The organism is Acinetobacter sp. DL27 (assembly GCF_055810995.1).
In genome coordinates, this window is record NZ_CM147947.1 from 57,672 (window position 1) to 288,357 (window position 230,686).

Here is a 230,686-nt window from a genome sequence, read left to right on the forward strand (position 1 = left end):
AATGTTAATGAGGTTTAACAATTAAATTCATTGTTAAATTTTATTAATAAATAGGCTTACAAATGAAAATGATTATAATTGGCATTCTTTCTGTCTGTTGATTGATGTTATGCATTTTCATATTTCTTCTTTGAGCTTATCCATTCTGGCCGTGATGACTACAGCAGCGTTTGCTCAGGGCGAGACACTGGAAACAGCATCATCCCAAGTTTTACCGACTTTGCAATTTGAAGCCCAAGATGCAGATGACAAAGCGGCATATGCAGCAAAAACTGCATCAGCTGTTTTGCGTTCAGATGCACCGCTGTTTGAAACTGCGCAATCGATCAGCGTGATTAGTGAAAAACAACTCGAACAGAAACAAGCGAAAACACTGTCTGAAGCCTTGCAGGGTGTAGCGGGGGTCACCGCAGGACAGTATGGTCGCCGTGGTTGGGATGACTTTATTATTCGTGGGCAGGTTTCCAGCGCACAGACCTATGTCGATGGCTTGCGTATTCAAACTTCTGATAATGCCCTACGTTCAGAAGACATCAGTGGTTTACGGTCTATTGAGGTTGTCAAAGGGCCGACATCGACGGGTTTTGGCTTTGCCTTGCCGGGCGGCTTAGTTAACTTAACCACCAAACGTCCTGAGGCAAAGACTTCTTATCGTGGCAGTGTAAGCTATGGTAGTAATGCTTTGATTGATGGAACATTTGACATTAACTATGCACCAAATGACAGCGAAAAAGGGGCGTTTCGTGTGGTGGGTCATGCCTCTGACCAAGATGATCCAACCGATTATGTTTATTATAAAAATTATTATATTGCACCGTCTTATAATTTTGACTTAGGTGAAAAAGACGAACTGTCTGTGATTGCCAGCTATCAGCATCGGGATTTTATTCGCCAGCAGGGGATTCCCTATAGTAATGGCGCTTATAAAAACTATTCACAGACCTTATTTTTTGGCACGCCGAATCTAAGCAATACGGTCGATGTTCTGCGCTTAGGGTCGAACTATGCGCATTATTTTGATAATGGCTGGACCTTTAAACAAAACTTTGCGGTCACCAAAACCGATGCAGATAACAATCCGGTATTGGCGGGGAGTAATAACACTTTACCGACCATCAAACGGACGGTGGAAAGACAGATTAAAGATGATGTGAATTTTGCGCTGGATCATAATTTGTCGCGTCATTTTGATTGGGGCAAAACCCAATATGATTTGATGGTTGGTTTGGACATGATGCATGAACGCAGTGACTATGAGCGCCGTAGTAACAGCTTGTCATCCTTTAATGCCAATAATCCGATCTATACCCCTATCGCAAAGGCGACCACGACCAAATCGCATCAAATTACAGATACCCAATATATGGGCGTATATCTGCGTAATAATTTTAAAATTGATGATCATTGGATCTTGGGCTTATCGGGTCGTCATGACTGGACACAGGTCGAAGTCGATGACCTTTTCAATGATACGACGCTGAAAAACTCGGACAATGCTTTCACGGGTAATGCATCCTTGATGTATCAAATCAATGATAAGTTTGCTCCCTATGTGAGTTATGCAACCTCATTCTTTCCTGTGAGCGACACTGGCGCTGGCGGAACACTGTTGGACCCTGAAGAGGGAGAGCAGTTTGAGGTTGGGGTTAAGTTCCAAGGGCTGAATCAACGGTTGCAAGGCTATGTGGCTTATTATGATTTAACCCGTCAGAACGTGACTGAGTCGGATTCTACCCTCGGTTATTCTGTGCAAATCGGTGAACAAAAAACCAAAGGTTTTGAGACTGAGTTATCCGCTGCATTGACGGATCAATGGAACTTGACCGCAACCTATAGTTATATTCCTACCGCGGAAACGACAGAAAGTACCACCACCAGTGATATCGGCAAACGAATTAACCATGTGCCTAAAAATGCAGCCTCTTTATCAACCCAATACTTCTTTGCGGATGAGCAACTGGGCTGGAATATTGGTGCCAGTGCGAATTATCAAGGCGAGCGTACAGCACAACGTGGAACTTCTTATGTGCCACTATCGAGCTATACGCTGTACGACGTCAGTGCTGGCTATGAAGCGAAAAATTGGGGCGCAAAATTCAGCGTAAAAAACCTGTTTGATAAAGAGTATTTAGTCGGAACCACGCCAAATGCACAATTGGTGAGCTGGGGCGATCCACGTACTTTCCGCTTCAGCCTAAATTTCAAATACTAAGCAGAATCGCACTGCATCACATCTGGATTCAATAACAGTTGAGTCCAGTCCATTCTTCCCAGTAAGCCTCAATCTTTGGTTGAGGCTTACTTCTAAAAACAGTGATATGAGCCCAGATTTAAATTTTATAGCATGGCGCTAAGTGTTTAGAGAGAAGCGTCATGCTTGCTTTTGTTATTTTTGTTTTTACTGTCGCAGGCATGATTAAGGGTACCATTGGTCTGGGTTTGCCCGCCGTGTCGATGGGACTTTTATCTTTGGTGATTAGCCCATTTCAAGCGGCAACTTTGCTGATTATCCCTTCCATGGTCACGAACTTCTGGCAATTGTTTGCAGAAGGGCGCGTACTGCGACTGGTACAGCGCTTTTGGCCGTTGCTGGTGGGCATGATCATTGGTTCAGTTTGGAGTGTTTTTCCTACGCTCGGACATGGCGAATTTCAAAGTGAAGCACTGTTGGGCGGGATGCTGGCCATTTATGGTTTATATGGTTTGTTTGCCAAAAACATGCCCAACTTAGCCCCGTATGAAAAATATTTATCGCCGATCATGGGCTATTTGGGCGGTGCTTTGACGGTGGCGACTGGAGTGGTGGTGATTCCCGTGGTGCCATATTTGCAGTCCTTGCATTTGAAACGGGATGATTTGGTACAATCGCTCGGCCTTGCCTTTACCGTTTCAACTTTATGTTTGGCCGTGTATTTACATCTAAATCCTGTTGAAGACACCCCAATTGACTATCAGCTGTCGTTGATCGCACTGCTGCCTGCATTGCTCGGTATGTGGTTGGGCACCAAAATTCGCTACCACATCCCTGAGCAAGCCTTTCGTAAGGTGTTCTTTGTGGGCCTAGTGCTATTTGGCAGTTATATGGTTTTACATCAACTGGGCTGGCTTTAATGCGCAATGAGTTGGTCATGTTGGCTCAAGAGGAATTGACTAAAGCGTTGATAATCTGTGGGGAGCTGATCAAAACACCGTGCTGCTAATAGCAACTTGCGGTTGGCCCATTTGCCTAAGAGTTCAATTTGCTGAAAATCATACTGTGCTTTTAAACGCAGGGCTGCCCGTTTGGGAATAATCGCAATGCCGACGCCATTGGCAACGACTTGGGCAATCGCGGCAAAGTTCGGCACCCGTAGACGATAGTGGATGTCACAGCCTAAGCGTTTGGCTTGCGCTTCTATTGACTGTTGTAAGGAGTGATATTGCATGAGGCCCACAAACGGATGTTGCAGTAATTCTCCCAGTTCTAGTTGTGCCGCAGTGGCAAGTGGATGCTGGCTTGGGCAGATCAGTACCAACGGGTCTTCAGCAAACTCTTGAGTTTCAAGCTGTCCCGCATCAAAAAAACCAGAGATCAGTCCTAACTGCGCCGTGCCTGTACTGAGGGCCTGAATGATGTCATTGGTTTCGGCTTCTTTTAATTCAATATGGAGCTTCGGATTTTCCATCAAATACTGCGGCAATAAATGCGGTAAGTACTCACTCTGCGCCGATGAGTTGCACCACAATATAATGTTGCTCGTTGCACTGTGAGCAAAGGGCAGCATGGCTTGTTGTAATTGCTGCTGTTGTTGCAGTAAGTGCTGCGCATGTTCCGCAAAGGTTTGTCCAGCAAGGGTCGCTTTTACCCCAGTTGCATGGCGGGTAAATAAACTGACTTCAAAATGGTGTTCTAATTTTTTAATTCGCTCACTGGCGGCCTGTAAAGAAATGGCGGAGCGTTCTGCACCCTTGGTCAGACTGCCTGTACTCAGGATATTGATAAACAATTGCAGATCAAAAAAATCAAGGCGCATGGCAGGGTCAAAGCGGAAAATGTTGCTTTATCTTAGTCCTTTTTGCGTTTTGAGACATCCCTTTAGGTGTAATAGGAGTCAGAGCATTAGACCAAAAAAGCAGCCCGAAGGCTGCGATCAACAATGGATAATCAAAATATCAGATAGATTAATCTTTTTGCCCTAAGCTGAAGAACCAGTTTAAGAACAATGCTGCAAACGTAGCAGTACCAATACCACCCAAGTTAAAGTTGCCAATTTGTAAGGCAAAATCACCTGTACCTAAAATGATGGTGACTGCAGCGACCATCAGGTTTTTGTTCTGTGAAAAATCGACTTTGTTTTCAATCCAGATTTTTGCACCTGCGATGGTAATCAAACCAAAGACCACAATCGATGCACCGGTTAAAATCGCGGTCGGAATGGTATGGATGATGGCACCAAACTTTGGTGATAGGCCTAAGAAAATGGCAAACACACCTGCAATGGCAAAAATGATGGTCGAGTAAACTCGTGTGACTGCCATGACTCCAATGTTTTCACCATAGGTGGTCATGCCTGGTGCACCGACACCCCCCGCTAATGTCGTTGCGACACCATCGGCAACAAACGCTTTACCAATGTGCGGATCAAGGTTTTCACCAGTCATCGCACTCACGGCTTTGATGTGACCGAGGTTTTCTGCCACCAAAATTAACGCGATCGGGGCAATGATCATCATGGCATTGGCATTAAATTCAGGCGCATGAAAAGTCGGTAAACCAAACCAAGCGGCTTGTTGAATTGGTGCAAAATTAATCGCTGTGCCATAGCCCATAACGTTGGTCACGATGAAATAGACCAAGTAAGACAGTAACAAACCAATTAATAATAAGAGACGCTGCAATAAACCACGGGTAAAGACTGCAATCGAGCCCATACATAATACGGTAACCAGTGCCATCCACATATTAAAGGAATTGCCCGCAACGCCTTTGACCGTCACTGGGGCAAGGTTGAGACCAATAATCATCACCACAGCACCTGTCACCACAGGCGGCATCAGTTTTTCAATCCACTTAGTGCCCGTTGCCATGACCATAAAACCAAACAAAGTATAGAGCACGCCGCAGGCAATAATACCGCCGCCCGCCATAGCTAAGTTTGGATTGAGTGCTCCTGTGCCCGATGCGGTATAGCCCGTTGCTGCAATCACGACCCCAATAAAGGCAAAACTTGAACCTAAATAGCTCGGAACACGTCCACCCGTCATAATAAAGAACAAGATGGTACAAATCCCGGACATTAAAATAGCAAGGTTGGGATCGAAGCCCATCAAGAAAGGTGCAAGAACCGTTGCTCCAAACATGGCAAAGGCATGCTGCACACCTAAAATTGCACTTTGTGAAGCAGGGAGGTATTCACTTGTGCCAACAGGACGTGCATCGATATTGCCTTCGTACGGGCGCCATTTGGGAAACCAATTGGACATTTTTTGAGCACTCTAAAGATAAATTGTGCACATCATACTCTTGTTTTTTAGAAGATTTAATCAGTGATACAAAAAATTGTTCAAACTAATCTTATGACTTTTCAGAACTTTTTACCGCATGGTAAAACTTTTAATTTTTAAAAATAATGATAAATCAAGGTTTAATTGGTAAATTTAGCCAATCGCTTATTCATAAATATTTATGATTGGATTGATAAAAAAAATTATAAAAGGTTTGACCATGCGGTCAATAAAAAAGCACATCATAGTGATGTGCTTTAAATGGAGCGGGCTTAAAACTTTATCCTGTGTTACGAAGACCCGCTGCAATGCCGGCGATACTTACCATAAGTGCATGATCTACAGGTGTATTTGTTTCCTGACGCTCTTCTAGGTAACGGCGGCGACGTTTCATTAACTCTGCTTGGAGTAAATGCAGAGGCAATAAATACGGTTTGCGCACTCTCATTGACTGATCTAAAACTTCGTTACTACTGAGGAGTTTAGACTCACCTTTAAGCGCCAACAGGGTTTGCACCGCATACTTTAAGCGCTGACGCAGATGTTCACCGAGCACTTTCAAGTCTTCATCATCGGTCAGGTGCGACTCATAATACAGCGCCACATGAGCATCAGATTTCGAGAGCACCATTTCCAGCATATCAATCAGGGTTTGGAAATACGGCCATGCCACCAGCATTTCATCTAAGGTGGCTTTATGTCCTTGATCAATCACTTGGTTAATTGCCGCGCCTGTACCCAGCCAAGCGGGTAGCATCAAACGAATCTGGGTCCACGCAAATACCCAAGGAATAGCACGTAAGGACTCAATGCCGCCAGTGACTTTACGTTTTGCTGGACGTGAGCCAAGCGGTAACATTTGCAGTTCAAGTTCTGGCGTGACTGTGCGTAAATATTTGACGAAGTGTGGGTTTTCTCGCACAGTCTGACGATATACCTGTACCGACAAATCGGTCATGCTGTGCATTAATTCGCGCCACTCAGGTTTTGGGATGGGCGGTGGCAGTAAAGTGGCTTCTAAAGTAGCAGCGGTATAAATCTCTAAGTTTTGCAGCGCAATGCCTTCTAGACCAAACTTGAAGCGAATCATTTCACCTTGTTCAGTGACTCGAATTGCACCTGAAATCGAGCCAGGTGGCTGTGAAAACAGGGCTTGTTGCGTTGGCGCACCGCCACGGCTGATGGAACCGCCACGACCATGAAATAGCGTGAGTTGTACACCATGCGTTTTCGCAATTGCGGTTAATTCTTCTTGCGCGCGGTATTGTGCCCAATTGGCTGACATAAAACCTGCATCTTTTGCCGAGTCAGAATAGCCAATCATCACTTCATGCTTGCCCTGAATATGCTGTTTATACCAATGCATATTGAATAGGGTATTCATGGTGGCTGCGGCGCCATCTAAGTCTTTTAATGTTTCAAACAATGGCACCACACGTAGTGGATGTTGGATCCCTGCTTCTTTTTGCAAAAGCAGTACCGCCAGCACATCACTTGGATATTCAGCCATCGAAATAATGTAGGCACCTAAACTTTCTTGAGGCTGTGCTGCCAAAGTACGCATGGTGGCAAATACTTCTTGTACTTCAGGTTGTTCAATTAAGCTTTGCGCAGGTTCATTTAAATGCTTGGGCAACAGTGGACGTTTGCTTTGTAGCTCTTGCAATAAGAAGTTTTGGCGCGCTTGTTCGGTCCACGTTTCAAAATTACCCAGACCCAAATATTCAGTAATCGCCGAAATTGCTTGGCGATGACGTCCTGATTCTTGGCGAATATCTAGTTTCAGCAGTTCAATCCCGAAACAGTTCACTCGATGGATAAAGTCCAGCAGTTTCCCATTGGCAATTTCAGGCAGATTGCTGGCAATCAAAGAGCGATAACACAGCAGTAAAGGCTGGAGCAGTTCCTCTTTGGCTTTAATCACCAAGCTGTCATCGGCATCGGCACCGCGCAGTTTTTCGGCGAGCCAATGGCGCGTAGCTTTCAGCCGTTCGCGAGTATCACGTAAATATTCACGGTAGGGTTCAGGATGGTCTTGGCCCAAGGCTTGACGCAGTTCATCGCTACAGCTTTGAATCGACAGTTCCCAACGCAAGTCTTCAATGTCACGTAAGTAAAGATCAGCGGCTTTCCAACGCGATAGCCACAGGACTTCTTGAGTAATGTTGTGTGTCACATTCGGGTTGCCATCACGGTCACCACCCATCCATGAAGCGAAACGTACAGGTGCCACATGTAAAGGCAGACGTTGCCCACAGTGCTCGATTACCATGTCGTCTAGTTCACGCATGAACTTCGGTACGGCATTCCATAAGGTTTGCTCAATGGTGGTAAAGCCCCATTTCGCTTCATCGACTGGGGTTGGACGGTGTTGACGAATTTCATCGGTCTGCCACGCCGAACAGATCAGTTGTTTTAAGTCTTCAAGAACGGTCTGACGTTCACGAGGGGTCAGTTTTTGCTGATCCATTTTAAATAAGGCATCGTTAATACCATCATATTTTTGGATCAGGGTACGACGGCTGACTTCAGTGGGGTGAGCGGTCAGAACCAGTTCAATCTTTAAATCACAGATTTGCTGGAACAGCGTATCGGTTGAAATGTCGTTATTTTTAAATTTAGCAAAGAGGTGGTCGAGCGGATTTGGAGAGGGTGCGGTCTCATCAAATTCACTTTGACGACGGCTACGCACCACATGGTATTGCTCCGCAATATTGGCAAAGTTCAAAAAGTGGGTAAAGGCACGTGTCAGCGGTAAAATTTCATCATCTTCAAGGCTAAAAAACAATTGTTCGAGTTGTTTTTCAGCTTCGACTTGACCATCACGAGCACCTTTAGACAATGCGCGAATTTGCTCGACCTGATTAAACAAATCTTGTCCTGCATGCTCCTTGAGGGTTTCACCCAATAGGTTGCCGAGTAATCGGACATCTTCACGTAGTGGAGCATCAATTTGTTGAATCATGATTATTATTCCCTCGTTGTTCTTAATTTGACTATACCCCGATTCGATGACAATCCAAGTAGGGGCAGACAAAAGTAGGGGATTAATTGCTGAATTTAGAAGCAAATGAACCACTTAGGGCAAGCAATTGTTTTAAAATAAAGATGGTTTTTAATTCCAAGTATTTGAATTAATTGTCAAAAATATAAATTTAATTACCGAATCTTAAGGTTTTTGTAAGGGGTATTTTAATAAAAAAATCGCAATGGCTTCTTGAATCAGTTGCTCGCGTTGTTTGGCATTGGGCACTTCATTCATCCCCAGTAACATTTCTTGGTGGCGATATCCAAACAGCAAAGACATTAATAAGGTGATGACCTCATTGACCTGTTCAAATTGAAGAACGCCCAAGGCTTGGGCTTGGTCAAAGAACTGTTCCCAAATCGCCCGCATTTTGAGGTGAGAGGCTTTATAGAAGTTCTCTAGCAATGGGTTTTGTTCAGCGGCTAGCTGCAATAGTAGGTGCTCCAGCTTGATGGCCTCAGGCAGGTTAATAATATGCATCGATAGTGCACAAATTTGTTCGAGCATGGGCACAAAGTCTTCGGCACGTTGCAATTGAAATGAACGACCCAGCATCAGCTTTTCACAGGTTTCCTCAATTGCGCAACTGAACAGATTGGCTTTGTCCTGAAAATGGTTATACACCGTGAGTTTGGTGACGTGCGCTTCCTTGGCAATATGGTCCATGCTGGAGCCGTGGTAGCCATGTTGTAAAAACAACTGACGTGCCACCTCCAAAATACGTTGCCGCTTTTCTAAATCCTTGGGACGTCCTGCTGAAGCTTGCACACATTTTCCTAAAAAAAAGTTCAAAAAGTCATTTACATCTGAGCATATCTTTAATTAGTGTACTATGCAGTATATTAATTAAAAAATAACCAAGTTAAGTCTGGATATTGTGCCTGATTAATTGGTGGTTATGGAAGAAGAGCAGACTTCATGAGCAAAATTCAGACCCTTGTGGCAAGTATGATGGTGGTGTGTAGTATCACCTTGTGGGGATGTAGCAAAGACACGACTGAACCAGAGTCGGTACCTTTGGTAATGGTGAGCCAACCGAATACCACGCATCTAGAACAAAAAAGCTATGCTGGCGAAGTGCAAGCCCGCCAACAAACCGCGCTGTCTTTTCGTGTTGGGGGACAAGTCACGGAGCGTTTGGTCGATGTGGGTGACCAAGTCAAAGTCGGACAATTTTTAGCACGCTTAGATGTACAGGATGCCCAGTTACAACTCAATGCAGCCAAAGCACAGTTAGAGAGTGCCCAAGCGGCTGAAAAAAATGCGCAGGATGAACTCAAACGCTTTAAGCAATTGTTACCGAGTAATGCAGTGAGTCGTTCACAGTACGACAGCGTTGAAAATCAATATAAAGCCGCACTGTCGAGCTTGAAACAAGCACAAGCCAATTATAACGTTACGCAAAACCAAACCAGTTATAACCAACTGATCGCCAATAAAAACGGCGTGATTACCGAGCGTAATATTGAAATTGGACAGGTGATTTCAGCAGGGCAACCCGCGTTTCAACTGGCCATTTCAGGTGATCGTGAAGTGGTGATTGGTGTGCCTGAACAAGCCATTGCTCAGATTAAAGTTGGACAGGATGCAGTCGTCACCTTGTGGTCTAAACCCGATGAGCGTTTTGCTGCCTACGTCCGTGAAATTTCGCCTGCCGCAGATCAGTCACGTACTTTTAGTGTCAAAGTGGCTTTGCGTGAAGGACAAAATACGATTCAACTGGGACAGAGTGCTCGGGTGTTTTTCAGTTCAACTGAGCGCAATGTGTTGAGTGTACCGTTAGCCAGTGTTTCCGCTGCAGGTAAAAATGCTTATGTCTGGGTGGTGAATGCTGACAACAGCATTCGTAAAGTCCCTGTCAGTGTGGGGGAGTATGGTCGAAACAGCGTTACCATTCGTTCAGGTTTACAGCCAAAGGACTATGTCGTGGTGGGTGGGGTGCATTTACTGCGTGAAAAACAAAAAATTCAGCCGATTAGCCGTGACAATAAAACGGTCAAGATTGCGACAGGGAGTTAAGCATGAACTATAACCTGTCGGAATGGGCCTTAAAAAATAAGGGCTTGGTCCTTTATTTGATGTTGTTACTGGGCATCGTGGGTGTGGTGTCTTATTCCAAACTAGCACAGAGCGAAGACCCACCTTTTACCTTCAAAGTGATGGTGGTACAGACCTATTGGCCGGGTGCAACGGCGCGCGAGGTGTCTGAACAAGTGACCGACCGTATTGAAAAAGAGCTGATGACCACGGGTAAGTATGAGCGCATTATGGCCTACTCCAGACCCGGCGAGTCGATGGTGACTTTTGTGGCACGAGATGCCATGCGCTCCAGTGAGATACCTGATGTGTGGTATGACGTACGCAAGAAGGTTGGAGACATCAAACATCAGCTGCCCAATGGGGTACAAGGACCATTCTTTAATGATGAGTTTGGTGATACTTTCGGCAACATTTATGTGCTGACCGGTAAAGACTTTGATTATGCGGTGATGAAAGAATATGCCGACCGTTTACAGTTACAACTGCAACGCGTCAAAGATGTCGCCAAGGTCAACTTGGTTGGGCTGCAAGATCAAAAGATTTGGATTGAAATTTCCAACACCAAGTCGGCACAGTTAGGCATTCCTGTGACAGCGGTGCAACAAGCCCTGCAACAGCAAAATACCATGGCCAGTGCAGGCTTTTTTGAAACAGAATCGGATCGTATTCAACTTCGAGTCACAGGGCAAATTAAGAGCGTTGAAGAACTGCAGCGTATGCCTTTATTGGTGAATGGAAAAACCATCCAGCTCAGCGATGTGGCTGATGTCTATCGTGGCTTTAGTGAACCTGCTCAACCCCGTATGCGCTTTATGGGGGAAAATGGCATTGGCATTGCGGTGTCGATGCGTAAAGGTGGCGACATCTTGGCTTTGGGTAAAAACTTAGAAACTGAGTTTTCCAAGCTGCAAAAAACTTTGCCTTTAGGTATGGAGCTGAAGAAAGTTTCAGACCAGCCTGTCGCGGTGAAGCGTAGTGTCAACGAGTTCATGAAAGTTTTGGCTGAAGCGGTGATTATTGTCTTGCTGGTTAGCTTTTTCTCGCTGGGTTTCCGTACTGGACTGGTGGTGGCATTCTCCATTCCATTGGTCTTGGCCATGACCTTTGCAGGCATGAATATTTTTGATGTCGGTCTACATAAAATTTCTTTGGGTGCCCTGATTTTAGCGCTGGGCCTCTTGGTCGATGACGCCATTATTGCCGTGGAAATGATGGCGATTAAAATGGAACAAGGCTACAGCCGACTACAAGCAGCAGGGCATGCATGGCGAACCACTGCCTTTCCGATGTTGACGGGAACTTTGATTACCGCTGCGGGCTTTTTACCAATTGCCACGGCAGCGTCCAGTACAGGTGAATACACTCGTTCTATTTTCCAAGTGGTGACCATTGCCTTAATTGTGTCTTGGTTTGCAGCGGTGTTGTTTGTGCCTTATTTGGGTGACAAACTCCTGCCCGATTTTAATAAAGAACTGATTCAAAAAGCGCCGTGGTATAGCCGTTTGTGGGCACGTTTGCGCAAACAGCCAGAACCTCAGCCGATGGTGCATCATGCAGGTGAGCATCACGATCCTTATCAAACCAAGTTCTATCAAGGTTTTCGCCGTTGGGTCGATCTGTGTGTGACCTATCGCAAAACAGTCATTGCAACGACTGTGGCTATTTTTGTGCTCTCGGTGTTGATGTTTAAGTTAGTACCGCAGCAGTTTTTCCCACCCTCGAATCGTGCCGAAATTTTGGTCGACTTAAAGCTTGAAGAAGGTGCATCTTTAACGGCAACTGAAAATGCGGTGAAAAAAGTTGAACAGTTCCTGTCGAAGCAAGAAGGCATAGATAATTATGTGGCATATGTGGGCACAGGCTCGCCACGTTTTTATTTACCGCTCGATCAGCAGCTACCACAAGCCAGCTTTGCTCAGTTTGTGGTCTTGGCTTCTTCACTGGATGATCGCAATGAAATTCGTAAATCCCTAGACACCCAAATCCGCCAGTTATTGCCCGATGTGCGTACTCGCGTCTCTTTACTTGAAAATGGCCCACCTGTCGGTTATCCACTTCAATATCGCGTGTCGGGTGAAGACTTAACTCAAGTGCGTGCTTGGGCGGATAAAGTCGCGGCGATGCTGAGTGCTAACCCCAACACCACCAATGTGCATTTGGACTGGGGTGAACCAAGCAAGATGATCAATCTAGAGATTGACCAAGACCGTGCCCGCCAAATGGGGGTGTCGAGTTTAGATTTGGCCAATTTCTTGAACAGCTCAATTTCGGGTGCCACCATTAACCAGTACCGTGAGAAACGTGAGCTGATTGAAATCCGTTTACGTGGCGATCAAGCCGAGCGGGTTGAAGTAGCATCACTGGCGAGTCTTGCCGTTCCAACTTCAAATGGCGGAACAGTACCGTTGGCACAAATTGCCAAAATTGATTATAGCTTTGAAGAAGGTTTGATTTGGCATCGTAACCGCCTACCGACTATTACGGTACGTGCAGATATTCGGACCAAGTTACAGCCGGCCACTGTGGTGGATGAAATGGCCGAACAGATGAATCAGCTGCGTGCGGAACTGCCGAATGGCTATTTGGTTGAAGTCGGCGGTACAGTGGAAGAGTCTGCACGTGGGGGTAAATCGGTTGCAGCAGGCATGCCTTTATTCTTGGCCGTGGTCATGACTTTGCTGATGATTCAACTGCGCAGTATGTCTCGTGCCACGATTGTCTTGCTCACTGCACCTTTAGGTTTGATCGGCGTGGTGTTGTTCTTGCTACTATTCAACAAACCTTTTGGCTTTGTTGCAATGTTGGGCACCATTGCCTTGTCAGGCATGATCATGCGCAACTCACTAATCTTGATTGATCAGATTGAGCAAGATATTCAAGCGGGGCATGAATCATGGGATGCGATCATCGATGCGACGGTGCGACGTTGTCGTCCAATTGTGCTGACGGCATTGGCAGCTGTTCTGGCTATGATCCCACTATCTAGAAGTATTTTCTTTGGACCTATGGCCGTTGCGATCATGGGCGGACTAATTGTGGCAACGCTATTAACCCTGTTCTTTTTACCGGCCTTGTACGCGCAGTGGTTTAAAGTAAAAAAAATTAGCCATAAGCTGTAAATTTATGCCAATATCAGGTGCGAAACGTTGAAAATTTCAATATAGTAGCACCTGAAATTTATGGCATTTTTATAAAGCAGTTTTTTGCTACACATTAAAAAACCAACGATGTGGCAAATGGGGTTAAACGCATGATGCAAGACAATGTAACCAAGTATCGCCGCTCTATCGCGATTTCTTATGTCTTCATGTTTTTGGCTTTGTTTACTGTGATTAGTGGCGCATTTTCCTATTGGTATGCCCGAAAAGTCACGCAAATTGATCATGCCGAAGTGTGGTTACAAGCGCAAGCACTCTGGGTCATGCGCAATATTGTGATTTATAGCATTTTGGCTTTATTTGCAGCATTGTGGTTTATTCCTCTTATTTTCTTCACTTGGGACAGCGCATTGTGGGTGACTGCATGCACGGTTGCAGGTGTGGTTTTTAGCTGTATTGCATTTCTCTTCCTTCTAAATGCATGGTTTAAAGGCCTGTCTAAATTTTTGAAAAATAAAGCAGTTTTCTAATTCTACTGATTTTTTTTCAAACACCCCCTTGTAAAACTTGGTTTGAACCCAATTTCAGACCACAGTTGAGTATTAAATAAATTCCGTGAGGAGCATCGCCAGACATGGCTAAACGTGATTATTATGAGGTTTTAGGTGTTGCTAAAACCGCTAGTGATGATGAAATTAAAAAAGCCTACCGTAAGTTGGCGATGAAATATCATCCGGACCGCAACCCTGACAATGCTGAAGCTGAAGAGAAATTTAAAGAAGCGGCTGAAGCTTATGAAATTTTATCGGATAGCGAAAAGCGCAGCATGTATGACCGTATGGGGCATCAAGCCTTTGAAGGTGGTATGGGCGGCGGAGGCGGCTTCGGTGGTGGTTTCAGCGCAGAAGACATTTTCAGTCAATTCGGTGACATTTTCGGTGGTGCATTTGGCGGCGGCGGCGGTCGTGGTCAACAGCGTGCACGTCGTGGTTCTGACTTACGTTATGTGATGGAACTGACGTTGGAAGAAGCAGTAAGAGGGGTGAAAAAAACCATTACTTTTACTGCACCAGCGCCGTGTGAAACCTGTGACGGTAAAGGCTCTAAAAACCCGAACGATGTTGAAACCTGTAAAACTTGTCATGGTGCAGGTCAGGTTCGCATGCAGCAAGGTTTCTTCTCTGTACAGCAGACCTGTAGCACCTGTCGCGGTCAGGGTAAGATCATTAAGAACCCATGTAATACCTGTCATGGTTCAGGCGTTAAAGACCGTCAACAAACCTTAGAAGTGACGATTCCTGCGGGCGTCGACAACGGTGACCGCGTTCGTTTAACGGGTAAAGGCGAAGCGATTCGTGATGGTCAGTCAGGCGACTTGTATGTAGAAGTGGTGGTGCGTGAGCACGAAATCTTCCAACGTGATGGTGCAGACCTGTATATGGATGTCCCTGTGAGCATTGCCGATGCTGCTTTGGGTAAAGAAATTGAAATCCCGACACTCGAAGGTCGTGTGAGTTTGAAAATTCCTGAAGGCACACAAACGGGTAAAATGTTCCGTTTACGTGGCAAAGGGGTTAAACCTGTACGTACCAGTATGCAGGGTGATTTGCTTTGCCGTATCGTGATTGAAACACCCGTTAACTTGACGGCACGTCAACGTGAACTGTTAAAAGAGTTGCAAGAAACTTTAGATGGAGATGATCACAAATCATCACCAAAGAAGAAGTCTTTCTTTGACCGACTGTTTGATTAATTGAATACGGTACGTCTGAATTGGTGTTGAAAAGAGCGGGAATATTTTCCCGCTTTTTTTATGTTATTGCGCTTCTGTTTGCAGCTCAGGTTGATCGATCTCTTCAACCGACACCATTTCTTCAGCCATAGGTGCAGCGGCTTGTACTTGTTGCTCGGCCTGTGCTTTGGGATGTGTACTGGTGGTGATCTTTACCTGTGACAAACTTTCTAAGGTGTCGCCCGCTTGAACAGCGGGTTCAGCCTGAACCTGTGCCCAACTGCCCCCAAACGCCATCGCTAGAAAAAGTACCTTTGCTTTCATTCTATTTTCCTCATTTTAAAGTTGTTTTTAAACGCGAACCTAGTCTGCGTAAGATTGATTGCAAATTTGTGAAAAGCTTGAGAAATCATGTTTGAAAATAAAGCGATTTTTTCGATGAAAATGGCCAACAAACCTTAGTCTGGGCAATCAGTTTTGCTATAGTAAGAGCAATTTTGAAGCTAGATTAGGAATATGTTATGTCAGCAGCTCCACGCATTGGTGTCTTAGGTGCCGGCGGTCGTATGGGTCGCATCCTTATTCAAGCGGTACATGAAGCAGGCTATCAACTGGCTGCGGCAGTGGAACGCCCTGAAAGCTCACTGGTTGGTACAGATGCAGGTGAGCTTGCAGGTATTGGCAGCCTAGGCGTGAAGGTGGTGGGTAGTCTGGAAGCGGTAGTGAAAGATTGTGATGTGATCATTGATTTCACTGCACCAGTAGCGACCGTTCAGCATTTAAAAATTTGTCGTGAAGCTGGGGTTGCCATTGTCATTGGGACCACGGGCATGAATGACGAACAAAAAGCTTATTTGGACGAGTCGGCGACACAGACTCCTGTGGTCTATGCAGCCAACTATTCTGTAGGGGTCAACGTTTCGATTAAACTATTGGAATTGGCTTCTAAAGTCTTTGGCGACACAGTGGATATTGAAGTGATTGAAGCGCATCACCGTCATAAAGTCGATGCACCATCAGGCACAGCATTGATGATGGGTGAGGCGATTGCAGGTGCTTTAGGGCGTGACTTGAAAACTGATGCAGTGTATTGCCGTGAAGGTCATACAGGACCTCGTGAACGTCAAAGTATTGGTTTCCAAACCATTCGTGGCGGCGATATTGTCGGTGAACATACGGCTATGTTTATTGCCGATGGTGAGCGCGTTGAAATTACCCATAAAGCGACCAACCGGATGAACTTTGCTTCGGGTGCGGTACGTGCTGCAGCTTGGGTGGTAGGACGTGAAGCACGTAAATATGACATGAAAGATGTACTGGGTTTTAACAACATTCAAGTTTAAAAACCTGCTTCATTCGCCATAAAAACAAGATAAAAAACTAAAATAAGACGAAGAATAGAATGAAAAAAGTCATATATATGGCTTGTGTTGTTGCCCTGATGACGACAGCACAAGCCAAACCTATGGATCAAGCCAAACTCAGTATTCATAAAAATAATATTAAAGTTTGGACCTATCAAAATGCGCAAAACCCAGTCTTTTTATATAAGGCTGAAACCACGTTTGATGTGCCGATTGAAAAAGCAGTATCACTGATCTTAGATGTTGACCATGCGGTGAAATGGGTGCCGTATATGGGTAGTGTGAAAGTCTTGTCGCGCGATGATAAAAAAGGCGAGTTTCAACTGTATATGGTTCTCGATTTTCCTTTTCCTTTAAAAGACCGCGACTTGGTGGTGCAGGGGAAAATGACCAAGGACAATCAGGGCATCATTAGCATTAAAAATAAAGCGATTGATAAAAACATTCTTAAAAACCCAGATTATGTGCGCCTCAATCATTATGAGGGCGATTGGACCTTTCAGAAACTGGGACCAAATAAAGTCAAGGTTTTGACCTCAGGTTATGCCAACCCTGAGGGATCGATACCACTGAAGTTTGTGAATATGTTTGTCCAACAACAACCCTATCAAATGCTGCAAAAAATGAAAAATCAATTGCTGGAACAAGAAGATACTCCTGCCCATTTACCAGCTGCCTTACGTTAATTTTAAAGACGAAGAAGCCTGTAATGCAGGCTTTTTTATGTTTTAAAACTTAAGGCTGTTGATAAGCGTTCAACAGCTCTAAGGTTGAAGCCTTAGGCAGGTCTAACTGAATTAAACTGAGCATGGCATGTCCTTCACCAGCGAGCGAGATCTTGAAGTTTTCAGCACTGTTTTGGTCACATTGGAACTGTAAATTTTTCTGGTGGGGCAAGTTCATCTGCATTTCACGTTCATTGTTCAACCGATATTGATAAGTTCGTTGGGTCGAGGTTTCAGTCAAGCTCGGCGCTAAACTTAAAAACTGATAATCAGTTAAATTTTGCGTTTTCAGAAACCCTTCAATCAGTGCTTTACAAATAAAATGCTGCTGTTGTACCTGCTGTGAAACATGTGGCGGCTGGCAAGCCGATAAGCTCAATAAGCAAAAGAGAGATATGATTATTTTTTTCATAAAAGTGCCTATTTATGGTTGTGAACGAATGACAGAAGCATAATTCTGTTGGCATAATGGATACAGATACATAAAAGTTAAAAAAATAGGTACAGATGAATGGCATTTCAGTATCAAAGCTTGGCTGCACAGTTGCTTGAAAAAATTCAAAATGCTGAATTACCCGCAGGGCAAAAGCTGTTGTCGTTACGCCAGTTTGCCAACTTACAAAAGGTCAGCTTGAATACGGCCAAGAGCTGTTATGAGCTACTCGAGTCGCAGGGGTATATTCATGTGAAAAATAAGTCGGGCTATTTTGTCAGTTATCAAAAAAATACCAGCCCATCTATTCCCGTACCACAGCATCCTGATTTTCAGTCTCAAGCTCGTGATATTTCTAACTTAGAGCTACAGTTGGAAATTCAACAGTCTTCCATTAATAGCCGTCTCATCCATTTGGGAGCGATTCAGCTTTCGCCAAAACATGTGCCTGTAGAAGCGCTTCGCCGCTCCATTCAACGCGCCTTAAAACACAGCCAACCTGAAGATTTTTTATATAGCGATAAGCAGGGCCATATTCGCTTACGGCAGGCCTTGTCTGAGCATTGGGCTGAAGATGGCTTCTATATTTCGCAGGATGATATTTACATCAGCAATGGCTGTATGCCAGCGCTGTCGGTGATGATCCAACACCTCAGCAAGGAAGGCGACAGCGTAATTGTACCGACCCCGAATTTTAATGGTCAGTTGCAAATGTTGGCGGGGTTAAAACGAAAAATTATTGAAATTCCAGCCGATACTCAAGGCTTTGATCTTGAACGTTTAGAGCAGGTCATGCAAAGTTCAGGCGCAAAAGCGTGCTTACTCACGGCCAATTATCAAAATCCATTGGGGTTTTGCTTAAGCAATGCAGAAAAAGAAAAAATTGCACAACTGGCGGCGCGCTATCATTGCTATGTGATTGAAGATGATATTTATGGTGAATGTAGTTTCAGCTCGAGTCGTCCGCTGCCGATTAAGTATTGGGATCAGCAGGGTTATGTGATTTTCTGTGGTTCGGTTTCCAAGTCACTTTCAACTGCGTATCGCGTAGGTTGGTTTTGTATTCCGCAGCGCTTAGCGCATTTGAAGGCTACGTTATTGATGCAAAATATTACAGTGAATACACCCTTGCAGTTGGCACTGGCCGATCTCATTTATAGTCGTGCTTATCGGGAGCATTTACAGCAGTTAAAGCCGATTTTGAAACAGCAAGTTGAGCAATACCGACACATGATTCAGCATGCCTTTAACGGAGTTGAGTTACGTATCAATCAACCCTTTGGTGGTTATGCACTGTGGTTACAGTTGCCAGAGTGTATTGACGGTTTAGATATGTACTATTTTGCTCAGCAGCACGGTATTAATATTGTGCCAGGCGAAGTCTTTGGTGAAGGGCAGCGTTATAAAAACTGTATCCGCCTCAATGCAGGTCATGAAATTTCAACAGATATTCGCGCAGCGGTCACTTTGTTGGCCGATTGGGTGAAAGCGCAACTCAGCAGTTCGACGTTGGTCAAACAAGCGGTATAAAAAGCGCCTCTTTTGAGGCGCTTATGGATTAAAAATCGGCTTTGAGGACGATACGATAACGGGCTTTTCCAGAATGTAACCGTTCCAGTGCTTCATTCAACTGTGACATAGGATACAGTTCAATTTGTGGCGCAATGTTTTTACGTGCAGCGAATTTGAGTAGCTGACGTAATGCCGCAGGTGAGCCAGTGGGTGAACCCGTGATAGACTTTGCTCCACCAATCAGACTACCTGCATTTAACTTGATGGGCTCTAGAGGCAAGCCTAGCAAATGGATCGTGCCATTCGGTGCCAGTGTACTAATATAGGCAGGCCAATTGAGCGTGACATTCACCGTACTGAGCAATAGATCGAATTTGCCTCGCTGGGTTTTAAGCGCATCCACATCACGGCTATTCACCACATGATCTGCGCCCATAGCTTTGAGCTCTTCAGTTTTGTCTAGGTTCGAGGTGAATGCAGTAATTTCACAGCCCCATCCTCGAAGTAGCTTAATGGCCATATGCCCTAGACCACCAATCCCAATTACCCCGACATGGTGAATGGCTTGGATTTGGTGTTTTAAAATCGGATCAAAAACGGTAATACCGCCGCACAATAAAGGACCCGCTGACTCAGGATCCAGCTCTTCAGGTAAAGGAATAATCCACTGCCAACCTGCGCGGACTTTGTCGGCAAAGCCACCTGCATGACCGACGATGGTTGCTGTCGGTCCACCTGTACAGAGCACTTGTTGGCCCGACACACAGGGGTCACAGTGTTGGCAGCTTTCTGCCGTCCAGCCTATACCGACGCGCTGTCCAAGTTTAAGCCCTTTGGCTTCGGAGCCTAAGCGACTGATGGTGCCAATAATTTCATGACCAGCGACAACGGGGTAGACCGACGAGTTCCATTCATTGTTAATGACTGAAACATCGGAATGGCACAATCCACAATATTCGACTTGGACTTCGACCTGATGTGGTTGCAGTTCACCCGCATCGAATTGATAGGGTTGTAGTGCTGCACCTGCTTGCATTGCCGCATAGGCACGAATGGTGTTATCCGTCATATTTTATATCCTTATTTTCCGGTTTTTTATGTACTTTTATTTAAAATGACAGCTATTTTCATGGTCGTTGACCATGCCGACTGCTTGCATAAAGGCATAGCAGGTGGTGGGTCCGACAAATTTAAAGCCGTGTTTTTTTAGGGTTTTAGACATATTTTGGCTTTGAGGTGTCTGTGCAGGTGCTGTGCGGTAGTCCGGGACATCATTGTTGATTGCGTGTTGCTCGACAAAGTTCCAGAGCCACTCAACGGGGTTAATGCCTTGTTGCTTTAGGGCTTGCCATGCAATCGCATTGTCACGAATGGCAGTCAGCTTCCCGATATGGCGAATTAAGCCGATATCTTGGACTTTTTCGGCTAAGTCTATATCACTTAAAGCCGCAATCTGTTCAATGGAATATTGAAAAAACTGGCGATGATAATGTTCACGTTTTTTCAGGACGGTAATCCATGAAAGCCCCGCTTGTTGACCTTCGAGGCAGAGCATTGTAAATAATTGCTTTTCATCATGTAGTGGTTTACCCCACTCATGATCATGGTAGTCGATGTAAAGTGGGTCTGAGGAGCACCATCCGCAGCGTTGAGTGGTCATGAACATGCTCCTGATCTTTTTATAGGGTAAAAGGTGCCCATTGGTCGTGTTGATTGTCCCAATAAAACAATTGTGCGTGTTCGAGGTCGGAAAAGTTAATCCAGACATCTTTTCCTGTTTTTTCAGCAAATCCAGTGCTGATTAAAAGTGCATCTTCGGTAATTTCCATGATCCAACCTTGGTGGTTTTGTCCAGCCAAGATGATTTTTTGTTGATTGCCTGATTCAGCAAATTCGACCAGACGGTTGATCAACGCTTCTGACATGAAAAATTCCTAAAGTTAACGTAAATAAGGATAGGGATTTACTGCACCACGGCCTTTACCTTGTAAATAAAGTCCATAATGCAAATGTGGGGCTGTGTGCCTTGCATTGCCTGTATTGCCGACATAGCCAATCAGATCGCCTTTTTTGACATAGTCGCCGACACTTAAGCCACGTTTATGGTCATCAAGATGAGCGTAGTAATGCCAAGTGCCTGCTGGCCCCATAATCCAAACCACTTTACCACCCAAATTGTTATTGCGTAAGTCTGCAACGAGCCCTTCTGTGGCAGAAAAAACTTTTGTTCCACGTGGAGCCAGAATGTCGATGCCTTCATGCGTCCGTCCGCTACTGCGAGACGCTCCCCAAGTATCTGTGAGTCCATGACGTTTAATGCCTTGAACGGGTACAGGCAGCTGCTGAGCTAAACGCATGTTTTTCAGCTGTTGAACTTGTGAGGCAGGTAACTGGCTTCCACTCGGCGCAGGCGGCGTGGTGCGGCAAGCTGCGAGTAACAGAATCACAAAACTTAAACTGGCAAGCGCAGAAAGGCGAGGCAAACAATAACGCACGAACAATCCTTTATTATTTCAGTGATCTAATTTTAAAGTGTCAGGGTGAACCCAATCGATCACCCAACTATGTCACAGTTGAATTGCCGAGATCAATTTTTTCATTGCAGTTGGGATGCCCATTTCTGTGACGTTTTGTATGTCTAGCCATGTGCTGGCCAATTCTATACTTAAATGTTCGAGCTGATCGGCATCGACCTCAAAGCAAAGCGCTTCCAGTTGCCAAGTGAAATGGGTGAAACTATGCGAAATTTCAGTGCGTTGCGAGACTTGTTTCAGTCCTAGACTTTGGCACAGTTGCGTAAGTTCATCACGATTTTCAAAAATAGGTAAACACCATAAACCGCCCCACAGTCCACTATTGGGACGCTGTTGCCACAGCCATTGATTGTGATGGCGCAGCACCAAAATTTGGGCAGACTTCACAGGTACAGCTTTCTTGGGCTTTTTTAAAGGCAGTTCAGTTTCTAGCCCTTGTGCATGGGCCTTACAGTGTTGCTGCATTGGGCAGTATAAACACAGCGGTTTTTTAGGAGTACAGACGGTTGCCCCCAAATCCATGATGGCTTGGGTATAGTCGTGGTTACGTTCAGTTGGACAGAGTTCAGTGGCCAGTTGCCACATGCTGCGTTCATGCACAGGTTTGCTTAGATCATCCTCAATGGCAAAAAAACGCGCGAGCACGCGTTTTACGTTGCCATCCATAATGACGCCGTACTGACGTAAACCCAAAGACATCAGCGCCCCTGCGGTTGATGGACCAATACCTGGCAGTTCAATCCAGTCCTCTAAAGTTTGAGGAAAGTGTCCCTGACGTGCCACAACCCCTGCTGCTTTATGTAGATTACGTGCACGGGCATAGTAGCCTAGACCTGCCCAGTAAGGTGCGACCTCATCCCATGATGCTGTCCCTAAAGCTGCAACCGTTGGGAAGCGTTCGATAAAACGCTCGAAGTATTGCAGCACGGTTTTGACTTGGGTCTGTTGCAGCATAATTTCAGACACCCAGACTTTGTAGGGATCATCGGCCACTTGCCATGGCAGGTCATGTCGACCATGAACATCGAACCAAGTCAGTAACGCATCTGAAAAAGAGAAAGGAGACATCTGAGGCACAAGCAAGAAATTCGGCTTAGTATAACTGAATGTCTTTTCTGAGCCTGATTTTTTGCGCATAAAAAATGGCGCTTACGCGCCATTTAAAACCATAAAAGCTTAGTCTTTTGCCATGCCCCAACGTGCATCGAGTTTTAGCTCTTGGTCTTTGTAGCGTGGAATAATATGGATATGTAAGTGTTCAGACACATTCCCAAATATTTCACCATCATTAAAACCAATATGAAAACCTGAAGGTTGATGACGCAATTGCAGTTCATTACGTGCCAATTCTAGTAAAGACATTAAGCTTTTACGTTCTTTGTCGGTAATGTCAAAAAATGAGCTCACATGACGTAGAGGGATAATGACACAGTGACCTTTAGACAATGCATTGGGTTCGGGCAAAATTACCCCAAAGTCATTTTTATCAAGCACGTCATATTCATCAAAATTACAATATTGGCAGTGGGTCTCAGTCATTGTTATCTCCTCTAAAATATAATTATGTATCCTGTTGGATCTGAAAAATCAAATAGTTGAATTCTCAGCTCTAGTTAAGCACTGAGATTGCGTTCTAGCAAGTCATACATTGCATCTAGCCCTTGTCTTTCTGCTTCTGGGTTATAGCCCAAGTCTACGCCATTGGCTTTGGCACGCTCATCGGCTAATGGATTGCTAAAACCGTGCTTCGCATCTTCAAAAATGATCACTTCATGGTCCACTTTTGCCGCATGCATTTCTTCACGGAAGCTGGCAACATCATCCAAAGTGACCATGCTGTCTAACTCACCATGTAAAACTAAAATTTCACCCTGAATTTGACCTTCGACCGCAAGGGCTTTCGGTGCCAATGTTGCATGGAAAGTCGCCACTGCTTTTAGTGGTGCGCCTGAGCGAGCTAAGTCTAAAACCACTTTACCGCCATAACAAAAACCAATCGCCGCCAGTTGAGTGGGATTCACTTCAGGCTGGGCTGCAAGCGTATCTAAACCTGCTTGCGCACGGTTGACGATGGTGTCTGCATCGGCAAAAGTTTGCATCATCCATTCATAGGCTTGTTTCGCATCTGTGGTGACATTTTTGTCGCCGTACATATCAATCGCTAGCGCGGCATAACCGTGTTCAGCCAGTTCGCGAGCACGTTGTTCAGTATATTCATTTCGGCCCCACCATTCGGGTGCAACGATGATACCTGCATGCGGTGTTTGAGAGCTTGGTGCTGCAAAATAACCAACTAAGCGTTGTCCATCGGCGGCGTTATATTGAATTTCTCGAGTTTGAATACTGATTGTCATGCTCAAATCCTGATAGATGATCTGCCCTGATTAAAGCATAAAAACCTTTACAAGGATTTGAAAAATATTCCGATGTACATGAGAAATGTGAGAAATTATTTTTAAAGGTACACATAAAAAAAGAAGGATCTGAATCCTTCTTTTTTGCCGTTAAGAGTGGTGTGCTTTAGACTTTGCCACGGGATAAAAACCCGACAATCGCAAGAATCACAGCAATCACCAATAAAATAATCGCAAAGTCTTTGGATAAACCTGCTACGCCGCCAAAACCAAGTAAACTTGCAATCAGTGCAATCACTGCGAAGATAATCGCCCAACGAAACATAATTTTTCTCCATAGATGTTCTTATTTATTACTCTATTAGTATAGAAACAACGTTCGGACACACTGTGTTGCTTTTGTTTAAAAAGTGTTCTGTTTATATTTTAAGTTTATGAATATGATGTAAATATTGACACTTTAGATAGCTCTGAAAGCCATGTGACTATAGGTTATAATAGTGCATTCAGTTTTATTGGCAGTGGTTATGTTCAACGAATTAAGACCAGAGTTTTGGAAGCATTATGCGCTCACTGAGCTACGCTCAGCGGAGTGGGAAGCGTTATGTGATGGTTGTGGTCTGTGCTGTTTGGTGAAACTTGAAGATGAAGAAAGCCAAGAAGTCGCCTATACCAAAGTGGCCTGTAAACTGCTGGACTGTCAAACGGCCAGTTGTCGGGATTATCCGAACCGAAAGCAGCATGTGCCCGATTGTATCCAGCTCACGCCCGAACTTTTAGACACGATTCATTGGTTACCACCGAGCTGTGCTTACCGTCGTCTGCATGAAGGTAAAAATTTGCCCAGATGGCACTATCTGAACACGGGCTCACGTCAAAGTATTCTGAAAGCGAAAAAGTCTGCGGCAGGACGCTGTATTTCTGAAGAAGAGATTCAGGATGATGACATCGAAGACTATATTGTGCGTTGGGTTCGCTAGTCGATAAAAGCACAATCAAATTGCATGAAAAGCTTGTGTCATTCGCCTGAATTTGCCATAACATAAGCATTCGATGAACGCATGATAAGTCCTAGCCCTATGTCCGATAGCAATATTCCACTGCCTGAACGTTTACGCCCGCGTGATTTATCTGAAATTATTGGGCAGGATCACTTATTGGGTGAGCAGGCACCGCTCCGCCAAATGATCGATCAAGGGCATTTGCCATCGATCATTTTTTGGGGGCCGCCAGGCGTGGGGAAAACCACCATTGCTTTACTGTTGGCGCAAGCGATTGATCGACCTTTTGTCAGTCTATCTGCACTCAATACGGGGGTTAAAGAGCTCCGTGAGATCATTGCTGATGGCGGAGATTTAATGCCACCTGTGGTGTTTATTGATGAAATTCATCGTTTTAACAAATCGCAGCAAGATGCCTTACTGAATGCTGTGGAGAAAGGCAAAATTACCCTCATTGGTGCCACCACCGAGAATCCTTCTTTTGAAGTCAACAGTGCGTTGTTGTCGCGTTGTCAGGTCTATACCTTAAATGCGCTCGATGCCGATGCGATTCAAACTTTATTAGTGCAAGCGATTAAGAACGATCCATTTTTAAAAGAGCGTTATATTCAAATTGAAGAATTTGAAGCATTGGTGCAGTTTGCTGCAGGTGATGCCCGCAAAGCCTTGAATTTAATTGAACTCATTGCGGGCACCTTCGAACCTGACGTTGAAAATATCGTGACCAATGCAATGGTGGTCAAAGTTGCACAGCAAAATATCGCCCGTTATGACAAATCGGGTGAGCAGCACTATGATTTGGTGTCAGCTTTTATTAAGTCAATTCGGGGGAGTGATCCCGATGCCACCTTGTATTGGATGGCACGTATGCTCAAAGGCGGTGAAGATCCTATTTTTATTGCCCGTCGGATGTTGATTGCAGCCTCTGAGGACATTGGTAACTCTAACCCCAATGCACTGCTGCTGGCTGGAGAATGCTTCCGTTCTGTTCAAGCGGTGGGCATGCCAGAGTGTCGAATTATTCTTGGACAGTGTGCGGTGTATTTGGCGACCAGTGCCAAAAGTAACAGTACTTATCTTGCGATCAACAAAGCTTTGGATTTGGCTGAGAAAACAGCGAATTTACCTGTGCCGCTGCATTTAAGAAATGCACCGACCAAGTTGATGAAAGAGCAGGGTTATGGCGTCGACTACTTGTATCCGCACAACTATCCAGAGCATTTTGTGATGCAAGAATATTTACCCCCTGAGCTCAAAGGAACCAAACTGTATGAGTCGGCACGCAATAAGCGTGAGGTTGAGGGAGAGCGTTTACAGCAACGCCGTTGGCAACAAGAACAGCAACAGCAGCAGTAATAAAAAAGCCTGATGAATAAATCAGGCTTTTTGTTTTGGGGCTTAGGATTTAGTCACATAGCATGAACCGCTATTTTCTCTAGGCACGGTAGCGTTTTTATGTTCCGATGTGCGTATTCATCAATTTTAATGCGGCAGGTAACACAGCGACTAACAAGGCGATTGCCATTGTGATGTTAAAGCTCAAGGCAAAGCGCGGTTTCATCAAATATTGGCGTAAGAAAAGACCACCGACTGCCCAAATCCCGACACATGGAATGGAAACCAACATTAATATCAGGGCCGCATAAAGAATATCGCTGACATGATGGTTTAAAGCAAAATAAGTGGCAATGGTACTGATGGAGATGATCCACGCTTTGGGATTGATCCACTGAAAAAGAGCTCCTTGTAGAAAGCCCATCGACGGTTTTTGTTCTAATTCGATGTTGAGTGGCCCACTGGACGCAATTTTCCATGCGAGCCATAGAATATAAGCCGTGCCGATCAGACTTAAAATAAATTGGAGCTGGGGCAGGGCCAGAAACACCTGATTTAATCCGATGCCGATGCCGATGCCGATGGCGAAGAGTTGCACGGCCACACCAAAGGCAATGCCTAAAACCAGAGGTAGGGTTTTACTGATGCCAAATCGTGCACCAGACAGCATGACCAGTGCATTATTGGGCCCAGGCGTGCAGGTCATTACGACACAGAACAGCAGATAAGAGACAAACAGTGAAGCGTTCATAAAGGGGATGGAGTAATCAAATAAGTATCATTTTATTGTTGATATATCACAATTTGGTTGTATATTGATCGTTAATACTGAGTTTTATGCAATAAATGATTGAATTTGATCGATTAGACCGAAAGATATTGTGTGAGCTTGAGCGCGATGCACATGTAACCAATATTAAACTGGCAGAACGTGTGGGTTTGTCACCCTCGGCCTGTTTACGACGTGTGCAAGAGTTAGAAAGAATTGGTGTGATTCGAGGTTATAAAGCGGTGATTGACCGTTCGCTTTTGGGTATCGGCTTAACGGTTTATGTGACCATCGGGCTGTCTTGTCACTCAAAGGAAAGCTTGAGTCAGTTTGAGGATGTGATCACTGCAACGGATGAAGTCACAGAATGTCATACCATTACAGGCTCGGTCGAGTATTTGCTCAGGGTTGAAGTGGCAGACATCAAGTCTTATAAAAAGTTTCATACCGATGTTTTGGGAACGATTCCATCCATTAGCTCGATCACCAGTTTTTTGGTGATGGATACCACTAAAAATCGATATACCAATCTATAAAAGCTTAGGTGGAAAGGTAAAAAACCGAGCGAAATGGCTCGGTTCTTTATCTGAATGCATATAGCCATCGTGGGATCAGATCAAACGAGGCGCTTTATCTTTTTAACTAAGCATTGAGTGTTGAATCATTGCTGCATCAAGCTCTTGAAGGCTATTCAATTATTTAAAGTTACCCTCTAAAAACTGTTGCAGGCGTTCACTTTTAGGGTGAATCAAAACTTCTTTTGGATCACCTTGTTCTTCAATTTTGCCTTGATCTAAGAAAATGACATGATTGGACACATGGCGTGCGAAACCCATTTCATGGGTGACCACAATCATGGTTCGGCCTTCTTCAGCCAAACTTTGCATCACTTTCAACACCTCACCCACCAGTTCAGGATCTAGAGCACTGGTCGGCTCATCAAACAACATCACTTCAGGCTCCATTGCCAAGGCACGGGCAATTGCAACACGCTGTTGCTGTCCTCCTGACAAAAAAGATGGATATTTCTTTTCGACACTTTCTGCGAGCCCAACTTTTCTTAAATATTTTCGTGCACGCTCTTCCGCCTCACTCCGCTTTAGCCCCAAGACATGAATGGGTCCTTCAATAATATTTTCTAATACCGTCATATGCGACCATAAATTGAAATGTTGAAAGACCATCATCAGTTGGGTACGCATTTTTTGCAGTTGTTTAGAGTTTGTCGCTTTGAGATCACCATTTTTATCTAAAGTGGTCTCTAAATGTTCACCATTGAGTTGAATGCTGCCTTGGCTCGGTTGCTCTAGAAAATTGATGCAACGAAGAAAGGTACTTTTACCCGAACCCGAGGAACCAATAATGCTAATCACATCACCTGCATGTGCCTCAAGGGAAACCCCTTTTAAGACTTCATGATCGCCAAAACTTTTACAAAGGTCTCGAATCACCAATTTTGCTGAATTTTCCATTGTTTCTCCTAATGATTCGATGGTTTTAAAAACGCCAACCAGCGTTGTTCCAATTTACGAAAGATCCAAATGAGGATAAATGCCAGACAGGCATACAGCACAGCGGCAATGCCAAAGGCATCAAACGTGGCATAAGTGGCAGCATTGACATCCCGTGCAATTTTGAGAATATCAGGCACGGTTGCAGTGAAGGCAATGGTGGTTGCGTGCAGCATCAAAATGACTTCATTGCCATAAAACGGCAATGCTCGGCGTAGCATCGAGGGAATAATAATGCGGGTATAGCGTTTCCAAGGCGACATTCCAAAGGCTTTTGCTGCCTCAATTTCGCCGTAGGGAATCGAACGTATGGCCCCTGCAAAAATTTCAGTGGTATAAGCCGCTGTATTGAGTGCAAACGCTAAAATGGTGCAATTGAGTCCTTCTCTAAAGAATTCATCGAGCCGTTCATGGGCATGGACAAATTCGAGACTATAAATTCCGGTATAAATAATCAGTAGCTGCACATATAAGGGGGTACCACGGAAAATATAAGTAAAAAACCAAACAGGTCCACGTAAAAAAGCATGCTCAGAAACTCGAGCAATTGACAAAGGCACAGCCAGAACAAAACCAATCGCAATCGATAAGACCAGTAGCCACGCGGTCATGGCGACCCCAGTCATTTGAAAACCATCGGTCCACAGATAGGACTGCCAGTATTGTTGAATAATTTCAATCATAGTTGTCCCTTTTTCACACCAGCAGAATAACGACGTTCCAGCCACATGAGTATTAAATTCGAAAGGGTGGTGATGGCCAGATAAATGACGGCTGCAACAATACTGAAATAGAACACTTGCATGCTGCTTCGACCTGCATCTTGGGTAATTTTGACGATGTCGGTCAAACCAATTAAGGACACCAAGGCAGTGGCTTTGATAAGGACTTGCCAGTTATTGCCAATCCCCGGTAAGGCAAAACGCATCATTTGTGGAAAGAGGACACGCCTGAAGACTTGAAATGGGGTCATACCATAGGCATATGCAGCTTCAAGTTGACCTTTAGGGACAGCTTGAAATGCGCCACGAAAGGTTTCCGTAAAATAAGCCCCATAAATAAAGGCTAAAGTAATCACCCCTGCCACAAAGGGATTGATGTCAATTTGCTCCATATGGATCGATTCGGTAATCGAGTTCAATCCAAGTTGCAGGCTATAGAACAACAACAACATGATCACCAGATCAGGAACACTACGAATGAGCGTGGTATAGAGGGTTGCAACATGACGTAAGATTTGAATACGAGAGAGTTTGGCACTTGCCCCAAATAATCCAATAATGATCGAAAGTACCAGTGATAACAAAGCAAGCTGTATGGTCATCCAAGTGCCACTGAGTAATACGGGACCATAGCCAGAAAGAAACATACTCAGTTTCTCCGAGTAAAAATATAAAATTTTATAAATCAGCAGTATATAAAAAGTGTCGGTGTTGAACCGACACCCTATAAATTAATAAATGCTGAAGGAGAAGTATTTTTTCTCGAGTTTCTTATAGGTGCCGTCGGCAATAATTTCAGCTAACGCTTTATCAATATTCTTTTTCAGATCGGCATCTTCTTTACGTAAGCCGATTGCAGCGCCTACACCGAGTGTTTTGGCATCGACCACATTATTGCCTGCAAAAGCAAAGCCTTTACCTTTCGCCGATTTCAGGAAACCTGCATCGACCATAATCGCATCTTGTAATGTTGCATCTAGACGTCCCGAAACCATATCTTGGTAAAGTACATCTTGGTTTGGATAAGGAACCACATTGACACCCTTAGGTGCCCAATAGGCTTTTGCATAGCCTTCTTGAATCGTACCTTGTTGTACACCCACACGTTTACCTTTCAAAGAAGCGGGTGTAGGGAGTAAAGGAGAACCTTTCTTAGCGACCATGCGGGTAGGGGTGTTGTAAATTTTATTACTAAATGCGATTTGTTTAGAGCGATCCGTAGTAACGGTCATTGAAGACAGAATACCGTCGAATTTCTTCGCTTTGAGTGCAGGAATCATCCCATCAAAGGAGTTTTCTACCCAGACACATTTGGCTTTTAATTTGGCACAAATGGCATTGCCCAAGTCGATGTCAAAACCGACCAACTTATTGTCTGGTGTTTTATATTCAAAAGGTGCATATGCGGATTCTGTGCCAAAACGAATGGTTTTCCATTCTTTTGCTTGGACAGTGCTACTCAGTGCTACGGCTACGAATGTAGTGGAAAGTAGTAATTTTTTTTGCCAGTTTTTCATTTTAAATATAGCCATCCGTGAAAAATTAAATCTAGAAAATAAGACGAAGATAGAACTTAGCCAACGAGTTACTTCTGAATAAAAGCAACATCTATACCAGTTTTCTGCTCTTAGGGGATCAAGGGATCTTCTAGCCATGAGAGATGAGGAAATAAGGGTATTTTTTCGGTTGGAATAATTTTTATCTGAGAACGTCCTGTTCATATGTTTTTATCATATTAAAAAACAAATTCAATACATAGTTGAAATATACCGGAAGTCTTGTGCGCTCTGGCGTACAGGAATATTGTTTTATTCGCATCAATTTTATGTTCAGGCTGGCTATTATTGGTGCTGAATTGCAAGTAAGAAAACCCCCACACTTTAGGCGTTGAGCATAAAAAAACCGAGCGTTTAGGCTCGGTTTTTTTATATTATTACACTTTAGGATTATGCAGCATTAGTTAAATCTTGATGCTCAGGTGTATTCTCGGTAGCAAGGTATTGTTGCATTTTGGCACGAATTTTTTGTTCAATTTTACGAACATTACGTGCATTAATTCTTTTGCTCATTGCCCGGATTGGAATAAATAGTTTTTCACCCATACCATCGACCAAGACAAATTCGGGTTGATTGCTTCGTGTTTCGGTATACATAATGCCTTCGATATTCACATCGTTATACACAATATGTAGTTCACAACAATCATTAAAAAATTGATCTAAGGCTTTTGCATGTTGTTGAGTAAATTGATGTGTTTGACAAAGCTTAGCCAGTGTTATCCCTTGCTTGGTAGGGCTGACAATTTTTTCAACAACGAGTCCTAAACCTTTATTGGTTTGTACTAAACCATAGGGGGTTTCAACTGGAAATTGGAAACGATTTTGGCGGTAGTGATTTTTACACAATTGTAGATATTGTAAAATTTCTCGACGAAATTGTTTATACGGACCTTGCGCGTGCGTGCGTTTGAATCCTTTGAGATGAGCCCATTCACCATCAGCAGTAAAGCGGTTTGGGTTCATGATTTTAATGGCTTTATCGTGCTCTGTCGGGTGTTGGTAAACTATTTTATAACCACCTTGTCCTAAGAGTTGCAGCTGGTCGAGTTGATAAATCATAATTTTGGCTTCAATCAAATAAGGTATGCGGAACAAATGGAATACGGACTCATTGCATAAGATTATTCATTTGTTGACGAATTTTATTTTCAACTTTATGGATGTTGCTGGTATTGATGGACTTGAACATGGCTCTGAGGGGAATAAAAAGCTTTTCACCCATACCATCGACCAAGACAAATTCAGGTTTATTATTACGAGTTTCGGTATACATAATGCCGGCGATATTGACTTCCCCAAAAACAATATGTAAATCACAACACGCCTTAAAAAACTCATCTAAAGCTTGCGTATGTTTTTCTTCAAACTGTTTGGTTTTGCAGAGTTCAAATAAGGTCATGCCTTGGTCATTTGGGCTGACAATTTTTTCGGTAATCAGACCTAGGCCATGACTGGTTTGAGCAAAGCCATAAGGGGTTTCGACAGGAAAGACAAACTGATTGTGCTTATATTGGTTTTTACACAGTTGAAGATACTGGAGAAGTTCTCGGCGAAACTGTTTGTAGACTCCTTGTGAAAGCTGGCGCTTAATTTTTCCGTGGCCTTCCCAGCCGCCATCATTTCCTACACGTTCAGGATTCATGATTTTAATCACTTTATTTGCATCAACAGGATGTTGGAATACGATTTTTGAACAACCTTGTCCTATTTTTTGTAGATCAGTAATTTCATAAATCATGGCACTTTCCGAAACAAATGAGAGCTACACGATTGAGTCGTGTAGAGTAAAAATCTGCGTAGACTTACAATTGTACACAGAATATAGGCAAAACTCATGCTTTTGCCACTTTGTTTTAATATTGTTTTAATAATTGTAGGTTATAGCAATGCATTTTTTTTGAATAAAAAACAAACAAATTAAATATTTAAAAGAATTTCATAAGCGATCAAAATTTATGCACATATGACCAGTGGTTATCATTTTTTATGAGTAAGTTTTTTCTTTTTACCGCATTCAAAAAGCGTGATCAGTATTTAATGGATGTTGCATAAAAAAACCGAGCGTTTAAGCTCGGTTTTCTTGAATCTGTAACTGATTAGATATCAGAAAGGTCGATACCTAAACGTGCAGCAACTTCTTCATAAGCTTCAACCACACCGCCTAAACCTTGACGGAAACGGTCTTTGTCGAGTTTTTTCTTGGTTTCTTTGTCCCATAGACGACAACCGTCTGGAGAGAACTCATCACCAAGAACAATACGGTCGTGGAATACGCCAAACTCAAGTTTGAAGTCCACAAGTAGCATGCCACCTTGGTCAAATAAGTTTTTAAGAACTTCGTTCACTTGGTAAGTGAGGACTTTCATTTGCTCAAGTTGCTTAGCAGTTGCCCAACCTAAAGCAATCGCTTGAGACTCATTGACCATTGGGTCACCAAGTGCATCGTCTTTGAAGAATAATTCAAAAGTCGGCGGTGTTAATTCCTTGCCTTCTTCTACACCTAAGCGACGGCATAAAGAACCTGCTGCATAATTACGAATTACACATTCAACAGGGATCATGCTAAGTTTTTTCACTAGAACTTCAGTTGGAGAAAGAAGTTTTTCAAAGTGAGTCTCAATGCCAGCTGCAGCCAATTTATCCATGATAAAGGCGTTAAAACGGTTGTTCACCTTACCTTTACGATCTAGTTGTTCGATCTTTTCACCATTGAATGCCGAAGCATCATCACGAAAGACTAAAATCAGGTGGTCTGCACTGTCTGTTTCATAGACAGATTTCGCTTTACCAGTATAGAGCAAGGTTTGTTTTAACATGAGGGAACCTTTTTCAAAAAAAAATGCCTAGTACGACTAGGCTGGCCAATTTTGGTAAATCTGGGTTAACAATTCTGTGGCTTTTTCAGGCGCTGCAAAACTGTTATCGGCATTGAACACAGCGAGGTTGTTGCTGCTGCCGACCGCGGTCAGTCTTAACACATAGACCTGTTGATCGATTTTAATGGTTGCTTCATAACCATTTTTGCTTTGACCAACGATTTGATGGTTGAGGCTGCTGAGGGTGGCAAGCGTATATTGCCAAATTGTAGCAGAATTTCCCTCAATTTTAAGCAGTGGATTCTTATTTCCGTCAATAATCAATTGAGGGCGACTCATAGCTGTATCAACCGTTTCCGTTGATTCAGCATTCGACATGACTTGAGCAGCTTGAGGGCGCGGCATTGCAAAACGGTTTCCGCGCTTATTTTCAAGTACAGGTGCATGTTCAAGAGCGAGCGCTTCAACTGTTGGAGCTGGATACAACGGCGTTGCAGGTCGAACCATAGAGCCTTCAGGGTACTTAAGAGGTTCTAAGGCTGCGGTTTCTTTATAGTCCAAACTACCGTTATTGACTGCAAGGGAACTACAACCCGCTAAACTGACGACTGAAAGTGCGAGAGTAAGACCTAAACGTAATTGCATATTGATGTGCTCTTTATTTAATGACACCCGCCGTTGTGAGTGCTTCACGGAGCGGTGTGCGATATTGTTCTGCAAGTGGTGTTAATGGTAAACGAATACCCGTTTCGATTAACTCCATTTCATGAAGTGCCCATTTCACAGGAATTGGGTTCGATTCGCAAAATAGAATTTCGTGTAAATTTGCAACTTGGGTATTTAGGTTTTCAGCTGTTTCAGCTTCGCCTGCCAGTGCTGCCGCGCAAACATCGCTCATTTCTTTTGGTGCAACGTTTGCAGTCACAGAAATATTGCCTTTTGCACCCGACAGAATCAGTTGATAAGCCGTTGCATCATCACCTGAATAGACGGTCATTGCCTTGCCAGCAAGACCTTCGAGCAGTGCTTGACCACGAGGGACATCACCTGTGGCATCCTTGATGCCCACAATTTGTGGAATATCGGCTAAACGAATGACCGTTTCATTCGCCATATCGACACCCGTACGACCAGGTACGTTATATAGAATTTGAGGAAGATCAACAGCTTCAGCAATAGCTTTATAGTGCTGATATAAGCCTTCTTGGGTCGGTTTATTATAATAAGGGGTCACCAGAAGAGCAGCATCTGCACCGAGTTCTTTGGCTTCTTTAGTCAACTCGATGGCTTCACGCGTTGAATTCGCGCCAGTACCCGCAATAATCGGGATGCGTTTGTTCGCGACACGAATGATTTCTTTAATCACTTGTGTATGCTCTTTCATGCTTAGAGTAGACGCTTCACCCGTTGTACCGACAGCAACAATGCTATTTGTGCCTTGTGCGATGTGCCACTCAACGAGCTTCTCTAGACCCTTCCAATCTACGCTGCCATCTTCAAACATAGGGGTGACGATTGCGACAATTGAGCCTTGGATGGTCTGTGCTTGCTGAGTCATTTTAAAAAAATATCCTATTTGTCCATCCAGTTAGGCCAGAAAAACATAAGATTGGATGGGTACGTATTTTAATTTATAGCATTTTCAAAGCGCTGATGCATTGAATAATGCTTATGCAAATTATGAACGAACACAACATGAAGAACAATATGCTTTAGTCAAAGTGTATAAAAACTTTATCTTTCGCTACAAAAATACAGCTTGTTCAAATGGTAGACAAAGAAAAGCATCTTATTTTGCATCTGCATCTTATTTTGCATCTGAAAAGGGTGTTTTGCATAACCTATGGCCGTGGATTGAGGTATTTAAAGAAAGAATCTCTTCATCTCAATCGAGCATTAGAAGCCGATCAAATTGAATATTGGGTTATGAACTTCTATAAACGTCAGGATTTTGCATGATTATGCGAGTTCTCTAAGTATGTGTGTCATCGTCCTTTTAACGTTATAGATCAATGTCCAGTATTTTGTTCTATATTCTATATTCTATATTCTATCTTCGCTTCAATTTGCCACAATACCCATTGCACTCAAGGCTGCGGTCATTTAATTTTGACCCGCAAGGATGAATACTGTTTTATAAATTAAGCTAAGCTTGGCCTTCGAGCGCAGAACAAAAAGGACAGAGAAGAATGCAGAAGAATATGGCATTGATTGTGGTGGATGTACAAAATGGTTTTACGCCTGGTGGAAATTTAGCGGTGGCAGGATCAGATCAAATTATTCCTAAAATTAATCAACTGGGGGATTATTTTGACAATATTGTACTCACCCAAGATTGGCATCCCGAAAATCATATTTCTTTTGCAGACAACCATCCCGATCAACAAGCCTTTCAAACCATTGAATTGGACTATGGCACACAAGTACTCTGGCCACGTCACTGTGTACAAGGCACACAGGATGCTGAATTGCATCCCGATCTCGATCTTGCCAAAGCGCAGTTGATCATTCGTAAAGGATGTCATGCGTCCATTGATAGTTATTCTGCTTTTTTAGAAGCGGATCACAAGACTCAAACGGGACTCGCAGGCTATTTAAGAGAGCGTGGGATTGATACCGTATTTATTGTGGGGATTGCGACCGACTTTTGTGTGGCATGGACGGCAATTGATGCCTGTAAACTCGGTTTTCAAACCTATGTGATTGCCGATGCCACCAAAGGTATTGATTTACATGGTTCTTTACAACATGCATGGCAAGAAATGCTGGCCCATGGTGTGAAACGTCTTTATTGCAAAGATATTGTGCAACAATATGCCTTGAACTGATGCGCTGAACCAATCGGTTCACCTCAATCACCAATATCGATATTATAAAAACATGCAGTAGGGCAAGGTTATGGGCACTTTTTTAAAATTTACTGCTTGGATTCAAAAAACCTTTGCTCTATGGGTGGTGTTATTTGCAGGCATTGCGCTCCTAAGCCCTGAAACTTTTGTCTGGATGAAAGCTTATATCACGTGGATGTTGGGCCTGATCATGTTTGGTATGGGCATGACCATGACAGTAGATGATTTTAAAGGTGTGATGCAAAGTCCTAAAGCGGTTGCAATTGGGGTGGCAGCTCAGTTTGTGGTGATGCCAAGCGTGGCTTATCTGTTGTGTTTATTGTTTCGCTTGCCGACTGAAATTGCGATCGGGGTGATTTTGGTGGGTTGCTGTCCGGGTGGCACGGCATCCAATGTGATTACTTACATGGCGAAAGGCAATACGGCCTTGTCTGTCGCATGTACTACGGTATCGACCTTATTGGCACCTGTTCTGACTCCCGCGATTTTCTATTTTTTGGCCAGCCAATGGATTGAAATTAATGCATGGTCGATGCTGAGTTCAATTTTGCAAGTGGTCCTGTTCCCGATTATTTTAGGGCTGGTGGTACGCGCCGTGCTAAAACATAAAGTCGAAAGCTATATTTCGGTGATGCCCTTAATTTCTGTAGTGGCGATTGTGCTGATTGTGGCGGCGATTATTGGCGGCTCAAAAGCACAAATTTTAGAATCAGGCTTATTGATTTTAGCTGTGGTGGTATTACATAACGCGATTGGTTATTTACTTGGCTTTGGAGCAGCACGGATGTTTCACTTGCCACATGCTGACTGTAAAGCGGTCTCGATTGAGGTTGGTATGCAAAACTCAGGACTAGGCGTGGCTTTGGCTGCTGTGCATTTTGCCGCTTCGCCAATTACGGCTGTACCCAGCGCAATCTTTAGTTTGTGGCATAACATTTCAGGGCCAATTTTAGCCAGCTATTGGGCCGCGAAAGCAGATGCTACTGCCAAAGAAAAAAGTGAAAAGGAACATATGTCGGTTTGAATACTATACGCTGTTGCAGCTTTAAGCATAAAGTCAGGATGAATTTTCTATTTGGCATGAGGTTGTAACTAAACTGTCATAAAGACTACCTAACATCCCTGCCAAACACTTCATAACAGACTGTTGCAAACAGCATTGAGAGGGTATGGATAATTTTCAGCATTCATCGGCGACGTATTTTAACCGAGAGCTATCGTTATTTGAGTTTCATAAGCGGGTTTTAGCGCAAGCATTAGATCCGAGTTTGCCTGTGCTGGAGCGCTTAACTTTTTTAATTATTTTTTCACGTAATTTAGATGAGTTTTTTGAAATTCGTATTGCGGGCTTAATGAAACAACGCGATATGAATGTGATAGCACGGACCCCTGATGCTGTTCCCACTGAAGTGATATTAGAAGACCTGTCCCAATCCATTCATCGTGCCGTCAAAAAACAGTTTGAAGTTTTAAATCATTCGATTTTGCCTGAGTTACAAGCGCAAGGTATTCAGTTCATCCAGTTCCAAGACATTTTAGAAAAACATAAAGCGTGGATTGCAGAATATTTTGCCAAAGAAATTCAACCCGTTTTGACCCCAATCAGCTTAGATCCGTCACACCCTTTTCCTCGCCTCGTGAATAAAAGCCTGAATTTCATTGTGAGTTTACAAGGTAAAGATGCTTTTGGACGAAGCATTGAGATGGCGATTGTCCCAGCGCCGCGCTCATTACCGCGTTTAATTCAGATGCCGAAAAACGTGGCAGGCAATACTGACACGCAGATTTTTTTAACCGCAATGATTCAGCAGCACATCAGCGATCTGTTTCCAGGGATGAAAGCCACGGGTTGTTATGCTTTTCGTGTGACGCGTAATGCCGATCTGATTTTGTCGGAAGATGTTGATGATTTGGCGGTGGCACTGAAAGATGAGTTGTCGTCACGCCGTTTTGGTCGCGCGGTGCGTTTAGAAATCGAGGATGACTGCCCCGCAGCGGTGATTGATTATTTGCTCAAGGAGTTTGATTTAACTGAGCAGGAGCTTTATCGCATTGATGGGCCGATCAATCTCTCACGCCTCAGCACCAGTTGTGACCGACCTGAATTGAAGCATCCAGTGTTTATCCCAGTCATTCCCAAAGTTTTGCGTAAACAAAAAAGTACCTTTGATACCTTAAAAGCACAGGATGTGTTATTGCATCATCCTTTTGATTCTTTTCAGCCTGTGATTGGTTTATTAAAAGAAGCAGCGAAAGACCCAAATGTGCTGGCGATTAAACAAACGCTCTACCGCAGTGGGCCTGACTCAGAAATTGTACAGGTCTTGGCAGAAGCAGCACGAAATGGCAAGGAAGTCACAGCCGTGATTGAGTTACGGGCGCGTTTCGATGAAGAGTCGAACATTACCGTGGCGAATATTTTGCAAGAAGCTGGGGCGGTGGTGGTGTATGGCATTGTTGGTTATAAAACCCATGCCAAAATGATTTTGATCGTCCGCCGTGAAAATGCTCAGTTGATCCGTTATGCCCATCTGGGCACAGGCAATTATCATGCGGGTAATGCGCGTATGTATACCGATTATGGGTTGATGACCACACAGCCTGATATTTGTGAAGATGTACACCGTATGTTCCAAGAACTGACGGGGATGGGCAAAATGGCCAAGTTGAAGGCGTTGTTACATGCGCCTTTTACGTTACACAGTGAACTGTTAAAACTGATTGAGCAAGAAATTCAGTTTGCGCAAGCCGGTCAAAAGGCGCGTATCATCATTAAAGTCAATGCCTTGACGGAGCCTCAGTTAATTGCCGCACTGTATCGTGCATCACAAGCAGGGGTACAGGTTGATCTGGTTATCCGTTCGATCTGCTGTTTGGTTCCACAGGTCCAAGGCATGTCTGAGAATATTCGTGTGCGTTCGATTGTGGGCCGTTTTCTGGAACATACCCGTGTGTATTGTTTTGAGCATGGCGGTGAGAAAAAGCTGTACTGTGCCAGCGCAGACTGGATGGGACGTAATTTATTTTCGCGTGTTGAAACCTGCTTTCCAATATTAGATCGCGTTTTGAAAAAGCAGATTTATAAAGACGGATTAATCAGTTACTTAAATGATTGTTTGAATGCTTGGGAGCTACAAGCCGATGGTCATTGGCTTAAAGTGGCCTGTACCGATCCAGAGCAAAGGTATAGTGCGCAGCAACATTTAATTGCGCAGAAGCAACTCAAAATTTAACAGTTACCATAAAAAAGCCTGACACATGTCAGGCTTTTTTATGATTGGACATCATTAAGAGGCTTTAGATTGTTTTGCTTTTAAAATTTCCGTTCTTAAGCTTTGCGCCAACTCTGCAGACTCCGCACCCATGCCATTGACCATAAAGGCATGACGGGTCAAGACATTGGTTGGATTAGGTAAATTCACCAATTGGTAACTTTCAGAAATGTCTTTCAATAATTCGTTACTTAAATGTACCGCACTTTCTTTGGCCGATAACTGTTGGACCAAACGCTCAGCAGCTTGATTTGCAGACAGCTGCATTGCATCGACTGCGGTTGAAATGCCACAACGCGTTTGTAAAACAAAGCGCTTTTCTTCGCGGTAGCGTTTATACAAAACCTCAGATAGCAGTTGGAACACACTGCTGATCATCATTAAACATGGCACTGCGTTCGGTGTGTCTGTCGACATACTGAGGGTGGCACCATGCTCATTAAAGGATTGAACTGTAGTGATGTCCGAGCTGTTGAGTTTGTAGTGTTTTAAACACAGTTCTGTGCTTTTATTGAGGAAAATCTGACACAAATTAAAGTATGGAATAGACACGGTTGTATTCACCGAGTCCATCAACTGTTTCGGGTCATAAAATTGAATATTGAGCGCAACCGAATGATTGTCCACGATCACAGGTTTCTGTTCTTTAGGCTTCGCACTGGTTTTGATTTGTTGTTGTGCTTGGGCAATCGCGACGGCCGTATGGTGTTTTTCCTGTTCAAGCGTTTGGGTTAAAACTTGAATTTCGTGTTTTAAGCGGGATTCATTATTGATCCGTGCCAAATATTCGGTACGGCTTGGGCGCGCAATGGCGCGATAAGCTAACCACAGTAAACCATGAATCGCTAAGGACAATAAAATCGCTAACCACTGAGTACGTAAAATCTCACCCATACTTGGTTTAATGAGCGTGATTTCAATGCTACCCACTTTCTTTTCATTTTGCAGCGCATCACGGACAAACACTTCGCCATCACGTGTTCGAACTTGTCCACCTGTCGCCAAGACTTGATTGTTGGCATCCAAAATACGAATGGAAGCTACGCTTGGGTTGGTCGCATAGCGATCCACCAAAAGCGCAAGGGAAACCGTGTTGGCAGGCTCCAGCTCTGCAAGACTGTCTGTGACCAATTGAGAGGTCATCAGTTGGCCTTGGTTGGCACGGTTTTCATTCAGTTGATGAGTCGTTGCCAATACCAATAAAAAGGTATGTAAAGCAAAACTTACAATTAATAGGCTAGCAAATAGCCCTTGTCTAGGCGCATTCAACGTAAACTTCCAAAGAAAATATATTCAATTTCGATTATGATTCTAACAATAGTCGTAGCTCAGACCCGAGTCAATTCATGCGAGAAATCATTCTTATTTCATTTTTAGGACCAGACCAGCCGAATCAGTTCACTCGATTAATGCAGGTTTTGTCCACTCATTCATTACAAATTTTAGATGTCGGACAAGCAGTTATTCATAACCAATTGACCTTAGGTATTGTTATTTCTTCAGACGACCAAACTGCAACAGCTTTGGCGATGAAGGAAATTCTAATTTTAGCACATGATATTGGTTTAACTGTACGTTTTAAACCAATCACTACAACTGAATATGACCAGTGGGTGAGCGAAGGTGGACGAACGCGTTATATCGTCACGGCTTTGGCGCCAGAGCTTGAGGCGTCTCACTTACAAGCAGTTACAAATATTGTGTCTAACCAAGGTTTCAACATCGAAACTGTGACCCGTTTGTCCGGTCGTCCCGTCTTAAATGGCGAAGTCGATGGGCCGAAACGCGCCTGTGTTCAATTCGGTTTAAGTGGTCAAATGCTGGATGCCGCAGCCATGCGTGCAGCCTGTTTACGTTTGTCACATGAACTGAATGTCGATGTGGCGGTACAAGAAGACAATGCCTACCGTCGTAACCGCCGTTTGGTGTGTTTTGACATGGACTCGACCTTAATTGAGCAAGAAGTGATTGATGAGTTGGCGATTGAAGCGGGTGTCGGTGCACAAGTCGCTGAAATTACGGAACGTGCAATGCAGGGTGAGCTAGATTTCCAACAAAGCTTTCGCGCACGTGTCGCACTGCTCAAAGGGATGGATGCCTCTGTCCTACCTAAAATTGCAGAACGTCTGACCGTTACAGAAGGTGCTGAACGCTTAATTTCAACTTTAAAAGCATTAGGCTACCGCACGGCTATCTTGTCGGGTGGTTTTCAGTACTTTGCAGAGTATCTACAAGCCAAACTTGGTATTGATGAAGTCCATGCCAATGTCTTAGACGTTGAAAATGGGTTGGTGACAGGTGAAGTTAAAGGGCACATCGTGGATGGTGCACGTAAGGCATTATTATTACGTGAGTTAGCCGATAAGATGGGCATTTCTCTTGAGCAGGCGATTGCAGTAGGAGATGGTGCGAACGATTTACCGATGCTGTCGATTGCTGGCTTAGGTGTAGCTTTCCGTGCGAAACCGCTGGTGAGACAAAACGCCAATCAAGCCATTTCAAGTGTCGGCTTAGATGGGGTGTTGTATTTATTGGGTGTGCACGATAAAGATTTAAATCGTGCTTAAAGCATCTCGGTGTTATCAAAAACGCAGCCTTTGAGCTGCGTTTTTTTGTTGCAAATTTAAGCGAAAAACGATGAGCGGTCAGTGAAAAATGTCGATAAAAACAACGATCAACAGAATTGGAAAAAATATTTTTAAGCGCTGAAAATACGGGTTTTATTTTGTAATGACACGCCAAGACTCAGCGCGTCTTTGTTTTGGAAAAGTTCAAATCTAAAAAAATGTAATGACAATATAATATGGCGACAAGGTATGTCGCATTCTAAAAATACAAGCCTTTTTTTCTTTTCAAAACTGCTCATAATGCATGCATAGAGTTTGAAAGCTACACAATCCATTAATTTTAAACGGTATCGGGGATGAGTTCAGCACAGTGTATCAGTCGCCTGAATTTATCTTAGACGGAGGTTTTTATGGTAACAGCGAATTTAGCAACCATCGTTGGCTTAAGTTTAGTCGCCGCTGCGTTAATTGCTGTTTTCTTTTCGCCTTATCGTCGCTGGTTGAGTTTTATGGTGGCGGGTATGGTGTTTTGGGGAATCTTGGAAGTCATTCGCCTAGGTGTGCAAGCAGTGTTTGAAATGCCGATCACTTATAGCTACTTAACTGCTTTAACTTCAGCGATGCTTATTGTGACGATGTTGCTTCTACGTGAAGACCGTCGCGCAGAACGTGCTCTGGCGCAGCGCCGTTGTATTGAACATACTCCTGTATATGAAGATGACCAACAGCAGTGTTCTAGCCGCTAAGTCATAACCTCATACCGTAAAAAAAGATGCTCTGTGCATCTTTTTTACGTTCTTACATGATTGTTATACAAAGCCTAGCGGTAAAAATGGCAACTTGTGGTAGCATTGAAAACAGTCAATTTATCAACAATTACAATAGGCTTTCATGTCATGAAACTATCTTCAATTCCTGTGGTTAAACTTCCATTGGTTGATGTCAGCACGGATCCGCTGGATTTAATGGTTACTGGTTTGGCACTTCGTATGAAACAGCTGGCGCGTACCAGTCCAAAATTTATTGAATTAGTTCATGAACGTCAGTTCCGTATTCAAATTGGTACGGATCTAGGTATGGCACGCCAAATTATTGTGAACAATGGTCAGATTGATACCGTTTCAGGTGATGCTGAAAAAGCCGATTTTATTTTACAGTTTGCGGACAGTGAGCAGGGAGTGAAAACTTTAATCAAAGGTGACCCAACCGCATTTATGACGGGCATGCAAAACGGCAGCATTAAAATGGAAGGTGATTTTGGTCTCTTGGTTTGGTTTAACCAAGTTGCAAAATTGGTTCCACCCAAGCTACCAAAGCCTGTGAAAGCAAAAATTAAAGCCGCTCGCGCATTTTTGAAAGAAAAAACCGGTAAGTAAAAAGATTTTTTAAACGTCTCGATTCCGTCTCCTTTATAAAAGGCAGATTGAGAGTGATGAAATCGAAAAAGCCCTCTATCGAGGGCTTTTTTATGCATGGTGTTTTTATTCGATTTCTAAATTGAAAGTTACGGGCCCATCATTGACCAAATGTACTTTCATGTCGGCAGCAAAAATACCGGTTTGCACATGCTCAAACTGGGTCTTGGCATAGTCAACCAGTTGTTCGTATAAGGCTTGAGCATCATTCGGTGACATGGCTGGTCCAAAGTCAGGGCGTAAGCCTTTTTGGGTGTGCGCCATCAAAGTAAATTGAGAAACCAGAAGAATCCCACCACCGGCTTGGCTGACATTCCAGCCCATTTTGCCTTGTTCATCGTCAAAAAAGCGATACTTTAAAATTTTATCGATCAGTTTTTTGCCTTTGTCTAAAGTGTCTTCTTTCCCAAGACCTAAGAAAACCAAGATACCGTGTTGAATTTCGCCTGTGGTTTCACCATCGACCACCACTTTGGCTTCGAGAACGCGTTGTAATAAGGCCCGCATGACTGATTTTATCTACCATTTGATTGTGCAGACTGAAATTGTAGCAAACCAAGTGCAGCACAGGAGAGATATCGATTGAAAAAACAAGGCACTTGCGTTGATATTCATTGCAAGGTTTAAGGAAAAGAGCATAAGCTAAGAGCGATAACAGCAAAGACAGCAACAGTTGGATTCTGAATCAAGAGAAACAAGGATCTATCGAGTAATTGGTCGAATAGCAAGACCGAATTACCAAAACATGGCTATGCAGTTTAAAAAAATGTGCTTTAATGCAATAAGTTGCTAAAAACCGAAAATGATATGTCTGCCATCATCCAATCCTTATTAGATACTGATCTGTACAAATTTACGATGCTACAGGTGGTCCTGCATAAGTTTCCCCAAGCGCATAGTGTGTACCAGTTCCGTTGTCGCAATTTGGATGACACGGTCTATCCTTTGGTCGACATTCTCGATGATTTAAACCACCAATTAGATTTGCTCTGCCAATTACGTTTTCAAGACGATGAGCTGCAATACCTGCGTGGTTTGCGCTTTATCAAAAGTGATTTTGTCGATTATTTAGAGTTGTTTCAACTCAAACGCCGCTTTATTGTGGCCAGTATTGATCATCAAGGCCGTTTAGACATTCGAATTGAAGGGCCGATGGTTCAAGCCATGATGTTTGAAATCTTTGTGCTTGCTATCGTCAATGAGCTGTATTTCCGCCGTATTCGAAGTGAAGAGGTCATGGTTGAGGGTGAACGTCGCTTACAGGCCAAAGTGGCATTATTAAAACACTATGAAACATCGCAAACGCCAAATGATCCCCCATTTTTAGTCTCTGATTTTGGTACGCGGCGCCGCTATAGTTTGGCGTGGCAAAAACATGTGATTGAGGTGTTTAATCAAGCTGCCCCGCATATTTTCCGTGGTACCAGTAATGTCTTAATTGCGAAGCAATTGGGCCTAACCCCGATTGGCACCATGGCACATGAATTCCTACAAGCATTCCAAGCGTTGGATGTACGTTTACGTAATTTCCAAAAATCAGCACTGGAAACCTGGGTACAAGAGTACCGTGGTGATTTAGGTATTGCTTTGACGGATGTGGTGGGGATGGATGCATTCCTGCGTGATTTTGACTTGTACTTTGCCAAATTGTTCGATGGCTTGCGCCATGACAGTGGTGACCCGTATGAATGGGGCGATAAGGCCTATGCCCACTATAAAAAGTTGAAAATTGACAGTAAAACCAAAATGCTAACGTTTAGTGATGGACTGAATTTAGAGAAAGCGTGGGATCTGCACAACTATTTCAAAGACCGTTTCCAAGTCAGCTTCGGGATTGGCACCAATTTGACCAATGATATGGGACAAACGCCATTAAATATTGTGCTTAAACTGGTCGAGTGTAATGGCCAGTCGGTTGCGAAAATCTCAGACAGTCCAGGTAAAACCATGACCGATAACGATACTTTTTTGGCTTATTTACGTCAGGTTTTTGAGATTGCTGAAGCAGAAGCCAATTAATCTAGAATATAGGCAATGCCAGAATCCGTTCTGGCATTGTTCATTAAAAAAACCTGTGAATAGTGATATCTATAATTCTGCTAAAAGAATGCAAAAAATCAGAATAATTGTAAAAATGAGTTGTGCTAAGATCAAAGCATGATCTGAAAACATACGAAATAATATGACACATTCTGCCTTTGATTTTGGCTTGTTGATAGACGCAGAGCAGTTGGTTCCGCATTTAGGTAATGACAAATTACGCATCGTAGATTTAAGTCGTGCTTCAGTCTATGACCAGTTACATATTCCACATGCTTTGCATTTAAAGCCGAGATTTTTGGTGCGCCAAGACGAACAAGCCACGGGACTACTTCCCGATGTAGAAGGTTTACAAGAGCTGATTCGTTATCTGAATATTTCACCCGAGCATCATGTGGTGGTTTACGATGATGAAGGTGGCGCATGGGCAGGGCGTTTGATTTGGAATTTACACTGCTTAGGTTTTGAAAATACTAGCCTGCTGAACGGTGGAATTCATGCATGGCTTGCAGCAGGACTTCCAACCACTTCTGAAGTGGAGCAGTTTGAACCTGTCAGTGCTTTGGTACAGGTCGATCAAGCCAAAATACAGCAGTATCGAATTGAATATGCTGAGTTATTAGAGAAGGTTCAAAGCAGTCAGGTCCAACTCTGGGACTGTCGAACAGAAGACGAATATACAGGCCTGCGGCTTGCAGCGCGACGCGGCGGTCACATTCCAAATGCACTACATTTTGAATGGAGTACTGCCCTTAACCGTGAAAATCATTTAAGATTGCACCCTTTAGAACGCACGCAGCAACGCTTAGAACAATTGGGTTTTAACTTAAATGAACCTGTGGTGGTGTACTGTCAGTCACATCACCGTTCAGGACTGGCTTATATTTTAGGTCGTTTATTGGGTTGGAATATTCAGGCGTATGACGGTGCGTGGAGTGAATGGGGCAACCGCCTCGACAGTCCTATCATTACCGGAGAGATGCCGTCTTGAGCCTCACATCACGCTTAAAAAAACAAATTTTCATTCAAGCTCAACGTGTTGTACCCCAACATCAGTTATCACGTGTCGTGGGCAGAGTCGCAGCCAGCGAAAATCCGATTGTGAAAAATGCGGTAATCACTGCGTTTAAAGCACAGTATGGCATTGATATGTCGATTGCTGAGCAGAGCAATGCACTGAAATTCAAGTCCTTTAATGAGTTCTTTACTCGTGCATTAAAAGAGGGTGTACGTGATATTGATACCGATGCGACCAGCATTGTGTCACCTGCGGATGGTGCGATTTCACAGTTGGGTCCAATTGTGGAAGGTGATATTTTCCAAGCGAAAGGACAAAAATTCACCGTTGATAATTTAATTGCAGATCCGCAGTTGGCTGAACCGTTTAAAAATGGTCAGTTTGCAACGGTGTATTTATCGCCTAAAGATTATCACCGTGTGCATATGCCATTTGCAGGCACATTGACGGAAACCTTATATGTACCGGGTGAATTGTTCTCGGTCAATCAAACCACTGCTGAAAATATTCCAGGCTTGTTTGCACGAAATGAACGTATGGTCTGTTTATTTGATACAGAAATTGGCCGTATGGCCGTAGTTCTCGTTGGCGCCATGATTGTGGCGGGGATTGAAACGGTTGCAACAGGAAAAGTGAAGCCTACCGGCCGTTTAGAGCTAAATCAGCATGACTTGTTCTTGGACAAAGGTGCTGAACTCGGTCGTTTCTACCTAGGCTCAACCGCTGTGGTACTGTTTGAAAAAGACAAAATGACGTGGGATACTGCCTTTAAAGCCAACTCGACTGTGGTGATGGGTGAAGCGATGGGGCATACGTTTTAATCCTTTCAGCTCTCGGTCACCGTCCTTGTTAAACGGACGGTGAGAGACAAAAAAGCACCGATATCGGTGCTTTTTTCATGCTTTTGAAGAAAGGCTTATTCAGGATTATAGGTGCGTTCTTTGGGAAAAATCACTTTAAAAATAGAGCCTTGATTTTCTTTGGATTCAATTTCTAAATGTGCTTGGTGCTGCATTAACACGTGTTTCACAATTGCGAGTCCTAAGCCTGTGCCACCCGTTTGTCGACTACGTGCGCTGTCGACACGGTAGAAACGTTCGGTTAAACGGGGCAGGTGCTTAGGGTCAATGCCTATGCCAGTATCTTCCACGGTAAAATAAGCCTGTTCACCATTGTCATGCCAACCCATGGTCACCGTTCCGCCTTTCGGGGTGTATTTGATGGCATTGGTAATCAGGTTACTAAAAGCGCTGGCCAACTCCATATCTGAACCGATTAAGTCGCAGTGACTGTCGATGTCGAGATTGAGCGTATGCCCATAATCAATATTATAGGCATGTGCATCGTCATAAAGTTGGTTCATTAAGCTAGGCATATCAATGATTTGATTTTTAGCAATTTGCTTGTCATTTTCTAGGCGTGACAGTAATAGCAAATCATTCACCAAGGCATTCATGCGTTTGGCTTGTGCCTGCATTTGGTCAAAGGCCCGCTTCCAACGTGGGTTGAGGTCTTCTTGGTCGGTAAAGGTCTCAATATAACCACTGAGTACTGTGAGTGGTGTGCGTAGTTCATGTGAAATGTTATCGACAAAGTCTTTACGCATTTGTTCGAGATTGTGCATGCGGGTCACGTCATAGGCGACTAGTAAGCGACTTTCACCACCAAATCGAGTCATTTTGACTTGAACATAATGTTCATCAAAACTGGATGACTTCATTTTTAAGCCATCTGGTGCAGCATCAATATTATTGTAATAATCCACAAAACTCGGTTGGCGTAATAAAGTCAAAATATTACGGCCACGGTCATTTTGTTCGATGCCTAATAACCGTTCTGCAGCAGGGTTCCACCATTCAATTTGTTGCATGTCATCGATCAGCACCACTGCTTCTTGCAAAGCGACCAAGGATGACTGCGCCCGATCAATCAACCCGACCATTTCCGCTTGTACAATACGTTCTTGGCGCTGTGCACGATAGACATTGAACAATAATGCCCCCCAAATGCCCCCAAGGTTGGGTGGAACTTCGTAGGGACGATTGGAAATCCAGTCATTGACTAAATACAAAGAGCGCATTTGCAGAATAAAAAAAACGGCAAAAGCAAAGGAAATACACGTCCAAAAATAACCGACGCCAAAGCCAATCAAGCTTGCAATCAGCAAGAAAAAGGCAAGGAGACGTAAGTCCTGTTTGGCAAAGCCCCATAAACTGCTGTATCGCGTTTTTTTATGCTCGCGTGCAAGTTCAGGGACCGGGTAGGGTTCATACATAAAACAAAATTAACCTAGGGCGATATCCGCACGTGTAGAGAATCGATAGCCTGTACCCCGAACTGTTTGCACAAAGCGATCTGCCGCATAAGGCTCAAGCACTTTACGTAAGCGGCGAATATGCACGTCGATGGTACGGTCTTCAATATACACGTTTCCGCCCCAGACTTGGTCAAGAAGTTGTGCACGGGTGTAGGCACGCTCAGGATGAGTCATGAAGAAGGCCAATAAACGATACTCGGTTGGCCCCATGTCGAGGAAATTATTGCCAAAGCTGACCCGTTGGCTGACAGGGTCTAAGATTAAGCCATTGGCATCAATCGATTTTTCACCACTGAGCGCGTTAGCGCGGCGTAAAACCGCTTTAATACGTGAAACCAATTCGCGGGTCGAAAACGGTTTAGTCATGTAGTCATCTGCACCAGCATCTAGACCTTGCACTTTATGGTCTTCTTCGCCACGTGCCGTGAGCATAATCACTGGAATTTCAGAGAGATTTTCATCGCGCTTGAGACGACGACATAAGTCTACGCCACTGACGCCACCAGGCATCATCCAGTCGAGCAAGATCAAAGCAGGGCGCTGATCCACAATCATTTGGTGGGCTTGTTTTGCATCTTCGGCTTGTAAGCATTGAAAGCCTGCCATATCCAACGAGGTGTGAATCATTTCTCGAATGGGAAGTTCATCATCGACGATTAAAATGTAGTCATCTTTCACAACGCAATATCCTATTGTAGGTAACGGCAGGCCGTTTTAATTTTATGACAGGCTTATTACAAAGATTAATTATGACAGTATCATTGCAAAAAACAGACGATTGATGAAATTTGCAAAAAAATGTGACAAAAAATCGTCATATTGGGATTCAAAATTAATGGAAGTTTAATCTAAATTGCATTCGGAAATGCCGATTGCATCCAAATGAAAAGTCTTAGACATCCAATTTTGCCCGTGTATTCGGGTCTGAAAAGGTTTCTAGGAGTGAAATAAACACAATACGGCTGGAGGATAAAACTTCTTCAAAGGATTGTTTAAACCCACTAACCACCCAACGGATCGCAATTTGTGTGACATAGCCATTGAGACCTGTGGCGACCAGCGAAATTTCTCGTTCGGACCGGTTAATTTGCGGCATCATTAGCATCACAAAGGCTTGAATCATTCGGTCAAAACGGGTCATGGTTTCATGAATGGTGGCTTGGTTATGTAATTCTTGGACCAACATTGCATCGATATAAATAATACGCGCCATGCGGGGGTTGTCTTTTAAGGTAGTGAGCAGGGCACGCAGTCCTGCATCAATCATTTTGTATGGATCTGAAGAGGCTTGCATGATGGCTTGCATGACATTGTGCTGTAACTCATCGATCAGCTTTAAAAAAATGGTTTGAAACAGCTGCTCACTTTTTTTAAACGACTCATAAAAATAACGTTCGGTAAGTTTGGCTTCATTACAAATATCTTTCACCGTCACGGCAAAAAAGCCGTGAGTACCGTAGGCTTCAATTCCTGCTTCAATGAGTTTTTCACGACGCAGCTGTTTACGTTCAGAAAGCGATAAGCCCTTGAATTGTCTTTCTTTGGTTTTATTATTATCGCTGTTTTTTTGTACTGGTTCAGATGCCGTCATCAGATTTCATCGCCCTATTTGAAAGCCAAGGTTTTGCATAGTTTAGCAATAAACCACGACTCTACCTATGCGTAGGCTTTAATCTCTATGTGGTTTTCATGGACTTGACACTTTTGGCTATTAAATTTATGACAATTGATATTGTCAATTATAAAAAAAGCATCTACAGTCAATGTACAAAGATAAAGGACAACCACAATCTCATGAAGAATTTTAAAAATAAAGTCGTGGCAATTACAGGTGCAGGATCGGGTATTGGCCAACAATTGGCACTTTTATTGGCCAAGGCGGGCTGTCATGTATCATTGAGTGATGTCAATGAACAAGGGTTGGCGAAAACAGTTGAACTGCTACAAGGCACCAATGTACGTGTCACCACGAAAAAATTAGACGTCTCAGACCGCTTAGCGATGCAAGCGTGGGCTGAAGAAACCGTACAAAATCATGGTTCTGTGAATATGATTTTTAATAATGCTGGCGTTGCTTTGGGTTCAACCGTAGAAGGTGCATCCTATGAAGAGCTGGAATGGATCGTGGGGATTAATTTCTGGGGTGTGGTCTATGGCACCAAAGAGTTTCTGCCTTATATTAAGAAAACAGGCGATGGGCATATCATCAATATTTCCAGCTTATTTGGCCTAACCGCTCAACCGACTCAGTCTGCTTATAATGCCACTAAATTTGCGGTGCGTGGCTTTACCGAGTCATTACGCCAAGAGTTAGATATGGAAAACTCTGGCGTGAGCGCATTGTGCGTGCATCCGGGCGGGATTCGAACCAATATTGCCAATGCAGCCAAAGTGAATGACAGCTTGCGTAGCATCGGGATGAACCCTGAGAAATCTGCACAGACCTTTAATAAATTATTACGCTGCCCACCCGAAGAAGCGGCACGTCAAATTTTAGAGGCGGTACAAAAAGATAAGCGTCGTTTATTGATTGGCAATGATGCGAAAACGCTAGATTTGATTCAGCGCATCTTACCAACGGGCTACCAAAAAGTGACGGCTTTTGCGACCAAATTAAGCCAAAGAAAGTCTTAATGTTGTGATGTAAAAAACCCGCTTTGGCGGGTTCTTTTATGCTTAATTTTAATGAGTGTCATGATCAAAAAACTGTTTTATTAAATATCCGTTTAACTTTAAATGAGCGTTTCAATGGTCTTTTTCTTCCAAACAAATTGATAATAAAGTCCTTGCATGATGCATAAGCTGACAAAGGCCAGCGCATAAGCATACCAAATACCTTGCAGTCCCCACCATTCACTAAATAAGTAGGCACAGGGCACTTCAATCGCAATAATCGCAACGATATTGATCACCATGGGCATGGTGACCGTACCGCTGGCCCGCATAATAGAGGCAAAAATAGCACTGGCACCAAAGAATAAAATGGACCACAGCACAATAAATAACAGCTGTTGCCCTAGCTCGACCACCGCATGGTCCGTGATAAAGAGTGCCATGAGGTATTTGGAGAAAAGATAAGCCAAGACCACCAAGGAGCCTGTAATGATGATATTCATGCCGAGTGCCGTACGCGTGACTTTGGCCAATAACTCGGATTTGCCTGCGCCAATGGCTTGTGCACCAAAAATCGATGCAGCAATGGCAATCGACAGGGCGGGGAATTGAATATAATTCAGAACCTGATTGACCGCACCATAGGCTGCGGTCGCATCGGCCCCATGGCGGTTGACCAGACCCACAATCACAAGACCCGCAACTGAGGTGGTGATCATTTGAATGCCTGTTGGAACCCCTAAGCGGAGAATGATTTTACTCAACTGGCGGTCAAAGCGAATATGACGTAGCAGTTGTGCATCGAGCCGGAGAGGGTGCTGTTTATAGTTCAAATAGAAATACAAAAAGGTCAGCACAGAAACAAAGCCTAAAATGGTCGCAATGGCAGGCGCAACAATCCCCAGTTTGGGAAAGCCAAAATAACCCGCAATCAGAACGGGTGTGACACAAAGCCCAATCAAGATGGTCATGCCAGAGGCAATTAAAGGTGTCGTGCTGTCTCCGACACCGCGTAAAATTGAGGTATAAATAATATATACAAACAGTAGGGGACTACCTGCCAACATCCATTGCACATAAGGTAACGAGAGATGCATGACGTCTTCATCGATACCCAAAGCCGATAAAATTGGTCGCGCAAAAATCACCCCTAAAAATGCAATAAAGCTGCCACCAATGAGGGTCATAAAAATAGTGGAGCCAACCACTGCACGTACTTTTTCAATATTCTGTGCGCCCCATGCTTGACCAACCAAGACGGTCGACCCCGCTGATAGTCCAATCACGAAGGCCATTAAACAAAACAGGATGGGGAAGAACACCGCAACTGCTGCAATCGCCTGCACCCCCATCATCTGTCCGACAAAGATGGTATTAATCGTACCCGACAGATTTTGCAGAATATTGGTGGCAATCAAAGGCATCAGGAAAATAAAAAAGGCTTTCCATAGCTTTTGCTGTTGCACCAATGGGGTGTGTACGGACATAAGTCATCCTGAGGTTATTTTTATTACATTTCTAAGGCTTACCCTAGCATAGTTCAGCGCTGAAAAGCCGATGTATTTCAGTAAGCGAAGTCGGTTCTTGTGCAAATGCAAAGCTGAAAAAGATTTAAACGCTTTGCAAAATTTCTGCTGCCTGAGCCAAAGTTTGATCGGTCTTAGCAAAGCAAAAACGAATCATGCGCAAAGCCTCTGGCGCCTGCTGATAAAACACCGAAACAGGAATGCCAACAATGCCATGCTGCTCTGCCAGAAAGTGGCAAAATTCAACATCGTTTAAATCGGGACGAATGTGGCTGTAGTCGACATTTTGAAAGTAAGTGCCTTGCGAAGGCAACCATTGAAAGCGTGAACCAGTTAAACCCTCAATAAAACGATCGCGTTTTGCTTGATAAAAGCCCGCTAAGTTTTGAATATGCTCAGGATGTTGCTGCATATAATTGGCCAAAGCCAGTTGTACTGGGGTGACTCCGCAGAAGTTGGCAAACTGATAGACCTGACGGAATAGTTGCATGAGCGCAGGTGTAGCAACGCAGTAGCCGGTTTTCCAACCAGTCACATGAAAAGTTTTGCCAAAGGAGCCCACCACCAGACTGCGCTCACGCAGTTCAGGAAAAGACAGCGCGGAATAGTGACGTTGACCATCAAATACCAGATGCTCATAGACTTCATCGGACAGGACTAAAATATTGGTGTCGCGAATCAGTTCAATCAGCGTCAACCAATCTTGCTTGCTCCAAATGGCACCACTCGGGTTATGTGGTGTGTTGATAATGATCAGTTTGGTTTTGGCCGTAATGGCTGATTTGACCTGCTCCCAATCGACTGAAAAATGCGGGGACTGGAGCGCAATATGAATGGCTTTACCCCCGACCAAAGCCACACTTGGCGCATAGCTGTCATAACTGGGGTCAAAAATGATGACTTCATCATCCGCATGGACTACGGCTTGAATGGTGGCAAAAAGGCCAATGGTTGCGCCCGGAGTGATGGTAATTTCAGTCATCGGGTCGAGCTGAATCTGATCGCGTTGTGCAAATTGCTGCGCCAGTTGCTCGCGTAATAACCAGACTCCATCGCCTGGAGCATACTGATTGAAACCACTTTGAGTGGCCTGTGCTAAAGCATCCAGCAGTTCAGCAGGAGCTTCGAAGTCTGGAAAACCTTGGGATAGATTTAGGGCATTTAAGCGCTGTGCCATGGCAGTCATGGTGCTGAAAATAGTGACGCCTTGTGCAGGCAGTTTAGATGAAGGCAACTGAATCATGAATGCTTAAAAGTGTCTAAATATCAGCCCAAAATAGCATATTCATCCCCTTTTACTTATGCAAATTTTGCATGTAGGGCAGGGGTAAAGCATGCATTTTTATGGATTGCTTTTATAAGAGCTGTTCAACTGCCGCGCGAATAATCCCCAGTGCTAAGCCAATAAATGCACCGACCACCACACCATTGACCCGAATCATATGCAAGTCGCCACCGACTTCATTTTCGATCTTATCAATCATCACACTGGAGTCCCATTCGTGAATACGTTCGCTGATAAAACGAATGACTTTTTCGCTGTATTGGTCACTGAGATTGACCGCAATGCCGCTGAGGCGTTGATTAAGCAAGTCTCTGACGGCTTGATTGGAGATGATGTTTTCCCCAATTTGTTGAATGGATACACGGATGTTCTGCGCAATGCCAGAGTCTGGTTTTTGTAAGTCTTGTTTAATGGCATCACAGAAAATGACCACTGCGCCGCTAATAAAATTCAGGACTTGTGGGCTATCTAGCAGGGCATCTTTGGTTTGGTTTAAACGCTGGCTGGCTTTACTGTCGGTGTCTGCCAGTTCGAGCATGAGCGCGTGCCCCATCGCTTCAATTTTTTGACGCCACGGATGCTCAGGATCGGCCAACATCGACTCGACTCGTTGAATGAGTGAGTCGATGGTTCTTTGCTGCACATCGATGCCAATCCAACTGGCTCCTTTGGCCAGTTTCCAGACCCCGAGTTCTTTGAACAAGGTTCGGGTCAACTCACGACTTTGTTCAGGGTGTTGGGTCATCCAGTCATGCGCCAAGTCGAGTCCGCGTTGTAATACATCTTGATGGAAATCATTTTCCAGCACTGCACGCAGCATTTCACTGGCCAAATGATTGACCTGAGTGTTACGCACCCACTGCACGCTGTTACTTTGAATAAAGCGTCCGATTTGTTCTTGGCCCACAAACTCAAAGACTTTAGGCACCGTTTGTTGAATGACTTGGGTGACTTGCAGATTGTTTTGTGGATTGGCGAGCCATTGACCAACCGCCAAAGACAGGTCGGTACTTTGCAGGCTTTTTTCCACCACTTGTGGAGAAAGAAAATTTTCTTGTACAAAGCGGCCCATAGACTCTGCAATACGGTCTTTGTTACGGGGAATAATTTCGGTGTGATCACGTAAAAACTTTGGAATCGGCATTTTTCCAAAGGGATTACGAAACAGCACGGTAATGGCATACCAGTCCGCCAAGCCACCCACCACACCTGCTTCGGCGGATAACATTAAAATATGAATGATCCAAACCTTGTCTGTGGGAGCAAATTTGGCAACGACCATCAGCAGCAGCCATGTCACCACTGCCGTGATTAGGGCAATGGTGGCGAAGCGTTTACTGCGTTTCAGACTCGATGGGACGGCTTGAGGGTCATTCATAGGCAGGCTCTATGCTTTATTTACTGGTCGACGCGGGGCTGCTGGGTTCAGGCGGTGGGAGCACTTCACCGGTTGGGCTCAAACCGTATTTTCCACCCAGCGATTTTAAAATCAGCGTGGCATCAAAGGCATCGCTTGGTGCCGATTTTTGGTCTTTAAAGCATTGAATGCTGTATGACACTTGCACGGGGTCAATGTCGACTACACGTGGTACATCGTAGAACGGGTCAGGCCAAAAGGCTGGATGGCGAGAATAATAACCATATGGGTAATAAGGCATTGGGTTTGAATACACCACGGCTTGTCGGGGCGGTTGGTTTTGGTTGCTCGGGTCATTCAGTACTTTAAAGAAGCGGTAACCATTTTGCACTGTGGTTTGCGCGGCTTTGACCAGGGTAATTTCTTCAGCCGTGCCATAGCTCATATTTGGGCGCGCTTGGAAACTGATGCGATAAGTCGAGGTGTTTAATGGCGTATTACTAAACCGACCTAACTGGTCGAAGGTTAAGGGCTTTGAGGGGGTAGAGGCACAGCCTACTAAACTCAGACCCGTCGCCAGTGCACAGGCGATTAAAATTTTCTTCATGAGATAGACTCCTTAGCACAGAGGGAGAAGCCGAACAGTTAAAAATGGCTGTTGGGCTGAGTCAAAAAATCCAGTTCTTCTTGGCTTGAGTTGCGGCCAAGGACTTGGTTCCGATGCGGATAGCGTCCAAAACGATCGATAATCACTTTGTGACGCTGTTCAAAATCGAGGTTAATCGGATTGCCTAAGTCTTCGAACAATTTTAAAGCATATTGATGAATAAGTTTCGATTCACTATGCATAAAGGGCATATATAAAAAACTGCGTTGTATGGATGGCAGTGCTGCATCTAGTTTTAGCGTGATGGCTTCTTGTGCCAAAGCCAAAGCCAAGGCGTCCTGAGCAAAGGCCAAAGGACTGTTGCGATACAGGTTTCTCGACAGTTGGTCGAGCACAATAATTTCAGCCAAACGCCCTTCAGCACTACTGCGCCAAGACCATAGCTCAGCATGCGCCGCTTGTTGATGAATTGTCTTAAATTTTTCTTCGATGAGTGCATCGAACGCATCATTTTGGCTAAACCACCAGCTTTGGTTTTTAGGATCGAACCAAAAATCTAAAATTTCTTGATAATTCATAAAGTTTACAATTCTTTAGCATTTATTCTTCAATACAATCACACTTTTGACATGTCTAATAGCGTAACTTTGTGATAAATATTTTCCGAAAAAATAGAACAGATGGTTTACTTGAAAATAGGACTGGGTGTAATGTGCCGAATTAAAATCACGTTATACTGATATAAACTGATGATTTTATTTTATTCGTCGTTGTAATTGTTTCTTCCAAAAAGTGAGATTGTAATGGGTCAACCCGCATCTAAATCTACAGCTGTGTTACCGACTTGGGTCAATTCATCACTTTTGCAAGGGATGTTACGCGGGATTGAGCGTGAAAGTTTGCGCATGCAAAGTGATGGCTTTTTATCACAAGCCGATCATCCGCAAGCTTTGGGTTCTGCGCTGACTCATCCGCATATTACGACGGATTATTCGGAAGCTTTATTAGAATTTATTACGCCGCCCCAGCCTAGCATTACTGAGGCGTTGCATTATTTAAAAGACATTCATAGTGTGGCGCATCGTCATTTGGAACATGGTGAAAAGCTCTGGCCGCTGTCGATGCCCTGTATGTTGGATGACAATGACGATAAAATTCGCTTAGCCCAATATGGCAGCTCAAATATCGGGAAGTTCAAGACCTTATACCGTCATGGTTTAGGGGTACGTTATGGTCGTCGTATGCAAACCATTTCAGGTTTACACTATAACTTGTCTTTTCCAGATCAACTGTTTGAACAATTACAACAACATGAAACAGATGAAGCACTAAAAGCCTTATCTGCACAAGACTATCGTAGTCACCGCTATTTTGGTTTGATCCGCAACTTTATTCGCCTTACGCCGTTGGTCATGTTCTTGGTCGGGGCAAGTCCATCGGTCTGCCAGTGTTTTATGACAGGGCGTGAACATCATCTGTTGCCATTGCTGCGCGGTACCTTGTATTTACCGTATGCGACTGCTTTACGGATGGGACGTTTTGGTTATCAAAACTCAGCACAAAAGCAGCTCGGGATTCATTACAACAATATCGACGGTTATCTCGAAGGTCTACAAAAAGCAGTCAAAACGGCTTATGCGCCGTTTAGTCGCTTAGGTCTCAATGATGCGCAAGGCGAGCCGATTCAAATTAATGATCATGTCCTACAAATTGAAAATGAGTACTACAGTTTGGTGCGGCCAAAGCAAGTGCCGCAAGCAGGGGAAACGCCGTCCCAAGCGCTGAGCAATCGTGGTGTCGGTTATGTCGAACTACGTGCGGTGGATGTGAATCCGTATAGCCCAATTGGGATCAATGAAGATACCGCAGGTTTCTTAGAAGTGTTGGCGCTGTATTGCTTACTGTTGGATAGTCCAGACTTATTGGCCGCAGAGCAAGATCAAATCGAGAAAAACCAAGCGGAAGTGGTCAATCGCGGTCGCGCACCGAATGCTGCAATTGCTGTGGGTGAGCAATCGTTCCCAATTGAAGCATGGAGTCAGTCTCATTTAGAGGCGATGCAAGAACTGGCTGTATTGTTAGATCAGTGCTATGACACCACACTGTATAGTAAAGCGATGACAGTCATGCAACAGAGAGTCGCTGAAGTTGATGATACTTTGTCGGCGCAGATGATCGAAGATACTCTAGAAGCGGGTGGGACATGGGGCTTTGGTAGCCAAATGGCCGCACAACATGCATCGAGTTATGAGCGTCATCAGTTGAGTGCAGAGACATGGGCTTATTTTGACGATTTAGCTACGCAATCACTGCAACAACAACAGCAATTAGAGCAAGATAGTCAACTGAGTTTTGAACAGTACCTTGCGCAATTTAGATAAAAAATTAAGAGGATTGACCATGCAATGGAGTTATCGCTTCGTGAGTGGTGTTTTGGTTTTAGCCAGTATCATCGGGATGGCCTTTGCCTTATATTTAGAGCATGGCCCGCTACAGTTAAACCCATGTCCACTCTGTGTGTTCCAACGTGTGGGACTGATTGGACTGGGGATTATTTCGCTGATTGCCTTTTTGCATAACCCAGCATCGAATGGTTTTAAACGTTTTTATGCATTTTTGGGCAGCCTCTCGATCTTATGGTCGGCTGGTGTGGCGGCACGTCACGTGTGGTTACAGAGCTTACCGCCTGATCAAGTGCCGAGCTGTGGCCCAGGCTTGGATTATTGGTTAGACACGTTGCCACTGCGTGCTGTGTTCGAGCAAGTCTTAACAGGTTCAGGTGAATGTGCACTTGTAGATTGGACTTTCTTAGGTCAGTCTTTACCTGTGTGGTCTTTGGTGTTTTTTGTGGCACTGGCGTTGATTAGTCTGTGGCAACTGTTGCGTAAATATCCAAGCCATGCACAGAAAAAATAATAAAGATAAAAAAAGCCAACGTCATGTTGGCTTTTTTATTGGATGTATCAGTGGTTTAGGTGAGTGCAATGCCTTCTAAGTCATCCAACCCGATCATGTATTCATGCACTTGACCATATTCAGTTTCGGTTGGATTTGGATAGAACCAATTGACGATTTGTTCGGCAACACTGGCATGGGTGTGTAACTCAAAATGGTTTAAGCCGTAGAAAATGGCTTTATGTGAATCGGGAACTTTCAGTTGAAAGCGTGGGTTCATATGCTCGCCTAAGGCACTTTTCACACTGACCAAATAATCCCCAATCACATTGAGCGCGCGATATTTGCGATGTTCAAACTCAATGGTACCTGCCACCAAGAAGGTATTGATATGGGAGGGTAAAGGGGCTGGCTTACGATTGTCATCAACATGACCAATACGCGCTTCATTATGTTCCCAGTCATCATCCCGCACACTGCCATGACGTAAGTCTAAAATACCGTTGCTGCGAATGTTGACGATATGCCCAATAATTTTGACAAATGGGAAACGTCCCAGTTTGTCCTGCAAATGAAAGCCAAAACGTTCTAAAGCCGCACCATGATGGGGAGAACCAATACAGACCATGTTTTCCACCACATGAATCCAGCTTTGCATATTTTGTTTGCCGTAGAACAGCGCACTGCGCGAAACCAGTCCGCCCATACTGTGTCCAATCAGATCAATCGAGCTAATGCGTGGGTTGCGGTTGAGTAAGTCTTGTAGTGAGTTGGCAAAGCTACGCCCATTGGCTGAAATACGACGACCCGTGTTGTAGTTGAGATATAGCATAGTATTTTGTGCACGTTGCGCCAGCAGTTTTTCCCCTATACCGCCATAACGCGCCGTGCTCCAGTACAAATGGTTCATACATAGACCATGGACCATAATCACCACACGACCAGACAACTCGCCTTGCTGGATGGCACCGTAATGATCATAAAACACCATCGGTAGCGCCACAGGGTTATGATATTTCAGTAAATAGTCGCCCAAAACGCCGTTGATTGCACCAACTAAATAATGCATGGTTGGGGTTAAGGGTTTGCGATGCAAATTTGGAAATTTTTCAATGATATGACGCAAACTTGGCGCCAATAAATAGCTACCGTAGTTTTGCAGGGTATTGAAGGAAAATTGGTAAATTTTTTCAATCGACCGTGTCGACAGAAACTTCTTGGAACTGGTTTCATTCATCCCAAATAAACTGATTAAAATTTCACGCTGAATGGCCTGAATTAAATCGTGGACGACATCGCCTAAGCGGGTTGTCACCAACTGAGCAATCCCTTCAAGCAGGTCGGCTTGGCTGGGAGGAGTACGATCCCATTTACAATAGGTCTCGTGCAGAGGCGTTAAACTTGGCATTTTTTCTACCCTTGTGTTTCTGTGTCCAAAGGGACTTTATTTTTTTCAACGATCACGGTATAAATTCTTAGCACTCTAGCTTATCTAATTCATCTCGAACAACTTTTACAATAGCGATGAATACACAGATGACCTTATTTTTTTGTCTGACAATTTTTATATCCATACAAAATAATACAGTCGGCTGAAGCCATCTCTTTTGAGTTCAATAAAAATGATGTAGAAGAGTAAATGTACAGCATGAATATTATTTATTTACATGGCTTTCAAAGCAGTTCTTTATCGATTAAAGGTCAATTGCTGAAACACTATTGCGAATCTCGTCCACAGTGGCACGTGCATTTGCCAGACTTGAACATGCCGCCACATTTGGCCTTAGAAAAATTGGCCGCCTTGATTCAGGAGCTGGATCAGGTGGTACTGGTGGGCAGTAGTTTAGGTGGCTTTTATGCGACACAACTGGTCGCGAAGTTAGCAGTGCCGGCTGTGCTGATCAATCCAGCTATGCAACCATGGCATTTGTTCCGAGATCTATTTGGTGCGATGCAACTGCCCTATAAAGTCAATGAACATTGGACGCTCGATGATGCGCAATTGGACTATTTAGAACAGATTGAGCTGCCATTTGTGCAAGATGCAGACAAAATTTTAGTGTTATTGCAACAAGGCGATGAAGTTTTGGATTATCGTGAAGCACAGCGCTATTATAATGGCGCAGCGCTCGTGATATCGGAAACGCAAGGCAATCATGCGATGGAAGATTTCGCAGACAAAATACCGATGGCATTACAGTTTTTATCGGACTGCTTAAAATAAGGAAACAGTACAACGTGTCTCAATATACGGCTCAATCGCTTGAAGTATTATCTGGTTTAGATCCGGTACGTCGTCGTCCCGGCATGTATACCGATACCACACGCCCAAACCATTTGGCGCAAGAGGTTATTGATAATGCAGTCGATGAGGCACTGGCCGGTCATGCCAACAAAATTACCGTCACTGTTTATAAAGATGGTTCGCTTTCAGTCGAAGACAATGGTCGCGGTATGCCTGTCGATATTCACCCCGAATATGGTCAAAGCGGGATCGAGATCATCCTGACCAAACTGCATGCAGGTGGTAAATTCAGTACCGACAACTACCAGTTTTCAGGTGGTTTGCATGGCGTAGGCATTTCCGTGGTAAATGCCTTATCTAGCCGAGTCGAAGTAGAAGTTCAGCGTCAAGGCAACCTTTACCAAATGGCCTTTGAGCACGGTGAACCGACTGAGCCCTTGACGGTGCTAGAAGGCAAAGCTCCGAAGCGTGCCACAGGAACCACCGTTCACTTTTGGCCTGAAGCTAAATATTTTGATTCACCGAAATTTGCCCTGAAAGCGCTGAAGCACAACTTAAAAGCCAAAGCCGTTTTGGCGGCTGGTTTGCAAATCAATTATGTTGACCAAATCAATGACGAAAAAATTGTTTGGCAGTTTGAAAATGGCCTCGTCGATTATTTGATGGATGAAATTGAGGATCGTGAGATTCTGCCTCATCCAGCCTTTGTGGCAACAGGAGATGCTGAGCGTGCCAGTGCCGAATTTGCCATTTGTTGGAATGTCGATGGCGGCGAGTTGGTCCAAGAAAGCTATGTGAACTTGATTCCAACGGCGCAGGGCGGGACTCATGTGAATGGTCTACGCTCAGGTGTGACCGATGCGATGCGCGAGTTTTGTGAACTGCGTAATTTGCTGCCACGCAATATGAAGCTGTCGGCTGAAGATGTTTGGGATGGTGTGAACTATATTTTATCGTTGAAGTTCCAAGAGCCACAGTTTTCAGGCCAAACCAAAGAGCGTTTATCCAGCCGTGAAGCGTCAGGCATTGTTCAAAACATTGCTAAAGATGCTTTTGCACTGTGGTTGAACCAAAACTCCGATATTGCCATGCAGTTGGCGGAAATGGCGATCTCAAAAGCAGGTCGTCGTCTGAAAGCTGCGAAAAAGGTTGAACGTAAGAAAATTGTGGCGGGGCCGACTTTACCCGGCAAACTGTCAGACTGTGTTGGACATACCTTAGAAGAGTCTGAACTGTTCATTGTGGAAGGGGATTCTGCAGGTGGTTCAGCCAAGCAGGCACGTGATAAAAACTTCCAAGCGATCATGCCTATTCGTGGGAAAATCTTAAATACGTGGGAAGTCTCTTCCGATGAAGTCTTGGCTTCGCAAGAAGTGCATAACATTGCCATTGCGATCGGGGTCGATCCGGGGTCGGATGATTTATCCGAATTACGTTATGGCAAGATCTGTATCTTGGCCGATGCTGACTCGGATGGTCTACACATTGCGACGCTGCTGTGTGCTTTGTTTGTGAAACATTTTCCGATCTTGGTTGAAGAGGGACATCTGTATGTGGCGATGCCACCGCTGTATCGGATTGATGATGCAAAAGATGTGCACTATGCCTTGGACGATGACGAGCTTGAAAGCATGTTGAAAAAATGCAAAACCAAGAACCCGCAAATTACTCGATTTAAAGGTTTGGGTGAAATGAATGCCAGCCAACTGCGTGAAACCACGCTGGATCCAAACACACGCCGTTTGGTGCAGTTAGACTTGGATGACAGTCATTTTACCGCAGGTTTATTGGACAAATTACTGGCAAAAAAACGCTCCAGTGACCGTAAAGAATGGTTAGAGCAGAAAGGTAACTTGGCCGAGTTGGTGGTTTAATATATTGATAAGCCTGCGTAAAGTGGGCTTATCTATTATGATGACTAAAAACTAAATTGGCTTTAAGAGAATAAAAATGGAATATCAAGAAAAACATTTAGCGGAAAATATACGAAATGATATGGGCATGAATGAAGAAGAATTACAGGAAATGCGTGAAGCTGATGTGGATGATGAAACACTACATGCCTTAGGCTTAGCAGGGCGTGTCGAATGGAAAAAAAGAATTTTGTATTATGCCAATTTATTAAATTCTGAGATGAAAAAAATTTTAGACAATGAGTTAGCACTAGGTAATCGAATCAGTGATGCACATTGTGATTATCCTGAACAAGGCTCAATACACGTTACCCTTGCTGAAAAGTTTAAAGGAAATTATAAAGAACAAAATGTTAAATATACGAAAGGGAATGATCCACATTATTGGTTTGAAGATTACACATCACTAAATCAACCTAGGCATATGATTCTGCATTAAATGCATAAATTGTGTTATTTGAACACTTTTAATCTAAAAATAAAAAGCCCGTACATTGCGGGCTTTTTGTTGCGCAGATGAGCAATAAAATTGCGCCTAATCTGTGCACAATTTTCCAGATCAATCGACTGAATTAGGCGAAATGAATTGATTTGGAACACATGATGTATACAAGTTTGTATGCAGAAAAGTAGTCCTCTGAGCGAAAATCTACCTAAAATGCAGTGCATTTAAAAATTAATAAATAATTGATAAATATTGAAATAATTAAAAATTTGATAATGATTTTCACATCATAAAACCCTGCTTGGCATAGAAATTGAATTGGCACTCATAGCGCGAATAACAATCATGCATTGCAAAATGCACCCTAAGTTTCAAGTTTGGAGAAAATCAAGATGTTCCAACAAAAATTACTCACTAAAACATTCCTTGCAACTGCAATGATGGGGACTATTGCTTTGACAGGTTGTTCAAAACCTGCGGAGAAAGCGGAAACAGCAACGTCTGAGCCAACAGCGGCAGTGAGCAGCGGTGACACCATCAAAGTCGGAATTTTGCACTCGCTATCAGGCACCATGGCAATTTCTGAAACCTCACTCAAAGATACGGCCTTGATGACTATCAATGAAATTAATGCCAATGGTGGGGTGCTGGGTAAAAAATTAGAACCTGTAGTGGTCGACCCAGCATCTGATTGGCCTTTATTTGCTGAAAAAGCACGACAACTCATTACCCAAGATAAAGTCGCGGTGATTTTTGGTTCATGGACATCGGTATCACGTAAGTCTGTGTTACCTGTGGTAGAAGAGTTGAATGGTTTATTGTTCTATCCAGTGCAGTACGAGGGGCAGGAGCAGTCGAAAAATATTTTCTATACAGGAGCCGCACCGAACCAACAAGCGATTCCTGCGGTGGAATATTTGATGAGCGAAGAGGGCGGTAAAGCAGAGCGTTTTGTTCTACTCGGTACGGACTATGTCTACCCACGCACCACCAATAAAATTTTACGTGCGTTCTTGAAGTCCAAAGGTGTGGCCGATGCGGACATCATGGAAGAGTACACACCCTTCGGTCATAGTAACTATCAAACCATTGTCGGTAATGTGAAGAAATTTGCTGCGGGTAAGAAAACCGCGGTCATTTCAACCATCAATGGCGACTCCAACGTGCCGTTCTATCGTGAGCTGGGTAACCAAGGCATTAAAGCTTCGGATATTCCAGTCATGGCCTTCTCTGTGGGGGAAGAAGAACTCCGTGGTATTGATACCAAACCATTGGTTGGACATTTGGCTGCTTGGAACTATTTCATGTCGGTGAAAAACCCGACCAACACCGAATTTGTGAATAAAATGAAGCAGTATGCGGTGCAGTATAAGCTGCCGAATGCTGACAAAATCGTGACCAATGATCCGATGGAAGCCACTTATGTGGGCATTAATATGTGGAAACAAGCAGTTGAAAAAGCAGGCAGCACCGATGTTGATAAGGTTCGTGTTGCGATGGCAGGTCAAGAGTTCAAAGCACCATCAGGCTATACCTTAAAAATGGATGCTGAAAATCATCATCTACAAAAACCAGTGATGATTGGTGAAATTCGTGGTGATGGTCAGTTTGACGTGGTCTATAAAACACCAAATGTGATTAAGGCGGAACCTTGGAGTCCGTACATTCCTAAATAATTTTCTTAAGCGTTGAGCCTGCTGCGATCGCTGTGGGCTTTTCAGTAAGCACATCCCGATGTGAGATGTTTTAAGCAAGCTTAAGGAAGTCATATTATGAATCTTAAATTTTTTTGTGCCGCACTGCTGTGCGCAATGGCACAGCTCGTGAGTAGCAGTATTTGGGCTGAAGAGGCTCAACTTTCTGCTCAGACTCAAAGCGTATCAGTCTCGAATGATACGATTCAACGTTTTGTCAAAGCTGAGTTTGCTGAGCGCCGTGCCATGCTCAACCAATGGCCGGGGACGATTGAAGAATTTGATCGATTGGTGGCACTGATCGACAGTGATGAGCTGTATCGGGACAGTGTAGGCACGACGTATATCTTAAAAAATAATGAAAAATTATTGCGTTATCCTGATGAGCAAGTGATTGAAACTTGGCCAGCGGATTTGTCTCAGGTAACTTTGGTCAACACTTTACGTAAAGCTTTAAACTTTGGGCAGGCACAGGCCAAATTAAAATCTGAAGAATCTGCCCAACGTTTAGCAGCCATTGATATTTTAGAAAATAATCTGTCTGAACTGAATGTTGCGCAGATTAATCAGCTCTATCTGCATGAACAAAATAATAAAGTTAAACAGCGCTTGGCACAGCTTAAAGCACGCCTCGACTTTGAAAGTCCAGATGTTTTAGTCCAAATTCAGGCTGCTAAAGTCCTTACCGATTCCAATCGTCCCGAGGTGCTGGCACTGGTTGAGCAAGCTTTAACTCAATCAAATTTGAACCCAGAACTTAAAGCCGTGTTGGTGGATGCCAAAAGTCAGATTAAAACACGGATTCAGGTCAGTGAATGGGCAGGGCATGTGTTTTCAGGTTTCAGTACAGCCAGTATTTTACTGCTTGCGGCACTCGGTTTGGCCATCACTTATGGCCTGCTTGGTGTGATTAATATGGCACATGGCGAGTTGATTATGATCGGGGCTTATACCACCTATGTGGTGCAAAGCCTGTTTAAGACTTATTTAGGCAGTTATGTCGATTGGTATTTAATTGCAGCTATTCCTGCGGCCTTTGTGGTAAGTGCGCTGATTGGCATGTTGATTGAACGGACGGTAATTCGACCACTATATGGTCGTCAGCTTGAAACCTTGTTGGCCACTTTTGGGGTCAGTCTGATTTTGATGCAATTGGTACGGATGATTTTTGGCGCGCAAAATGTTGAAGTCTCGAATATTTCATGGTTATCGGGTGGGATAGCGCTGAGTCCAAGTTTAATGCTGCCGTATAACCGGATTGCCATTATTGTGTTTACGGTTGCGGTGCTACTGCTGTTGGTTTATTTGCTCAATAAAACTCGCTTTGGTCTGTTTGTTCGTGCAGTGACACAAAACCGTCAAATGGCACGTGCTGTCGGTATTCGCTCTAGCCGTATCGATATGTTGGCCTTTGGGCTAGGTTCTGGGCTGGCTGGTCTAGCAGGCTGTGCCTTAGCACAAGTGGGCAATGTTGGGCCTGATTTGGGTCAGAACTATATTATCGATGCTTTCTTGGTTGTTGTGGTAGGTGGTGTAGGGCAAGTTTGGGGAGCTGTGCTGGCGGCGCTTGGTTTAGGGATCAGCGGTACAGTCCTTGAAATTGGGATGGGGGCTGTTCTTGCAAAAATTATTCTACTGGTTCTTGTGATTTTGTTTATTCAAAAACGTCCACAAGGTTTGTTTGCCATCAAAGGCCGTTTTGTGGAGTAAGCGCATGAAAATCACTTCTTTATTTTCCGATAAACCTTATAGTGCGCTCACTATTGCGGTCTGCTTTGCGGTGATGTTGATCCTGCCTTGGTTACATTTACTACCCGTCGATTCAGCCTTTCATCTCTCTGCGTATTGGGTCACGCTGATTGGTAAAATCATGTGTTTGGCTCTGGTGGCTTTGGCACTAGACTTGGTTTGGGGTTATGCAGGCATTTTAAGCCTAGGCCATGGCTTGTACTTTGCCCTTGGTGGCTACGCGTTTGGTATGTATCTGATGCGTCAGACAGCGGGTGACAGCCTGCCTGACTTTATGCGGTTTTTAAGCTGGACTGAACTGCCGTGGTATTGGGTGGGTAGCAATCATTTCTTATGGGCTTTGGCTTTGGTGGTATTGGTGCCCGGTGTGGTGGCCTTCATCTTTGGTTTCTTTGCCTTTCGCTCGAAAATTAAAGGCGTGTATTTCTCGATTATTACGCAGGCCATGACATTTGCTGCGGCACTGTTATTTTTCCGCAATGAAACAGGTTTTGGCGGAAACAATGGATTTACTGGCTTTAAGACTATTTTAGGCATGGACATCACGTCTGCGCCCATGCGTGCCACCTTATGTTCTTTAACGGCTTTGGTGTTGATGCTTTGCTTTGTGGGGTTGCGTCATCTCATGAATAAACCCTACGGTCGTGTGCTGGGGGCGATTCGGGACAGTGAAAACCGCTTGCAGTACTTGGGCTATCGTACGCTGTGGTACAAGCTTTCTGCATGGGTACTGTCCGCAGTGATTGCAGGTATTGCAGGAGCATTGTATGTGCCCCAAGCAGGCATTATTAACCCGAGTGAAATGAACCCCGTTAATTCGATTGAAATGGCGGTGTGGGTAGCTGCGGGTGGGCGTGGGACTTTGATTGGCCCAATTTTAGGTGCAGGGTTAATTAATGGCGTGAAAACCTATTTCACCGTGGCTTATCCAGAAGCATGGTTATTGATCTTGGGTGCTATGTTTATTGTGGTCACCATTTTTTTACCCAAAGGTGTCATTGGTCTGTTTGACCGTTTTAAAAAGGAGCGTAGCGAATGAGTGAGCTAATACAACCTCATGGTGGCCATGCTTCAGACGGCTATGGACGTCCCAAAGAACAAGGCGCCGACTTCAGTCATGGGATTGCATTGTACTTGGAAAAAGTTAGTGTTTGGTTTGATGCTTTTCGTGCCTTAAATGATTTATCGCTATACATCCAAGAAGGGGAGCTACGTTGCATCATTGGGCCCAATGGGGCAGGTAAAACCACACTAATGGATGTGATTACGGGCAAAACCCGACCGACCGAAGGCTCCGCCTTTTTTGGGCAAAACTATGATTTGGCCAAGATGAGTACCGAGCAAATTGCGGAAGCAGGCATTGGCCGTAAATTTCAAAAACCAACGGTATTTGAAAACTTTACAGTGATGGAAAACTTACTGCTTGCTGCACCAAAAGATAAGCGGGTGAAGAAAAGCTTTTTTAGCAAACTTGACCCAGATGCACAGTTGGCTTTGGATGAGTCATTGGCGCAAATCCGCCTAGAAGAGTGGGTACATAAACCTGCGGGGCTGTTGTCACATGGACAAAAGCAATGGTTGGAAATCGGTATGTTGCTTATGCAACGTCCTAAGCTGATTCTACTCGATGAACCTGTGGCGGGTATGACCGATGCCGAAACGGAACGAACCGCTGAGCTATGTTTAGAGTTAAAGAAAAATCACACCTTGGTGGTGGTTGAACATGACATGAGCTTTATCGACACCATCAGTGAAAAAGTGACTGTACTGGCTCAAGGGGCGATCTTAGCCGAAGGTACATTGGCTGAGGTACAGGCCAATGAGGATGTGATTGAGAAATATTTAGGACGTTAAGGAGCCGACCATGTTAGAAGTCAAAGACGTCAATCAGTTTTACGGTGGCAGTCATATTTTAAGAGATGTTTCATTTCAAACACCTGTGGGAGAGTGCTCCGTGGTACTGGGGCGGAATGGCGTTGGGAAAACCACCTTACTGAAATGTTTAATGGGGATTTTACCGATCAAGTCCGGACAGATTTTACTTGATGGTCAGGACATCTCGAAAATGAGTCCCGAGCAACGCGTGCGTGCAGGTTTGGCTTATGTGCCGCAAGGGCGTGATATTTTTTCAACCTTAACTGTCGAAGAAAATATCCTGATTGGCATGGCCAAGTTTAAGGGGGCGAAAACTCGAAAAGTGCCTGAGCATTTGTATGAAATTTTCCCAATTTTAGATGAAATGAAGCACCGCCGAGGCGGAGATTTATCAGGGGGGCAGCAGCAGCAACTGGCGATTGCGCGTGCCCTAGCATCAGAGCCTCGGGTGTTAATTTTGGATGAGCCTACAGAAGGTATTCAACCTTCTATTATCAAAGACATTGGCCGAGTGATTCGTAAACTGGCGGATGGCGGCGACATGGCGGTGGTTTTGGTCGAGCAGTTTTATGATTTTGCCGAGGAGCTGGCCGATGCATATACCGTCATGGCCCGTGGACAAGTGATTGCGCAAGGGGTAGGCTGTGAAATGCCTGCAAAAGGTATTCGAGAATTGGTAGCGATTTAAGCTTTTTTATTATCCCCCTCTTCCAAAGGGAGAGGGGGATAATGATGAAAATATTGAATATTGTATCGCGATCTTAGTCTACTTTTAGAAATAAACCGTCTGCCGAAACATTGTGCCCAAAACCACAGCTCATGCTATTGGTTTCACTAACACGGATGGTGTGTCCCATTTTGGGATCGAAGGCGAACTTTAAATTAATTTTACAGTCATCGACCTGATATTGAACTTGAGTTCGATTGAGCGGCATGGTGGTTTCAAATTCGCCAATATTGGGTCCGTAGATGAGACTGCGTAGTCCCATATAAAGACCATTAAATTCAATTTGATATACATTCTTAAGCGGTTTTACCTCAATCTGATTCCACTGCCCAAAGCCTGCATACTGCACATATTTACCTGCCAGTGTTGCTGACTGCTTAGGGGGTGGCAGTTGCTTTAAATTAAATTGACTGGATTTAGACTCAGCATCACGCAAAAACCATGCTCTGGCCCAAAGTGGTTTCCCCAACTTGCTATAACTTAAACCGACATTGTTGTTGGCAATTTCGACATCACGTTCACTGAGGGATACACCACTTTCAGGTTGATTCATTAAACAAAAAGAAGACCACGTCGCCTGATACTGAAATTGCTCTAACGCTTTTTGATATTGCTTTTGATCATAAAATTTCTTACCAGAGTTGGCAGAGCTTTTGACTTTGGCACAACCTTGGCGAAGTTCTTGTTCAAAGGTGCCATCTGCTGAAGCGAGTGTGCTTACAGTCAAAAGTCCAATCAAGAATGGATACTTAAGCATGATTTGATCCCATTTTCGTTATGCTTTGAATAAAACATAGGGAGCTATTCGAAGTAAAGGGACAATCTTTAGGGGCTCGTAATTATTCAAGATAGAGAGATGATAGAAACTGAAAAATTACTCATACAAATTGTTTGAGCAGTGTGCTTTTAGACGCGTTAAGCTAATGGAAAGCAACAACAATAAGAGCAGCCATATGGACACATTATTATTAAGTATTCCGCCCAATGCTTTGGAAACGTTGATTTTAGAATCTATTTCTGTCGACGATGTGCTGAATTCGGAGCACATCGATTCGCATCTGCTTTTAGGTAAAAACTGGAAAATCTTACAGACCTTATTACAAGGCAGTTTTAAGTCCGGCACTTCTTTACTGGCTTTGAGTGTGCAAGCCGAGCATCACTTGGCAGAGCGCCAAAAACAACTTACAGAGGTACGTTATAACACCGCGGTTCGTGTGGTTGAAGTCCAAGAGGCTTTAGAAAAACTGGATATCGATGACTTTAAAAAACATATGCAAACCACCTGTTTGAAACGCTTAGAACAGGAACATGGCATCCAGACCGAATCGATTGAATTGCAATTTGCCGAGTTGAGTTTAGTCTTTGCTCAGCTCAGAAGCTTTTATGAACATGCGGCCAAGCATACCTATGCCGTGATTAGCGTCACCAGTGACAATTTAGTCCCGACCTCACTGATTTAACAACAGTTGCATTAACACCAGATCACGCCATTGCCCAAATTTCTGTCCGACTTGGGGCATATAGCCAGTTTGTACAAAGCCAAATTTTTCATGTAAAGCAATAGAAGCCAGATTGGCATGGTCAATCCCTGCAACCATGACATGCATTTGCTGCAATTTCGCCTGTTCAATCAAATATGCTAAAAGCTGCTGGCCTAAGCCCTGACGTGCATAGTTGGGTGAAATATAAATCGAGTGCTCAACGGTATAACGATAGCCTGAAAAATTACGGAAGGTGGCATAGTCTGCAAAACCTGCAATGGCTTGTGTTTCTTGGTCTTCCACCACGCAAAATGGGAACTGATTCTGTTGAAAGTGTAGTAGTTTCTTTTGGAAATGTGCTAAATCATAGGCATGTTCATTCCAAGTGGCCATGCCATGTAAGACTTCTGCATTATAAATATTTTGGATCTCAGGCAGATCGTGTTCAGTGGCTGGACGAATGAGAAAAGACATGAAGGCAAGGTTGTATGCGTTGGGGGGGGTATCATGCTGCTTTTGCATAAAAAAAAGCAAGACAGAAGTCTTGCTTTTGGATATTCACAAAAGTGAATTAGAAGTGGTATTTGATTAATGCACTTACGTCATTTTGGTCTAAACCTTTGATGGCGTATTTGTTGTTCCAAACTGAGTGCTCAACACCAACATAAAGACGTGTATCTGGAGAAATGTGTTTACCTACATTCCATTTCCATTGAGTTGTCCAGTTTAACTCACTTGCATGAGTTGCATTTTCACCTGTTGACCAGTCAAGGAAGCCGTCAATAAGAAAATCTTCTGAACCAAGTTTAACTGGGATACCGTAGGCAGCAGTCATTTGGTAGTCATCAGTAGTCCCTTTTTCATTGTCTGCTTTGTAGAAGTTAAGCTGAGCATATTGGAAATAAGGAATAGCAAGATCAAAACCAATACCATAGAGGTAGTTATTGAAGTCTGCACCTGGGTAGTTGGAGCTGTTCGCTTCCCATGTTCCTGCAATTAAAATATCTTTGATTGGACCAGCTTCTAATTTAGTCCCTGTCACTGCGCTTAAGCTTAAACGAGGAGAAAGCTCGAAATATGTGCTGTTTTCAAAGTCATTGTGAGCACGGTCAGCAAAGCCGAAAAAATCACCATATTTTAACTTAGCAGTATATTCTACAGTTGCAGTCGTTTGCTGGTTGTTGTCATCCATATTTACAGGATGAGCATAGTTTTCACCATATAAACCAGTGATGCTAAAGTCTTGCCAAATCGGCGCAGCTTGAGAAATTGCCGCAGCAGAAGATAATGCTACGAAAGCAGCAATTTGAGTCAGTTTCATGAATATTTCCCCAAAAAATCGGATACAGGATACCGATTATTAAGCAAAAATAAAGCCAAATTTGACGAACGTCATGGAAAATAGATATCAAAATGAGCCATTTTTTATCCTTTTTTTACCAAATGGTTTAATGTTGCCTTTCAGGCATGACACTTAATTTGATATGGACCTTCTTGGAAAAAATGTTAGGTGATTGAATAATAAATTTAGCAATATCGACATGATACAGCTTGGGAAAATCTTAGAATGGAACAGGGTTTGCACTTATTTGGGGATGTTTGCAAAGAATGAATGATCGATGTTTGGAGCCATTCCTGCCGTAATTGAAGTTGTCATAATCATTAGATTTTTTTGTTCATTCTAGCCAATGAAGTCACGTGAATAGTTAGAAGATGGAATCAAATCCATCTGTTTTTAGCCATGCAAGTAAGGGCTTGTCACAATAAGTATCCTTTTCATATTTTTTTAAAAATATCACTTGCATAATTTTCAGTTAGGCCCGATATTCAAAGGAGAAGGACACAGATCTGCAGACTCAAAAGTGTTCATCATTCAATCGATGGAGGTTATATTCCAAAGCAATTGAAGATGGTCGAATACTGTTAAAACAGTAAGTTACAAGTGTGCCAAGAGATAAAAATCTTCGTACAAAAAAAGAGTCGAATAAAGAAAGAGAGAGGATGTTATTTTATGAACATAGAAATCCGTACAGATAAAAACATTCAAAATAGTGACCGTTTAATTAGTTATATACGCGAAGAGCTGAATCAAGAATTTCAACGTCACAGTGAGCGCATTACCCACTTTTCAGTGCATCTAAGTGATGCCAATAGCCATAAAGGCGGAGATGACGACATTCAATGTATGATTGAAGCGCGTCCAGCAGGTTTAAAACCCGTGGTTGTAAATCATAAAGGTCATAATGTCGATACTGCGATTCATGGCGCGATTGATCGCCTTAAACGTAGTTTAGAACATACCTTTGAAAAAAATGATAAACCACGTGCTGGCCAACCTGTATATGCAGATCAGGATGATGGCCTAGTTGATGATGAGGAAGATTAAACCTCACCGAATTTAAAAAAAGCCCCTCAATCAGGGGCTTTTTTAATGCTGGGCACTCACTTTTATCCAACATTACGGATAACAAATGTCCCGTTTATTCGGCATAATAGAATAAACTGAATTGAAGAGCGTCATCTCCATGTTAACCGCGCAACAACAAGCTTTCGTGCAAGCACTTGAAGAATTAGATCTTCAACAAGTTCAACGTCTATTGACCGATGGGTTAAGTCTCAATTTTATCGATCCTGAAAAAGGACCTGTGATTTCTGTTTGGTCAGACGGCTTATTCAAATGGTGGGAAGCGATTTGCGAAGCGTATGAAGCAGGCGCACCGCTGTCAGAACAAGAAAAACAACAGACTCTAGCGGTACATTTAGACATTTTAGAACAACTGATTCATGGCAAAGCAAACTTGCATTTGTGGGATACAGAAGAAATTTATGGCCCACTTTGGGATGCGGCAAGCGCTGCATGTGCGCCAGCGGTCAAACGTTTGTTGGACGAAAAAGTCGATCCAAACACCAAAGATGAAGATGGTTTAACTATTTTATCTTCAATTAGCGATTTATTCTTTGATTGTGAATTTGACGAAATTAATTGGGCTGAAGCATTGGCTGAAGAAAAGCAAACCTTAGAGTTGCTTCGTCAGCATGGTGCAAAAATGACAAAAGAATTAGCTTAAACAGCGAGATCATCATGATGCAATTAAAACATTTAGGTTTATGTGTAGCCGCTGGGTTCAGTATGAATGCGATGGCTGCAGATTTTTCCTTTGACCGTCCGGGGTCGGGCATAGGGACAGGGATTACGCCTGTGGGGCAGTTGGCTTGGGAGCAGGGCTTGGCCAATGCGCACTATGCTGAATCGACCACAGCTGATGGTGAAAAAGTCAAAACCACCAGCTTAAATGCAGATATGTTATTGCGCACAGGTTTAGCTGAAAACATCGAATTGCAATTGGGTTGGGCTGGACCCTCTTGGCAACAAGTGAAAGTGGCTGGCCATAAGTCTGAAACAGACGGTTTGGGTGATGTCAGTGTCGGTGTAAAAGCGGCGATTCCCTTGGATGATGAACGCTTGAGTATGGCGGTACTGGCTGAAGCGATTATTGCCACAGGGAATGATGGTTTCACCAATGAAGATGATATTTATAGCCTGTCATCTGTGGTGGCATACGATTATAGCGACCTCGTGTCGACATCCATCACCATGCGTTATGAAGTGCAAAATAGTGATTGGGCCATTTCTGCAATTCCGACTTTAGAGTATCAGTTTACCGATAAACTCAGCGGTTTTTCTGAATTGGTTTACCGTAAAGCAGAAAGTCAAGACAATGAATATGCGCTCGGTACAGGTGTAATGTATGCGGTGAATAATCGGATGCAGTTGGACGCAAGTGTTGGTATTGACTTAAATGGTTCAGATAAAAGTTATTATTCAGGACTTGGCGTTTCATACTTATTTTAATTAGAAAAAAGAACATATTATGAAAAAGCATCTTCATCTGAAACAGGGGATGAGCGGCAAAACGTGGTATCTGGCACTGTCAGTATTGATCATCAATCTGTGTATCTGGGCCAGTATCCTAAACGTTCATGCGGAAACTCCACTTCTTTCAGCTGAAGATGCTTTTCCATTTACAGTGGAATCCACGACTGAGCATACGGCTCAACTGCACTGGAATATTCCTGAACAGTATTATCTGTATCAGCATAAATTTGAAGTGCAACAGGCGGGTCAGCCCCTTAAGCTTGAGCTACCGCCTGCGCATGATCTGTATGATGAAAACTATGGACACACCCAAGTTTATTATCAACAAGTGCAATTTGACTTAGATACACAGGCCTCGCAGACCTATAAGGTGACTTGGCAAGGCTGTGCCAAAGATCGTATTTGCTATCCACCGCAAAGCATTGAGTTTAAAACTGATGTCAATGGCTTGGTCAGCCTACAAGATCAAGCGGGTGGATCAAAACGACTGTTAGATTTAGCTGCGCAGTCGAATCCGCAATTTGAGCCGATCAACCCAACAGTCACTGCTGAACCCGCCGCAACAGCTTCCGATGTGATTGCTGCGCAAGACCAAATTTGGTCTGAAGAGTTAGCTAAAAGCTCATTGGCTTATGGTTTATTACTGTTCTTTGGCCTTGGGATATTACTCGCGTTTACGCCGTGTTCTTTACCGATGTTGCCGATTTTAACCTCTTTAATTATTCGCGATAGCAAAGGCCTCAAAGCATGGATGATTGCCTTGGTTTTTGTGTGCAGTATGGCCATGGTCTATGCCATTTTGGGTTTGGTGGCCTCATCTGCAGGTTTGAACTTCCAGCGTTGGTTACAACAGCCATCCACCCTGATTGCTTTTAGCATTCTTTTTATTTTATTCGCGCTCAATCTATTTGGTTTGTTTGAACTTAAACTGCCGCAAGCCGTGGTGAATAAACTTGATCATATCCAGTCTATGCAAAAGGGTGGAAGCCTGATCAGTGCCGCGATTATGGGCATGATCTCTGCGCTGTTGGTTGGCCCGTGTATGACTGCGCCTTTGGCAGGCGCTTTACTGTTTATTTCACAGACACAAAGCCAGTGGCAAGGGGCCATTTTGCTGTTCACCTTAGGCTTTGGTATGGGTACACCGCTGTTACTGGCAAGCGTACTGGGCGCTAAGGTATTGCCTCGTGCTGGGCTGTGGATGAATCAGGTTCGGGTATTCTTTGCTTTCATCATGTTGGCTTTGGCGCTGTATTTTGTGCGTCCTTTGCTTTCTGAAACATGGATGCAAGCACTAAGTCTGCTGCTAGGGTTAAGCTTTATCATCTATGTGTTGTATCGTTTGATGTGGCATAAAACGCAATTGCGTATGCTGTACATCGTGGCTCTAGTCATTGGCGGGACGTACATTGCTTATAGCCAATATCAGCAGAGTCAGCGTTTCTTTGAAGCACCAATGGCTGCATCTGCGCGTTGGCATGTGGCAGCGACAGCAGCGGAGTTTAAGCAGCTCTTGGCACAAGCACCAAAAGGTCAAAAGATCATTATCGATGTCTATGCCGATTGGTGTGTTGCTTGTCAGCCCATTGAACACCGTATATTAAAATCGGCAACGGTACAGCAAGCACTTGCGCCGTATTATTTGATCAAATTGGATTTGAGTCATTACGATGCAACTCATCAAGTGCTTTTAAACCAGTGGGATATTTTAGGACCACCGACCTATTTATTCTTAGATGCCTCACAACAAGAAATTCGTGGTTTACGTTTAACCGGTGCATTTACTGAGGCTGAACTTTTAGCTCAATTACAACGTTTTTAAACCTGAGGGAGAGCGGGTATGCAACGTTTATATATTGCCAATAAAAATTACTCCAGTTGGTCGATGCGAGCGTGGTTGGTCTTGACTGCATTTAACATCGATTTTGAAGAGGTACTGGTTCGCTTTGATGCGACAAACCCCAGTTTTAAAGAGCAACTGTCCCTCATTCATGCCAATGCCAAAGTGCCCGTATTGGATGTGGGCGAATTTAAAATTTGGGACTCTTTAGCCATCTGTGAATATTTGGCTGAGCAAAATCCAGATTTAGCCCTGTGGCCCAAACAGACCCATTTGAGAGCACAAGCACGGAGTATCAGTTGTGAGATGCACAGTAGTTTTATGGCACTACGCCAATTGTGTCCAATGCATGTTCAAACGCAGTACAGCATAGCCGAGGGGCAAGCTCTGTGGGCGCAGCATGCTGAATTAAGAGCAGATGTCGAACGAATTGAACAAATTTGGGCACAGCGTGCAGATGAACATACCTTTCTATTTGGCGATTTTTCTATAGCCGATGCCTTTTATGCCCCTGTAGTGATGCGTTTCAAGAGTTATGCACTCCCTATATCTGAACGCAGTCAGCAGTATATGCAACACATTATGCAGCATCCTGTGGTTACACAATGGGTCGACGCGGCACGGGCGGAAACAGCTTAGTTGGGTGAAATGTGCTGTGTGTCACCACATGCAGCGCTATATTTGATCTCACAGTGATTGATTTCAAAATAGCATTTGATTTGATTACGTCCACTGGCTTTAGCGGCATATAGTGCTTTGTCTGCTTGATCCAAAAGTTGTTGCGGTTTCAATTTATCCGTTGCTAGGGCAATGCCGAAACTGGCAGTAATGCGAATTGCACGTCCATCTTCATTTTGAATCACTAAATCTTCAATGGCTGCACGGCAACGTTCCGCGATTTGACGAGCTTTAAGGGCGGATGACTGCTTTAAAATGAGTATAAATTCTTCACCCCCAAAACGGCCCACTACATCACTTTCACGCAAATGAAGGCCTAATTTTTGACTTACGGCAATCAGAACCGTATCTCCCATATGATGTCCAAATTGATCATTGATATTTTTAAAGTGGTCGAGGTCTAAAAGCACGATGGCATAGGGGCAATTTTTATCATGATGTAACTCATCTAAGCTTTGGTTAATACTGCGGCGGTTCAAGGCATTGGTGAGTGGGTCGGTCTGACTTAAATGTTGAATCAGTCGCTCACGATGCCGCCATTGGCTGAGTAAGATTTCAAATAAAATCAGACAAGTGACAAGAATAGGAGCAATGAAATACAGCATTGAAAATAACCAAAATCCATTATAAAACAGCTTGCCGTTAATGGTGAAAAGTGGCGAGTAGGGCACGACATCGATAAAACTGAGATAGCCTGAGAAGACCAAAAAGCTGGTTGCGGGAATCAGCATGATATAAATGATTTTGCGTTTAAATAGAACTAAGCCCACGGTCAGTAAACAAATGTAGGCAATCATAGTCATTGGGCTTAATACGCCAACGAAATAACTGTCTTGGCAAAGAGAAATGACAAAAATGCCGATTGCGACATAGGGTAAAAAACGCTGCACCCAGACGCGATCATGTAGGACATAGCAGGGATAAATCAGTCCTGACAAGATCAGTAAAAAAATAGAGTTCAGTACGAATTGGATACGCACAATATCGAGATTGACCACCTGCCAATATTGCGGGTTCAGTAGGATAAAGCTATCCCAACCAAGCCAAGCAATATGAATAATGCAAGCCAATACCAACATCAGAATACACTTCTTCAAGGTACTCCAATTCATGATGACTTCCTCTTCCAGTAAATAGTGAGAAAGTTTATTTTTATTTAATTTTTTAGAGCTGGAGGCTAGTGAATTCATTCAATCTTTTTATCCTCATACTTTCATATTCTTTTTGTGTAATTAATTCTTAAAATTGAATTCAAAGATAGCATCTAAAATCATAGAAAAAATATCCCTATAAAAAGGGAAAAGTGTTCTATTTTTGCAACATAGTGTTTTAAATAAACCAATTATTCTAAGAGAAGGATTCTTTTAAAATGCAGCTATTCAATAAAGATTATGCGGGAACCTCCCATGAAAGTTTTACATATTGATTCAAGTATTATGGCGGATGCTTCTGTGTCTCGTCAGTTGAGCCAAGCCATTGTTTCGCAACTTAGCGAAAAGCATGCGCAAGTTGAGGTTGAATATTTGGATTTGGCAACTCAACCGATTCCACATTTAGATGCAGAAATTTTAATGGGTCAAAATGCAGAACAATCGGCTCTGGGTGAACGTATTATTCAACAATACTTAGATGCGGATGTTGTGGTGATTGGTGCGGCGATGTATAACTTCGGGATTACTTCGACTTTAAAAGCATGGATTGACCGTATTAGTGTTGCAGGTCGTACCTTTAAATATACGGAAAATGGTCCTGTCGGTTTGGCTGGTGACAAGAAAGCCTATATTGCCAGTAGTCGTGGTGGTGTCTATGGTGAAAATAGTCCTGTTGACTTCCAAGAAGGCTTCTTAAAAACTGTCTTTAATTTTACTGGTGTGACCGATGTTGAAATCATTCGTGCTGAAGGCGTGAATATGGGCCCAGAGCTGAAAGATAAAGCCATTGCAGCAGCTTTAGCGCAGGTGCAAGCGATCTAATAACAATAACTGTAGTTCCATGATTCCTCATTTGGTCAGCTTTAAGCTGACCTTTTTTATGCGGAATTTGTCTAGTCTTGGTCGAGCGCTTGAGCAAACATTGCGATATCATCTAACGCCATTTTAGCTTCAGGAAACCATGCATTAAACATTTGAAAGTTATGCCACATGCCTGTGTATAGTTTAAATGTCACGTCTACGCCTGCCTTGGTTGCTTTATCTCTAAACCGCTGGGCATCATCCAAGAGAATTTCTTTCGAACCAACTTGTACAAGGGTCGGCGGGAGGTCTGCTAAATCATCAAATAAAGGTGAAACGAGCGGGTCAGCTGGGTCAATTTGCTCTGGGACATAATAGTCGATGCCTGTTTCAAGGGCTTCGACGGATAATAGTGCATCGAGCTTGCTATTATAGCGAATAGACTCACTGGTTAAGCTTAAATCCAAAAATGGCGAAAGCAGAATCAGCCCACTGACTTGAGGGCGTTGCTCATCACGAATGCGCAGTGCCAAGGCTAGTGCTAAATTTGCACCACATGAATCCCCCGATAAAATAATGTCTTTGGCTTGTATACCTTGCTCCAATAATAGCTGATAAACATCAAACAGCGTATCAATGGCTTCAGGATAGGGATGTTCAGGTGACAACGGATAGTCAAGGTGAATGACCTGCATTTGTGTACTGGCAGCAAGGTCTGAGACAAACGCGCGATGGGTATTCATTGAACCTAAAAAGAAAGCCCCACCATGAATGTGTAAAATGAGCTGAGTGGCTTCAGTTTCAGGTTTTAATTCTTCCGCACGCAGGCCTGCGAGACGTAGAGGACGAATCTGGATCGACTTATTGAGCGGAAATGCACGACACATTTGTTCAAGAAGAAAACGCTGGCTACTGGGTGGGAGACTAAAGCGACTTGGGGTTCGAATCGTGGTTTTTAACAACTGCTCCGTAAAAATTTGTTTCCATGGATCGGCAATCTTCATAGTTATTCCATTTTGTTATTTGTTTTACCTTGAGTTTGTGTATTTACCAACATAATTTACAAGGTTACACTAATTGGTCACATTGAAAAATTGAAAAATTGTTGTGACTTTTTAATAATGATAGTCGTCTATACTAGACTAGGGAAATGACAAAAATGAAAAAAATTGCACTTGCACTAAGCGTACTAGGATTAACCGCTCTAGCTCATGCAGCAGATCCGCTGAATGGCACTGTTTGGAAAACGATTGATGACAAAACTAAACAAGCGAAAGCCTTGGTTAAATTCACTGAGCAGAAAAATGGAACTTTAACTGCGAGTATTCAAGGTATTTTGACACCAGGTGAAGAAAATGCCTGTACCAAGTGTGAAGGCCCATACAAAAACAAATCCTTGAAAGGTTTAACGATTGTACATGGTCTGAAAAACGCGGGTGGTACAAGCTATGAAGGTGGATCAATTTTAGATCCGCAAACCGGTAAAACCTATAAACTAAAAGGCAACATTGCTGCTGGTGGTAAAAAACTAGAGCTTCGTGGCTATATTGGTGTGGCTGCATTAGGCCGTAACCAAACTTGGATTCGCGCGAACTAATTCCATCCAACAAAAAAGCCGAGCAATTGCTCGGCTTTTTTATTTTTTGTTATACCTTCAAGGCACGAATTGCATCTTCATTGAAACCCACAATAAAACCATCGGGTGTTGCAATTACGGGGCGCTTAATGAGACTGTTATGTGTGGTGAGGGCATCAATCAGTCCTTGCTCTGAAGCTAAAGCAGTGTCTTGTTCTGCTTCAGTCAGCTTACGCCAAGTGGTACCTTTCTTATTCAAGACCAGATCTGCCCCAATCTGATCGAGCCATGTTTTGACAGTCGCAGCATCAATGCCTTGTTTTTTATAATCATGAAACTCATACGCTAAACCTAACTCATTCAGTAGGTCGAATGCTTTTTTCATTGAATTACAATTTTTAATGCCATACACGTTTAACATGGAACACCCTTTTGAATTTTAAGCTGGGTTTAGAGTAACGGAAAAAGCAGAGCAGCTCTAGTGTCGCGATTTAAGCCAATAGCGTCATCGTCTTGTCATAAAAGCGTTTTAGAATTAAATCAAAGAAAAATAGAATACAAAAATATTAAAAAGTAGAAACTAAAAAAGAGAAAACCCGCATTTAATCATCCTGATCATGCGGGTCTCATTACAACGTCCATTGTCACATCCTTGAAAACCAACTATATCCATAGTTCGTTTTAATTTCATCCTACGGCGTCCTGTCCTTGTGCTGTCATCCTGACATCGTCCCTTTGCCGTGGAAACATAATGCACTGATTGATTGATCAGAAAAAGACTCAAAAAACGGCAGATAATGTAGGTTAAAAACTCATATCCAGTAAACAGTTGTTCACTGGATATGAGCTAAATATTTACATTTTTCTAGATTTTGTAGTCAATAATGACAGGTGCATGGTCGCTAAACCATGTTTCTTTATAGACCCAAGCATTGACTGTGCGGGCTTTCCAGTCAGGTGAGCACGCTTGATAGTCAATGCGCCAGCCCACGTTCTTCGCACGGGCTTGTCCACGGTTTGACCACCACGAATAAAGCTCAGCCTCTGGACGCACTTCACGGAAAGTATCGACATAGCCAAGTTCATCATAAATATGATCGAGCCAAGCGCGTTCGTGCGGTAAGCAGCCTGAGGCTTTTTGATTGCCCGACCAGTTTTTAATGTCGATGCGTTTATGCACGATGTTGTAGTCACCACAGACAATCACGGATTTATTTTCATCGCGCCATTGTTTCAAAATTTGTTTGTATTCTTCTAAGAAGTGATCTTTACGGATTTGTGCTTCTTCACCAGAAGAACCCGATGGTAAATACAGTGAACAAATATGCACGTTTTGGTCTAAGCCTAAGTCAAACTCAGCCGAAATAAAGCGGCCTTGAGAATCGGCCAATTCAAAACCAAGCCCATCAGTAACTGAAACAAATGGTAAACGGCTATAAATAGCAGTGCCAGCGTACCCTGGACGTTCAGCAGGGAACAGGTGAGTATGCCAGCTTTCAGGTTTAAATTTATCTGTCCATTGTTCGTGGGTGATGCGAGATTCTTGCATGCAAATCACATCAGCATCTGATGTGGCAATCCAATCAAAAATCCCTTTTTTTTCTGCAGAACGTAGACCATTTACGTTAATTGAAACCACACGTAAAATTTTTTGATCACTTGGATAGCTACTCTTTGGTATCATGCGCAAGTCTTACCTCAATTTGAAAATACGGAGCACCGCATGACAACGCAAGCGACATTTAACCCTCAAGCTTTTATCGAACTCGCATTATCACGTGGCGTGCTTAAATTTGGTGAGTTTACTTTAAAATCGGGTCGTGTGAGTCCTTATTTTTTTAATGCAGGCCTACTCAATGACGGCGAAGCCTTGTCACTACTGGCGTCTGGCTATGCAACTAAACTGACAGAATGCAACAATGTTGAGGTGGTCTTTGGTCCTGCGTACAAAGGGATTCCTTTTGTTGCTGCAACAGCGGTGGCCTTGTCACAAAATCATGGGGTGAGTGTGCCTTGGGGGTTTAACCGTAAAGAAGCCAAAGATCATGGTGAAGGCGGGGTCTTGGTTGGTGCATCCGTTGCAGGCAAAAAAGTCTGGATTATTGATGATGTGATTACTGCGGGCACAGCGATCCGTGAAGTAGTAACCATTTTGAAAAATGCAGGTGCGCAGATTGCAGGTGTGTTGGTGGCATTAGATCGTCAAGAAAAAGGTCAAGGTGAGCTGTCTGCGATTCAAGAAGTGCAAAAAGAATTAGAAATTCCTGTGCATGCACTGGTGACCATGAAAGATTTGATGAATTATTTAGAGGCTAAAGGTGAGACAGAAGCTTTAGCAAAAATGGAAGCCTACCGCGTGAAATATGGCGTCTAAACGTTGAAACAAAAAAAAGGAAGCTTCGGCTTCCTTTTTTATTCGCTTTCTCTTTGAGTTGATGTTTGGCTATGCGCACCTTCCCAGCCAATCATCGCGGTTTTACGTGTTGTCCCCCACATATAGTTACCACGTTGCCCTGAAGACTGAATGACCCGATGGCAGGGAATTAAAAAGGCAACGGGATTACTGCCAATGGCTGTTCCGACCGCTCGTGAGGCACGTTCTTGCCCAATCTCTTGAGCAATATGTGCATAACTGCTGAGCTGCCCCATGGGAATTTTAAGCAGACTTTGCCACACCTTGAGCTGAAAGTCGGTGCCTTTCAGATGCAGTTTAATCTCCGATAAGCTGTTTTGATCTTGCTGAAAAATCGCGAGAGCTTTACGTTGTAATTCATCCTGATCTTCAATAAATGTTGCACGTGGGAACTGTTTTTTCAGATAGACCAATGCATCCCGATCTGCTTCGGTAAAGGCCATATGACAAATCCCTTTAGGGGTCGAGGCAATAATGACTGAGCCAAAAATGGTCTCGGCAAAACTATAGTGAATGTGGAGTGCTTCACCGCCCTGTTTATATTCTGCGGGCGTCATACCTTCGATTTGGACAAATAAATCATGCAATCGGCTGGTACTAGAAAGGCCAGTGTCAAAAGTTGCTGCAAAAATATTATTTTCTGTGTGATTGTTCAAAACCGACTTTGCATATTCCACACTAATATATTGTAGAAATTTCTTTGGGCTAATGCCTGCCCATTCGCTAAAGATACGCTGAAAATGTGTAGGACTTAAATGAACGTGTTCTGCAATCTCAGCCAAACTGGGTTGCTGTTTGAAGTTTTGTTCAATGTATTCAATTGCCTTTGCCACACGTGCGTAATTGCTATGTTCTGTCATGATTACTCGCGGAAATCATTTAACTTAAGAAAACACTAACAAATCCAGCGAGGCCTGAAAATCCGTTTCTTGCGTTTTATAACAAAAGGCTCAAAGCATTTATTGATTGGTTTAGTCATCCATTGCTAAGCATAAAAAAACGGAACAGTGACCTGTTCCGCTTGAGATGGCGTTTTAACTAAATGGGTTTAGAACTGATAGTTCAAACGCATGAGGAAGCTGCGTGGTGTACCTGGCATAGAGTCCGAACGCCAGTATTCTTTATTGGTCAAGTTGCTGACAGCTAAAGTCACGTTCCATGGGTCAGCACTATAACCAATGGCAGCATCGACGCGTGAGAAAGCTTTCATATCCAAGGGTTGGTTGCTTAAATTGCTATTAGGGTAGGCTTTGTAGTCACCGACATAAGTCACACCAACTTCACCATAGAGTTTTTCTGTAGGTAAGTAACGAACAAATAAGTTACCCGTATGTTCAGGTGCATTATTTAGCACCTTATTCACATTACCTGGGTTTTGCTTATCTTTTTTAACTTCGGCTTGTAGATAACCATATCCACCACGGACAAATACATTATCTAATACGCGACCAATAAAACTAAACTCTAGACCTTTAGATTGATGTTCGCCCGCAGTTGCCCATTCTTCAGGTTTAGTGTCATCAGGTACATAACGAATATTATTTTTGCGAATGTCAAAAACTGAGAGTTGGGTATTTAAACGGTCGTCAAACCAGTCACTTTTGACCCCAATTTCATATTGCTCATTATATTGAGGTTCTGAATCAAAGGTATTCAGATTGGTATTTGCGGATACAACACTGACACCTACACGCCCACCAAACGGTGCAAAGCTTTTATTGTATGAAGCATAGAAGCTGTGTTGATCTGTGGGTTGCCAAATGAAACCAATGTTGGGGCTAAAGCTTTCATCATTGATACTACGATGGTAATTGATGTCAGAAGAAGCTAATAATTTATTGGTGGTTGATGTATCGTAATAATCATAACGTGCACCGAGCATTACTTTGAAATATTCATTAAAACTAATTAAGTCTTGAATGAAAAAGCCGTAGCTTGTGCCTTCATTATAATTATGCTGAGTAATGGTTTTAGCACCGTTATCACGATTATTCTGTGTTAATTGACCTGTAATTGGGTCATAAAAACCATCAATTCGACTGCCATTGGCGTTTTTATTAGAAAGTTTCGGCTCTCTTTGTTCGTAGGTCCAATCGGTACCCACTAAAAGATTATGTTTAATAGCGCCCGTATCAAACTCACCTGTAATATCCCACGTATTGGTGGTGGTTCGATTAGATGTTTGCTGCCAGTAATAGTTTTGCGAAATTTTTCCGACATTGTTATAGCAGCGACGTTGTGTAAGTGGAGTGCTAGAAGCGCTTTCACCATTACTGGTGGTTGCATTTGAAGCACAGTAGGTACCACCATAAAAATGATCAAAGTCTTGATCTGCTTGGCGGTAACTTGTTGCCCAATGGAATTTCCAATTCGGCGCAAATTCGTAATTTAAATCTGAACGAATGACCTGTAGCACGTCATTGACATAATCACCCTCTTGAGCAAAGCCTGTTTTAATCGATGTGCCAGCAGGTAAAACACTATAACTTGGTCCACGGTCAGGTACTCGACCTAATTTGTCATAGGTATATTGTGTGGTCCACGTGAGGGTTTCATCATCATTTTTATAAGTGAAACTTGGCGAGATCATCTCAATTTTACTGTCGATGCCTGAACGGAAACTATCCGCTTCACCGTATTCACCTGTTAAACGGACAGCCCAGTTGTCATTCAACACTTGGTTAATATCCGCTGTTGCGCCATAAGTATCATATGAGCCTACGTAAGTACCGACTGAGCTTTTTGAGTCAAAGTTGGCGTATTTACTCACCATATTGACCACACCGCCGCCTGCACTACGACCATATAACACCGAGGCAGGGCCTTTTAAAATTTCGATCCGTTCAATGTTGGCTGTACTACGACGCACTTGGCCACTTTCACGAATACCATCACGGTAAATATCGCCCGAGTCGGCAGAGAAACCACGAAGAGTAATGCCATCACCGCGCATATCGTAGCTGGTCGATACCCCTGGTGTACCTTGTAGCATTACACTGAGGTCGTTAGAGCCATAGATTTTATATTTCTGTACATCAATGGTGTCGATGGTTTGAGGAATGTCTTTTTTCTTTAAACCATTACGGGTGACATTGGCCTGATCATAATCAACATAGCTTTTGATTGGATCAAGTTCACTCATTGCCTCAATTTTTAAGGTGGGCAAAACTGCTGCTGTATTCGATTTGTTTGTCGTCGCTTGAGAAGAGGGATTCTCATTATTTTGTAGCGTCGCTTCATCCGCATAGGCTGCATGCGCATTTAAAATCATAAAGCTGAGAAGGCTATATTTGAATAGGTTAGAACCACAAAGCGGCTGTGGTGAAAATTTCATCATGATTTAAGGCTCGGAGAGAGTGAATGGCCAATAAAAATGAGAAGTATAATCATTTACTAAAAATGAACAAGACTTACGGTAATATTCATTTTTTCTACACAGTGTTAGTAGGTTAAAAAGTACAGCTGCACAGGCTGTTTAATTTTTCTAAAAAATTGATAAATAAGCATTAAAATTTGAAGGAAATGCAAAATAATTATTTTTGTGAATTTCCCATGCATTTTTTACAGCTTAAAAGAACGCCTATTTTTTCTTGGCGTCCTTGCTCAGTTTGTACCCAAGGACGGTTTTGCCACGGTGGCGTATGGCGGACATGTTGTGTGTGGCCACAGGCAAGCTCCGCCACCCAATGATGTTCTTCATCGAGATGAAAGCCAACAATCGCTTGTTGCACTTAAGTATCTCGACTGCCGTGTTGGGGCTGTTCTAAGCCATTTAAAAAACGCTGACACAGTTGATGGATAGCCGCCAAATCATCGGGATCTAGGCCTAAAGAACACGCCAGCTCAAATGGAATGGCCATAATTTTATCTTTGGCTAACAGTGCTTTTTCCAGTAGAACGACTTTTTTCATACGTTCATCTTCTTTGACGGCAACACGCTTTAAAAACTGTTTTTCTTCTAGTTTTTTAATAATCGGGGTTAAGGTGCCTGAGTCAAAAAAGGTTTTTTGTCCAATCTCGGTCAGTGTCACATTGTCCTGCTCATATAAAGCCAACAAAACAATAAATTGCGGATAGGTCAGATCGTAAACCTGTAAGCGTGGACGGTATTGACGAACCATGGCATTGGTTGCGGAATACATGGCAAAACACACGCGGTTTTCTAAAAGTGGGGTGTCCGCCATGTTGCATGTCCTTGGATGTTAATGTCTGTAAAGCAGTATAAATGAAATAGGAACGGAAGTATATTGCGCATAATAATCTTGTGCACAAGTTAATTGTATGCGATATTTATTTAAGACTAAGGTCGGTTCAGCCCTTGAAGCGACTTTAAGTAATGACATTTTGATGAATGGAAGAGATGTAATGAGCACAATTTATGATTTTCAGGCCGAACTGTTAGAAGGCGAGCAAAAAAATCTGGCCGATTATCAGGGCAAGGTTTTATTGGTGGTGAATACCGCCAGCCAATGTGGTTTAACCCCGCAATTTGAAGGTTTGGAGCAGTTATATCAGGACTATCAGCAGCAAGGTCTGCTGATTTTAGGTTTTCCCTGCAACCAATTTGCGCAGCAAGACCCTGCGAGTAATGAAGAGATCGGCAGCTTTTGTCAGCGTAACTATGGGGTCTCTTTCCCAATGTTTGCCAAAGTTGATGTGAATGGTCCTACAGCACATCCGCTGTATCAGTATTTAACCACTGAAGCTAAAGGTATTTTAGGTAGCCAAAGCATCAAGTGGAATTTCACTAAGTTTCTCATTAACCAAAAAGGGCAGGTGGTGAAACGCTATGCGCCGATTGTTAAACCTGAAAAAATTGCCAAGGATATTCAACGCCTTTTGACTTAATGGAGAAAGTGTGGAAAGGAGCTGTCGCGTGGTAATAGACACATACTCCCTTTGTTGAATTAAGCAGTTAGCATTTGATTTGTTACTGTAATGTGTTGTAGTTATTTGAATAAAATAGATTTTTTAATCTTTAATTATTACACAACTTGTTGCACCCAAACCTGAAAACTTCGCTATACTTTTTGCCAAGTTTAAAAAATATGAGCGTGAGAATTATGCGTGTACTGGTAGTGATGGACCCGATTGAAACGGTGAATCTAAAAAAAGATTCCACCATGGCCATGTTATGGGCAGCAAGCCGTCGCGGACATGAACTGGGTTATGCATTACAACACGATTTATATATCGATCAAGGTAAAGCCTTTGGTCTGATTTCTCCCTTAAAAGTGTTTGAAGACTACGATCATTATTTTGAGTTGGGTGAACAGCAAAAAGAGTCCTTGGCCGATTACGATGTGATTTTGATGCGTAAAGATCCACCATTCGACATGAACTTTGTCTACACCACCTATATCTTGGAACAAGCGGAACGTGAAGGCGCGTGGATTATCAATAAACCACAGTCCTTACGTGACTGTAATGAAAAACTGTTTGCCACGCAGTTCCCCGAACTTCAAGTCCCTACATTGGTGACTTCACAACAAAGCCTGATCCGTGAATTTATCAAAGAACATGGTGATGTGATTGTGAAGCCTCTTGATGGTATGGGGGGTATGGGAATTTTCCGTTTATATCAAGATGGTGTGAACATTGGCTCAACTTTGGAAATGTTGACGGAAATGGGCACACGTCCGATTATGGCACAGCGTTATATTCCTGAAATTGTGGAAGGGGATAAGCGTATTTTGCTGGTCAATGGTGAACCGATTCCGTATTGCTTGGCGCGTATTCCACAAAACGGCGAAGTGCGTGGGAATTTGGCCGCAGGTGGTTTGGGTCAAGCACGTCCTTTGACTGAGAATGACAAGGCCATTGCCGCAAAAGTGGGGCCCTTCTTACGTGAAAAAGGTTTGGTTTTTGTCGGACTTGATGTGATTGGCAATTACGTGACCGAGATTAATGTCACCAGTCCAACCTGTATTCGTGAGATTGATGCGCAATTTGGTACCTCGATTGCCGATGATTTATTTGATGTCTTGGAAGCAGGCAAAGCTAGCTAAAACGACAGAACAGGAACCTGAAATGGTTCCTTTTTTACTTCATGGAGGTGGTCGGTTTTGGAATAGAGCTGTACTTTGCTGCAAAGTGTATAAATTTGGTTGAAAATAAAGCGGATTATGTTGCTAGACACCACTAATTTTCATTCTGTTCAAATGTATGCACTCAGATTGTATTTCTAGCCGCTAAAATGAAGTGAATTACACTTTAGAATGATGTTAAATATTTGATTCAAATCAGCTTCATTGTTTTATTTTTAAATATCTCCAATTGCACTGTTGAGCCTGATTGTGTGCTGTAGTTTGAGTAAAAATGCACATCTGATAACAAATCTAGTTTAAACTTGAAAATCAGTAGAAAAAAACAATCAAATGCCTGTTGAAAAAAAGTAAATAATCTTTCGCGGCTATGCGTTTGTGATTACAATTGATCGCTTAAAATTGAATTTTGTTTCCATATTTTTAGAATTGAAGAATTAGACTGTGACCGAAGCAACACCAACAAAGCCGAAACATGTAATGATGATGGCTGCCGGAACGGGCGGGCATGTTTTTCCAGCACTTGCTGTGGCTAAGGAATTACAGCAACAAGGCTGTCAAGTCTCGTGGCTTGCTACGCCTACAGGTATGGAAAATCGCCTGCTTAAAAATCACGATATCCCAATTTATCAAATTGATATTCAAGGTGTGCGCGGCAATGGCTTAGTCCGCAAAGTATTGGCACCCTTTAAAATTTTAAAAGCCACTTTAAGTGCAATGCGTTACATGAAGCAGCTCAAAGTCGATGCCGTCGCGGGCTTTGGGGGTTATGTCGCTGGGCCTGGTGGATTGGCTGCGCGCGCACTGGGTATTCCTGTGATTATTCATGAGCAGAATGCGATTGCTGGATTTACCAATACGCAGTTATCACGTATTGCCAAAACAGTGTGTCAGGCTTTTCCAAACACCTTTGCTGCACAAGATAAAATTGTGACCACGGGCAATCCCGTCCGCAAAGAAATTACGGAAATTTTAAATCCGTCTTGGCGTTATCAAGAACGTGAAAAAGCAGGGGCCATGCTTCGAGTTTTAATTGTGGGTGGCTCGTTGGGTGCACAAGCGTTAAATGAGCGTGTTCCTGAAGCATTGAAGCAATTGAATGTGCCGTTAAGCGTTTATCATCAGTGTGGTCAAAACCATGCAGATGCGACCCAAGCGCGTTATGCCAATGCCCCTGAACAGTTTCAGGTTGAAGTCCACCCTTTTATTGAAGATATGGCCCAAGCCTATAGTGATGCCGATTTAATTATTTGCCGTGCTGGGGCGTTAACCGTGACCGAAATTGCCACTGCGGGTGTGGCTGCGGTGTTTGTTCCACTGCCAAGTGCTGTGGATGATCATCAAACGGCTAATGCAAAGTTCTTAGCCAATATTGGTGCAGCCAAAATTTGCCCGCAAGCAAGCATGACGCCCGAGAGTTTAAAAGAATTATTATTACCCTTGATGAACCGTCAGTTATTGTCTGAAATGGCAGTGAAAGCACGTCAGCAAGCACAACCCGATGCAACCCAACATGTGGTTCGTTTAATTCAAGCATTGTAAACCGAGTATTTTATGTCGCCATCTACGCCTGCTGATCAAGCAAAAAAGTTAATTAAAGTGCCAGAAATGCGCCGTATTAAGCACATCCATTTTATTGGGATTGGTGGTGCGGGTATGTGTGGTATTGCTGAAGTGCTCAAGAACCAAGGCTACAAAGTCTCAGGTTCAGATATCAAAGCATCAAAAACCACGGCTCAGCTTGAAGAAAACGGCATCAAAGTCTATATCGGGCATACGGCTGAAAATATTCAAGGGGCAAACGTGATTGTGGTGTCGACTGCAATTGATGCAGAAAACCCAGAAATTAAAGCGGCTATTGAAACGCGTACACCTGTGGTGCGCCGTGCAGAAATGCTGGGTGAGCTGATGCGCTACCGTCATGGGATTGCTGTTGCGGGAACACATGGTAAAACGACGACCACTAGCCTAGTCACGTGCATGTTGGCAGAAGAAAATCTCGATCCAACTTATGTGATTGGTGGTTTGCTGAACCGCACCGGTGTGAATGCTGCGCTGGGCGCGAGTCGTTTTATCGTGGCAGAGGCAGATGAATCAGATGCGTCATTCTTGCATTTGCAGCCAATGGCTACCATCGTGACCAATATCGATGCCGACCACATGGACACCTATGGTGGTAGTTTCGATGTCCTAAAAGATACCTTTGTACAGTTCTTACAAAAACTACCGTTTTATGGCTTGGCTGTGGTGTGTGGCGATGATGCCAACATTCGTGAAATCATGCCGCGTATTGGTCGTCCATTGATCACGTATGGTTTTAACGAAGACAATGACATTCGTGCAGTGGATATTGAACAAGAAGGCATGCAGTCGCACTTTACCGTATTACGTAAAGATCGTGAGCCTTTGCGTTTAACCATCAATTTGCCGGGTTTGCATAATATTCTAAATGCACTTGCAGCGATCGGTATTGCAACCGATGAAGGGGTATCTGATGCTGCGATTGCACGTGCTTTGGAAAGTTTCAGCGGTGTAGGTCGTCGTTTCCAAGTACAGGGCGAATTTGACATCGACGGCGGCAACGTGAAATTGGTGGATGACTATGGTCACCATCCTAAAGAAGTCGAAGCGACCATTAAAGCGGCACGTGCAAGCCATCCAGACCGCCGTTTAGTGATGATGTTCCAGCCACACCGTTTTAGCCGTACCCGTGACTGTTTCGATGACTTTGTGGATGTATTGTCACATGTCGATCAGTTGTTGCTGCTCGAAGTCTATCCTGCGGGTGAAAAACCGATTGTGGGGGCAGACAGCCGATCATTGGCGCGTAGTATTCGTTTACGTGGTGATGTAGAGCCGATTTTGATCGATCCAGTCGAAGGTAATTTGCAGCATGCGTTGAAAAAAGTGTTACAAGCGGATGACTTGTTATTGACGCAAGGCGCAGGTAATGTGGGGGCTATCTCGGTTGAGCTTGCAAGCAATCATTTATATTTAAAATAATCACGTTTTGTGATTACTCAATGAATAAAACAGTCATAAAGTTTAAGGATATCAACGTGTCAAATGCTTCAAAATTCGGCAAAGTAGCGGTGTTGCTTGGTGGTAAGTCTGCTGAGCGTGAGGTTTCTCTAGATAGTGGTGCAGCTGTACTTGAAGCATTGGTTCGTTCGGGTGTAAATGCAGAAGCTTTTGACCCGCAAGAGCGTAGTGTGACGGAATTGGTCGGTTATGACCGTGCGTTTATTGTGCTGCATGGTCGCGGTGGGGAAGACGGTCAAATCCAAGGGGTCTTAGAGTGGCTCAACATCCCCTATACCGGAACAGGCGTACAGGGTTCTGCTATTGGCATGGATAAAGTTAAAACCAAGCAAGTTTGGCAGGGTTCAGACTTACCGACAGCACCCTATCGCATCATTAGCCAAGAGTCAGATTTGGCTGAAGTAGTGGCGAATTTGGGTCTTCCACTGATTATCAAGCCGGTACATGAAGGTTCAAGTGTCGGCATGAGTAAAGTCGAAAAAGCAGAAGATTTGGCAGCGGCAATTGCCAAAGCGACCCAACACGATGCTGTGGTGATGGCTGAAAAATGGATTACCGGACGTGAATTCACGATTTCATTTTTAAGTGGTCAACCACTACCTGTGATTCGTCTACAACCGCCTGCGGATGTGGCTTTTTATGATTACGAAGCGAAATATCAGCGTAATGATGTGGAATACGGAATTCCGTGTGGCTTAAGCGCTGAAGAAGAGCAAAAGTTGCAAGCGCTTTGCCTCCGTGCATTCCAAGCGGTAGGTGCAAGTGGTTGGGGCCGTATTGATGCGATGCAAGATGAGCAAGGCAATTTCTGGTTATTAGAAGTGAACACAGTCCCAGGGATGACCAGTCACTCTTTGGTGCCGAAAGCAGCAAATGCAGTGGGTTATAGTTTTGATGCGCTTTGTGTCCAAATTTTAGAGCAAACACTGACAGGTGCGGCTCACTAAATGGCGCAATTACCCGCTTCTATGCGCCGTAAACGCGCAGCGATTACTTCGATACACGATAAACCACCGACGCGTAAGGAAAAGCTTGCCAACTTCGGTGGTTGGGTGATGTTGGTCGTTGCCGTGGCGGTGCTGTTGGTTGGTATTTATGGCTTATATCAAGTCATGACAGATGCACGTGTGGCCGAACTTGATGTAGTAGGTGTACGTTCTGAGGCGGAAAAGAATCAGCTGATGGGACATGTTTCACCAGCCATTACCCATAATTATTTCACCTCCGATTTAGAAGAAATTCGTGATCGAACTTTAGAGCTGGCTTGGGTCGATCGTGTGGTGGTTTCGCGCGCATGGCCGAATGCGATTCGCGTTCGCGTTATGCCACGGCATGCAATTGCACGTTGGGGGACAGGGCGTCTCTTAAGTGACAGCGGTGATGTATTTAGTGAAGTGACACCGAAAAATAATCAGAATTTACCTTTATTACACGGCCCAATCAGTCAATCTAAAATGATGATGCGCCGTTATAATGAAATTAATCAATTATTCCAGCCAGTCAACCTTCGTTTAAAAGAACTATATTTAACGGAGCGTATGACTTGGTTTATGCAGTTCGATTCAGGTTTACGTGTTATCGTAGATCAGGATCAAACCATGAGTAAGCTGCAACGTTTGAGTTATTTGGCTCAAAGTGATTTGAAGCCAGTTTGGGCCAAAGTATCTGCCATTGATTTGCGTTATCGGAATGGCTTGGCCATCCAATGGAAGAATGCTGCCGCACCAAAGATAGCAAATGGTCATTTTGTTGTAACGATTGATGACACAAGCATTGCAGGCGGAGCAGCAGCAAAGCCATAATACTTGGCTTTAAAACAGAGGCATAAAGCCATAAATTAAACAAACATGTGATGGTAGTAGTAAATAATGAATGAAGCGGTTCCCTCAGTTGTTGCGATTGACATTGGGACGCACAAAGTTTCAGTTTTGATTGGTAAGGTACATGCGCCAGACAATATCCAAGTGATAGGAATGGCAACTGCTCGTAACCGAGGCATGAATAAAGGAAAAATTGTAAGTCTTGATAAAGTCATTACAGCGATAAAAAATGCCGTGCAAGAAGCAGAAGATATGGCTGAATGCCGTGTCCATTCCGCGTGGGTGTCGATCCCAAGTGCCGAGTTAAAAAGCTTTTATGCATCTGGACGAACGCCAGTTGAAAATACTGACCATACAATTACAACAAGTGAAGTGGTTCGTGCATTAGAGTTGGCCAAAGCCAGCCACATGACCTCGGATCATTATTTGGTCAGTGCTGTTCCACTGGGCTTTGAGCTGGATGACTCCACTGAGTGGGTACAAAACCCAATACGGATGTCTGCACACAGCATGATTGGTCATTATCAGTTGATGATGTTACCGATTAGTACCATGCAAAACCTTGATCGAGCATTAAAAGGCGCGAACATCGGGGTAGAAAAACTGGTGGTGTCTTGTCTGGCAACGGCAGAAGCGAGCCTACTCAAAGATGAAAAAGAGTATGGCGTTTGTTTAGTCGATATTGGTGCAGGTACCACCAACATTGCGGTGTATTTAGATGGTCGTTTGGCGTTGACACATACGTTGCAGCGTGGTGGCGAACATGTCACCCGTGATATTGCTGCTGTGTTACAAACCACCACTGAAGAAGCTGAGCGAATTAAATTACTCTATGGGTGTGTCGACATTAAGTCGGTTAAACCGGATCATATGATTCAGATCCAAGGGATTGATGGTCCGCAAACGATTAGTCGTATTGAGCTGACTGAAATCGTGATTGCGCGTTATGAAGAAATCTTAGGCCAAGTTCGCCAAGAACTAGAGCGTAATGGTGCGATTCATGGTTTGTATCACGGTGTGGTGTTAACTGGTGATGCCAGTCAAATCGAAGGGATGGTGACGTTGACTCGTCGTATGTTGGGTGTGTCTGCGCATTTGGGTAATCCACCTGTGCAAGTGACAGCAGATGAGCAAAATATTGCCGCACTGCGTCGCTCTCAGTATGCCACTGCCGCAGGTTTGTTGATGTTTAGTCAGAGCGAAACACAAGAAACCATAGTGGAACCAGAAGATACAGAAAAACTGTCTCTGATTAAACGCGTTGGACGTGCTTGGTCTGGACTCAATGAAAAGCTGAAATCTGTTTTTTAAGTTGAATTTTTTTGGAATATTGTTAAGAAGTTGTACAACGCATCGCTTAAACTTGACAAGCTATGGCTTGCACAGCATGCTTAAAAGCAATTTTGTTTATTAAGATCAAGGCAGTATACGGGCTTAAGTGACTGCCAATAACGAATTAGGAAATCTATAGGTCATGGCCTCATTTGAATTTTTAGAAGATGATCAAACCGATAGCAACGGTCAAGCCCGTTTCACTGTGTTTGGTGTTGGTGGTGCAGGTGGTAATGCCGTACAACACATGCTTGAGTCAGATATTCAAGGTGTAAAATTTGTATGTGCCAATACGGACAAGCAAGCGCTAGACCGTATGAATGCACAATTCAAAATCCAGCTGGGTGAGCAAAGTACTCGTGGCTTGGGTGCGGGCGCCAATCCAAATGTCGGTCAAGCCGCGGCTGAAGAAAGTCGTGACTTGATTCGTCAACACCTTGAAGGCACTGACATGGTGTTTGTCACTGCCGGTATGGGCGGTGGTACAGGTACAGGTGCTGCGCCAGTGGTTGCTGAAATTGCCAAAGAAATGGGTATTTTAACCGTAGGCGTGGTAACGACACCGTTTAACTTTGAAGGTAAACGTCGTCTTCAGTCTGCGGAGCAAGGCATTGAAGCATTAGAAGCGCATGTAGATTCTTTAATCATCATTCCAAACCAACGTTTGTTAAAAGTTTTCCGTGACATCTCAATGAAAGATGCCTACAAAAAAGCCGATGATGTCTTATTAAATGCGGTCCGTAGTATCTTTGATTTGGTGGTACGTCCAGGTCATATTAACCTTGACTTTGCTGACTTGAAAACTGCGATGAGCACACGTGGTTATGCCATGATGGGTGCAGGTTTAGGTCGTGGTGAAAACCGTGCACGCCAAGCGGCTGAGCAAGCGATCCGTAGTCCATTGCTGGATAACGTCACTATTATGAATGCCAAAGGGATTCTGATTAATGTGACGGGTGGTGATGACGTCACGTTTGGCGAAATCGAAGAAATTACCGACGTTGTGAACCAAATTGTCGATCTAGACGAAGGCCAAGTCTTCTATGGCACCGTATTTGATCCAGATGCGCGTGATGAAATCAGTGTCACTGTGATTGCAACAGGTCTAACTCGAAATTCAGCAGATTCTGCCGAGCCAGTGAAGCGTCCAAATGCACATGTGCAGGTAGCACAACATGGGCATGCAACGCAAGCGGTTGTTGAAGATGATGATGTGCCTGCAATCCAGCGTCAGAACCAAGACGTGGCTGCTGCAGCGAGTTCTGCATCGACAGTGAGTGCTGCACGTCCAACACCTATGAGTATTCAAGATTACTTGAAAAATCAACAACGTAAGTAGTATTTGTCTATGTGGTTAAATCACATATGGTGAAGAAAAGGTAGTCTCTGACTACCTTTTTGTTTTTTATCAATGGCTAAATATGCTAACGTATAGCGGTTTAGTGGTGAGATGATATGAAACATGTTGAAACAAAGAACTCTACAACGTGTCGTTAAAGCAAGCGGCATTGGTTTGCATAGTGGTCAAAAAGTCTTAATTAACTTTGTGCCACATCATGCGGACGGAGGAATTGTGTTTCGTCGTATCGATCTCAATCCACCAGTCGACATTCGTGCAAATGCGATGTTGATCCAAGAAGCCTTCATGTGTTCAAACCTAGTTCAAGAAGATGCCAAAGTGGGTACCATTGAACATGTTATGAGTGCAATTGCAGGTCTAGGTATTGATAACCTGATCATTGAAGTGTCTGCCTCTGAAGTGCCGATTATGGATGGCAGTGCAGGTCCGTTTATTTACTTGCTCATGCAAGGTGGCCTCAAAGAATTGGATGCCCCTAAAAAATTTATAAAAATACTCAAACCTGTTGAAGCGCTTATCGAAGACAAACGCGCTATTTTCCGCCCACATGAGGGTTTTCAACTCAACTTTACCATTGACTTCGATCATCCCGCTTTTAAGAAAGAATATCAGTCTGCCACTATCGATTTTTCAACCGAAACCTTTGTTTATGAAGTCAGCGAAGCTCGTACTTTTGGTTTTATGAAAGATTTGGACTATCTCAAAGCCAATAATCTCGCTTTGGGAGCAAGTTTAGACAATGCCATTGGCGTTGATGAAACTGGCGTGGTGAATGAAGAAGGTTTACGCTTCTCAGATGAATTTGTTCGTCACAAAATATTAGATGCGGTGGGGGATCTTTACTTGCTCGGCCACCAAATTATTGCCAAATTTGATGGATATAAGTCTGGGCATGCTTTGAATAATCAATTATTGCGCAATGTCCAAAGTGATCCAAGCAGCTATGAAATTGTAACATTTGATGACGAAGATCAGTGTCCAATTCCTTATGTGAGTGTGACTTAAGTCATTGTCTTTATTGTGTGATGTTATATTGTAACAACAATAAGTGTGATGAATGTATCATTTTAAAAACGCAATTCTGAAGCGGGTCGAGACGAGGTTACTTTTTTTTGCTTGCCAAACGGCGCATTGCTTGGCTAAGCTTAGGGTCGCTCACAAAGTCAGCAGCACCTCGAATTAAGTCTTGAGTTTCTGTGCTTAGCGATCTTGAAATAGATTGTATCTTTGCGGGTGTTTGAGAGGGGATTCTCAAACGAACTTGGAGTTTTTGTAGGTCTTTAAACTCATCAAGTTCCGACAGTTGTGCAATATATTGTTTTTGAAGGTAACCAAGTTGACTAATCATCGCTTGATTTTCGCCGGTAATCGTCAAAATACCATATTGATAACAAACAACCTGCCACTGCTCTGGTTGCGGTAGGATAGGTTGAATCAGTTTTGTAAGTTTCTGCCATGCAGTCACTTGCTTTGAGAGAAACGTTAAGTTTCCTGTTTTTATGTGTTTTCTGGTTTGTTGAAAGAGATTCACTGGTTCGGACATACATATTTCCTTCATGTTAATGTCTTAATCTTATGCGCTTCTTTCGGTAGATATCAAGGACGAGATCACGCAAGAAACATTCGTAAGAACAGTTTTAAGAGGTTTTTTATGCATATGCGACGTATTTTGTTGGCTTTTTCTTTTGCGGCATCGGCTGCTTCAGTAGCCTTCGCTGATTTGGTAGAACTCAATACAAATAATGCATCTTCGGATCGAATTGAGCAATTGACACGCACTTTATCGGAAGGTGCTTATACCGAATCTAATGATATTGATATCCCTGCCGAAACGAAAATGTCCGTGAAATTACGTGAGAAAACGGTTGAACTCAACAACGCTTCACTGGCGAAAAAATACGGTTCGGAATCCTCTGCAAAAAGTTTTTCAAATAATCCATATTCGTGGTTAGTGACACACCCACTTCCAAGCGCACGTGTGAGCTCAAGTTACGGCGGCCGCACAATGAATGGTCGTGCTGAGCGCCACTCAGGTCTAGATCTTGCTGCGCCAAGCGGTACACCGATTTATGCGACAGGTCCAGGGATTGTGACCAAGTCTGGTTGGGGTACGGGTTATGGTCAATATGTTGAAATTAACCATGGCAATGGTTACATCACGCGCTATGCCCATGCATCACGTTTAATCGCTCGTGTTGGCGACCGTGTAGATGCGGGTGAACATATTGCCAATGTCGGTTGTACAGGTCGTTGTACAGGCCCACATTTACATTATGAAGTAGTTAAAGATGGTCAACGCAAAAACCCATCGACTTATCTAGCAATGTTGCCTTAAATCCGATTTGATCGATGATCCGAACTTACCGTTGGTCTGATGCTTGAAAAAGGAATACAGCTCTGACGAAATCTAAGTTAGCATCAAAAAGTAGCATTAAATGTATAAAAAACCGCCTAAATTGGCGGTTTTTTGTTATCTTGGGTAACGAATGGTCAATGACTATTTAGTTGCTAAATAGTATGGCTCAGCCATATTCAGCTGTAGCGATACTCTTATAGGACGAAAGTATGATACATATTAGCGTATAAGATTAGGATATCGAAATAGGTGAATTATGGCGTTTTATGGTGATACTGACGCGCAAGAAACGCAAGAGTGGCAAGATGCGTTTGACTCCGTTTTACAACACATGGGGACTGAGCGTGCAGCTTTTCTACTGGAAAAACTGTATCAACAAGCAATCGCTAAACATGTCCCTATTCAGCGATTAAATACGCCTTATTTAAATACAATTTCAGTGGCTGAAGAACCTGCAATGCCAGGCGATCAAGACATGGAGCGTCGTATCCGTGCGTTGATTCGTTGGAATGCGCTAGCGATGGTACTCCGTGCCAATAAAACGGGTGATGACTTAGGTGGTCACTTGGCAAGTTTCGCATCTTCAGCAACTTTATATGATGTCGGTTTTAACCACTTTTTCCGTGCCAATAACGACAACTTTGGCGGGGACATGATTTATTATCAAGGTCACTGTGCGCCAGGTATTTATGCGCGTTCATTCCTTGAAGGTCGTTTGACTGAAGAGCATCTAAACAATTTCCGTCGCGAAGTGGACGGTGTTGGCTTACCTTCTTATCCGCATCCATACTTAATGCCTGATTATTGGCAGTTCCCAACGGTATCGATGGGTCTTGGCCCAATCATGTCGATTTACCAAGCGCATATTCAAAAATATTTGATGAACCGTGGTTTGATTAAAGAAGAAAATCGCAAAGTTTGGGCATACCTTGGCGATGGCGAGATGGATGAGCCAGAAAGCACAGGTGCAATTTCACTTGCGGGTCGTGAAAAATTAGACAATCTCATTTGGGTTGTAAACTGTAACTTACAGCGTCTAGATGGCCCAGTACGTGGTAACGGTAAAATTATTCAAGAATTAGAATCTTTATTCCGTGGTGCGGGCTGGCGTGTCATTAAAGTGGTTTGGGGCCGTCATTGGGACCCACTACTTGCAAAAGACAAAACTGGTGCTTTAAAGTCGGTTATGGAAGAAACACTGGATGGCGAATACCAACGCTTACAAGTGAAGGGCGGTGCATATGCACGCGAAAAATTCTTTGGTAAATACCCAGAAGCGGCTGAGTTGATTAAAGACTTAAGCGATGAAGATATTGATAACCTGAACCGTGGTGGTCATGATCCGTACAAAGTTTTTGCAGCCTATGCAGAAGCATGTACAGCCAAAGGTCAACCAACTGTAATCTTAGCGAAAACTGTTAAAGGTTATGGCTTGTCTGATGAAATTGAAGCAGTAAACAAAACGCATCAAATCAAAAAGATGCAAATCGAATCTTTAAAATATGTACGTGATCGCTTCAATTTGCCATTTAACGATGAGCAATTAGAAGAAGTGCCTTTCTATCGTCCAAGCGAAAACTCGCCTGAATTGAAATATATGAAGGCACGTCGTGAAGCACTAGGTGGTTACTTACCTGCACGTCGTAAAGAAAGTGAACAGTTGGCTATTCCAGAACTTTCTGTCTTTGATGCAGTATTAAAAGGCTCACAAGGCAAAGAACAATCAACCACCATGGTAATGGTTCGTTTAATCGCTGCATTGTTAAAAGAAAAAGCAATTAAAGACCGTGTTGTTCCTATTGTTCCAGATGAAGCACGTACTTTTGGTCTAGAAGGTATGTTCCGTCAGTTAGGTATTTATGCAGCCAATGGTCAGCATTACACGCCTGAAGACCAAGAACAGTTGATGCATTACCGTGAAGCAAAAGATGGTCATATGCTTCAAGAAGGCATTAACGAAGCAGGTGCAATGAGCGCTTGGGCAGCATTGGCAACCAGTTATTCAACCAATAACTTACCAATGATTCCAATGTACATGTACTACTCTATGTTTGGTTTCCAACGTATTGGCGACATTGCATGGGCTGCAGGTGATGCACAAGCACAAGGTTTCTTGTTGGGTGCAACAGCAGGCCGTACCACGCTCAATGGCGAAGGCTTACAACACCAAGATGGTCACTCACATATTCTTGCGAACACGATTCCGAACTGTGTGTCTTATGACCCATGCTTTGGTTATGAATTAGCAGTTATTGTGCATGATGGTTTACAACGCATGTATGTGAACCAAGAGCGTATTTTCTATTACTTAACGGTAATGAACGAAAACTACGAGCATCCTGAAATGCCACAAGGTGCTGAAGAAGGCATTAAACGTGGTATGTACTTACTTCAAAAAGATGAAAAAGCCACTGTTCAGTTAATGGGCTCAGGTGTAATTCTTCGTGAAGTGATTAAAGCAGCACAAATCTTACGTGATGAATACCAAATCCATTCAAATGTATTTAGCGTAACAAGTTTCAATGAACTTGCACGTGATGGTATGGCATGTGAAGAATATAACCGCTTGCATCCAATGAGCGAGAATGTGAAAGAGGCTTGGGTGACTGAGCAACTGCGCGGTACAGAAGGTATCGTGGTTTCTGCAACAGATCATATGCGTGCTTATAGCGAACAAATTCGTGCATATCTTCCAGACAACCGTCCATTCGTAGCATTGGGTACAGATGGTTATGGTCGTTCAGATTCACGCGCTAAATTACGTAGCTACTTTGGTGTAGATGCAGCGCACATTGTTGTTGCCACACTGAAGAAATTGGCTGATGAAGGTGAAGTGGATGCACGCTTAGTGAAAGATGCCATCTCTACATTTGAATTAGATACGGACCGTCCAGTAGCTTGGGCTCCTCAAGCAACGCCATCTGTACACGCTGTAGCTGACTACAAAGAGGAGAAATAAGTATGCAAATTACAACTCCTGATATTGGTGTAGATAAGGCGACCGTCGCTGAAATTTTAGTAAAAGTCGGCGATCGCATTAGTGTAGATGACAGCATTATTTTACTGGAATCCGACAAAGCCTCTGTTGAAGTGCCTAGCACTTCAGCAGGTGTGGTGAAGAGTATTTTGGTGAACTTAGGTGACTTGGTTGCCGAAGGTGCAGCGCTGATTGAGCTGGAAGCCGAGGGACAAACTGAAGCGCCAGCAAAAGCACAGGCTGACGTTGTACAAGCTGAAGAAAAGACTGCACCCGCTGCTGTTGCTGAAACGGTTGCACCCGCTGCGACTACAGCATCACAAGTGATTGATGTGCAAGTGCCAGATATTGGTGTGGAAAAAGCAACTGTTGGTGAAATTTTGGTGTCGGTTGGCGATCAAATTGACGTCGATCAAAGCATTCTTGTGGTTGAGTCAGACAAAGCGACGGTTGAAGTCCCTAGTACGATTTCAGGCACAGTGGAATCGATTAGCATTCAAGTTGGTGACAGTGTTAAAGAAGGTGTGGTGATTCTGACTGTAAAAACAGCAGCGTCAGTTGCACCAGTGACTGCGGAACCTGCGCAAGTTACAGCACTTCAAGCCACTAAAGCTCAGCCTGCTGAAGCGGCGCCACAAGTTGCTGCTGCGCCTGCAGGTGCGGTTGAAATTGCAGTGCCTGACTTGGGTGTGGACAAAGCGGCTGTTGCTGAAATCTTGGTGTCAGTAGGTGATACGGTTGAAAAAGACCAAAGTATCATCGTGGTTGAGTCGGACAAAGCAACGGTTGAAGTGCCTAGTACAACAGCGGGTGTGATTAAAGCCATTCATGTTGCATTGGGACAAAATGTATCGGAAGGTGTGGCTTTGGTGACCATTGAAGCTGAAGGTCAAGCCCCTGCACCAGTGGCTCAAGCTGTTGCTCAGACATCAGCGAAACCTACAGCGGCTCAAGTTGCAACTGCGCCAGTGCTGACATCTACTGTACAGGCTGCACCAGCAACTCAAGGTGCAGATAAGCTGACCAAAGAGCAGAATGCAGCCAATGCTAAAGTCTACGCGGGTCCTGCAGTACGTAAACTGGCGCGTGAATTGGGCGTGGTGCTGGCAGAAGTCAAAGCTTCTGGGCCGCATGCACGTTTAATGAAAGATGACATTTTTGCTTATGTGAAAGGTCGTTTAACAGCACCGCAAACTGCACCTGCTGCGACGGTTATTGCTGCTGCGGGCTTACCGAAACTGCCTGACTTTAGTGCGTTTGGTGGTGTAGAAGAGAAAGTGCTGACACGTCTGCAACAAGTCTCTATTCCGCAGTTGTCCTTAAACAACTATATCCCGCAAGTGACTCAGTTTGATTTAGCGGATATTACTGAACTTGAAGCTTGGCGTAATGATCTTAAAGGTAATTTTAAGAAAGATGGCATTAGCTTGACCATTATGGCTTTCATTATTAAAGCTGTTGCGCATTTGCTGAAAGAAGAGCGTGATTTTGCCGGTCACTTGGCTGATGATGGCAAGTCTGTACTCTTGCGGAACGAAATCCATATGGGCATTGCTGTAGCAACACCAGATGGTTTAACCGTTCCTGTACTCCGTAATCCAGACCAGAAATCGATTAAAGACATTGCTGTGGAGCTTGGTGTGTTGGGTCAGAAAGCACGTGATAAGAAGCTTTCGCCGAAAGATCTACAAGGTGCAAACTTCACGATTTCAAGCTTAGGTGCAATTGGTGGTACGGCATTTACACCATTGGTGAACTGGCCACAAGTCGCAATTTTGGGGATTTCTCCAGCGACGATGCAGCCGGTATGGAATGGTCAAGGTTTTGATCCGAAACTGATGTTGCCGTTGTCACTGTCTTATGATCACCGTGTGATCAATGGGGCGGATGCAGCGCGCTTTACCAATAAGCTGACCAAGTTGTTGAAAGACATCCGTACTTTGCTGATCTGATGATCTAGCTTTTAGCCCAGCTATTCTCTCTTCTCAAAAGAGAAAAATAGCAGCTAGAAGCACTGAAAAATACCTCAATAAAGACCCTGCTTTGGCAGGGTCTTTTGTATTTATAGATTGCCAAAAAACGTATTTTCGCCTAACATGGTGTTACTTCATTGGGGAGTAGCCGCTGTTCCTAAGAACAGGTGATGATCAACATATTTGCTCTAAAACGAGCATGGTCATCATAGCAAAGAACCAAATGAGCTTCTAAAGAGCTTTCTTTTGTTGGCAAGACCTTTGATTTACCACTCTGCAGATTTTTGGCTAGCAGGAGCGGTGAGTCATTGGTATTTGTTATGCTAGCCAGAGAAAGACATCATGTATGAATTCCTCCTCTCCACAGCCATCGTGGCTTTAGCTGAAATGGGCGATAAGACCCAACTGCTTGCATTGTTACTTGCTGCTCGTTTTCGTAAACCTGTCCCAATTCTATTGGCTATTTTGCTGGCGACCATTATTAACCATGGCGTCTCTGCTGTTTTAGGTCAATGGATCACCACAGTTTTAAGCCCTGATGCGCTGATCTGGATTCTCTCTATTGGTTTCATTGCTATGGCGGGTTGGATGTTGATCCCTGATCAGTTGGATGATGAGTCAGGCAGCATTAAGAAATGGCAGAAACTTGGGGTATTTGGCGCAACGTTTGTGTTGTTCTTCTTGGCCGAAATTGGAGATAAAACCCAAATTGCTACCGTGGCTTTAGCGGCACGTTTTGACAGTATAGTTTGGGTGATGTTGGGTACGACTTTAGGGATGATGTTGGCCAATGCGCCAGCGGTCTTTATTGGCGATAAGTTGGCGACCAAGTTGCCAATTGCCTTAATTCATAAAATTGGTGCGGCCATTTTCTTGGTCATTGGTGTTGCAACACTTGTACAGCATTATTTCTTCTAATTTACCGTAAAAAATAAGAATCCCGACTTAAAAAATCGGGATTTTTTATTGAAAAATGATCTTCAATTTATTGATATATCAAATGATATTGGTCGCAAATGCATTGTAAGTTTGTGTAAATCCATATATGTTGTAGGTATTAAAAAGTCTTTTAAGAAAAACAGCATTTTGAGGGGATGGGCATGGCATTTGACCGCACAACGTCACAGGTTTTATATGATGATGGCACACATAAGTGTATTAGCTTTACCAGCTTGGTCAAAGGCGAGGGTGTACAGGCAAATCAGTTTTTAATTATTGACCATGAGCGAGCTGCGGTCTTAGATCCAGGTGGTGATTTAACCTATGTGCCGCTGACCATGGAGTTGAATAAATATACCCGTTTGACCAATCTTGATTTTGTGATGGCCTCACACCAAGACCCCGATATTATTACCTCAATGCCGCGTTGGTTGGTTTATACCGAAGCGAAAGTGGTGGCATCTAAACTTTGGGCACGCTTTTTACCCCACTTGAACTCAGCTTTTATGAGTGAGCGGATGAAAGGTAACTGGCTGGATCGTTTAGTGGAGCTGCCTGACCACGGTCAGGTGATTACGTTGGGGCAGTCTTCGATTATTGCTGTGCCTGCGCATTTTCTGCATTCGGTGGGTAATTTTCAGTTTTATGACCCGATTGCCAAGATTCTATTTTCAGGTGATATGGGAGCATCGATGGTGGATGATGCCTCAAAACCTTTGGAAAACTTTGCTGCGCATATTCCTAAAATGAAAGGGTTTCATCAGCGCTATATGTGCAATAACAAAGTGATTCGTTTATGGGTCAATATGGTCCGCACCATGGATGTCGAAATGATTGTACCGCAGCATGGGACACCGTTTATTGGGCACGACCAGATTCATCAATTTTTAGACTGGATTGAGACTTTGGAGTGTGGTACCGACTTGATGGATGAGAGTGTTTTTACCTGTCCAACTTAAGTGAAAAAATAGTCGTAAATTTTGCTTGTTTGGCAACCACAATTTTTTTAATATTTTCTTCTAAAAAAAGTTTTTGAAAATGTGAATATAAAGGATGTTGTCTCAAGTTCCAACGGAAGATGCCTGTTTAAGCTGCGGGGCATGTTGTGCCTTTTTTAGAGTCTCATTTTACTGGGCTGAAGGTATCTCCATGCCTGAACATTACACAGAGCCAGTGACGGCTGTGTATTCATGTATGGTTGGAACCAATCAAGCTAGCCCACGCTGTATCGCACTGCAAGGCACCATTGGTGAGCACGTCAGTTGTGGGATGTATGAACAGCGTAGCTCTTCATGTAAAGAAGTTCAAATCGCGGATGATCAATGCAACAAAGCGCGACGTGCGCACAATATGATTCCATTTGTGCAATTGGAAGCGAGCATTCCAGTCAACGATGAAGGTTTTGATCAAGTGTGTTAATCGGTAAAAGCAGAGTCAAGGCTCTGCTTTTAGTTTTTGAAAGTAAATCAAATTCATCTTAAAACAAGAAATAAAAAATAAAGGTATCAAATAAAATATGGGTTTTATCACTTTATTTTCTAAGATAAAAAAATAAATTTTCAATTGAAATGAAATTTAAGTTCATATTTGTTTATAATAGCGCACGGAAATTACCAGTGAGACTGCCATGTTGACCATCGTTCAAGACGCGTTAACTTTTGATGATGTCCTATTACTCCCTGCCTATTCTACTGTTCTCCCAAAAGATGTCTCATTAAAGACACGATTCACGCGCGGCATTAATTTAAATATCCCCCTTGTTTCAGCAGCAATGGATACGGTGACTGAATCACGTATGGCGATTGCGATGGCGCAAAACGGTGGTATTGGTATTTTGCACAAGAACATGGATATTGCTGCACAAGCTGCAGAAGTCCGTCGTGTGAAAAAATTTGAAGCAGGAATGGTTAAAGATCCAATTACTGTGACACCTGAAACTACAGTGCGCGAATTGATCTCGATTACTCAAGCCAACAACATCAGCGGTGTACCTGTTGTGAAAGATGGCAAAGTGGTCGGTATTGTCACAGGTCGTGATACACGCTTTGAAACCAATCTTGAGCAACCTGTAAGCAACATCATGACTGGTCAAGACCGCCTTGTGACTGTTCGTGAAGGTGAGTCGAAAGAAAATATTCAAGCCTTGCTACAAAAGCATCGCATTGAAAAAGTTTTGGTTGTTGGTGAACACAACGAACTCAAAGGTTTAATTACAGTCACTGACTTCCGTAAAGCGGAAAGCTATCCAAGTAGCTGTAAGGATGACCTTGGTCGCTTACGCGTGGGTGCTGCAGTCGGCACAGGTGTAGAAACACCAAGCCGTGTAGAGGCTTTGGTTGAAGCGGGTGTTGATGCGATTGTCGTGGATACGGCGCATGGCCACTCTGCGGGTGTGATCGAGCGTGTACGTTGGGTGAAAGCGAATTACCCACAAGTCCAAGTGATTGGCGGTAACATTGCAACTGGTGATGCAGCATTGGCACTTCTCGATGCAGGCGCAGATGCGGTCAAAGTCGGTATCGGCCCAGGTTCAATTTGTACCACTCGTATTGTGGCGGGTATTGGTATGCCGCAAATTTCTGCGATTGATAGCGTTGCCAATGCACTAAAAGATCAAATTCCATTAATTGCAGATGGTGGTATTCGTTTCTCTGGCGATATGGCGAAAGCGATTGGCGCGGGTGCGAGTACGATTATGGTCGGTTCACTCCTTGCTGGGACTGAAGAAGCGCCAGGTGAAGTAGAATTCTTCCAAGGTCGTTACTATAAAGCGTATCGTGGTATGGGTTCATTGGGCGCGATGGCAGGAGCAACAGGTTCTGCGGATCGTTATTTCCAAGACTCTAAAGCAGGTGCTGAAAAACTTGTTCCTGAAGGGATTGAAGGTCGTGTGCCATACAAAGGGCCAATGGGCAACATTGTGCACCAAATGATGGGCGGCTTACGTTCTTCTATGGGTTATACGGGTTCATCTGTGATTGAAGATCTTCGTCAAAATGCGAAATTTGTGAAAATTACTTCGGCAGGTATGTCGGAGTCACATGTTCACGACGTGACGATTACCAAAGAAGCACCGAACTATCGCGTTGGCTAATTCAGCTATAGCAATTGTTCAAAGTAAAAGCCGTCATTTTTATGACGGCTTTTTCGTTTTGGTGTAAAGTGGTGGCATTAAAAAGTGATGATTTAGATCACCATTAAGAAGTGAGTAAAATATGAGTTATTTTGGTACCGATGGTATTCGTGGCAAGTTTGGTGTCCTCCCTATTACCCCTGAATTTGCACTTAAATTAGGCTTTGCCGCAGGGAAAGTTTTAAAACGTCACAGTAAAAAATCAAAACCTGTTGTAGTGATGGGCAAAGATCCGCGTTTATCGGGCTATATTTTAGAATCTGCACTACAGTCAGGTCTGAATGCTGCAGGTGTTTACGTGCATCTGTTGGGTCCTTTACCGACTCCTGCGATTGCCCATTTAACTCGTGCTTTACACGCAAGTTTAGGCATTGTGATTTCAGCATCACATAATCCTTATTTTGACAATGGAATCAAGTTTTTTTCCAGTGAAGGCAAGAAGCTTCCAGATGCGTTACAAGAAGAGATTAACCAAGAATTAGAAAAAGACCTCATCATTGATGATATTGCCAACTTGGGTAAAAGTGTCCGTGTGGATGATGCACAAGGTCGTTATATTGAATTCTGTAAATCTACATTTCCCTATCATTACGACTTGAATGATTTAACGATTGTGATGGATTGTGCCAATGGTGCCGCCTATAGCGTGGGGCCATCGGTGTTTCGTGAGCTCGGTGCTAAAGTTATTGCTATTCATAATGAACCCAACGGTTTAAACATTAACGAAGGTTGTGGTTCAACCCATCCTGAAAGTTTGCAACAAGCTGTGGTTGAAAATGGTGCAGATTTGGGCATTGCTTTTGATGGGGATGCAGACCGTGTCATGTTAGTCGATAAGGCTGGGAATTTGATTGACGGCGACCATATTCTATATATCTTGGCGACACAAAGTGCTAAAAAGCCTGCTGGAATAGTCGGTACCCTGATGTCAAACATGGCTTTAGAGCTGGCTTTGGAAAAAGCGGGTGTAGCGTTATTACGTGCCAAAGTGGGGGATCGTTATGTCCTACAAGGTCTAGAAGAAAAAGGCTGGGTCATTGGCGGTGAGCCATCAGGGCATATCTTAACCTTGGATAAAAGTACCACGGGTGACGCCATTATTGCGGCCCTACAAGTACTTACCGTGATGGTCGAACAGAAGAAAGCGCTGCATGAATTGGTTGCTGACTTTAAGCTTCTACCGAATGTGTTGGTGAATGTGCGTTTAGAGGCGATGTTTGACCCTTATGCGGTGCCTGCTTTGGCGGCTGAATTTGAGAAAGCAGAGCAACAACTCAAAGGTCGTGGTCGTTTGTTGATTCGTAAATCAGGCACTGAGCCTGTGATTCGTGTCATGGTGGAAGGGGATGATCTCGATGAAGTCAGCAGTTTAGCAAATGCATTGGCTGATGCTGTACGTGCGAATGCAGCTTAATCGGGAGTGAAAAATGAGTGATTTAATTAAAGATCTCAGCGAGCTTCGTTTAAGTTACCAAAAAGGCGAGCTGCGTGAAGATCGAGTAGAGGCCAATCCACATGCTCAGTTCTTGCTTTGGTTTAATCATGCTTTAGAAGCACAACTGCACGAACCCTATGCCATGTCATTGGCGACAGCGAGTGCGCAGGGTCGTCCGCATGTGCGAACGGTATTGCTACGCGGTGCAACTGAAGCAGGGTATGATTTTTATACCAATTATGACAGCCAAAAAGGCAATGATTTGGCAGAAAATCCATATGCAGAGTTACTGTTCTATTGGCAAGAGCAGGAACGTCAGATTCGCATTGGCGGTAAAGTGGTCAAAATTTCTGAAGCAGAATCGACCGACTACTATCATAAGCGTCCACGAGATAGCCAAATTGCGGCACATATCAGTACACCACAAAGTGGTGTGATTGAAAGCCGTGAAGTCTTGCAACAACGTTTTGAGCAATTGCAGAGCCAGGTTGAAGCTAAATCAGAGCTGAATAAGCCCCTCTTTTGGGGTGGCTACCGTCTTGAGCCGGACTACTATGAGTTTTGGCAAGGGCGTCCGAACCGTTTACATGACCGTTTAAGTTATGAAAAACAGCAAGATGTCTGGGTGTTGAAGCGTTTGATGCCATAAATGTCAGCCATTCAAATTAAGCAAAGACCCTTTATGACCCGTCCTGAATTATTTCAGGACGTTCCTGCGTTTATTGCAGAAATTTTAGCCCGCCGTGGGGTGGCGTCAACGCAGGAGTTGGAGTTAAAGCTCAAGCATTTACTGGCCCCTAGTCTGAAAGGCTTAAATGAAGCGATTCAGTTGATGGATGCTGCAATTGATCAGCAACACAAAATCGTCATTGTGGGTGATTATGATGCAGATGGTGCAACCAGCACCGCTTTAATGATCTTGGCTTTGCGAGAAATGGGGGCGCAGGTAGAGTATCTGGTTCCAGATCGCTTTAAATATGGTTATGGCTTAACGCCTGCGATTGCGGATTTAGCATTTACCACCTTTACACCTGATTTATTGATTACAGTGGATAATGGTATTTCCAGTCATGACGGCGTGAAACAAGCGCAAGATCATGGCATGCAGGTGATTATTACCGATCACCATTTGACCACTAAACCGACTCCCAGTGCCCAAGCGGTAGTGAATCCGAACCAGTTGGGGTGTGATTTTCCAAGTAAAGCCTTAGCTGGGGTCGGCGTGGCCTTTTATGTCTTGGCCAACTTATCGACCTATCGTAAAAAACTGCATAAGTCTTCGGCAGTTATGAGTCAGTATTTGGATTTGGTGGCCTTAGGCACCTATGCCGATGTTGCCAGTCTTGACTATAACAATCGCATCTTGGTCGATGTTGGCCTGAAGCGCATTCAACAACATTTATGTCGTCCTGGCATTAGCGCTTTACTGGAGATTGCAGGTCGAGAAGCTGCAAGTTTAAAAGCGCAAGATTTGGGGTTTGTACTGGGGCCACGTATTAATGCGGCAGGTCGTATGGAAACCATGGATATCGGTATTGAATGTCTATTAGCACAGGACTTTGCCTCTGCCTATCCATTGGCAGAACAACTGAATCAGTTGAATGTGGAACGTCGTCAGGTTGAAGCGACGATGAAACAAGAGGCCTTACTAGCCTTGGATCAAATTCAACTGGATGATACGGCTTTACCTGCGGCCTTACTGATGTTCGAGCCACATTGGCATCAGGGGGTGATAGGCATTGTTGCGGGGCGCTTAAAAGAACAGTTTCACCGTCCAAGTATTGTGTTTGCAGCAGATGAAGACGGGATACATATCAAAGGTTCAGCGCGCTCGATAGAAGGGATTCATATTCGAGATGCCATTGAGTGTGTTGCTGAGCAATATCCATATTTGGTCAGCCACTTTGGTGGTCATGCAGCAGCAGCAGGATTAACCATTCAAAAAAGCCATTTTGAAGAGTTTAAACAGGCTTTTGAAGCACTGATGGCAGCTCAGGATGAACGTTTATTTACGGCGACTTTATGGACCGATGGCGAGTTAGCTGCACAGAATATTCAGGTTGAAACGGTCGATCTGCTGCAGCAGATTAGTCCATGGGGGCAAAAGTTTCCAGCGCCTATTTTTGAAGGAAATTTTCAAATTTTAGATTTTCGCTGGCTGAAAGAAGTGCATTTAAAATTACGTGTTGCTTTAGACAATGGACAGGTGGTAGATGCGATTGCTTTTAATGCGGTGGACAAATACCAGTTCAATGAAATGAACCATCAAATTCGTTTGGTCTATGAGCTGGATAAAAATGAATTTCGTGGCAATGTCAGCGTACAACTTCGCATTTTGCATTTAGAGCAACACTAAAAAACCGCTCTATAGAGCGGTTTTTTTAATACATTTTTGTTTCAATTAGAAGCGGAATGTACCATTGATACCGTATGAATCAGCATCTTCCGTTGTTGTGTAGTTCAAGCCAACAGCAATAGCAGGCGTAAAGAATTTTTGCGCGCGAACAGCCCAAACAGTGTCAAAGTCATCGAATGTTGTATCCATAAACGAAACACCAACACTTAAGGTTGGATCGATATATAAATCGGCACCTAAGCGGTAAGCAGTTTCATCGCCAAAGTATGTTGCACCTTCAAAATTGGTAAAATAGTTACCAATTTGAGTCACATATTTAGCGCGTAAGGTCACAGCTGTATCGTCTGCTACTGCGGAGATATTTGAGAATGTATCAATGAAGCCATTTTTTGAAACATACATTGGATCAAGATTTTCTTTGGCTACACCAGCCGCAATGAGTAGCCCATCGACAGGCAGGTAACCTGCTTCTAATGCATAACCCACATTATCATCTGATGCTTTACCAAATTCACTTTCAACCGTTACTTCAGCGCGGTTGAGGCTACCAGAAACATAAAATTGAGAGTTTGGGATAAAAAATTCACCATTTAAACCGACTGTGTCAATTTCTAAATCGGCGCCGTCTTCATCAATACTTGAGTTCGCATAACCAAGACCAATGTTGCTTGCTTTGCTTAAAAAAGCAGCCTCTGCAAGTGGCGAATTTTTAGTGTTCACTCCATTTAAGTAGTATTTGCCACCGATGCCAAAAGTATCAAGATCTTCACTGTCACCATCAAAGCTTGTATTTTCGTAGTTTGCATTGATTTCCGCTTGGTAAGCATGTGCAGTCCCGAAGCTCGCAATAAGTGCGGTAGTAAGTGCAAGTTGTTTAAGCATTTTAGAGGTTCTCTCTTTGTTATAAAAATATGACTGTTCTATGACAGTTGTAACGAAGTGTACGAAAAAGTAGCAGGTAGTCAATCTTTATTTATAACAATGCTTTATCAGAGTGCAAAAAGCCCATTCGAAAATGGGCTTTGAGTATTCAAGGTTTTCTAATGGGTTTTAGAAACGATATTTAGCAGCTAAACCGAATTTGTTGTAGTCGTTGTTGCCATCTTCACCAAAACCAACACGGCCTTCAAGGCTGACTTGCGGGGTAAAGAATTTACGTGCATTGATACCAAATTCGTTAGTATCACCATAGTCACGGTCTTTGCTGTAGTAATCTACACCTAGGCTTAAGGTTTTATCGATGAAGTAATCTGCTGCAAGATTATATTCGTCTAAATCACCAAAACCTGCGCCTGCTTCTAAGTTAATATCTTTACCATTGCTTAGAGAAGTGACATATTTAGCGCGAAGAGTAGGATCTACGCCATCGTCATAATCGTTGTCATAGCCTTTTAGACCCGCAGCAATTAATAAACCTGGTGCTGGTAAATAACCCACTTCAGCGCCATAAACGGTCTCATCAAAATCGCCACCGCGGTCAAATTTCCTATCATCGCGACCAACATTACCACTCACATAGAAATCTGAGTTAGGGACAAAGACTTCAGCACCGACGCCATAACGATGACGTTCATTATCACCTACTTCGTCGTATTGGTATTTTGCGTTAACGTTACTTGCACGGTCTAAGAATGCTGCTTCTGCAAGTGGCGCATTACGTGTTTGAACTGGGTTGAAATAGTATGTGCCATCTACGCCAAAAGAGCCGCTTGAACTACCGTTGTCTGGATCAATTAGGCCAGCTGAAGCACCCACTTCTGCTTGGTATGCATGTGCAGTACCTGTGATCGCTAGAGCTGAAAGTAATGCTGAAGCAATTGCTAATTTTTTCATGGTATGTACCCCTCGTAAGTGGAACTGTATTTCATTAATTTTTTGTTACAACTTCAGTCTAGGGCAAAATAAAAAAGCGTCAACCAAAGGAAAGTTAATGCTCTGTATCTAAGGTTACATCGTGTAATTTTTTAAATTTAAATGATTGATAATAAATTATAAATTTATAATGTTTTGTTTTATTAAAATTGTGTAGATTATGTGGATTTCATAATTTTTGACGCCATTTTAACCAATTTTAACTCAAAATGTTTAGTCCGTATCTATGTTTAGAACACTTCTCAGGTATGTATTTTATGTGATGGTTCGTATTTATATGCAGCTTGATTGCGGTTCAAGTGAATACTTTTTGGGAGGCTAAAAAATTTTAAGCTCTAGAAAGAAGGGTGTGATTTTGTCGAATTTGAGATGAATAATCCCAGCCGTCGACTGTGATATAATCAGCGGCTATTTTTCGCTTTATATTGATTGAGAGTAATTCACGTGGAAATTAATCCGTATCTAAACCAATTAAAAGACTTAAACGACCGTGGTCTCACATTACGGGGGTATCTTTGACTACGATCTGAAAAAAGAGCGTTTAGAAGAGGTTCTCCGTGAATTAGAAGATCCAGCGATTTGGAATGATCAAAGCCGTGCACAAGCCATGGCCAAAGAAAAAGGCGAACTTGAAAACGTCTTAAATGTGTTAGATGGTTTGGCAACGCAGCTTGAAGATGCGCAAGCGATGCTTGATTTGGCAGTCGAAGCAGATGATGAAAGTCTGTTGGCTGATGTCCAAGCTGAATTGACTTCTGCAGAAGAAGAGTTAGCGAAGCTTGAATTCCGCCGTATGTTCAGTAACCCAATGGACCCAAATCCATGTTATGTGGAAATTCAAGCCGGTTCAGGTGGGACAGAAGCACAAGACTGGGCTTCAATGCTACTGCGTATGTATATGCGTTGGATTGAACGTCATGGTTTTAAAGCTGAATTGATGGAAGAGTCAGACGGCGATGTGGCTGGGATTAAGTCAGCAACGATTCGTGTTGAAGGTGAGTATGCCTATGGTTGGTTGCGTACCGAATCGGGTGTGCATCGCTTAGTGCGTAAATCGCCATTTGACTCGGGTAACCGCCGTCATACGTCATTCTCTGCTGTGTTTGTCTCGCCAGAAGTCGATGATAACATTGAAATTGATATCAACCCATCTGACGTGCGTACCGATACCTATCGTGCTTCTGGTGCAGGTGGTCAGCACATTAACAAAACAGACTCTGCGGTACGTTTAACCCACGCGCCAACAGGCATTGTGGTGGCATGTCAGAACCAACGTTCACAACATGCCAACCGTGACCATGCTTGGAAACAGTTACGTGCGAAGTTGTATGAGTTGGAAATGAGCAAGCGTAACGAAGCGGCTCAAGCACTTGAAGACTCGAAGTCGGATATTGGTTGGGGTAGTCAGATTCGTTCTTATGTATTGGATGACTCGCGTATTAAAGACTTACGTACAGGTGTTGAAAATTCCAACACAGGTGCAGTACTAGATGGTGACCTTGATAAGTTTATTGAAGCAAGCTTAAAACAAGGTTTGTAATTTAAATAATGAATAAAAGCAAGGTGTTATCAGTAATTTTACAATATATCTAAAAAAATCGATATTAAAATCGAAAAAATGCGATATATTAAGTAAAACAAGCTGACAACGCTTTGCTGCCCATTAAACGTGTCTTGAGTATGGATATAGATTTAATTTTTAAAGCCTTGGCTAATCCAACGCGTCGCCAAATTTTGGAATGGTTAAAAAAACCAGAACAATTTTTATCGAGTGACGAATGTGGTGACTTTAGACGTGGCGTATGTGCAGGTCATATCGAACGGTTGGGAAATGTATCGCAATCGACGATGTCGAACCATTTGTCCGTGTTACAGCAGGCCGGTTTAATTCAAGTGGAAAAATATGGACAATGGTCTTATTTTTCTCGCAATGAAGCGTTGATTCAGCAATATATCGAACATTTGCAACGTTCACTTTAATTGAAAAAAGTGGCGATCGAGGCGACTATGGCTGAACTGAATACTCCTTTAACTTTAGGTGATCTACACTTAAAAAACCGTGTCATTATGGCTCCTTTAACACGAAGTCGTGCAACGGCAGACCGTGTGCCAACAGCCATGATGGCGGAGTATTATGCACAGCGTGCAAGTGCAGGTTTGATCATTTCTGAAGCGACCGTGATTTCTGAAGAAGCCAATGGCTATTTGAATACACCGGGGCTATTTAATGAAGCTCAAGTTGAAGGCTGGAAACAGGTAACTCAAGCGGTACATGACCAAGCAGGCTTAATTGTCGCGCAATTGTGGCATGTTGGGCGTGTATCACACCCTGATTTATTGGATGGTGAAACCCCAGTTTCTGCAAGTAGTGTGCAACAAAAAGGCTATGTCAGCTTATTGCGTCCGAAACGTGAATATGTGGTGCCTCGTGCATTAGAGATTGCTGAAATTCAGAGCATTGTTGAACAATACAAACAAGCAGCGCTTCATGCCAAAGCTGCAGGCTTTGATGGTGTGGAGCTGCATGCGGCCAATGGTTATTTGATTGACCAGTTTTTACAAAGTTCAACCAATCTACGTGAAGACCAATATGGTGGCAGCGTAGAAAACCGCGCGCGTTTGTTACTTGAAGTAGTGGATGTGTTGATTGAAGTCTGGGGTGCAGGTCGTGTTGGGGTGCATTTAGCTCCACGTGGTGATGAGCATGACATGGGCGATGATGATCCACGTGAAACCTTTGGTTATGCGTTGGAACAATTGGGTCAGCGTCAGATTGCGTTCTTCTTTACCCGTGAATATTTGGCAGATGACAGTATCAGTACTTACCTGAAACAACGTTCGGGTGGTGTGCCATTGATTGCCAATATGCGTTTAAGCCGTGAAGATGCGATTGATCTGTTGGCATCGGGGCAAGCGGATGCAGTGTCTTGGGGTAAAGATTATATTGCCAATCCAGACCTGTATGAGCGTCTACTGCAAGATGCGCCACTGAATGAATTGAAACTGGAAAACATGATTGGAACAGATGTCGCGGCAGGCTATGTGGACTATCCGACTTTAGCTGAAATGGAAACTGCTGCGGTTTAAATTGCTTTTCCGTTAAATTCGCGACAAGATAACAGCGCAATTCATGGGATAATATGAGTTGCGCTGTTTTATTTTTGCATTGATTTTTGGAGCACGTATTTGGCTACTCCTTTTTGGTATAACGCAGCACTTGCGCTGATCAAACCGCTGTATAAGTCTAAAATAAAAAAACGTGCAGAGACTACAGAACAATTTCAACAAGAATGTCTCGAACGTTTCGGGCCGTTTCAACCAGTTAAAAATCACCAAGCGATTTGGTTCCATGTGGTGTCGGTGGGTGAAACCAATGCAGCGCAGCCTTTAATCGAGCATTATTTAAAAGCAGGTCATCCAGTCTTGGTGACCAATACCACCAAAACAGGTCAGGCGCGGGCCAAATCACTATTTTTAAAAGCACCTTATTTAGACCTGTTCCAAGCTGTATATTTACCTGCAGATCAAAAGCCTTTAGTTCGTCAGTTTTTTGCATTGTATCAGCCCAAACTCTTGGCTTTGGTTGAAACGGAACTGTGGCCGAATTTAATTGCCCAAGCAGGGCAGAGTCAGGTGCCATGTATCTTGATTAATGCACGTCTTTCTGAAAAATCAGCCAAAGGCTATGCCAAAGTATCTAGCCTGACGCAGCCGATGTTACATGGGCTAGATCAGCTCTTGGCACAAGATCAGGCAACTGCAGAGCGCTTTATTCAGCTCGGTGCAGCGCCATCGGTGACACAGGTCGTGGGGAGTATTAAGTTTGATATTCATGCGCCAGAATCTGCTGTCAAACAAGCAACTCAGCTCAAGGAAGAATGGTCGCTCGCTGGGCGTAAGATCATCACTATTGCTAGTACCCATGCACCCGAAGAACAAAAACTGTTAAGTGCGCTTAAGCCATATTTGGATGCGCAGTCTGAACTGTTGTGTATTGTTGTGCCGCGTCATCCAGAACGTTTTGATGAGGTCTTTGCTGTTGCACATAGTTTAAATTTAAATACCAGTCGCAGAAGTACGGGACAAAGAATAGAGGCGGACACCCAAGTCTATTTAGCCGATTCGATGGGGGAGATGTGGTTATGGTATGCCTTATCTGATGCTTGTTTTGTCGGGGGATCACTAAATGAACCGGGTGGCGGACATAATATTTTAGAGCCAATTGCGTTACATGTGCCGACGGTTTTGGGCAAAAACTATTTTAATTTCCAAACCATTGTCGATGAATTTGTACAAGCCGATGCGGTGAAAGTTGTTGAGGATGTTGAACAAGCTGCTGCGCTGTTGATGACACTGTTAGAGGATACTGAGCAGGCGAGTACACTGAATCAAGCGGCACAAAAGATTATGCAGTTAAATACGGGCTCTTTGAAAAAGCATATTCAAGTGATTGATGCTTATTTATAAAACTTGAGTGAGTTTGTCATTACTACAAATACTGTAGATTTTATGGATGGCTTTGCATAGGTGGTTCTTACTTTTCAAAGATGAAAAGTAACAAAAATCTTTTGCTGCGCTGAAGGTACATCCTGTGTAGCTCAGCACAGCGGGCGACATCCTTGTCGCCTTTCACGATGACATGTGCTGATGAGGCCTTCACTGTTTGGATTCTTTCTATTTATTATGAATATTGTTCTCTTAGACCCGCGCCAAACTGAATCTGAACTCTGGTCCATTAGTGCCAAGCGTCAGCTTGAACATTTGCATCGTCATTTAGAGCTGAAAGTCGGTGATACGTTAAAAGTAGGGATACAAAACGGAAAGCGTTATCTTACACAAGTGGTTGATGTTTGTGAAACAGTTGTACGCTTAAAGCCTTTATATGAAGAACCTGTACCTGCCAAACTACCAGTGACTTTAATTGTGGCGATGCCACGCCCTAAAGTTCTGCGTCGTTTGATTATGGACGCGGTGACTTTAGGGGTTGAAAAAATTATTTTGCTGCACAGCTATCGGGTCGATAAAAGTTATTGGCAAACCCCGTTTTTACAACAGTTGGATCAGTATATGACTTTGGGGCTAGAGCAGGCAGGCGATACGGTTGCACCCAAAATTGAAATTTATAAACGCTTTAAGCCTTTTGTTGAAGATCAATTACCGAGTCTGATTTCAGATAATTGTCCTGCTTATGTGGCACATCCCTATAGTGATACCCAAATGCCTTTTGCGATTCAGCATCCGTGTACGGTTGTGATCGGGCCGGAAGGTGGATTTATCCCTTACGAAGTTGACCTACTTGTAAAAAACGGCTGCCAAGCAATGAGCTTAGGCAACCGTATTATTCGCACTGAAACCGTGATCCCTTATGTTTTAGGACGCTTATTTAGCAGTTGAAGTTTCTGTCGGGTAGCTGTCATTTTTTGCGACGCGAACTTCTTGAACTGGGTAAGGAATAGAAATCCCTTGCTCAGCAAAGGCCTGAACCACATATTCTTGTACTGAACTGATTGAGCCAGATACCGTGGTTTCTGTGGTGTTGACCCACCATTGGACTTTGAGGTTCACTGAAAAATCTGCAAGTGCAGCGACGTTCACGCTAAAACCTGGTTGACTTAAAATGGTCGTATCTCGGTCTAAAATGCCTAAAATAATATCTTTGGCTTTTTTGATGTCATCTTCATAACCAATACCGACCAAGAACTCGCAGCGACGACGTGGATAGGCGGTGTTGACAGTGACCGCACTGGTATACACAGTCGCATTCGGAATCACGATACGACGACCATCTGGCGCACGTAAGTAAGTGGCACGAATTTGAATATCTTCAACGTTGCCTTCCATACCCGAGACAATAATGTCATCGCCAATCTTAAACGGTTCACCCAGTAAAATCAGGATCCCTGAAAGAAGGTTTTGGAAGATATCTTTAAATGCAAAACCAATGGCAACCGAGCCAATCCCCAAAGCACTCATCAGCTGACCAGGGGTGAAACCCGGAATTGCAATCACCATGGCAATCAGGAAGCCAATAAAGACGATGGCCGAACTGCCGACACGGTTCAGGACAAGGACAAGGTTTTGCTTGGTATAAGAACGATCAGACAGTGCTTTACGAACAAAAAGTTTAAACAGCTTGGAGAGCAAATAAAAAATGACGAAGGTAATCAGCGCAATACAAAAATAAGGCATACGCTCCCAAAAACTATCGACAAATTTGTCGATGGTGGAATAGGCGTCATTATATTTTGCCGTATGTGCAATTACACTTTGCGTGGTTTTCGCTGTCGCGTCATGTAGCATCTCTGACGTACCTTGAGCAACCTCGCTCAAGGTATTGGTTTGTTCTGACACTGGTGCTCCAATCGCTGAAAATTTGGCATATTTTGCCTGAAAACTGTGTGTATTTAATAGAGAAAAGCGTATGAAATTATCGCATTCTGGGTGATTGATAGACGGATAAAAATCTATCGCTGTGTTTTTTAAATGCTTGAGTTTTGGAATGAAGGCGCTGAGCCATGCTTCTATGTATGAAATAGCGCAGCCTGAAGTGTAACAATCTGCTTAAAAAAGCCTAGCTGGAGCGACTTTACTGAGTTCAGTTTTGTTCATGTTACGGATTAAACACAGGATCTCATTGAAAGATCACTATAAAATGTGTTTTAAATTGTAGAAATAATATACGACCAAAGCCGTGTTGATCTGTTTAAAAAACAATCGTCATACTGTGGTTATGCAGTCCAATAATAAACCAATAACTGTGGCATGAACTCTCGCGATGAGAGTCAGAATATAAGGAAGTATGATATGAAAGAAGTCTATCCTGTACCTGCTGAATTTGAAAAAACTGCGCGCACCAATGAACAAGAATATTTTGAACGCTATCAAAAATCGATAGAACAACCTGACGAATATTGGGCTGAACAAGCTTTGAAGCTCGATTGGATCAAGCCTTTTAGCCAAGTTAAAAATACCAGTTATGACAAAGATAATTTTAAAATTGAATGGTTTGCAGATGGTCAGTTAAACCTAAGTGCTAACTGCCTTGATCGCCATTTAAAAGAGCATCCGTATAAACCTGCCATTATTTGGGAAGGTGACCATCCGTCGCGCCATAAAATCATTTCCTTTGCTGAACTGTATGACGAAGTGTGTCGTTTTGCCAATGTCCTGAAAAAGCATGGTGTGGTGAAGGGTGATCGTGTGGTGCTGTATATGCCAATGATTTCAGAAGCGGCCATTTCGATGTTGGCCTGTGCCCGAATCGGTGCCGTGCATTGTGTGGTGTTTGGTGGCTTTTCACCTGATTCATTGGCGAGCCGAATTGATGACAGTCAAGCCAAAATTGTGATTACCGCAGACTCTGGAATGCGCGGGGGGAAACCGATTCCGCTGAAAGACAATGTAGACGCAGCATTGAATCTACCCGGGACAGACTCGGTACAAAACGTGATTGTGGTACACCGGACAGGCAATCCGATTACGCTGAAAGAAGGGCGTGATTTGTGGTATCACATGGAAATCATGACCGTTAACGAGATTTGTCCACCTGAACCGATGAATGCCGAAGATCCACTATTTATTTTATATACCTCAGGTTCAACGGGTAAGCCCAAAGGGGTGCTGCATACCACAGGGGGATATTTAACTTATGTGAATAGTACCTTCCGTGAAGTGTTCGATTTAAAACAAGATGATGTGTTTTGGTGTACCGCCGATGTGGGCTGGATTACGGGACACTCTTATGTGCTGTATGGACCATTGTCGAATGGAACAACAACAGTGATGTTTGAGGGGATTCCACAGTATCCAAGTTGGGCACGTACAGGGCATATTGTCGACAAACACAATGTGACGATTTTGTACACAGCACCGACAGCGATCCGTGCCATGATGCGTGAAGGGGATGTCTTTGTCCGTGAGAGTGATCGTAGCAGTTTGCGTTTAATTGGTTCCGTTGGAGAACCGATCAACCCTGAAGCATGGAATTGGTACTACACGGTAGTGGGAGAAAGCCGTTGCCCAGTGGTGGATACTTGGTGGCAAACGGAAACAGGCGGGATTTTGATTTCTCCACTTCCGGGTGCGACACCACTTAAACCGGGGTCTGCAACGCGTCCTTTATTTGGGATTCAACCCGCTTTGGTTGATGCTGAAGGCAAAGAGTTAGAAGGAGAAGCTGAAGGCAATCTGGTGATTAAGGATTCATGGCCGGGGCAAATGCGAACCATTTGGGGGGATCCTAAGCGGTTTATCGAAGCGTATTTTGCAACCTATCCGGGAACGTATTTCACGGGTGATGGCGCACGCCGTGATAAAGATGGTTACTACTGGATTACAGGACGGGTGGATGATGTACTGAATGTGTCAGGGCACCGTTTAGGCACGGCTGAAGTGGAAAGTGCTTTGGTGGCACATGAGGCGGTTGCTGAGGCTGCCGTAGTAGGAATGCCACATGAGATCAAAGGGCAGGGAATTTGTTCTTTTGTCACTTTACAAGCAGGCACAGCGCAAACGGAAGAGCTCCGTGCAGAGCTGATTCAGTGGGTAAGAAAGGTATTGGGTCCTGTGGCAACACCAGATGCCTTACATTGGGCACCGTCTTTACCCAAAACACGTTCAGGCAAAATCATGCGCCGTATTTTAAGAAAAATTGCGGCGAACGAGCTAGATAGTTTGGGCGATACATCGACGCTGGCTGAACCGCAAGTGGTCGAAGTGTTGATTAAAGAAGTATATCCAAACGGATAAATGTTGGCTGAAGCCAAAAAGCCCATGTCTTAAATTTTAGACATGGGCTTTGTCTTTGTGAACGAAGAGTTATCCAAGTACTTAGTTTTTATGTTTGGAGAATTTATAGCCTTGATCGCAAAGGGCAGTTAAGACCACAAATAAACCTGCTAGCGCTAAAATTAGAATCACGCCTGTCGTCGAATTGGTTGGTGAAGCTGCTACCAATGACAAGGCACCTAAAGGTGCTAAGCCCCCTGCAATTGCTGTTCCAATTTCGCGGCCTGTACTCACTCCAGTAGAACGGTTTTCCACGGCAAACTGACGACTGAGAAACGATCCCTGTGGTGCGAACATCATCGGAGCAAGAATACCTGTCCCAATCGCTAAAGCGATGTAAATTGAAGTATTGTTACCTGTTTCCAGTAATTTCATAAATGGATAGGCAAACAGGATCGAGAGAAAACCACCTAAGATCAGAACATTTCTACTGTTCCATTTGTCACACAACCAACCAAAAAATGGGACAGTGAAAATGGCAACCAAACTGGCAATGGTCACTGATAATGAAGTGACATGTGCCGTAACACCTTGGAATTGAGTTAAATAAGCCAAAGAGAAGGTTTTAAAGATATAACTCAAGGCGTTATAACCAATTGCAATCAGGAAGACCACGCTTAGACCTTTCATATTGGTTTTTAGGATCTGTTTAAATGGGTTTTCAGTCGATTTTTCGACGTGTGCTTCAGCATAATCAGGAGTTTCAGGCAAACTCTTACGGACCCATAAACCAATAATTACCAGCACAAAACTGAGAATAAACGGAATACGCCAGCCACCATTAATTAAGAATTCATCACCATTTAAGGTTAATAAAAAGACTGTAAGTGAAGAGAGCAGGAGACCTAAGTTTAGACCCAGAGCAGGCCATGCACCTTGACTACCGCGTTTATCTTCAGAGGCATGTTCATAGGAGGTAATCGCAGCCCCTGCAAATTCAGCCCCAGCACCTAGACCTTGAATAATACGGAAAGTCACCAACAGTACTGCTGCCCAGATGCCGATAGATTCATAGGTTGGAATAAGGCCAATAGCTGTAGTGCACAGTCCCATCAATAAGAAGGTGACAAACAGCATCTTTTTACGGCCATATTTGTCACCAAAATAACCAAAGAACAGCCCCCCTAGAGGACGTGCGATAAAGCCAATCGCAAAAGTCGCAAAGGCTTTCAAACTGGCACTGCCTGGGTCTGAAGTGTCAAAAAACACTTTAGCAAAGACAATTGAGGCCATGGTGGCATACAGATAGAAGTCATACCACTCTAACATGGAGCCGACAATGGTTGCGGTTGCTACTTTTTTGAGTCGCTTCTTTTTTTCTAATTCTGTTTCATGAGTATTGCTCATTTGATATTCCTTTATGAGAGTCAGTTTTTTATTAGTGGTGAGACATGACTTCGCGCACAATATATTCGGCAATCGCTAAAGAGGAGGTCGCGCCCGGAGATGGGGCATTACGAATATGGGTGATATTGCCTTGTTTGCGAATGACAAAGTCATCGACCAATGAGCCATCAGCTTCCATAGCTTGAGCTCGAATGCCACGTGTTGCAGGTTCAACAGAGACGTCAGCAAGAGATGGCACATATTTGGCTGCTTCTGCGACAAAATTGGTTTGGCTGAGCACCGTTCTCAGCTCTCGTACCGCTGCGGGCATGTTTTTAGAGGAGAATTTCCAAAAACCTTTGTAAGTAAGGAAGTCGTAAATATCGGTGAGGTTAAATTTATTACCGGTATAGTTTTCACGGCCAAACGAAATAAACGCATTTGGTCCAATGGTCATCTGACCATCAATTCGTTTGGTGAAATGTACCCCTAAAAATGGATATTTAGGATCGGGTACAGGATAAATCAGACCTTTGACATGATTTTTGAATTGTTCATCAATCACATAGTATTGACCAAAGAATGGGACAATTTTTGGCGTGGCAATATCGCCTGAATTGCTCGCAAGTCGGTCAGACTGTAAACCTGCACAGGTTACGACGTAGTCAAACTGGGTTGGATAGACCTCATGATCATCAAAATGTACGCTGACTTTATTATTTTTTTCCGTCAAATTAATGACTTTTCGACCCAATACCAATGTGCCATTTTTCTGTTTAATTTCTTCTGCAATTTTTTTCGCAATTGCACCGTAGCTGACAATTGCGGTACGTGGGGAATAGAGAGCTTTGGTTCCAATACAATTCGGCTCCACGTCTTGAATTTCGCCAGCTTGCAGAATACGGACATCAGGAACTTGGTTGGCCATCGATTTTTTGTAGATTGCATCGAGACGACCTTCTTCATCTTTAGTGAGCGCCACCACGACCTTGCCACATTCATCATAGGGAATTTGATTTTCTGTGCAGTATTGTTGAACCAGTGTCGCGCCACGACGGCATAAGCGGGCTTTTAAGCCCCCTGGTTCATAATATAGTCCAGCATGTACTACACCTGAATTATGGCTAGATTGATGCATGGCAACATCAGTTTCTTTTTCAAATACCGTGACACGGGCATCTGGATAGTCCAACAGAAGTTGGCGGGCAACAGCCAATCCATTGATTCCCCCCCCGATGATGGCATAATGTTTATTCAGCATATTGATTCCCTTTGTAAAACCTCATGAAACTGATCCAAAAACCAAAAACATTAACTGAAGAAGCTTTTGAAATTTTGCAGGATGCAATTATCAATAATCACTTACAGTTCAATGTCTTGTACTCAGCAACAGAATTGGGTCAGATGCTTGGCGGCATTTCACGTACACCTGTGCGTGAAGCAGCACAAATGCTTGAAAAGATTGGTATTGTGAAAATTGAGAAAAATAAAGGGATACGTATTATTCCGACAACATTCACCACAATGATTGAATCCTTTCAAATCCGATTGATGCTGGAGGTTCCTCTGGTCTACCGTGCAACTAAGGTCAGAACAGAGCAAGACATTGAACATTTGAATGCTATTTTTGAGGAGTTCAAACTGAAGGCGGCCTCAAATGACATTACAGGGACTCTAAAAGCTGACCGTGATTACCATTTAGCGTTATTACAAATCGTGGGCAATCAGAAAGCGATTGATATTATTAGCAATACCCGCAACCAAGTGTTAATCGCGGGTTCTGCAACCATTCCGCATTCGCGAAATTGTATGCAGACCTTTGATGACCATTTAAAGTTACATCATGCATTTGTGAGTGGAGATGCTCAACAAGCCGCTAACTTGATGAAAGCTCACATAATAAATACCGCTACGCTACTGATAAACCAAGAATCGGAAAAACGTGAAAACTGGTCAGATTACAGTACCAATGACTATCTCAACTGGATCTAAAATTGATAGTAGCATGTTGCATGCAACATGTAAATTTTGAACAATCTCTCCTGTGCGGAAATTTTATACGACTTTAGTCGTAGTTTTTGGCAGCGATTATTGATGTGAAATATGAAGCTCAACCCTTAGAGATTTGAACTGAGAAGAGTCGAAAAGGGGGATGAGTATCGGTAAGTTGATTGATGCTTAATATTGAAATTATACGTATATCATTTTGATAAATAACATTTTTAAAATACAGAAAACGCCTGAGTTAGGCGCTTTTGTACAGCTGTAATGTCAAAAAACGCAGTTTAACGCTGATGGATGCTTTCTAAGGTATCCACCATCGTCCGTGTCATCTGATCAATTTCATAATTGACTGCATCGCCGACTTGTACCGATGCCCATGTCGTTAAACGCAAGGTTTCAGGAATCAAATCAACTGAAATTTCATGGCTGTTACGATCAACACGGTTGACGGTGAGGCTACAACCATTCAGACCAATAAAACCTTTTAAGAAAAAGTATTTGATATTGCCCTCGGGTATGTGGAGATCCACATGCAAAGTCTCGCCGTGACGGATCAGCTGCTTTACCGTGGCTGTTCCTTCGATATGTCCATACAAGTTGTGCCCCCCATTTTCCATTCCAACTTTGGCTGAACGTTCGATATTCACCTCATCACCTGCCTGTAAAGTCCCTAAAGTGGTCAGGCGTCGAGTCAAATCTGAGACATCAAAATGGACTTGGTTGGCAGCAAGGTCGATGTGCGTTGCAGTTAAGCAGGTGCCATTGATGGCTACACTTGCACCGATGAAGACATCGTGGAAAAAGTTGTGTGTATTTGAAACCACAAGGGTGCTAAAACCGTCGCCTTGACGGACATCTAGAGTTTTTTCTAAGCCTTGTACGATACCTGTGTACATCAGAAGTCTTCCTAATTCGGGGGGTATGTTTAATGTAAATGATCTACACCTTGATGTGGCATTATTTTGAGTTGAGATCCGCTAAAACTGTATCTTTAATGGGATTTCGACGCCAATAATAGGGCCGCAAAAATCGGAGCAACAGACGTAAGGGCGTCATCCATACGATTCGAGTATGGCGACGTTTATTCTCTAAAATACGTTGAGCCAAATAGCGACAGACCACTTCGGGAGGATCGATAATAAACAAAAAAAGCCGTTTCATTTTATTCCAGTGCTGAACATTGCCATTTTGCCATGAGGATACCAGTAGGTCGGTTGCTACCATTCCGGGACTGAGTGTGCCGACTTGAATGTTGGTCTGTTTGGTTTCTTTAAACAGGGCTTGACTAAAGTAGCCTACGGCACGTTTGGTGGTGGCATAGACGGTCATGCCTGCACTCCATTCGCCTCGAGTACCCCAACCTTCCATATTGAAAATTTGACCATAGCCTTGTGCCAGCATGCCGTTTAAGGCCACTTGTGAGCCGAACATACTGCCCAGAATATTGGTTTGAACCACAGTTTGTATGTCTGCTGCTGCAAGATCTTTAAAATCTAGTGTCGCTGTACAACTGCCTGCATTATTAATCCAAATCTGAACAGCACCAAAGTGTTGAATGGCTTCATCCCAAAGCATTTGTACTTCATGGATCTGCGTGACATCACAAGTGACAGCATGAATCAGCGCAGCGGGAAAGCGATGCCGTAGCTGTTGCAGGGTGCGCTGTAAATCTGTGCTATTTCGGCTAGAAATCACGACGGCTTGTTGTTGTTCTAAGAAGGCTTGAGCTAAACCTAAGCCGATACCTTTAGAACTGCCTGTAATGACGATGCAACCTGATTTTGAATTCATATGGATCCTTTACTTTGTGAACTAAAGGAAGTCGCTTGTTGACTGTGAAGCATACAATAACAAATGGATAGACTGATCATTGCAAGGTTCATGACCACAGGATTAAAAGCACGAATGAGACTGTCTGGTATTAGAAAAGCGACCAGTGCGAATAAAAACACTAAGCTAAAGATACTGAGGTAATGCAGATATTTACTGGAATTAAAGAGGAACAATAAAGCAAAAACACACTCAAGCACACCTGAGCCCTGACCTGCCAGTTGGGCCTGTGTGTAGGAAAGCCCAAAAGTTTGCCAAATGGCAATCTCATCGGGATTGATAAAAAGGATTTTAGGAACTAAACCTTGATAGCCCCATAAAAAGGCCAAAGAAAGATTAATGAATTTAGAGGGTTGGCTGTTGTTCATATAAAATGGTTATTTTTTACTTTGTGCGGATTATACACCAATAAAAAAACCCTCAAGCCGAGCCCTGAGGGAAGAATAGAGTCACCTATCATTATTATTTTTTAGTTCGTGTCTGTTGCTTACCGAGCTAAGCAGATTTGGCAGTCTCAACGGATTGCTGTTGAGCTTCCAACTCACGAACCAATGGCAACACTTTGGCACCGAAGTATTCAACCTCTTCGATAAAATGTAAAAAACCTGAAAGGATTAAATCCACACCAACGGCTTTTAATTCCACAATACGTTCAGCAATTTGGCGTGGTGTACCAATCAAATTGGTTTTAAAGCCATCATTGTATTGAACCAAATCTTCAAAGGTCGATTTGGCCCAATTGCCTTCACCTTCCAGTGTTGCTGCACCCGCTTCACGGGTGGCCTCGCCAAAGGCATGAACCGCTTGAATATTGGCTTTATCAATAATTTCTTGCAGAACCGTTTTCGCTTCTTCCTCGGTATCTCGGGCAATGATAAAAGCATTGACCCCAATGTTGACCTGATGACCATTCTGTTGGGCTTTTGCATGAATATCATCAATCTGTTTTTTGAGTTCCTCAGGGGTATTGCCATTGGTAAAATACCAGTCTGAAACCCGTGCAGCCATATCCCGTGCAGCGCGTGAACTGCCGCCTTGGAAAATTTCAATATGCGGCTTTTGCACAGGTTTGGGCGACAATGTGTAGTCTTTGAACTGGTAGTATTTTCCATCGAAATTATAGTTGTCTTGAGTCCAAACGCCTTTTAATGCACGAATAAATTCTTCCGAGCGGGCATAGCGTTGGTCATGTTCAGGCCATGCTTCACCAATGGCATCAAATTCGCCGCGGAACCAACCACTGACCACATTAATCGCAATACGTCCTTGGGTTAAGTGGTCAATGGTTGCAAGCTGTTTTGCGGCAAGCACGGGTTTCCACGGGCCAGGTAAAATAGCGGCAATGACTTTGAGTTTGCTGGTTTTGGCTAAGATACCGTGACTAAAACTGACCGATTCATGTTGGTTTTCTGCGTTATAACCTGCAGTAAAACGAATCTGAGTCAGAGCATAGTCAAAGCCATTTTTTTCCGCAGTCTGCGCTAAACGGACGTTATAGTCATAACTCCAATCCGTACGTTGCTCAATATTACTCACCACTAAGCCACCGCTGACATTGGGAACCCAATAAGCAAACGTAATCTTTTTATTCTGTTGTGACATGTGAAAACCCTCTCAATGCTTTTTTTGCGTTAAGCGACCTGTGGTTTGGCTTTTTTCTGATGCAAGCGAGACTCGGCTGCATCTAAATTCGGGACCGCGGCTGAAGGCAGCACATCGTCTTGTTCGATTTGCGTGTTAATACCCAAGTTCTGATTGGCAAGTTGGGTCTTTTCTTTCACCACTTCTGCACGCTGACCTTTGGCAGGTGCCCATTCTAGGATGGGTAAAGCGCGGGCCACAGCAAGGGTGATGCGATCTCGTAATAATTCACTTTGGATGGTATACGCTGGGGTAAAGTCTTTGTCTGTGGCATAGACCCCAATCGGTAAAGTTTGTGCTTGGAAGAAACTAAATAACGGGCGAAGTTGATGCTCCAGTACCAGTGCATGACGTTCACTGCCACCTGAAGCTGCAAGCAGTACCGGTACATCGACCAGCGCCGTTTGCTCAACAAAGTCGAAAAAGTGTTTGAATAAACCGGTAAATGAAGCACGGTAAACTGGCGTTCCAACAATCAAAGCATCGGCAGCTTCGACCGCGGCTAAGTCATCTTGCACACGTTGTGGCAGTTGGTTGCGGTAAATAGCACCACCGAGTAAATGGCCAATTTCGCTGAATTTAATGAAATGTACATGGATTGGGGTTGCATCGCCCAGTTCATTTAATATTTCTTGTACCAATGCCTCAGTTTTAGACGGAGTATTTAAACCGCCTGACACAGCGACAATATTGAGTGGTTTTTGCAGTAAAGTAGACATAAGGACAGCCCTAAAGTGTTGTATCTCGGAATGGGCTTATTTATCTAATATCTGCATTTGGTCTGTAAAATAAAGAAATAGCGTTAAGTTATCTGATTTTCAGATATATCTGTTGAGCTTGAAAAAGGCTGCTAAAATTTTTATTAAATGGTTGTATTTTTTATATATATTTAAAATACATAACCTTTTTCGATGTGCTGATAAATTTTATATCAAAATGTGATTAGTTATTTATATTTCAAGATCGACTTGGAATTGAGGCTATTTTTCTGAATAAAGCGTGATAAAGTGAAAAAAAGTTAGACTTTGCATATCCTTATCGGCACTTGTATGGTTAGAATAGTCAAGACTAGTGCACTCGAAATCTCTCGTTGCTTATGAATATATTAATCGTTGATGACCATCCGCTGTTTCGCCATGCGTTAATCCAAGCTGTTCGTTATAGCTTACCGCAAGCTCAAATTCATGAAACAGCCGCAGTAAACGAGTTTTATGAACGCCTTGAAAAAGGTCCTGAACCTGATTTGGTGCTATTGGACTTAAACTTACCAGGTGCTTCAGGTTTTTCTGCATTGGTACACGTTCGTGCCCAGTATCCATCATTACCGATTATCGTGGTTTCAGCGCATGAAGAGACTTCGATCATTCAGCGTTCAATTGCGCATGGTGCGATGGGTTATATTCCAAAGTCGGCACATCCAAGTCATATTGGCGAAGCAATTCGCGAAGTGTTAGATGGTGAAATTTGGTTGCCGCCAAATTTACCCGCCAACATGAACTTTGACCCACGTGCAGCCGATGAGACTGCACTGGCTGAGCGGATTCAATCCTTAACGCCGCAGCAGTTCCGTGTATTGATGATGGTGGCAGAAGGTTTGCTGAACAAGCAGATTGCCTATGAACTTGATGTTTCAGAAGCGACAATTAAAGCACACGTGACTGCGATTTTCCGTAAGCTCGGGGTACAAAACCGAACACAAGCGGTCCTCGCGATCAATGCTTTAAATATTGAAGAAAAACGCATGTAACGTAGTCTATTGAATTAAAAAAGCGCTGAAACATCAGCGCTTTTTTTCGGTCTTAAGTTTAAGCCAAGCAGTTTTGTTTACTGGTGACATCGGTGCAAAATAAAGGATTTAAAGCACATTGCAAGTCATCAATTTGCTCCTCAGAGACATAGCCCTGTTGTTTCAAGTAAGCGGCAACGCGGTCATCGCGCAGACTTAAAAAGGCCGCATCATACACGCCAAGATCGACAAATAAAGCCGCCGTTTCTAAGCTATTGAAACGGTCTAAGTAGATTTCGTTGTCATACATGAGGAAAATATGGTCTTGTGTTCCTTGCGCATCAATACTTAAGCGATCCGCCAAGACTTGCGGTGGTGTTTTAATAAAGAGCAGATCCGACAATTGGTCAAACTGGGTGGTGTCGAGTTGATCCTGATCGGTTTTGACTTTACCGAGCCATGCTTTAAACACCAAAACTGCACCGCCGCGAAGGAGCATGCTCCAAATTTGATGGCGTACATCTTCACTGAGTCCGCTGGATTCGGCTTCCAATGCCAGCAAGAACGGGTCTTCTTGTTGCTGAAGTTTTTCAAATAGGCCTAAACCTTGCGGTTGGTAAGCCGCTGGTCGAAACACATCAAAGTCGAGCTGTTCAAACACTTGTAATGCGAGGGGAATGGCGGTGTGATACAGCGTATCTAAGGCTTGAACATGAGTCTCGTTGAGTCTACTTTGTTTAAAGAGTTCGACCCAGTCAATACTGGGTAAAAAGGCATTGGCACTATACTGGCGCAGAAATTGTTGCGACTGATCTGAGCCATGTGGCATTGCTTTAGAAATGTTCATCATAAAACTCCAAGAGAAGGATGATCAGTTTCTTCAGCGAAGGAAGGGGTATATAGGCAGAAAAACTGATCTTTTCTTAGTCCTAGTTATCTGCCAATCCCCTATGGAGATGAATACGACTAAAGTCGTAGTTTGGGTTTTTATGTATATTTAGTTGATATAAAACAGATGTTTGAAAAATTGTAACTAAGTATACAAGTGTTCACTAATGTAAATGGTGTATTTTGCCATAGTAAAAGTGGATGTGTAATTTCTAGCCAATATTGTGGAGCTTCAACGTGCTGAAAATGAGCACTTTGGTCGAAATCCTTAAAACTTTAGTCAGTTTGCTGTATATACAGGGCCTAAAAAGGACAAAACCCAAGCCATCTGATTTGGGTTTTGTGAGCAAATGTAGGGAATTTATTCAGGATTTGAAATTTTTAAACCCGATAACCATGCCCTTAAAGAGGCTGGTTTTAACGGTTTTTTCAACAGTACTATATTCATATCTTTGACCCGTTGTGGTAGTTCAGGATCTGAGTCTGCGGTAATCAGAGCGACAGGTACATTCTCTTGGCGATTGGCTAAAATAAAGTCCAAACCAATTTTGTCATGATTTAAGTGCTGATCGACCAACCAGACCTGAATGTTTTCTTGCTGAATCATCTCAAAAGCTTGCTCAGGCTCGGTTGCCTTAAACACTTGGTAGCCCCATTTGGTGAGTAAAGTCGACATCCCTTCTAAAATGGTTTCGTCATTGTCCAAACACAAAATCTTATAGGCTTTGGTTTTGAGTGGTACCGCTTGTACAGGCGCTGCTACGACTTTTGGTGGATCAATGATTGGTACTTCAATCATAAAGCATGACCCTTTGCCATACTCTGAATAGACATGCACTGGGTAGTCGAGCAGGCTGGTCATCCGCTGCACGATGGCCAAGCCCAAGCCAAGCCCTTGCTCACCCCACGGTGAGGTATGGCCACAGCGCTCAAACTCTTGGAATAGTTTAATCCGTTGTTCTTCTGCAATCCCAGGTCCAGTATCCCATACTCCAATTCGAATATGGCGTGGCTTGTCCGTGGAGCGGAGTACACCCACCACCACTTTGCCTTTGGCAGTGTAGCGTAGGGCATTACTGACAAAGTTCTGAATAATACGGCGAATCCATTGTGGGTCGGTATCAATCCAGAACTGAGCATCATGTACGCTAAAACGAATACCGCGCTGTGCGGCAATGGATTTAAACTGCAATTCAAGGTCGCTGAGTAAATCATGCAGCGGATAAGCCTGACGGTTCGGTTGAATGGTGCCACCTTCAAGACGGGCAATATCCAGTAGGGCAGATAGCATGCTTTCTGCACCGTGTAAGGCACGATCAAGCTGTTGTAGAGTTTTACGGTCTTCTTCACTTTGTACGCTTTGTTCTAAAGCCGTACTGAACAGACGTGCAGCATGCATCGGTTGCAATAAGTCATGACTCGCCGCGGCAATAAAGCGGCTTTTCGACATATTGGCTTTGTCGGCTTGTTCACGCGCCAGTTGTTGTTCAGTCAATGCATCTGCTAGCTGTTGAGTTCGGTCTTGGACACGCGCCTCCAGCATGGCTTCATTTTCACGGAAGGCGGTAATGTCGGCGAAGGTGGTGACGAAGCCACCGCCTTCAATTGGATTGCCGCGCATCTGAATGACACGACCATCTTTACGAATCCGTTCAAACTCGTGTGCGCTACCGACTTGCATCCAGTGCATCCGTTTCCTTACATGTTCTTCAACCGAACCCGGGCCACACTCGCCGCGCTCTGCGTTATATCGAATCAAATCAGAAATTGGACAGCCGACATAGACAATGTCTTTCGGGTAATCAAACAGTTTTAAATATTGGTTATTCCATGCCACCAAACACATATTTTCATCGACCACACTCACCCCTTGGGTCATGTGGTCAATCATGGTCATGATCAGGTTTTGATTAAAACGTTGCCACTGTGAGGCTTGGTCTAGAATGTTTGCCACTTGCCCCAAAGCGAGGCCATTGTTGACCATTGCGGTGGTGAGCAGGGTACGTGCCGATGCAGCGCCAATCGTGCCTGCTAAATATTGTTCGGTAAAACGCCACCACATGCCGTTGGCATTGCTGTTTTCATTCAGCACCACATTGTTCTGGGCACAGAACTGTTGGAAAGCGCGCATAGTTGCGCCATCGCCAGTAATCCGTTTGGCTAAGGTGATTAAATCACCAACTTTTAAGCGTGCAACATCGTGATGAATGTAGTTGATGTCTGTTGACGTGCTCTGTGTTGGCAGTGGCTTAGTTTCATAATAGAAAAAGCTTTCTGCTTGAATTTGTTCGGCCACGCTGGGGCGGAAAATTCGGGAAATCCAAATGTATAAAATAATATTTAGACCGAGTGCCCACACCACCCCATGGGTAAGTGCAGCAAAGGATTCAAAACCGAGCAGGGCTTCAGGGCGTAACCAGTTAATGCCCATTGGCCCGAAATTAAGAAAGCTTTCGGTAAAGTGTGAATATTCAGCAGGCAAACTACGCAGTACAGTGGGTAACAACAAGGTGTAGGCCCACATACCAAAACCGGCCAATAAACCTGCATAGACGCCTTGTTTACTGCCACCACGCCAGTATAGACCACCAATAAGGGCCGGTGAGAACTGAGCCACCGCACTAAAGGCCAACAAGCCAAAGACTGAAAGTTGGTCAATGTCATTGAAAAAATGGAAGAACAAAAAGCCCAATAACATGACGGCTAAAATACAGACCCGACGGGTAAATTTAAGCACCAAGGGTAAGCGTTTATCGTGGCGGGACAGTAAATTGGTACGCCATAAGGCAGGCATGATCAAGTCATTACTGAGCATGATCGATAGGGCCACTGAAGACACCAACAGCATACCCGTAGAGGCAGAGAAGCCGCCTAAAAAGGCCAATAAGGTTAACCAATCTTGGCCATAACTTAAAGGTAAAGATAAAACCGCTACATCGGGAATCGCTAAGTAGCCTGGCGTTGCATGCAGCGCCCAACTGGCAATTGGGATAATAGCAATGATGGTTAAAACTAAATAAACTGCGAACCAGCGCCGTGCCCCGCGAATATGCTTTTCATCACGCAATTCGACCACAGCGACATGGAACTGACGCGGTAAGCAAATGATCGCGAGTCCAGCCAATAAGGTTTGAATCCAAAACGTATCGGGCACACCAATCAGTTGTACTTGGTGAAAAGTCTCTGCGACATCTTTGGAGATTTGATGGATGTTTTCGGGTGCAGCAAACACAAAAAAGAGTGCGACACACAGTAAAGCAAACAGTTTGACAAAAGACTCGAAGGCAACCGCTAACATCAGACCACCATGTTGTTCGGTATTGGCGATCTGTCGGGTTCCAAAAATCATGGCCAAAATCGCCAAGATACCCGTGAGGAACAGCACACCGTTGGTGGTTGAGGCGATGCTGCCTGCGGTGGGTTCTAAAATCACTGCGGCACTGAGTGCAATGGCACGTAGCTGTAGGGCAAGGTAAGGAATAATTGCAATAACGGCGAGGATGGTCACCATCGAGGCCAAAGGCCCACTTTTACCATAGCGTGCAGCTACAAAATCGGCAATCGATGAAATAGCATGGTGCTGACGGACACGACCTAAACGACGCCAAATGTCATAGCCCAGTGCGACGAAGAGTAGTGGGCCAAGGTAGATCGGCAGAAAGATAATGCCTTCACGAACTGCTGCACCGGTGGCGCCATAAAAGGTCCAAGATGAACAGTAGACCCCTAAAGTTAAACTAAACAATAGCATGCGCCCACGCGTGCTCAGGCGGCTGGCGTGTTTCTCACCAAAAAAGGCGCAGATAAAGAGTAAGACGATATAGAGGGCCAATACCCCGATAATGAGCCAGCTGTTCATTTTACCTAAAGTTTTTCCGTCATCTTGGTCATCATAGCGCATCTCGGATAGAGGCTGCTGAGCTTGTTTAAAATTTACAGACCAAAGTCTAAATTACAACCAATACAGAAGCTTGCTACTTTAGCAAATGTAATAATTCGAATTAAAAAATTGTATCTACGGTTGGATACAGACAGGAGTATGGTTATGGATGAGAGACAAGTAGAACAGATTCTACAAAATCCCAAATTCAAGGAAATGGTTAGTCGTAAAAGTAAACTGAGCTGGACACTGACAACTATTATGTTGGTTGTATACGTTGGCTTCATGTTGTTGGTCGGCTACAACAAAGAATTTTTAATGACTTCAGTCAGTGGTGGGGTGACCACGATTGGCATGCCATTGGGTCTAAGCATTATTGTATTGTCTTTTGTTTTGTGTGGTGTTTATTCGTATATCTCGAATAACAAACTCGACGCATTAAATGAAGAAGCAATGCGTGAAGTTGAAGCCATTGCGCAAGAGAAAGGACAGCACTAATGAAATGGAATTCATTGAAAGCGCTTACAGTCGCTACTACAGCGCTGTTGGCTTCGAGCCTAGCACTTGCAGGCCCAGATTTGGGTGAGGCTCAACAGCAAGCGACAAACTGGCATGCCATTATCATGTTTGGTATCTTTGTCGGATTTACTTTGCTCATCACTAAATGGGCAGCAAAACAAACCACCAACACTGCTGACTTCTACACAGCAGGTGGCGGGATCTCAGGTTTCCAAAATGGTTTAGCGATTGCGGGTGACTATATGTCCGCAGCGTCATTCTTGGGTATTTCCGCAATGGTTTTCAGTTCAGGCTTCGACGGCTTGCTGTATTCATTGGGTTTCATGGTCGGCTGGCCAATCGTATTGTTCTTGGTGGCTGAACGTCTACGTAACTTAGGTAAGTTCAACTTATCTGACGTGGTGTCATTCCGTTTAGCGGAAAAACCAGTGCGTACGCTTGCAGCAGTAAGTTCATTGGTTGTCGTTGCATTCTATCTGATCGCTCAGATGGTGGGCGCAGGTCAGCTGATCAAACTGTTATTTGGTTTGAACTACAACATTGCTGTAGTAATTGTTGGCCTTCTGATGATGGCTTACGTGATCTTCGGTGGAATGTTGGCAACAACTTGGGTACAGATTATTAAAGCTGTCATGCTTTTGTCTGGCGCGACATTCATGGCTTTCATGGTGATGAAAGGCGTGGGCTTCAGCTTCTCTGAAATGTTCACACAGTCAATTCAAGTTTTCTCTAAAGTACATGACATTTCTTTAGCAGAAGCGGGCAATATCATGGGCCCAGGTAAACTTGCAGCGAACCCAATTGATGCCATTTCTTTAGGTTTGGCTTTAATGTTCGGTACAGCGGGTTTACCACACATCTTAATGCGTTTCTTTACCGTTAAAGATGCTAAAGAAGCACGTAAATCAGTGGTTGTAGCAACAGGTTTCATTGGTTACTTCTACCTTTTAACCTTCATCATTGGTTTTGGTGCGATCCTTTATGTATCCAACAATCCACAGTTCCTTGATGTCGCGAAAATGGCAGTAACTGGCAAGCTAGAGCTTGTTGGTGGTAACAACATGGCAGCGGTTCACTTGTCTGATGCATTGGGCGGTGACTTGTTCATGGGCTTCATTTCAGCAGTGGCGTTCGCAACGATTCTTGCTGTTGTTGCAGGTCTGACCTTGTCAGGTGCTTCAGCAATCTCGCATGACTTGTACGCAAACGTATTTAAGAAAGGCCAAACGACTCCTGAATCTGAACTTCGTATGTCTAAAATCGCGACTTTAGGTCTTGCTATTTTTGCAATGATTTTAGGGATTCTATTTGAGAAACAAAACGTTGCCTTCATGGTAGGTTTAGCATTCTCTGTAGCAGCATGTGCGAACTTCCCAGTGCTTGTACTGTCAATGTTCTGGAAAGGTTTAACCACGCGTGGTGCGGTGATTGGTGGTGTGATTGGTCTAACGACTGCTGTGGTACTCATTATCTTATCTAAAGCAGTTTGGGTTGATACATTGGGTATTTCTGAAACGCCAGTGAACCCATTCAATGGTCCAGCAATCTTTGCAATGCCATTGGCGTTCTTCTGCTGCTGGTTGTTCTCTGTGACTGATAACTCAGCACGTGCACAAGCAGAACGTAAAGCATTTGATGCGCAGTATGTACGTTCACAAACGGGTATTGGTATCTCAGGCGCTTCAGATCACTAATCTGAACCTGAACTAAAAAAAGCCCCATTCATTGGGGCTTTTTTTATGGTGTTGACGCTCCTAACTGTGTCAGCTTTGTATATTGAAATACATAGATCGTGACATTCAGTATTCAAGCAGTACTCAAATTGTTGAACAAAATGAATCGACTGACACGAATAAAAAGCATCGGTTTTAGTGGCTATTCATGCTAAGTTAAAAAAGCAAGAACAAGAACCAATCAAACTTGGCTTTAAAAACAACAGGCTGAATATGCAAGTATTTGTCGAATTTTGGAAAGGCTTCCGTCTACTGCCTTCAGCATGGTTACTGCTATTACAATTTATTATGCTGATTTTGGCGCTGTTGAGCGGCCATAGCTTGTCTTTACGTGTATTGGTTTGGGGCTTAGGTGTTTTGGTCCTGTTACTCATTGCCAAGGTCATTCGTCAAACTCCCGTGTTTACCATTCTCGGCTTGAGTTTTGTTGGTGGGGCATTGTTCTTTTCCTTACTGATTTTGCTGGGTGCGCGAGATCCGATGCTGTTGGTGATTAGTCATGCCTTTGAGGCGATGGCCTATTTTATTGCGGCCTATGGCTTGCTGCGCTATATGTTTGCAGACCGTTATTTGACCAAGGATGAGCTATTTGCTGCAGGGGCAGTGTTTACGCTTATTGCATGGGGTTTTGCCTTTTTATATAGCATTTGTCAGATTTTGGAACCCAATAGCTTTTTAAATCCCAACGTGGCGGGCGCACAATCATGGCTCGATTTATTATTTTTAAGCTTTAGTTTGCAGTCGGCGACAGGTTTGTCCGATCTAATGCCACTAACACCGCTGGCCCGTATGATTGCGATGTTACAGATGTTTTGTGGGGTGATGTATTTGGCTTTAGTCGTCTCACGCTTGATTGCCTTGCAGTATATTCAGCACCGACCCAATGATCATAAAGAAAATTAAACTGTTACAGGATTCGCACTGCCTTATTTTTAAACATAAATTATGATGGAACAGAATCGTTAAATTTTAAGCTATTCATTCTTCACTCTTTATTAGACTCGTCTAATTAACCATTTTGGTTATATCTTTGTACTAAAAATAATTTTCTGGGGGAATTATGCCTTCCATAAAGCCATCGCTGTTTGCAAACATCAAACGGAATGTATTTCTCAGCACTGTCGTGATTCTGGTGCTTTTTCTGGCCTTGATTCTTTTTGACCCAAGTGGTTTTGAGGCTTTAACCAAACATTTAAATCAATGGATTATTGACTCATTTAGCTGGTTTTATGTTTTATCTGTCGCGTTATTTCTGATCTTGCTGATCTTTATTGCGCTCTCCGATATGGGGAAAATCAAACTCGGCCCTGATCATAGTCTGCCTGAATATAGCAGTGGTTCTTGGTTCGCCATGCTATTTACTGCAGGGATGGGGATTGGTTTGATGTTCTTCGGTGTCGCTGAACCCGTGATGCACTATGTCAACCCGCCCACGGGAGATGGGCAAACCGTAGATGCTGCACAACAAGCGATGCGGATCACCTTTTTCCACTGGGGATTACATGCATGGGCCATTTATGCGCTTGTGGGCTTGTCACTGGCTTATTTCTCTTTCCGACATAATTTACCTTTAAAGGTTCGCTCCGCTTTATATCCTTTGGTGGGCAAAAAAATCTATGGTGTAACGGGAGATGCAGTTGATACCTTTGCAACCTTAGGCACCATTTTCGGGGTTGCTACCACACTTGGTTTTGGGGTGACCCAAATTAATTCGGGACTGAATTATCTTTTTGGTATCCAGCAAAGTATTGGTATTCAGGTCGGGCTAATCATTTTTGTCACTTTTTTAGCTTCGCTCTCAGTCGGTTTTGGTTTGGACAAAGGCATTAAACGGCTGTCTGAATTGAACTTGGTGCTGGCAGTGGTTTTACTGTTATTTGTGTTTTTTGCCAGTTCTTCCATTTATATCTTACAAACCAGTATTCAAAATGCAGGGCAATATGTATCTAATCTGTTCACGATGACCTTCAACCTGTATGCCTACCAACCCAATGGTTGGATTGGTGGTTGGACCATTATGTATTGGGCCTGGTGGATTTCGTGGTCGCCTTTTGTTGGAATGTTTATTGCCCGAGTGTCTAAAGGTCGAACCATTCGCGAGTTCATTGTCGGGGTGTTATTCATTCCTACAGGCTTTACCCTAATTTGGATGGGCTTCATGGGGAATGCAGCGCTGTTCAGTATTATTCAAGAAGGGCACACTTCTTTAATCTCAGCGGTACAACAAGATTCATCCGTCGCACTGTTTGAATTTTTGACCCATTTACCTTTCGCACAAATATCGAGCCTGATTGCGACTGTTCTTGTGGTGCTGTTTTTTGTGACTTCTGCCGACTCAGGCTCATTGGTGATTGATTACTTAACCGCAGAAACAGAAAATTCACCTTTATGGCAACGGCTATTTTGGACCATTTTGATTGCGTTACTGTCGATTATCTTACTGATGGCAGGCGGACTTTCGGCCTTACAATCGGCCACCATTATGAGTGCCTTACCCTTTACTTTGATTATGTTACTGGTCTGTTGGGGTTTACTGAAAGCACTGCGTTTGGATGTCACCAAAATGCGTGCACTACAAGATGCCCGAATCACGCCACGTGCGATTCAAAATCCACGCAGTTGGCAACAACGTCTAGGTCTGATTATGCATTATCCGCATACCCAGTCTGAGGTCGAAGAATTTATTGGCCAGCAAGTACAACATGCTTTTTCAGCGGTACAAAAGGAATTTCAGCGCCGTCAGCTAGACGTGACCATTCAACCGATTGAGCATGGCTTGCAGTTACGCGTGGATCACCATAATGAAATTAACTTCATCTATCAAGTGGTTGCTCGTGAAACCCAGCCCCCCAGTTTTATGGCGGATAGATTGGAAGAACAGCAGTTTTATCAAGCTGAAGTTTTCTTAAGAGAAGGTGGACAGAACTATGATGTGATGGATTGGACTTTAGATGATCTATTACAAGATATTATTGACCAATATGAGCGTCATTTACATTTTTTAAATTTAGTCAGAGCCACAAACTAAAAAAAAGGACGCTTTAAGCGTCCTTTTTTTGTATTCAGTTTCTAAATTGAATTAGAAGCGGAATTTAGCGTTTACGCCAACAGATTGAGTGTCAAGCGCTTTAGTTTCAGCATTAGCATTTACATAGCTCGCACCTACAGCAATCGCTGGAGTGATGAAGTAGTTTACGTTCGCACCCCAAGCTTTGTTCGGTGTTAAGTCAAAGCTAGACTCTGCATAAGATGCACCAACGCTTAACGCAGGTGTTAAGTAAAGGTCAGTTTTTAATTGGTAAGCAGTGTCTTCACCATAAACAAGGCCAGCTTCTAAGCCAAGCGCCATGTTGGTACCGTCGATGTTACCTACGTATTTAGTACGTGCAGTAATCGCATCTTGGTCGTCAGCAATAGTCGCTGCTTCGCCAAAAGTTTTAACTACACCATTGTTCATGATACCGAACGCATCAAGAGCAGTTTGGTCAGCAACGCTAGTATAACCTAGAGCAACCAAGAAGTTAGGAGCTACTACAGCACCAAGTTCTAATGCATAACGGTCGCCATTATCATCACGAGTTACTGAATTTTTGCCATCAGTGTGAGTGTGGCTGTAAGACGCGCTTGCATAAGCAGGAACGAATTTAGTTGGTACATAAGCTTCTGCTTTAGCACCGTAAACATGAGATTCGATGTCAGAACGACCTTCATCTACAAGAGCATCATACTGACCATATTGGTAAGCTAAAGATACATTTGATGCTTGGTTTAAGAAAGCAGCTTCAGCTAAAGGACCTTTAGATGAATCAACGTTTTTGAAATAGTAAGTACCTTGTACAGCACCAGTGAAGTTTTTGTCGTTTTCAGTTGTATCTACATACTCTGACTGACCTTGTACTTCGAATTGGTATGCTTGAGCACCGGTCATGGCTAATAATAAAGCAGTGGCTAAACCGAGTTTTTTCATGATATTTACCAGATTGTTAACATTGGATTAAACTAAGGCTATTCTATTGTAACAATTTATTAAGTCAATGAACTCTAATGGTATTACATTATTGAGTAATTACTCTAACTGTGCTAAAGGTTAAAAAGTGCTCAATTGAGCATATTCATGTCAACCAAAAAAAACTTACAGCAGAACAATAGGGTATATCTATTTAGAAAACAGAGAATGTGCGATATTGAATTGTACTGAACTTGATTTATGATTGATAAATTAGATTAATATAATAAGAACAAACGGTAAAAAAGTTAAATGAAGTGCCTCAAACATAGGCGTTTTTGTGTCATAAGTCTAAAAAATGCCTAAAATTAGTGCAGAAAACACGGTTTTTGATTGCATAATGTACATATCTTCTCTGGATTTGTGATAATTCTCACAATAATTATGCAATTATATTAATCCATAGTGCTTTGGTTGGCTTTACAACAGAGCAGATTTATTTCATAATAATTTTAGCGAATCATTTAACAATATTGTTGTTTTCTGAGAAGCTAATTCTCCTCAAACAGTTTTTGTTTATCTGCCCAACTTTCCCCAAGGTTGGGCTTTTTTTTATTTAAATTTTCGAGATCTTCTTTTTTCTGAAGAAAAATATATTGGAATTTAATGCACTATAATAGTGCAATCATGAATCTATATTTTTCATTAAAAACTTTTATTCGGGCAAAAAAAAACCAACTTCTAAAAGAAGTTGGTTTTTTCCGCCAAAACTTGTGGGAAAACTAGAATATCTGCTGAGGATATACTCTAATTCGCCCCAATACCGTGCATTATGCACCTAAATGTTGCATGTGTAAATATAGGCACTTTAAAAAATGGGAAAATTAGAAAATATTGAATGAAATTCACACTAAACATGAATATTATTAAGGATGGATTGACTCAGCTTTCATAGGTGCGTGAAAGTTTAGCCGTGATCATTTGGGGCTGATGAAATCTTAAAACGATGCAAAACAAAGAATTAATCACTTAAATACACGATATACTGTTCGTATAATGAACAGTTAATTTGGTTTTCTTTTATTTTGGAATGGGGGCGTGGTTGAAGTATGCGAGAAATACGCTCTGAGTATTTGAGTCAAAAGCTGTATATTGCAATGAGCATTATTATTTTGTCATTGTGCAGCTTATCCATTCCGTTGATGGTCAAAAGTTATCGCGATTACATCAAAACCAACCAAGCTTTAACTGAAATACAAGCCCTACAAGCTGTTGCAGACTTGGCCAATAAGATTTCACGAGAGCGTGCGCCAGCCAACAAACTCATGTCGAGTAATCAGCAGGACTTTGCCCAGCATGTGCTTGAGTTAAAACTGTATCGGCTCACGGTAGATGAGCAGATGCAAAAGACCTTAGAGGTTTTAAAGCATTCGAATCTCCCAAATTTAGATTTGAGTTTATTTGACCGTCTAGATGAAGCTTTAACACAAGGCAGACAACAGGTAGATGCCTATGCGGCTCTACCACGTGAGCAACGTAATGCCGAGACTATGGATCAAGCCATCCTAAAAATGTTTAATGCTTGGGATCGTAGTCATGATGTTTTAAAAGACGTAATCGCTGTATCTGAAGGCAAAGACACCGCTGTTTCAAACTTCTATGTCCAAATTTTATTATTAGCGGACTTACGCGATCAGGCTGGTCGTGCTGCATCCAATGTGATGGCGCATGTAGCTTTTAAACAACCGATTCCTGAAACCAATTTAGCGCGTTCTTTACAGACTCGGAAGCAAGTGATGTATTTGTGGGAACTCATTGATACTTTACAGCCTGAGCGTGATAAAACCGAAGAATTTAAAGTGTTGCATCAAGCGGTTTATAACGAGTTTTTAGCCAAAGGGCTATTGATTGTTGAGCGTTTGATGAATGAAAGTATCTACCATCGACCATATTACTTAACTGGCACACAGTTAACCGAAGCAATCGTTGATAAATTTTCGACCGTGGTGGAATTGCAAAATTATTTACTCAAATATAGCGTTGAAAAAGCCATCATTGAAAAGCATAAAGCACAAAATATTTTGCTCACAACGGTGGGTATTTCACTTATTTCAATTTTTGCGGCACTGTTTACCATGATCTATGCGCGTAAGAGAGTGTTTAGTCCACTCATTCAAGCGCGTGAAATTCTGTTTGATTTATCCCATTCCAGTATTCGGCCTAACCCCATGGATACCAAAGATCAACCCGCCAATATGTATTCTTTATTTACAGCAATTCAGCAGTTAAAACAGACGCTTCAGCAGCGAGATGCGTTGGAGTTTCGACTCAAGAATATTGCACATTTGGATTCATTAACGGGGGTTGCAAACCGTTATGCGTTGAATGAATACATTAAACTTTTGGAAAATCAGCCGACCCAGTTTTCTGAGACTTGTTTAATGGTGATCGACATCGATCATTTTAAACAGGTCAACGATGTATATGGACATCTGATGGGGGATCAGGTGATTCAGTTTGTGGCTGAAAAATTAAAAGAAAATATTCGGACATCTGACTTGTTGGTACGTTACGGTGGTGACGAATTTATTGTGCTGATTGAAAATGTTGGAATGGAGCGCGCTTTAAAAATCGCGGAAAAGATTCGTTCTGAGATTTATGAAGCGAAGTCAGTTGATAATGTACGCTGCCCTGATTTGAAAGTTAGTATTAGTATTGGGGTGGCAATTGGTGCGACCAGTTGGATGGCACTGTTAGAAAAAGCCGATCGTGCTTTGTTTCAAGCCAAAGAGCAGGGTAAAAATAAGGTTGTGGCTTATTCAGTCGATGAAGTGAATGAGTCATATTATATTTGAAAGAATTAGATCAAAATAAATAAGTAAATTAAATAACAGTACAAAAGAATAAATGAGGGGGAAATGAGAACAGACTGTATTTTTTGTCAGATGACACGAAATGAAATACCTTGCCATATTATTGATAGTAATAATGACTACATGGCATTTTTAACAATTTTTCCGAATACGTTAGGTGCAGCTGTTGTAATCCCCAAAAACATTACACAAGTTATGCTTTTGATTTGGATGATGATGTTCTCACCGGATTGATACTTTACACCAAGAAAATTGCGAAAAAGTTAGACGGGTTTTTTGAAGACGTTGGGCGGACTGCAATGGTATTTGAAGGTTTTGGCGTCGATCATATACATGCAAAATTGTTCCCTATGCATGGAACCAAGCAAATGCATGAAAACTGGAAAGCTGTAAACTCTAATGTTGATAAATATTTTGAGCAGTACGAAGGCTATATTTCATCACATGATTTTCAGCGGGCAAATGATGAAGAGTTGGCTTTGCTTGCTGAGCAGATTCGAGCTTTTGAATAATAAGTTGAACGATTGGTATTAATGACTGTCGTTTTAGAGCATCTTCCTACTAGATTGTTGGCTTAATTGCCATTGTGTAGCGTTATCTCATTTTTACTAGGCAAAAGTGACAAAACCCACTTGTTTGACTAATGCTCAGTCCCTTGAGCATAGTCAAACAGATGACATTCATGTTGCCTGTTATGTGGAAGGAGGAAATCCCCCCTCTTAAAGTGGGAGAATCCAGAATCACTTCAACAACGGTTTCAAAAACTTGGCTGTATGTGAAACTTTAGATTTCACCACATGCTCAGGTGTACCTTCCGCAATAATCATCCCGCCACCTGCACCCCCTTCAGGGCCTAAATCAATTACCCAGTCAGCAGTTTTAATCACATCCAAATTATGCTCAATCACCACAATGGTATTGCCCTTATTGCGTAGCTCATGAAGAATATCTAACAGTTTAGCAATATCATGGAAATGTAGACCTGTAGTTGGCTCATCTAAAATGTACAACGTTTTCCCCGTATCACGTTTGGCCAATTCACGAGCCAATTTCACACGCTGCGCTTCACCACCTGACAGTGTCGTTGCAGACTGACCTAAACGAATATAGCCCAAACCCACTTGATTCAGTGTTTCCAAACGACGATGAATCACTGGAATCGCATCAAAGAAATGCATGGCATCTTCAACCGTCATATTTAGTACATCGGAAATATTCTTCCCTTTATACCCAACTTCTAACGTTTCACGGTTATAGCGTTCACCATGACAGTTATCACAAGGCACATACATATCGGGTAAGAAGTGCATTGCCACTTTGATCATGCCGTCACCTTCACAGGCTTCACAGCGACCACCTTTCACGTTAAACGAGAAACGTCCCGCAGCATAACCGCGTGCTTTGGCTTCAGGTGTTTGTGCAAACAATTCACGAATTGGGGTAAATAAACCCGTATACGTTGCAGGGTTGGAGCGAGGTGTACGACCAATCGGGCTTTGATCAATATCAACCACTTTATCAAGGAATTGCAGACCATCAATCGAGTCAAATTTCTCAGCCGTTAATGTCGTTGCACCATTAAGCTGTGTCGCTGCCAAAGGCAATAAAGTACGATTAATCAGCGTTGATTTACCTGAACCAGATACACCAGTCACACAGGTCATCACACCCAAAGGAATGGTTAAATCCACATTCTGTAGGTTATGACCCGCAGCACCCATCAATTTAATTTGTTCTTCAGGCTTTGGTGGTGCGGTACGTTTTTTCGGTACTTCAATTTTCAGTTTGCCTGATAAATATTGACCCGTAAGTGATTCATTATTCGCAAGAATTTCATCATAAGTCCCTTCAGCAATCACATGACCACCATGAATACCAGCACCAGGACCAATATCGATAATATGATCTGCTGCACGAATCGCATCTTCATCATGCTCAACGACTAAAACGGTATTCCCTAAATCACGTAAGCGGACTAAGGTTTCCAATAGGCGATCATTATCACGTTGATGCAGACCAATCGATGGTTCATCGAGGACATACATTACACCCATCAAACCTGCGCCGATTTGCGAAGCCAAACGAATACGTTGCGCTTCACCACCAGACAATGTTTCTGCTGAACGAGAAAGACTTAAATAATTCAAACCCACTGAGACTAAGAAATGTAAACGCTCACGAATTTCTTTAAAAATCTTATCGGCAATTTCGCCTTTTGCACCATCAAGATTTAAATCTAGATAATAACTTGCTGCATCACCAATCGACATTTTGGTAATTTGGGCAATGGTTTTGTCTTTCACTCGAACATGACGTGAAATTTCATTCAGACGTGATCCACCGCAGGCGTCACATGCAGCATTAGACAAATACTGTGCCAAATCATCACGTACATAGTTTGATTCTGTTTCACGATAGCGACGTTCTAAATGTGGCAAAATCCCTTCAAAAGGTTGCACACGATTATGCTTACGACCACGTTCATCGATATAACTTAAATCAACTTTTTCTTTGCCAGTACCGTATAAAAATTTCTTTTTGGTGTCGGCATCCAGTTCATTCCACGGGGTATCCAAAGAAAAACCAAAATGCGCTGCCACTTTTTCAATCATGCTGTAGTAGTACGGGCGTTGTCTGTCCCAACCACGAATAGCACCTTGGCTAATCGACACCTCAGGGCTTGGAATGAGTTTTTCAGCACTAAAATGGCTACGAGTCCCTAAACCATCACAGGTTGGGCAGGCACCAAAGGGATTGTTAAATGAAAATAAACGTGGCTCAAGTTCTGCAACGGCGCGGTCACATTCAGGACATGAGTGTTTAGCCGAAAAAACCCGATCTGGGTGTTCACCGTTCATCCACGAGAGAATGGCAATATCACCGCCCAAACGTAGAGCAGTTTCAAAAGATTCTGCAATACGGTTGCCGAGGTCATCACGGACTTTAAAACGATCCACCACCACTTCAATGGTGTGTTTTTTCTTTTTATCGAGTTCTGGAATTGGGTCGAGATCAACAATTTCACCATCGACGCGCGCTCGGACAAAACCTTGACTTTGTAATTGTTCAAACAGGTTGGAATATTCGCCTTTACGCTCACGCACCACTGGTGCAAGCAGCATCAGTGCTGTCCCTTCATCCAATCCTTTTACTGCATCGACCATTTCCGATACGGTTTGTGCCACCATCGGCAAATCATGCTCTGGGCAAAATGGTGTGCCGACACGTGCGTAGAGTAGACGTAAATAGTCATAAATTTCGGTAATGGTGCCTACCGTAGAACGAGGGTTGTGGCTGGTCGATTTTTGTTCAATTGCAATCGCTGGGCTTAAGCCTTCAATTGAATCAACTTCAGGTTTTTCCATTTGTGATAGGAACTGGCGCGCATAAGCCGAGAGTGATTCGACATAACGACGCTGGCCTTCGGCGTACAGCGTATCAAATGCAAGCGATGACTTACCTGAACCAGAAAGTCCCGTGATCACCACGAATTTGTCGCGGGGAATATCAAGGTTCACATTTTTTAAGTTATGGGTACGTGCGCCTCGAATACGGATATGACTTTGGCTCATAAAACTATCTCGAAATTGTGCAGATGAAGGAGGTATATGATAACGACTTATGCTTTATTCAAGTGTTAAACATGATTTTATAGCGACAAATCATGTCGGCCAAAAGAAAAGTGATGCTGCTAGACTGTAGCTAGATTTCAGTGTTGAAACAAGTCTCAACGTATCGACATTGGCTGCGACTGAAAACTGGAAGGTGTTTACGCATTGCGTAGAAAAGAGAGGATCACCCATTCGGCGCAGCGCAAAAGTTGCATCATGGCTTTGCTATTTTTGGTTTGCCATACGCCTTCAGGGATAGAGTATTGTTATGGTTGCAGTATTTAACATGCTAGCGCATAACGACGTTCAAAGATTGAATCGACCGTCTCAAAAGCAAAGGGACGGATAATGTCATGATGGAGACGCGCATAGAAATTGACTTCATGCTCAAGAGTTTGTAAGAAGGTGTCGTAGTCATCTTCAAAGTCTGGCAGGTCGAGTAAGTCTTGTTCTCGATTTAAAACGCAATGATATTTTTTAATAAAAGCCAACATCAATTTTTGAATATGTGGATTGGTATAATAAATGAGATAGGTCGCGGCAGAACCGCAGTGTAAACAGCCTTTTTCAAGGTATATTTCTTCGTTATTTAGCCAGCAGCATTGTACGGTAAAAAATGCACGAATGGCTTCAGTACCTAGAGTATCAGGATGCATGAGAAAGGCCCTCGAAAGTTAATTATGCAAATGATAATTATTATCATTATTAAAGTTTAGTTTTAAATGCTTAAAATAGCAATCGCGCCTTCTGAAAAAATACGAGATTCGGTCAATAAAAAGCCCTGAAGGGTTCAGGGCTTTTGGGATCATTTGCGCTTTTAAGCGTGGTCTAAACCGAGCCATTGCTGCTGTTTATAAGCGCTGTCCCAGAACAACCATTCCAGTTCAGCCCCTTTACGGTAGGCTTTATGCATTTTCTCAAGGGTGTCTGCATCGCAACGCGCAGCCACTTTATCGATGGTTGCAATCACATTACGCACAGCTTGGTTGAACTCTTCACCTGCGTAAGTATCAATCCACGCTTGGTATGGATTGTTGGCGATAGAGTTACCCACAATGTCTTTACCGACTTCAGCATAAATCCAAAAACAAGGTAAGAGCGCTGCTAACACCACTGGGTAGCTTTCAGACCATGCTGTTGCCGTTAGAAATGAAGTGTAATGGTGACATGCCAAAGTCAGCGGTGTTTCTTCAAACTGCTGTTTTGAAATATCAAAATTTTTCATAAAGCCATCATGCAAACTGCGTTCCACCACAATCGCTTCTTTAGCCCCTTGGCTAAACTGAATAATGTCGTCAGCCTCATACGCTTTGGCACCACACACCGCTAAAGCACGACCATAAGCCACCAAGTAGTGCGCATCTTGAATCACATAATGACAAAATGCTTCTTTATTAAGTGTGCCTGAAGCTAATTCTTGGTTAAAAGGTAAAGCCAGTGTTTTTTGATATAAGTCGACATTACGTTGCCAAACGTCTTGAGAAAAAGCCATGATTAGATCCTGAGGGAAGCCAAAATATGGGCAAGACTATAACAACAGTTTGCGCGGAACAACAATCCATCTCCGTACATCGGTGAGATAAGTAAAAATTAACGAAGATGTTTTGGTTTCAGGCGCAAAAAGCGTCATAATTGAGGCCATAAAACTCAACCTGTTTTTTAAGTTTTCGTTCATCTCCAAATTTTTTATAGGTCGATCTGTCATGATGAAACATTTTGGTTTCTCTATCATTTTTACGATCGTGTGTCTTGCGTTGTCTGCGTACTGGGGTTTTACCCATGGACCAGAAGCGGGCTTAAAGACCATGTTTACTGCTTTGACCATTACTGCAATTTTAGCGGTGATGGAGGTCTCTTTATCTTTCGATAATGCCGTGGTCAATGCGTCCGTGTTACGTGGTTGGGATCATTTTTGGAAAATGTTATTCCTTACCGTGGGTATTTTAGTCGCTGTATTTGGTATGCGCTTAATTTTCCCTGTCGCAATTGTGGCGGTAACTGCAGATATGGGCTTCGTTGAAGTCGTTCAATTGGCTTTAAATGATCCAAAAACCTACTCACAACGTCTGATGGATCACCACCCTGAAATAGCTGCATTTGGGGGCGCGTTCTTATTGTTAGTGTTTCTTAACTTCTTTTTGGATGAAGGTAAAGATACGCACTGGTTCCGTTGGTTGGAGCGTCGTTTGGCAAACTTGGCAAATGTCCCTGCAATGTCTGTATTCTTGGCCTTGATTGCACTCTTGGTGATGGCGGCGAATGTTGATGAAGCTAAACGTCTCGTGGTGACCATGGCGGGAATTTGGGGCATCGTGGTTTACATTGGCGTACAAGTCTTGAGTCATTTGTTGGGTGGTGAACCTGAAGTTGATGAAGACGGCAATGCAGTTACGCATAATGCCAATGGCGCAGCCACAGGTGTGGTCAAAGCAGGTATTGGTGGTTTCTTATACCTAGAAGTACTTGATGCATCGTTCAGTTTTGATGGTGTAATTGGTGCATTTGCCATTACTTCAGATGTCGTGATTATTATGTTAGGTCTTGCGATTGGTGCGATCTTCGTGCGTTCGATGACGATTTACTTGGTCGAAAAAGGCACCTTGGATGCCTATGTCTTCCTTGAGCATGGCGCACACTACGCAATTGGTGCTTTAGCATTCATTATGCTGGCAAGTGGTACAGGTCTACATGTACCAGAAGTCGTCACGGGTTTAATTGGTGTGGCCTTTATTGTTTGGGCAGTTATTGCTTCTATTCAATACAAAAAACATCAAGCCGCTTAAAGCAGACGGCTTTAAACCGCGGAAAAGCGCAGCTCAGGCTGCGCTTTTTGTTTTTCAGATCAGGAAGGCTTTTATTAAACATAAAATTCATGCCGCTAGTCGGATTGAATAGCCTATAATCTTGATCCAAGATTAATTCAATACAGTCTGTCCTCATTTATGATGAATGCTTTAGAACGTCGTTCAACTTTTGCCTTAAGCAGTATTTTTGCCTTACGCATGTTGGGTTTGTTCATGATCATCCCTGTATTTTCTGTGGCAGGGCAGACCTATGAATATGCAACGCCTGCGTTGCTCGGTTTGGCTGTGGGGATTTATGGCTTAACACAGGCCATTTTACAGATTCCTTTCAGCTTGATTGCCGACCGTTATAGCCGTAAGCCTTTGGTGGTTTTTGGGCTACTCCTATTTGCTTTGGGTGGTGCAATTGCTGCGATGTCAGACACCATTTATGGGGTGATTATTGGCCGTGCCATTGCAGGTGGAGGTGCTGTATCTGCGGTGGTGATGGCACTACTGGCGGATGTGACCCGTGAAGAAAACCGTATGAAAGCCATGGCAACCATGGGCATGAGTATCGGGGTTTCTTTTGCTGTCGCTTTTAGTTTGGGGCCGTGGCTTACCGGTTTGGTAGGGATTTCAGGATTATTCTGGGTAACGACCATCATGGGCTTGGCGGCTATTTCAATGCTGTTTTTGGTGCCAAAAGTCACCCGCCATCATCGTAATTATCAGCAAGGTTATTTGGCTCAGCTCAAACAAGTCCTAAAAATGGGCGATCTGAACCGTCTGCATGTGTCGGTGTTTAGCTTACATTTATTGCTGACGGCAATGTTTATTTATGTCCCATCACAGCTCATCGATTTTGCAAAAATTCCACTAAATTCGCATGGCTGGGTGTATTTGCCACTGTTGGTGATTAGCCTATTTTTTGCCTTTCCAAGTATTGTATTGGCTGAAAAATATCGCAAGATGCGAGGCATCTTTTTAACGGCTATTGGCGGCATTATTTTAGGCTTAGGCATCCTAATTTTTGGCTTTGAGTCGAAGTATATTTTGCTCACTGGTTTGGGCTTATTCTTTATTGCTTTTAATGTCATGGAAGCGCTGTTGCCGTCATGGTTATCGAAAGCTGCACCGATTCAGTCTAAAGCGACTGCCATGGGCGTAAATGCCAGCAGCCAGTTTTTAGGTGCATTCTTTGGTGGTGTCACAGGTGGGCAGTTGTTGCTGTTAAACAATACTGCTTTGGGGTGGAGCATCCTGACTGGACTGGCGATTGTCTGGTTATTGATTAGTTTTGGCTTGGCGCAACCGCGTTATTTGTCTTCGATGGTGTTGCGTTTACCTGAACATAAACAAACGGACGAATGGACTTCACAGCTTTTAGCGATTCGTGGTATTGAAGAGGTCGTGGTGATGTCTGATCAGCAAGTAGCGTATGTAAAAGTCGATAAGCAGCAAATAGATGATGCTACGCGACAAGATTTAACGCAGTTGTTGGGGAAAGAGGTAGCCATTTAAGCATAACTCTTATAAAGTAAATAATAGAAATAGATAGGAAGTAAACATCAGATGCGCGGTGTAAATAAAGTTATTTTAGTGGGCACATTAGGCCGAGATCCAGAGACGAAAACTTTTCCAAACGGTGGTTCGTTGACACAGTTTTCAATTGCAACGAGCGACTCTTGGACAGATAAAAGTACAGGTGAGCGTAAAGAGCAAACCGAATGGCACCGTATTGTGTTACACAACCGTCTAGGTGAAATTGCGCAACAATACCTACGTAAAGGTTCGAAAGTTTATATTGAAGGGTCACTGCGTACTCGTCAGTGGACAGATCAAAATGGTCAAGAACGCTACACCACAGAAATTCGTGGTGAGCAAATGCAGATGCTCGACAACAACCGTCAGCAAGGCGAGCAAATGCAAGGCGGAAATGATGGTTATGCACAACCACGTTTCAACAATAACCAAGGTGGTGGTTATAACAATAACAACAGCCAAGGCGGTTATGGTGGCAATCCAGCAGCGGGTAATAGCAACAATCAACAAAGTGGTTATGCGAATAATAACCCAAGCGGTTTTGCACCAAAGGCGGCTCCTCAGTCAGCGCCTGCGGCAGCACCAGCAGATATGGATGATGATCTTCCATTCTGATTTGTATAATATCTAAATATTGTATGAAGTGAAAAAGAACTTGATTTATATCAAGTTCTTTTTTTATGGCTAGGCAAATTTGGTATTTAAAAAAGAACTTTATGGCATCAAAATGTTCAGCTAATACGAGTGACAAAGCATACTTTTCCTCTCTATAAAAAAGGGACCTCTGATGAGATCCCTTTTCAAAAAGACTAAATGCTAATAAATCATGATAAAGATTGCTGAGGATGAACCATATTTTTGATCGATAGCACATCAGCTAAAAGTTGATCAGACAATAGGTTTTCAGCTTTAATTAAAGCCAATACACTTTGACCAGTTTCATTCGCTTGTTTTGCAATACGAGTCGTTGTTTCATAACCCAAATATGGGTTGAGTGCAGTAATAATGCCGATTGAATTATCTACATTTGCCTGACAGTGTTCAGCATTGGCACGGATGTTTTCAATACATTTGTATTGGAACATTTGCATCGCTTTACCTAACAAATCGATCGATTCGAACAGTTTAAAAGCAATTAACGGCTCCATCGCATTGAGCTGTAGCTGACCTGCTTCGGCCGCCAAAGTAATGGCCAAATCATTTGCAATCACTTGAAAACACACTAAATTCATTGCTTCTGGAATAACTGGGTTCACTTTGCCAGGCATAATTGAGCTGCCTGGTTGACGCGGCTCCAAATGGATCTCATTCAGACCAGTACGAGGACCACTAGAAAGTAAACGCAGGTCATTGGCAATTTTTGAGAGTTTAGTCGCGGTACGTTTTAAGAAGCTCGATAATAAAACGAAATCACCCATATCTGAGGTTGCTTCGATTAAATCAGGTGAACTACTGATCTGCTTTTGCGTAATTTCAGACAATGCTGCGATGGCATATTCACGATACTTAACTTCGGTATTGATGCCTGTTCCAATTGCCGTTCCACCCAAATTTACAACACTTAAAGCAGACGGCATGATGTCATTGAGCTTGTTTAAATCATTTTGTAAGGTATTTGCAAATGCACCAAATTCTTGACCTAAGGTCATTGGAACGGCATCTTGCAATTGGGTACGACCCATTTTTAAGATATGCGAAAACTCATCGGACTTGTTCTTAAAACTTTGAATTAAATTTTGAAACGGGCTGTTCAATTGCTCAATTGCAAAAATTAAACCCACTTTAATGGCTGTTGGATAGACATCATTGGTTGACTGAGACATATTAATATCATTATTTGGATGTAAATATTGATATTCGCCTTTTAAATGCTCTAAATGTTCTAAGCCAATATTAGCCAGTACTTCATTGATATTCATATTGGTGGATGTTCCCGCACCACCTTGAATCATATCAATTGGAAATTGGTCATGATACTTATAATTAATAACTTGTTCACATGCATACTGAATAGCATTGTATTTATTTTCTTCAAGTTTATTGAGTTTAAAATTGGCTTCTGCGCATGCAGCTTTAACCATTGCAAGGGCATTAATAAAAACAGGGAATTGATTGAGTTTATTTGGACTTAAATTAAAGTTCTCTAAAGCTCTTAAAGTTTGTACACCATAATAGCAATGAGCAGGAATTTCTTTATGTCCTAATAAATCCTTTTCAACGCGTGTGTTAATCTTAATGTTCATTTAAATAGACTCTAATCTCGAATAAATCGATATTAAAGTGCGCACGGTTTTTTTTCTAATGTAAAAATATATTACTACATGCATTTTTTGCATAATAGATTATAATTGATCAAAGGATGAGTGAAGAATGAGTTATGACTTTAGAAATTCGATGGATTGAAGATTTACTTGCATTAGAGCAAGAAAAATCGATATCTCAAGCAGCAGCTCTACGACATGTCACGCAGTCTGCCTTTACGCGCAGAATTCAGAATATTGAAAACTCATTGGGTTTCCAAATTTTGAAAAGATATAGTAAAAATATTGATTTCACAGAAGCGGGGCAAGTTTTACTGGCTTCGGCAAAAAATATACAAAATCAACTCACTACAACAATAAAATATTTAGAAAAGAATGTGAAACATGATGAGTTAACCGTCAAGTTTGCAGTGTCACACTCGCTTATTACCCAGTTTTTCCCCCGCTTTATTCATGAGTTATCTATGGATATGACGGACTTAAAATTGGAAATTATTGCCTCAAATTTCAAACAGGGGATGCGCTTATTAAAAGATGGCTCGTGTGATTTTTTAATCAGTTATTGTGATCAAAAAACATTAGAACAATTCGATCGTTCTTTGTTCGAATTTCATAAAATTGTTGAAATGGAAATACTCCCAGTGACGGCCTTAGATCATGATGGGACTGCCAAATATTCACTCGATCAGTCTTTTCCTTTGTTGTCTTATAGTAAACAAGCATATTTAAGAAACTGTGTGGATGAAGCAATTGAAAATAAGTTGGATTATAGAACTTTATATGAGACGGATAATGCAGGCGATTTAAAAGAGTTGGTGTTGCAAGGTTTGGGTGTGGCATGGTTGCCTAAATTATTGGTTGAAAGAGAGATTCAAGAAAATAAATTAAAAGTACTGGATGGTAATCAGTACTATTTATTTCAAGATGTCTATCTGGTTAAACGAGAAATGTCATTTTCAAATCGAATTAATTATATTTGGAATATTTTAATTCAGAAAAATAAATAATTCGAATTTATGGATTATTTTTTTTAATCGTTTTGAGGTATATTTAAATAATAAATAAGGTGATTTTATGAATAGTAAATAAAGGACTTTACTTACTATTTAAAAATCACCATTTATTTTATCTATAAATAATTCTAAGTGTTATCGGCTAATTGGTTTGCGGGAGAAATGTTGTTCACCATGATGCCTTCTTGCTCCGTAAGCTCATCTTTATTGCCCTCAGTACGTGCAATCACGGCAGTTGCAATACTATTTCCAATCACATTGGTTGCCGTACGGCCCATATCTAAAAACTGATCAATCGCTAAAATTAATAGAATACCGGCTTCAGGAAGTTTGAACATAGCCAGAGTGGAGGCAATCACCACAATAGATGCTCGTGAAACACCTGCAATCCCTTTACTCGTAATCATGAGGGTAAAGAGTATGAGTGCTTGCTGGGAAAAACTTAAATCAATGTTGTAGGCTTGTGCAATAAATAACACAGCAAATGCCATATACATCATCGAGCCGTCGAGGTTGAAAGAATAACCTAAAGGGAGCACGAAACTGGTAATGCGTTTAGGCACACCGAAGTTCTCCAAAGCTTCCATGGTTTTTGGATAAGCCGATTCGCTACTTGCGGTCGCAAATGCCAACATGGTGGGTTCACGCACGATTCGCATCAATTTAAAAATATCTTTTTTCAAGAAGATATAGCCGAAAGCAATCAGGAGAGTCCAAAGCACCAGTAATCCTACATAGAACTGTCCAATGAAAATACTATAATCAATAATCAGCTTAGGGCCTTGAATGGTAATCGCGGAAGCAATCGCTGCAAAAACGGCAATAGGTGCAAATGCCATGACATAATCTGTAATTCGGAACATCACCTTACAGAGTTCATCAATTATTTTACCAATGACGGTCGCTTCACTATGATGTTGAACATAGGCAAGTGCAGAACCAAAGAAAATTGAGAAAACCAAAATCTGTAATATCTCATTATTGGCCATGGCTTCAGCAAAACTACGCGGGAAAATATGCGTAATGAAGCTTTCTAAGCTCAGACTTGTCGCACTGACACCGATATCAACCGCTGTTTGAGGAACGGTGAGATTCATCCCAGCGCCAGGTTGGAATAAATTGGCTAAGCCCATGCCCAGTAAAAGTGAAATAAATGATGCACCAATGAACCAACTCATGGCCTTTAAGGTAATTGATCCCAGAGAAGAGGATTTTCCCATCGAGACAAGACCAGAAACGATTGTTGCAAAAACTAAGGGTGCAATAATCATTTTAATTAATCTTAAGAATACATCAGTCACAATTTTAAAATAGGCGGCAAGTTCTGTGGTTTGTGCAGTTGTTAAAGTGCTATGAAAAGCCCAACCAATCAGTATTCCTGAGATCATGGCAATCAGAATACATTTCAGTAATTTCTTCTGCTTCATACTTATCGTTCCTTCTTTAATCTTCTTTTCATCAACTTTTGGCCTGATGTAGCAAGGCATTGATGACATTCCATGTTGATCAATTTATAGAGGCATTGCTTTAGGTGTTGAGTGCTAAATCGTCGATTGGGGATTTAGCTGTGGCAAGTGTTACTTTTTTTTAAAAAAAACGACAATGCAATTTTTAATTCAGTTATGCAAAAAATGCATGAGATGATTCTTTAGTTTTACTTGATATAGGTGAGCTGTTTTTAATATAACGACCGAATGTTTGTTTTTTTAATTCTGATTGGTGATAGGAAAGATATTAAATTTCCTGATTCTGTGAGGAAGAGCCAAGGTCAGAAAGAGGAGCCAAAGTTAATAAATACAAGAACTCAAAACCAAGCTTGCACTCTTAATTTTCCCACAGACAAAACCATTGAATCGCCTGTTTTATCTAATATTTTAATAATCAGCTTATGACTTTAAGTTGCTGATATAAATAGATAATTAAAATAAAGATGTAGCGTGTTGATGACGTTGATCGAGCAATATCATGACTTTTCACAGCTCACGCACAAGGACTTGATGTTTTCATTCTTTCCTTTCGTACATCCACAAAAATTATCCACGCATAATTCATTGTTAAAGTGACAGAATTTACAAACATGAATTTAGTTCACTTTTGGTTGAGATTAAATCATTTTTATTCATGTGATCATTCAGGTATAAATTAAACCACGCTCTTAACGATAGATCATATTCATCGTTGCTTCTTAGCCTGATACTCAGAAAAAACTGAAAAGGCTGGAAAGATGATTCACTAGAAAGATCCAAAAAGAAAATTGGACCCTCTAGAAAGAGCATGAAAGAAATTCAGTTTTATCGCAGAAATATAGGGTAATAGATCGCCATGAGTACAGAGTTTGCATGTTCAATTAAACGCATTCGTTTTGATGAAAACTATCAACCAGCAGATAACACACGTCTAACGACGAACTTTGCTAACTTGGCGCGCGGTGAAAGTCGTGAGCAGAACCTACGTAATACACTTCGTATGATCAATAATCGTTTCAATGCCTTAGCACAAACAGATAACCCGAATGGTGATCGTTATTCGCTTGAAATCGATATTATTTCTGCAAATTTAGACATTGAAGGGAATGGTCAAACTTTCCCAATTATTGAAATGCTGAAAAGCACGATTAATGATCATCATACCCATCAACGTATTGAAGGCATGATTGGCAATAGCTTCTCGTCTTATGTACGTGACTACGATTTTAGCGTGGTGCTGAAAGAACATAATAAAGAGAATTCGACATCGTATGCACCTGAAGGTTTTGGTGATCTACATGGCAAACTGTATCAATACTTAGTGAACTCAGAGACTTTTAAAGCAGAGTTTAATCAACAGCCAGTGATTTGTTTGAGTGTTTCAACAGCGAAGAAGTATCACCGTACTACCAATGAGCATCCTGTGTTAGGCGTTGAGTATAAACAAGATGAATATTCACGTACCGATGAGTATTTCCATAAAATGGGCTTACAGGTTCGCTTCTTTATGCCGAAAGGGAGCGCTGCACCTTTAGCATTCTATTTTGCGGGTGATTTACTGCGTGATTACACCGATCTTGAATTGATCAGTGTGATTAGCACCATGGAAACCTTCCAAAAGATTTATCGCCCTGAAATTTACAATGCAAATTCATCAGCAGCTCAAGTCTATCAAGCCAGCCTAGAGTACCCAGATTACTCATTAACGCGAATCGTCTATGACCGCGTTGAACGTGGTCAGCTCGCGGTCAAGCAAGGTAAATGGACAGAAGAAAACTTTATCAAGCCGTATCAAGACATCCTTGAAAAATGGGCTGCGAATTACACCGTAAACAGCAATGCTGCTTAATTTACCTGAAACAGAATATTGAAATAGAGATTTAAAATGGCCATTTTATTACCAACATCAACTGCGGGCAGTTTACCGAAACCTTCTTGGCTTGCTGAGCCTGAGAAACTTTGGTCACCTTGGAAACTCGAAGGTGAGGCATTACTCGAAGCGAAACAAGATGCTTTACGTTTGTCATTGCAAGAACAACTCCATGCAGGTATTGATATCGTCAGTGATGGTGAACAAACCCGTCAACATTTTGTGACGACGTTTATTGAACATCTGGATGGCGTTGATTTTGAGAAACGCGAAACGGTGCGTATCCGTAATCGTTATGATGCAAGTGTGCCGTCTGTAGTCGGTGCAGTAAGCCGTCAAAAGCCTGTTTTTGTTGAAGATGCTAAGTTTTTACGTAGCCAAACTACACAGCCGATCAAGTGGGCATTACCTGGCCCGATGACCATGATTGATACGCTGTATGATGGTCACTATAAAAGCCGTGAAAAACTGGCTTGGGAATTTGCTAAGATCCTGAATCAAGAAGCACGTGAGTTAGAAGTTGCGGGTGTGGATATTATCCAGTTCGATGAACCTGCATTTAATGTGTTCTTTGATGAAGTGAATGATTGGGGTGTTGCAACGCTTGAACGAGCACTTGAAGGTCTGAAATGTGAAACTGCAGTTCATATTTGCTATGGCTATGGCATTAAAGCCAATACCGATTGGAAAAAGACCTTGGGTTCAGAGTGGCGTCAATACGAAGAAGCATTCCCTAAACTGCAACAATCTAAAGTTGATATCATCTCACTCGAATGTCAAAACTCGCGTGTACCAATGGATCTGATTGAGCTGATTCGTGGTAAAAAAGTCATGGTCGGTGCGATTGATGTGGCAACCAACACCGTTGAAACACCTGAAGAAGTTGCGAATACACTACGTAAAGCACTTCAGTTTGTAGATGCAGATAAACTTTATCCTTCGACCAACTGTGGCATGGCACCTTTAGCACGTGAAGTCGCACGTGGTAAGCTGAATGCGTTAAGCGCAGGTGCAGAAATTATTCGACAAGAACTTTCGGCTTCATACGCAGCAAGCGCGTGATGTGAAAGGGCTACCCGTTTGATAAAATGGGTAGCTTTTATCTGAGTACAAGCATGTGTCCGTTACTGAGGAATAAAATGATGATTGAAGCAACAGACTTTAGAGATGCAATGTCTTTGTTAACCAGTGCAGTCAGTGTCGTAACTACGGCAGGCATGGCTGATCGTCATGGATTCACAGCATCTGCCGTATGCAGTGTGACGGATACACCACCGACATTATTGGTCTGCATGAATAAAGCATCGCGTTCACATGCACATTTTGTCGACAATAAAATTTTATCGGTGAATGTGTTAGGTGCACAACATCAGCATATTTCGAATGTCTTTGCATCTAAAATGACGTCTGAAGAGCGTTTTAAACATGGTGTTTGGACAGAGCTAGAAACGGGCGCGCCTGTTTTAAAGGATGCTTTAGTCAATTTTGACTGTGAAATTGATGACATTCAAGAAGTGGGAACACATACGGTTTTTATGTGCCGTATTGTCGCGATTCAACAAAGCCAGCATGAGCAAAGTTTGGTTTATTTCAATCGTGCTTATCATCAAGTTGGGCAGACGGAAACGGCTTAAATTCACTTTGAATTGAACATCAAAGCTTTGAAATGACCTTCCAAATCATAGATTTTCCTCGGCTTGACTCTGGATTTGACTGTATTGAGCTCATTTGAAAAATCGAAAGGTTTTCATTTAGACCACAAAATGGTGAAAATCGGGCAACAGCGTGAGGGGAAATATTGAATCTAAAAATCCGATAAAAATAATAAAAACTTACTGTTTTACCAATTTTAGATTTGTGCGTATTCTCGCTGTATCACTTAAGCAATCTCACAAATCTTTTGAGGACGAATACATGAGTTTAATCAATACTGAAGTTAAGGCGTTTAATGCAACTGCTTACCAAAATGGTGAATTCATTGAGTTGTCTGAGCAAAACTTGAAAGGCAAATGGTCTGTCGTATTTTTTTATCCTGCTGATTTCACTTTTGTGTGTCCAACAGAATTGGGTGACTTAGCCGATCACTATGCTGAATTTCAAAAACTCGGTGTAGAAATTTACGGCGTATCGACCGATACCCACTTTACCCATAAAGCATGGCACGACACTTCAGATGTGATTGGTAAAATTCAGTATCCATTGATTGGCGATCCAACCTGGACTTTGTCTAAAAACTTTGATGTGCTGATTGAAACTGAAGGTCTAGCAGATCGAGGTACTTTTGTGATTGATCCTGAAGGTAAAATCCAAATTATTGAAATTAATGCTGGCGGTATTGGTCGCGATGCGTCTGAACTATTACGCAAAGTGAAAGCAGCACAATATGTGCATGCGCACCCAGGCGAAGTATGTCCTGCAAAATGGAAAGAAGGTGAAGCAACGCTTGCGCCGTCAATCGACTTGGTTGGTAAAATCTAAGCTGACCTCGATAGTTGCATTGTGCTGAGTCATGAGCATGATGCCTGTACAAAATCAGCCCAAGTGGCTGATTTTTTATGCGGGTTCTTTTAGCTTTTACAGATGGTAACCCTTGCTGGTGCTGGCAAAGTCTCTTAAACCCTGAATCAAATGCTCAATCAGTTTTTCCATGACCAAACGTTGTCCTTTACGTGAAGCATAGACCGACTGGTGTTCCAATATTGGAACACCAGTCGGGCAAAATGTGAATCAGGCGACCTGAAGCAATATCTGCCTCTACCGTTAAGTAAGGCAGGTTGGCAATGCCGAGTCCATCCAGAGCCGAGTAATACACGCCTGCGACATCATTACTTTTGATCCGTGGTTCTAAAGGAATCACGATCTGTTCATCACTCTGGGTATGATGCAATAACCATTGATAATCAGACTTTTGTACCCCCAGTGCGAGCGTTGGAAAATCATTCAGCTCGGTGGCAAATTGAATTTCACGGTCCTGTAACAGATCAGGACTGGCCACCAAACAATGCGTGGTTTTGACCACATCACGGACCACAATGCTCGAGTCTTCATTGGCACTAAAATTGGTCCGAATGGCAAGGTCAATGTCATCATGCAAGACATCGACACGACGGCTGGTCAGTTCCATTTCCACTTGGACTTTGGGATATTGTTTTAAAAAATGATTGAGTAAGCTTCGTACTTGATAGCGCATCATCACAGAAGGGCAGCTGATCTTGATTAAACCTTGCGGTTCACTTTTCTGTTTCAGTAAAACATTGTGCGCACTTTCGACTTGCTGAATGATTTGACGACATTCTTCAAATAGCTCTTGGCCCAAAGGGGTGACTTTAAAATGTCGTGTTGAACGCTGAATTAAGGTCACGTTGTATTTGGCTTCAAGGTCTAAAATACGGCGACTAAGCTTAGACTTGGTGATGTTCGAGGCATCACTTGCAGCACTGAAACCGCCGTGCTTGACCACAAGATAAAAATAATAATAGTCGTCAAATGAATGCATGATGGGTTCAAGCCTGTATTGATTTGTGACCGAAGGCAGTCTGCGATGGATGATCTGATACTGTATCATCGCTAACGATTGCGCACGACAAAAAAGCGATCCGAAGATCGCTTTTGCTCAGGTCGAATTATTTCTGCGCCGTATTTTTGCTATAGCTTTGAATCAGGTTTTTATAGTCTGGAATATGCGCTGCAAAGAGTGAACCGAGGCCTTCAATATCATTACGCCAGTCGCGGTGTAACTCGCAAGCTGCACCAAACCATGACATCAGCTGCGCGCCTGCCTGAGACATGCGATCCCATGCTGCATCACGGGTGATGGGGTTAAAGGTTCCCGATGCATCGGTAATTACAAAGACGTCAAACTCTTCCTCAAGCGCTGACAGTGCAGGGAAGGCCACACACACTTCAGTCACCACACCCGCAATAATCAATTGGTTTTTACCTGTGGCTTTCACGGCTTGAACAAAGTCTTCATTGTCCCATGCATTGATTTGCCCTGGGCGTGCAATATAGGGTGCATCGGGGAACATTTCGACCAATTCAGGGACCAAAGGACCGTTTGGACCATCTTCAAAACTGGTGGTCAGAATGGTGGGAAGATTAAAATATTTCGCGGCAGCAGCCAGTGCCAGCACATTGTTTTTAAATTTGTCTGGGTCAATGTCACGGACCAGTGAAAGGAGACCCGCTTGGTGGTCAACCAAAAGAACCGCTGCATTATCTTTGTCTAAACGAATATAAGGTTTCGCCATTTTTCTGTCCTCGTTGTGATTATCAGTCGAGTCTCAAGGCAATCAGTAAATAGGTTACTGCCTTGAGCTTGAATATCATCATAGGTAGGAAAATGAGACAATAAAATAAGCCAAACGAGATGCTTAATCTTAAAAATAGGAAAATTTGAGCAAAAATATGCCATGAAAATAAGGAATGGCTTTGTTTTTAAATTGGTTTCTATGCAGGTGAGATGATTTTAGCGGTATTGTCCTATCTGTGTGATTGTGTGTACTAGCGCAGTGCTATAAGACGGATGAGGAAAGGGGTAGTATAGATTGCATATTCATCCTATCGATATAGGAGTTCCAAGATGAAAAAAGTAATTGGTGTTTATCGTAATCAAGACATGCATTGGGTGGGTGATGGTTTTCCTGTCAAAAACCTCTTTTCATATGACCGCTTAGGACAAGCAATTAGTCCGTTTCTACTTTTGGACTATGCTGCACCTTATAAATTTGATCCAACCACATCGCAACGTGGTGTGGGTTCACACCCGCATCGTGGCTTTGAAACGGTTACCATCGCCTATAGTGGTGAAGTGACACACAAAGACTCTAGCGGCGGCGGTGGTACCATCAATACTGGTGATGTACAGTGGATGACTGCGGGTTCAGGTGTGGTGCATGAAGAGTTTCATTCTCCAGCCTTTGCTGAGCATGGTGGCCTGTTTGAAATGGTACAACTTTGGGTGAATTTACCAGCCAAAGACAAAATGACTACACCGCGTTATCAAGCCTTGACCGTGGCGGATATCCCGCGCATCGAAATGGATGACAATGCTGGACACATACGCGTGATTGCGGGTGAGTTTGGTGGTCATCATGGCCCTGCTCAAACGTATAGTCCCGTCAATGTTTGGGATGGTGAGTTAAAAGCAGAGTACGAAACTTTTATCCATGTGCCCGTCACGCATAACACGATTGTGGTGGTGCTCAGTGGTGAAGTGTTGATTAATGGCACGCAAAAAGTGGTGGATAGTTCCATTGTGATGTTTGCTCAAGATGGCGAAGCTGCAATTCAACTACAAGCGCTGCAAGACACTAAGTTCTTGGTGTTGACCGGTGAACCATTGAATGAGCCGATTCAAGGTTATGGTCCGTTTGTAATGAACAGCAAGGAAGAAATTGTGCAAGCCTTTGACGATTTTAATCGTGGCAAGTTTGGTGAAATCCCTGTTGCTGTGGTGGACTAAAATCTTGTCGCTAAAAAGAAGAAATCCCTACTCGGTCAAGGGTAGGGATTTTTTAGGCGCTGTAGTTTTCTTGTTTTGCATAGTTGGTCATGAATTATTATGTGATGTAATTATCGTTTTTATGCGAGGCGCATATTAGCGCTTTTTCGCTGGCTTGTAAAACAGGTGTTATAAAAATAGTTAATTTATATACTTTGTTTTTAAACAGTTTATATTTTTATTTAAAATAAATTGTATAAAAAACCTGTGCTTATTTAAGTGGCTTTTTAGTGTAATGAAATGTAATTTAAGTAGATATCGTCCTATCGGTGCGGCACATGAAAAAATGTGATTCTGGTATTTTTTAATAGCCCTATTTTTTCGACATTGGGTCATAATTTCAGTCAATATAAGTCAGACTGACGGATCATAATTTTGGATATTGCAGTTATTGGTAGCGGCATGGCCGGTCTTGCTACCGCAAGAATTCTAAAGGATGCTGGGCATAATATTACTATTTTCGAAGCACTGACTGGGCGAGGGATGGACAGCCACAGTACAGAGTTTGAAGGTGGTCTGATTGATGCTCCGTTACGTGTCATGAACCCACACTTATGGAAAAACACCTTAAGTCTTGCGACTTATTTAGGCATTAAAACGTATCCAGTACGCACCTACATGGCGTGTAGTTGGTTGTTTGAAGACCGTACAGAAACATGGTTAACCACTACGCGTAGCCGCATTGGCAATTTCCCGATTATCAATAACCGTAAGGGCCTGCAGCAGTATGGATGGCGCTTGGTTAAAGGTATGTTGCAGCTTAAAACCGCGATTGCTAAATTCTTCAAATCTAAAGATCAAGACATTACCTTGGCTGAATTTATCAACCAGCATGACATTGAAGAAGTATTTTGGCATGGCGCAGTCATGCCTGTGCTCTACACCATCTGTACCTGTAATCCAAAAACCATCGGCGAATGGCCAGCGAAACCGCTGCTGATCTTTTTACGTCAGTTGACGGATGGTGATGCTTTATTGCGTATACAAGGGGGAACACCTGCCTTGGTCGATAAATTGATTGAAAACATCAATATCCAAAGCGGATCTGCTATTAGTAAAGTCACTGAACAAGGTGACAAGGTTTTGGTTGAAAATAATAAGGGCGAACAGCAACTGTTTGACCGTGTAGTGGTGGCAACGCCAACCACAAAAATTGAAGAGTTTTTAGATCCTGTTCAGTTTGCAGATGATATTGCGCTGTTAAAACAGTTCCGTTTTGAGCAAGGTCAGCTGGTCATTCATACTGATCCTTCCGTGATGCCACCTAAGCGTAAAGACTGGTCGGTACTGAGCTATATGATGGACCGTAAGTTTACCCGTCAACAGTTTACGGTTTGGCTCAATTCAGTTGAACCAAGTCTGGTCGGTAAAAATGCCGTGTTCCAAACGTGGCAGCCTGTGACCGAGATTGACCCGAAAAAAGTGATTTCAACTGTAACTTTGACCCGTGCGGTGGTGGACTCGCAAACGGTGGCTTTGAATAAAGAGTTACAACAACGCCATAAGAGTGCTAACCGAAAAGTCTTTTTCTGTGGTTCATGGTCGTGCGATGGTCTGCCTATTTTAGAGTCTGCCGTCACTTCAGCAATGCATATTGCAGAAATTTTCGGTGCACCATTGCCGTTTGTTGGATTAAAACCTAAAGTTGAGGTTGCCCCACAACTCGGCTACTAAAGCATGAAATGGCTCCAAACCTTACAGCGACATCTGCCCAAACATAAATATGCAATTGATGCAAAACAATTGGGAGATCACGCTGTATTGGCTTGGAGCAATCTTGGCTATTGGAATGATGCAAGGTCATCCTATCCTGAGGCTTGCCAAACACTTGCAACGCATCTTGCTGATCGATTACAGCTAAAATCAAATGACCGTGTTTTAGACTTGGGTTGTGGGCAGGGTGCGAGTCTATTGCTGTGGCAGCAGCATTACCATGTGCAGCAACTTTGTGCGGTTGATTTACAAGCCGAATGTGTCCAGCGTATACAGCACATTTTAAATTCAAAGATACACATCATTCAAACGTCATTTTTAAATTTAAATTCAAAGCTATTCTCAGCGCCTTTTGATGTGGTGTTGTGTCTCGATGCCGCTTATCACAGTGATTTAAATTCATTTCTAAGATCAACCCATTCTGTTTTAAATTCAAAAGGGCGCATCGGTTTTCACTATTTGATGTTGAGTGATGCATTTTTGAATTTAAATCGTTTTGAGAAACTTCAACTGAAAATGCTGTTAAAAGTAGCCGATGTTCATTTGGAACATCTTCAGTTAGAGACGAATTTGCAGCATTCGATAGAAGCACAAGGCTATCAGCAGGTGGCTATTGAAGATTTATCAGATGCAGTTTTGGCGGGTTTTTCTCGTTATTATCATGTGCATTTAGTCCAACAGGCCGCTCAAAATTTGGATCATTTCAAAATTAAAATGACGGCTAAGCTCTGCCAAAAATTATTTGAACAGGGCATTGTGCGCTATGTTCAAATTACAGCAGTTAGAGACATTTAAAATAAAATAAAAAACCAAAGGGCCAGAAACAACAAAGCCTCACTAAAAAGCGAGGCTAAGTATAAAATGGTGCCGGCACACGGATTCGAACTGTGGACCTACTGATTACAAGTCAGTTGCTCTACCAACTGAGCTATGCCGGCAACGTGGTGAGAATAATAGCGGATTTTCTTGAAAACGCAAGCCAAAAAGTGAGCGATTGAAATGCGCAAGATTTTTTGTGCAAACTTCACCCACCAAGGGGTGGGTGAAAGCTAAGAATAAAATTTGGGTGGCTGTGATGAAACTGTTTTTAAATATGGTTAAGTGAAAACATGGAACTTATTTGCTCCTTAAAATTTGATCGAGGTCTTGGGCACATTCTTCCAATGTAAAAGCCATGTCGAGTTGCATTTGAGGTTTGAGTTCATTGGCCAGCGTTCTCCATTGTTCAATCAGACGAATTGCTTTTTGAATTTTATGTTTGTTGACATCCTTTGCAAGGGTTGGGGTATAACCGCCTCGTTTAGCGTTTTTAATTTGTTTGACATAATTGGTGCTGTTATTCATTCTGACTCCCGAATAGCAGTTTTATTGGTCAATTTTGTGTTTCGCTAGTTATATACCGCAAATGAATTGTGCTTCATAAACATTGCATCTAGATGATCATTGATGATTTATTTTAACCTCCCGTAGAAATTGTTTTAGCTCAAGTTTGAATCAGGTTCAAGCGCTTATTTTTGAATAAATATTTCACTTTGTGGTGCAAATTATCCTATTGGGTGAAGAGTCATTTTTATAAAGCAGACTTTGTGCCAAGTCTAAATAAGAATGTTCAGCATAAAAAAAGACCTTAATCTTTCGATTAAGGTCTTTAAAATTTTGGCGGGAGAGAGGGAGTCACATTTTATTATTAAGATGTTGATATATAATTAATAATAAAAATTAATTTGGTTTTAATCCCCCAATCGTCCCCCATCTAGTTTGTATTGTCTATTTAATTTATGATTAGGGGATTTATAAAGATAATAGTAGTCTAGAAGAATGTTATGAAAATAAAATTTTTAGATGATAACTAAGTATATTGAAAAAGAATAATTTATACTCAGTTTTATATGCAAACCTATTTTTGAAATTCTATGAACTATGCCCATTCAGTCCAGTTGACGATACAAAATGATTTGATTAGCAAACTTGGAAAAACAAGTCTTGTAGATGCCTTGATTGAGTTGATATGGAATTCAATGGATGCAGATGCTTTAAATGTTAAAGTCATTTTTGAAGATAATGGGCTAGACTCATTGAAATCGATCAAAATCATTGATGATGGTTTAGGAATTCCATTTGCTGAAGCAAAAAATATTTTTAAAAATTTAGGTGGGTCTAAAAAGAAAAATAAACTTAAAAGTGATGTATATGGCCGTTTTTTACATGGAAAAGAAGGCAAAGGCCGTCTCAAAGCATTTTCTTTAGGTGCAACAGTAAATTGGTCAATTACATATAAAGATGAAAGTTTAGATAAATTATTTACCTATAAAGTAGCTATGCATTTAAATAATCCATCTGATGTGAAGATTTCGGATCCTGTAGAGTCAGATGAAAATTTTAAGACAGGGGTTACTATTGAAGCTTATGATGTACCTAAAAAAATAAGAGGTTTGAATGATTCAGCAAAGACTAAGATTTTAGAAACATTCGCATTTTATCTTTACGATTATAAAAATATTAACTTAGAAGTTGATGGTGAAAAACTAGATCCTAAAAAAATACTTTTGGCTGTAACCCCCTTTAATCTTGATTTTATTAATTATGAAGGAAAAAATTATTCATCTACCTTAAGGCTAACAGAATGGGTAAGCTCAAAACAAACAGCTTCAACATATTTAAGCTGTAATCATGGTATTCCTTATCTAAAGTTAGATATGGGGTGGAATTATCCAAATAAAAAATACACTGCTTATATTGAAAGTGAAGCCATCATAGAAATGGTCAATATGCATGGTTTGGATTTTGCCCCTTCCAATGCATCGGTTCAAAAAAACTTAGGCTTAGCAAAAGAAATAATAAAAGGGCACTTTAGGGCCCAAGAAGCTGAAAAGGCAGCCACATTAGTAGAACAGTGGAAAGAAGAAAATATTTATCCGTATCCTTCAGAAACAACAAATATTGTTGAACAGGTGGAAAGACAAGTATTTGACATAGTCGCTTCTACTGTTTCTCATAACATTGATAAATTTGAAAAAACAAGTAAAGAGAATCGAAAGTTCCAGTTTAGATTATTAAAACAGGCTTTAGAAACAAACCCTAATAGTCTTCAGACCATTATTAATGAAGTTTTGAATCTTAAGCCTGAGGAACAGGATGATCTGGCTGAATTGCTTAGAGATGTATCACTCTCATCAATTATTAGCGCATCTAAAGTTGTAACGGATCGGTTAAAATTTATTAGTGGCCTTGAAAATATAATTAATTCTAAAGTGGGAAAGAAGAATCTAAAGGAAAGGACACAATTGCACCGTATGTTAGCGGAGAACTGTTGGGTTTTTGGTGAAGAATTTTTTATTTCCGTAGATGATCAGTCACTTACAGAGTGTTTAAAGAAACATTCAAAATTGTTGAGTAACGATGTTGATATTTTAGAGGCTGTCGAGCACCCGACAAAAGAAAGGGGCATAGTTGATCTTATGCTTTCTAAAACAACACGAAATAATAAACCAAATACTGCCCATCACTTAATTATTGAGCTGAAACGTCCAAGCGTAAAGATTGGACGAGATGAAATTTCTCAAATCCAAGATTATGCTGATGCTATAAGATTAGACTCAAGGTTTAGTAAAACAAAAGCTAAATGGACCTTTATCGGTATTAGTTTAGATAGAGATATGAAATTAGATTCCCGTTATATTGACCTTGAGAATGGTGTTATTGCAGAAAAAGATAACTATATTATTTTAGTCAAAACATGGGCTGAAATTTTTGATGAATGCAAAGCTAAACTTCAATTTTTCCAAGAAAGGCTTAAATACAAAGCAAAGGCAATTGATGGGGTTGAACATTTACAAAAACATTTTCCAAAATATGTAGAAGGCGCTACAACTACAATTCAGTGAAGAGGAGTTAGAATTGGGACAAGCAAAACAAAGAGGTTCTTTAGAAGAGAGAATCGTACAGGCACAGCAAGAAAAGCTAGTGGGAGAACGTATTACGATTGATGAGGCTAAGCGACGATTAGGATTGCCTGATAATGCTGAGTTTCAAGGTTATGTAATTCACCTCTATGATGAGGATGAGTTTGTTGGTCAGATTGAGGAATCAGATTCAATTGTTAACCGAATTTATGTCAAAATTCCTGATTTGGCACACAAATATGATAGTGCGGAAGAGGCAGTAAAAGAAGCTTCAAAAATTGATAAGTATCGTTTAATGGTTTGTGTTCTATTTGAGGTTAATAATAAACATATGATTCATGATGTATGGGCAAATTTTGAAGTTTAAAAAATATGAATTTGTTTCAAAAAATAGGTAACTAAAACAGCATGATTAAAGTCATGCTGTTTAATTAAATGTTTTAACTAGCGATTATATTGAGTTTGACCTCGTTCAATATTCAAACTACATGAATCATCACCAATTCTAAACAAGTAGCTTGGAATCAAAAGTTGAGCTTTTAATACATTTAAACGGTTGCCTACATGAATCTGTTTTAAATCATAATAGTTCTGTTCTTGTCCTTGAAATAGAGATGCAATTCCAGAATTGATTGTACCGATATTACCTAAAGCAATACGATCGTGGTTGAGTTCGATAAAATGCGGTTCAAGCATTTCGTAAAGGGGTGTATCTTTGAATGGAACGAGATCGGAATATTCTTTTTCCACAATGAAAATAAGCCGTATTGAGCATGTTTGATCGATGTCTATTTCTTCTCGTGAGAGAATTCCTAATACATCGTTTTTACTTCGTTTTTTCCAAACATCTTGAATGATTTCATTGCATTTCTCTTTCACAATATCGTAAGCAGTCATACTACGAAAGTCAGGGTCACCAAAAGCAGGTTCAAGACCATTGGGGCGTTTACGTTGTACAATCAGTGAATGTAGTTCAAACTTACTGGACTCACCATAGATAAACTCAAAAAAACGATCGTAGCGATTACTGCAAGAACGGTAACGAGTGATCCATGATTGAAGTTGTGACTTGAATGCTCTAGTCTGAATATTAACTTTGAAATCAGCAAAACACGTTTCACATGCATGTTCTATTTGCTGATAAGCATCTGGGTTGAACTGATGTAGATTATGTTTCAACATGAGTTGGCTGAGTAGTTCTATTTCAGGATGGATCCACGCACTCTGAAACTGACCGGTTGTATAGGGATTTTGAATATTATCGAAAATATGATTGAAGACAGTATTCCCTAAATTCGTCTTGTATAGATTTGGAATGTTCGGATGTGGAAATGCAGTCAGATTATTGGTAAATATCCTGAATCGATTTCCTTTTTTAATTTTTTGGATAAGTTCTAAATAATTAAACGATGGGATAGGTATATATCTTTGGTTATGAGATAGACCGGTAATAAAGTTTAATTGGTTGGTTGCTTCCATTTTTTCCATAGCATTAAACAACATAATTGAGTCCTTGGATTAGTGAGATTGTGTTGAATGTAAGGTGCGCGTGCGCCCAGACTTCGCTTTGGGGGTTGGTAATTGACTTCGCTGAAATCTTTTGAAATTTTTAAGCTCAGAAAAAATGAAAAACTGATCGGCCTTACAGATGTAGTCGAAGGTTTTGATTAAGAAAGATTGTTTTTTAAGATCTGAATAATGAATCATGCCGATACCACAGTATCTGTACTGATCTTTCTTCATATTGCAGATAAAACAGCTTCCTTGATTTTTGGTGATTTTCTGCCAGTAATCAGAAATGTATTGGGCAATACTGATATCTTGTTGATGTTTGCTACCATCAAAGAAAAAGTAGCTATGAACATGGAAACCTGTGGCTTGAGAATACTCATATTGGAAGATATAGCCTTCGATAGCGTTTAATAAAGTATTGTTACGCCAGTTGTTTTTAAACTTAGTCATGAAGCTCTTAAGTGCACTTAAATCATGACGTGAGTAGGGGGGTGCCATTGAAGATGCATGCTTCAAAATGGTTTCCATATCTCGTTTTAATGAGAAATCCATCCTGACAACCAATACTTTTGCAAACTTTGCAATCAAATGATTTTGTAGCTCAACACAGGCTTTCTTATTATTTTTTTTGGTTGTATTGCGGTCTCTGATTTTCTTTTTGAAAGATGCACTCTGAATATGTTGAACTAAGCGTTCCATGAACATATTAAACAGATCAATGTATTTTTTTACACTATCCTGATTAGCAGAGTCGAGCGAAGATAGATGTGTGAGAAACTCGAGCTCCTTTTCTGAAAATTGATTGCGTACAGATATCCATGCTTTTATTTCTTCACCATAGAAATATCGCTCCGTGAATTGATAGTAAAATGCAGGGAGTACCATCTTCACTAAAATATCCCACCCAGAAGCGAACTCAACCTTATAATGTTGAGTCGAGCGGAATAAATATGGATTGGCTAGTTGTGCAATAGGTAATTGAGCTTTGTCACATTTAGCAAACACATTCAAAATATTCGAAAAAATCTCTACTTCATAATCAGCATGATGTCGTAGAAGAGAGTTAGGGACGCTAGCTTCTCCAGTTACAATTGCAGAACTGGAATCGGAGTGGATTAGTGCAAGCTGTTCTTCAAATGTGAAGGTGCCTGCTGAGTGGTCATGTAATCTAATTGTTTCCATAAATTTCTCGTTGAATCAATTTCAAAGAAATTTGGGCAAAAGCTGTCTATAGACGCTAAATTAAGTAGTGTCTAGGCTGGGTGAATGGCATGTTTAGGGATTAGTCGTGAATTACACTAACTCATATATTCTGTCATCAGTGTGTTTTTCACACGTGATCTGACGTGCTTAAAGCAGTCAGGTCACTATTGATGGCATTTAAGTTTGATATAGACCTCTGAAGATAATGAAGTCAAATCATTAAATACTGAATATAAGATATAAGTTATTAATATATAAAAAGTATATCTAATAAGAATATATTCTAGATATACTTAAATGATTTAATACCCATATTGCAATTCAAGGCAAATAGACTCGCTATGCACAAATTCATCTTGTATTTACGTGAATGTGTAAATGAATCAGATATACACAGTTAAGCCGTCTTTTTTAGGAGATTGCGGGTATCAATTTTGGACTGAATCCAAGCTTGAACTTCACTGAGTCGCCAGCGGGTTAAATGACCAAACTTCACGGGCTTGGGAAAGTCCGGATCATAGCGTTTGGACTTGGGATTAAGACGATCATAGATGGTAGACCTAGATAAACCAGTCAGGTCTTCTAAATCTACACGAGAGATCATCTTAAATTGAGGGGATACGGAAACCATAATATGTCCTATTTGGTTGTCATTGGATGGTTTCTACAATAAAAAAAGAAAACTCATCAAAATACCCCATTTGCACGGACATTTAGGATTTCATGGCGAAACTGAGAAAAAGTTTATATTTGGCGGTAGAAATTACTGTTGAAAAAGCTGATCTAATCATGAAGATTGGATCAGCTTTAAAAACTTATGAATTTTTATCTTTAAGGTAAGAGCGCTGTTTATTTTTTTTAACGATCTCTTTAATCAGGTGATATAACGATTGATCGCCAACCTGATGTTGTTTTAACCAAGTTTCACTATTCCCTGAAAATTTTTTTCTAATGATATCCTCAGTGGTATTTTTTCTAGTGCCTTGCAATTCTTCAGCTTTTCTTCGATGGTGTGAAGCACTTTTTTTAAACCTCCGATTTGAGTCTTTTAAAAATGCGTGATCTTTAGTATTGAATATATAAATTGCTTCTGTTTGTTGATCAACATCAGCAGACATGAGGAGACAGTCTTTTTTGAGGTTCAGGCGCGCAGCTTGCAGATTTAAAAGTTCGCTTTCCAATATGTGTTGCTTAGTGATTGCTTCTTTGACAAAAGGGATGGAGTCTTTGGTCAAGTCATTAATAATAATGTCTTTGCTGATAGTACTAATTTTTGAAACTTCATTTTTGTCGAGTAGTATTCTTTCAGCATATTGAAGAAAGCTTGCTTTAATGTGATCAGTTGACTTTTGTTTTTGATGCCCATTGTGAATTTTTTCGAAAATCTTATTAATTTCTTTAGGTACGACCTCTAAACTTTGACAGTCATTATGTAAGGCATAGGTATGAAAAGCTTTCTTACGTAATTTTTCCACTTGTTTTAGGCTAAGAATTTCTTCCGATTGTACATAAGTAAAAAACAGCTTTATCTCTGTCAAAATATCATCATAAAAGCGAGGCAAACGATCAATCAAAGGGATTTCGACAGTATCATTTTCATCTTCAGCAAGATGAATTTTTTGTACCGCAATAGTACGATATTTTTTTTGTTGCTCTGTTTCTTTGTAATGTCCTACAGCATGAAAAGAGTAAATATTTTGTTTATCTAATTCAGTAAGCTCATAACGGTATTCTTGCCGATTCGGTCCTAAATCAATTCCACAAAATTTTAAACGTTCATGTAAGGATGTTTGGTCGCCTACACCTGAATACTTGATATTCTTTAAAACAAAATCCTCAAGCACATTCATGAGTCTAATTTGATTATTAATTAGCAATTGGTCTGACATCTTCTTCTCTAAATATAAATATTATTTAGATTAAATATGGATCTAATTTTAATGCAATCATTTTTCATGCTTCGAGGTTAGATGAATTTAATTTCTTGAGGAGAAATAGCTTTGAAAATCCGTTTGATACTAAAGATATTTTTTATAAAAAATCTTGTAAAAACTATGGGGTATGAATAATGTACCAATATAGCCATCAAAATGAGTGATATAAATTAGTTCATTGAGCAGAGGCACCCTCTTTACGGATCTTGTTTTTTGCAAGAATTTCTGTTTATGCGACTTTGTTTTTGACCGTAATTTATTGCTGTTCAAAGCATATTGACTGAAGGTTACTCAATATAAAATAAAAGACGTACAGTTCTCATTCATTTTCATCGTTGTGCAGCTTCATTTTTTATAGAACGTTGACACTTTAAATCCTGCCAATTATCCTTGGCTTGCTGGCCTACATTGTCAGTTGGTTTTGACAGACCATTTACACACAAGCACATCAAAAGATTCATTTTTTGGTGGCGAACTCGTTCGTTCCTCCTCCGTTGCGGTAGGGCGAGGGAGGGACGCCTTGTGCGTGCTGATTCTTGTGTGTCAGTCTGTCAACCCTCTTTCGTTCTGCCACCATTATTTGACAGTAATTTGGTAGAGCTCTTTAATACACACAAGGAGTCCGCCATGCGTACTACATTCTTAAATACTCACTCTCTTTTTTATCCCAGTACTCTCTATGGCATTGTCGATGCCAGATAAGCCGATATTTTAAAAAATTAACAATTGGGGAACGCTCAGTGAAGGCACTGTTCCTTTATTGGCCTATACATCTGAATCATTTTATTGCTGATCTGTAGATAGACTCCTTTCTACGTAACAGTCACGTCAGAATAAAAGGCAGAACTCCAAGAAGAACATCAAACTACCATATGCCCAGCTTTGCGACTGCTAAGAGGTGTTTATGGGTAAAGAAGAGAATATGTACGATGACAACAAAATTAAAGCGTCTGTCTTTATGTATTTTATTGATGGGACTGAATGCCTGTTCCAGTCAAAAACAACCTGAAAATGATTCTGCTGTAGAAGGTCAAACCACAGAAAGTAAAGAGGCTTTGCGGAATGTTGCGGATACCTCAGTGGTGATTGTGCCGAAAGCACAGATCAGTCCTGATCAAAGTTGGGAGAAGATAGACGAAGATGTAATAAGTAGTAATTTGATTTACTTTTATCCCGAAAAGATGAAATCACTCAATTACAAAGAACCGAGCAAGCTTGCGGATGACGTATTCTTCCCAGCCAATCATGAATTTATCAAAAAACAATTACATTTAGATAAGAGCAAAGTTCTTGTGATTGGAATGGATGGGTATAGCTCGTATAACAACTTGTTGATTGATTTGAGTAATGATGAATATTTCAAATATGCCAACAATCTTGCCATCAACTATATCCGTGCTATGCAAGCAACTAAGGTCGAACCCAAGCAAGAATTTGAAAAAACACAAGATTATGAAAAACGAATTAGAGAAGCGCAGCAAAATGGCAAAAATAATGTAATCGACTATGATGTTGAAGTACTGGAAAGGGCCTTAAACTCTATTGTTCCTGATATCACTGCCGATGACAGTGATAATACCTATCAGTATGATGCTGATCAGGAATTGATGACGATTCACTTTAAGCAGAAAAGTCGTTATTCCAGTGCTGTGGTCAAATCAGAACTACTTATCAAAGCTCAGCCTGATTTGGCAAAGACTCTTGCTGAAAATTTCAGCCGACTTAAAGTGGGCTATGTCCTTACGGCTAAAAATAACACTTTAAATTTGGATGGGATATTTTTTTATTTTATTCACTATGGTAATCCTGATCGGCAGAATAATACATCTAGATTTTATTTATCACCAATCATCAAGCCGATTGCTTTCAAGCAAAAAAGTGCAGTCAATGCATCTTGGAAAACCAGTGATGCTATTGAGGAAGTTGAAACCCTACCTTTTAAAGATCTACTCACATCACCGTTATGGCAATTTAAATTTGGTTTAGAGCATTATTTGTCTCCAGAAACACTATTACAAAAATATGTTAAGCCAGAAACGCCTAAAGAACCCGAAACGTTTGACTATTTAGGTGATGGGTGAGCATGACCAAATATGCCATTTAGTACTTTTTAAAAATAAAGAAATTTCAAATACATATTACCACGATGTAAGGGTGTCTTCTTTTCAATATCAATTGATGGATGCATCCGTATATCTACATCTGAATACAATATTGAAGAGTAATACAGAATGAATAACTTAATGAAAACTTTGGGCCTTACCGCATTGCTATCGTTATCCGCATTGACTTTACAAGGATGCAGCTCAGGGCTGGAACCTGATACCTTCTCGGTCGAATTGAATGAAATGGGCTCTGGGACATGGACTCGATCGACAGTGGTCACTATCCGTTCGAATGTAGCAGAACCGATTGAAGTCACCAATGTCACGGTGAACAATGGACAATGTACCTATATTGGACATGACAAGCGATTTAACTTTCCATTACATTTTCAAATGGGACAGGTGTTTCGTCTGCGATTACAAGGTTGCAGTTTTACAAATGTGGTACAGGTTGATATTGAAACGACCAGTGGAACCGCAAGTTATGGTTTTAACTAAACCACACATTCTCAGACATGATGGTGATGGCATGACCGAAAGATACCATCACTGAAATAAGCACAAGACAAGAGACATTAAGAAACTGCATCCGAAAGGGTGCAGTTTTTTTATGCCTGAAACTTTATCTCTAGCATCAGGAATTCCCCTATGAAAACAAATCCATCGCTTGGACAGACACCTGTGATTTGTCCTTTTTGTCATTCACACCATACGCAATTGATACAAACCCATCAGCTTACAACACAGCCTAACAGTACCAGTATTGTGGCATTTTCTCCGATGGCGTTAGCCAATATCGGTATGCAAATTTCAAAGCGTATGAATCTCCCCCCTATGCTGGGTGGGTTAACAGGTCTAGTGGTCGGGGGCGTTGTATTGTTATTTCTCAATCATCAAAAGCCGATCAATGTTCTGCAATACCAATGCGCGCAGTGTCAAGAGACCTTTGAAATGCATGGGCCGAGTTAAGCAAACATACGTTTAATAGCAACATCAAAATTTACAGATTCAACTTCTGAGAGGAACAATCCAATGGCACATCAAATTGAAAATATGGCTTATGTGGGCGAAACCCCATGGCATGGCTTAGGTAACCCACTTACCCCACATCAACCGATTGAAGTCTGGGCACAGCAGGCAGGGATGGACTGGCAGATCGAAAGCTCAAATGTGAGTTATATGGCTGAAAATCATAAAGGACAAAACTTGATCCTACCGCATGATGAACAACGGGTACTGTACCGTTCAGATACCCATGCACCTTTATCTGTGGTGAGCCAGCGCTATCAGGAAGTGCAACCCAAACAGATTTTAGAGTTCTACCGAGACCTCACTGAACAATCAGGCTTTGAACTGGAAACCGCAGGCGTACTCAAAGGCGGGAAGAAATTCTGGGCATTGGCACGAACAGGGCAGACTTCTGCCTTAAAGGGCAAAGATGTCAGTAATGGTTACATCCTCTTAGCTACAGCCTGTGATGGCACACTGGCAACCACGGCACAATTCACCTCTATCCGGGTGGTGTGTAACAACACCTTAGCGATTGCCTTAAAGGGGCAAAACTCAAGTGCAGGTGTGGTGAAAGTACCACACAGCACCAAGTTCGATGCACAGAAGATTAAACAGCAATTGGGGATTTCAGTCCGTGCATGGGAGGATCACATGTATGAAATGAAGCAACTCAGTCAACGTAAAGTCACGCAGACCGAAGCAGCAGCGTATTTCGATGCAGTGTTTAACAACACTAGCCTAAGCAATGCAGAACAAGACGAAGGCATTATTCAGTTTTATCGTAATGTGGCCACCCAAACTAACCACACAGCTAAAGCTGAAAACAAGACTGAACCCAATGGACGTGCCATGTCTAAAGTCATGACCATGTTTAACGGGCATGGGCGTGGGGCAGAACTGAGCTCAGCTAAAGACACGGCCTATGGTTTGCTGTGCTCAATCACCGAATTTGCAGATCACGAACGTCGTGCCATGAGTCAGGACCATCGTCTCGATTCTGCTTGGTTCGGTGCAGGCGCAGGCCTTAAGCAACGTGGACTCGAACAAGCACTCCGTTTAGTTGTTTAAGTTTCGATTCAGATTCAGGATTTAAGATCAGGACATGAGATCAAGATGATCATGTAAATCTCCCTAAGCCCAAACACCTTTTTGCCACATCTCCAGATGTGGCTTTTTTTATGCCCAAAATTTAACAATGACAGGAAATCAATATGAACTCAGCCGTAATTCACCGAGACAATGTAACACCACATATCCATGCCGACCGTCCAAAACTGTTTACCGCAAAACGCTTTGTCGATACCAAAAATTTGACTCAAGCCGAATGGCTCGAAGTCCGTAGACAAGGGATCGGGAGCAGTGACTGTGCTGCTGCTTGTGGCCTTAATCCGTATATGTCGATGCTTGAACTATGGATGATCAAAACAGGACGGATTCAACAAAACATTGAAGATGCCAGCGAAGGCCATGCACCTCTGTACTGGGGTAAGCAGTTAGAGCCACTCGTTGCTGAATACTACAGCATGCATACCCAACATAAAGTGAGACGTGTGAATGCAGTGCTGCAACATCCTGATCCAGACAAACATTTCATGTTGGCTAATCTAGATTACTCTGTGGTGGGTAATGCCGAGGTCCAAATTCTGGAATGCAAAACCGCAGGGGAATATGGGGCTAAGCTGTGGCGAGATGGCGTACCGCTCTATGTCCTTTGCCAAGTACAACATCAGTTAGCAGTCACAGGCAAACAAGCAGCGCACATTTGTGTACTGATCTGTGGACATGAAACCCGCATCTTCAAAGTGACGCGTTCTGAGTCTGTGATTCAACACATCGTCAATGCTGAACGCTACTTCTGGGACTGTGTGGAAAAGGATACCCCACCTGAAGCGGATGCCAGTGAATCCGCAGCCAAAGCTCTACAACTGCTTTATCCCGAACATGTGCCACTCAGTACGACAGACTTATCTGAAGATGAGCAAGCCAATCAACAGTTTGAACAACTGATTCGAGTGCGTAATCAAGTTGATAAATACCAACAGCAATTTGAGCTACTCAAGCACCAATTGCAAGGCCAGATGCAAGAGGCTGAGCGTGCCACCTTTAAAGCGGGCTCAGTGACATGGAAGAAGTCAAAAGACTCGATCAGCTTGGATAGCAAGGCTTTACTCAAATCACACCCTGAATATCTCAACCAGTACCCACAAAGCAAGCAGGGCACACGGCGTTTCAACATTTACTGCAATGATGATTGAAACAGATTTAGCCTAAGTGTAATTCACAAGTCGAACGCCCAACTACCAATCAAAAATCCCATGCCTGAGTGCATGGGATTTTTTATGTCTAATTTATTTTATACGATGAGGAAATCAACATGATTAAAGGTTTAGCGATTACCCCGCCAATACTTGGACGTATTAGTATCGGTAAAGTGGTAGAAAAGAACGGCAAACGTCTGCCTGAAAAGGACGATCAATTCACCATTACCAGTCAAATCCAAGGTAAAGATGGATGGATAAAGCATCCACTCGATGAACAACTCCGAGTCAAAGCACAAAATCAAAAGCTCAGAAGCATCCCAGTACGAATGATCTTCAATGATCCTGAACTGAACTTACGTGCAGAGTACAGCCTTTTTGACCGTCAGACAGGCCGACCAGTCTGTATAGGCAATGGTGAAACTTGTCAGCGCTTAACCAATCAAGGGGTTGAGCATCATCTATGTCCATCACCTGATTTATGTCTCTTGGCACAAGGAGGATTGTGTAAACCTTATGGCCGTCTCTATGTGAATCTGGATGAATCGGATGAGTTCGGGACTTTCGTTTTTAGAACGACAGGTTTTAACAGTATCAGGACTTTAGCTGCACGACTCAGCTATTACCATGCAGCATCGAATGGATTACTTTCATGTCTGCCGTTACAGCTGACCTTAAGAGGCAAGAGCACCACGCAAAGCTATCGTACCCCTGTCTATTATGTGGATCTGACTTTACGCGAGGGTGTTCATTTGCAAGAGGCCATACACACTGCTAAAGAAATTGATCAGAAAAGTAAGCTTTCTGGGTTTAATCAGGCTGCTTTGGATCATATTGCTCTACAGGGTTTTGCCAATGCACAGTTTGAGGTGAACTCAGAGGAGGGAGGGGATTTGGTGGAGGAGTTTTATACGGATGAGCTTGCTGAAGCTGAACAAACGCAGCCTGACTCAAAAGCCAAAACAAAGCCTAAATTCAATCAGGGGGACGGGGTTGTGCAGGATATTCAGAAAGGTTTGCAGCAGTCTGTCAGCACAGTGAGTTGAGACTTCGGTAAAATGCGAAAGTTAATTTTTACGAATCTCTCAATCATTTCAGCGAATTGCTGCTCGCATTAAAGATTAGGAGTAAACATCATGAATGCGATTACAGGTCAAACTTTTGTAATGAATCAAATTATTAATTTGAAAGAAGTCATTCAATTCACAAGTATTAGTCGGGCAAAGATTTACGAAATGATTAATGACAGTTCAAGGTATTATGATCCAAGTTTTCCAAAGCCAGTTCGCTTAAGTGAGTCTCGCATTGGTTGGGTGGCTTTAGAAGTTCATCAATGGATTGAAGATAAGATACAAAGTCGTTAAAGGTGGGAGCGAGAGCTCCCTTATTTTTCGTATTTTCACTCGTGTAACGCTGGTTTAGTAACAGTTTCGAATTCAGTATATATGTCTGGATGGTTTTTAATTAAATAATTTTTAACATTGTTGTTTGAAAGCAACTTTTTTAAATAACCAGTAGCTAGAACCAAGTTTAAAGTATCTTGAGCATAATCTTGCTCAAGAATTTTAAACTGGACATGTAAATTAGCTCGATCATTTTCAATTTTTTTAATCGCTTCGAATGAATTATCCATTTTCTTTATTTTTTTTGTTGGTTCTTTAAGCATACTTGGTTCGGTTGTCATCAGGAGAGCCTTTGCATAGGGTACGGTTATGTTATTGAGAGATAGCATTAGCTCTGCACATTCAATTTGTCTCAGGGGTTTCATTTTTCGAAGAAGAGGGAAAATGTTAGGAGAAATTTCACGATTTTTCAGTAATTCAATCACTTCAGGACAAATACCATTCAGTAAATTCATTTTGGTACGAATAGCTCTGATGTCTATATTTAAGGCAGTAGCCAGACGCTCTTCGTTGACACCTTGCTCTATTGCCCGTCTAATCATGAAGTGTTCTTGAATGGTAGCTAAGCGATTGATTTTTTTATTGTAAGTGTAGCTCTCATCATCTGAAGAGAGTAAGCAGGGGATTAGGGTATAACCTAATTCTTTTAAAATTTCAAAGCGTATATGTCCATCCAATAAAATATACTGAGCTTTGCTGTTTGCTGAACTTACTATAAGGGGTTCAATAATCCCAATATCTTTAATTGAAGCCTTGATTTGCCCATATTTTTTTGTATAAATGGTACTTTTAAGTATGGTTTTGCTTAAAAGAAGTTGACTAGGCTTAAGGTATAATGGGGTCAGTTGAAATGCGATATTTACCTCTTGCATATGTACATCCTATTTTTCAGCTAATTGAACTTCTAAATATTGCGGTAAGGTATCGAGTGATTCAGCCCGTAATAAATTAAAGAAATTTTCATCTTTTCTTAAATGGGATATAGCACCAGCGATAAATGCCAATACTTGCTGAGTATGGTTTGCCCTTTTGACAAAGTTGTGTACCCGTTCCACTTCTTTTTGATATGTTTTAACAACATCATTTGCAGAAATTTTACTTGTTCTGGAATTAGGGGCGTAGCTTAGATTTTTACCTACCAATTGCCTTCTTTCGATAACTCTTTTCGCTTGTAAAAGTTGATGTCCTTTTAGGTCGCCACTTTCATATGCTTCTTGTAAAGCAATTTGAATATCTGAATTGTTGTCAGCAGTTTTTGAAATATTCAGGGCAACACTGAGCGGAATTTTCTTTTGTTCAACGGCATAAAGTAATCGTTCCTCACCATTTTTTAATAAAGTTAAAATGCCTTGAATATACTCAGGAACTAATCCGGTCTTTTTAGAGATAGCATGTTTGTCATAACCTAAATCTGACAGGCGTTCTATACAGCTTAAAAACTCCATCGCACGATGTTGGCGTCTAGCTATATTTTCAACCAGACTCATGATTAAGGCTTCTTCTTTGTTTACATCAATGATGCGAGCTGGGATTTCTGTTGCTCCAAGCTGCTTAAATGCTTGGATTCTTCCTTCACCGCAAATGAGTTGATAGGGTCGGTTTTGATTAGATATTCTGGTGACTGTGATGGGTTTTTTCAGCCCCACAGTACGGATGCTTTCTACAATCTCAGCGAAGACTTTTTCATTGCGATCTCTTGGATTTAAGATTTCAATATGTTCGATTGGAATCATAGAAACAGGTGCATTTGAGTTGCTTTCTAAGCTATATATTTCCATTTGACACGCTCCGCCATTCCAAATAAGTAGTTCAGGTTTGTAAATCTAAAGCTTTCTAATTCGACAGGGTTGAACTCACCAAGACTGAGCTTGCCACACATAAAATCTAATCTAGGTAAAAGGTAATAATCTTTTATTGTTGTGTTTGTGGCATCCAAGCGAACAACAACAGTGATGTCTGGGTTTAGTATGGTGTCGAACCGTACTTTCCAGCGAGAGTTACCTCTGTTTAATTTATGGCAGCGGGTCAGAACTAAGGAAATACTGATTTCATCATTGATGAATATAAGGTCACTTAACGGGTCTTTTTGAATGTAGGCGCCATTTAATTTTGCCATTTCACTAATCACTTGCTGCGTGATTTCAGGGTGTAGTTTTCGTAAGAACTTATTTATTTCGACATAGTGAAAGTCTCGCTCAGGTTTAAATCCAATGAGTTCATAGGCTCTGAGTAGACTCCCAAAACGATTGGAATAGACTCCAGTCTTTGGTGTAATTTCAGATTCATTGATTATAAGGCCAGAAAGAAAGCCATGCTTTTGATACAATGTCCTTAACAAGTCTAATAATTCTTCATCAGTATATTTACGTGAGCGTTCTCGAATTATGCCTTGAGCGGTGTAAAACATGTCTAGCGGTACAATAGCTTCAAATGCCTGATCTTTTCTAATCCATTGTTCTGTGGGATTGGAAACATGTGCTTTTTTAAGTTTAAAAGAGGTTTTATTGAAGACATTATTACCAATATATTTTTCGTTAGTGAGGACTTCATGAACCGTATTTCGTGTCCATGTACGGTTAAAATCTGTCTTAATATTTTCTGAATTTAGTTTCTCAGCGATTTGAGATTCGGATAAGTTGTTTTGAATAAACCATTCGTAGATTTGGTGTATAACTTTAATTTCTTCCTCTGGACCTGCGACAAGAATGACACGATCCATTTGAAAGCTTTTGTGTTCACCCATTTTAAGTAAAGTTTTGAAGTTTCCTTGCTGATCGATCAATGCACGTCTTAGACCGTAGCCAGCGGTTCCACCTTGTCTAAAGCCTAATTCGATTAAGCGGCATTGACCAATAAAAACTTTATTGGAGAGTTCGCGACTATATTCACCAGCCATTGTCCGTTTAAAGCTTTTCATGACGGTTGTGAATGGCGTCCCATCATTTGCAAATTGTTCTGCACAATAAATAATTTGGATGCCTGCGCGTTTACAAATATATTCATAATAGGCGCTTTCATCAGCATCTTGAAAACGTCCCCATCGGCTTACGTCATAGACTAATATGACCTTAAATTCAATTTGATGAGATTCTACATCTTGGATTAATTGCTGTAGCCCAGCTCGTCCACTTAAACTTAGCCCGCTCTTGCCATCATCCACATATGTTTTAATAATTTTGATATTGTGTTCTTGAGCATACTCTTGAATTTTATCGGATTGGTTCAAGGTCGAATATTGCTGATGATCGGTAGACATGCGGACATATTGAGCCGCCCAAATAGGGTGCTTTGATTCAGATGTTTGTTTTTGTGTAGAGTGGGAAGAATCCATAACAGAGACCTAAGTAAAATTTAAAAAAGATAAAAATTAATTGGGTTAAAGCTGCTTACGATTTTTTTGAGAAAAATATGGTGGAAAATAGCAGGAATGCCAGAGTCAGGTCATAGCTTATAAGAGAATTACTCTAAGGCTTCATTATGACGTTTTTATGAAAGTTTAGTGAGCTTTAGCCATAGATAAATATGGGATAAAAATCTGTTTTACAAATATTTTTTGTGATTGTCTGGGTGAGAAATTAAATCTTTTGTAGCAAAATAACAGAAATTTTTTTGTATGGATCTACGCTATATAAATTTAAAGATAGCGTAGATCATGTAATTTAACGTGACAAAAAAATACAGGGTATTTAATTAATTTTATTATTTAAATCAATTAAATACTTAATGGATTGACCGAGTGCATAGCCCAAAAGTGGTGGAACTGCATTACCCACTTGCGTATATTGTGGCACTTCAAATTTACGCATTTGCCCGCCAGTTGTCACTTTAGAGAGGAATTTAAAGTTATCTGGGAAAGACTGAATACGCGCCATTTCACGCACGGTAAGTGTTCTTAAATCGCTATAGTGGCAGGCATCATCTGGAATAGATAAAGCAGCCGGTGCAGGTTGATGTGGTATTAACGCTTTTTGTGTTTGTTTTTTGGTTTGATGAACTTTTAAATATTGAACCAAATCATCACGGCTATAAAAACGAACCGGCTTACATTCATCATTCAAGAAAGCTAGCGTATGTAATTCATTAAATGCTTTTTCCGAGATGTTGTCTGCAATCCCTTTCAAAACTTGCTGTACTTCTTTCTTCGTTTCTTTCGATACGGCATTTAAGTTCTGATAAAGCTTAAAACGCTTTTGGACATGAATACCATTGGCTCTTAACTCATAATTGCTTATTTGTTCGTGATCTGCCAACAGCGGGTTAAATAGTTCATCGAGTCGAGCGACATACGGCGATTTATCAATTTTATCTGTAATAGATAAATCCTGAATGGCATCTTGAACCGAAATTTCTTTACCCTTAAAAGCAATCAATGGCTTTAAGAATGATTGAGTAAAAAACTCTGTATCATTATCCACATCGTAAAAATCTAGATGCCCGTATTCAAGTTCTGAATTTGCTTTCACTTTTTCGAAAAATTGAAAGCAGCGATTAAATGCTAATTTTTCAACGCTATTCAGCTTATCAATGATATTCTTAAACACATCAACACGCATACCCAATAAGATAAATCTAGGTCGGTTTTGCGCTACACCGGCATACTTTGCATTTACGTGTAAACACAATGGAATATAGTCCATGCCGGCAAAAGCTTTAGCAACTTCATACCAAGCATAGAATTGACCTTTCTCGGTGTTAAAGGCTCTGAGAATTCCGGTTACATTTTCTAGAAGAACAAACTTAGGTTGAGTTAGTCCAACAAATTTCGCAAATTCCCACGGCAGAGTATTTCTTTCATTACCTAACTGACGTAAGCCAGCCATACTAAAGCTTTGACATGGAGGGCCTCCAGAAACCAAATCTAATCCATTTGGTAAACCTTGATCTTGGATTTGTTTTAGTAACTCTGGAGACTGTCCCATCAATTTATTTAATTCAACAATACTGCCGACTAATAATTTTTTATTCAGCACTGTTTCTGATGAAATGTCCGTATATCCATCTTCTTCTATTGGGGGATAAGCCTTTGGATTTTCCCGAAGCCTTTTACTCATTTCTTCTTTTGAAAAACTTGAATTGATCCACAGTGCATGTTCTGGTGCATTATTTCCATCTAACTTTTCATTGAAAAAGTTATAGGAAAACGTCTCTGCTGCCATTGGAGACAATTCATTTGCAATGACGAGGTTATATCCTGAAGCTTCGAGTCCTAGAGACAAACCACCACAACCGGCGAACAATTCAATATAGTTCAAAAATAAACTCTGATAGATTTTTAAAAACAGCCTTATTCTAAAGTACACTTAGCTAAAAATCCAGGGCTTATCTCTATTAAAAAATGAATCAAAGAACTCCCATACTTTTAACGACTGAACAAAATCAAATTTCTCTCAAAAACCGCCATTATTTAGCTCAAAAAGGCATTGATTATGGCTTGTTATCTATTACCCAAACTGGTCTAGATAAGTCGATTATGGATGCCGTAGGTTCATTACGTGCCTATCTTAAAGAACAGCAATATCATGACTATGATAATCAATCGCAAGGGACTCCCTATAAAGTTCTAAATCCTTGCTTTTTAGTTGTCTCTGATAATGATGCTCAAAATCAGAAAGTGAGCTTATACCGCCCTGAGACAAAAAAAGGCGATCCGCGAATTTGGATCTACGGCTTAAAAAGCTCAGCTCAACCCGGAGATGAAATTGCTTTAATTGTCGATAAAGGTGAGCTTTATGTATTCAACATTTCAAAACTAGATTTATCAGTGAATCAAATCCTAACTCAAATTGTGAATGACTACGAAGCTGTAGCTCATGAGTTACTTGAGTTGTTGCAAGCTTTAAGTAAGAAAGGTCCATTACAATCAATTATGAAAGGTGATACGGCAATTGGGATGACTATTGAACATGCTTTAGGTATTCCGGCTAACTCATCACCATTCCCGGATTATAAAGGAATTGAGCTAAAATCATCGCGTTTAAATAGGGCTTCCAACCGTACCAATCTATTTGCACAAGTTCCAGATTGGTCAATTAGTAAACTTAAAAGCAGTCAACAAATTGTTGATAAATATGGTTATGAGCGTGACGGAGATTTAAAGCTTTACTGTACTTTAGCAGCCAAAAAATACAATTCTCAAGGATTGGGCTTTGAAGTGGATTTCAATAATGACGTATTAAATGAAATTCATATTGAAGGTGGTTCAGTTGTCAGTTGGCTTGGTCAAACCCTTAGAAATAAATTGCTCGAAAAGCATCATGAAACCTTCTGGATTAAGGCCGATACTCATATAAGCAATGACGATGAATACTTCACGCTTAGATCCATTACACACACCAAGAATCCATTAGCAAGTCAGTTTTTATTTTTAATGGAGCAGGGGATCATCACGATGGATCATTTGATTAAGCGAAAGAATATGACTGGTGGTGCCAGAGAGAAAGGGCCTTTATTTAAAATTAACCCAAAACATTTGGGATTATTATTCCCAGAACCTCAAGAATTTTATTTAGCAGAGGAATAATAAATTTTTCATTAGAGGTGGGTTTAGTGAAATATATTCTTTAACTTATTTGCATTGGTCATGTAAATGTTTAACCAATTGAAACGTAGGTCAAAGCTCCTGTCCATCATCTTGGGACAAGGTGGCTTTGGAGGTCCATCAATGGATTGAAGCCAAGATACAAAGTCGTTGAGCGTGGGAGCGAAGGCTCCCATGTTTTTGTTTATTCTAAAAGTCTAATTTTTAAATGATTTCAATCTTAAAGTTTTTAATTAGTCTTTCTCTGTACACGACAAAAATAGATAACTCATTGAAATAATGTCATAATAATTGTTTTCTAACGACGAATACTATGACACATCTCAATGAGTTATATCTTATCTTAAACAAATATCTAAAATGGAACAAGTCACATTTAAAGTGCTTTGCGCTCATCATGCTTGTGATTATTTTAAAGCAAACATGTAATCTTTCTTCTGCATCTAAAGCCTTGCCCATCAAGTGCTTACCACAATCATTTTATCGACGTATGCAGCGCTTCTTTGCAGGTCAGTATTTTGATTATCGTCAAATTTCTCAGTTGATTTTCAATATGTTTTCATTCGACCAAGTGCAACTGACTTTAGATAGAACCAATTGGAAATGGGGAAAACGAAATATTAATATCCTGATGCTCGCAATCGTTTATCGTGGAATAGCGATACCTATCCTTTGGACATTGCTTAATAAACGTGGAAATTCAGATACGAAAGAGCGCATTGCTTTGATTCAACGCTTTATAGCCATTTTTGGTAAAGACCGTATTGTGAATGTGTTCGCAGACAGAGAGTTTATCGGTGAGCAGTGGTTTACATGGTTAATTGAACAAGACATCAACTTCTGCATTCGTGTTAAAAAAACTTCATTGTCACCAATCATTTAGGAAAGAATCATAAAATTAGTGATTTATTTCGCCATCTTAAAGTTGGTCAAATTGAATGTCGTAAACGACGGATTTTGGTTGGTCGGGTGAAACTATATATAAGTGCACTACAGTTAGAAAATGGAGAGCTTTTACTCGTCGTTTCTCCTCAGTTTAATGCCAATGCTATTCAGGATTATGCATTACGCTGGGAAATTGAAACCTTATTCAGTTGTCTCAAAGGACGCGGGTTTAATCTTGAAAATACGCGCTTGACAGACCCTAGACGAGTGAAAAAATTGATTGCGGTGTTAGCTATAAGCTTCTGTTGGTGTTACTTAACGGGTGAATGGCAACATGATCAAAAAAAAGTGATAAAAATAAAGAAGCATGGACGACTCTCAATGAGTTTATTTCGCTATGGTTTAGACTATGTTCAAATGGCGATTCAGCGTTTAATTGGTTTTGGGAAAAAAGAAGAGTTTAAGGAAATTTTGGCAATTTTAAGAAGGCAGAACCCTGATAGGATAAGGGTTCTGTGAAATTTGTCGTGTACAGAGTTAGTCTTTATAGGCTTTGTTGCATAAATATGTAAGCATCTGATTTAAATAAATTTAATTTTGGATCAAAAAATAATCAAAACTTTTAAAATCATATAGTTATGAAATCTTTGTGCAACAAAGCCCTCTCAAACTATCAATAAAATCAGCCCATTCCTGCATCATCTTTGTTCGGTATTCCAAGTGTTGTGCGTGGTTATATGCTTGAGATACTGCATTACCTACAGTGTGTGCTAACTGTATTTCGATTGCGTCATGCATATAACCTTGCTCATGTAGTGTTGTTGAGGCAAGTCCACGAAAGCCATGCCCCGTCATTTTACCTGTATAGCCCATCGTGCGAATCGCACTTAAAAGAGCATTATTACTTAATGGCTTTGCAGTACTGTGATTATAAAAAACAAATTTCTTGTCGCCCGTAAGTGGTTTTAGATCTTCTATAAGTACAATAGCTTGTCGAGATAAAGGAACAATATGGGGGAGAGCCATTTTCATTTTATAAGCTGGGATGCGCCACAACTTATTTTCAAAATCAATTTCATCCCATTCCATGTTTATGAGTTCTGCTGTCCTAACAAAAGTTAAAGCCATGAACTGTAAAGCTGTCTTAACGAGAATATTACCGTGATAATGATCCATGCGTTCTAAGAAAGGAGGAAATTCAGAAATATCTAAGCGAGCCATATGCTTCACTTTACGAGGCTTTAGAGCTTCCTGAAGGTGGGGAGTAGGATCGTTCTCGATTAGACCTTTACGAATTGCGAAACGGAAAATACGCCCAGCTAAAGGTATGGAGCGTTTAGCCATCTCTTGAGCCCCTCGGGCTTCAATCTGTTTAGCACAAGCAAGGATATCTTTACCCTTAATTTGATCAATAGGCATATGTCCTAATGCTGGGAAAAGGTCTTTTTTAAATACAGATAGGTCACGTAAATATGTGCCTTCTTTAATGACGGGCTTACGATCTTCCATCCACTCCATCGCGAGAGACTTGAAAAGGGTGCTTTCATTAATTTGTTGTAAACGTTCATTCTTTATGGCATTAGGATCAATATTATTATAAAGCTGGATACGTGCTTCATCACGGGCACGGCGAGCTTGAGCAAGTGTGATCTCTGGATAGCTGCCAATGGTTAGAGTGCTTTCACGGCCATTAAATCTATACTTTAAACGCCAGAACTTTCCACCTGAAGGTGTAACCTCCAAATATAGTCCTTTTTCGTCAGAATAGCGCTTTTTTTTATCAAGTGGGTTTATTTTTCTAACTTTAACATCAGTAAGCATTTTTAATGGTATCCGTGCAAATTGGGGGACGAAAAATAACTTAAAAAGTCTGTCCCCCAATTATCCCCCACGATATGGGGGATTGCAATGGATGTACTAGGATTTAATAAAACAATAAAAAGGCTTAAACCTATACGGTTTAAGCCTTTCAGAACCCCGTTGGATGCTACGGGAAGCTAATTTGGCGGTGAGAGAGGGATTCGAACCCTCGATACGCGCAAACGTATACACACTTTCCAGGCGTGCTCCTTCAGCCACTCGGACACCTCACCATGGCGGAGGATAATATCGAAAAACATAGCCATCGACAAGGTGAAACAATTGATTTAGAGAAAAACTTTTAGCGTGATGATATGATTCGCAAAAATACTGTCTAAATTGAAGACACACTATGCAAAGTACTGCAAAAAAAGCCGCATTGCCCGCAATCACTTTAGCCGCCCTTGGGGTCGTGTTTGGAGACATTGGAACCAGTCCACTTTATGCACTGCGTCAATGTTTTTTAACAGCCCATCTAGCGATATCAGAAGCGTCAGTTTTAGGCATTTTGTCCCTCATTTTTTGGTGCATGATGCTAACGGTGAGTTTTAAATACGTTACGATTATTATGCGAGCAGACAATAACGGTGAGGGCGGAATTATGTCCTTACTGGCACTAAATCTGCGAACCACCTTAATTAGTGATAACAAGAAAATTTATCTTATTGCTCTGGGATTTATTGGTGCATCACTGTTTTTTGGTGATGGAATTATTACTCCTGCAATTTCGGTTCTTTCTGCAATAGAAGGTCTCAGTATTGCTACGCCTATTTTTAATCAGTGGTTAGAGCCCTTATCCATAGGAATTATCACTGGCTTATTTTTGGTACAGCGCCATGGGACAGGGACAATGGGGAAATTCTTTGGGCCATTAACCCTACTGTGGTTCTTAGCGATTGGTGCTTTAGGGCTGTGGAGTATTTTTCAGACCCCTCATGTATTATTGATGGTTAATCCGTACTGGGCATTGAGTTTTGTCTTTAATCAACCCTATGTGGCTTTTCTGACTATGGGTGCCGTGATTTTGACTATGACGGGCGGTGAAGCACTTTACGCCGATATGGGACATTTTGGTCGTCTTCCGATTCGTTTAGCTTGGTTTATTATTGTATTACCATGTTTGTTATTGAATTATGCAGGGCAAGGAGCATTGTTATTGCGTGACGCGGATGCACTCGCGAATCCTTTTTATATGCTTATTCCAGAATGGGCACTATTTCCAATGATTGGTTTGGCCACAGCAGCAGCAGTTATCGCATCTCAGGCGGTTATTACGGGCGTATTTTCTATGGTTAATCAAGCCATTCAATTACGTTATTTACCTCGTTTGGCAGTGCGACATACTTCAGAGGTAGAGCGCGGTCAGATTTATTTGCCATTTATTAATTGGGCGCTGTATATCTCTGTACTGATCTTAATTTTATTGTTTGAGAATAGTGAGAATTTGGCTAGTGCTTATGGGGTTGCTGTCACCATGACTATGTTGTGTGGCACTATTTTAATCTCTATTTTGGCCTATGGGTTGTGGCGTTGGCCAATGTGGAAAGTTGCATTATTCGCCGTGCCATTTTTGTTACTTGATACAGTTTTTGTTGCCTCGACTTCGCTTAAAATTTTATCAGGTGGATGGGTTCCAATTTTAATTGGTGCAGTGCTGTATACTATTTTAATGACATGGAAAGATGGTCGTGCATTAGTGTTGAAGCGTCTTGAAAAGGATTCATTGCCAATAGACCTATTTATTAAAAGCATTAGTATGGGTAGTGAAACTAAGTTCGTTCCAGGTGATGCAGTCTTTTTGACTGGTACACCAAATATTGTGCCACACGCAATGCTTCACAATATTAAGCACAACAAAGTCCTGCATGAACGCAACATCATGGTAACGGTTATTACACGCGATATTCCTTTTGTTCCGTCACAAGAACGCAGTAGTGTTGAAAAACTGGATGTCCGTTTTTATCGTATTACTTTGTATTATGGTTTTAAAGATCAGCCAAATATTCCGCAAGCCTTGGAAATGGCCTATGCTGAACTTGGTTTTGAATATGATCTAATGCAAATTAGTTTTTTCATCTCGCGTGAACGGATTATCAGTACTGTAGGGGATGGTATGGCGCCGTGGCGTGAAAAGCTCTTTATCTCAATGCAACGGAATACCAGTCCTGTGAGCGACTTCTATCAAATTCCAACCAATCGCGTGGTTGAGCTGGGTAGTCAGATCCAGATTTAAACTTCAATAAAAAACCAGCATATATGCTGGTTTTTTTGGAGGATAAATCAGTTGAAGTCTTAGTTCATTGGATCATTTTCAGGTGCTTCAGGCATCGCTTGGACAGGTTGTTCTGCTGAAGCGTCAGGAAGTGCTTGAGCAGGGGCATCTGGTAATGGCAGTGAATCAGGCTCAACCGCATTGACAGGTGCCTCTGCTGATGAATCTAATGGCGGTGTAGCAGCTGGGGCAGCATTCATGTCTGCATTTCCCGTGGGTGCGACAGCATCATTTAACGCCGCTTCAGCTTGTTGCGCTGAGAGTTCTGCATTTGGTGCCAGCGGATGTTGCTCTGTTGGAGTCGCAGCGACTTGTTGTTGCACTGTGGTGTCAGGTGCGGCCTGTTGAACAGGGGCTTCACTCTGTGGTGATGTTGGCATCACTGCTTGGTCATTGGGTACACCTTGGCTCGCTGGGCTGATAGGTGCTGCATTTGGATCAAGCAATTTAATTTGCCCTGAGCTTACGAGTTCTTGAATAGAACCCGGTTGACCATTAACAGTAGTCGTGACTTTGGCTTGAGAGAGACTTTCTAAGGTGTCACCCGGTTGGATAGGTGGCTCGGCGAAGGCTGAAGCACTTATCACTGTGCCGATTAAACCAAGAGAAGCTAAAATCTTAGAATGCATAAGAACTCCGTAAATTGCATGTATTATTTCGTTCGATTCATTTTTACCTTGGCATATTTTTTGAAGCGACAGCAATCAAAGATACGCAATCGCATCACGTTGTCGTAGAAAAACTCTACAAAAAAGACATTTTGTTACATGCAAAATCATCTAAATATGGCGTTTTGTTTAATTGTTATGCGAATAGAACTCGAGCGATATACTTCGTATACGCTGATTGTTAAGCTCGTGAAAAACCGATGTTTATTGTAGTTGTGATGGCGAAGAAGAAAAGTAGTTCAGGTAAGTCAGTGTTTAACATGTTTAATCAAAATGGCCTGAAAGTGATTTTAGGATTGGTGGCAACGGGAAGTTTTGCGATTGCTTTTGGTCAAGAAAAAATTCAGCAATACGTGTCTTTAAGCCCAAGCTCAAATTCAGCCTGTTTAGAACAATTTTATAGGGAAATTCCGCCCTATTTACTCAAAGAAAGTTTAAGTAAACACAGCTATGCACTGTGCTTTAACGGCTTTAATGTGATGTATTCGGGCGTTTCGAAAACCCCCCTCTGGGTTGCAGAGGCTCTGACGCCGCAGCGCCTGAGCCAAAAAATTCCACGTGAAGATAGTTTTCACGAAGAAAATAATGTTGCAACTGAACATCGAGCGACATTGTCGGACTACCGTGGTTCAGGCTATGACCGTGGACATATGGCACCGAATGCTGATATGCCGAATAAAGCCGCACAATTCGACAGTTTTTCTTTGGCCAACATGGTGCCACAGGCTCCTAAAAATAATCAGCAAGTGTGGCGTGAATTGGAAGAAGCCACACGGGCGCTTGTGACCAAGCAAAAGCTAGATGTTTTTGTGGTGACTGGGCCAGTATTTCAGGGCAAAAAACTTAAGACCATTGGTCAGGGAGTGATTGTTCCGAGTGCGGTTTATAAAGCGGTCTATATGCCAAAAACGGGTGCAATCGGCGCTTATTACGCACCGAATGATAATTCACAGCAGGTAAGAATTGTCAGTGTCTGCTATTTGGAAGAGCAGTTGGGTGTGAATTTATTTCCGCAACTGACAGAAGAGCAAAAACGTAATACTTATAAACTACCGTTGACAGCAACGGCGGTAAAAGCCAATAGTGCAATTCAATACTCACATTGGGATGCGGAAAGTCAGTGCGCAGAAGAGGTTTCATCCGAGCAGCTCAAAGCCTTACAAAAAAACTTTAAATCGGGCTCTACTCAGTCGAGTAGTGGTAGCACAGTCACAAAAGGCACGGGTATTGATGCGGCGGATCAAGATGCGATTGTGAAACAATTGGTCGACGTCTTATTGCAATATATTTTGCAGCTGTTACGTTAAAGTTCTACGCAGTTGGATGTGTAGGCATTCGACTGCAGTGCCCGATGCCTGAAGAATAAAGAAGAGTAAAAATAAAATGTTTAAACCTTTTGTACATGGCAATGAGTCCCATGCCATCCATGATTTGACCCTTGAAAATGACACGGACTGCGTGAGTATTTATGGCAATTTACAACTCACCAAAGACCAAGCCGGTTTAGCTGCGGCCAAAGCATTGCAGGCGTATCTGAATGCGATTGTGCAACAGCTTGAAAGTGAAGCCCAGCTTCCTGAGAAAATTGAACATCTGCAGTCGGGTGAAATTGACAATCCGTTTTTATAACATAAGCCTATCTATGTTCCATGTGGAACAATAAGAAAAGCCCACAGATTGTGGGCTTTTTCTTTTAAGGGATAGAGAAAAAATTAATCCTCTTTTTCTAAAATTTTATAAATAATAGCGCCGATAATGGCACCGACAATCGGAGCAACCCAGAACAACCAGAGTTGGCTTAAAGCGGCTGTTTCAGCAAATATGGCAACACCTGTAATTCGTGCAGGGTTAACCGAGGTGTTGGTCACAGGAATACTGATCAAGTGAATCAAGGTCAAAGCTAAACCAATCGCAATCGGCGCGAAACCAGCAGGCGCACGCTTATCTGTGGCGCCCATAATCACGATCAAGAACATTGCAGTCAGTACAATTTCAATCATTAAAGCGGAGATTAAGGAGTATTTTCCTGGTGACAGTTCGGCATAACCATTGGTCGCAAAGCCGCCTGTACCAGCAAAACCGGCTTGGCCTTGGACAATCAGGTATAACACCCAAGCGGCTAAAACTGCACCGACCACTTGGGAGACCACATAGGGGGATCAGATCTTTGGTATCAAAACGTCCACCGACCCATAAGCCGACACTGACCGCAGGGTTAAAGTGCCCGCCAGAGATATGTCCAAGTGCAAAGGCACCGGTTAAAACGGTTAAACCAAAGGCAAGTGCAACGCCAAGAAAGCCGATGCCCAACTCGGGAAAAGCTGCTGCAAAAATGGCACTGCCACAGCCTCCGAAGACCAACCAAAACGTTCCGATGAATTCAGCAAGATATTTATTCATAATGCACTTTTTGTAGTTATTGATGTTTTATTCGCGTAGAACTTTATATTTAATGAGAAATGCTCGTTTTTTAATCAATTTAACAAAAAAAGCATGACATCCTGAAGACGTGGATCAAACAGATCCGATTTTAGTGAAAATGCTGGATACGCCACTGCTGAGGTGTGACTTGGGTCCAGTGTTTAAAGGCACGTTGAAAAGCACTTTGTTCAGAGTAACTTAGCAACAGTGCAATTTCCTGTAAGCTGAGGTGTGGATCTCTTAAGTATTGCTCCGCCAAAATACGTCGAACTTCTTGCATCCGCTGTTGGTAGGTCGTGCCTTGTTGTTGTAAGTAACGTTGCAGCTGTCGGACTGAAAAATTCAGTTGCCGTGCAATATGTTCAATTTGATATTGGTTTTTTTGTAACCCCGTTAAAATCGCATGCTGTAAGCGCTGGTCGATGTGAGTAGAGTTGGGAAGTTTTTCCAGTAAGGCTTCGGCTTGCTGTAAGAGCAGTTTTTGCAGGGTTTGATCACCTTGCTGAAAGGGCATGGATAATTCGCTGAGAGGAATCATCATCATCGGCCTGCTTTGAGAGAAGCGAACTTTACAATTAAAATATTGCTCATACAGTGCCGTATTTTTCGGAGCAGTGTGAGTGAAATGAACCTCGCTGAGCTGGATGTCATCATGGGCGACAAAGTGTTTCATAAACTGAATGATCAGCGCCATTGCCACTTCATTGCTGAGTTGTGTGGTGAGTTCAATCGGCATCTCCACCCAACCAAAGCATAGATTTTCACCTTCAATTGCAACATATAGTGAACTGCCATCATAAATGAGGCGGTGAAAGTCATGATAACGAGTGAGCGCTTCGCCTAAATTTTCGCAGGACAGCGCAATATAGCCCAAAATACCTAAATGCTTGGGCTGTACATACTTTGCAATCTCAAGTCCGAGCGCAGGGATGTGCAGGTGGCTGTCAAGATCATTCAGTAACTCTAACCACAGGGCATAATCAAAACGTTCTAAGTTCTGTGCTTTTTCAAGCTGTTCAGAAATTGGGTAGCCCATGGCTTGGCAATAGGCATAGAGTAAATGCCCCAGTCCACCGTAGACAGAACCTGTGTAGTCTTTGAAATGTTGCATTTATTGGCTCTATTGTTCTTGTCGTAATTTGTCAATGAATTTGAATGCTAGGGTCAATATTTAGCATAGTTTGCACATTATATTCAATCTGAATATAGGAGGAATTTGCCATGTGGAAGGGTTTTGTCGCAGGACTGGTGGTTGCCAATGCGTTTGAGTGGGTTGCACATAAATATATTTTGCATGGAACGCACCGTGCTGGAAAGCCACGCTATAGCCCCGTGCCTGATAGCATGAAATCGCATTGGGAGCATCACCGAGAAGTGCGGAAAACCACGTTTCACGATCATGGTTATGTTGAAGGTTGGAGCAACTGGCGTACCAAAAATGAAATCGTGTCACTCGCAGTCGTGGCGGGTGTGTTTGGGACCTTATTTTATCCTGTCTCCAAAGGCATGACGTTGTCTGTGCTGTACAGTGCGGGAAATTATTACTATATTCACCGTCGTGCGCACTTAGAGCCAGACTGGGCAATGCGTAAGATTCCTTGGCATTATGATCATCATATGAACTCTAATCAGGATGCCAACTGGTGTGTGACCAAGCCATGGTTTGATTATATTTTAGGAACGCGGGTCATTTCCTCGCTGGATTTGCAAGAGCAAAATCCGTTGGGTATTGCTTTACCTCAAGTGGTGTCGAAAAAGCTCACCCAGTGGGTCAATCAGGTCTTCCCTGCAAAATGGGTTAAGGCGCCTGAAGCAATTCCACTGAACTCAGCGCAGACGACTGAAACGGTTGCAGGATAACGGAATAGGTATTTTTGTCGTGATTTGTCAATAATATTGGTATGTATTGTCAATATTTCGTCATTTGAACATTCTATAGTAAAGCTGTTGATGAGGTGAAATCATCTCATGAGCACTAGTACGTCATTTTTCATTTTCCAGTTTAACAAGACAATGTTGTAGTTATTCTAGGTTTATAGGGAGTCGCAAGACTCCCTTTTTTTGTCTCAAAAATTGAGAGCATAATTGCGGTCAAGATCCAGCGAGCATTCTAAGCTTTAACATCTACTGCATAATAGAGGCACTGGCTGTGCCTGAGTACAGTATAATTGAGTCTTTTAATTCGCCTGCTTTTTAAAGTCGGTTAAAATATAGCGATCCATTTCATCTTTATATTTTGGGGAAAACTGAAAGCAAACATGCTCGTTGATGTTTAAGGTTTTGAGATCAGGGAAGCTTTGTCTGGCATGCGGACTATTGCTAAATAAAAAAGCTTGTCGATCACTCTGAAAGTAAAACACTTTTTCAGTGCTGATATTGTGCCGTCGGTAATGGGTGACCTCTGACCATTGTGTAAAAATACCACAAGCCCGAATTTGATCAGGTGCAATCAGCGCTTTTTCATAATACTGTTTAAACTGATATTTGCAGAAGCTGATATAGCTACACAGGCATAAACCGAGGAGTAGCAGTACAGCCAGCATACCGAAAGGGCGGTCAACATATTTCTTCATCAAAAGGATGAAAACAAAACAGATCAATAGACCACAAATAAATAAGATTAGTTCTAAGTGATACATTTTTTCTCATCTTTAAAATGATAAAAAGAGTACTCGAAAGTACTCTTTTTATAGGTTTTACGGTTATGGTCTGTTTATAAACGCATTTCAATGCCTTGCTCTGCAAGGTATTTCTTCGCTTCAGGAATGGTGTGTTGTCCAAAGTGGAAAATCGAAGCAGCCAGTACAGCGTCTGCGCCACCTTTTAAAATACCATCGGCCAAGTGTTGTAAGTTCCCGACACCACCCGAAGCAATGGTTGGAATAGTCACGCGGTCATTGATTTGACGCATCAGCTCAAGGTCATAACCTGCTTTGGTACCATCGGCATCCATCGAGGTAATCAGCAGTTCACCTGCACCAAAGTCAGCCATTTTCACGGACCATTCAATTGCATCAATACCCGTTGGTTTACGGCCGCCATGGGTAAAAATTTCCCATTTGTTCTCGCCCGTTTTTTTCGCGTCAATGGCAACCACAATACACTGTGCGCCAAAGCGTTGCGATGCTTCTTGTACAAATTCTGGGTTAAACACCGCTGCTGAGTTAATGCTCACTTTGTCCGCGCCAGCATTGAGTAAGAGGCGAATGTCTTCAACCTTGCGAACGCCACCACCGACCGTTAAGGGAACAAAAACCGTTTCAGCCATACGTTCAACCGTACGATAAGTCGTGTCGCGACCATTCGAAGTTGCGGTAATGTCTAAGAAGGTAATTTCATCAGCACCTTGTTCGTTATATCGACGTGCTACTTCTACTGGGTCACCTGCATCACGAATATCAAGGAATTGAACACCTTTCACTACACGACCGTTGTCCACGTCGAGGCAAGGAATAATACGTTTAGCTAGCATAATTTTTTCCAAAAATAACAGCCGATTATGAAACTTCGCGACTTAGATGCTACACCTTAATAGTCGGAGCGGGTATTCTATCAAACTTATGTAAGTTTTTTTGCAGGTTTTATATGTCGGTTTATACCACTTTGACTTTACAGGAAGTTCAGGCGTTTGCAGCACCTTATGGACTTGAGGTAATCGATCTGATCCCAATTCAAGGCGGTATTCAAAATACGAACTATTTTATTGTGTGTGAAAATGCTGTTCAGTATGTATTGACTGTATTTGAAGAAATGGATGAACAGGGCGCAGGCGAGTTAGTTCCTGTACTTGAGCATTTAGGTCAGGCTGGTTTAGCGGTTCCTGTACCTTTAAGTCACTCAGGCACAGCCATTCATAGTTTAAAAGATAAACCTGCGCAAATTGCCCCACGGATGATGGGCAAACACCCTATGCCTGCGACCCTTGAGCAAGCCGAGGCGATTGCGGTTGCGCAAGCGCAAATGCATGTCGCACTGCAAGATTTTCCACTAGAGCGTGCAGAATACCGTGACCATGATTACTGGCTCGCTGTAGCGTTACAGATGAAACCGACATTAAGTGAGGCGGATCAAGCACTGCTGAGTAAGTTGTTGGGGTTATATGATGCATTATCGGCGGCTTATCCGAATCGTCCAAAAGGCTTTATCCACTCGGATTTATTCCGTGACAACACCTTGTTTGAGGGCAATCAGCTCAAAGGCATTTTAGACTTTTATGAATTGAATAAAGATGAGTTCTTGTTTGATATTGCGATTACGCTGAATGACTTCTGTACCGAATACCCAAGTGTGCATTTAAATGAAGACAAAGCCATCGCATTTTTAAACGCCTATGAAAGCATTCGTCCTTTGACTGCTGATGAAAAATCTTGTCTAGAGCTGTATCTTGCAATGGCCGCTGCGCGTTTTTGGATGATGCGTCTACAAGTGGCACAAAAAAATGCAGAACAAGGCCGTACGGGGGATGACATTTTGCAGAAAAATCCTGCCGAAATGCGTAATATGGTGATTGACCGCCTAAAATTTGTAACTGCTTAAATAGGAAAGAAAAATGCGTGACCAAGGACGACTCGTTGAATGGTTCGATGAAAAAGGCTATGGCTTTATTCAGCCCAACGATGACAGTAAAGATCGCGTGTTTTTACATATCAAGGACTTTGCACGGCAAGGTCCTCGTCCTATTTTAGGCTGTGCGTTGGAATACAACGTGCTTGTGGATGCGCAAGGGCGTTATCGTGCACAGCAAGTCAGTTATTTAAAAGCATCACAAACCCAAAAGAGTCGTACCCAAAAGGTCTCACTGAAAAAGACCGAACAGGGTCAACGCTGGAGTCCAATGCAAATTGCGTCGGTGGCATACATCGTGTTTTTGGCACTATTGGTATTGCTGGGGCGTTTGAGTGGATTAGTGCTGCTGTTGATTAGTGTGATGAATGCGGCCAGTTATTGGTTCTATGCACAAGACAAAGAGGCTGCACAAAATGGGCAGCGCCGTGTACCTGAAAATACATTACATCTCCTTTCATTTTTAGGAGGATGGCCTGCAGCATGGTTAGCGCAGCAAAAGCTACGACATAAAACACAAAAACAACCGTTTAGAAAGATTTACTTTTGTACAATTCTATTCAATATTCTTTTAATTTTATGGCTTATTTCTCCTTTCAATAGTTTGCCTATTTAAAGTTCAAGCCCACTTTATGAGGGACAATATGAATTATTCAGTCGATCAAGATCCGAATCGTAGTCTGACTTTTATTCTTTATATTTTGTATATCGTTGCGATTTTTTCCGCAGGGATTTTAGCCATTATTGCTTTAGTGATTAATTATGTGAAGCGTGGCTCTGTGCGTGGTTCCATTTTTGAGAGCCATTTTACTTGGCAGATTCGCACCTTTTGGTGGTATTTGATTTGGAACGTGATTGCCTTTGTGCCATTTATTTTCTTATTCTTTACGGGTGAAAATGCCACCGCTTTCGCAGGTGTCGCACTCGGTGCTTCAACCTTCTGCGTGTCTGTGATTGGGTTGTCGTGGGTGTGGATTGTGTATCGTGCCATTAAAGGCATTATACGTTTAAACGACAATCAACCGATGTATCAATAAAAAACAGGTTGACCCGTATTCACCATCAGAACATTCCTTTGGGTTGTGCACGGGCGCTGCTGGTGATTCCAATAGCCAAAAGCATGTATGGAATCGGAGCAATGATTAATCCGGGCAAGTTGGTGTCATTCTAAATACCTGACCGTACTGCTGAATCGATGTCCATTTATCACTCGATTCAGCAGTTTTTGCATTTCAGAGATAGGCTAAAGTTGTTCGACATTCTTTTTCGATTTTAACAGTTTCGGTTTCCATTCACTGATCATAATACCAAACACGACCAAAAGCCCGCCCAACAAAGCCAGTGGTGCTAAGCGTTCTCCTGCAAGGCGCCCAAATAGTGCCGCCCACACAGGCTCTCCTGCATAAATAATCGCTGCTTGAGATGGGTTGACTGAGCGCTGTGCCCAATTCATTACATATTGAATCACGGCACTGGCAAGCCCCAAGCCGAGTGCGATACTCAGTAAAGGCCATGAAAAGTCTGGAATGCGGTGTTCACCTGCCAATGGCATGGCTGCAAAGGCGAGCATAGAGGCAACTGCCAGTTGAATCACCGTCACTCGACCAATATCGACTGTTGGGGCAAAATAACCAATCAGGATAATTTCCATCGCTATAGCGATTGCACCGAATAAGGTTAAGGTCTGGCCAAAATTCAGTGAAATTGAATTCAGGCTATTGCCTGTAAGTAAGACTAAGCCCATAAACGCACAGAGCGCACCAATCCAAATCATAAAATGGGGCACTTTACGAAAGATCAGCCACAACAATACAGGTACCAAAGGCACATACAGTGCTGTTAAAAAGGCAGATTCACTGCTACTGACTGTTTGTAGTCCGACCGTTTGTGTGCCATAACCAATAGTGACCATACAGCCAATGAGTGCACCTGCCCACAAGTCCTGTCGGGTGATGTGTTTTAAATGTTGATAGGAAAATAAGCCAATAATCGTCGCGGCGCAGGCGAAACGACAACCCACAAAGAACATGGGGGAGCTGAAATTTAAGGCATATTTCACGGCCAAGAAGGTACCGCCCCAAATAAAGGTAATTAAAATCAGTGCAATGACAGGCGCTTTAGAACCGAGCTGAGTATTCAACATAAAAGAACTGGTGTGCAATATATTGCACATAGCTTGTCATGCTTTGTTTTTATGTGCAATATATTGCTCAATATTTTTTTGATTGAACTTTATGAAGTCTCCTGCGGTACTACAACACGTCAGTCAAAATGTGCGTCATTATCGAAGCTTAAAAGGCCTGAGCCAGCAACAATTGGCGGATTTGGCTGGTTTAAGCCGTCGCATGGTGGCTGGGGTTGAATCAGGACAGGACAATATTAGTTTGGCGAAACTCAGCTTGATTGCCGATGTGCTTGAGGTCGATTTTGTACAGATCATTGCTGCGCCTGAGCAGCAAGGTCAAGCGGTCGTCAACGTTCTGGCTTGGCAGGGCACACAAGCACACAGTGAAGCAAAATTAATGGCTTCAGCGGCAGCAACACAAAAAGTTGAACTGTGGACATGGGTACTTGCCCCAAATGAACACTATAGTGCAGAACCTGACCCAGTCGGTTGGCGCGAGATGCTCTATGTGATGGAGGGGGAGTTAACTTTGGATTTGGCAGGTGACATGAAAGTCTTAGGTGTAGGTGAGTCGATTGTGTTTTCGAGTGCCATCGAATACCAATATATCAACCGTGGAACTGTACCGTTAAAATTTATTCGTAATGCGATTTATTAAATAAGATGCAGATTTTACATACTGATATTTAGCGCATAAAAAAGAGGTCAAAAGACCTCTTTTTTAAATTCTACAATTAGAACGATTGTTCATCTAACAGCAATTGTGCTTCACGTAGGTTTAAACTGCCTTCATAAATCGCACGACCGGTAATTGCACCCAAAATACCCGGTTGACCTTTGAGGTTACGTACGTCATCAAGGTTGGTCACACCACCTGATGCAATCACAGGTAGGCCAGAATACTGCGCCAATTGAACAGTTTGCTCAACGTTCACACCCTGCATCATCCCGTCACGTGCAATGTCAGTATAGACAATGCTCGATACGCCCGCATCGGCAAAACGTTTGGCCAAATCGGTTGCTTTCACATCGGTCACATTGGCCCAGCCATCGGTGGCCACCATGCCATTCATGGCATCAATGCCGACAATGATATGACCTGCAAATTTCTTACATGCTTCTTCTACAAACTCAGGATCTTGAACAGCTTTGGTGCCAATAATGACAAAAGACACACCCGCTTCTAAGTAGTGTTCAATGGTTTCTAGTGAACGAATACCGCCGCCAATTTGAATTGGCAGTTCAGGTTGTGCGCGAGCAATGGCTTCAACCACAGGTTTATGAATTGGCGTACCAGCGAAAGCACCATTTAAATCGACCAAATGTAAGCGACGCGCGCCTTCATTTACCCAGTGCTGTGCAGTTGCAACAGGATCATCAGAAAAAACCGTATCGTCTTCCATACGACCTTGTTTTAAACGAACACATTTGCCATCTTTCAGGTCAATTGCAGGGATGATCAGCATGCTTTCGCTCCTAGCCAAATCTTAAATAAAATCAATGTCCGTCATCTTAGCAAAGTATTGGCAATTTTCTAAGCATCTGTTACAGCTTTTCATGACGACAAGGTTTTGTTGTTTTCTCTAATTCTTTAGAAATATCTTTTGGGAGTCGCTCTAAACGCCGCAATTCTTCAAAAACCAACAACGCGGCATAGGCATCTGCAGCAGCATAGTCAACTTGTTCAGGCGTGAGTATCTTCCTTGCCCAATTTGAAGTGCTGACTTTTTTGCTTTTCGGGAAGTTGAGCCGAAACAGCAGGGCGATGGCATTTTTAATGCCAACAGGGTTGGTCAAACCAAAGCTGGCAAAGCATTTTGACAGCTCAACCACGCCTTTGAGCTCCAAACCTTTTTTGCGGAACAGATGGGCATCATTTTTTAAACCAAAACCCACTTTGAGTTGGGCCGGATTCGCCAAAAATGGCGCAAGGAAGTTCCAAATGGGTGGATTCATTTGAAACAAATAAGCATGCTCGACGCTGGCCAGTTGAATTAAATGCGGGCCCGTGGAAACTTCTCCTACTTGAAAGGTCGGTTTGGACTCGCTGTCAAAACCGAAGATAGAAATCTGTTCCAGTTCAGCACGGATTGCTTCACACTGCTCTAAGTTTTGAATGACATGAATCGCTTGCATTGGCAAATTTTGAAAACGAGGCAAAATTCGAATTTGTTCTTTGTTGGGGATAGGGAGACTGGGTAGGGAATTATTCATGTTATATCTAAGGCATGCTTTTATCTCAGACTAGTGGTTTTTGATTTTAAAGGCAAAATAAAACCTGCGAGAAGCAGGTTTTAAGTTCAATCGATGAAGGTTGAAGTTTTTTTATTGTTGTTGCATTTCGATTTGTGATTGATTTGCACGCTGTATATAGCTTTGATAAGAAGGCAGAGCAATTGCCGCTAAAATACCAACGACAAAAAGTAGGATATAAATCCACGCCAAAACAGCTTCCCAACCTGCGGTTGGGCGTGGTGAGCCATAGCTGTTGCTGCGATCATCACCCGGTGCGAAAATCAGGTATAGCATTAGGATCACGTTGGCAAGAGGCACCAACATCAACAGTGATAACCAGCCCGTATGGTTGCGGTCATGTAGGCGACGAATGGTAAATACGAAGGTGAAATAGAAGATTGCAATATAAATCACAGCAAGAAAAATCATGCCGCCACCAAAGTTACCTGTTTCCATATTGATGAAAGTTGTTGGAAAAATCACGGCAAAAATACCAATGATAATCGCAGCTACAATGGCAAGTAGACAGTTCCATGCGAGATATGAAAAACGTCCGAAACGACCTGCGGCATTCAGCGCAGATTCTTGTACATATTGAGTCATAGTGACTTACCTTATCGTTGTAAATTAAGTTTTTTATAAATAAAAATGTCTAAAAAGCAGGCAAATCATAATCAAATTTGGTGACAATGAAAAGGCATCTCAGCCATCTTGAGTACAGTAGTCTGCTGTAAAGCAAAGATTTTATACATTGAAGGGTACAGGAGTGAGGTTACACGCCTCATTTACTTAAGCTGTTTCTGATTGATTTTGAGCCTAGATGCATCAATTTTGGATAAACAAAAGCCCAACCGAAGTTGAGCTTTTTAAAATCGAACACATCTAGGCGTGAGTTAGATTTTCCATTCCACAAAGTTTTTCAGCAGTTGTAAACCTGCGGTATGACTTTTTTCAGGGTGGAACTGGGTCGCAAACAAATTTTCTTGGTGAATCGCGGTACAGAACTCTAAACCATAGTCACAAGTTGCAGCCACAATGCCAGAGTTCTTCGGTTCAACATAGAAGCTGTGCACGAAGTAGAAACGTGCATCTTGCTCAATGTCTTTCCACATTGGATGACTCGGATCAGCCTGATGAACTTGGTTCCAACCCATATGGGGTACTTTCAAGCCGTCTACATCAGGAAAGCGTTTCACGCTTCCTTCAAAAATACCGAGAGCATCCACTCCTCCATTTTCTTCAGAGCATTGCATCAGCGCTTGCATACCGACACAAATCGCTAATACAGGCTTATTAAATGCCGCATGGCGAACGACTTCATCAATCCCTGCTTCATGCATGCCTTGCATACAGTCACGCATAGCACCTACGCCGGGGAATACAATTTTATCAGCTTGAGCCACTAACTTGGGATCATTGGTCACATCGACCGTTGCACCAACATGCTCAAGCGCTTTTGCTGCTGAGTGTAGGTTACCCATACCATAGTCAAGAAGGGCAATACGGGTCATTACAAACTACCTTTGGTTGAAGCAATGGTGTTGGTTGCACGTGGGTCAATTTCACAGGCCATACGAAGTGCACGCGCAAACGCTTTGAACACACTTTCAATTTGGTGGTGGCTATTTTTACCTTTGAGGTTATCAATGTGTACCGTCATGAGCGCATGGTTCACAAAGCCTTGGAAAAACTCAGAGAATAGATCCACATCAAAACGACCAATCATGGCACGGGTAAATGGAATATCCATAAATAAACCCGGACGGCCTGATAAGTCCACCACAGCACGGCTTAAAGATTCATCTAACGGTGCATAAAAATGACCGTAACGACGTAAACCTTTTTTGTCGCCTAAAGCTTTGGCAAAAGCCTGTCCAAGCGTGATACCACAGTCTTCAACCGTGTGGTGATCATCAATTTCCAAGTCACCATCACATTCAATATCAATATCAAATAAGCCATGTCGCTTGATTTGATCAATCATATGATCTAAAAAGGGAATACCTGTGTTGAGCGTGCCTTGACCCGTACCATCGAGGTTTACACGAACTCGAATTTTGGTTTCGTTGGTATTTCTTACCACTTCACTGATACGTTCTGTCATAGACACGTTCCTCAAAGACGTCAAATAATTGATGTAAAATGTTTCGCCGTAACGAAGTCACCGCATATTAGATTGCTCAGGAGGGTTTATCAATGCCTATTACCGTACACGCTTATACTTCACTGGAAAAAGAAGAGTTGCGCAGCCAGCTAGAGCGACTGTACGACACCAGTCCTGAATTTGGCGATGGGCATGATGCCGTAGAACAACTTGAGCAAAATCTAGCTCAGTATACCTTACTTTACACCGCAGAATTTAATACTAAAGTCATTGGTGCCATTTGGTGTAGTGGGCAGGGTGAAAATAAAACCTTAGAATACATCGTAGTACATCCTGCTAACCGTGGACGAGGGGTTGCGGAGCGGCTGGTTGAAGAAGTCTGTCGTATGGAAGAAGCCAAAGGTGTCAAAGTATTCGAGCCGGGTTGTGGTGCGATTCACCGTTGCTTAGAGCACATTGGTAAAATTTAAGCTTTTTTAAAGCAGTCTTTGGGCTGCTTTTTTTCATGAATAGTGATGGTGACGCGCTCTAAGTACAAAGAATGACTCAAAAAATGTACGAAGGGTGCTGGGTTTGCTGTAAAAGTAAACACTCAAATGATTTTTTTGAAAACGGACTTGACGCTGCTTCGCTTAAACTGTTTAATACGCGACATCGGCGTGATAGCTCAGTAGGTAGAGCAACGGATTGAAAATCCGTGTGTCCCCAGTTCGATCCTGGGTCTCGCCACCATATTCAAAATCTTATTTAAAGATTTCAATCCCTGATCCCATCAGGGATTTTTTTTGTCTGAAATTTATCCGATCAAATAAAAAAGTGATGATTTTTATTGACTATTCATCTGAGATACGGCTTAATACACGGCATCGGCGTGATAGCTCAGTAGGTAGAGCAACGGATTGAAAATCCGTGTGTCCCCAGTTCGATCCTGGGTCTCGCCACCATATTCAAAAAAGTCTCAAACAATGTTTGGGCTTTTTTTTTTCTTATGAAAAGTAGGATTGTATAAGATGTTGGACAACATCATGCTTTGGTTAATGGAAAATGTGCTAATTTTGAGTCAAAAATAAGACTGAGAATGGCTTATGAAAGACCGCTTTTCATCGGGAAGTCAGCTTTATCAACTCGCACGTCCGAGTTATCCAGCGAGTTTGATTCAAGAAATACTCAAGCATGTGGAGACTCCTCAATTTGCATGGGACTGTGGCGCAGGGTCGGGGCAATTGACTCAATTGTTGGCGCCGCATTTTGATGCCGTGGTGGCGACAGATATCAGTGCTCATCAGTTACAACATGCACCTTATTTTGAAAATGTCAGTTATCAGGTCCAATCCGCAGAGCACACCAGTTTTGCCGAGCAGAGTTTTGATTTAATCACGGTGGCTCAAGCCATTCATTGGTTTGATTTTGATGGTTTTTATGCAGAAGTGCGGCGGACTTTACGACCTGAAGGCATTTTTGCGGTCATTGGCTATGGTTTAATTCAGCTGCAGCAACCTGAGTTACAGGGCTGTACTGAGCGACTTTATTTTAAGACTTTGACAGGCTATTGGGATGCCGAAAGACGTTATATCGACGAGGCCTACCAAACCATTCCTTTTCACTTTGAGGAAATAGCGACGCCTGAATTGTTGATGTCATTTCAATGGTCTGCTGCTCAATTGTTGGATTATTTAAATACATGGTCTGCACTGAAACATTATCGAGCGAAAAATTCAGATGACCCCTTATATGAGTTCAAAGCATTCTTTGCGTTGGATGATCACGCGAACCAAGTCTTTGCGCTTAAATTTCCAATTTTTTTAAGATTGGGTCGTCTACCTGTATTGGCGCATTGAGTGTCTGAGCTTAATCGGCAATCAGACGTTTACCAAAGCACACGACTTCGATTTCCTCATAGCCTAGCTGCTCATAGAAGCTTTGCACGTCGATATTTTCTTTACGTACAAGCAGTTGTAGTTTGGGGCAACCTAACGCAATCAGGCGCTTCTCGAGCTGCTGTATGAGTGCAGTTGCGACCCCATTGCGTTGAAAGTGTGGATGTACTGCCAAATAATTAATCCAGCCGCGATGGCCATCATAACCACCCATCAAGGTGGCGATGAGTTGTTCATCTTTAACCGCCAATAAAAATAAACCATCTTTTTGTGCGGTTTTTCTAAAAATATCAATTTCAGGGTTGTTCCAAGGGCGAGTGAGGTCACATACCTCCCAAAGTGCAATGACGTCTTCTAAATCTGTTTCGAGATAGGGGCGAATAATGAACATGAGCTTGGCATTTTTATTTTTTGGATGCCTTTAGATTAATTGAGTTTTTTTATTTTGATAAGTGTTTTATTACACTTTTCATCAGACATAAAAAAACGCCCAAGAGGGCGCTTTTCTTAAACTTTAAATTAAGCAGATTTTGCTTCTGCTTGAACAGGAAGCATGTGGCCTGTTTCTTCAAAGTTAGAATGCCAAGACAACGCTTCACGAAGAAGGTGAGGTGTATGACCACCTTTTGCACATGAACGATCAAAGTAGTCATTTAATGCATCACGGTACAGTGGGTGTGCACAGTTGTCGATAATCGCACGAGCACGCTCACGTGGTGCTAAACCACGCAGGTCAGCCAAACCTTGTTCTGTTACCAGGATGTCAACATCATGTTCTGCGTGATCGATATGCGACGCAAACGGTACGATTGAAGAGATGTCGCCACCTTTTGCAATTGATTTGGTCACGAAGATTGCCAAGTGTGCATTACGTGCGAAGTCACCTGAACCACCGATACCGTTCATCATTTTCGTACCGCAAACGTGAGTTGAGTTCACGTTACCGTAAATGTCAAATTCAAGTGCAGTGTTGATGCCGATAATACCTAAACGACGAACCAATTCAGGGTGGTTCGAAATTTCTTGCGGACGTAAAACCAATTTATCTTTGTACGCTTCAAGGTTATTAAATACTTTCTCGCCGTATTTTGCAGAAAGGGTAATTGATGAACCTGAAGCAAACTTCATTTTACCTGCATCAATCAATTCGAAAGTACAGTCTTGCAACACTTCTGAGTACATGACGAGGTCTTCGAAGTTCGAATCTTTAAGGCCTGTAAGTACAGCATTGGCAATTGAGCCAATCCCTGCTTGTAATGGGCCTAAGTTTTTCGGTAGACGCTCTTCAGCTACTTCTTTTTCAAAGAATGCGATTAAGTGATCTGCAATGCCTTGAGTTTCATCATCTGGCGCAGTTACAGTCGATGGAGAATCGTGTAAGTCGTTGTTGATGACGATACCCACGATTTTTGCAGGGTCGATATTGATCGCGTGCGTACCAATACGCTCATCCACTTGAGTCAATGGAATCGGTTGACGTGTTGGACGGTAAGTTGGGATGTAAATATCGTGTAAGCCTTCAAATGCAGGGCTTAAGTTGGTGTTGATTTCAACAATCACTTTTTCTGCAAAAATTGCGAAGCTTGCAGAGTTGCCCACAGATGTTGTTGGAATGATGCCGCCATCTTCAGTAATCGCAACCGCTTCAATGATAGCTACATCTGGCTTTTTCAACTGAAGGTTACGCATTTGCTCAACAGTTTCAGACAAGTGTTGGTCAATGAACATCACTTCGCCATTGTTGATAGCTTTACGTAAAGTGTTGTCCACTTGGAACGGTAAACGACGTGCCAATACACCCGCTTCAGTCAATTGCTTGTCTAGGTCATTACCTAAAGAAGCACCAGTAATTAATGTGATTTTTAAAGGATTTGTGTGTGCACGTTTAACCAATGCCAAAGGTACAGCTTTCGCTTCGCCAGCACGAGTGAAGCCACTCATACCTACAGTCATGCCATCTTCAATAAAAGCAGACGCTTCTTCTGCACTGATGACTTTATCGTGAAGTGAAGCTAAACGGATACGATCTAAAGACATGGTTTACTCTCGTTAATATTCTGGATCTGGCACCGATTGTACCGATCAAGAACGACATTGTGCATACCTGTTAGGCTAAGGTCTAATTTTTTGAAAAAATGTGGGTATAAGGGATTCTGATGGTTTGTAAGTGGTTGAAATATATTTGGTAAAATTAAATTGTTGAATAGTTGAATAAAATCGTTTGATCAACTATTGTACAAAGTTTAAAAATGCTCAACCAAGGTTTGCTTTAATTTTTCGAGTGGGTTGTTGCTGGAAATTTCAGCATCTTGATTGTGATGAAGAGGCAGCGAAATAATTGCTTCAAGTCCGCCTTGTTCACGATTATGAATGGCCAGTTGGCCTTGGTGGATGTCGACAATGCGTTTCACAATGGCGAGACCTAAACCACTGCCTTGGACTGTTCTGGCTTCATTGCCGCGAACAAAAGGTTGCATAAGTTCTTCAATTTGATCGTCAGGAATGCCTTCACCATGGTCTGCTACGCTAATTAAAATATGTTCATTTTCCACTGTTGCGGAAAGTTCAATCGGCTCAGCACCGTAGCGTTTTGAATTATTAATCAAGTTACCAATCAGGCGTTTAAGAGACAGACTACGTGCCTGAATAATCGGTAATTCAGCGGGTTCAAAACGAATATCCAGCGGTTTGAATTGCACCACCAATTCTTGTAACAGCATATTTAAATCGGTGTCTTGGATTTCCTCATCCGAACCATCACGCATATAGGAAATGAACTGATTTAAGATCGCATCCATATCTTCAACGTCATAAATCAGTCCTTCTTTTAAAAAATCATCATCGGGCATCATTTCTGCACTGAGTCGAATACGAGTCAGTGGGGTGCGTAAGTCATGTGAAATCCCTGCCAACATAATCCGGCGGTCACGTTCAGTCTGATCTAGGGTGTAAATCATGTGATTAAACGCTTGGTTGACCTCACGAATTTCTTGGGGGCCGTGATTGGTCTCTAAATACGGCGCTGTGCCTGTTTTACTATAACTGTTGGCAGCATTTTGCAGACGACGCAGCGGGCGATTGAGCTGACGAACCAAGGTTAAAATAATGGCTGCTGCAATAAGTGGTACGCCGAGTAACCAGCCGAAAATTAGCTCAGGACTGTAGTTGGCATAGGTTTTCAGTGGTTCCCGTACCCAGTTGCCGTTCATTTCAGGGGTTTGAATCCAAATGCGCGGGCTGGGTTTAAACTGGAAATATACTGTGGCATGTTCGACTTTTAATTCTTTGGCCAGCTTTGCTTCAATTTGGTTGGTAAAGAATTCGGCGATGACCTTATCTTTGACATTAGGATATTCTTTGGGATCGGTGACGTATTCAATGCCAACACGACTTCTTAGCCAGTCATCGACATCGACTTCAGTATTTTGATGATAAATCCGTAAATCGGGGTTGTTGAGAATTTCTATTTCAACAGCAAGATAACGAGCATGTTGTTGAATTTCTGGAAGATATAAGGTGCGCCAAAAGAACCACAAAGACATAAATAAACTGAAAAATACAATGAAGAGTACCAGTACGGTGGTGCGCATGGCAGCAGAACGCGGCTTGATTTTATCTAAAAAGCGTTCCCAGCGTGTGCGTTTCCGTTCTGAATACGCTTCGTAATCTGTAAATTTTTGAGGGTCGATGGGTTCGAGTTTCACGTGATTTCCTGTTTCTATGTAAGTGACATAGTTCAATGGTGACAGGTATGCGATACGCGAAAAGTCATCTGCAATTGTTCGAGGCAGGAGGTCTGAATGTTATAAAGTTTCTGCGAGCATGATGTTGAAATGCAGAAATATGCCGAGTTTTGCAGATGACAATGGTTTTGCTTACTTTTGTCGAAACAAAAGTAAGGCGAACCGCAGGTTAATCGATAAAGTTGAGCTTAATTTTAGGACTCCGTCGTGCTGATTATTGCTACTCAGCTTAAAAAGACCGAAGCCGTATTTTTCAGTTTTGAATTATTCCGCGCCATCTGGAACGAACACATAACCCACACCCCAAACCGTTTGGATATAACGTGCGCGAGCAGGGTTTTCTTCTACAAGACGACGAAGGCGCGATACTTGAACATCAATCGAACGTTCCATTGCACCCCACTCACGACCACGCGCAAGGTTCATCAATTTGTCGCGAGTTAAAGGCTCACGTGGATGTTGTACCAAGGCTTTCAGTACCGCAAACTCACCTGTAGTTAGGGTCACGACTTGACCTTCACGCGTTAGAGTGCGTGTTGATAAATCAAGTGACCATGGCCCAAAGCTGACCACTTCCATTTGTTGGCTTGGTGCACCTGGAACTTCACGAACTTGGCGGCGCAGTACGGCGCGAATACGTGCTAACAACTCATTTGGATTAAATGGTTTCGGTAAATAGTCATCTGCACCCGCTTCTAGACCTGCAATACGGTCTGAGTCACTACCACGTGCGGTGAGCATAATAATAGGCGTATCAATATTGGATTGGCGTAGACGACGACAGATGCTTAAACCATCTTCAACAGGGAGCATGAAGTCGAGCACAATCAGTGAAAACAGTTCGCGTTGTAAGAGACGATCCATTTGGGTTGCGTCATGCGCTGTTTTCACCACAAAGCCTTTATCTTCTAAAAAGCGTTGGAGTAGCGTACGTAAGCGCACATCGTCATCTACCACTAAAATGCGTTCAACGCGATCTGCGTCGCTATGTACAGCATCTGTTTTTTCAGCAGGTACAACTAAACTCATTGAAGTGCTCCTTTATTCTTTATTGTCATCGTAAACAAAAGTCGGGATAGTCTTGAGTATACGACTCATTTGTATGTCTTTACTATGCTCTAAAGCAACAAATATTGCAGGTAAAATCAAGACATAGATACCAAATGTATACATCTTAGCCCATAGAAAAAAATGGCAAAGAATACCTAAAAATAAGATTTAACACTGAAAATGAGATGGATTTATGAAATTTGCCTGAAATATGTCACATTTAAGCCATTAAATTAATAAAAACAGTTGTGGATTTTATAGTCTTGGTCTTTATAATCATGGCTTTTAGTACATATCCTTGTGGGATCACATACGATGACTGACTTAGTTCAGCAGTTGGCAAAAGAAATTGCCGTACGTCCAAATCAAATCGAGGCTGCCATCAAGTTGATTGATGAAGGTGCTAGCGTTCCATTTATTGCGCGTTACCGTAAAGAAGTCACGCAAGGCTTAGATGATGCGCAGTTACGTCAGCTCGATACACGTTTGGCTTATTTACGTGACTTATTTGAACGTCGCGACAAGGTAATCGAATCATTAAAAGAACAAGACAAATTGTCTGATGATTTATTGGCACGTGTAAATGCTGCTGAAACTAAAAATGCCTTAGAAGAAATTTACGCACCGTACCGTCCAAAACGGACCAGTAAATCATTTAAAGCCAAAGAAGCAGGCTTAGGCCCGATTGCAGAAAAAGTCTTTGCAGAAGCGGTTGATCCAGCTGAAGCATTGGCAGACTTTAGCCATGAAGATTATCCAGATCTAGACAGTCAGTTGGATGCGATCCAACATATTCTAATTGATGACTGGGCGCAGAACATTGCACTGACCACTGAACTTAAGGCCACGTTTGCAAAAACGGCCACTTTAAAAAGTTTAGTGGCAAGTGATGAGAAAAAAGAAGTTGGCAAAAAATTCCGCGATTACTTCGACTTTTCTGAAAATTTAAATAAAGTCCCGTCACACCGCTTATTGGCTATGTTACGTGGTCGTCAAGAAAACGTTTTAGGTTTAAAAGTTGATGGTGAAGATGATGCACTATTGGCGCGTATTGAAACTGAATACAATCTTGAAACTGCACAGCCGCAAGCACGTCAAGATTATTTAAAACAAACGGCTAAATTGTTCTGGTTAGGCAAAGTTCGCCCAAGTATCGAACATTCGTTGCTCACCGAAAAACGTCTTGCAGCTGAATCTGAAGCAATGGATGTTTTTGCTGAAAACTTACGTCATTTGCTGTTGTCTGCACCCGCGGGCGCACGTACAACCCTAGGTGTGGACCCTGGCATCCGTACAGGGGTGAAATTGGCTGTGGTAAATGCATCAGGTGATGTACTTGCACATAGTACGATTTATCCATTTGCACCCAAAGATGATAAAGCGGGTTCAATTGCAGAACTTGCCCGTTTATGCCGCGAGTTCAATGTTGACCTGATTGCCATTGGCAATGGTACAGCAAGCCGTGAAACAGAAAGCGTTGTGGCTGAAATGATGGCAGCAAACAGTGATTTAAAACTGACCCGTGTTTCTGTATCGGAAGCGGGTGCATCGGTTTATTCAGCGTCCGAATTGGCTTCTGCGGAATTACCAGAGTTAGATGTGTCAATTCGTGGTGCAGTGTCGATTGCACGTCGTTTACAAGACCCATTGGCTGAACTGGTGAAAATCGATCCAAAATCGATTGGTGTAGGTCAGTACCAGCATGATGTGAACCAAACGGGCTTAGCGAAAACCCTTGAAGCGGTCGTTGAAGACTGTGTGAACTCAGTGGGTGTGGATGTTAATACTGCATCATCTGCTATCTTGGGTTATATCGCAGGTTTGAATAAGTCGATTGCGCAACAAATTGTCGATTTTCGTAAAGAAAATGGCCGTTTTGACAACCGCCAAGATTTGAAAAAAGTGCCGCGTTTAGGCGAGCGTACTTTTGAACAAGCGGCTGGTTTCTTACGTATTCAAGATGGTTCAGAGCCATTGGATGCTTCTGCTGTTCACCCAGAGTCTTATGCGCTGGTCGGTAAAATTGTTGAAGCGAAAGCGACGACAGTGAAAGATATCATTGGTAACTCTGAAATCATTCGCCAAGTGAATGCTGAAGAATTTGCAGATGAAAAATTTGGTCTACCAACCATTCAAGATGTACTGTCTGAACTGGAAAAACCAGGTCGTGATCCGCGTCCAGAGTTCCGTACAGCAAAATTCCGTGAAGACATTACGGAAGTTGCGCAACTGACTGAAGGCATGCAGCTTGAAGGTGTTGTGACCAATGTGACGAACTTCGGTGCTTTTGTGGATGTTGGTGTACACCAAGATGGTTTAGTTCATATTTCAGAGTTGGCGAATGAATTCGTTGCAGATCCGCATAAAGTGGTGAAGCCGGGCCAAATTGTGCAAGTACGTGTACTCACTGTAGATGCTGAGCGTAATCGTGTGAATTTGTCGATGCGCCCTGAAGGTGCTGAAGCGCCTAAAGCTCCACGTCAACCACGTCGTGAAAATACAGAGCGTAGTGAACGTAAACCACAAGGTAAACGTCCACAACAAGCACGCCCGCAAGGCGAGCGTGCTCAAACAAACAAGAAGCCGCAAACGGCTAAACCTCAAGAAAATAAAATTGGTGGTTTAGGTGCATTGTTACTTCAAGCAGGGATTAAAGGTTCGAAATAATCTTTAAGATTTGAATAAAAAAACCTCCCAAGTGGGAGGTTTTTTTATGGTTACTTTTATCCGTTGATGATGGGCACGATCCAACTGGTGATAATCAGCATAATGCCAAAGTGCCCAAGCTTTCGGCAAACTTTGACAAAAGTTGGAGCGGGTTGTTCCAGTCGAGTGGCATAATCTTTGAGGCTTATGGCTTGTGTACTACAGCTATGCCACAGGAAAACAGCAAGATCGATACAGATTAGAATCGTCCCGACATTGGCCACGATATCCATCATCACATAATCTTGTAAATACAGGCTACTGCCTACTCGGTAGCAGAGATAAATCGCAAAGGCGATACACACATATTGCAGTACGAAAGTAAAAGCGCGCATAAATTCACAAAATAAAAAAAGACGGCTGTTTATAACACAAAAAGTAGAAGGGTCACGTCGTCTTTATCTTTTGTCCACAAAAAAAGTATGAGTCTTAACTGATTAGGCTTTGTGCAATCAGGCTGGAAAAAATGGAGATTAAACCTATTTTTGAAAAAATATTGCTATACGTGCTTGGGGGGTGTGAAGTTGGCCCAGTTTCTGTTTCGAGTGAGCGTATTTCACTCGTTAGTGGGGTAGTCTGTTGTGGTGCGCGTTGGCTCTTCAAGCCAAATTCGAGCAAGATCATCAGCAAACCGCCATGAATCAGCACTTGCCAGATTGAAATATGAGAAAGGGTAAGTTCTGTATATAGATTAAAAGCGGTAATTGCAGCAAAGATGAAGCAAAAAAGCTTGAATAAATAAAGTGCCTGCATTTCTTTTTCCCCTTTTATTGTTGCTCTTATGGTGAACTTTTTTTCTTAAGCGAATATTAAGGACTATAAAAGAGTGGTGAAAAATTTAGCTACCCAACCTTTGATCAAAGGTTGGGTAAATGGTAAGAAAACTTACCAGTGTTCACCTGGGAATAAGCGTGCATACGCTTTTTGTACCCAGTTTAGTTTTTGCTGTTCGCCTACAGACGCGGTAGAACTTGGGAATAAGTTATAACCAATCGACATGAGCTTATTATTGATGTCTGGTGCGATTGAATAAGTGATTGATGCCAAACGGCCTAAGTTGGTTGCGACTTTCTTCGGACGTTTCACAATCGCATAAGCAACTAGATCTGCTGCTTGTTCAGGTGAAAGAGTAGGGACGTATTTATAAATTTTCGTCGGCGCAATCATTGGCGTACGTACCAAAGGCATATAAACCGAAGTAATCGCAATTTTATGTGAATGCACTTCGGCAGAAAGACAGCGACTGAACGCATCTAGTGCGGCTTTAGACGCCACATAAGCTGAGAAACGAGTGGCATTTGCCAATACGCCAATCGAGCTAATGTTAATAATATGCCCATCACGACGAATCATCATTTGTGGCAGGATGTTCATGACTAAACGTACAGCACCAAAGTAGTTGAGTTGCATGGTGCGTTCAAAGTCGTGGAAGCGTTCTGCTGACTCATGTACAGCACGGCGGATCGAACGACCTGCGTTATTAATTAAAATATCAATATGATCGACTGAAGCTAAAATCTGCTTAGAGACTTCATCAATCGAGTCTAAATCATTTAAGTCGCATGGAAAAACAGAGGCTGAACCACCTTTGGCTTCGATTTCTGCTTTAACTTCGTCTAGTGTTTCTTTGGTGCGCGAAACTAAAAGGACGTGCGCTCCTGCATCAGCCAGTTTGTGTGCAACGGTTAAACCAATACCACTTGAAGCGCCTGTAATTAAGACGGTTTTTCCATTTACGCGTTCTTTAAAAAGTCTATCTATTCTTGAATTCACGTTATCATTCCTGATCTAAGTCAAATATTTGAGGGTTATGGCTGTTTTTGTATTCGATTATTTGGGCTGCATTTTCGAAGAAATGTAGCTGCTTTCCTTCACTGTATAATACCTAAACTGCTTAAAAATATCACGGCATAAGTTATTGAAATAATAAATAATTTTAGAGTAAAAACTCTATTTTATTGGTTCTAATTACTTGTTTTTACCACGAATCCAAGCGAAGTGAAAGGGCTATCAATATAAAAGACAAGCGTATAAAAAACCTCAATCATGTGATTGAGGTTTTAAGTTTAGCGGTCTGTATTTTAGACTTGAGCCAAGGCCTGCTCTAAATCTGCAATCAAATCATCAATATGTTCAATACCTACAGATAAACGCACCATATCAAGACTTACTCCAGCAGACTTTAATTCCGCTTCATTCAGTTGGCGATGTGTGGTGGTGGCAGGGTGGCAGGCCAGACTTTTGGCATCACCAATATTGACCAAGCGAGTGAAGAGTTGTAGAGCATCAATAAAGCGGGTGCCACCTTCGCGGCCATCTTGTACTCCAAAAGATAAAATCGCCGAAGGCTGCCCTTTGACATATTTTTGTGCCAAGCCGTGTTGAGGATGGTCTTTGAGTCCTGCATAGTTGACCCATTTTACTTTAGGATGGGCTTGTAAATATTCTGCGACTTTCTGCGCATTTTCAGTATGACGTTCCATACGTAGGTTTAGCGTTTCTAAGCCTTGTAGAATCAAAAACACGCTTAATGGACTAATGGCTGCACCGGTATTGCGTAATGGCACCACACGGGCACGTGCGATATAGGCTGCTTCGCCTAAAGCTTCGACATAATTCACGCCATGATAGCTTGGGTCTGGCGTATTTAGTACTTTAAAGCGCTCAGGATATTGGCCCCAAGGAAATTTACCGCTGTCGACAATGGCGCCGCCAATCGAGTTACCATGCCCGCCAATATATTTGGTCAGGGAATGCACCACAATATCCGCCCCATATTCAAAGGGTTTCAGCAGTGCGGGGGTTGCGACAGTATTATCGACCACCACAGGCACACCATATTCATGTGCGATTTTGGCGATCGCTTCTAGGTCGATAATATTGCCCAGTGGATTGCCAATCGATTCAACAAAAACCAACTTGGTTTTTTCATCAATTAAATCACGCAGGGCTTCAGGGTCTTGATAATCAAAGAAACGCACATCGATACCTTGTTTCGGTAGAGTGTGGGCAAACAGGTTATAGGTGCCGCCGTACAAGGTCGAAACAGAAGCAATGTTGTCACCTGCTTCGGTAATGGTTTGAATGGCATAAGTAATGGCTGCCATGCCAGAGGCTAAGGCCAATGCACCAATGCCCCCTTCGAGTGCGGCTAATCGTTGTTCTAGCACCGCTGTGGTTGGGTTCATAATTCGGGTATAAATATTGCCTTGGACTTTTAGGTCAAATAAATCGGCACCATGTTGCGTATTATCAAAGGCATAAGACGTGGTTTGATAAATAGGTACGGCCACTGCTTTAGTGGTGGCTTCGGGGCTATAACCAGCATGGATAGCCAAAGTTTCATCTTTATAGGTCATGGGACTTCATCTGCGTGAGTTAAATATTGCACAGTCTACCATCAATGAATATGAGTTAAAGTGTGAAAATAATGAATATTTATCTAAAAAATTCATAAAGATGAGTTACGAACAGCTTCTTGTCTGCGAAAAAGTGAGATAAAGAGGGTGTTTAAAAAATAACCGCACTGAAAGTTGTAACATTGCATTGAAGATCGGTTTCATGCCTTATTTTTTCAACGTATTCATCGTATAATGCCCGCAAATATTTTTTCGCTTCTTGCGATTTTTTGGTTTTCTATTGAGGAGTCCTACGTGGCCCAATATATTTATACGATGAACCGAGTGTCTAAGATGGTTCCGCCTAAGCGCGAAATCCTAAAAGACATCTCTTTGTCATTTTTCCCAGGTGCAAAAATTGGTGTACTTGGTTTAAACGGTGCAGGTAAATCGACCTTGCTTCGTATTATGGCGGGCGTAGACAAAGATTTCTCTGGTGAAGCGCGTGCGCAACCGGGTATCAAAATTGGTTACCTAGAACAAGAGCCGCCACTTGATCCAAATAAAGATGTCCGTGGAAACGTAGAAGATGGTTTACGCGAACCATTGGATGCTTTGGCACGTTTGGACGAAGTATTTGCTGAATATGCAGCAGAAGATGCAGACTTTGATGCATTGGCAAAAGAGCAAGAAAAACTTGAAGCGATTATCCATTCATGGGATGCGCATAACCTTAGCAACCAAATGGATCAAGCTGCAGCTGCCTTGAATCTACCAGCTTGGGATGCAGATGTTACACTACTTTCAGGTGGTGAGCGTCGTCGTGTTGCATTGTGTCGTTTGCTTTTATCTAAGCCAGACATGTTACTTCTAGACGAACCGACGAACCACTTGGATGCAGAATCTGTGTCTTGGTTAGAGCGTTTCTTGAAAGACTTTGCCGGCACGATTGTGGCGATTACGCACGACCGTTATTTCTTGGATAACGTGGCGGAATGGATTCTTGAGCTTGACCGCGGTATGGGTATTCCATATCAAGGCAACTATTCTTCTTGGTTAGAGCAAAAGAATGCGCGTCTAGAACAAGAGAACAAGCAAGAAGAGTCTTTTGCTAAAGCATTGAAGAAAGAACTTGAATGGGTTCGTTCAAATGCGAAAGGTCAGCAAAAGAAAAACAAAGCGCGTATGGAGCGTTTTGAAGAGCTTAACTCACGCGAATTCCAACAGCGTAACGAAACTTCTGAAATCTATATTCCACCTGGCCCACGTCTAGGTAATAAAGTCGTAGAAGTGGAAGGCATTAGCAAATCATTTGATGGTCGCGTACTGTACGAAAACCTCAGCTTTACTGTACCTCCTACAGCAATTGTGGGTATCGTGGGTCCAAACGGTGCGGGTAAAACCACACTGTTCCGTATGATGACTGGTGAACAACAGCCAGATACAGGTACAGTGACTTTGGGTGAGTCGGTTAAAGTAGCGTATGTGGGTCAGATTCGTGACACCTTAGATAACAACAAAACTGTTTGGGAAGAAGTTTCTGGTGGTTTGGATATCTTAAGAATTGGCGATTATGAAATTGCATCACGTGCTTATATCGGTCGCTTTAACTTTAAAGGTCAAGACCAGCAGAAACGTGTAGGTGAGTTGTCAGGTGGTGAGCGTAACCGTTTACAACTGGCGAAAATCCTGCAAATGGGCGCAAACGTCATCTTACTGGATGAGCCATCGAACGACTTGGATATCGAAACCTTACGTGCACTTGAGGATGCAATTCTTGTATTCCCAGGTACGGTAATGGTGGTGTCGCACGACCGTTGGTTCCTTGACCGTATTGCAACGCACATTTTGTCATTTGAGAACGAGCAGCCTGAATTCTACGAAGGTAACTATGCTGAGTATGAAGCCTATCGTTTAGCGCGTTTGGGTGATGCTGCAGTTCAAAAACGGACCAAATACAAGAAAATTGGCGGTTAACGCTTCCGTTAATTCAATTAGAAAACCAGCCTTCGGGCTGGTTTTTTATGCTTAGCAATAGCCTCTTAAGGCGTTTTAGGGGCATTCACTTGTACGCTGATAATGGTGTAATACTGATTTTTAGGTTTTGCTTTGGCATCGACTTTTTCGCTCACTTCAATCAGGTATTGCCCAGCTTGTGCAAAAGTGAGTGTGGCATGGCCTTGTGCGTCGACAGGTGTGCTTTTCGCTTGCTGCTCAAGCTCACCTTGAGCGCGAACCATGAGTTCTGCATGCGCTAGGGCTTTGCTTGCTTGAGTAATTTGCAGTTGTACAGGCTGTTGCACTGTGATTTGGTTTGGATGGGTTTTGAAGTTGACTTGAATTGGGGCTGGCGTTACAGCAACAGGTGAGGAGCTGTCTTTGCTCACATAGCTTTGAATGCTCCATTCGCGAACCGTAGAGACCTTGCTTGGCACTTTGCCTTTAAAGTCACTTGGTATGACATAGTCACGCTCGCTTAGGGCAGGGACTTTATCTGCTGCGACATCAGCAAAGATTTTCCATTGACGATTATGTTGTACATATTCAATTGGATATGAGGTCTTGGCAAAAATGGTATAGGTGCCTTTTTCTGGTAGCTTAAGATCAAATGCAGTTGCAGATTCTAAGTGCTTCTGTGCTTGAATCGTATTCTGTGTTTGGTTTGGTTGGAAAACGCTGAATGAAATATCTTTTAGGGCATATTCAGGATGAAAGGCTTGTTCCGCATAGGCGCTCAATACAGGGACTTGGGTATTTTCAGTGTGATACGCCAGTGGAGCGACGTAGGGTTCATGTGCTTGAGACACTGAACAGAACAAGAGTGTGCAGAGTAGAGCATTTTTCATAGAGACTAGGCCTAAAAATATTTCGTAAGATGAGGTTTTTGATTATATCGAGAAAAACTAACAAGTGATAATAATTATTATTTATTCTTTGAGCAGATAAAAGGGAGTACATAGACTCCCTTTTTGGATGCGGGTTCTAAGTTAAAACTTAGATTTCCCACTCATGGTCGCACTCGCGGCATTTCCATTTTTTCTGAGACTGCATGAAGCCTTGCATTGAAATCTTAAAATCAGGAAGGTCGCGGTAAAACAGGAAACCTGCAATCACACATACGATGAAAACCACAACCGTTGCAATTTGTAGTGTTGAGCCAGCGCCATCCCCGAACAGCCACATTGCGATGCTAATGAGCACCAAAAGTAATAATACAAAAATGGCTGGAACCAAAAAAACCAGACTTTTAGGCACGACAGGGCGTGTTGCTGGAGCCCCTGCTTGAGCAACCGGCATAATTTTTGGGCTTTGACATTGAGGACAACGATATTGCATTACAACTCCAAAATTCGAATCTATGCTGTATTCTAATCGGATTGGAGCAGAAAGCCAAAAGCGTGGTAATGAAGTGCTGAAAAATTTGAGGCAATAAAAAACCCAAGTCATAATGCTTGGGTTTTTTACCAGATGTTGCCATCTTAAATATGGCGTCCCTACGGGGATTCGAACCCCGGTTACCGCCGTGAAAGGGCGATGTCCTAGGCCTCTAGACGATAGGGACTTATTGAGGCATCACGTTGAGTGGTTAACACCGTCTCTCTGTGTGAGCGCTATATTAGGGATATAACGCCCATGCGTCAACTAAAAAATCAATTAAGCTTCATCAACTGCGTCATTTTTCGGCAATTTTAGACTTTCATTGAGTTTTTCCCAAACTTTTGCTTCTTTTTTGCTTGGACCACCCACAATTTCAAGGGCATGGCGTAAGCGCGCGAAGGTTAAGTCAGGGCCAATGGTGACCATGGTTTGCATCACTGGGGTCGAAGCGGTCGAACCGGCAATCGCAATAAAGAACGCTGGCATAAAGTCACGGAGCTTAATTTCCATTTGGCTGGCTAAGTCCATCAAGGTTTGACTTACGGTGTCATTGTTCCATGTGAACATGCTTTCCAAACGCCAAATCGCAAATTGCAGACTTTGACGAACTTGTTCTTCGCTCAGTTTCTTGCTTTCAAACTGTTCTTTGGTCAAGCTTGGGAACTGGTTAAAGTAATGTGCAGACCAGTTCACCGCTTCCGAAAGTAAGTTGATACGAGGTTGAATCGCTGCGGCGATGTCTTCGAGCATCTTACGATCTGCTTTCCATGCCAATAAGGTATCTAACAGTTCAGCAGGGCTTAAGCCTTTGATCCATTGACCATTGAGCCAATTCAGTTTTTCCACATCAAAAATTGGACCACCGAGGGATACCCGTTGAATGTCAAAGTGTTCAATCATCTCCGCCAATGTGAATTTTTCGCGTTCATCTGGCATCGACCAGCCCATGCGGCCTAAGTAGTTCAACAAGGCTTCAGGCAAGACACCAATATTTTTGTAGTAGTTAATAGAAGTTGGGTTCTTACGTTTCGACAGTTTTGATTTGTCTGGGTTACGTAGTAATGGCATATGACCCAGTACAGGCATTTCCCAACCAAAGTATTGATACAGCAACTGATGTTTAGGTGCAGAAGGCAGCCACTCTTCGCCACGGAAAACGTGGGTAATTTGCATCAAATGGTCATCGACTACATTGGCAAGGTGATAGGTCGGTAAACCATCGGTTTTAAGCAAGACTTGCATGTCCACTTGTACCCAAGGAATTTCCACTTCCCCGCGCAGTAAGTCATTGACTGTACACATGCCTTCTTCGGGCACTTTCATACGAATCACGTGTGGTTCACCTGCAGCAAGGCGGCTTTGGACTTCTTCAGCAGATAATTTTAAACCACGACCATCGTACTTTGGTGTTTCACCACGGGCTTGTTGTTCTGCACGCATTTGATCCAACTCTTCGCTTGTTGCAAAGCAGTAGAATGCATGACCTTTTTCAACCAAATCCAGTGCATATTGCTTATAAATATGCATGCGTTCAGACTGGCGATATGGCGCATGTGGCCCGCCAATGTCTGGACCTTCAGACCAATTCAATCCTAACCAACGCAATGAATCTAAAATCATTTTTTCAGATTCAGGAGTCGAACGAAGTTGGTCGGTATCTTCAATCCGCAGAATAAATTCACCACCATGTTGCTTGGCATAGCATAAGTTAAATAACGCAATATACGCTGTGCCCACATGCGGGAAGCCAGTTGGAGAGGGTGCAATACGAGTACGAACAGTCATAGCCAATTATGATTCAGAATGTAAATTGAGGTCTATTATAACGAAAAAGCCCGACCACTTAATGCTTAATTCAACATTCAGTGATCGGGCTTTTGTACGCAAATGTCATAACTTGAGAGTGGTTACGACACTGTGGCTTATTTTTAGTTTAGAGGAACAATGATTGCACAAAACGGCTAAAGCGCTGGTTTTGTGTGGCAAAGAAATTTTGTGTCGGTGCAACTTTGATTGAGGTCATGATTTTTAAATCATTGTCCGTCATCGTGGTTCGGTCACTGCCTTTTTGTTGGCTGAGCGCTTTTTCAATCAACGATGTTTTCTCAGTGGGCATCGTGGCTTTGTCATTGCTTTGAATGGCTGCACTATGTCCCAGTTGGCTAAAACAAGCCAAGCCGATACTCAACGTAACGGTGTGTAAAAATGTTGCTTTCATGTCCTTTTCCCCTCTCAACATGGTATTGGAACAGATTTTTATTAAAGTCATTGGTAATCTAGTTTCAATTTAACCGATTTCACAAATAAAAAAGTAGAACTGTGTCACACAATTTACAAAATTATAAACAAATTTGGGCTAAATTGACATTTAAACATCAAATATAAATCATTTGGCTTTTTGTACCAAATAACTGTGGAGACAGCATGGAGATTTTGAGCTTGATCTGTGGAGGATGGATATGGGCTTATCCTTAAAAGTGCACAAAATAGTCCTTTTAGAGATATCTTTTTATCCGATATAAAAACTATAATTAATTATAACTAGATGATTGTATTGATTTTTTGTTGTTTATATAGTGAGCAGATTCAGTTCGAGTATAAAGCAATGAAAAAAATATTAGCGACATCGATTTTAGTATTACTTGGGGGCTTTGCAGCCAGTGCTTATGCGGCAAAAGATTTTTTAAATGTGTCTTATGACCCGACCCGTGAGTTTTATCAAGAATATAACCAAGCCTTTGGACAGTATTGGAAAAGCAAAACTGGGCAGGAGGTCAATTTTAAACAGTCTCATGGTGGATCGGGCAAGCAAGCACGTGCCGTTGCAACGGGTCTACAAGCAGATGTGGTGACCTTGGCCTTGGCCAATGATATTGATGAAATTGTGAATACTGGACAAATTGATAAAAATTGGCAAAAAGAATTTCCAAATAATTCTGCACCTTATACTTCAACCATTGTTTTTTTAGTGCGTAAGGGTAATCCCAAACAAATTAAAGACTGGAATGATTTAACCAAACCGGGGGTTGAGATTATTACCCCAAATCCAAAAACAGGGGGCGCGCCGCGTTGGATCTATTTATCGGCTTGGGGGTATGCATTAAAACAACCGGGAGGTAATGATGCAAAAGCCAAAGAATTGGTGAAAAAACTTTATCAAAATGTCAAAGTCCTTGATTCAGGCGCGCGAGGTTCATTGACCACGTTTGCTGAACGAGGCATCGGTGATGTGTTGTTGTCCTGGGAAAATGAAGCCTTACTGGCAACCCAAGGCCTAGGTAAAGACAAATACGATATTGTTTATCCGTCTATTTCGATTTTAGCGGAGCCATCGGTTGCGATTGTAGACAAAACCGTGGATAAAAATGGCAATCGAAATTTGGCCAAGGGCTATTTAAACTATCTGTATTCGCCAAAAGGTCAGGAGTTGGCGGCGAAGCATTTCTTCCGTCCACGAAATAAACAAGTGGCGACCAAATACCTTGCTCAGTTTCCAAAGCAAAAAACCTTTAATATTAATGATGTCTTTGGAGGGTGGGCCAAAGCGCAGAAAACTCACTTTGTAAATGGTGCGATCTTTGATCAGATTTATACTGAAAAATAAACGTGCTGTGGTTTGATGAGATCACGTTCGGACATCAAAGTGGATATACGCATATCCACTTTTATTATATTTTAAGCATAAAAATGTATATAATAAGAATAAGTAAAGTGTTTGCTATTATTTTAAATAAAAACAATTCATTAAGTCTTAGTGATTCTAAAATAACGAGTATTTAAAAAACAAAAGTGAATTGCGATTTATGATTTTGTTTCATATATTTAGCATAATTCTTGATATTTAATTTAATACGCCATGAAAACGCATTTGAAATCTCTCTGGGCTGCTGCCGTAGTGGCAACAGGTCTGACATTCAGTATGACATCAGCTCAAGCGGCTGACCGTACTATGCTCAATGTCTCCTATGATGCAACACGTGAATTTTACGATGAGTTCAATAAATCCTTTGGTGCTTATTGGCAAAGTCGTACAGGACAAACGGTCGATTTTAAACAGTCACACGGGGGTTCAGGTAAACAAGCCCGTTCGGTCGTTGATGGTCTAAAAGGGGATGTGGTGACCTTGGCCCTAGCCAATGACATTGAAGAAATTGTCAAATCGGGTCAAATCCAGCCGGGTTGGCAAAAAGAGTTCCCAAATAACTCTGCACCTTATACGTCGACCATTGTGTTCATGGTACGCAAAGGCAACCCGAAAAAAATTAAGGACTGGTCTGATTTAACCAAACCGGGTGTACAAATTATTACGCCTAATCCTAAAACAGGCGGTCTACCACGTTGGGTGTATCTGTCTGCTTGGGGTTATGCACTGAAACAACCCGGTGGCAATGAGGCCAAAGCCAAAGAGTTCGTGGGTAAAATGTACCATAACGTGAAAGTCATGGACTCTGCGGCACGGGCGTCTATGACCACCTTTGCAGAACGTCGCATTGGTGATGTGTTATTGACTTGGGAAAATGAAGCCTTAGTGACACAAAAAACTTTAGGTAAAAATCAGTTCGATATTGTTTATCCATCGATCTCAATTTTAACCGAGCCTTCGGTGGCAATCGTGGATAAGACCGTGGCGAAAAATGGCAACAAGTGGTTAGCACAGGGGTATATCAACTATTTATATTCACCACTGGGTCAGGAAATGGCGGCGAAACACTTCTATCGTCCGCGTAATGCTGCAGTTTTAGAAAAATATAAAGCGCAATTTCCACCGTTAAAAACCTTCACCATTGATGAAGTGTTTGGAGGTTGGGCCAAGGCTCAAAAGACCCACTTTGTGAATGGGGCGACCTTCGACCAAATCTATAATAGCCGTAAATAATCCAGTTAATTATTTTTAGCTACTACTTAAAAAGCCTCCCTTAGGAGGCTTTTTTGATAATGAATGCCGTTTAAAAACGGTTTTGTCTATGAAAAGTAATATTTCCCTACAAAAAGTCGTTTGGAGCTTTGTTAAAACAAGGTAATAATGTGCAGTTACATTTTTCCTTCCGATCATATTGAGTCTTTATGTCGCATATTTCTGTATTACTTCACGAAACTGTTGATGCTTTGGTAGCAGATCGCAATACAGGGATTTTCATTGACGGGACGTTTGGTCGTGGCGGACATACGCGTTTGCTGTTGTCTAAGCTGGATGAAAATGCACGTGTCTATGGTTTTGATAAAGACCCGCAAGCACTGGAAACAGCCGCGATTTTAGAACAGGAAGATCCACGTTTTAAAATTATCCATGCCAGCTTTGCTGACCTTAAGTATGAGTTAGAAGTACGCGGCATTGGCTTGGTCGATGGGGTTATGGCCGATTTGGGCGTGTCTTCACCGCAGCTTGATCAGGCGGAGCGTGGCTTTAGTTTTATGAAAGATGGACCACTGGATATGCGTATGGACAATTCAAAAGGTCCAACTGCAGCGCAGTGGCTGGTTAATATTGAGGAAGAAGCTTTAGCCAATATTATTTTCCAATACGGTGAAGAGCGTTATAGCCGTCGTATTGCCAAAGCGATTAAAGCGGCTGGGTTGATTGAAACCACAGCGCAGTTGGCTGAGATTGTGAAAGTGGCACACCCGAAATGGGAAAAAAATAAACATGCTGCAACACGAACTTTCCAAGCAATTCGTATTGCCATTAATAAAGAATTAGAAGATATTGAAGTTTTCCTACCGCAAGCGGTAGACGTATTAAAACCGAATGGTCGCTTGGCTGTGATTAGCTTCCATTCCTTAGAAGATCGATTAAT

General features: G+C 42.4%; 208 protein-coding genes, 5 tRNA genes, 5 pseudogenes and 1 riboswitch (1 of these 219 running past the window's edge). Of the genes and pseudogenes, 114 read left to right on the forward strand and 104 right to left on the reverse strand.

The window, feature by feature from the left end:
* Positions 1-109 precede the first annotated feature (109 nt).
* Together AC0KVP_RS00205 and AC0KVP_RS00210 are read left to right on the forward strand one after the other, a co-directional pair.
* On the forward strand, positions 110-2,212 hold the full coding sequence (locus tag AC0KVP_RS00205; protein WP_473338120.1) for a TonB-dependent siderophore receptor: 2,103 nt from the start codon (positions 110-112) through the stop codon (positions 2,210-2,212).
* A gap of 161 nt (positions 2,213-2,373) precedes the next feature.
* On the forward strand, positions 2,374-3,111 hold the full coding sequence (locus AC0KVP_RS00210; RefSeq protein ID WP_473338122.1) for a sulfite exporter TauE/SafE family protein: 738 nt from the start codon (positions 2,374-2,376) through the stop codon (positions 3,109-3,111).
* Here AC0KVP_RS00210 and AC0KVP_RS00215 read toward each other — a convergent pair.
* The 4 genes from AC0KVP_RS00215 to AC0KVP_RS00230 form a co-directional block, all read right to left on the reverse strand.
* Positions 3,108-4,013 (reverse strand): LysR family transcriptional regulator, encoded by a 906-nt coding sequence (locus AC0KVP_RS00215; protein ID WP_473338124.1) that lies wholly within the window; start codon positions 4,011-4,013, stop codon positions 3,108-3,110. The genes AC0KVP_RS00210 and AC0KVP_RS00215 overlap by 4 nt on opposite strands.
* Positions 4,014-4,161: 148 nt before the next feature.
* Complete coding sequence (locus AC0KVP_RS00220; protein ID WP_058951473.1) at positions 4,162-5,463, reverse strand: solute carrier family 23 protein; 1,302 nt, start codon at positions 5,461-5,463, stop codon at positions 4,162-4,164.
* Positions 5,464-5,764: 301 nt separating this feature from the next.
* Positions 5,765-8,449, reverse strand: a complete 2,685-nt coding sequence (gene ppc / locus AC0KVP_RS00225) for a phosphoenolpyruvate carboxylase (protein ID WP_473338126.1) — start codon at positions 8,447-8,449, stop codon at positions 5,765-5,767.
* Between the two features lie 204 nt (positions 8,450-8,653).
* Complete coding sequence (locus AC0KVP_RS00230; RefSeq protein ID WP_160361988.1) at positions 8,654-9,280, reverse strand: TetR family transcriptional regulator; 627 nt, start codon at positions 9,278-9,280, stop codon at positions 8,654-8,656.
* Between the two features lie 150 nt (positions 9,281-9,430).
* Between AC0KVP_RS00230 and AC0KVP_RS00235 the strand changes: the two genes are divergently transcribed.
* The 4 genes from AC0KVP_RS00235 (at position 9,431) to dnaJ (ending at position 15,403) form a co-directional block, all read left to right on the forward strand.
* Positions 9,431-10,531 (forward strand): efflux RND transporter periplasmic adaptor subunit, encoded by a 1,101-nt coding sequence (locus tag AC0KVP_RS00235; protein ID WP_473338129.1) that lies wholly within the window; start codon positions 9,431-9,433, stop codon positions 10,529-10,531.
* 2 nt (positions 10,532-10,533) lie between these two features.
* Positions 10,534-13,671, forward strand: coding sequence for an efflux RND transporter permease subunit (locus AC0KVP_RS00240; RefSeq protein ID WP_114392634.1), 3,138 nt, complete (start codon positions 10,534-10,536; stop codon positions 13,669-13,671).
* A gap of 131 nt (positions 13,672-13,802) precedes the next feature.
* Positions 13,803-14,180 carry a hypothetical protein gene (locus AC0KVP_RS00245; protein ID WP_004978426.1) on the forward strand — a complete coding sequence of 126 codons (378 nt, stop codon included), beginning with the start codon at positions 13,803-13,805 and terminating at the stop codon, positions 14,178-14,180.
* Between the two features lie 104 nt (positions 14,181-14,284).
* Complete coding sequence (gene dnaJ / locus AC0KVP_RS00250) at positions 14,285-15,403, forward strand: molecular chaperone DnaJ (RefSeq protein ID WP_004978425.1); 1,119 nt, start codon at positions 14,285-14,287, stop codon at positions 15,401-15,403.
* A gap of 63 nt (positions 15,404-15,466) precedes the next feature.
* Here the strand turns inward: dnaJ and AC0KVP_RS00255 are convergent, their stop codons facing one another.
* Positions 15,467-15,706, reverse strand: a complete 240-nt coding sequence (locus AC0KVP_RS00255) for a hypothetical protein (RefSeq protein WP_473338134.1) — start codon at positions 15,704-15,706, stop codon at positions 15,467-15,469.
* Positions 15,707-15,903: 197 nt separating this feature from the next.
* Between AC0KVP_RS00255 and dapB the strand changes: the two genes are divergently transcribed.
* Together dapB and AC0KVP_RS00265 are read left to right on the forward strand one after the other, a co-directional pair.
* Complete coding sequence (gene dapB, locus AC0KVP_RS00260) at positions 15,904-16,725, forward strand: 4-hydroxy-tetrahydrodipicolinate reductase (RefSeq protein ID WP_473338136.1); 822 nt, start codon at positions 15,904-15,906, stop codon at positions 16,723-16,725.
* A 59-nt stretch (positions 16,726-16,784) separates the two neighbouring features.
* Entirely contained in the window at positions 16,785-17,432 is a 648-nt protein-coding gene (locus AC0KVP_RS00265; RefSeq protein WP_473338138.1) for an START domain-containing protein, read from the forward strand.
* Positions 17,433-17,481: 49 nt separating this feature from the next.
* Here AC0KVP_RS00265 and AC0KVP_RS00270 read toward each other — a convergent pair whose 3' ends face one another.
* The gene (locus AC0KVP_RS00270; protein ID WP_148825277.1) at positions 17,482-17,883 is read right to left on the reverse strand and encodes a hypothetical protein; all 402 of its coding nucleotides are present in this window, start codon (positions 17,881-17,883) and stop codon (positions 17,482-17,484) included.
* 99 nt (positions 17,884-17,982) lie between these two features.
* Here AC0KVP_RS00270 and AC0KVP_RS00275 point away from each other — a divergent pair, with 99 nt between their 5' ends.
* Positions 17,983-19,434 (forward strand): aminotransferase-like domain-containing protein, encoded by a 1,452-nt coding sequence (locus AC0KVP_RS00275; RefSeq protein ID WP_262469717.1) that lies wholly within the window; start codon positions 17,983-17,985, stop codon positions 19,432-19,434.
* Positions 19,435-19,462: 28 nt separating this feature from the next.
* Here the strand turns inward: AC0KVP_RS00275 and ahr are convergent, their stop codons facing one another.
* From ahr to AC0KVP_RS00315, 8 genes are all read right to left on the reverse strand, one after another.
* Complete coding sequence (gene ahr, locus AC0KVP_RS00280) at positions 19,463-20,485, reverse strand: NADPH-dependent aldehyde reductase Ahr (RefSeq protein ID WP_130235505.1); 1,023 nt, start codon at positions 20,483-20,485, stop codon at positions 19,463-19,465.
* A 36-nt stretch (positions 20,486-20,521) separates the two neighbouring features.
* Positions 20,522-21,076 (reverse strand): DNA-3-methyladenine glycosylase I, encoded by a 555-nt coding sequence (locus AC0KVP_RS00285; protein ID WP_473338140.1) that lies wholly within the window; start codon positions 21,074-21,076, stop codon positions 20,522-20,524.
* A 19-nt stretch (positions 21,077-21,095) separates the two neighbouring features.
* Positions 21,096-21,341 carry a hypothetical protein gene (locus tag AC0KVP_RS00290; RefSeq protein WP_004691836.1) on the reverse strand — a complete coding sequence of 82 codons (246 nt, stop codon included), beginning with the start codon at positions 21,339-21,341 and terminating at the stop codon, positions 21,096-21,098.
* A gap of 15 nt (positions 21,342-21,356) precedes the next feature.
* Positions 21,357-21,899, reverse strand: coding sequence for a M23 family metallopeptidase (locus tag AC0KVP_RS00295; protein ID WP_171522851.1), 543 nt, complete (start codon positions 21,897-21,899; stop codon positions 21,357-21,359).
* Between the two features lie 84 nt (positions 21,900-21,983).
* Entirely contained in the window at positions 21,984-23,018 is a 1,035-nt protein-coding gene (gene mutY, locus AC0KVP_RS00300) for an A/G-specific adenine glycosylase (RefSeq protein WP_473338142.1), read from the reverse strand.
* Between the two features lie 108 nt (positions 23,019-23,126).
* Complete coding sequence (locus tag AC0KVP_RS00305) at positions 23,127-23,489, reverse strand: HIT family protein (protein ID WP_058870560.1); 363 nt, start codon at positions 23,487-23,489, stop codon at positions 23,127-23,129.
* Between the two features lie 74 nt (positions 23,490-23,563).
* Positions 23,564-24,304, reverse strand: coding sequence for a dienelactone hydrolase family protein (locus AC0KVP_RS00310; RefSeq protein WP_287166916.1), 741 nt, complete (start codon positions 24,302-24,304; stop codon positions 23,564-23,566).
* A 166-nt stretch (positions 24,305-24,470) separates the two neighbouring features.
* The gene (locus AC0KVP_RS00315) at positions 24,471-24,629 is read right to left on the reverse strand and encodes a DUF1328 domain-containing protein (RefSeq protein ID WP_004647174.1); all 159 of its coding nucleotides are present in this window, start codon (positions 24,627-24,629) and stop codon (positions 24,471-24,473) included.
* 202 nt (positions 24,630-24,831) lie between these two features.
* On the opposite strand from AC0KVP_RS00315, the gene AC0KVP_RS00320 reads away from it, so the two are divergent.
* Together AC0KVP_RS00320 and AC0KVP_RS00325 are read left to right on the forward strand one after the other, a co-directional pair.
* Positions 24,832-25,284: a YcgN family cysteine cluster protein gene (locus tag AC0KVP_RS00320; RefSeq protein WP_473340361.1), complete on the forward strand. Its 453-nt coding sequence runs from the start codon at positions 24,832-24,834 to the stop codon at positions 25,282-25,284.
* 99 nt (positions 25,285-25,383) lie between these two features.
* On the forward strand, positions 25,384-26,661 hold the full coding sequence (locus AC0KVP_RS00325; protein WP_473340363.1) for a replication-associated recombination protein A: 1,278 nt from the start codon (positions 25,384-25,386) through the stop codon (positions 26,659-26,661).
* Positions 26,662-26,758: 97 nt separating this feature from the next.
* Here AC0KVP_RS00325 and AC0KVP_RS00330 read toward each other — a convergent pair whose 3' ends face one another.
* A complete protein-coding gene (locus AC0KVP_RS00330; RefSeq protein ID WP_473338144.1) occupies positions 26,759-27,391 on the reverse strand; it encodes a LysE family translocator in 633 nt (210 codons plus the stop codon).
* A gap of 95 nt (positions 27,392-27,486) precedes the next feature.
* Between AC0KVP_RS00330 and AC0KVP_RS00335 the strand changes: the two genes are divergently transcribed.
* Positions 27,487-27,945 (forward strand): Lrp/AsnC family transcriptional regulator, encoded by a 459-nt coding sequence (locus tag AC0KVP_RS00335; RefSeq protein WP_473338146.1) that lies wholly within the window; start codon positions 27,487-27,489, stop codon positions 27,943-27,945.
* 159 nt (positions 27,946-28,104) lie between these two features.
* Here AC0KVP_RS00335 and AC0KVP_RS00340 read toward each other — a convergent pair whose 3' ends face one another.
* From AC0KVP_RS00340 to dapA, 9 genes are all read right to left on the reverse strand, one after another.
* On the reverse strand, positions 28,105-28,881 hold the full coding sequence (locus AC0KVP_RS00340) for an ABC transporter ATP-binding protein (protein ID WP_473338149.1): 777 nt from the start codon (positions 28,879-28,881) through the stop codon (positions 28,105-28,107).
* 8 nt (positions 28,882-28,889) lie between these two features.
* Positions 28,890-29,603 (reverse strand): ABC transporter permease, encoded by a 714-nt coding sequence (locus AC0KVP_RS00345; RefSeq protein WP_126034760.1) that lies wholly within the window; start codon positions 29,601-29,603, stop codon positions 28,890-28,892.
* Complete coding sequence (locus tag AC0KVP_RS00350) at positions 29,600-30,289, reverse strand: ABC transporter permease (protein ID WP_004691820.1); 690 nt, start codon at positions 30,287-30,289, stop codon at positions 29,600-29,602. Before AC0KVP_RS00350 ends, AC0KVP_RS00345 begins: the two co-directional genes overlap by 4 nt.
* 84 nt (positions 30,290-30,373) lie before the next feature.
* Positions 30,374-31,159 (reverse strand): ABC transporter substrate-binding protein, encoded by a 786-nt coding sequence (locus AC0KVP_RS00355; RefSeq protein ID WP_473338154.1) that lies wholly within the window; start codon positions 31,157-31,159, stop codon positions 30,374-30,376.
* Positions 31,160-31,588: 429 nt separating this feature from the next.
* Entirely contained in the window at positions 31,589-32,260 is a 672-nt protein-coding gene (locus tag AC0KVP_RS00360; protein WP_473338156.1) for a YrbL family protein, read from the reverse strand.
* Between the two features lie 49 nt (positions 32,261-32,309).
* Entirely contained in the window at positions 32,310-32,939 is a 630-nt protein-coding gene (locus AC0KVP_RS00365) for a YrbL family protein (RefSeq protein WP_473338159.1), read from the reverse strand.
* Positions 32,940-33,297: 358 nt separating this feature from the next.
* The gene (gene purC / locus AC0KVP_RS00370; RefSeq protein WP_473338161.1) at positions 33,298-34,017 is read right to left on the reverse strand and encodes a phosphoribosylaminoimidazolesuccinocarboxamide synthase; all 720 of its coding nucleotides are present in this window, start codon (positions 34,015-34,017) and stop codon (positions 33,298-33,300) included.
* A 36-nt stretch (positions 34,018-34,053) separates the two neighbouring features.
* Entirely contained in the window at positions 34,054-34,662 is a 609-nt protein-coding gene (locus AC0KVP_RS00375) for a lipoprotein-34 precursor (NlpB) (protein WP_473338163.1), read from the reverse strand.
* A 13-nt stretch (positions 34,663-34,675) separates the two neighbouring features.
* The gene (gene dapA, locus AC0KVP_RS00380) at positions 34,676-35,575 is read right to left on the reverse strand and encodes a 4-hydroxy-tetrahydrodipicolinate synthase (protein WP_234954706.1); all 900 of its coding nucleotides are present in this window, start codon (positions 35,573-35,575) and stop codon (positions 34,676-34,678) included.
* Positions 35,576-36,206: 631 nt separating this feature from the next.
* Here dapA and pncA point away from each other — a divergent pair.
* From pncA to ppk1, 3 genes are all read left to right on the forward strand, one after another.
* Positions 36,207-36,845 (forward strand): bifunctional nicotinamidase/pyrazinamidase, encoded by a 639-nt coding sequence (gene pncA / locus AC0KVP_RS00385; protein ID WP_473338165.1) that lies wholly within the window; start codon positions 36,207-36,209, stop codon positions 36,843-36,845.
* A gap of 70 nt (positions 36,846-36,915) precedes the next feature.
* Positions 36,916-37,890 (forward strand): bile acid:sodium symporter family protein, encoded by a 975-nt coding sequence (locus AC0KVP_RS00390; RefSeq protein ID WP_473338167.1) that lies wholly within the window; start codon positions 36,916-36,918, stop codon positions 37,888-37,890.
* A gap of 145 nt (positions 37,891-38,035) precedes the next feature.
* Positions 38,036-40,099 (forward strand): polyphosphate kinase 1, encoded by a 2,064-nt coding sequence (ppk1, locus tag AC0KVP_RS00395; protein WP_473338169.1) that lies wholly within the window; start codon positions 38,036-38,038, stop codon positions 40,097-40,099.
* A gap of 54 nt (positions 40,100-40,153) precedes the next feature.
* Here ppk1 and AC0KVP_RS00400 read toward each other — a convergent pair whose 3' ends face one another.
* Positions 40,154-41,407, reverse strand: coding sequence for a hypothetical protein (locus AC0KVP_RS00400; RefSeq protein WP_004691810.1), 1,254 nt, complete (start codon positions 41,405-41,407; stop codon positions 40,154-40,156).
* Between the two features lie 77 nt (positions 41,408-41,484).
* Here AC0KVP_RS00400 and serB point away from each other — a divergent pair, with 77 nt between their 5' ends.
* The 3 genes from serB (at position 41,485) to AC0KVP_RS00415 (ending at position 44,081) form a co-directional block, all read left to right on the forward strand.
* Positions 41,485-42,705, forward strand: coding sequence for a phosphoserine phosphatase SerB (gene serB / locus AC0KVP_RS00405; RefSeq protein ID WP_063454374.1), 1,221 nt, complete (start codon positions 41,485-41,487; stop codon positions 42,703-42,705).
* A 410-nt stretch (positions 42,706-43,115) separates the two neighbouring features.
* Positions 43,116-43,451 carry a ciprofloxacin tolerance protein AciT gene (aciT, locus tag AC0KVP_RS00410; protein WP_004691806.1) on the forward strand — a complete coding sequence of 112 codons (336 nt, stop codon included), beginning with the start codon at positions 43,116-43,118 and terminating at the stop codon, positions 43,449-43,451.
* Between the two features lie 150 nt (positions 43,452-43,601).
* On the forward strand, positions 43,602-44,081 hold the full coding sequence (locus AC0KVP_RS00415; RefSeq protein WP_004691804.1) for an SCP2 sterol-binding domain-containing protein: 480 nt from the start codon (positions 43,602-43,604) through the stop codon (positions 44,079-44,081).
* A gap of 105 nt (positions 44,082-44,186) precedes the next feature.
* On the opposite strand, the gene dtd is transcribed toward AC0KVP_RS00415, so the two are convergent.
* Positions 44,187-44,627, reverse strand: coding sequence for a D-aminoacyl-tRNA deacylase (dtd, locus tag AC0KVP_RS00420; protein ID WP_063454375.1), 441 nt, complete (start codon positions 44,625-44,627; stop codon positions 44,187-44,189).
* 300 nt (positions 44,628-44,927) lie between these two features.
* On the opposite strand from dtd, the gene pncB reads away from it, so the two are divergent.
* From pncB to asd, 3 genes are all read left to right on the forward strand, one after another.
* Complete coding sequence (gene pncB / locus AC0KVP_RS00425) at positions 44,928-46,139, forward strand: nicotinate phosphoribosyltransferase (protein ID WP_087011949.1); 1,212 nt, start codon at positions 44,928-44,930, stop codon at positions 46,137-46,139.
* 163 nt (positions 46,140-46,302) lie between these two features.
* Positions 46,303-47,151 carry a sulfurtransferase gene (locus AC0KVP_RS00430; RefSeq protein WP_473338171.1) on the forward strand — a complete coding sequence of 283 codons (849 nt, stop codon included), beginning with the start codon at positions 46,303-46,305 and terminating at the stop codon, positions 47,149-47,151.
* Complete coding sequence (asd, locus tag AC0KVP_RS00435; protein ID WP_473338173.1) at positions 47,148-47,999, forward strand: archaetidylserine decarboxylase; 852 nt, start codon at positions 47,148-47,150, stop codon at positions 47,997-47,999. Before AC0KVP_RS00430 ends, asd begins: the two co-directional genes overlap by 4 nt.
* A gap of 95 nt (positions 48,000-48,094) precedes the next feature.
* On the opposite strand, the gene phoR is transcribed toward asd, so the two are convergent.
* From phoR to AC0KVP_RS00450, 3 genes are all read right to left on the reverse strand, one after another.
* Positions 48,095-49,453: a phosphate regulon sensor histidine kinase PhoR gene (phoR, locus tag AC0KVP_RS00440; RefSeq protein WP_004691795.1), complete on the reverse strand. Its 1,359-nt coding sequence runs from the start codon at positions 49,451-49,453 to the stop codon at positions 48,095-48,097.
* Positions 49,454-49,462: 9 nt separating this feature from the next.
* Positions 49,463-50,173, reverse strand: a complete 711-nt coding sequence (phoB, locus tag AC0KVP_RS00445) for a phosphate regulon transcriptional regulator PhoB (protein WP_004691794.1) — start codon at positions 50,171-50,173, stop codon at positions 49,463-49,465.
* Positions 50,174-50,387: 214 nt separating this feature from the next.
* Entirely contained in the window at positions 50,388-51,086 is a 699-nt protein-coding gene (locus tag AC0KVP_RS00450) for a TetR/AcrR family transcriptional regulator (RefSeq protein ID WP_473338175.1), read from the reverse strand.
* A 203-nt stretch (positions 51,087-51,289) separates the two neighbouring features.
* On the opposite strand from AC0KVP_RS00450, the gene AC0KVP_RS00455 reads away from it, so the two are divergent.
* Positions 51,290-52,129 carry an SDR family NAD(P)-dependent oxidoreductase gene (locus AC0KVP_RS00455; protein ID WP_473338177.1) on the forward strand — a complete coding sequence of 280 codons (840 nt, stop codon included), beginning with the start codon at positions 51,290-51,292 and terminating at the stop codon, positions 52,127-52,129.
* Positions 52,130-52,227: 98 nt separating this feature from the next.
* Here the strand turns inward: AC0KVP_RS00455 and AC0KVP_RS00460 are convergent, their stop codons facing one another.
* From AC0KVP_RS00460 to AC0KVP_RS00480, 5 genes are all read right to left on the reverse strand, one after another.
* Positions 52,228-53,595: an MATE family efflux transporter gene (locus AC0KVP_RS00460; protein WP_473338179.1), complete on the reverse strand. Its 1,368-nt coding sequence runs from the start codon at positions 53,593-53,595 to the stop codon at positions 52,228-52,230.
* Between the two features lie 124 nt (positions 53,596-53,719).
* Positions 53,720-54,877: a methionine aminotransferase gene (locus AC0KVP_RS00465; RefSeq protein WP_473338181.1), complete on the reverse strand. Its 1,158-nt coding sequence runs from the start codon at positions 54,875-54,877 to the stop codon at positions 53,720-53,722.
* Between the two features lie 112 nt (positions 54,878-54,989).
* Positions 54,990-56,297: a DUF445 domain-containing protein gene (locus AC0KVP_RS00470; protein ID WP_473338183.1), complete on the reverse strand. Its 1,308-nt coding sequence runs from the start codon at positions 56,295-56,297 to the stop codon at positions 54,990-54,992.
* Between the two features lie 16 nt (positions 56,298-56,313).
* Positions 56,314-56,883, reverse strand: coding sequence for a CC0125/CC1285 family lipoprotein (locus AC0KVP_RS00475; RefSeq protein ID WP_058951504.1), 570 nt, complete (start codon positions 56,881-56,883; stop codon positions 56,314-56,316).
* Between the two features lie 38 nt (positions 56,884-56,921).
* Positions 56,922-57,461 carry a DUF924 family protein gene (locus AC0KVP_RS00480; RefSeq protein WP_473338186.1) on the reverse strand — a complete coding sequence of 180 codons (540 nt, stop codon included), beginning with the start codon at positions 57,459-57,461 and terminating at the stop codon, positions 56,922-56,924.
* Positions 57,462-57,686: 225 nt separating this feature from the next.
* Here AC0KVP_RS00480 and gshA point away from each other — a divergent pair, with 225 nt between their 5' ends.
* Together gshA and AC0KVP_RS00490 are read left to right on the forward strand one after the other, a co-directional pair.
* Positions 57,687-59,264 (forward strand): glutamate--cysteine ligase, encoded by a 1,578-nt coding sequence (gene gshA / locus AC0KVP_RS00485; RefSeq protein WP_473338189.1) that lies wholly within the window; start codon positions 57,687-57,689, stop codon positions 59,262-59,264.
* Between the two features lie 19 nt (positions 59,265-59,283).
* A complete protein-coding gene (locus AC0KVP_RS00490) occupies positions 59,284-59,799 on the forward strand; it encodes a disulfide bond formation protein B (RefSeq protein ID WP_004978345.1) in 516 nt (171 codons plus the stop codon).
* A gap of 55 nt (positions 59,800-59,854) precedes the next feature.
* On the opposite strand, the gene AC0KVP_RS00495 is transcribed toward AC0KVP_RS00490, so the two are convergent.
* On the reverse strand, positions 59,855-61,186 hold the full coding sequence (locus tag AC0KVP_RS00495; protein WP_062031880.1) for a PGAP1-like alpha/beta domain-containing protein: 1,332 nt from the start codon (positions 61,184-61,186) through the stop codon (positions 59,855-59,857).
* A 240-nt stretch (positions 61,187-61,426) separates the two neighbouring features.
* Here AC0KVP_RS00495 and AC0KVP_RS00500 point away from each other — a divergent pair, with 240 nt between their 5' ends.
* From AC0KVP_RS00500 to urtE, 8 genes are all read left to right on the forward strand, one after another.
* Positions 61,427-62,002, forward strand: coding sequence for a YqiA/YcfP family alpha/beta fold hydrolase (locus AC0KVP_RS00500; RefSeq protein WP_473340365.1), 576 nt, complete (start codon positions 61,427-61,429; stop codon positions 62,000-62,002).
* 14 nt (positions 62,003-62,016) lie between these two features.
* On the forward strand, positions 62,017-63,897 hold the full coding sequence (parE, locus tag AC0KVP_RS00505; RefSeq protein ID WP_473338191.1) for a DNA topoisomerase IV subunit B: 1,881 nt from the start codon (positions 62,017-62,019) through the stop codon (positions 63,895-63,897).
* 76 nt (positions 63,898-63,973) lie between these two features.
* The gene (locus tag AC0KVP_RS00510) at positions 63,974-64,375 is read left to right on the forward strand and encodes a hypothetical protein (protein WP_473338193.1); all 402 of its coding nucleotides are present in this window, start codon (positions 63,974-63,976) and stop codon (positions 64,373-64,375) included.
* 398 nt (positions 64,376-64,773) lie between these two features.
* Positions 64,774-66,057, forward strand: a complete 1,284-nt coding sequence (urtA, locus tag AC0KVP_RS00515; RefSeq protein WP_004691771.1) for an urea ABC transporter substrate-binding protein — start codon at positions 64,774-64,776, stop codon at positions 66,055-66,057.
* A gap of 96 nt (positions 66,058-66,153) precedes the next feature.
* The gene (urtB, locus tag AC0KVP_RS00520; protein ID WP_473338197.1) at positions 66,154-67,785 is read left to right on the forward strand and encodes an urea ABC transporter permease subunit UrtB; all 1,632 of its coding nucleotides are present in this window, start codon (positions 66,154-66,156) and stop codon (positions 67,783-67,785) included.
* 4 nt (positions 67,786-67,789) lie between these two features.
* Entirely contained in the window at positions 67,790-68,863 is a 1,074-nt protein-coding gene (gene urtC, locus AC0KVP_RS00525; RefSeq protein WP_473338201.1) for an urea ABC transporter permease subunit UrtC, read from the forward strand.
* Positions 68,860-69,678 carry an urea ABC transporter ATP-binding protein UrtD gene (gene urtD, locus AC0KVP_RS00530; RefSeq protein ID WP_087526658.1) on the forward strand — a complete coding sequence of 273 codons (819 nt, stop codon included), beginning with the start codon at positions 68,860-68,862 and terminating at the stop codon, positions 69,676-69,678. The genes urtC and urtD overlap by 4 nt, the downstream gene beginning before the upstream one ends.
* 10 nt (positions 69,679-69,688) lie before the next feature.
* Positions 69,689-70,387, forward strand: a complete 699-nt coding sequence (gene urtE / locus AC0KVP_RS00535) for an urea ABC transporter ATP-binding subunit UrtE (RefSeq protein ID WP_473338204.1) — start codon at positions 69,689-69,691, stop codon at positions 70,385-70,387.
* 73 nt (positions 70,388-70,460) lie between these two features.
* On the opposite strand, the gene AC0KVP_RS00540 is transcribed toward urtE, so the two are convergent.
* Positions 70,461-71,183, reverse strand: coding sequence for a hypothetical protein (locus AC0KVP_RS00540; RefSeq protein ID WP_473338206.1), 723 nt, complete (start codon positions 71,181-71,183; stop codon positions 70,461-70,463).
* 196 nt (positions 71,184-71,379) lie between these two features.
* Between AC0KVP_RS00540 and AC0KVP_RS00545 the strand changes: the two genes are divergently transcribed.
* Positions 71,380-71,886 carry a DUF1877 family protein gene (locus AC0KVP_RS00545; protein WP_473338210.1) on the forward strand — a complete coding sequence of 169 codons (507 nt, stop codon included), beginning with the start codon at positions 71,380-71,382 and terminating at the stop codon, positions 71,884-71,886.
* On the opposite strand, the gene AC0KVP_RS00550 is transcribed toward AC0KVP_RS00545, so the two are convergent.
* The 3 genes and pseudogenes from AC0KVP_RS00550 to AC0KVP_RS00560 all read right to left on the reverse strand — a co-directional run.
* Entirely contained in the window at positions 71,875-72,429 is a 555-nt protein-coding gene (locus AC0KVP_RS00550) for a GNAT family N-acetyltransferase (protein ID WP_473338212.1), read from the reverse strand. The genes AC0KVP_RS00545 and AC0KVP_RS00550 overlap by 12 nt on opposite strands.
* Before the next feature lie 49 nt (positions 72,430-72,478).
* Positions 72,479-73,228 carry an outer membrane protein OmpK gene (locus tag AC0KVP_RS00555; RefSeq protein WP_004978320.1) on the reverse strand — a complete coding sequence of 250 codons (750 nt, stop codon included), beginning with the start codon at positions 73,226-73,228 and terminating at the stop codon, positions 72,479-72,481.
* A 153-nt stretch (positions 73,229-73,381) separates the two neighbouring features.
* A pseudogene (locus AC0KVP_RS00560) lies at positions 73,382-73,588 on the reverse strand (purine permease); the annotation flags it as partial.
* 330 nt (positions 73,589-73,918) lie between these two features.
* Here AC0KVP_RS00560 and AC0KVP_RS00565 point away from each other — a divergent pair.
* From AC0KVP_RS00565 to AC0KVP_RS00585, 5 genes are all read left to right on the forward strand, one after another.
* Positions 73,919-74,293: an HPF/RaiA family ribosome-associated protein gene (locus tag AC0KVP_RS00565; protein ID WP_004691760.1), complete on the forward strand. Its 375-nt coding sequence runs from the start codon at positions 73,919-73,921 to the stop codon at positions 74,291-74,293.
* Positions 74,294-74,432: 139 nt separating this feature from the next.
* On the forward strand, positions 74,433-74,975 hold the full coding sequence (locus AC0KVP_RS00570; protein WP_004978318.1) for a hypothetical protein: 543 nt from the start codon (positions 74,433-74,435) through the stop codon (positions 74,973-74,975).
* Between the two features lie 14 nt (positions 74,976-74,989).
* On the forward strand, positions 74,990-75,760 hold the full coding sequence (locus AC0KVP_RS00575) for a transporter (RefSeq protein ID WP_473338218.1): 771 nt from the start codon (positions 74,990-74,992) through the stop codon (positions 75,758-75,760).
* A gap of 19 nt (positions 75,761-75,779) precedes the next feature.
* Positions 75,780-77,606, forward strand: coding sequence for a protein-disulfide reductase DsbD (gene dsbD, locus AC0KVP_RS00580; RefSeq protein WP_473338221.1), 1,827 nt, complete (start codon positions 75,780-75,782; stop codon positions 77,604-77,606).
* 18 nt (positions 77,607-77,624) lie between these two features.
* Positions 77,625-78,263: a glutathione S-transferase family protein gene (locus tag AC0KVP_RS00585; RefSeq protein ID WP_473338224.1), complete on the forward strand. Its 639-nt coding sequence runs from the start codon at positions 77,625-77,627 to the stop codon at positions 78,261-78,263.
* Here the strand turns inward: AC0KVP_RS00585 and AC0KVP_RS00590 are convergent.
* Complete coding sequence (locus AC0KVP_RS00590) at positions 78,260-79,492, reverse strand: GGDEF domain-containing protein (RefSeq protein WP_473338226.1); 1,233 nt, start codon at positions 79,490-79,492, stop codon at positions 78,260-78,262. The two genes, AC0KVP_RS00585 and AC0KVP_RS00590, sit on opposite strands and share 4 nt — an antisense overlap.
* Positions 79,493-79,708: 216 nt before the next feature.
* Here AC0KVP_RS00590 and AC0KVP_RS00595 point away from each other — a divergent pair, with 216 nt between their 5' ends.
* Positions 79,709-80,275 carry an FMN-dependent NADH-azoreductase gene (locus tag AC0KVP_RS00595; RefSeq protein ID WP_039890677.1) on the forward strand — a complete coding sequence of 189 codons (567 nt, stop codon included), beginning with the start codon at positions 79,709-79,711 and terminating at the stop codon, positions 80,273-80,275.
* Between the two features lie 71 nt (positions 80,276-80,346).
* On the opposite strand, the gene AC0KVP_RS00600 is transcribed toward AC0KVP_RS00595, so the two are convergent.
* Positions 80,347-81,258, reverse strand: coding sequence for an alpha/beta hydrolase (locus AC0KVP_RS00600; protein WP_473338230.1), 912 nt, complete (start codon positions 81,256-81,258; stop codon positions 80,347-80,349).
* Between the two features lie 155 nt (positions 81,259-81,413).
* On the opposite strand from AC0KVP_RS00600, the gene AC0KVP_RS00605 reads away from it, so the two are divergent.
* Positions 81,414-81,851, forward strand: coding sequence for a DUF2147 domain-containing protein (locus tag AC0KVP_RS00605; protein ID WP_004691748.1), 438 nt, complete (start codon positions 81,414-81,416; stop codon positions 81,849-81,851).
* Between the two features lie 49 nt (positions 81,852-81,900).
* Here the strand turns inward: AC0KVP_RS00605 and AC0KVP_RS00610 are convergent, their stop codons facing one another.
* Positions 81,901-82,251 (reverse strand): Spx/MgsR family RNA polymerase-binding regulatory protein, encoded by a 351-nt coding sequence (locus AC0KVP_RS00610; RefSeq protein WP_473338235.1) that lies wholly within the window; start codon positions 82,249-82,251, stop codon positions 81,901-81,903.
* A 444-nt stretch (positions 82,252-82,695) separates the two neighbouring features.
* Positions 82,696-83,514, reverse strand: coding sequence for an exodeoxyribonuclease III (locus AC0KVP_RS00615; protein ID WP_473338237.1), 819 nt, complete (start codon positions 83,512-83,514; stop codon positions 82,696-82,698).
* 39 nt (positions 83,515-83,553) lie between these two features.
* Between AC0KVP_RS00615 and pyrE the strand changes: the two genes are divergently transcribed.
* Complete coding sequence (gene pyrE, locus AC0KVP_RS00620) at positions 83,554-84,204, forward strand: orotate phosphoribosyltransferase (protein ID WP_183173466.1); 651 nt, start codon at positions 83,554-83,556, stop codon at positions 84,202-84,204.
* A 38-nt stretch (positions 84,205-84,242) separates the two neighbouring features.
* Here pyrE and AC0KVP_RS00625 read toward each other — a convergent pair whose 3' ends face one another.
* The 4 genes from AC0KVP_RS00625 to AC0KVP_RS00640 form a co-directional block, all read right to left on the reverse strand.
* Positions 84,243-85,103 (reverse strand): methylated-DNA--[protein]-cysteine S-methyltransferase, encoded by an 861-nt coding sequence (locus AC0KVP_RS00625; RefSeq protein ID WP_473338239.1) that lies wholly within the window; start codon positions 85,101-85,103, stop codon positions 84,243-84,245.
* A 188-nt stretch (positions 85,104-85,291) separates the two neighbouring features.
* A complete protein-coding gene (locus AC0KVP_RS00630; protein WP_473340367.1) occupies positions 85,292-87,577 on the reverse strand; it encodes a TonB-dependent receptor in 2,286 nt (761 codons plus the stop codon).
* Positions 87,578-87,776: 199 nt separating this feature from the next.
* Positions 87,777-87,974, reverse strand: coding sequence for a DUF3565 domain-containing protein (locus tag AC0KVP_RS00635; protein WP_473338241.1), 198 nt, complete (start codon positions 87,972-87,974; stop codon positions 87,777-87,779).
* Positions 87,975-88,427 (reverse strand): MarR family winged helix-turn-helix transcriptional regulator, encoded by a 453-nt coding sequence (locus tag AC0KVP_RS00640; protein WP_094148488.1) that lies wholly within the window; start codon positions 88,425-88,427, stop codon positions 87,975-87,977.
* Positions 88,428-88,608: 181 nt separating this feature from the next.
* Here AC0KVP_RS00640 and AC0KVP_RS00645 point away from each other — a divergent pair, with 181 nt between their 5' ends.
* The 9 genes from AC0KVP_RS00645 to lpxC all read left to right on the forward strand — a co-directional run bounded on the left by AC0KVP_RS00645 (position 88,609) and on the right by lpxC (position 98,846).
* On the forward strand, positions 88,609-89,091 hold the full coding sequence (locus tag AC0KVP_RS00645) for a glutathione peroxidase (RefSeq protein WP_062031943.1): 483 nt from the start codon (positions 88,609-88,611) through the stop codon (positions 89,089-89,091).
* A gap of 215 nt (positions 89,092-89,306) precedes the next feature.
* A complete protein-coding gene (gshB, locus tag AC0KVP_RS00650) occupies positions 89,307-90,251 on the forward strand; it encodes a glutathione synthase (RefSeq protein ID WP_058870511.1) in 945 nt (314 codons plus the stop codon).
* 516 nt (positions 90,252-90,767) lie between these two features.
* Positions 90,768-91,829, forward strand: a complete 1,062-nt coding sequence (murG, locus tag AC0KVP_RS00655; protein ID WP_473340369.1) for an undecaprenyldiphospho-muramoylpentapeptide beta-N-acetylglucosaminyltransferase — start codon at positions 90,768-90,770, stop codon at positions 91,827-91,829.
* A gap of 12 nt (positions 91,830-91,841) precedes the next feature.
* The gene (gene murC / locus AC0KVP_RS00660; protein WP_005401502.1) at positions 91,842-93,290 is read left to right on the forward strand and encodes a UDP-N-acetylmuramate--L-alanine ligase; all 1,449 of its coding nucleotides are present in this window, start codon (positions 91,842-91,844) and stop codon (positions 93,288-93,290) included.
* 56 nt (positions 93,291-93,346) lie between these two features.
* Positions 93,347-94,276 carry a D-alanine--D-alanine ligase gene (locus AC0KVP_RS00665; protein WP_004691729.1) on the forward strand — a complete coding sequence of 310 codons (930 nt, stop codon included), beginning with the start codon at positions 93,347-93,349 and terminating at the stop codon, positions 94,274-94,276.
* On the forward strand, positions 94,277-95,131 hold the full coding sequence (locus AC0KVP_RS00670; RefSeq protein ID WP_234304347.1) for a cell division protein FtsQ/DivIB: 855 nt from the start codon (positions 94,277-94,279) through the stop codon (positions 95,129-95,131).
* A 66-nt stretch (positions 95,132-95,197) separates the two neighbouring features.
* The gene (gene ftsA, locus AC0KVP_RS00675) at positions 95,198-96,460 is read left to right on the forward strand and encodes a cell division protein FtsA (RefSeq protein WP_004691727.1); all 1,263 of its coding nucleotides are present in this window, start codon (positions 95,198-95,200) and stop codon (positions 96,458-96,460) included.
* A 163-nt stretch (positions 96,461-96,623) separates the two neighbouring features.
* A complete protein-coding gene (gene ftsZ, locus AC0KVP_RS00680) occupies positions 96,624-97,820 on the forward strand; it encodes a cell division protein FtsZ (RefSeq protein ID WP_004691726.1) in 1,197 nt (398 codons plus the stop codon).
* Positions 97,821-97,943: 123 nt separating this feature from the next.
* Complete coding sequence (gene lpxC / locus AC0KVP_RS00685) at positions 97,944-98,846, forward strand: UDP-3-O-acyl-N-acetylglucosamine deacetylase (protein ID WP_473338245.1); 903 nt, start codon at positions 97,944-97,946, stop codon at positions 98,844-98,846.
* A 97-nt stretch (positions 98,847-98,943) separates the two neighbouring features.
* On the opposite strand, the gene AC0KVP_RS00690 is transcribed toward lpxC, so the two are convergent.
* On the reverse strand, positions 98,944-99,384 hold the full coding sequence (locus tag AC0KVP_RS00690; protein WP_058870506.1) for a hypothetical protein: 441 nt from the start codon (positions 99,382-99,384) through the stop codon (positions 98,944-98,946).
* 108 nt (positions 99,385-99,492) lie between these two features.
* On the opposite strand from AC0KVP_RS00690, the gene AC0KVP_RS00695 reads away from it, so the two are divergent.
* From AC0KVP_RS00695 to recJ, 10 genes are all read left to right on the forward strand, one after another.
* Entirely contained in the window at positions 99,493-100,176 is a 684-nt protein-coding gene (locus AC0KVP_RS00695) for a M23 family metallopeptidase (protein WP_125280667.1), read from the forward strand.
* 277 nt (positions 100,177-100,453) lie between these two features.
* A complete protein-coding gene (gene aceE / locus AC0KVP_RS00700) occupies positions 100,454-103,156 on the forward strand; it encodes a pyruvate dehydrogenase (acetyl-transferring), homodimeric type (protein ID WP_005401509.1) in 2,703 nt (900 codons plus the stop codon).
* 2 nt (positions 103,157-103,158) lie between these two features.
* Positions 103,159-105,126 (forward strand): 2-oxo acid dehydrogenase subunit E2, encoded by a 1,968-nt coding sequence (locus AC0KVP_RS00705; protein ID WP_473338248.1) that lies wholly within the window; start codon positions 103,159-103,161, stop codon positions 105,124-105,126.
* Between the two features lie 138 nt (positions 105,127-105,264).
* Positions 105,265-105,414, forward strand: a riboswitch (yybP-ykoY riboswitch).
* A gap of 75 nt (positions 105,415-105,489) precedes the next feature.
* Complete coding sequence (locus AC0KVP_RS00710; RefSeq protein WP_004691720.1) at positions 105,490-106,065, forward strand: TMEM165/GDT1 family protein; 576 nt, start codon at positions 105,490-105,492, stop codon at positions 106,063-106,065.
* Between the two features lie 182 nt (positions 106,066-106,247).
* The gene (locus AC0KVP_RS00715) at positions 106,248-107,045 is read left to right on the forward strand and encodes an oxygen-binding di-iron domain-containing protein (protein ID WP_419324244.1); all 798 of its coding nucleotides are present in this window, start codon (positions 106,248-106,250) and stop codon (positions 107,043-107,045) included.
* A gap of 94 nt (positions 107,046-107,139) precedes the next feature.
* Positions 107,140-107,505, forward strand: coding sequence for a YkgJ family cysteine cluster protein (locus AC0KVP_RS00720; protein WP_004978263.1), 366 nt, complete (start codon positions 107,140-107,142; stop codon positions 107,503-107,505).
* A 208-nt stretch (positions 107,506-107,713) separates the two neighbouring features.
* Positions 107,714-109,180: an IMP dehydrogenase gene (gene guaB / locus AC0KVP_RS00725; protein ID WP_004691717.1), complete on the forward strand. Its 1,467-nt coding sequence runs from the start codon at positions 107,714-107,716 to the stop codon at positions 109,178-109,180.
* A 121-nt stretch (positions 109,181-109,301) separates the two neighbouring features.
* Positions 109,302-110,633 (forward strand): phosphoglucosamine mutase, encoded by a 1,332-nt coding sequence (gene glmM, locus AC0KVP_RS00730; RefSeq protein WP_473338251.1) that lies wholly within the window; start codon positions 109,302-109,304, stop codon positions 110,631-110,633.
* 13 nt (positions 110,634-110,646) lie between these two features.
* Positions 110,647-111,303 carry a pyridoxamine 5'-phosphate oxidase gene (pdxH, locus tag AC0KVP_RS00735; RefSeq protein WP_473338253.1) on the forward strand — a complete coding sequence of 219 codons (657 nt, stop codon included), beginning with the start codon at positions 110,647-110,649 and terminating at the stop codon, positions 111,301-111,303.
* Positions 111,304-113,010: a single-stranded-DNA-specific exonuclease RecJ gene (recJ, locus tag AC0KVP_RS00740; RefSeq protein WP_473338255.1), complete on the forward strand. Its 1,707-nt coding sequence runs from the start codon at positions 111,304-111,306 to the stop codon at positions 113,008-113,010.
* Positions 113,011-113,055: 45 nt separating this feature from the next.
* Here the strand turns inward: recJ and AC0KVP_RS00745 are convergent, their stop codons facing one another.
* Positions 113,056-113,892: a putative porin gene (locus AC0KVP_RS00745; RefSeq protein ID WP_287167524.1), complete on the reverse strand. Its 837-nt coding sequence runs from the start codon at positions 113,890-113,892 to the stop codon at positions 113,056-113,058.
* Positions 113,893-114,060: 168 nt separating this feature from the next.
* Positions 114,061-114,843 (reverse strand): putative porin, encoded by a 783-nt coding sequence (locus AC0KVP_RS00750; RefSeq protein WP_130235401.1) that lies wholly within the window; start codon positions 114,841-114,843, stop codon positions 114,061-114,063.
* Positions 114,844-115,326: 483 nt separating this feature from the next.
* On the opposite strand from AC0KVP_RS00750, the gene prfB reads away from it, so the two are divergent.
* From prfB to AC0KVP_RS00775, 5 genes are all read left to right on the forward strand, one after another.
* Positions 115,327-116,422 (forward strand): peptide chain release factor 2 gene (gene prfB, locus AC0KVP_RS00755; protein WP_100222790.1). Its coding sequence is split into 2 segments (ribosomal slippage): positions 115,327-115,398 and positions 115,400-116,422, totalling 1,095 coding nucleotides; the frame shifts between segments, so codons are not numbered across the junction.
* Between the two features lie 140 nt (positions 116,423-116,562).
* Positions 116,563-116,862, forward strand: a complete 300-nt coding sequence (locus AC0KVP_RS00760; RefSeq protein WP_004691709.1) for an ArsR/SmtB family transcription factor — start codon at positions 116,563-116,565, stop codon at positions 116,860-116,862.
* Between the two features lie 27 nt (positions 116,863-116,889).
* Positions 116,890-117,969, forward strand: a complete 1,080-nt coding sequence (locus AC0KVP_RS00765) for an alkene reductase (protein WP_473338262.1) — start codon at positions 116,890-116,892, stop codon at positions 117,967-117,969.
* Positions 117,970-118,068: 99 nt separating this feature from the next.
* Complete coding sequence (locus tag AC0KVP_RS00770; RefSeq protein WP_473338265.1) at positions 118,069-119,349, forward strand: 3-deoxy-D-manno-octulosonic acid transferase; 1,281 nt, start codon at positions 118,069-118,071, stop codon at positions 119,347-119,349.
* A gap of 216 nt (positions 119,350-119,565) precedes the next feature.
* A complete protein-coding gene (locus tag AC0KVP_RS00775; protein ID WP_473338267.1) occupies positions 119,566-120,276 on the forward strand; it encodes a 16S rRNA (uracil(1498)-N(3))-methyltransferase in 711 nt (236 codons plus the stop codon).
* Here the strand turns inward: AC0KVP_RS00775 and AC0KVP_RS00780 are convergent.
* The gene (locus AC0KVP_RS00780; RefSeq protein WP_058870491.1) at positions 120,262-121,233 is read right to left on the reverse strand and encodes a mechanosensitive ion channel family protein; all 972 of its coding nucleotides are present in this window, start codon (positions 121,231-121,233) and stop codon (positions 120,262-120,264) included. The two genes, AC0KVP_RS00775 and AC0KVP_RS00780, sit on opposite strands and share 15 nt — an antisense overlap.
* A 453-nt stretch (positions 121,234-121,686) precedes the next feature.
* Here AC0KVP_RS00780 and acs point away from each other — a divergent pair, with 453 nt between their 5' ends.
* Positions 121,687-123,630: an acetate--CoA ligase gene (gene acs, locus AC0KVP_RS00785; protein ID WP_473338270.1), complete on the forward strand. Its 1,944-nt coding sequence runs from the start codon at positions 121,687-121,689 to the stop codon at positions 123,628-123,630.
* Between the two features lie 81 nt (positions 123,631-123,711).
* On the opposite strand, the gene AC0KVP_RS00790 is transcribed toward acs, so the two are convergent.
* Positions 123,712-125,016 carry an MFS transporter gene (locus tag AC0KVP_RS00790; protein WP_238893522.1) on the reverse strand — a complete coding sequence of 435 codons (1,305 nt, stop codon included), beginning with the start codon at positions 125,014-125,016 and terminating at the stop codon, positions 123,712-123,714.
* A gap of 31 nt (positions 125,017-125,047) precedes the next feature.
* Positions 125,048-126,256, reverse strand: a complete 1,209-nt coding sequence (gene lhgO, locus AC0KVP_RS00795) for an L-2-hydroxyglutarate oxidase (RefSeq protein ID WP_259232889.1) — start codon at positions 126,254-126,256, stop codon at positions 125,048-125,050.
* 23 nt (positions 126,257-126,279) lie between these two features.
* Between lhgO and AC0KVP_RS00800 the strand changes: the two genes are divergently transcribed.
* Entirely contained in the window at positions 126,280-126,987 is a 708-nt protein-coding gene (locus AC0KVP_RS00800) for a GntR family transcriptional regulator (protein WP_159128616.1), read from the forward strand.
* A gap of 293 nt (positions 126,988-127,280) precedes the next feature.
* On the opposite strand, the gene AC0KVP_RS00805 is transcribed toward AC0KVP_RS00800, so the two are convergent.
* From AC0KVP_RS00805 to msuE, 5 genes are all read right to left on the reverse strand, one after another.
* On the reverse strand, positions 127,281-127,895 hold the full coding sequence (locus AC0KVP_RS00805) for a riboflavin synthase subunit alpha (protein WP_473338273.1): 615 nt from the start codon (positions 127,893-127,895) through the stop codon (positions 127,281-127,283).
* Positions 127,896-127,956: 61 nt separating this feature from the next.
* Positions 127,957-128,790 carry an SDR family NAD(P)-dependent oxidoreductase gene (locus tag AC0KVP_RS00810; RefSeq protein WP_473338275.1) on the reverse strand — a complete coding sequence of 278 codons (834 nt, stop codon included), beginning with the start codon at positions 128,788-128,790 and terminating at the stop codon, positions 127,957-127,959.
* On the reverse strand, positions 128,787-129,197 hold the full coding sequence (locus tag AC0KVP_RS00815) for a DoxX-like family protein (protein ID WP_094148470.1): 411 nt from the start codon (positions 129,195-129,197) through the stop codon (positions 128,787-128,789). The genes AC0KVP_RS00810 and AC0KVP_RS00815 overlap by 4 nt, the downstream gene beginning before the upstream one ends.
* Positions 129,198-129,324: 127 nt before the next feature.
* Positions 129,325-130,431 carry a dimethylsulfone monooxygenase SfnG gene (sfnG, locus tag AC0KVP_RS00820; RefSeq protein WP_473338278.1) on the reverse strand — a complete coding sequence of 369 codons (1,107 nt, stop codon included), beginning with the start codon at positions 130,429-130,431 and terminating at the stop codon, positions 129,325-129,327.
* 29 nt (positions 130,432-130,460) lie between these two features.
* Positions 130,461-131,189: an FMN reductase gene (gene msuE / locus AC0KVP_RS00825; RefSeq protein ID WP_110974637.1), complete on the reverse strand. Its 729-nt coding sequence runs from the start codon at positions 131,187-131,189 to the stop codon at positions 130,461-130,463.
* 377 nt (positions 131,190-131,566) lie between these two features.
* Here msuE and AC0KVP_RS00830 point away from each other — a divergent pair, with 377 nt between their 5' ends.
* Positions 131,567-132,217 (forward strand): response regulator, encoded by a 651-nt coding sequence (locus tag AC0KVP_RS00830; protein WP_004691689.1) that lies wholly within the window; start codon positions 131,567-131,569, stop codon positions 132,215-132,217.
* Positions 132,218-132,275: 58 nt separating this feature from the next.
* Here AC0KVP_RS00830 and AC0KVP_RS00835 read toward each other — a convergent pair whose 3' ends face one another.
* Both AC0KVP_RS00835 and AC0KVP_RS00840 read right to left on the reverse strand, forming a co-directional pair.
* On the reverse strand, positions 132,276-133,043 hold the full coding sequence (locus AC0KVP_RS00835; protein WP_004978226.1) for a hypothetical protein: 768 nt from the start codon (positions 133,041-133,043) through the stop codon (positions 132,276-132,278).
* A 402-nt stretch (positions 133,044-133,445) separates the two neighbouring features.
* The gene (locus AC0KVP_RS00840) at positions 133,446-136,943 is read right to left on the reverse strand and encodes a hybrid sensor histidine kinase/response regulator (protein ID WP_005401534.1); all 3,498 of its coding nucleotides are present in this window, start codon (positions 136,941-136,943) and stop codon (positions 133,446-133,448) included.
* A gap of 186 nt (positions 136,944-137,129) precedes the next feature.
* Between AC0KVP_RS00840 and AC0KVP_RS00845 the strand changes: the two genes are divergently transcribed.
* From AC0KVP_RS00845 to AC0KVP_RS00860, 4 genes are all read left to right on the forward strand, one after another.
* Positions 137,130-137,462, forward strand: a complete 333-nt coding sequence (locus AC0KVP_RS00845) for a DUF485 domain-containing protein (RefSeq protein ID WP_004691685.1) — start codon at positions 137,130-137,132, stop codon at positions 137,460-137,462.
* Positions 137,462-139,177 (forward strand): cation acetate symporter, encoded by a 1,716-nt coding sequence (locus AC0KVP_RS00850; protein WP_473338282.1) that lies wholly within the window; start codon positions 137,462-137,464, stop codon positions 139,175-139,177. Before AC0KVP_RS00845 ends, AC0KVP_RS00850 begins: the two co-directional genes overlap by 1 nt.
* Before the next feature lie 252 nt (positions 139,178-139,429).
* Positions 139,430-140,119: an ion channel gene (locus tag AC0KVP_RS00855; protein ID WP_004691682.1), complete on the forward strand. Its 690-nt coding sequence runs from the start codon at positions 139,430-139,432 to the stop codon at positions 140,117-140,119.
* A 157-nt stretch (positions 140,120-140,276) separates the two neighbouring features.
* Positions 140,277-142,244 carry a BCCT family transporter gene (locus AC0KVP_RS00860; RefSeq protein WP_473338286.1) on the forward strand — a complete coding sequence of 656 codons (1,968 nt, stop codon included), beginning with the start codon at positions 140,277-140,279 and terminating at the stop codon, positions 142,242-142,244.
* A 51-nt stretch (positions 142,245-142,295) separates the two neighbouring features.
* Here the strand turns inward: AC0KVP_RS00860 and omp33-36 are convergent, their stop codons facing one another.
* Positions 142,296-143,183, reverse strand: coding sequence for a porin Omp33-36 (gene omp33-36 / locus AC0KVP_RS00865; RefSeq protein ID WP_473338289.1), 888 nt, complete (start codon positions 143,181-143,183; stop codon positions 142,296-142,298).
* A gap of 1,088 nt (positions 143,184-144,271) precedes the next feature.
* Between omp33-36 and AC0KVP_RS00870 the strand changes: the two genes are divergently transcribed.
* Complete coding sequence (locus AC0KVP_RS00870; protein ID WP_004978215.1) at positions 144,272-146,017, forward strand: GGDEF domain-containing protein; 1,746 nt, start codon at positions 144,272-144,274, stop codon at positions 146,015-146,017.
* A 63-nt stretch (positions 146,018-146,080) separates the two neighbouring features.
* A pseudogene (locus AC0KVP_RS00875) lies at positions 146,081-146,547 on the forward strand (HIT family protein).
* Positions 146,548-146,775: 228 nt separating this feature from the next.
* On the opposite strand, the gene uvrA reads toward AC0KVP_RS00875, so the two are convergent.
* The 3 genes from uvrA to tenA all read right to left on the reverse strand — a co-directional run bounded on the left by uvrA (position 146,776) and on the right by tenA (position 151,138).
* Complete coding sequence (uvrA, locus tag AC0KVP_RS00880; RefSeq protein WP_473338291.1) at positions 146,776-149,607, reverse strand: excinuclease ABC subunit UvrA; 2,832 nt, start codon at positions 149,605-149,607, stop codon at positions 146,776-146,778.
* A gap of 320 nt (positions 149,608-149,927) precedes the next feature.
* Positions 149,928-150,302, reverse strand: a complete 375-nt coding sequence (locus AC0KVP_RS00885; RefSeq protein ID WP_473338293.1) for a hypothetical protein — start codon at positions 150,300-150,302, stop codon at positions 149,928-149,930.
* A gap of 161 nt (positions 150,303-150,463) precedes the next feature.
* Positions 150,464-151,138, reverse strand: a complete 675-nt coding sequence (tenA, locus tag AC0KVP_RS00890) for a thiaminase II (RefSeq protein ID WP_473338295.1) — start codon at positions 151,136-151,138, stop codon at positions 150,464-150,466.
* A gap of 211 nt (positions 151,139-151,349) precedes the next feature.
* Between tenA and AC0KVP_RS00895 the strand changes: the two genes are divergently transcribed.
* The 3 genes from AC0KVP_RS00895 to ssb all read left to right on the forward strand — a co-directional run bounded on the left by AC0KVP_RS00895 (position 151,350) and on the right by ssb (position 154,589).
* Positions 151,350-152,429, forward strand: coding sequence for a DUF475 domain-containing protein (locus AC0KVP_RS00895; RefSeq protein ID WP_473338297.1), 1,080 nt, complete (start codon positions 151,350-151,352; stop codon positions 152,427-152,429).
* Between the two features lie 159 nt (positions 152,430-152,588).
* Positions 152,589-153,953: an MFS transporter gene (locus AC0KVP_RS00900; RefSeq protein WP_004978200.1), complete on the forward strand. Its 1,365-nt coding sequence runs from the start codon at positions 152,589-152,591 to the stop codon at positions 153,951-153,953.
* A 51-nt stretch (positions 153,954-154,004) separates the two neighbouring features.
* Positions 154,005-154,589 (forward strand): single-stranded DNA-binding protein, encoded by a 585-nt coding sequence (ssb, locus tag AC0KVP_RS00905; protein ID WP_087011844.1) that lies wholly within the window; start codon positions 154,005-154,007, stop codon positions 154,587-154,589.
* A gap of 209 nt (positions 154,590-154,798) precedes the next feature.
* Here the strand turns inward: ssb and AC0KVP_RS00910 are convergent, their stop codons facing one another.
* Positions 154,799-156,217 (reverse strand): aspartate ammonia-lyase, encoded by a 1,419-nt coding sequence (locus AC0KVP_RS00910; protein ID WP_234304369.1) that lies wholly within the window; start codon positions 156,215-156,217, stop codon positions 154,799-154,801.
* Between the two features lie 134 nt (positions 156,218-156,351).
* On the opposite strand from AC0KVP_RS00910, the gene AC0KVP_RS00915 reads away from it, so the two are divergent.
* Positions 156,352-157,242 (forward strand): LysR substrate-binding domain-containing protein, encoded by an 891-nt coding sequence (locus tag AC0KVP_RS00915; protein WP_130235116.1) that lies wholly within the window; start codon positions 156,352-156,354, stop codon positions 157,240-157,242.
* A 134-nt stretch (positions 157,243-157,376) separates the two neighbouring features.
* On the opposite strand, the gene AC0KVP_RS00920 is transcribed toward AC0KVP_RS00915, so the two are convergent.
* Entirely contained in the window at positions 157,377-158,675 is a 1,299-nt protein-coding gene (locus tag AC0KVP_RS00920) for a dicarboxylate/amino acid:cation symporter (RefSeq protein ID WP_473338300.1), read from the reverse strand.
* Positions 158,676-159,570: 895 nt separating this feature from the next.
* Here AC0KVP_RS00920 and AC0KVP_RS00925 point away from each other — a divergent pair.
* The 4 genes from AC0KVP_RS00925 (at position 159,571) to ahpC (ending at position 163,062) form a co-directional block, all read left to right on the forward strand.
* Positions 159,571-160,563 (forward strand): DUF1852 domain-containing protein, encoded by a 993-nt coding sequence (locus tag AC0KVP_RS00925; protein ID WP_242759796.1) that lies wholly within the window; start codon positions 159,571-159,573, stop codon positions 160,561-160,563.
* Between the two features lie 36 nt (positions 160,564-160,599).
* Positions 160,600-161,646: a methionine synthase gene (locus AC0KVP_RS00930; RefSeq protein ID WP_473338304.1), complete on the forward strand. Its 1,047-nt coding sequence runs from the start codon at positions 160,600-160,602 to the stop codon at positions 161,644-161,646.
* An 80-nt stretch (positions 161,647-161,726) separates the two neighbouring features.
* Complete coding sequence (locus tag AC0KVP_RS00935) at positions 161,727-162,218, forward strand: flavin reductase (RefSeq protein ID WP_017396908.1); 492 nt, start codon at positions 161,727-161,729, stop codon at positions 162,216-162,218.
* Between the two features lie 280 nt (positions 162,219-162,498).
* A complete protein-coding gene (gene ahpC / locus AC0KVP_RS00940) occupies positions 162,499-163,062 on the forward strand; it encodes an alkyl hydroperoxide reductase subunit C (protein WP_005401564.1) in 564 nt (187 codons plus the stop codon).
* Between the two features lie 96 nt (positions 163,063-163,158).
* On the opposite strand, the pseudogene AC0KVP_RS00945 reads toward ahpC, so the two are convergent.
* Positions 163,159-164,080 (reverse strand): annotated as a pseudogene (locus AC0KVP_RS00945) (LysR substrate-binding domain-containing protein).
* A 127-nt stretch (positions 164,081-164,207) separates the two neighbouring features.
* Complete coding sequence (gene ycaC, locus AC0KVP_RS00950) at positions 164,208-164,834, reverse strand: isochorismate family cysteine hydrolase YcaC (protein ID WP_473338306.1); 627 nt, start codon at positions 164,832-164,834, stop codon at positions 164,208-164,210.
* Positions 164,835-165,166: 332 nt separating this feature from the next.
* On the opposite strand from ycaC, the gene AC0KVP_RS00955 reads away from it, so the two are divergent.
* The 3 genes from AC0KVP_RS00955 to AC0KVP_RS00965 all read left to right on the forward strand — a co-directional run bounded on the left by AC0KVP_RS00955 (position 165,167) and on the right by AC0KVP_RS00965 (position 168,595).
* The gene (locus AC0KVP_RS00955; RefSeq protein ID WP_125275003.1) at positions 165,167-166,048 is read left to right on the forward strand and encodes a pirin family protein; all 882 of its coding nucleotides are present in this window, start codon (positions 165,167-165,169) and stop codon (positions 166,046-166,048) included.
* Positions 166,049-166,462: 414 nt separating this feature from the next.
* The gene (locus AC0KVP_RS00960) at positions 166,463-167,761 is read left to right on the forward strand and encodes an FAD-dependent oxidoreductase (protein ID WP_004978178.1); all 1,299 of its coding nucleotides are present in this window, start codon (positions 166,463-166,465) and stop codon (positions 167,759-167,761) included.
* 3 nt (positions 167,762-167,764) lie between these two features.
* On the forward strand, positions 167,765-168,595 hold the full coding sequence (locus AC0KVP_RS00965) for an SAM-dependent methyltransferase (protein ID WP_473338309.1): 831 nt from the start codon (positions 167,765-167,767) through the stop codon (positions 168,593-168,595).
* 67 nt (positions 168,596-168,662) lie between these two features.
* On the opposite strand, the gene AC0KVP_RS00970 is transcribed toward AC0KVP_RS00965, so the two are convergent.
* Positions 168,663-168,738 (reverse strand) — tRNA-Thr (locus AC0KVP_RS00970).
* A 178-nt stretch (positions 168,739-168,916) separates the two neighbouring features.
* The gene (locus tag AC0KVP_RS00975) at positions 168,917-169,144 is read right to left on the reverse strand and encodes a hypothetical protein (RefSeq protein ID WP_004691623.1); all 228 of its coding nucleotides are present in this window, start codon (positions 169,142-169,144) and stop codon (positions 168,917-168,919) included.
* Between the two features lie 569 nt (positions 169,145-169,713).
* Between AC0KVP_RS00975 and AC0KVP_RS00980 the strand changes: the two genes are divergently transcribed.
* Both AC0KVP_RS00980 and AC0KVP_RS00985 read left to right on the forward strand, forming a co-directional pair.
* On the forward strand, positions 169,714-171,684 hold the full coding sequence (locus tag AC0KVP_RS00980; RefSeq protein ID WP_473338311.1) for an ATP-binding protein: 1,971 nt from the start codon (positions 169,714-169,716) through the stop codon (positions 171,682-171,684).
* Positions 171,685-171,697: 13 nt separating this feature from the next.
* Positions 171,698-172,069, forward strand: coding sequence for a hypothetical protein (locus AC0KVP_RS00985; protein WP_183174198.1), 372 nt, complete (start codon positions 171,698-171,700; stop codon positions 172,067-172,069).
* Between the two features lie 77 nt (positions 172,070-172,146).
* On the opposite strand, the gene AC0KVP_RS00990 is transcribed toward AC0KVP_RS00985, so the two are convergent.
* The 4 genes from AC0KVP_RS00990 to AC0KVP_RS01005 form a co-directional block, all read right to left on the reverse strand.
* The gene (locus AC0KVP_RS00990) at positions 172,147-173,205 is read right to left on the reverse strand and encodes a hypothetical protein (protein WP_473338313.1); all 1,059 of its coding nucleotides are present in this window, start codon (positions 173,203-173,205) and stop codon (positions 172,147-172,149) included.
* Positions 173,206-173,220: 15 nt separating this feature from the next.
* Positions 173,221-174,396, reverse strand: a complete 1,176-nt coding sequence (locus AC0KVP_RS00995; RefSeq protein WP_473338315.1) for a YagK/YfjJ domain-containing protein — start codon at positions 174,394-174,396, stop codon at positions 173,221-173,223.
* A gap of 418 nt (positions 174,397-174,814) precedes the next feature.
* Positions 174,815-175,048 (reverse strand): helix-turn-helix transcriptional regulator, encoded by a 234-nt coding sequence (locus AC0KVP_RS01000; protein WP_183174196.1) that lies wholly within the window; start codon positions 175,046-175,048, stop codon positions 174,815-174,817.
* A 184-nt stretch (positions 175,049-175,232) separates the two neighbouring features.
* The gene (locus AC0KVP_RS01005; RefSeq protein WP_126034911.1) at positions 175,233-176,306 is read right to left on the reverse strand and encodes a hypothetical protein; all 1,074 of its coding nucleotides are present in this window, start codon (positions 176,304-176,306) and stop codon (positions 175,233-175,235) included.
* Between the two features lie 917 nt (positions 176,307-177,223).
* Here AC0KVP_RS01005 and AC0KVP_RS01010 point away from each other — a divergent pair.
* The 7 genes from AC0KVP_RS01010 to AC0KVP_RS01040 all read left to right on the forward strand — a co-directional run bounded on the left by AC0KVP_RS01010 (position 177,224) and on the right by AC0KVP_RS01040 (position 183,089).
* Positions 177,224-178,432: a hypothetical protein gene (locus AC0KVP_RS01010; RefSeq protein WP_473338317.1), complete on the forward strand. Its 1,209-nt coding sequence runs from the start codon at positions 177,224-177,226 to the stop codon at positions 178,430-178,432.
* A 150-nt stretch (positions 178,433-178,582) separates the two neighbouring features.
* Positions 178,583-178,954: a hypothetical protein gene (locus AC0KVP_RS01015; RefSeq protein ID WP_473338319.1), complete on the forward strand. Its 372-nt coding sequence runs from the start codon at positions 178,583-178,585 to the stop codon at positions 178,952-178,954.
* Positions 178,955-179,104: 150 nt separating this feature from the next.
* Entirely contained in the window at positions 179,105-179,425 is a 321-nt protein-coding gene (locus tag AC0KVP_RS01020) for a hypothetical protein (protein WP_473338322.1), read from the forward strand.
* A gap of 63 nt (positions 179,426-179,488) precedes the next feature.
* Positions 179,489-180,535 (forward strand): DUF932 domain-containing protein, encoded by a 1,047-nt coding sequence (locus tag AC0KVP_RS01025; RefSeq protein ID WP_473338324.1) that lies wholly within the window; start codon positions 179,489-179,491, stop codon positions 180,533-180,535.
* 143 nt (positions 180,536-180,678) lie between these two features.
* Positions 180,679-181,722, forward strand: a complete 1,044-nt coding sequence (locus AC0KVP_RS01030; RefSeq protein WP_473338326.1) for a YqaJ viral recombinase family nuclease — start codon at positions 180,679-180,681, stop codon at positions 181,720-181,722.
* Positions 181,723-181,841: 119 nt separating this feature from the next.
* Entirely contained in the window at positions 181,842-182,771 is a 930-nt protein-coding gene (locus tag AC0KVP_RS01035; protein ID WP_473338328.1) for a recombination directionality factor, read from the forward strand.
* Between the two features lie 90 nt (positions 182,772-182,861).
* Positions 182,862-183,089: a helix-turn-helix transcriptional regulator gene (locus AC0KVP_RS01040; RefSeq protein WP_473338330.1), complete on the forward strand. Its 228-nt coding sequence runs from the start codon at positions 182,862-182,864 to the stop codon at positions 183,087-183,089.
* Between the two features lie 35 nt (positions 183,090-183,124).
* Here AC0KVP_RS01040 and AC0KVP_RS01045 read toward each other — a convergent pair whose 3' ends face one another.
* From AC0KVP_RS01045 to AC0KVP_RS01060, 4 genes are all read right to left on the reverse strand, one after another.
* The gene (locus AC0KVP_RS01045) at positions 183,125-184,000 is read right to left on the reverse strand and encodes a plasmid partitioning protein RepB C-terminal domain-containing protein (RefSeq protein ID WP_151707281.1); all 876 of its coding nucleotides are present in this window, start codon (positions 183,998-184,000) and stop codon (positions 183,125-183,127) included.
* Between the two features lie 9 nt (positions 184,001-184,009).
* A complete protein-coding gene (locus tag AC0KVP_RS01050) occupies positions 184,010-184,906 on the reverse strand; it encodes a ParB/RepB/Spo0J family partition protein (RefSeq protein ID WP_151707282.1) in 897 nt (298 codons plus the stop codon).
* Positions 184,888-186,459: a recombinase family protein gene (locus AC0KVP_RS01055; protein ID WP_473338332.1), complete on the reverse strand. Its 1,572-nt coding sequence runs from the start codon at positions 186,457-186,459 to the stop codon at positions 184,888-184,890. The genes AC0KVP_RS01050 and AC0KVP_RS01055 overlap by 19 nt, the downstream gene beginning before the upstream one ends.
* Positions 186,460-186,814: 355 nt before the next feature.
* Complete coding sequence (locus AC0KVP_RS01060) at positions 186,815-188,380, reverse strand: DNA cytosine methyltransferase (protein WP_473338334.1); 1,566 nt, start codon at positions 188,378-188,380, stop codon at positions 186,815-186,817.
* An 83-nt stretch (positions 188,381-188,463) separates the two neighbouring features.
* On the opposite strand from AC0KVP_RS01060, the gene AC0KVP_RS01065 reads away from it, so the two are divergent.
* Positions 188,464-189,648, forward strand: coding sequence for an MvaI/BcnI family restriction endonuclease (locus tag AC0KVP_RS01065; protein ID WP_473338336.1), 1,185 nt, complete (start codon positions 188,464-188,466; stop codon positions 189,646-189,648).
* Positions 189,649-189,979: 331 nt separating this feature from the next.
* A protein-coding gene (locus AC0KVP_RS01070) for an IS4-like element ISAba1 family transposase (protein ID WP_088631513.1) occupies positions 189,980-191,070 on the forward strand; the annotation gives its coding sequence in 2 pieces (ribosomal slippage) (positions 189,980-190,520 and positions 190,520-191,070; 1,092 coding nt in all).
* A gap of 117 nt (positions 191,071-191,187) precedes the next feature.
* Here AC0KVP_RS01070 and AC0KVP_RS01075 read toward each other — a convergent pair.
* Together AC0KVP_RS01075 and AC0KVP_RS01080 are read right to left on the reverse strand one after the other, a co-directional pair.
* The gene (locus AC0KVP_RS01075) at positions 191,188-192,372 is read right to left on the reverse strand and encodes a tyrosine-type recombinase/integrase (RefSeq protein ID WP_473338338.1); all 1,185 of its coding nucleotides are present in this window, start codon (positions 192,370-192,372) and stop codon (positions 191,188-191,190) included.
* 182 nt (positions 192,373-192,554) lie between these two features.
* Positions 192,555-192,644, reverse strand: a tRNA-Ser gene (locus AC0KVP_RS01080).
* A 119-nt stretch (positions 192,645-192,763) separates the two neighbouring features.
* Between AC0KVP_RS01080 and AC0KVP_RS01085 the strand changes: the two genes are divergently transcribed.
* On the forward strand, positions 192,764-194,644 hold the full coding sequence (locus tag AC0KVP_RS01085) for a potassium transporter Kup (protein WP_005401570.1): 1,881 nt from the start codon (positions 192,764-192,766) through the stop codon (positions 194,642-194,644).
* Between the two features lie 59 nt (positions 194,645-194,703).
* Here the strand turns inward: AC0KVP_RS01085 and AC0KVP_RS01090 are convergent, their stop codons facing one another.
* Positions 194,704-195,312, reverse strand: coding sequence for a hypothetical protein (locus AC0KVP_RS01090; protein ID WP_473338340.1), 609 nt, complete (start codon positions 195,310-195,312; stop codon positions 194,704-194,706).
* Between the two features lie 257 nt (positions 195,313-195,569).
* Here AC0KVP_RS01090 and AC0KVP_RS01095 point away from each other — a divergent pair, with 257 nt between their 5' ends.
* Positions 195,570-196,658 (forward strand): DNA/RNA non-specific endonuclease, encoded by a 1,089-nt coding sequence (locus AC0KVP_RS01095; protein ID WP_286405516.1) that lies wholly within the window; start codon positions 195,570-195,572, stop codon positions 196,656-196,658.
* A 76-nt stretch (positions 196,659-196,734) separates the two neighbouring features.
* Positions 196,735-196,980, forward strand: coding sequence for a hypothetical protein (locus AC0KVP_RS01100; RefSeq protein ID WP_062032074.1), 246 nt, complete (start codon positions 196,735-196,737; stop codon positions 196,978-196,980).
* 83 nt (positions 196,981-197,063) lie between these two features.
* Here AC0KVP_RS01100 and aqpZ read toward each other — a convergent pair.
* Positions 197,064-197,751: pseudogene (aqpZ, locus tag AC0KVP_RS01105) on the reverse strand (aquaporin Z).
* Between the two features lie 130 nt (positions 197,752-197,881).
* Entirely contained in the window at positions 197,882-198,883 is a 1,002-nt protein-coding gene (locus tag AC0KVP_RS01110) for an AraC family transcriptional regulator ligand-binding domain-containing protein (protein ID WP_473338342.1), read from the reverse strand.
* 110 nt (positions 198,884-198,993) lie between these two features.
* Here AC0KVP_RS01110 and AC0KVP_RS01115 point away from each other — a divergent pair, with 110 nt between their 5' ends.
* The gene (locus AC0KVP_RS01115; protein WP_183174177.1) at positions 198,994-199,632 is read left to right on the forward strand and encodes a hypothetical protein; all 639 of its coding nucleotides are present in this window, start codon (positions 198,994-198,996) and stop codon (positions 199,630-199,632) included.
* Between the two features lie 317 nt (positions 199,633-199,949).
* On the opposite strand, the gene AC0KVP_RS01120 is transcribed toward AC0KVP_RS01115, so the two are convergent.
* Both AC0KVP_RS01120 and hisF read right to left on the reverse strand, forming a co-directional pair.
* Positions 199,950-200,411, reverse strand: a complete 462-nt coding sequence (locus AC0KVP_RS01120) for a hypothetical protein (protein ID WP_473338344.1) — start codon at positions 200,409-200,411, stop codon at positions 199,950-199,952.
* 74 nt (positions 200,412-200,485) lie between these two features.
* A complete protein-coding gene (hisF, locus tag AC0KVP_RS01125) occupies positions 200,486-201,244 on the reverse strand; it encodes an imidazole glycerol phosphate synthase subunit HisF (RefSeq protein WP_004691571.1) in 759 nt (252 codons plus the stop codon).
* A 113-nt stretch (positions 201,245-201,357) separates the two neighbouring features.
* On the opposite strand from hisF, the gene AC0KVP_RS01130 reads away from it, so the two are divergent.
* The 4 genes and pseudogenes from AC0KVP_RS01130 to AC0KVP_RS01145 all read left to right on the forward strand — a co-directional run.
* Positions 201,358-202,308, forward strand: a complete 951-nt coding sequence (locus AC0KVP_RS01130) for a homoserine kinase (RefSeq protein ID WP_473338346.1) — start codon at positions 201,358-201,360, stop codon at positions 202,306-202,308.
* 13 nt (positions 202,309-202,321) lie between these two features.
* Positions 202,322-202,951: a DUF1294 domain-containing protein gene (locus tag AC0KVP_RS01135; protein ID WP_411370086.1), complete on the forward strand. Its 630-nt coding sequence runs from the start codon at positions 202,322-202,324 to the stop codon at positions 202,949-202,951.
* A gap of 28 nt (positions 202,952-202,979) precedes the next feature.
* Positions 202,980-203,372 carry a DUF4870 family protein gene (locus tag AC0KVP_RS01140; RefSeq protein ID WP_004691561.1) on the forward strand — a complete coding sequence of 131 codons (393 nt, stop codon included), beginning with the start codon at positions 202,980-202,982 and terminating at the stop codon, positions 203,370-203,372.
* A pseudogene (locus AC0KVP_RS01145) lies at positions 203,342-203,506 on the forward strand (FAD-dependent oxidoreductase); the annotation flags it as partial. The gene AC0KVP_RS01140 and the pseudogene AC0KVP_RS01145, both read left to right, overlap by 31 nt.
* 72 nt (positions 203,507-203,578) lie before the next feature.
* On the opposite strand, the gene AC0KVP_RS01150 reads toward AC0KVP_RS01145, so the two are convergent.
* Positions 203,579-204,478 (reverse strand): DMT family transporter, encoded by a 900-nt coding sequence (locus tag AC0KVP_RS01150; protein WP_473338348.1) that lies wholly within the window; start codon positions 204,476-204,478, stop codon positions 203,579-203,581.
* Positions 204,479-204,569: 91 nt separating this feature from the next.
* Here AC0KVP_RS01150 and AC0KVP_RS01155 point away from each other — a divergent pair, with 91 nt between their 5' ends.
* Positions 204,570-205,118, forward strand: a complete 549-nt coding sequence (locus tag AC0KVP_RS01155) for a helix-turn-helix domain-containing protein (protein WP_419272312.1) — start codon at positions 204,570-204,572, stop codon at positions 205,116-205,118.
* A gap of 76 nt (positions 205,119-205,194) precedes the next feature.
* Here the strand turns inward: AC0KVP_RS01155 and hisA are convergent, their stop codons facing one another.
* From hisA to hisB, 5 genes are all read right to left on the reverse strand, one after another.
* Positions 205,195-205,926 carry a 1-(5-phosphoribosyl)-5-[(5-phosphoribosylamino)methylideneamino]imidazole-4-carboxamide isomerase gene (hisA, locus tag AC0KVP_RS01160; RefSeq protein ID WP_159152670.1) on the reverse strand — a complete coding sequence of 244 codons (732 nt, stop codon included), beginning with the start codon at positions 205,924-205,926 and terminating at the stop codon, positions 205,195-205,197.
* Positions 205,927-206,005: 79 nt separating this feature from the next.
* Positions 206,006-206,674, reverse strand: a complete 669-nt coding sequence (locus tag AC0KVP_RS01165; protein ID WP_151836177.1) for a 3'-5' exonuclease — start codon at positions 206,672-206,674, stop codon at positions 206,006-206,008.
* Between the two features lie 111 nt (positions 206,675-206,785).
* Entirely contained in the window at positions 206,786-207,298 is a 513-nt protein-coding gene (locus tag AC0KVP_RS01170) for a DUF805 domain-containing protein (RefSeq protein ID WP_473338351.1), read from the reverse strand.
* Positions 207,299-207,588: 290 nt separating this feature from the next.
* A complete protein-coding gene (gene hisH, locus AC0KVP_RS01175; RefSeq protein WP_062032205.1) occupies positions 207,589-208,206 on the reverse strand; it encodes an imidazole glycerol phosphate synthase subunit HisH in 618 nt (205 codons plus the stop codon).
* Entirely contained in the window at positions 208,206-208,799 is a 594-nt protein-coding gene (gene hisB / locus AC0KVP_RS01180; RefSeq protein ID WP_004691554.1) for an imidazoleglycerol-phosphate dehydratase HisB, read from the reverse strand. Before hisB ends, hisH begins: the two co-directional genes overlap by 1 nt.
* A 92-nt stretch (positions 208,800-208,891) precedes the next feature.
* Here hisB and AC0KVP_RS01185 point away from each other — a divergent pair, with 92 nt between their 5' ends.
* The 4 genes from AC0KVP_RS01185 (at position 208,892) to AC0KVP_RS01200 (ending at position 210,637) form a co-directional block, all read left to right on the forward strand.
* Positions 208,892-209,269, forward strand: coding sequence for a GNAT family N-acetyltransferase (locus tag AC0KVP_RS01185; protein ID WP_004691552.1), 378 nt, complete (start codon positions 208,892-208,894; stop codon positions 209,267-209,269).
* 186 nt (positions 209,270-209,455) lie between these two features.
* Positions 209,456-209,531 (forward strand) — tRNA-Phe (locus tag AC0KVP_RS01190).
* Between the two features lie 136 nt (positions 209,532-209,667).
* Positions 209,668-209,743: transfer RNA gene (locus AC0KVP_RS01195), tRNA-Phe, on the forward strand.
* A 141-nt stretch (positions 209,744-209,884) separates the two neighbouring features.
* A complete protein-coding gene (locus AC0KVP_RS01200; RefSeq protein WP_473338354.1) occupies positions 209,885-210,637 on the forward strand; it encodes a methyltransferase domain-containing protein in 753 nt (250 codons plus the stop codon).
* 10 nt (positions 210,638-210,647) lie between these two features.
* On the opposite strand, the gene AC0KVP_RS01205 is transcribed toward AC0KVP_RS01200, so the two are convergent.
* The 4 genes from AC0KVP_RS01205 to ompR form a co-directional block, all read right to left on the reverse strand.
* Positions 210,648-211,067 carry a GNAT family acetyltransferase gene (locus AC0KVP_RS01205; RefSeq protein WP_004691549.1) on the reverse strand — a complete coding sequence of 140 codons (420 nt, stop codon included), beginning with the start codon at positions 211,065-211,067 and terminating at the stop codon, positions 210,648-210,650.
* A 128-nt stretch (positions 211,068-211,195) separates the two neighbouring features.
* Positions 211,196-212,713, reverse strand: coding sequence for an acetyl-CoA hydrolase/transferase family protein (locus tag AC0KVP_RS01210; protein ID WP_004978127.1), 1,518 nt, complete (start codon positions 212,711-212,713; stop codon positions 211,196-211,198).
* A 206-nt stretch (positions 212,714-212,919) separates the two neighbouring features.
* Positions 212,920-214,380 (reverse strand): ATP-binding protein, encoded by a 1,461-nt coding sequence (locus AC0KVP_RS01215; protein ID WP_005401377.1) that lies wholly within the window; start codon positions 214,378-214,380, stop codon positions 212,920-212,922.
* 303 nt (positions 214,381-214,683) lie between these two features.
* On the reverse strand, positions 214,684-215,448 hold the full coding sequence (gene ompR, locus AC0KVP_RS01220) for an osmolarity response regulator transcription factor OmpR (RefSeq protein WP_004691545.1): 765 nt from the start codon (positions 215,446-215,448) through the stop codon (positions 214,684-214,686).
* Positions 215,449-215,784: 336 nt separating this feature from the next.
* Here ompR and AC0KVP_RS01225 point away from each other — a divergent pair, with 336 nt between their 5' ends.
* Positions 215,785-218,136, forward strand: coding sequence for a Tex family protein (locus AC0KVP_RS01225; protein WP_473338358.1), 2,352 nt, complete (start codon positions 215,785-215,787; stop codon positions 218,134-218,136).
* A 56-nt stretch (positions 218,137-218,192) separates the two neighbouring features.
* Here the strand turns inward: AC0KVP_RS01225 and AC0KVP_RS01230 are convergent, their stop codons facing one another.
* The 4 genes from AC0KVP_RS01230 to AC0KVP_RS01245 form a co-directional block, all read right to left on the reverse strand.
* Positions 218,193-218,510, reverse strand: coding sequence for a hypothetical protein (locus AC0KVP_RS01230; protein WP_473338361.1), 318 nt, complete (start codon positions 218,508-218,510; stop codon positions 218,193-218,195).
* Between the two features lie 94 nt (positions 218,511-218,604).
* A complete protein-coding gene (locus AC0KVP_RS01235; RefSeq protein WP_473338363.1) occupies positions 218,605-218,928 on the reverse strand; it encodes a hypothetical protein in 324 nt (107 codons plus the stop codon).
* A 132-nt stretch (positions 218,929-219,060) separates the two neighbouring features.
* The gene (locus AC0KVP_RS01240; protein ID WP_126035024.1) at positions 219,061-219,948 is read right to left on the reverse strand and encodes an SDR family NAD(P)-dependent oxidoreductase; all 888 of its coding nucleotides are present in this window, start codon (positions 219,946-219,948) and stop codon (positions 219,061-219,063) included.
* A 308-nt stretch (positions 219,949-220,256) separates the two neighbouring features.
* The gene (locus tag AC0KVP_RS01245) at positions 220,257-221,534 is read right to left on the reverse strand and encodes an O-acetylhomoserine aminocarboxypropyltransferase/cysteine synthase family protein (RefSeq protein WP_473338368.1); all 1,278 of its coding nucleotides are present in this window, start codon (positions 221,532-221,534) and stop codon (positions 220,257-220,259) included.
* A 294-nt stretch (positions 221,535-221,828) separates the two neighbouring features.
* Here AC0KVP_RS01245 and ettA point away from each other — a divergent pair, with 294 nt between their 5' ends.
* Positions 221,829-223,490 carry an energy-dependent translational throttle protein EttA gene (gene ettA, locus AC0KVP_RS01250; protein ID WP_004691537.1) on the forward strand — a complete coding sequence of 554 codons (1,662 nt, stop codon included), beginning with the start codon at positions 221,829-221,831 and terminating at the stop codon, positions 223,488-223,490.
* A 65-nt stretch (positions 223,491-223,555) separates the two neighbouring features.
* Here the strand turns inward: ettA and AC0KVP_RS01255 are convergent, their stop codons facing one another.
* The 5 genes from AC0KVP_RS01255 to AC0KVP_RS01275 form a co-directional block, all read right to left on the reverse strand.
* A complete protein-coding gene (locus AC0KVP_RS01255; protein ID WP_473338371.1) occupies positions 223,556-224,359 on the reverse strand; it encodes a DUF4198 domain-containing protein in 804 nt (267 codons plus the stop codon).
* A gap of 148 nt (positions 224,360-224,507) precedes the next feature.
* The gene (locus AC0KVP_RS01260; protein ID WP_010327661.1) at positions 224,508-224,849 is read right to left on the reverse strand and encodes a membrane protein; all 342 of its coding nucleotides are present in this window, start codon (positions 224,847-224,849) and stop codon (positions 224,508-224,510) included.
* Between the two features lie 150 nt (positions 224,850-224,999).
* Positions 225,000-225,075 (reverse strand) — tRNA-Glu (locus tag AC0KVP_RS01265).
* Positions 225,076-225,167: 92 nt separating this feature from the next.
* Positions 225,168-226,676, reverse strand: a complete 1,509-nt coding sequence (gene gltX, locus AC0KVP_RS01270) for a glutamate--tRNA ligase (protein ID WP_473338374.1) — start codon at positions 226,674-226,676, stop codon at positions 225,168-225,170.
* 148 nt (positions 226,677-226,824) lie between these two features.
* On the reverse strand, positions 226,825-227,109 hold the full coding sequence (locus AC0KVP_RS01275) for a hypothetical protein (protein WP_004978106.1): 285 nt from the start codon (positions 227,107-227,109) through the stop codon (positions 226,825-226,827).
* A 387-nt stretch (positions 227,110-227,496) separates the two neighbouring features.
* Here AC0KVP_RS01275 and AC0KVP_RS01280 point away from each other — a divergent pair, with 387 nt between their 5' ends.
* The 3 genes from AC0KVP_RS01280 to rsmH all read left to right on the forward strand — a co-directional run.
* Positions 227,497-228,495: a sulfate ABC transporter substrate-binding protein gene (locus tag AC0KVP_RS01280; protein ID WP_151835952.1), complete on the forward strand. Its 999-nt coding sequence runs from the start codon at positions 227,497-227,499 to the stop codon at positions 228,493-228,495.
* 252 nt (positions 228,496-228,747) lie between these two features.
* Positions 228,748-229,767, forward strand: coding sequence for a sulfate ABC transporter substrate-binding protein (locus AC0KVP_RS01285; RefSeq protein WP_111116212.1), 1,020 nt, complete (start codon positions 228,748-228,750; stop codon positions 229,765-229,767).
* A 188-nt stretch (positions 229,768-229,955) separates the two neighbouring features.
* Positions 229,956-230,686: the 5' portion of a 16S rRNA (cytosine(1402)-N(4))-methyltransferase RsmH gene (rsmH, locus tag AC0KVP_RS01290; RefSeq protein ID WP_473338375.1), read on the forward strand. Its footprint extends 193 nt past the window's final position; the window shows 731 of its 924 coding nt (coding positions 1-731); the start codon lies at positions 229,956-229,958; the stop codon falls past the right edge of the window.

Coding starts and splice junctions, on each gene's coding strand:
- AC0KVP_RS00205 (WP_473338120.1), top strand. CDS start 110: ATGCATTTTCATATTTCTTCTTTGAGCTTATCCATTCTGGCCGTGATG.
- AC0KVP_RS00210 (WP_473338122.1), top strand. CDS start 2,374: ATGCTTGCTTTTGTTATTTTTGTTTTTACTGTCGCAGGCATGATTAAG.
- AC0KVP_RS00215 (WP_473338124.1), bottom strand. CDS start 4,013: ATGCGCCTTGATTTTTTTGATCTGCAATTGTTTATCAATATCCTGAGT.
- AC0KVP_RS00220 (WP_058951473.1), bottom strand. CDS start 5,463: ATGTCCAATTGGTTTCCCAAATGGCGCCCGTACGAAGGCAATATCGAT.
- ppc (WP_473338126.1), bottom strand. CDS start 8,449: ATGATTCAACAAATTGATGCTCCACTACGTGAAGATGTCCGATTACTC.
- AC0KVP_RS00235 (WP_473338129.1), top strand. CDS start 9,431: ATGAGCAAAATTCAGACCCTTGTGGCAAGTATGATGGTGGTGTGTAGT.
- AC0KVP_RS00240 (WP_114392634.1), top strand. CDS start 10,534: ATGAACTATAACCTGTCGGAATGGGCCTTAAAAAATAAGGGCTTGGTC.
- AC0KVP_RS00245 (WP_004978426.1), top strand. CDS start 13,803: ATGATGCAAGACAATGTAACCAAGTATCGCCGCTCTATCGCGATTTCT.
- dnaJ (WP_004978425.1), top strand. CDS start 14,285: ATGGCTAAACGTGATTATTATGAGGTTTTAGGTGTTGCTAAAACCGCT.
- AC0KVP_RS00255 (WP_473338134.1), bottom strand. CDS start 15,706: ATGAAAGCAAAGGTACTTTTTCTAGCGATGGCGTTTGGGGGCAGTTGG.
- dapB (WP_473338136.1), top strand. CDS start 15,904: ATGTCAGCAGCTCCACGCATTGGTGTCTTAGGTGCCGGCGGTCGTATG.
- AC0KVP_RS00265 (WP_473338138.1), top strand. CDS start 16,785: ATGAAAAAAGTCATATATATGGCTTGTGTTGTTGCCCTGATGACGACA.
- AC0KVP_RS00270 (WP_148825277.1), bottom strand. CDS start 17,883: ATGAAAAAAATAATCATATCTCTCTTTTGCTTATTGAGCTTATCGGCT.
- AC0KVP_RS00275 (WP_262469717.1), top strand. CDS start 17,983: ATGGCATTTCAGTATCAAAGCTTGGCTGCACAGTTGCTTGAAAAAATT.
- ahr (WP_130235505.1), bottom strand. CDS start 20,485: ATGACGGATAACACCATTCGTGCCTATGCGGCAATGCAAGCAGGTGCA.
- AC0KVP_RS00285 (WP_473338140.1), bottom strand. CDS start 21,076: ATGACCACTCAACGCTGCGGATGGTGCTCCTCAGACCCACTTTACATC.
- AC0KVP_RS00290 (WP_004691836.1), bottom strand. CDS start 21,341: ATGTCAGAAGCGTTGATCAACCGTCTGGTCGAATTTGCTGAATCAGGC.
- mutY (WP_473338142.1), bottom strand. CDS start 23,018: ATGTCTCCTTTCTCTTTTTCAGATGCGTTACTGACTTGGTTCGATGTT.
- AC0KVP_RS00305 (WP_058870560.1), bottom strand. CDS start 23,489: ATGACTGAGACCCACTGCCAATATTGTAATTTTGATGAATATGACGTG.
- AC0KVP_RS00310 (WP_287166916.1), bottom strand. CDS start 24,304: ATGACAATCAGTATTCAAACTCGAGAAATTCAATATAACGCCGCCGAT.
- AC0KVP_RS00315 (WP_004647174.1), bottom strand. CDS start 24,629: ATGTTTCGTTGGGCGATTATCTTCGCAGTGATTGCACTGATTGCAAGT.
- AC0KVP_RS00320 (WP_473340361.1), top strand. CDS start 24,832: ATGTTCAACGAATTAAGACCAGAGTTTTGGAAGCATTATGCGCTCACT.
- AC0KVP_RS00325 (WP_473340363.1), top strand. CDS start 25,384: ATGTCCGATAGCAATATTCCACTGCCTGAACGTTTACGCCCGCGTGAT.
- AC0KVP_RS00330 (WP_473338144.1), bottom strand. CDS start 27,391: ATGAACGCTTCACTGTTTGTCTCTTATCTGCTGTTCTGTGTCGTAATG.
- AC0KVP_RS00335 (WP_473338146.1), top strand. CDS start 27,487: ATGATTGAATTTGATCGATTAGACCGAAAGATATTGTGTGAGCTTGAG.
- AC0KVP_RS00340 (WP_473338149.1), bottom strand. CDS start 28,881: ATGGAAAATTCAGCAAAATTGGTGATTCGAGACCTTTGTAAAAGTTTT.
- AC0KVP_RS00345 (WP_126034760.1), bottom strand. CDS start 29,603: ATGATTGAAATTATTCAACAATACTGGCAGTCCTATCTGTGGACCGAT.
- AC0KVP_RS00350 (WP_004691820.1), bottom strand. CDS start 30,289: ATGTTTCTTTCTGGCTATGGTCCCGTATTACTCAGTGGCACTTGGATG.
- AC0KVP_RS00355 (WP_473338154.1), bottom strand. CDS start 31,159: ATGAAAAACTGGCAAAAAAAATTACTACTTTCCACTACATTCGTAGCC.
- AC0KVP_RS00360 (WP_473338156.1), bottom strand. CDS start 32,260: ATGATTTATCAACTCGACCAGCTGCAACTCTTAGGACAAGGTGGTTAT.
- AC0KVP_RS00365 (WP_473338159.1), bottom strand. CDS start 32,939: ATGATTTATGAAATTACTGATCTACAAAAAATAGGACAAGGTTGTTCA.
- purC (WP_473338161.1), bottom strand. CDS start 34,017: ATGTTAAAACAAACCTTGCTCTATACTGGTAAAGCGAAATCTGTCTAT.
- AC0KVP_RS00375 (WP_473338163.1), bottom strand. CDS start 34,662: ATGCAATTACGTTTAGGTCTTACTCTCGCACTTTCAGTCGTCAGTTTA.
- dapA (WP_234954706.1), bottom strand. CDS start 35,575: ATGACTCAGCAAGCACAGACCATCCAAGGCTCAATTGTCGCAATCGTC.
- pncA (WP_473338165.1), top strand. CDS start 36,207: ATGCAGAAGAATATGGCATTGATTGTGGTGGATGTACAAAATGGTTTT.
- AC0KVP_RS00390 (WP_473338167.1), top strand. CDS start 36,916: ATGGGCACTTTTTTAAAATTTACTGCTTGGATTCAAAAAACCTTTGCT.
- ppk1 (WP_473338169.1), top strand. CDS start 38,036: ATGGATAATTTTCAGCATTCATCGGCGACGTATTTTAACCGAGAGCTA.
- serB (WP_063454374.1), top strand. CDS start 41,485: ATGCGAGAAATCATTCTTATTTCATTTTTAGGACCAGACCAGCCGAAT.
- aciT (WP_004691806.1), top strand. CDS start 43,116: ATGGTAACAGCGAATTTAGCAACCATCGTTGGCTTAAGTTTAGTCGCC.
- AC0KVP_RS00415 (WP_004691804.1), top strand. CDS start 43,602: ATGAAACTATCTTCAATTCCTGTGGTTAAACTTCCATTGGTTGATGTC.
- dtd (WP_063454375.1), bottom strand. CDS start 44,627: ATGCGGGCCTTATTACAACGCGTTCTCGAAGCCAAAGTGGTGGTCGAT.
- pncB (WP_087011949.1), top strand. CDS start 44,928: ATGTCTGCCATCATCCAATCCTTATTAGATACTGATCTGTACAAATTT.
- AC0KVP_RS00430 (WP_473338171.1), top strand. CDS start 46,303: ATGACACATTCTGCCTTTGATTTTGGCTTGTTGATAGACGCAGAGCAG.
- phoR (WP_004691795.1), bottom strand. CDS start 49,453: ATGTATGAACCCTACCCGGTCCCTGAACTTGCACGCGAGCATAAAAAA.
- AC0KVP_RS00450 (WP_473338175.1), bottom strand. CDS start 51,086: ATGACGGCATCTGAACCAGTACAAAAAAACAGCGATAATAATAAAACC.
- AC0KVP_RS00455 (WP_473338177.1), top strand. CDS start 51,290: ATGAAGAATTTTAAAAATAAAGTCGTGGCAATTACAGGTGCAGGATCG.
- AC0KVP_RS00460 (WP_473338179.1), bottom strand. CDS start 53,595: ATGTCCGTACACACCCCATTGGTGCAACAGCAAAAGCTATGGAAAGCC.
- AC0KVP_RS00465 (WP_473338181.1), bottom strand. CDS start 54,877: ATGATTCAGTTGCCTTCATCTAAACTGCCTGCACAAGGCGTCACTATT.
- AC0KVP_RS00470 (WP_473338183.1), bottom strand. CDS start 56,297: ATGAATGACCCTCAAGCCGTCCCATCGAGTCTGAAACGCAGTAAACGC.
- AC0KVP_RS00475 (WP_058951504.1), bottom strand. CDS start 56,883: ATGAAGAAAATTTTAATCGCCTGTGCACTGGCGACGGGTCTGAGTTTA.
- AC0KVP_RS00480 (WP_473338186.1), bottom strand. CDS start 57,461: ATGAATTATCAAGAAATTTTAGATTTTTGGTTCGATCCTAAAAACCAA.
- gshA (WP_473338189.1), top strand. CDS start 57,687: ATGGGTCAACCCGCATCTAAATCTACAGCTGTGTTACCGACTTGGGTC.
- AC0KVP_RS00490 (WP_004978345.1), top strand. CDS start 59,284: ATGCAATGGAGTTATCGCTTCGTGAGTGGTGTTTTGGTTTTAGCCAGT.
- AC0KVP_RS00495 (WP_062031880.1), bottom strand. CDS start 61,186: ATGCCAAGTTTAACGCCTCTGCACGAGACCTATTGTAAATGGGATCGT.
- AC0KVP_RS00500 (WP_473340365.1), top strand. CDS start 61,427: ATGAATATTATTTATTTACATGGCTTTCAAAGCAGTTCTTTATCGATT.
- AC0KVP_RS00510 (WP_473338193.1), top strand. CDS start 63,974: ATGGAATATCAAGAAAAACATTTAGCGGAAAATATACGAAATGATATG.
- urtA (WP_004691771.1), top strand. CDS start 64,774: ATGTTCCAACAAAAATTACTCACTAAAACATTCCTTGCAACTGCAATG.
- urtB (WP_473338197.1), top strand. CDS start 66,154: ATGAATCTTAAATTTTTTTGTGCCGCACTGCTGTGCGCAATGGCACAG.
- urtC (WP_473338201.1), top strand. CDS start 67,790: ATGAAAATCACTTCTTTATTTTCCGATAAACCTTATAGTGCGCTCACT.
- urtD (WP_087526658.1), top strand. CDS start 68,860: ATGAGTGAGCTAATACAACCTCATGGTGGCCATGCTTCAGACGGCTAT.
- urtE (WP_473338204.1), top strand. CDS start 69,689: ATGTTAGAAGTCAAAGACGTCAATCAGTTTTACGGTGGCAGTCATATT.
- AC0KVP_RS00540 (WP_473338206.1), bottom strand. CDS start 71,183: ATGCTTAAGTATCCATTCTTGATTGGACTTTTGACTGTAAGCACACTC.
- AC0KVP_RS00545 (WP_473338210.1), top strand. CDS start 71,380: ATGGACACATTATTATTAAGTATTCCGCCCAATGCTTTGGAAACGTTG.
- AC0KVP_RS00550 (WP_473338212.1), bottom strand. CDS start 72,429: ATGCAAAAGCAGCATGATACCCCCCCCAACGCATACAACCTTGCCTTC.
- AC0KVP_RS00555 (WP_004978320.1), bottom strand. CDS start 73,228: ATGAAACTGACTCAAATTGCTGCTTTCGTAGCATTATCTTCTGCTGCG.
- AC0KVP_RS00565 (WP_004691760.1), top strand. CDS start 73,919: ATGAACATAGAAATCCGTACAGATAAAAACATTCAAAATAGTGACCGT.
- AC0KVP_RS00570 (WP_004978318.1), top strand. CDS start 74,433: ATGTTAACCGCGCAACAACAAGCTTTCGTGCAAGCACTTGAAGAATTA.
- AC0KVP_RS00575 (WP_473338218.1), top strand. CDS start 74,990: ATGATGCAATTAAAACATTTAGGTTTATGTGTAGCCGCTGGGTTCAGT.
- dsbD (WP_473338221.1), top strand. CDS start 75,780: ATGAAAAAGCATCTTCATCTGAAACAGGGGATGAGCGGCAAAACGTGG.
- AC0KVP_RS00585 (WP_473338224.1), top strand. CDS start 77,625: ATGCAACGTTTATATATTGCCAATAAAAATTACTCCAGTTGGTCGATG.
- AC0KVP_RS00590 (WP_473338226.1), bottom strand. CDS start 79,492: ATGAATTCACTAGCCTCCAGCTCTAAAAAATTAAATAAAAATAAACTT.
- AC0KVP_RS00595 (WP_039890677.1), top strand. CDS start 79,709: ATGAAAGTTTTACATATTGATTCAAGTATTATGGCGGATGCTTCTGTG.
- AC0KVP_RS00600 (WP_473338230.1), bottom strand. CDS start 81,258: ATGAAGATTGCCGATCCATGGAAACAAATTTTTACGGAGCAGTTGTTA.
- AC0KVP_RS00605 (WP_004691748.1), top strand. CDS start 81,414: ATGAAAAAAATTGCACTTGCACTAAGCGTACTAGGATTAACCGCTCTA.
- AC0KVP_RS00610 (WP_473338235.1), bottom strand. CDS start 82,251: ATGTTAAACGTGTATGGCATTAAAAATTGTAATTCAATGAAAAAAGCA.
- AC0KVP_RS00615 (WP_473338237.1), bottom strand. CDS start 83,514: ATGATACCAAAGAGTAGCTATCCAAGTGATCAAAAAATTTTACGTGTG.
- pyrE (WP_183173466.1), top strand. CDS start 83,554: ATGACAACGCAAGCGACATTTAACCCTCAAGCTTTTATCGAACTCGCA.
- AC0KVP_RS00625 (WP_473338239.1), bottom strand. CDS start 85,103: ATGACAGAACATAGCAATTACGCACGTGTGGCAAAGGCAATTGAATAC.
- AC0KVP_RS00630 (WP_473340367.1), bottom strand. CDS start 87,577: ATGAAATTTTCACCACAGCCGCTTTGTGGTTCTAACCTATTCAAATAT.
- AC0KVP_RS00640 (WP_094148488.1), bottom strand. CDS start 88,427: ATGGCGGACACCCCACTTTTAGAAAACCGCGTGTGTTTTGCCATGTAT.
- AC0KVP_RS00645 (WP_062031943.1), top strand. CDS start 88,609: ATGAGCACAATTTATGATTTTCAGGCCGAACTGTTAGAAGGCGAGCAA.
- gshB (WP_058870511.1), top strand. CDS start 89,307: ATGCGTGTACTGGTAGTGATGGACCCGATTGAAACGGTGAATCTAAAA.
- murG (WP_473340369.1), top strand. CDS start 90,768: ATGATGATGGCTGCCGGAACGGGCGGGCATGTTTTTCCAGCACTTGCT.
- murC (WP_005401502.1), top strand. CDS start 91,842: ATGTCGCCATCTACGCCTGCTGATCAAGCAAAAAAGTTAATTAAAGTG.
- AC0KVP_RS00670 (WP_234304347.1), top strand. CDS start 94,277: ATGGCGCAATTACCCGCTTCTATGCGCCGTAAACGCGCAGCGATTACT.
- ftsA (WP_004691727.1), top strand. CDS start 95,198: ATGAATGAAGCGGTTCCCTCAGTTGTTGCGATTGACATTGGGACGCAC.
- ftsZ (WP_004691726.1), top strand. CDS start 96,624: ATGGCCTCATTTGAATTTTTAGAAGATGATCAAACCGATAGCAACGGT.
- lpxC (WP_473338245.1), top strand. CDS start 97,944: ATGTTGAAACAAAGAACTCTACAACGTGTCGTTAAAGCAAGCGGCATT.
- AC0KVP_RS00690 (WP_058870506.1), bottom strand. CDS start 99,384: ATGTCCGAACCAGTGAATCTCTTTCAACAAACCAGAAAACACATAAAA.
- AC0KVP_RS00695 (WP_125280667.1), top strand. CDS start 99,493: ATGCATATGCGACGTATTTTGTTGGCTTTTTCTTTTGCGGCATCGGCT.
- aceE (WP_005401509.1), top strand. CDS start 100,454: ATGGCGTTTTATGGTGATACTGACGCGCAAGAAACGCAAGAGTGGCAA.
- AC0KVP_RS00705 (WP_473338248.1), top strand. CDS start 103,159: ATGCAAATTACAACTCCTGATATTGGTGTAGATAAGGCGACCGTCGCT.
- AC0KVP_RS00710 (WP_004691720.1), top strand. CDS start 105,490: ATGTATGAATTCCTCCTCTCCACAGCCATCGTGGCTTTAGCTGAAATG.
- AC0KVP_RS00715 (WP_419324244.1), top strand. CDS start 106,248: ATGGCATTTGACCGCACAACGTCACAGGTTTTATATGATGATGGCACA.
- AC0KVP_RS00720 (WP_004978263.1), top strand. CDS start 107,140: ATGTTGTCTCAAGTTCCAACGGAAGATGCCTGTTTAAGCTGCGGGGCA.
- guaB (WP_004691717.1), top strand. CDS start 107,714: ATGTTGACCATCGTTCAAGACGCGTTAACTTTTGATGATGTCCTATTA.
- glmM (WP_473338251.1), top strand. CDS start 109,302: ATGAGTTATTTTGGTACCGATGGTATTCGTGGCAAGTTTGGTGTCCTC.
- pdxH (WP_473338253.1), top strand. CDS start 110,647: ATGAGTGATTTAATTAAAGATCTCAGCGAGCTTCGTTTAAGTTACCAA.
- recJ (WP_473338255.1), top strand. CDS start 111,304: ATGTCAGCCATTCAAATTAAGCAAAGACCCTTTATGACCCGTCCTGAA.
- AC0KVP_RS00745 (WP_287167524.1), bottom strand. CDS start 113,892: ATGCTTAAACAACTTGCACTTACTACCGCACTTATTGCGAGCTTCGGG.
- AC0KVP_RS00750 (WP_130235401.1), bottom strand. CDS start 114,843: ATGAAAAAATTAGCAATTGCTTCAGCATTACTTTCAGCTCTAGCGATC.
- AC0KVP_RS00760 (WP_004691709.1), top strand. CDS start 116,563: ATGGATATAGATTTAATTTTTAAAGCCTTGGCTAATCCAACGCGTCGC.
- AC0KVP_RS00765 (WP_473338262.1), top strand. CDS start 116,890: ATGGCTGAACTGAATACTCCTTTAACTTTAGGTGATCTACACTTAAAA.
- AC0KVP_RS00775 (WP_473338267.1), top strand. CDS start 119,566: ATGAATATTGTTCTCTTAGACCCGCGCCAAACTGAATCTGAACTCTGG.
- acs (WP_473338270.1), top strand. CDS start 121,687: ATGAAAGAAGTCTATCCTGTACCTGCTGAATTTGAAAAAACTGCGCGC.
- AC0KVP_RS00790 (WP_238893522.1), bottom strand. CDS start 125,016: ATGAGCAATACTCATGAAACAGAATTAGAAAAAAAGAAGCGACTCAAA.
- lhgO (WP_259232889.1), bottom strand. CDS start 126,256: ATGCTGAATAAACATTATGCCATCATCGGGGGGGGAATCAATGGATTG.
- AC0KVP_RS00800 (WP_159128616.1), top strand. CDS start 126,280: ATGAAACTGATCCAAAAACCAAAAACATTAACTGAAGAAGCTTTTGAA.
- AC0KVP_RS00805 (WP_473338273.1), bottom strand. CDS start 127,895: ATGTACACAGGTATCGTACAAGGCTTAGAAAAAACTCTAGATGTCCGT.
- AC0KVP_RS00810 (WP_473338275.1), bottom strand. CDS start 128,790: ATGAATTCAAAATCAGGTTGCATCGTCATTACAGGCAGTTCTAAAGGT.
- AC0KVP_RS00815 (WP_094148470.1), bottom strand. CDS start 129,197: ATGAACAACAGCCAACCCTCTAAATTCATTAATCTTTCTTTGGCCTTT.
- sfnG (WP_473338278.1), bottom strand. CDS start 130,431: ATGTCACAACAGAATAAAAAGATTACGTTTGCTTATTGGGTTCCCAAT.
- msuE (WP_110974637.1), bottom strand. CDS start 131,189: ATGTCTACTTTACTGCAAAAACCACTCAATATTGTCGCTGTGTCAGGC.
- AC0KVP_RS00830 (WP_004691689.1), top strand. CDS start 131,567: ATGAATATATTAATCGTTGATGACCATCCGCTGTTTCGCCATGCGTTA.
- AC0KVP_RS00835 (WP_004978226.1), bottom strand. CDS start 133,043: ATGAACATTTCTAAAGCAATGCCACATGGCTCAGATCAGTCGCAACAA.
- AC0KVP_RS00840 (WP_005401534.1), bottom strand. CDS start 136,943: ATGAACAGCTGGCTCATTATCGGGGTATTGGCCCTCTATATCGTCTTA.
- AC0KVP_RS00845 (WP_004691685.1), top strand. CDS start 137,130: ATGGATGAGAGACAAGTAGAACAGATTCTACAAAATCCCAAATTCAAG.
- AC0KVP_RS00850 (WP_473338282.1), top strand. CDS start 137,462: ATGAAATGGAATTCATTGAAAGCGCTTACAGTCGCTACTACAGCGCTG.
- AC0KVP_RS00855 (WP_004691682.1), top strand. CDS start 139,430: ATGCAAGTATTTGTCGAATTTTGGAAAGGCTTCCGTCTACTGCCTTCA.
- AC0KVP_RS00860 (WP_473338286.1), top strand. CDS start 140,277: ATGCCTTCCATAAAGCCATCGCTGTTTGCAAACATCAAACGGAATGTA.
- omp33-36 (WP_473338289.1), bottom strand. CDS start 143,183: ATGAAAAAACTCGGTTTAGCCACTGCTTTATTATTAGCCATGACCGGT.
- AC0KVP_RS00870 (WP_004978215.1), top strand. CDS start 144,272: ATGCGAGAAATACGCTCTGAGTATTTGAGTCAAAAGCTGTATATTGCA.
- uvrA (WP_473338291.1), bottom strand. CDS start 149,607: ATGAGCCAAAGTCATATCCGTATTCGAGGCGCACGTACCCATAACTTA.
- AC0KVP_RS00885 (WP_473338293.1), bottom strand. CDS start 150,302: ATGCATCCTGATACTCTAGGTACTGAAGCCATTCGTGCATTTTTTACC.
- tenA (WP_473338295.1), bottom strand. CDS start 151,138: ATGGCTTTTTCTCAAGACGTTTGGCAACGTAATGTCGACTTATATCAA.
- AC0KVP_RS00895 (WP_473338297.1), top strand. CDS start 151,350: ATGATGAAACATTTTGGTTTCTCTATCATTTTTACGATCGTGTGTCTT.
- AC0KVP_RS00900 (WP_004978200.1), top strand. CDS start 152,589: ATGATGAATGCTTTAGAACGTCGTTCAACTTTTGCCTTAAGCAGTATT.
- ssb (WP_087011844.1), top strand. CDS start 154,005: ATGCGCGGTGTAAATAAAGTTATTTTAGTGGGCACATTAGGCCGAGAT.
- AC0KVP_RS00910 (WP_234304369.1), bottom strand. CDS start 156,217: ATGAACATTAAGATTAACACACGCGTTGAAAAGGATTTATTAGGACAT.
- AC0KVP_RS00915 (WP_130235116.1), top strand. CDS start 156,352: ATGACTTTAGAAATTCGATGGATTGAAGATTTACTTGCATTAGAGCAA.
- AC0KVP_RS00920 (WP_473338300.1), bottom strand. CDS start 158,675: ATGAAGCAGAAGAAATTACTGAAATGTATTCTGATTGCCATGATCTCA.
- AC0KVP_RS00925 (WP_242759796.1), top strand. CDS start 159,571: ATGAGTACAGAGTTTGCATGTTCAATTAAACGCATTCGTTTTGATGAA.
- AC0KVP_RS00930 (WP_473338304.1), top strand. CDS start 160,600: ATGGCCATTTTATTACCAACATCAACTGCGGGCAGTTTACCGAAACCT.
- AC0KVP_RS00935 (WP_017396908.1), top strand. CDS start 161,727: ATGATTGAAGCAACAGACTTTAGAGATGCAATGTCTTTGTTAACCAGT.
- ahpC (WP_005401564.1), top strand. CDS start 162,499: ATGAGTTTAATCAATACTGAAGTTAAGGCGTTTAATGCAACTGCTTAC.
- ycaC (WP_473338306.1), bottom strand. CDS start 164,834: ATGGCGAAACCTTATATTCGTTTAGACAAAGATAATGCAGCGGTTCTT.
- AC0KVP_RS00955 (WP_125275003.1), top strand. CDS start 165,167: ATGAAAAAAGTAATTGGTGTTTATCGTAATCAAGACATGCATTGGGTG.
- AC0KVP_RS00965 (WP_473338309.1), top strand. CDS start 167,765: ATGAAATGGCTCCAAACCTTACAGCGACATCTGCCCAAACATAAATAT.
- AC0KVP_RS00975 (WP_004691623.1), bottom strand. CDS start 169,144: ATGAATAACAGCACCAATTATGTCAAACAAATTAAAAACGCTAAACGA.
- AC0KVP_RS00980 (WP_473338311.1), top strand. CDS start 169,714: ATGAACTATGCCCATTCAGTCCAGTTGACGATACAAAATGATTTGATT.
- AC0KVP_RS00990 (WP_473338313.1), bottom strand. CDS start 173,205: ATGTTGTTTAATGCTATGGAAAAAATGGAAGCAACCAACCAATTAAAC.
- AC0KVP_RS00995 (WP_473338315.1), bottom strand. CDS start 174,396: ATGGAAACAATTAGATTACATGACCACTCAGCAGGCACCTTCACATTT.
- AC0KVP_RS01000 (WP_183174196.1), bottom strand. CDS start 175,048: ATGGTTTCCGTATCCCCTCAATTTAAGATGATCTCTCGTGTAGATTTA.
- AC0KVP_RS01005 (WP_126034911.1), bottom strand. CDS start 176,306: ATGTCAGACCAATTGCTAATTAATAATCAAATTAGACTCATGAATGTG.
- AC0KVP_RS01010 (WP_473338317.1), top strand. CDS start 177,224: ATGCCCAGCTTTGCGACTGCTAAGAGGTGTTTATGGGTAAAGAAGAGA.
- AC0KVP_RS01015 (WP_473338319.1), top strand. CDS start 178,583: ATGAATAACTTAATGAAAACTTTGGGCCTTACCGCATTGCTATCGTTA.
- AC0KVP_RS01020 (WP_473338322.1), top strand. CDS start 179,105: ATGAAAACAAATCCATCGCTTGGACAGACACCTGTGATTTGTCCTTTT.
- AC0KVP_RS01025 (WP_473338324.1), top strand. CDS start 179,489: ATGGCACATCAAATTGAAAATATGGCTTATGTGGGCGAAACCCCATGG.
- AC0KVP_RS01030 (WP_473338326.1), top strand. CDS start 180,679: ATGAACTCAGCCGTAATTCACCGAGACAATGTAACACCACATATCCAT.
- AC0KVP_RS01035 (WP_473338328.1), top strand. CDS start 181,842: ATGATTAAAGGTTTAGCGATTACCCCGCCAATACTTGGACGTATTAGT.
- AC0KVP_RS01040 (WP_473338330.1), top strand. CDS start 182,862: ATGAATGCGATTACAGGTCAAACTTTTGTAATGAATCAAATTATTAAT.
- AC0KVP_RS01045 (WP_151707281.1), bottom strand. CDS start 184,000: ATGCAAGAGGTAAATATCGCATTTCAACTGACCCCATTATACCTTAAG.
- AC0KVP_RS01050 (WP_151707282.1), bottom strand. CDS start 184,906: ATGGAAATATATAGCTTAGAAAGCAACTCAAATGCACCTGTTTCTATG.
- AC0KVP_RS01055 (WP_473338332.1), bottom strand. CDS start 186,459: ATGGATTCTTCCCACTCTACACAAAAACAAACATCTGAATCAAAGCAC.
- AC0KVP_RS01065 (WP_473338336.1), top strand. CDS start 188,464: ATGAATCAAAGAACTCCCATACTTTTAACGACTGAACAAAATCAAATT.
- AC0KVP_RS01075 (WP_473338338.1), bottom strand. CDS start 192,372: ATGCTTACTGATGTTAAAGTTAGAAAAATAAACCCACTTGATAAAAAA.
- AC0KVP_RS01085 (WP_005401570.1), top strand. CDS start 192,764: ATGCAAAGTACTGCAAAAAAAGCCGCATTGCCCGCAATCACTTTAGCC.
- AC0KVP_RS01090 (WP_473338340.1), bottom strand. CDS start 195,312: ATGCATTCTAAGATTTTAGCTTCTCTTGGTTTAATCGGCACAGTGATA.
- AC0KVP_RS01095 (WP_286405516.1), top strand. CDS start 195,570: ATGGCGAAGAAGAAAAGTAGTTCAGGTAAGTCAGTGTTTAACATGTTT.
- AC0KVP_RS01100 (WP_062032074.1), top strand. CDS start 196,735: ATGTTTAAACCTTTTGTACATGGCAATGAGTCCCATGCCATCCATGAT.
- AC0KVP_RS01110 (WP_473338342.1), bottom strand. CDS start 198,883: ATGCAACATTTCAAAGACTACACAGGTTCTGTCTACGGTGGACTGGGG.
- AC0KVP_RS01115 (WP_183174177.1), top strand. CDS start 198,994: ATGTGGAAGGGTTTTGTCGCAGGACTGGTGGTTGCCAATGCGTTTGAG.
- AC0KVP_RS01120 (WP_473338344.1), bottom strand. CDS start 200,411: ATGTATCACTTAGAACTAATCTTATTTATTTGTGGTCTATTGATCTGT.
- hisF (WP_004691571.1), bottom strand. CDS start 201,244: ATGCTAGCTAAACGTATTATTCCTTGCCTCGACGTGGACAACGGTCGT.
- AC0KVP_RS01130 (WP_473338346.1), top strand. CDS start 201,358: ATGTCGGTTTATACCACTTTGACTTTACAGGAAGTTCAGGCGTTTGCA.
- AC0KVP_RS01135 (WP_411370086.1), top strand. CDS start 202,322: ATGCGTGACCAAGGACGACTCGTTGAATGGTTCGATGAAAAAGGCTAT.
- AC0KVP_RS01140 (WP_004691561.1), top strand. CDS start 202,980: ATGAATTATTCAGTCGATCAAGATCCGAATCGTAGTCTGACTTTTATT.
- AC0KVP_RS01150 (WP_473338348.1), bottom strand. CDS start 204,478: ATGTTGAATACTCAGCTCGGTTCTAAAGCGCCTGTCATTGCACTGATT.
- AC0KVP_RS01155 (WP_419272312.1), top strand. CDS start 204,570: ATGAAGTCTCCTGCGGTACTACAACACGTCAGTCAAAATGTGCGTCAT.
- hisA (WP_159152670.1), bottom strand. CDS start 205,926: ATGCTGATCATCCCTGCAATTGACCTGAAAGATGGCAAATGTGTTCGT.
- AC0KVP_RS01165 (WP_151836177.1), bottom strand. CDS start 206,674: ATGAATAATTCCCTACCCAGTCTCCCTATCCCCAACAAAGAACAAATT.
- AC0KVP_RS01170 (WP_473338351.1), bottom strand. CDS start 207,298: ATGACTCAATATGTACAAGAATCTGCGCTGAATGCCGCAGGTCGTTTC.
- hisH (WP_062032205.1), bottom strand. CDS start 208,206: ATGACCCGTATTGCCCTTCTTGACTATGGTATGGGTAACCTACACTCA.
- hisB (WP_004691554.1), bottom strand. CDS start 208,799: ATGACAGAACGTATCAGTGAAGTGGTAAGAAATACCAACGAAACCAAA.
- AC0KVP_RS01185 (WP_004691552.1), top strand. CDS start 208,892: ATGCCTATTACCGTACACGCTTATACTTCACTGGAAAAAGAAGAGTTG.
- AC0KVP_RS01200 (WP_473338354.1), top strand. CDS start 209,885: ATGAAAGACCGCTTTTCATCGGGAAGTCAGCTTTATCAACTCGCACGT.
- AC0KVP_RS01205 (WP_004691549.1), bottom strand. CDS start 211,067: ATGTTCATTATTCGCCCCTATCTCGAAACAGATTTAGAAGACGTCATT.
- AC0KVP_RS01210 (WP_004978127.1), bottom strand. CDS start 212,713: ATGTCTTTAGATCGTATCCGTTTAGCTTCACTTCACGATAAAGTCATC.
- ompR (WP_004691545.1), bottom strand. CDS start 215,448: ATGAGTTTAGTTGTACCTGCTGAAAAAACAGATGCTGTACATAGCGAC.
- AC0KVP_RS01225 (WP_473338358.1), top strand. CDS start 215,785: ATGACTGACTTAGTTCAGCAGTTGGCAAAAGAAATTGCCGTACGTCCA.
- AC0KVP_RS01230 (WP_473338361.1), bottom strand. CDS start 218,510: ATGCGCGCTTTTACTTTCGTACTGCAATATGTGTGTATCGCCTTTGCG.
- AC0KVP_RS01235 (WP_473338363.1), bottom strand. CDS start 218,928: ATGCAGGCACTTTATTTATTCAAGCTTTTTTGCTTCATCTTTGCTGCA.
- AC0KVP_RS01245 (WP_473338368.1), bottom strand. CDS start 221,534: ATGACCTATAAAGATGAAACTTTGGCTATCCATGCTGGTTATAGCCCC.
- AC0KVP_RS01255 (WP_473338371.1), bottom strand. CDS start 224,359: ATGAAAAATGCTCTACTCTGCACACTCTTGTTCTGTTCAGTGTCTCAA.
- AC0KVP_RS01260 (WP_010327661.1), bottom strand. CDS start 224,849: ATGCAATATCGTTGTCCTCAATGTCAAAGCCCAAAAATTATGCCGGTT.
- gltX (WP_473338374.1), bottom strand. CDS start 226,676: ATGACTGTTCGTACTCGTATTGCACCCTCTCCAACTGGCTTCCCGCAT.
- AC0KVP_RS01275 (WP_004978106.1), bottom strand. CDS start 227,109: ATGAAAGCAACATTTTTACACACCGTTACGTTGAGTATCGGCTTGGCT.
- AC0KVP_RS01280 (WP_151835952.1), top strand. CDS start 227,497: ATGAAAAAAATATTAGCGACATCGATTTTAGTATTACTTGGGGGCTTT.
- AC0KVP_RS01285 (WP_111116212.1), top strand. CDS start 228,748: ATGAAAACGCATTTGAAATCTCTCTGGGCTGCTGCCGTAGTGGCAACA.